Source organism: Pseudoalteromonas sp. ABE4_541, assembly GCF_056312285.1.
The window spans coordinates 1-178,485 of the sequence record NZ_JBSVEM010000010.1 but is presented as its reverse complement, the minus strand read 5'-3'; the positions used below and the strand labels follow the sequence as shown (position 1 = coordinate 178,485).

Annotated in this window: 144 protein-coding genes, 9 tRNA genes and 1 other RNA gene; 91 read left to right on the top strand and 63 right to left on the bottom strand. The window is 42.6% G+C overall.

Annotated features, from left to right (window positions below; genetic code table 11):
* Nucleotides 1–149: 149 nt before the first annotated feature.
* The 9 genes from ACW689_RS11965 to ACW689_RS11925 form a co-directional block, all read right to left on the bottom strand.
* On the bottom strand, nucleotides 150–1,019 hold the full coding sequence (locus ACW689_RS11965; protein WP_476291609.1) for a Tim44 domain-containing protein: 870 nt from the start codon (nucleotides 1,017–1,019) through the stop codon (nucleotides 150–152).
* Between the two features lie 130 nt (nucleotides 1,020–1,149).
* On the bottom strand, nucleotides 1,150–1,866 hold the full coding sequence (locus ACW689_RS11960; RefSeq protein WP_476291607.1) for a DUF3379 family protein: 717 nt from the start codon (nucleotides 1,864–1,866) through the stop codon (nucleotides 1,150–1,152).
* Nucleotides 1,866–2,381: a sigma-70 family RNA polymerase sigma factor gene (locus ACW689_RS11955; RefSeq protein WP_476291605.1), complete on the bottom strand. Its 516-nt coding sequence runs from the start codon at nucleotides 2,379–2,381 to the stop codon at nucleotides 1,866–1,868. The genes ACW689_RS11960 and ACW689_RS11955 overlap by 1 nt, the downstream gene beginning before the upstream one ends.
* 62 nt (nucleotides 2,382–2,443) lie before the next feature.
* Nucleotides 2,444–4,081, bottom strand: a complete 1,638-nt coding sequence (locus ACW689_RS11950) for a BatD family protein (RefSeq protein ID WP_476291603.1) — start codon at nucleotides 4,079–4,081, stop codon at nucleotides 2,444–2,446.
* Nucleotides 4,075–6,027, bottom strand: a complete 1,953-nt coding sequence (locus ACW689_RS11945; protein WP_476291601.1) for a vWA domain-containing protein — start codon at nucleotides 6,025–6,027, stop codon at nucleotides 4,075–4,077. The genes ACW689_RS11950 and ACW689_RS11945 overlap by 7 nt, the downstream gene beginning before the upstream one ends.
* 1 nt (nucleotide 6,028) lies before the next feature.
* On the bottom strand, nucleotides 6,029–7,024 hold the full coding sequence (locus ACW689_RS11940; RefSeq protein WP_476291599.1) for a vWA domain-containing protein: 996 nt from the start codon (nucleotides 7,022–7,024) through the stop codon (nucleotides 6,029–6,031).
* Nucleotides 7,017–7,451, bottom strand: coding sequence for a DUF4381 family protein (locus ACW689_RS11935; RefSeq protein WP_476291597.1), 435 nt, complete (start codon nucleotides 7,449–7,451; stop codon nucleotides 7,017–7,019). Before ACW689_RS11935 ends, ACW689_RS11940 begins: the two co-directional genes overlap by 8 nt.
* 5 nt (nucleotides 7,452–7,456) lie before the next feature.
* The gene (locus ACW689_RS11930) at nucleotides 7,457–8,404 is read right to left on the bottom strand and encodes a DUF58 domain-containing protein (RefSeq protein ID WP_476291595.1); all 948 of its coding nucleotides are present in this window, start codon (nucleotides 8,402–8,404) and stop codon (nucleotides 7,457–7,459) included.
* A gap of 2 nt (nucleotides 8,405–8,406) precedes the next feature.
* Nucleotides 8,407–9,363, bottom strand: a complete 957-nt coding sequence (locus ACW689_RS11925) for an AAA family ATPase (RefSeq protein ID WP_476291593.1) — start codon at nucleotides 9,361–9,363, stop codon at nucleotides 8,407–8,409.
* Between the two features lie 282 nt (nucleotides 9,364–9,645).
* Between ACW689_RS11925 and fadI the strand changes: the two genes are divergently transcribed.
* The 6 genes from fadI to ACW689_RS11895 all read left to right on the top strand — a co-directional run bounded on the left by fadI (nucleotide 9,646) and on the right by ACW689_RS11895 (nucleotide 16,059).
* Nucleotides 9,646–10,956 carry an acetyl-CoA C-acyltransferase FadI gene (gene fadI / locus ACW689_RS11920; RefSeq protein ID WP_476291591.1) on the top strand — a complete coding sequence of 437 codons (1,311 nt, stop codon included), beginning with the start codon at nucleotides 9,646–9,648 and terminating at the stop codon, nucleotides 10,954–10,956.
* Nucleotides 10,956–13,124 carry a fatty acid oxidation complex subunit alpha FadJ gene (fadJ, locus tag ACW689_RS11915; RefSeq protein WP_476291589.1) on the top strand — a complete coding sequence of 723 codons (2,169 nt, stop codon included), beginning with the start codon at nucleotides 10,956–10,958 and terminating at the stop codon, nucleotides 13,122–13,124. Before fadI ends, fadJ begins: the two co-directional genes overlap by 1 nt.
* A gap of 137 nt (nucleotides 13,125–13,261) precedes the next feature.
* The gene (locus ACW689_RS11910) at nucleotides 13,262–13,816 is read left to right on the top strand and encodes an elongation factor P hydroxylase (protein WP_476291587.1); all 555 of its coding nucleotides are present in this window, start codon (nucleotides 13,262–13,264) and stop codon (nucleotides 13,814–13,816) included.
* Entirely contained in the window at nucleotides 13,806–14,933 is a 1,128-nt protein-coding gene (locus tag ACW689_RS11905; RefSeq protein ID WP_476291585.1) for an ATP-NAD kinase family protein, read from the top strand. Before ACW689_RS11910 ends, ACW689_RS11905 begins: the two co-directional genes overlap by 11 nt.
* Nucleotides 14,934–14,941: 8 nt before the next feature.
* On the top strand, nucleotides 14,942–15,220 hold the full coding sequence (locus tag ACW689_RS11900; protein ID WP_476291583.1) for a YfcL family protein: 279 nt from the start codon (nucleotides 14,942–14,944) through the stop codon (nucleotides 15,218–15,220).
* A 404-nt stretch (nucleotides 15,221–15,624) separates the two neighbouring features.
* Nucleotides 15,625–16,059, top strand: coding sequence for a hypothetical protein (locus ACW689_RS11895; protein ID WP_476291581.1), 435 nt, complete (start codon nucleotides 15,625–15,627; stop codon nucleotides 16,057–16,059).
* 44 nt (nucleotides 16,060–16,103) lie between these two features.
* Here ACW689_RS11895 and ACW689_RS11890 read toward each other — a convergent pair whose 3' ends face one another.
* Complete coding sequence (locus ACW689_RS11890; protein ID WP_476291579.1) at nucleotides 16,104–17,270, bottom strand: NRAMP family divalent metal transporter; 1,167 nt, start codon at nucleotides 17,268–17,270, stop codon at nucleotides 16,104–16,106.
* A 130-nt stretch (nucleotides 17,271–17,400) separates the two neighbouring features.
* Nucleotides 17,401–18,255 carry an HDOD domain-containing protein gene (locus ACW689_RS11885; RefSeq protein WP_476291577.1) on the bottom strand — a complete coding sequence of 285 codons (855 nt, stop codon included), beginning with the start codon at nucleotides 18,253–18,255 and terminating at the stop codon, nucleotides 17,401–17,403.
* Between the two features lie 173 nt (nucleotides 18,256–18,428).
* Between ACW689_RS11885 and ACW689_RS11880 the strand changes: the two genes are divergently transcribed.
* The gene (locus tag ACW689_RS11880; protein WP_476291575.1) at nucleotides 18,429–19,982 is read left to right on the top strand and encodes an AbgT family transporter; all 1,554 of its coding nucleotides are present in this window, start codon (nucleotides 18,429–18,431) and stop codon (nucleotides 19,980–19,982) included.
* Nucleotides 19,983–20,062: 80 nt separating this feature from the next.
* Nucleotides 20,063–20,494, top strand: coding sequence for a GNAT family N-acetyltransferase (locus tag ACW689_RS11875; RefSeq protein WP_476291573.1), 432 nt, complete (start codon nucleotides 20,063–20,065; stop codon nucleotides 20,492–20,494).
* An 84-nt stretch (nucleotides 20,495–20,578) separates the two neighbouring features.
* On the opposite strand, the gene ACW689_RS11870 is transcribed toward ACW689_RS11875, so the two are convergent.
* Nucleotides 20,579–21,838, bottom strand: a complete 1,260-nt coding sequence (locus ACW689_RS11870) for an aromatic amino acid transport family protein (RefSeq protein ID WP_476291571.1) — start codon at nucleotides 21,836–21,838, stop codon at nucleotides 20,579–20,581.
* A gap of 284 nt (nucleotides 21,839–22,122) precedes the next feature.
* Here ACW689_RS11870 and ACW689_RS11865 point away from each other — a divergent pair, with 284 nt between their 5' ends.
* Nucleotides 22,123–23,055 (top strand): hypothetical protein, encoded by a 933-nt coding sequence (locus ACW689_RS11865; RefSeq protein WP_476291569.1) that lies wholly within the window; start codon nucleotides 22,123–22,125, stop codon nucleotides 23,053–23,055.
* Between the two features lie 223 nt (nucleotides 23,056–23,278).
* On the opposite strand, the gene ACW689_RS11860 is transcribed toward ACW689_RS11865, so the two are convergent.
* Complete coding sequence (locus ACW689_RS11860) at nucleotides 23,279–23,725, bottom strand: helix-turn-helix transcriptional regulator (RefSeq protein ID WP_476291567.1); 447 nt, start codon at nucleotides 23,723–23,725, stop codon at nucleotides 23,279–23,281.
* A 214-nt stretch (nucleotides 23,726–23,939) separates the two neighbouring features.
* On the opposite strand from ACW689_RS11860, the gene ACW689_RS11855 reads away from it, so the two are divergent.
* From ACW689_RS11855 to ACW689_RS11845, 3 genes are all read left to right on the top strand, one after another.
* Nucleotides 23,940–24,230 carry a helix-turn-helix domain-containing protein gene (locus tag ACW689_RS11855; RefSeq protein WP_476291565.1) on the top strand — a complete coding sequence of 97 codons (291 nt, stop codon included), beginning with the start codon at nucleotides 23,940–23,942 and terminating at the stop codon, nucleotides 24,228–24,230.
* Nucleotides 24,231–24,687: 457 nt separating this feature from the next.
* A complete protein-coding gene (locus ACW689_RS11850; protein WP_476291563.1) occupies nucleotides 24,688–25,569 on the top strand; it encodes a fibrinogen-like YCDxxxxGGGW domain-containing protein in 882 nt (293 codons plus the stop codon).
* 149 nt (nucleotides 25,570–25,718) lie between these two features.
* Nucleotides 25,719–27,587 (top strand): winged helix-turn-helix domain-containing protein, encoded by a 1,869-nt coding sequence (locus ACW689_RS11845; RefSeq protein WP_476291561.1) that lies wholly within the window; start codon nucleotides 25,719–25,721, stop codon nucleotides 27,585–27,587.
* A 47-nt stretch (nucleotides 27,588–27,634) separates the two neighbouring features.
* Here the strand turns inward: ACW689_RS11845 and ACW689_RS11840 are convergent, their stop codons facing one another.
* On the bottom strand, nucleotides 27,635–28,642 hold the full coding sequence (locus ACW689_RS11840; RefSeq protein ID WP_476291559.1) for a formylglycine-generating enzyme family protein: 1,008 nt from the start codon (nucleotides 28,640–28,642) through the stop codon (nucleotides 27,635–27,637).
* A gap of 380 nt (nucleotides 28,643–29,022) precedes the next feature.
* Between ACW689_RS11840 and ACW689_RS11835 the strand changes: the two genes are divergently transcribed.
* Entirely contained in the window at nucleotides 29,023–31,551 is a 2,529-nt protein-coding gene (locus ACW689_RS11835) for a M1 family aminopeptidase (protein ID WP_476291557.1), read from the top strand.
* A gap of 254 nt (nucleotides 31,552–31,805) precedes the next feature.
* Here the strand turns inward: ACW689_RS11835 and ACW689_RS11830 are convergent, their stop codons facing one another.
* Nucleotides 31,806–34,460 (bottom strand): PKD domain-containing protein, encoded by a 2,655-nt coding sequence (locus tag ACW689_RS11830; RefSeq protein WP_476291555.1) that lies wholly within the window; start codon nucleotides 34,458–34,460, stop codon nucleotides 31,806–31,808.
* Nucleotides 34,461–34,917: 457 nt separating this feature from the next.
* Nucleotides 34,918–35,274, bottom strand: a transfer-messenger RNA (tmRNA) gene (gene ssrA / locus ACW689_RS11825).
* A gap of 248 nt (nucleotides 35,275–35,522) precedes the next feature.
* Between ssrA and ACW689_RS11820 the strand changes: the two genes are divergently transcribed.
* From ACW689_RS11820 to gap, 4 genes are all read left to right on the top strand, one after another.
* Complete coding sequence (locus tag ACW689_RS11820; protein WP_476291553.1) at nucleotides 35,523–37,154, top strand: DUF342 domain-containing protein; 1,632 nt, start codon at nucleotides 35,523–35,525, stop codon at nucleotides 37,152–37,154.
* Between the two features lie 370 nt (nucleotides 37,155–37,524).
* Nucleotides 37,525–39,378 carry a phosphogluconate dehydratase gene (gene edd, locus ACW689_RS11815; RefSeq protein WP_476291551.1) on the top strand — a complete coding sequence of 618 codons (1,854 nt, stop codon included), beginning with the start codon at nucleotides 37,525–37,527 and terminating at the stop codon, nucleotides 39,376–39,378.
* 26 nt (nucleotides 39,379–39,404) lie between these two features.
* Nucleotides 39,405–40,025, top strand: a complete 621-nt coding sequence (eda, locus tag ACW689_RS11810; RefSeq protein ID WP_476291549.1) for a bifunctional 4-hydroxy-2-oxoglutarate aldolase/2-dehydro-3-deoxy-phosphogluconate aldolase — start codon at nucleotides 39,405–39,407, stop codon at nucleotides 40,023–40,025.
* A 16-nt stretch (nucleotides 40,026–40,041) separates the two neighbouring features.
* On the top strand, nucleotides 40,042–41,046 hold the full coding sequence (gene gap, locus ACW689_RS11805) for a type I glyceraldehyde-3-phosphate dehydrogenase (RefSeq protein WP_476291547.1): 1,005 nt from the start codon (nucleotides 40,042–40,044) through the stop codon (nucleotides 41,044–41,046).
* Between the two features lie 51 nt (nucleotides 41,047–41,097).
* Here gap and rnt read toward each other — a convergent pair whose 3' ends face one another.
* Nucleotides 41,098–41,760 carry a ribonuclease T gene (gene rnt / locus ACW689_RS11800; protein ID WP_476291545.1) on the bottom strand — a complete coding sequence of 221 codons (663 nt, stop codon included), beginning with the start codon at nucleotides 41,758–41,760 and terminating at the stop codon, nucleotides 41,098–41,100.
* Between the two features lie 206 nt (nucleotides 41,761–41,966).
* Here rnt and ACW689_RS11795 point away from each other — a divergent pair, with 206 nt between their 5' ends.
* Nucleotides 41,967–42,794 carry a flagellar protein MotY gene (locus ACW689_RS11795; protein ID WP_476291619.1) on the top strand — a complete coding sequence of 276 codons (828 nt, stop codon included), beginning with the start codon at nucleotides 41,967–41,969 and terminating at the stop codon, nucleotides 42,792–42,794.
* Between the two features lie 78 nt (nucleotides 42,795–42,872).
* Here the strand turns inward: ACW689_RS11795 and mnmC are convergent, their stop codons facing one another.
* Nucleotides 42,873–44,858 carry a bifunctional tRNA (5-methylaminomethyl-2-thiouridine)(34)-methyltransferase MnmC2/FAD-dependent 5-carboxymethylaminomethyl-2-thiouridine(34) oxidoreductase MnmC1 gene (gene mnmC / locus ACW689_RS11790; protein ID WP_476291543.1) on the bottom strand — a complete coding sequence of 662 codons (1,986 nt, stop codon included), beginning with the start codon at nucleotides 44,856–44,858 and terminating at the stop codon, nucleotides 42,873–42,875.
* Nucleotides 44,859–45,037: 179 nt separating this feature from the next.
* Between mnmC and fabB the strand changes: the two genes are divergently transcribed.
* Entirely contained in the window at nucleotides 45,038–46,252 is a 1,215-nt protein-coding gene (gene fabB / locus ACW689_RS11785; protein WP_476291541.1) for a beta-ketoacyl-ACP synthase I, read from the top strand.
* A 90-nt stretch (nucleotides 46,253–46,342) separates the two neighbouring features.
* On the opposite strand, the gene smpB is transcribed toward fabB, so the two are convergent.
* Entirely contained in the window at nucleotides 46,343–46,825 is a 483-nt protein-coding gene (gene smpB / locus ACW689_RS11780) for an SsrA-binding protein SmpB (protein WP_070984725.1), read from the bottom strand.
* Nucleotides 46,826–46,965: 140 nt separating this feature from the next.
* On the opposite strand from smpB, the gene ACW689_RS11775 reads away from it, so the two are divergent.
* Nucleotides 46,966–47,400 (top strand): type II toxin-antitoxin system RatA family toxin, encoded by a 435-nt coding sequence (locus ACW689_RS11775; RefSeq protein WP_476291539.1) that lies wholly within the window; start codon nucleotides 46,966–46,968, stop codon nucleotides 47,398–47,400.
* Entirely contained in the window at nucleotides 47,400–47,720 is a 321-nt protein-coding gene (locus ACW689_RS11770; protein ID WP_476291537.1) for an RnfH family protein, read from the top strand. Before ACW689_RS11775 ends, ACW689_RS11770 begins: the two co-directional genes overlap by 1 nt.
* Nucleotides 47,721–47,905: 185 nt before the next feature.
* Here ACW689_RS11770 and ACW689_RS11765 read toward each other — a convergent pair whose 3' ends face one another.
* Nucleotides 47,906–48,265 carry an outer membrane protein assembly factor BamE gene (locus tag ACW689_RS11765; RefSeq protein WP_476291535.1) on the bottom strand — a complete coding sequence of 120 codons (360 nt, stop codon included), beginning with the start codon at nucleotides 48,263–48,265 and terminating at the stop codon, nucleotides 47,906–47,908.
* A gap of 119 nt (nucleotides 48,266–48,384) precedes the next feature.
* On the opposite strand from ACW689_RS11765, the gene ACW689_RS11760 reads away from it, so the two are divergent.
* Nucleotides 48,385–48,705 carry a GIY-YIG nuclease family protein gene (locus ACW689_RS11760; protein WP_476291617.1) on the top strand — a complete coding sequence of 107 codons (321 nt, stop codon included), beginning with the start codon at nucleotides 48,385–48,387 and terminating at the stop codon, nucleotides 48,703–48,705.
* Here ACW689_RS11760 and ACW689_RS11755 read toward each other — a convergent pair.
* The 4 genes from ACW689_RS11755 to ilvC all read right to left on the bottom strand — a co-directional run bounded on the left by ACW689_RS11755 (nucleotide 48,633) and on the right by ilvC (nucleotide 54,548).
* On the bottom strand, nucleotides 48,633–49,571 hold the full coding sequence (locus ACW689_RS11755; RefSeq protein ID WP_476291533.1) for a M28 family peptidase: 939 nt from the start codon (nucleotides 49,569–49,571) through the stop codon (nucleotides 48,633–48,635). The genes ACW689_RS11760 and ACW689_RS11755 overlap by 73 nt on opposite strands.
* The gene (locus tag ACW689_RS11750) at nucleotides 49,513–50,691 is read right to left on the bottom strand and encodes a tetratricopeptide repeat protein (protein WP_476291531.1); all 1,179 of its coding nucleotides are present in this window, start codon (nucleotides 50,689–50,691) and stop codon (nucleotides 49,513–49,515) included. Before ACW689_RS11750 ends, ACW689_RS11755 begins: the two co-directional genes overlap by 59 nt.
* 189 nt (nucleotides 50,692–50,880) lie before the next feature.
* Complete coding sequence (locus ACW689_RS11745; protein ID WP_476291529.1) at nucleotides 50,881–52,791, bottom strand: methyl-accepting chemotaxis protein; 1,911 nt, start codon at nucleotides 52,789–52,791, stop codon at nucleotides 50,881–50,883.
* 284 nt (nucleotides 52,792–53,075) lie between these two features.
* Nucleotides 53,076–54,548: a ketol-acid reductoisomerase gene (gene ilvC / locus ACW689_RS11740; protein ID WP_476291527.1), complete on the bottom strand. Its 1,473-nt coding sequence runs from the start codon at nucleotides 54,546–54,548 to the stop codon at nucleotides 53,076–53,078.
* 122 nt (nucleotides 54,549–54,670) lie between these two features.
* Between ilvC and ilvY the strand changes: the two genes are divergently transcribed.
* From ilvY to ACW689_RS11715, 5 genes are all read left to right on the top strand, one after another.
* Entirely contained in the window at nucleotides 54,671–55,570 is a 900-nt protein-coding gene (gene ilvY / locus ACW689_RS11735) for an HTH-type transcriptional activator IlvY (protein ID WP_476291525.1), read from the top strand.
* 267 nt (nucleotides 55,571–55,837) lie between these two features.
* Nucleotides 55,838–57,571 carry a DUF4856 domain-containing protein gene (locus ACW689_RS11730; protein WP_476291523.1) on the top strand — a complete coding sequence of 578 codons (1,734 nt, stop codon included), beginning with the start codon at nucleotides 55,838–55,840 and terminating at the stop codon, nucleotides 57,569–57,571.
* Between the two features lie 87 nt (nucleotides 57,572–57,658).
* Entirely contained in the window at nucleotides 57,659–58,951 is a 1,293-nt protein-coding gene (locus tag ACW689_RS11725) for an imelysin family protein (protein WP_476291521.1), read from the top strand.
* 10 nt (nucleotides 58,952–58,961) lie between these two features.
* A complete protein-coding gene (locus tag ACW689_RS11720) occupies nucleotides 58,962–61,145 on the top strand; it encodes a TonB-dependent receptor family protein (protein WP_476291519.1) in 2,184 nt (727 codons plus the stop codon).
* A 60-nt stretch (nucleotides 61,146–61,205) separates the two neighbouring features.
* Complete coding sequence (locus tag ACW689_RS11715) at nucleotides 61,206–62,195, top strand: sterol desaturase family protein (RefSeq protein ID WP_476291517.1); 990 nt, start codon at nucleotides 61,206–61,208, stop codon at nucleotides 62,193–62,195.
* Nucleotide 62,196: 1 nt separating this feature from the next.
* Here the strand turns inward: ACW689_RS11715 and ACW689_RS11710 are convergent, their stop codons facing one another.
* From ACW689_RS11710 to ACW689_RS11700, 3 genes are all read right to left on the bottom strand, one after another.
* Nucleotides 62,197–62,415, bottom strand: a complete 219-nt coding sequence (locus ACW689_RS11710; RefSeq protein ID WP_476291515.1) for a DUF3820 family protein — start codon at nucleotides 62,413–62,415, stop codon at nucleotides 62,197–62,199.
* A gap of 95 nt (nucleotides 62,416–62,510) precedes the next feature.
* The gene (locus ACW689_RS11705) at nucleotides 62,511–64,529 is read right to left on the bottom strand and encodes a TonB-dependent copper receptor (RefSeq protein WP_476291513.1); all 2,019 of its coding nucleotides are present in this window, start codon (nucleotides 64,527–64,529) and stop codon (nucleotides 62,511–62,513) included.
* Between the two features lie 118 nt (nucleotides 64,530–64,647).
* Nucleotides 64,648–65,874, bottom strand: coding sequence for an EAL and HDOD domain-containing protein (locus ACW689_RS11700; RefSeq protein WP_476291511.1), 1,227 nt, complete (start codon nucleotides 65,872–65,874; stop codon nucleotides 64,648–64,650).
* A gap of 275 nt (nucleotides 65,875–66,149) precedes the next feature.
* Between ACW689_RS11700 and putP the strand changes: the two genes are divergently transcribed.
* A complete protein-coding gene (putP, locus tag ACW689_RS11695; RefSeq protein WP_476291509.1) occupies nucleotides 66,150–67,628 on the top strand; it encodes a sodium/proline symporter PutP in 1,479 nt (492 codons plus the stop codon).
* Between the two features lie 38 nt (nucleotides 67,629–67,666).
* Here putP and ACW689_RS11690 read toward each other — a convergent pair whose 3' ends face one another.
* From ACW689_RS11690 to ACW689_RS11680, 3 genes are all read right to left on the bottom strand, one after another.
* Nucleotides 67,667–68,563, bottom strand: coding sequence for a substrate-binding periplasmic protein (locus tag ACW689_RS11690; protein WP_476291615.1), 897 nt, complete (start codon nucleotides 68,561–68,563; stop codon nucleotides 67,667–67,669).
* A gap of 122 nt (nucleotides 68,564–68,685) precedes the next feature.
* Nucleotides 68,686–69,654 (bottom strand): cysteine synthase A, encoded by a 969-nt coding sequence (cysK, locus tag ACW689_RS11685; RefSeq protein ID WP_476291507.1) that lies wholly within the window; start codon nucleotides 69,652–69,654, stop codon nucleotides 68,686–68,688.
* Nucleotides 69,655–69,793: 139 nt separating this feature from the next.
* Nucleotides 69,794–72,139, bottom strand: a complete 2,346-nt coding sequence (locus ACW689_RS11680) for a carbohydrate binding family 9 domain-containing protein (protein ID WP_476291505.1) — start codon at nucleotides 72,137–72,139, stop codon at nucleotides 69,794–69,796.
* A gap of 218 nt (nucleotides 72,140–72,357) precedes the next feature.
* Here ACW689_RS11680 and ACW689_RS11675 point away from each other — a divergent pair, with 218 nt between their 5' ends.
* From ACW689_RS11675 to ACW689_RS11615, 13 genes are all read left to right on the top strand, one after another.
* Nucleotides 72,358–73,503: a dicarboxylate/amino acid:cation symporter gene (locus tag ACW689_RS11675; RefSeq protein ID WP_476291503.1), complete on the top strand. Its 1,146-nt coding sequence runs from the start codon at nucleotides 72,358–72,360 to the stop codon at nucleotides 73,501–73,503.
* A 177-nt stretch (nucleotides 73,504–73,680) separates the two neighbouring features.
* Complete coding sequence (gene uvrY / locus ACW689_RS11670; protein WP_476291501.1) at nucleotides 73,681–74,331, top strand: UvrY/SirA/GacA family response regulator transcription factor; 651 nt, start codon at nucleotides 73,681–73,683, stop codon at nucleotides 74,329–74,331.
* Nucleotides 74,332–74,343: 12 nt separating this feature from the next.
* Nucleotides 74,344–76,167: an excinuclease ABC subunit UvrC gene (gene uvrC, locus ACW689_RS11665; RefSeq protein ID WP_476291499.1), complete on the top strand. Its 1,824-nt coding sequence runs from the start codon at nucleotides 74,344–74,346 to the stop codon at nucleotides 76,165–76,167.
* Nucleotides 76,168–76,209: 42 nt separating this feature from the next.
* Nucleotides 76,210–76,755: a CDP-diacylglycerol--glycerol-3-phosphate 3-phosphatidyltransferase gene (pgsA, locus tag ACW689_RS11660; protein WP_476291497.1), complete on the top strand. Its 546-nt coding sequence runs from the start codon at nucleotides 76,210–76,212 to the stop codon at nucleotides 76,753–76,755.
* A 219-nt stretch (nucleotides 76,756–76,974) separates the two neighbouring features.
* Nucleotides 76,975–77,050 (top strand) — tRNA-Gly (locus tag ACW689_RS11655).
* A 15-nt stretch (nucleotides 77,051–77,065) separates the two neighbouring features.
* Nucleotides 77,066–77,139, top strand: a tRNA-Cys gene (locus ACW689_RS11650).
* 35 nt (nucleotides 77,140–77,174) lie between these two features.
* Nucleotides 77,175–77,261, top strand: a tRNA-Leu gene (locus ACW689_RS11645).
* 27 nt (nucleotides 77,262–77,288) lie between these two features.
* Nucleotides 77,289–77,364 (top strand) — tRNA-Gly (locus ACW689_RS11640).
* A 24-nt stretch (nucleotides 77,365–77,388) separates the two neighbouring features.
* Nucleotides 77,389–77,475 (top strand) — tRNA-Leu (locus ACW689_RS11635).
* An 86-nt stretch (nucleotides 77,476–77,561) separates the two neighbouring features.
* A tRNA-Gly gene (locus tag ACW689_RS11630) sits at nucleotides 77,562–77,637 on the top strand.
* 113 nt (nucleotides 77,638–77,750) lie between these two features.
* Nucleotides 77,751–77,826, top strand: a tRNA-Gly gene (locus tag ACW689_RS11625).
* 15 nt (nucleotides 77,827–77,841) lie between these two features.
* Nucleotides 77,842–77,915, top strand: a tRNA-Cys gene (locus tag ACW689_RS11620).
* A 35-nt stretch (nucleotides 77,916–77,950) separates the two neighbouring features.
* A tRNA-Leu gene (locus ACW689_RS11615) sits at nucleotides 77,951–78,037 on the top strand.
* A gap of 113 nt (nucleotides 78,038–78,150) precedes the next feature.
* Here the strand turns inward: ACW689_RS11615 and ACW689_RS11610 are convergent.
* From ACW689_RS11610 to ACW689_RS11595, 4 genes are all read right to left on the bottom strand, one after another.
* Nucleotides 78,151–79,230, bottom strand: coding sequence for a hypothetical protein (locus tag ACW689_RS11610; protein ID WP_476291495.1), 1,080 nt, complete (start codon nucleotides 79,228–79,230; stop codon nucleotides 78,151–78,153).
* Between the two features lie 149 nt (nucleotides 79,231–79,379).
* Nucleotides 79,380–80,168 (bottom strand): nucleoside-binding protein, encoded by a 789-nt coding sequence (locus ACW689_RS11605; protein WP_476291493.1) that lies wholly within the window; start codon nucleotides 80,166–80,168, stop codon nucleotides 79,380–79,382.
* 72 nt (nucleotides 80,169–80,240) lie between these two features.
* Nucleotides 80,241–81,554, bottom strand: coding sequence for a Na+/H+ antiporter NhaC family protein (locus tag ACW689_RS11600; RefSeq protein WP_476291491.1), 1,314 nt, complete (start codon nucleotides 81,552–81,554; stop codon nucleotides 80,241–80,243).
* Between the two features lie 192 nt (nucleotides 81,555–81,746).
* Nucleotides 81,747–83,960, bottom strand: coding sequence for a TonB-dependent receptor (locus ACW689_RS11595; RefSeq protein ID WP_476291489.1), 2,214 nt, complete (start codon nucleotides 83,958–83,960; stop codon nucleotides 81,747–81,749).
* 511 nt (nucleotides 83,961–84,471) lie between these two features.
* Here ACW689_RS11595 and dapB point away from each other — a divergent pair.
* From dapB to ACW689_RS11545, 10 genes are all read left to right on the top strand, one after another.
* A complete protein-coding gene (dapB, locus tag ACW689_RS11590; protein ID WP_476291487.1) occupies nucleotides 84,472–85,275 on the top strand; it encodes a 4-hydroxy-tetrahydrodipicolinate reductase in 804 nt (267 codons plus the stop codon).
* Nucleotides 85,276–85,481: 206 nt separating this feature from the next.
* Nucleotides 85,482–86,618, top strand: coding sequence for a glutamine-hydrolyzing carbamoyl-phosphate synthase small subunit (carA, locus tag ACW689_RS11585; protein ID WP_476291485.1), 1,137 nt, complete (start codon nucleotides 85,482–85,484; stop codon nucleotides 86,616–86,618).
* A gap of 17 nt (nucleotides 86,619–86,635) precedes the next feature.
* On the top strand, nucleotides 86,636–89,854 hold the full coding sequence (gene carB, locus ACW689_RS11580; RefSeq protein ID WP_476291483.1) for a carbamoyl-phosphate synthase large subunit: 3,219 nt from the start codon (nucleotides 86,636–86,638) through the stop codon (nucleotides 89,852–89,854).
* Between the two features lie 46 nt (nucleotides 89,855–89,900).
* Entirely contained in the window at nucleotides 89,901–90,377 is a 477-nt protein-coding gene (gene greA / locus ACW689_RS11575) for a transcription elongation factor GreA (RefSeq protein ID WP_476291481.1), read from the top strand.
* Nucleotides 90,378–90,737: 360 nt separating this feature from the next.
* Nucleotides 90,738–91,367, top strand: coding sequence for a DUF1449 domain-containing protein (locus ACW689_RS11570; protein ID WP_476291479.1), 630 nt, complete (start codon nucleotides 90,738–90,740; stop codon nucleotides 91,365–91,367).
* 44 nt (nucleotides 91,368–91,411) lie between these two features.
* Nucleotides 91,412–93,514, top strand: coding sequence for a flotillin family protein (locus ACW689_RS11565; protein WP_476291477.1), 2,103 nt, complete (start codon nucleotides 91,412–91,414; stop codon nucleotides 93,512–93,514).
* 87 nt (nucleotides 93,515–93,601) lie between these two features.
* The gene (locus ACW689_RS11560; protein WP_476291475.1) at nucleotides 93,602–99,286 is read left to right on the top strand and encodes a DNA repair ATPase; all 5,685 of its coding nucleotides are present in this window, start codon (nucleotides 93,602–93,604) and stop codon (nucleotides 99,284–99,286) included.
* Between the two features lie 35 nt (nucleotides 99,287–99,321).
* Nucleotides 99,322–99,909, top strand: a complete 588-nt coding sequence (locus tag ACW689_RS11555) for a rhomboid family intramembrane serine protease (protein WP_476291473.1) — start codon at nucleotides 99,322–99,324, stop codon at nucleotides 99,907–99,909.
* Nucleotides 99,910–99,949: 40 nt separating this feature from the next.
* A complete protein-coding gene (locus tag ACW689_RS11550) occupies nucleotides 99,950–100,285 on the top strand; it encodes a hypothetical protein (RefSeq protein WP_476291471.1) in 336 nt (111 codons plus the stop codon).
* Nucleotides 100,282–100,542, top strand: coding sequence for a hypothetical protein (locus ACW689_RS11545; protein ID WP_476291469.1), 261 nt, complete (start codon nucleotides 100,282–100,284; stop codon nucleotides 100,540–100,542). Before ACW689_RS11550 ends, ACW689_RS11545 begins: the two co-directional genes overlap by 4 nt.
* A 209-nt stretch (nucleotides 100,543–100,751) precedes the next feature.
* On the opposite strand, the gene ACW689_RS11540 is transcribed toward ACW689_RS11545, so the two are convergent.
* The 3 genes from ACW689_RS11540 to ACW689_RS11530 form a co-directional block, all read right to left on the bottom strand.
* Complete coding sequence (locus tag ACW689_RS11540) at nucleotides 100,752–101,873, bottom strand: DUF4405 domain-containing protein (RefSeq protein ID WP_476291467.1); 1,122 nt, start codon at nucleotides 101,871–101,873, stop codon at nucleotides 100,752–100,754.
* Between the two features lie 131 nt (nucleotides 101,874–102,004).
* Nucleotides 102,005–103,462, bottom strand: a complete 1,458-nt coding sequence (locus tag ACW689_RS11535) for a winged helix-turn-helix domain-containing protein (protein ID WP_476291465.1) — start codon at nucleotides 103,460–103,462, stop codon at nucleotides 102,005–102,007.
* A gap of 98 nt (nucleotides 103,463–103,560) precedes the next feature.
* Nucleotides 103,561–105,642 carry a winged helix-turn-helix domain-containing protein gene (locus ACW689_RS11530; RefSeq protein ID WP_476291463.1) on the bottom strand — a complete coding sequence of 694 codons (2,082 nt, stop codon included), beginning with the start codon at nucleotides 105,640–105,642 and terminating at the stop codon, nucleotides 103,561–103,563.
* Nucleotides 105,643–105,769: 127 nt separating this feature from the next.
* Between ACW689_RS11530 and ACW689_RS11525 the strand changes: the two genes are divergently transcribed.
* Nucleotides 105,770–107,203, top strand: a complete 1,434-nt coding sequence (locus tag ACW689_RS11525; protein WP_476291461.1) for a serine hydrolase domain-containing protein — start codon at nucleotides 105,770–105,772, stop codon at nucleotides 107,201–107,203.
* 63 nt (nucleotides 107,204–107,266) lie between these two features.
* On the opposite strand, the gene ACW689_RS11520 is transcribed toward ACW689_RS11525, so the two are convergent.
* From ACW689_RS11520 to pabB, 3 genes are all read right to left on the bottom strand, one after another.
* Nucleotides 107,267–108,643 (bottom strand): L-serine ammonia-lyase, encoded by a 1,377-nt coding sequence (locus tag ACW689_RS11520; protein WP_476291459.1) that lies wholly within the window; start codon nucleotides 108,641–108,643, stop codon nucleotides 107,267–107,269.
* A gap of 83 nt (nucleotides 108,644–108,726) precedes the next feature.
* Entirely contained in the window at nucleotides 108,727–109,302 is a 576-nt protein-coding gene (locus ACW689_RS11515) for an NUDIX hydrolase (protein ID WP_476291457.1), read from the bottom strand.
* A 10-nt stretch (nucleotides 109,303–109,312) separates the two neighbouring features.
* Nucleotides 109,313–110,662 (bottom strand): aminodeoxychorismate synthase component I, encoded by a 1,350-nt coding sequence (pabB, locus tag ACW689_RS11510; RefSeq protein ID WP_476291455.1) that lies wholly within the window; start codon nucleotides 110,660–110,662, stop codon nucleotides 109,313–109,315.
* A 156-nt stretch (nucleotides 110,663–110,818) separates the two neighbouring features.
* On the opposite strand from pabB, the gene ACW689_RS11505 reads away from it, so the two are divergent.
* The 10 genes from ACW689_RS11505 (at nucleotide 110,819) to ACW689_RS11460 (ending at nucleotide 120,877) form a co-directional block, all read left to right on the top strand.
* On the top strand, nucleotides 110,819–112,345 hold the full coding sequence (locus ACW689_RS11505; protein ID WP_476291453.1) for a fumarate hydratase: 1,527 nt from the start codon (nucleotides 110,819–110,821) through the stop codon (nucleotides 112,343–112,345).
* A 328-nt stretch (nucleotides 112,346–112,673) separates the two neighbouring features.
* Nucleotides 112,674–113,714 carry a Leu/Phe/Val dehydrogenase gene (locus ACW689_RS11500; RefSeq protein ID WP_476291451.1) on the top strand — a complete coding sequence of 347 codons (1,041 nt, stop codon included), beginning with the start codon at nucleotides 112,674–112,676 and terminating at the stop codon, nucleotides 113,712–113,714.
* Between the two features lie 70 nt (nucleotides 113,715–113,784).
* A complete protein-coding gene (locus ACW689_RS11495) occupies nucleotides 113,785–114,432 on the top strand; it encodes a CatA-like O-acetyltransferase (protein WP_476291449.1) in 648 nt (215 codons plus the stop codon).
* Nucleotides 114,433–114,836: 404 nt separating this feature from the next.
* Nucleotides 114,837–115,607: a DUF3450 domain-containing protein gene (locus tag ACW689_RS11490; protein ID WP_476291447.1), complete on the top strand. Its 771-nt coding sequence runs from the start codon at nucleotides 114,837–114,839 to the stop codon at nucleotides 115,605–115,607.
* A 6-nt stretch (nucleotides 115,608–115,613) separates the two neighbouring features.
* Entirely contained in the window at nucleotides 115,614–116,978 is a 1,365-nt protein-coding gene (locus tag ACW689_RS11485) for a MotA/TolQ/ExbB proton channel family protein (RefSeq protein ID WP_476291445.1), read from the top strand.
* On the top strand, nucleotides 116,978–117,502 hold the full coding sequence (locus ACW689_RS11480; RefSeq protein WP_476291443.1) for a MotA/TolQ/ExbB proton channel family protein: 525 nt from the start codon (nucleotides 116,978–116,980) through the stop codon (nucleotides 117,500–117,502). Before ACW689_RS11485 ends, ACW689_RS11480 begins: the two co-directional genes overlap by 1 nt.
* A gap of 14 nt (nucleotides 117,503–117,516) precedes the next feature.
* Complete coding sequence (locus ACW689_RS11475; RefSeq protein WP_070984814.1) at nucleotides 117,517–117,921, top strand: ExbD/TolR family protein; 405 nt, start codon at nucleotides 117,517–117,519, stop codon at nucleotides 117,919–117,921.
* On the top strand, nucleotides 117,921–118,535 hold the full coding sequence (locus ACW689_RS11470) for an energy transducer TonB (protein ID WP_476291441.1): 615 nt from the start codon (nucleotides 117,921–117,923) through the stop codon (nucleotides 118,533–118,535). The genes ACW689_RS11475 and ACW689_RS11470 overlap by 1 nt, the downstream gene beginning before the upstream one ends.
* An 11-nt stretch (nucleotides 118,536–118,546) precedes the next feature.
* On the top strand, nucleotides 118,547–119,806 hold the full coding sequence (locus ACW689_RS11465; RefSeq protein ID WP_476291439.1) for a tetratricopeptide repeat protein: 1,260 nt from the start codon (nucleotides 118,547–118,549) through the stop codon (nucleotides 119,804–119,806).
* 51 nt (nucleotides 119,807–119,857) lie between these two features.
* The gene (locus ACW689_RS11460) at nucleotides 119,858–120,877 is read left to right on the top strand and encodes a hypothetical protein (RefSeq protein ID WP_476291437.1); all 1,020 of its coding nucleotides are present in this window, start codon (nucleotides 119,858–119,860) and stop codon (nucleotides 120,875–120,877) included.
* Here ACW689_RS11460 and ACW689_RS11455 read toward each other — a convergent pair.
* Complete coding sequence (locus tag ACW689_RS11455) at nucleotides 120,874–121,233, bottom strand: conjugal transfer protein TraR (RefSeq protein ID WP_476291435.1); 360 nt, start codon at nucleotides 121,231–121,233, stop codon at nucleotides 120,874–120,876. The two genes, ACW689_RS11460 and ACW689_RS11455, sit on opposite strands and share 4 nt — an antisense overlap.
* A 30-nt stretch (nucleotides 121,234–121,263) precedes the next feature.
* Complete coding sequence (locus ACW689_RS11450) at nucleotides 121,264–122,256, bottom strand: tRNA-dihydrouridine synthase (protein ID WP_476291433.1); 993 nt, start codon at nucleotides 122,254–122,256, stop codon at nucleotides 121,264–121,266.
* 154 nt (nucleotides 122,257–122,410) lie between these two features.
* Between ACW689_RS11450 and ACW689_RS11445 the strand changes: the two genes are divergently transcribed.
* The 7 genes from ACW689_RS11445 (at nucleotide 122,411) to ACW689_RS11415 (ending at nucleotide 128,808) form a co-directional block, all read left to right on the top strand.
* On the top strand, nucleotides 122,411–122,845 hold the full coding sequence (locus ACW689_RS11445) for an HvfA family oxazolone/thioamide-modified RiPP metallophore (RefSeq protein ID WP_476291431.1): 435 nt from the start codon (nucleotides 122,411–122,413) through the stop codon (nucleotides 122,843–122,845).
* A gap of 58 nt (nucleotides 122,846–122,903) precedes the next feature.
* The gene (locus ACW689_RS11440) at nucleotides 122,904–123,746 is read left to right on the top strand and encodes an HvfB family MNIO-type RiPP peptide maturase (protein WP_476291429.1); all 843 of its coding nucleotides are present in this window, start codon (nucleotides 122,904–122,906) and stop codon (nucleotides 123,744–123,746) included.
* The gene (locus tag ACW689_RS11435; RefSeq protein ID WP_476291427.1) at nucleotides 123,746–124,492 is read left to right on the top strand and encodes an HvfC family RiPP maturation protein; all 747 of its coding nucleotides are present in this window, start codon (nucleotides 123,746–123,748) and stop codon (nucleotides 124,490–124,492) included. The genes ACW689_RS11440 and ACW689_RS11435 overlap by 1 nt, the downstream gene beginning before the upstream one ends.
* 351 nt (nucleotides 124,493–124,843) lie before the next feature.
* On the top strand, nucleotides 124,844–125,389 hold the full coding sequence (apt, locus tag ACW689_RS11430) for an adenine phosphoribosyltransferase (RefSeq protein ID WP_476291425.1): 546 nt from the start codon (nucleotides 124,844–124,846) through the stop codon (nucleotides 125,387–125,389).
* Between the two features lies 1 nt (nucleotide 125,390).
* Complete coding sequence (gene dnaX, locus ACW689_RS11425; RefSeq protein ID WP_476291423.1) at nucleotides 125,391–127,676, top strand: DNA polymerase III subunit gamma/tau; 2,286 nt, start codon at nucleotides 125,391–125,393, stop codon at nucleotides 127,674–127,676.
* Between the two features lie 57 nt (nucleotides 127,677–127,733).
* Nucleotides 127,734–128,060, top strand: a complete 327-nt coding sequence (locus tag ACW689_RS11420; protein WP_476291421.1) for a YbaB/EbfC family nucleoid-associated protein — start codon at nucleotides 127,734–127,736, stop codon at nucleotides 128,058–128,060.
* A gap of 175 nt (nucleotides 128,061–128,235) precedes the next feature.
* A complete protein-coding gene (locus tag ACW689_RS11415) occupies nucleotides 128,236–128,808 on the top strand; it encodes a hypothetical protein (protein WP_476291419.1) in 573 nt (190 codons plus the stop codon).
* 137 nt (nucleotides 128,809–128,945) lie between these two features.
* Here the strand turns inward: ACW689_RS11415 and ACW689_RS11410 are convergent, their stop codons facing one another.
* The 7 genes from ACW689_RS11410 to ACW689_RS11380 form a co-directional block, all read right to left on the bottom strand.
* Complete coding sequence (locus ACW689_RS11410) at nucleotides 128,946–129,257, bottom strand: helix-turn-helix transcriptional regulator (protein ID WP_476291417.1); 312 nt, start codon at nucleotides 129,255–129,257, stop codon at nucleotides 128,946–128,948.
* 10 nt (nucleotides 129,258–129,267) lie between these two features.
* Nucleotides 129,268–129,636: a hypothetical protein gene (locus tag ACW689_RS11405; protein WP_476291415.1), complete on the bottom strand. Its 369-nt coding sequence runs from the start codon at nucleotides 129,634–129,636 to the stop codon at nucleotides 129,268–129,270.
* Nucleotides 129,637–129,888: 252 nt separating this feature from the next.
* A complete protein-coding gene (locus tag ACW689_RS11400) occupies nucleotides 129,889–130,704 on the bottom strand; it encodes a helix-turn-helix domain-containing protein (protein WP_476291413.1) in 816 nt (271 codons plus the stop codon).
* Nucleotides 130,705–130,737: 33 nt separating this feature from the next.
* Entirely contained in the window at nucleotides 130,738–131,553 is an 816-nt protein-coding gene (locus ACW689_RS11395) for a helix-turn-helix domain-containing protein (protein WP_476291411.1), read from the bottom strand.
* 32 nt (nucleotides 131,554–131,585) lie between these two features.
* Nucleotides 131,586–132,185: a hypothetical protein gene (locus ACW689_RS11390; RefSeq protein ID WP_476291409.1), complete on the bottom strand. Its 600-nt coding sequence runs from the start codon at nucleotides 132,183–132,185 to the stop codon at nucleotides 131,586–131,588.
* A 3-nt stretch (nucleotides 132,186–132,188) separates the two neighbouring features.
* Nucleotides 132,189–132,560, bottom strand: a complete 372-nt coding sequence (locus tag ACW689_RS11385; RefSeq protein WP_476291407.1) for a hypothetical protein — start codon at nucleotides 132,558–132,560, stop codon at nucleotides 132,189–132,191.
* Nucleotides 132,557–132,814 (bottom strand): helix-turn-helix domain-containing protein, encoded by a 258-nt coding sequence (locus ACW689_RS11380; protein ID WP_476291405.1) that lies wholly within the window; start codon nucleotides 132,812–132,814, stop codon nucleotides 132,557–132,559. Before ACW689_RS11380 ends, ACW689_RS11385 begins: the two co-directional genes overlap by 4 nt.
* A 765-nt stretch (nucleotides 132,815–133,579) precedes the next feature.
* Between ACW689_RS11380 and ACW689_RS11375 the strand changes: the two genes are divergently transcribed.
* From ACW689_RS11375 to ACW689_RS11345, 7 genes are all read left to right on the top strand, one after another.
* Nucleotides 133,580–134,470, top strand: a complete 891-nt coding sequence (locus tag ACW689_RS11375) for a hypothetical protein (protein WP_476291403.1) — start codon at nucleotides 133,580–133,582, stop codon at nucleotides 134,468–134,470.
* 507 nt (nucleotides 134,471–134,977) lie between these two features.
* Complete coding sequence (locus ACW689_RS11370) at nucleotides 134,978–136,741, top strand: endonuclease/exonuclease/phosphatase family protein (RefSeq protein ID WP_476291401.1); 1,764 nt, start codon at nucleotides 134,978–134,980, stop codon at nucleotides 136,739–136,741.
* A gap of 250 nt (nucleotides 136,742–136,991) precedes the next feature.
* Entirely contained in the window at nucleotides 136,992–137,135 is a 144-nt protein-coding gene (locus ACW689_RS11365; RefSeq protein WP_476291399.1) for a hypothetical protein, read from the top strand.
* 232 nt (nucleotides 137,136–137,367) lie between these two features.
* A complete protein-coding gene (gene recR, locus ACW689_RS11360; protein WP_476291397.1) occupies nucleotides 137,368–137,973 on the top strand; it encodes a recombination mediator RecR in 606 nt (201 codons plus the stop codon).
* A 401-nt stretch (nucleotides 137,974–138,374) separates the two neighbouring features.
* Nucleotides 138,375–140,288 carry a molecular chaperone HtpG gene (htpG, locus tag ACW689_RS11355; RefSeq protein WP_476291395.1) on the top strand — a complete coding sequence of 638 codons (1,914 nt, stop codon included), beginning with the start codon at nucleotides 138,375–138,377 and terminating at the stop codon, nucleotides 140,286–140,288.
* Nucleotides 140,289–140,443: 155 nt separating this feature from the next.
* Nucleotides 140,444–141,088 (top strand): adenylate kinase, encoded by a 645-nt coding sequence (adk, locus tag ACW689_RS11350; protein ID WP_476291393.1) that lies wholly within the window; start codon nucleotides 140,444–140,446, stop codon nucleotides 141,086–141,088.
* A gap of 161 nt (nucleotides 141,089–141,249) precedes the next feature.
* Complete coding sequence (locus ACW689_RS11345; protein ID WP_476291391.1) at nucleotides 141,250–142,002, top strand: class I SAM-dependent methyltransferase; 753 nt, start codon at nucleotides 141,250–141,252, stop codon at nucleotides 142,000–142,002.
* A gap of 68 nt (nucleotides 142,003–142,070) precedes the next feature.
* On the opposite strand, the gene tpx is transcribed toward ACW689_RS11345, so the two are convergent.
* Entirely contained in the window at nucleotides 142,071–142,592 is a 522-nt protein-coding gene (tpx, locus tag ACW689_RS11340; protein WP_476291613.1) for a thiol peroxidase, read from the bottom strand.
* 283 nt (nucleotides 142,593–142,875) lie between these two features.
* Between tpx and ACW689_RS11335 the strand changes: the two genes are divergently transcribed.
* Both ACW689_RS11335 and ACW689_RS11330 read left to right on the top strand, forming a co-directional pair.
* Nucleotides 142,876–143,880: a response regulator gene (locus tag ACW689_RS11335; protein WP_476291389.1), complete on the top strand. Its 1,005-nt coding sequence runs from the start codon at nucleotides 142,876–142,878 to the stop codon at nucleotides 143,878–143,880.
* A 4-nt stretch (nucleotides 143,881–143,884) separates the two neighbouring features.
* Nucleotides 143,885–144,880 carry a sensor domain-containing diguanylate cyclase gene (locus tag ACW689_RS11330; protein ID WP_476291387.1) on the top strand — a complete coding sequence of 332 codons (996 nt, stop codon included), beginning with the start codon at nucleotides 143,885–143,887 and terminating at the stop codon, nucleotides 144,878–144,880.
* Nucleotides 144,881–145,017: 137 nt separating this feature from the next.
* On the opposite strand, the gene ACW689_RS11325 is transcribed toward ACW689_RS11330, so the two are convergent.
* The 4 genes from ACW689_RS11325 to ACW689_RS11310 form a co-directional block, all read right to left on the bottom strand.
* A complete protein-coding gene (locus ACW689_RS11325) occupies nucleotides 145,018–146,532 on the bottom strand; it encodes a SpoVR family protein (RefSeq protein WP_476291385.1) in 1,515 nt (504 codons plus the stop codon).
* Between the two features lie 18 nt (nucleotides 146,533–146,550).
* On the bottom strand, nucleotides 146,551–147,834 hold the full coding sequence (locus tag ACW689_RS11320) for a YeaH/YhbH family protein (RefSeq protein ID WP_476291383.1): 1,284 nt from the start codon (nucleotides 147,832–147,834) through the stop codon (nucleotides 146,551–146,553).
* A gap of 27 nt (nucleotides 147,835–147,861) precedes the next feature.
* Nucleotides 147,862–149,784, bottom strand: coding sequence for a PrkA family serine protein kinase (locus ACW689_RS11315; RefSeq protein ID WP_476291381.1), 1,923 nt, complete (start codon nucleotides 149,782–149,784; stop codon nucleotides 147,862–147,864).
* Between the two features lie 206 nt (nucleotides 149,785–149,990).
* Nucleotides 149,991–150,572 (bottom strand): superoxide dismutase, encoded by a 582-nt coding sequence (locus ACW689_RS11310; RefSeq protein WP_476291379.1) that lies wholly within the window; start codon nucleotides 150,570–150,572, stop codon nucleotides 149,991–149,993.
* A gap of 239 nt (nucleotides 150,573–150,811) precedes the next feature.
* On the opposite strand from ACW689_RS11310, the gene ACW689_RS11305 reads away from it, so the two are divergent.
* The 3 genes from ACW689_RS11305 to ACW689_RS11295 all read left to right on the top strand — a co-directional run bounded on the left by ACW689_RS11305 (nucleotide 150,812) and on the right by ACW689_RS11295 (nucleotide 157,559).
* Nucleotides 150,812–151,159 (top strand): Grx4 family monothiol glutaredoxin, encoded by a 348-nt coding sequence (locus ACW689_RS11305; RefSeq protein WP_476291377.1) that lies wholly within the window; start codon nucleotides 150,812–150,814, stop codon nucleotides 151,157–151,159.
* A gap of 521 nt (nucleotides 151,160–151,680) precedes the next feature.
* Nucleotides 151,681–156,135 carry a glutamate synthase large subunit gene (gene gltB / locus ACW689_RS11300; protein WP_476291375.1) on the top strand — a complete coding sequence of 1,485 codons (4,455 nt, stop codon included), beginning with the start codon at nucleotides 151,681–151,683 and terminating at the stop codon, nucleotides 156,133–156,135.
* A gap of 8 nt (nucleotides 156,136–156,143) precedes the next feature.
* Entirely contained in the window at nucleotides 156,144–157,559 is a 1,416-nt protein-coding gene (locus ACW689_RS11295; RefSeq protein ID WP_476291373.1) for an FAD-dependent oxidoreductase, read from the top strand.
* A gap of 105 nt (nucleotides 157,560–157,664) precedes the next feature.
* Here the strand turns inward: ACW689_RS11295 and ACW689_RS11290 are convergent, their stop codons facing one another.
* From ACW689_RS11290 to nadK, 7 genes are all read right to left on the bottom strand, one after another.
* Nucleotides 157,665–158,150 (bottom strand): hypothetical protein, encoded by a 486-nt coding sequence (locus ACW689_RS11290; RefSeq protein ID WP_476291371.1) that lies wholly within the window; start codon nucleotides 158,148–158,150, stop codon nucleotides 157,665–157,667.
* Nucleotides 158,151–159,153: 1,003 nt separating this feature from the next.
* Complete coding sequence (locus ACW689_RS11285) at nucleotides 159,154–159,489, bottom strand: hypothetical protein (protein ID WP_476291369.1); 336 nt, start codon at nucleotides 159,487–159,489, stop codon at nucleotides 159,154–159,156.
* Between the two features lie 130 nt (nucleotides 159,490–159,619).
* Nucleotides 159,620–160,033 carry a hypothetical protein gene (locus ACW689_RS11280; RefSeq protein WP_476291367.1) on the bottom strand — a complete coding sequence of 138 codons (414 nt, stop codon included), beginning with the start codon at nucleotides 160,031–160,033 and terminating at the stop codon, nucleotides 159,620–159,622.
* A 426-nt stretch (nucleotides 160,034–160,459) separates the two neighbouring features.
* A complete protein-coding gene (locus ACW689_RS11275) occupies nucleotides 160,460–162,574 on the bottom strand; it encodes a neutral/alkaline non-lysosomal ceramidase N-terminal domain-containing protein (protein ID WP_476291365.1) in 2,115 nt (704 codons plus the stop codon).
* 459 nt (nucleotides 162,575–163,033) lie between these two features.
* Nucleotides 163,034–164,710 carry a DNA repair protein RecN gene (gene recN, locus ACW689_RS11270; RefSeq protein WP_476291363.1) on the bottom strand — a complete coding sequence of 559 codons (1,677 nt, stop codon included), beginning with the start codon at nucleotides 164,708–164,710 and terminating at the stop codon, nucleotides 163,034–163,036.
* A gap of 86 nt (nucleotides 164,711–164,796) precedes the next feature.
* Complete coding sequence (locus tag ACW689_RS11265) at nucleotides 164,797–165,393, bottom strand: hypothetical protein (RefSeq protein ID WP_476291611.1); 597 nt, start codon at nucleotides 165,391–165,393, stop codon at nucleotides 164,797–164,799.
* Nucleotides 165,394–165,458: 65 nt separating this feature from the next.
* A complete protein-coding gene (nadK, locus tag ACW689_RS11260; RefSeq protein WP_476291361.1) occupies nucleotides 165,459–166,343 on the bottom strand; it encodes an NAD(+) kinase in 885 nt (294 codons plus the stop codon).
* A gap of 86 nt (nucleotides 166,344–166,429) precedes the next feature.
* On the opposite strand from nadK, the gene ACW689_RS11255 reads away from it, so the two are divergent.
* Both ACW689_RS11255 and grpE read left to right on the top strand, forming a co-directional pair.
* A complete protein-coding gene (locus ACW689_RS11255; protein WP_476291359.1) occupies nucleotides 166,430–167,374 on the top strand; it encodes an HrcA family transcriptional regulator in 945 nt (314 codons plus the stop codon).
* 58 nt (nucleotides 167,375–167,432) lie between these two features.
* The gene (grpE, locus tag ACW689_RS11250) at nucleotides 167,433–168,032 is read left to right on the top strand and encodes a nucleotide exchange factor GrpE (protein WP_476291357.1); all 600 of its coding nucleotides are present in this window, start codon (nucleotides 167,433–167,435) and stop codon (nucleotides 168,030–168,032) included.
* 30 nt (nucleotides 168,033–168,062) lie between these two features.
* On the opposite strand, the gene ACW689_RS11245 is transcribed toward grpE, so the two are convergent.
* A complete protein-coding gene (locus ACW689_RS11245) occupies nucleotides 168,063–169,253 on the bottom strand; it encodes a Bcr/CflA family efflux MFS transporter (RefSeq protein WP_476291355.1) in 1,191 nt (396 codons plus the stop codon).
* Nucleotides 169,254–169,431: 178 nt separating this feature from the next.
* Here ACW689_RS11245 and ACW689_RS11240 point away from each other — a divergent pair, with 178 nt between their 5' ends.
* The 8 genes from ACW689_RS11240 (at nucleotide 169,432) to ACW689_RS11205 (ending at nucleotide 178,151) form a co-directional block, all read left to right on the top strand.
* Complete coding sequence (locus ACW689_RS11240; RefSeq protein WP_476291353.1) at nucleotides 169,432–170,238, top strand: M48 family metallopeptidase; 807 nt, start codon at nucleotides 169,432–169,434, stop codon at nucleotides 170,236–170,238.
* 273 nt (nucleotides 170,239–170,511) lie between these two features.
* Nucleotides 170,512–171,354: an isopenicillin N synthase family dioxygenase gene (locus ACW689_RS11235; protein ID WP_476291351.1), complete on the top strand. Its 843-nt coding sequence runs from the start codon at nucleotides 170,512–170,514 to the stop codon at nucleotides 171,352–171,354.
* A gap of 269 nt (nucleotides 171,355–171,623) precedes the next feature.
* Entirely contained in the window at nucleotides 171,624–172,532 is a 909-nt protein-coding gene (nagK, locus tag ACW689_RS11230; protein WP_476291349.1) for an N-acetylglucosamine kinase, read from the top strand.
* On the top strand, nucleotides 172,532–173,656 hold the full coding sequence (gene nagA, locus ACW689_RS11225; protein WP_476291347.1) for an N-acetylglucosamine-6-phosphate deacetylase: 1,125 nt from the start codon (nucleotides 172,532–172,534) through the stop codon (nucleotides 173,654–173,656). Before nagK ends, nagA begins: the two co-directional genes overlap by 1 nt.
* Before the next feature lie 65 nt (nucleotides 173,657–173,721).
* Nucleotides 173,722–174,849 carry a transmembrane glucosamine N-acetyltransferase NagX gene (nagX, locus tag ACW689_RS11220; RefSeq protein ID WP_476291345.1) on the top strand — a complete coding sequence of 376 codons (1,128 nt, stop codon included), beginning with the start codon at nucleotides 173,722–173,724 and terminating at the stop codon, nucleotides 174,847–174,849.
* Nucleotides 174,850–175,104: 255 nt separating this feature from the next.
* Nucleotides 175,105–175,899 carry a glucosamine-6-phosphate deaminase gene (gene nagB, locus ACW689_RS11215; protein ID WP_476291343.1) on the top strand — a complete coding sequence of 265 codons (795 nt, stop codon included), beginning with the start codon at nucleotides 175,105–175,107 and terminating at the stop codon, nucleotides 175,897–175,899.
* Between the two features lie 157 nt (nucleotides 175,900–176,056).
* On the top strand, nucleotides 176,057–176,971 hold the full coding sequence (gene nudC, locus ACW689_RS11210) for an NAD(+) diphosphatase (protein ID WP_476291341.1): 915 nt from the start codon (nucleotides 176,057–176,059) through the stop codon (nucleotides 176,969–176,971).
* A gap of 10 nt (nucleotides 176,972–176,981) precedes the next feature.
* A complete protein-coding gene (locus ACW689_RS11205) occupies nucleotides 176,982–178,151 on the top strand; it encodes a cystathionine beta-lyase (RefSeq protein ID WP_476291339.1) in 1,170 nt (389 codons plus the stop codon).
* An 89-nt stretch (nucleotides 178,152–178,240) separates the two neighbouring features.
* Here ACW689_RS11205 and ACW689_RS11200 read toward each other — a convergent pair.
* Nucleotides 178,241–178,485: dicarboxylate/amino acid:cation symporter (locus ACW689_RS11200; RefSeq protein WP_476291337.1), on the bottom strand; the 245-nt coding region annotated here is incomplete at its 5' end.

The window sequence follows — 178,485 nt, the reverse complement described above, 5'->3', positions numbered from 1 at the left end:
CGCTTCCAGTTCTTTCTTATTCATCATTGCCTATCCTAAACCCTTTTTAAGGATTAATAATAGGCAGTTACACAGATTTAGTTACAGAGTCATAAAAGCCGCAGGTTTGAAATCAGCGGCTTTTCATTGCTAAATAAAATGCGCGTCAATTAACTGTCCGCTAAATCTTCTAAGCCGACAATTAACCATGGGGCATTGCCTTGCGTTTGACGCTCAAGGTGCCAGATTTCGTGTATGGCTTCCTCTTGCTTATCGCCTAGGTCACGATATTTTCCTTTGAATAAAATACTCACTTCCCATACATCAGGTTTCGTATCAGCACGCACTAACTGAGCATCAACAAACATCACTTCAGTGGCAACATCGCCTTGGTTCTCACGCTCGCGTTTATACTCTTCGACCAATTCAGGGCTTAAGTATTCCGCCATGGTTGCAAAATCTTTGTTGTTCCACGCTTCTTGTAGTGTATGGTAGTGCTGACGTGCGCCTTGCAAAAAGCCGTTTACGTCAAAGTCTTTTGGTAGATTAAAAGGCACAGAATCTTGTTGACCAAAACCGCCCGTTGCGGCTGTTTGTGTCTGGAACTGCTGAGGTTGTTCAAATTGTGGTTGGCCACCCATTGTTGGGTTCCCCATTTGTGGACCCCCAGCCATATGTGGTTGTTGGCGTTTTTGCATCATGCCTTTAATGAGTTTGAAAATTACAAACGCAGCAAGCGCAAGTAAAATCATCTCTAAAAATTGAAAGCCTTCAAAGTCATCACCCAGCATTGCCGCGATCAAGCCGCCAGCAAGTAGGCCACCTAGTACACCGGCCATAATGCCTTTTTTACTTGATTTAGGCTTAGCCGTTGAAGCTGGCGCAATCGACTTGGTGTCTGTTTGCTGTTTTTGCTGTGTGGTACTGGTTTGATGGGTTTTACCCTTTGATTTGCTACCAAACTTTTTTCTGGCTTCAACGTCAAAGCTGCTGACAAACAACAGTGAGATCAGTGAAAAAAATACGATAAAATTTTTCATAACTATCCTATAGAACTAAAACTGACGAAATTGTAAAGAAAGACGTTACTAAGTTGAATAAAAATGAGGTTGAATAGAGGCTAGAGTCGATGAGCGGTACGTGTAGAACGTACCGCTTTATTTACAGGTTTTATAACCACTTAAGCGCGTTGATTACCTGTTTTTGGTACTTCTTGACAGGGGTGCCTAGGTTGGCCACCAGTACCGTTGCACCGTGTTTATCTTGATCGATAATGCCAGAGTACTGTTCGTCTTCAAATTGGCCATTTCCGCCTAAGCTGTTTTTCTTGTCTATGGGCACAATAAACACCGTCATCGGCCCAAACTCAGATTGAAACACTAGGTGCAGGCTTTCTTGGCCTTGAAAATGACAAAACGTGGCGTAAGTTACCTTACCCGGTAAGTCACTCAGTTTGGCGCCAAATTTAGCCAGTTTTTCATTCACCTTTTGCATGGCAATTTCTTGGGTACTTGCAAAGGCGCTTTTTTCATGACGCACATGCGACAACGCATGATCCCCGGCAAGTAGCGGTGATTGCGTGGCGCTCATAAAATATAAACCTACCGCAAAGGTTGCACTTGCCGCAGTTGCTAGCGGCGTTTTGTTACGACGGAACCACGACTTTCTTTGTAGTACATTGTGATCATTGTCTTGCTGTTGTTTTGCAATAATACGTTCTGCCAAGCCTTCAGGAACTTCAACTTGTAAAGCTTCATTGAGCTGGGCGTCAAAAGCTTGTAAGTCTTCTAGTAAGGCTTGTTGTTCAGGGTCTTTTGCAGCTTCTTTCGCAACGTCCGTATCGTGTGGATCTGCAAACAGGCGACGACGAAATTCTAAATCATTCATCAATTTTGTGCCCCTTTAAGTGGTTCTTGGTGCTCAGTCAGCGCTTCTTTTAGCTGGTTACGTGCACGATATAAGCGTGTCATCACGGTATTTTTGTTCAGCTCCAATATGTCTGCTATTTCATCACCCGAGCAGCCCATCACGACTTGCAGTAGAAGTGGCTCTCGGTACTCTGCAGAGAGTTTACTAATTTGCCTTTGTATGACGGTTTGTTCCATTTTGTCGTCAAGTTCAACACTTTGGTTATCTACCAGTGTGTCGTTATCTACATCGGCATATTCAAATTGTTTTCGTTCAAAGCGTCGTGCATTTTCACGGCGCAAAATAGTCAGTAACCAAGGTTTGGCGGCATTGTCATCTTGTAATGAATCAAGTGAACGCCAAGCCCTTAAAAAGGTTTCTTGCACTAAGTCTTCAGCAATGGTTGGGTCTTGGCAAAGCCAGTAAGCGAACCGGTAGAGTTCGACATGGTATACCTGTACCAAAGATTCGTAGCGCTTTTGTTTCATGGTCATGCTAGTAAGACCTTATGGTTAGCAGTTTTCTTGCATCTTTTTTGCAATTTATTTTATCTAGCTCAGTATAGCTGAGCTAGATGGGTATTCTTTTTGGCTGCTTGTTTTTTCTGCGCAGACACAAGTAGCTGGTATATCTTTGATAAATCAGCTACTTGAGAAGTGTTACTGTACAGAGATGCTTGCAAGGCTGCAATTTCTTCGCTTAATTGTGGTGAATTTTGCAGGTTGAGCCATGCATCGAATCCTAACTCGGGATGCGCCTGCTTGGCATAATTGCGTAACGCTTGGTAAAACCCGCTTGCGTCATTTTGTTTCATCGCAGCTTTTAGTGAGTCGCTGGGTGCTGAACGTTTAGGGTTTAATTTTTTGTTAGTCACGCTGTTCGATTGGCTTGGTTTTCGTAACCACCAAAGTAGCAAGGTGATGAGCCATAAGACATAACCAGAGCTCAGTATTAGCCAATCGGTCATTGTTCTAGATGTATTAACAACTTGAGGCGCCACACTTTGCTTAGGCTCGACGGTTGCCGGTGTTGCTATATTTGGCTGCACAGGTTGTGTTGCGGTGATTGGCTGATTCGGATCGGCCACCACTGTAATTGTACGCGCAGGTAAAGTGGCGTAGTTTACTTTATTGATCACGGTATTAAACCAAGGCACCTTGACTTCAGGCAGGGTATAAGTGCCTGGTGTTTGAGGTACTAGAGCGTACGACGAGACCAATTGCGAGATCACGCGGCCATCTCTGGCTAGTTGGTTACGCTCACTTTCATCTGGGTAGCTACGAATACCGGTGATCGTATCCAGCTTGATATCAGGTAATTGCTCTTGAGTAACACCTAACGCAGTGAGGGTGATAGTTCTTGTGATGGGTGTGCCCACAGTAACTTGCTCATCGCTGGGTTGCCACTCTTCACTTAAATTCACCAACTCGCTGGGTAACCATGCGCCTTGGTAATTATCAGGGATGGGTTTAACGCTGATATCTATGTTGTCAGCCATGGCTGACACCGCCATACGGCGGTAGTTTTCTCGCACTTGACCATTAAATACGGGCGCTGAGATTGTAAACTCACCACTTTTTTGTGGCTGTACTAGATATTCACGGGTGATCACCATGTAACGACGGCCATCTACAACTTCATAGCCTTCCTTTTGCTTACCCAGTGCTGAGATCTGTGCATCTTCCATTTCTGGTGGTGACAGTTGACCATCAAGTAGGTCTTTTGCTAGGTAAAGTTTTACTGTGTAAAGACCTGCTTGTTGTACATATAAGCTACTTGGTTTGAGCTCACCAGTGACGAAAATATCTTTTTGCGCCTGCTCGCTGTCACTTCTAGGTACCACTGTAAGTTTAATGGGTTCAGAGCGCTTACCGTCTATTTCAAAAGCTGGAATGGTAAAAGTACCAGCAGAGCGTACCATAACTTGCATTTGCCAAGTTGTTTGACTGCTTACGCTGCCATTGATGATGCTGGTACGTGAGCCAACGCTTACAGGACCTGTGACAAACTGCTGCGCCAGAACACTCGTATCTGGCTGTTCGCCAGATACTTTGCCATCAGCCTCAATAGTGAGCGTAAAGTATTCACCCACGAGCACGGGGTTTTTATCAACGCTGGCGGTTAAATTATCAAATGCCCAAACAGGGCGCATAAGCATTAAAAGGAATACGGAAACGAACAAACGTATTACCATGATTTTTCAACTCCTTGTGGACGGCGTTGTTGCGCGCGTTGTTGCGCCTCTAATTGCATTTTGTTGCGTAACAAAATTGCAGGGTCATCAGGCACTTTTCTAAGTAGCTGATTAAGCTGCTGCGCTTTTTCTTTTTCTTCAGGGGTAAGTGGCTGTGCTGAAACAGGTGCCATGCCTTGCTCAGGCTCTCCCTCTTTTGGTTGTTGCTGCTGAGCTTGCTGCGTCATTGCTTGTTGCTGCGTTTGCTCGTCAGCCTTTTCTTGTTGATCAGAAACACTTTGTTGTGACTGCTGCTGTGTTTGTGGTTCACTTTGCATATCGGGCTGGTTATTTTGCTCACCTGATTGCTGTTGGTCACTTTGCTGCTGTTGGTCACCTTGCTGTTGTTGGTCGCCTTGCTGCTGTTGGTCACCTTGCTGTGGTTGGTCACCTTGCTGTGGTTGGTCGCCTTGCTGCTGTTGGTCACCTTGCTGCTGTTGGTCGCCTTGCTGCTGTTGGTCGCCTTGCTGCTGTTGGTCGCCTTGCTGCTGTTGGTCACCTTGCTGCTGTTGGTCACCTTGCTGTTGTTGGTCACCTTGCTGCTGTTGCTGGTTTTCCTGTTGCTGTTTAAGTTGTTCCACCAGCGCTTTGTTTTCAGCCGCTTGGCTAAAGTCAGGGTCAGCGGCTAACGCTTTGTCGTAAGCTTTTATTGCTTTGTCTAGCTCACCTTGCTGTGCGAGCGCATTCCCGTAGTTGTATTGGCCAATAGCAGAAGTGGTATGCTCTAATACTTGAGCAGCCTGTTCATAGTCACCTTGCTTGTATAAGGCTGCACCTCTTAGCTCTGCATTTTCAGCATTGACTGCGTTTTGATAATCATCACTTTGATAGGCGCTTAAGGCGTTTTGATCGGTGTTTTTAAACCAGCTTTGCCAGTCAGCGGCCATGGCTTGCTCGGTAGGGTTGAGCATGAACAATACAACGAACAAACTGATCCCGGCGCGGCGCATGATTAACAGCGCTAAAGGTAGTAGCAAAATTAAGCCGTATTGACCCGCATCAACGCGCCACAATGTTTGACTTTGCTCTGATTGTTGTAAATCTTGCGTGTCAGCTAGCTTGGGCGTAAAGGCTTTAATGTCACTTCCGCTGGTTTGGTAGCGAACGAGTTGGCCTTTGTTACGCTTTGCCAGGCCATCTAAACGGGCAAAGTTAATTTTTGGTACCACAATTTGTCCTGAGCTGTCTTTTAAAAAGCCGCCTTCAGGCAATGCAATGGGGGCACCTTGCTCTGTACCAATGCCGTAAATACTCAAGGCATAGTTGCTAGAGCTCAGTTCACCGTTAACATCGTCAATATCCGCTTGATCAAGTCCATCGGTGAGCAAGATAATTTCACCCTGTGTGTATCCGGCTTGCTTGAGTAGCTCAACGGCTTGCACAATACCAGCCAGCACATTTGAGCCTTTGCTTGGCATGATCGCAGGGCTTAAACTCGGGATTAAGTTCGCCAAAGTGGCCGCGTCGCTGGTTAATGGCGACACGGTAAACGCATCACCTGCGTATGCAACTAAAGCTGTTTCACCTTCTTTAAACAACTCAATCATATCTAGTGCCTTAAAGCGTGCTTGAGTCAGGCGGTTTGGCGTGATGTCAGTGGAGTACATAGAATATGACATGTCCATCAAAAGCACGCGAGCTTGTTTAGCTTGATATACTGGTACTTGTTGCTTTTCAAAGCTTGGGCCTGCCGCACTGACGATACCTACCAGTAAAAACAGGCTGACAAGCAAAGGGCTTGCCTGTTTACGCTGTTGCTTGTTGTCACTGAGCATGACATTGGCTAAGTGAGGTGCAATGAGCGGGCTTTGTTTTTGCTTTGCTTGCTTAGTAAATTGAATGCTGGTTATCACAAGCCATGGGATTAGCAACCAAAGTAAGTCGGGACGAATAAACATAAACTCCATGCTACGCCTCCTGTCTTAAGCTTAAATTTTTTGCTGCTTTTACAATTAGCGACAATGCGATAAGTGCCAATGCGCCAAGTAAAGGCCAGTAAAAAAGCGCAAGTTGTGGGCGAAATGTTTGAGCTTCGTCCGATACTGGCTCTAATTTATCCAGCTCTTGATAAATCTGTTGTAGTCCCGCTACATCTTTCGCTCTAAAATACAACCCGCCGGTCTCTTTTGCGATGTGCTTTAAGGTCGCTTCATCAATGCTGCCACCACCGCCAAGTCCGCCCATACCAAAGAGGCCAAATCCGCCTCTGCCATCTGAACCAACACCGACGGTATACACTTTGATGCCTTCTTCACGGGCAAGGATCAGCGCATCCTCGGGCTTTAAGTTACCCGCCGTATTTTGACCATCGGTCAGCAAAATCAGGATACGGTTACTTTGTTGTTTTTGACTGAAGCGCTTAACGGCAAGGCCGAGCGCATCGCCAATGGCCGTTGCGCGTCCAACGAGCCCAATTTGAGCTTCGCTTAGCATTTGGCTAACCGTGTTTAGGTCGCGCGTTAATGGGGTTTGTAAAAAAGCAGTGTCCCCAAACAAAATAAGCCCAAGGCGGTCGCCTTGACGCTGCTCGATAAAATCACCCAATACCGCTTTAACCACAGAAAGCCGGTCTATGTATCGACCTTGATATTCCATATCTTGCTCAGTCATGGAGCCGGATAGGTCAACTGCGAGCATAATATCGCGGCCTTCGTTAGGCAGGGCAATAGGGTCGTCAAGCCATTTAGGGTTGGCAGCTGCGACAACCAAAAGTAGCCAAATCAACATTTCTAGCCAATTTGTGCCACGGCTTTGCACTGTTTCTTTTGGTGCGAGCGCAGCAAGGCTGGCGAAACTGGGCATACGCAGTCGCTGAGCTGCACTGTGCTGCACGGGTTTAAACTTGGCTATTAGCCAAGGCAGGGGCAGTAATAAAAAGGCCCATGGCCATGAAAACTCAAACATCGATGGCCTCTTTTAATTTAAACTTCTTGATAGCAATATGTAATTTGTTGGCCAGCTCAATATCGGGTGCTGGACTGTACAAACTGTCTAATTCTTTGGCGTCAAATCTTTGGCCGCTGAGCTGCGATAGCCGTTTTGCCCATTGTTTGTTACATCCCGATACGGCGCGGCTGCCATAGTAATGCTTGGTTAGCCGTTTTACTAGGATGTGCAATTGCTGTGGGTCTTGTGTAATGTGCTCACTGTGTTTTATGGCTTCACGTTTGGCACGCTGTCGTTGCCATGCCTTGTAGCGCCACACAATGAGAGTGACCAATAGCAGTAAGCTTACGACAATGACTGACCACATGGCCGCAGATAGTGGCCACCAAGACACTTCACTGGGTGGCATTACGTCATGTAATGCTGCTAGAGGAGAAGCTTGCATAACCGTTAATACCTCGACAACTGTGATTCTAAAGGGATTGCAGCGCTGAATGATTGCATTGTCATGCCCGCACGTTTTAAACGCGTAAGGCGTTGGGCAAAAGCATCAGCCGCTTTTTGTGCAAACTTGGCACGAAATTGCTTATCCATGAGTGGTAAAGTCCAAGCGTTTTCGCCTGCTTCAACGGTTACTGCATCCTTGTACGCGGGCAGTTGATGCTCAAACGGATCGCTTACTTGGCAGCCTATCAACTCGCAGTGCCTCGCTAAGCGTTCAAGCTGTTTGAAACTGGCATCATCTAAGCTGCTAAAATCGGAGATTAAATAAATTAAACTGCCGGGTTTGGCTAAATGAGTGAGCCGTTTCAGGTTATCGGCAAAGCGATTTGGCGCGATGTTTTCACGATTATTCAGTGCTTGCTCATGAATATCACAAAGTTGATGGCAAAGTGCCAATACACCTTTATCACGCGCGGTAGGCTTTAACTCGTGATGACCATACTCACTAAACACAATACCACCGAGTCTGTCGCCGCGTTGACAAGCTGACCAGGCAACCAGGGCACTTAAATGAGCAGCTTGTACAGATTTAAGCAATAACTGTGAGCCAAATAACATACTGTTGGACAAGTCTGTAAATATAAATACAGGGCGTTCTTTTTCTTCTTGATAGAGCTTGGTATGCGCTTCGCCCGTACGCGCTGTTACGCGCCAATCAATGGCGCGAATATCGTCACCATATTGGTATTGGCGCACTTCCGCAAACTCCATACCACGGCCTTTGTGAGGTGCAAGATATTGTCCAGCTTGTGAACTTTTTACACGGGCGCGCGGCTTCAGCGATAACAAGTTTGCTTTGGGCTTATAGTAAAGTAACTCTTTTAAGCCCAATTGTGCGCCATTGCTATGACATTGCTCTAACCAAGCTTGGGTTGATAACTGAGCTTTTTGCATTATTAAGGTACTGGTACTAGTTCAACAATTTTACTGATGACTTCATCTTTACTGATGCCATCGGCTTGCGCTTCGTAACTTAAAATAATGCGATGACGCAATACATTGTGGATCACGGCTTGAATATCTTCTGGTGTAACAAATTCACGGTCGTGCAGCCATGCGTGTGCTCGGGCACACTTATCCAGCGCGATAGTTGCACGTGGGCTGGCGCCAAACTCAATCCAGGCGCCTAATTGCGGGTCAAGTTTGGCGGCTTGGCGAGTCGCAATAATGAGTTGCACTAAATACTGCTCTAAGGGTTCTGCTAAATGTAGCGATAGCACGCTCTTACGCGCCGCAAACAAGGTTGCTTGACTAATAGGACTGAAATGCTCCTGTGGTTGCTCTAGCGCTTCACCACGTGTGAGTCGCAATATCGCTAACTCATTTTGTGCTTCTGGGTAGTCAATATTTAAATGCAATAAAAAGCGGTCCAGTTGTGCTTCAGGTAATGGATATGTACCTTCTTGCTCTAACGGGTTTTGCGTGGCCATGACCATAAACAAGTCACTAAGCGGGTAGGTGTTTTTACCCACCGTGATTTGGCGTTCGGCCATGGCTTCTAGTAACGCCGATTGCACTTTTGCAGGCGCACGGTTAATTTCGTCAGCCAAAATTAGATTGTGGAATAGAGGGCCTTTTTCAAAAACAAACTCGCTGGTTTGCTGGCGGTATATATCGGTGCCGGTCACATCTGCAGGTAGCAAGTCTGGTGTAAATTGTACGCGTTGAAAACTGCCTTCAATACCTTTAGCAAGGGCGTTTACTGCACGCGTTTTAGCAAGCCCTGGAGGCCCTTCAACGAGCAAGTGGCCATCGGCCAAAATTGCGATAAGAAGTGCTTGTGTTAAAGCGGGCTGACCAATAATTTGGGTATCAAGATAACGTTTTAATTGTGAAAATTCATTTACTGCCATTGCTTTGTCCTTGTTGTGACAAATTTTTGCTCTAAGTTATATGGACTCGTGTAGCTAGTTCAAGTCTTGATTGACATTTTTGCGTCATATTTAGACCTTGGTTTTTCGAATAGTTCCCGAGTTTTATCAATAACTTTTGCGAGTGTTCAAAAAAACAACTAGGGTAATGTGTGTTTGCTTCTTTTGTAACCAATTTTGATTTTACTATTGGCATTGTGGAAGGGGTTGTTTAGAATCAGGTAAAATTTAACAGGTCAGACCTGTCAGCGGGAGAGCATATCAATGTCTGAGCAAAACATTCTAAAAACAACAAAAGGCGACCGTATCGCGATTGTGAGTGGTTTACGTACCCCATTCGCGAAGCAAGCGACGGCGTTTCATCATGTACCAGCACTAGATTTAGGTAAGCTGGTCGTCAATGAAATGCTTGAGCGCTTAAATTTTGATAAAAAAGAAATCGATCAGTTGGTATTTGGTCAAGTCGTACAAATGCCAGAAGCGCCCAATATTGCCCGTGAAATTGTGTTAGGTACTGGCATGCCTGTGTCTGTAGATGCTTACTCAGTATCACGTGCTTGTGCAACGAGTTTCCAAGCGATTGCTAATGTGGCTGAGTCTATCATCGCAGGTTCTGCGACGGTCGGTATTGCAGGTGGTGCAGATTCTTCTTCAGTATTGCCTATTGGTGTAAGCAAAAAGTTGGCGGGTAGCTTAGTGGATTTAAACAAGGCACGCACCTTTGGCCAGCGCTTCAAGATTCTGTCTAAGTTACGTTTTAAAGACTTAATGCCAGTGCCACCGGCGGTAGCTGAGTACTCAACGGGCTTGTCAATGGGCCAAACTGCTGAGCAAATGGCAAAAACTCATGGCATTAGCCGTGCTGATCAAGACGCAATGGCACACCGTTCACATACACTTGCTGCCAAAGCGTGGGCCGATGGCTTGTTAGCAGAAGAAGTAATGGCAGCACATGTGCCACCTTACAAATCTTTTATCGAACAAGACAACAACATTCGCACTAACTCATCAATTGAAGGCTATGCGAAGTTAAAGCCAGTATTCGATCGCGCACACGGCTCTGTGACTGCGGCGAACGCAACCCCATTGACTGACGGGGCTGCGGCAGTGTTAATGATGAGCGAAAGTAAAGCTAAAGCGCTAGGCTACGATATTTTAGGTTACGTACGTAGCTTTGCGTTTTCTGCCATCGGAGTACATGAAGACATGCTAATGGGTCCAGCTCACTCAACGCCTATAGCGTTAGATAGAGCGGGTATTAGCTTAAAAGATTTAGATTTAATTGAAATGCACGAAGCTTTCGCAGCGCAAGCGCTTGCCAACATGAAGATGTTTGGCTCTGACAAGTTTGCGCAAGACAAATTAGGCCGTTCAAAAGCGATCGGTGAAATTGATATGGATAAATTTAACGTTAACGGCGGCTCATTGGCATATGGTCACCCATTTGCAGCAACGGGTGCACGTTTGATCACGCAAAGTTTGCATGAGTTAAAACGTCGTGGCGGCGGCTTAGCATTGACGACGGCCTGTGCGGCAGGTGGTTTAGGTGCAGCCTTTGTATTGGAGAGCGCATAATGTCAGTATTTAGTTATGAATTAAACGAGCGACGCGTTGCCATCGTCACAATCGATGTGCCGGGCGAAAAAATGAACACCCTGCGTGATAGTTTTGCTGACGACTTGTTAGCAATACTAAAGCAAGGTCGTGATGACAACATCACAGGCATGGTATTCATCAGCGGCAAAAGCGATAACTTTATTGCTGGTGCCGATATTAAAATGTTGGATAATGCCAAAACACGTGAAGATGCATTAGCACTGTCAGAGATGTGTCAGCAAGCATTTTTCACTATGAAAAAACAGCCATATCCAACCGTAGCGGCCATTCACGGCGCAGCACTGGGCGGTGGTTTAGAGTTCGCGCTGGCGTGTGATTACCGCGTTTGTACAGACAGTGACATTACTAAGCTAGGCTTGCCTGAAGTGCAGTTGGGCTTGTTGCCTGGCGGCGGTGGTACGCAGCGCTTACCCAAACTTGTTGGTATCCAAAAGGCATTGGAATGGATGTTAACGGGCAAGCAAGTACGCGCAAAGCAAGCTAAAAAGTCAGGTCTTGTGAATGATTGTGTACCACACAGCATTTTAGAGCGCGTGGCGGCTGAAATGGCAACCAAAGGTAAGGCTAAAGCGAGCAAACCTCGTTTGGACAAAATCAGTCAGTTATTAGAATCGAACCCGTTTGGTCGCAATATTATCTTCAAAAAAGCCGAAGAGAATGTACTTAAAAAGACTGGGGGTCATTATCCTGCACCATTAAACATCATTAAAGCCGTACGTGCGTCAATTGAGCTTGATGAACTTAAGGCATACAAGACAGAAGCGGAAGGTTTTGCTGACTTGGTGATGACCGAGGTATCTAAATCATTACGTGGTATTTTCTTTGCCACCACGGAAATGAAAAAAGACTACAAAAATGATGATGTGGCACCGATTGAGCGTACCGCCGTGCTTGGTGGTGGTTTGATGGGCGCGGGTATCGCTCATGTGAGTGCTGTAAAAGCAGGCGCATTGGTTCGCGTAAAAGATGTCGCGCATCAAGGTATTAGCAATGCCATGAACTACAGCTTTAAAATTCTGTCAAAGCGCCAAAAGCGCCGCATCATGAGTAAGGCTGAACTACAGCAAACCATGAACCGCATTACCGGTAGCACGGATTACTCGGGCTTTAAACATGTTGATATGGTAATTGAAGCGGTGTTTGAAGATTTAAAACTCAAGCAAAGCATGGTGGCGGATATTGAACAAAACTGCCAAGAAAACACTATTTTTGCCAGCAACACGTCATCATTACCGATTGCACAAATTGCTGAGCAAGCAAAGCGCCCTGAGAACGTGATTGGTCTACATTACTTCTCGCCAGTAGAAAAGATGCCGCTGGTGGAAATTATTCCACACGAAGGCACCTCGGAACAAACAATCGCGCGTACAGTAAACTTTGCTCGTAAGCAAGGTAAAACGCCGATTGTGGTAAAAGACAAAGCGGGTTTTTACGTTAACCGTATTTTAGCGCCATACGTGAACGAAGCCGCTAATTTACTACTTGCAGGTGAACCAATAGAGAAGATTGACCAAGCATTGGTTGAATTTGGCTTCCCAGTTGGGCCACTGGCACTGCTTGACGAAGTGGGTATCGACATCGGCTCTAAAATTGCTCCGATCCTAGAAAAAGAGTTAGGTGAGCGCTTTAAAGCACCGAATGCTTTTGATCGCATGATTGATGCTAAGCGTCTAGGTCGTAAGACAGGTCGTGGCTTCTACTCTTACGAGAAAAAAGGTAAGAAAGTGGACGAGTCGGTATACGAGCTGCTGGGCGTTACCACCAGCCCGCGCTTGAATAAGCAAGAAATCGCGAGCCGCTGTGTGGCGCAAATGCTTAATGAGGCTGCACGCTGCTTGGACGAAGGCATTATTGCCAGCGCGCGTGACGGCGATATTGGCGCGATCTTCGGTATTGGCTTCCCACCATTCCTAGGTGGTCCATTTAGCTACATGGACAAGCGAGGCGTGAACAAGATATGTTCCGAGCTGTCAACTTATACCTCTGATAATGCAGTATTTACGCCTGCTGAGTCGTTGATGGCAATGGCTGAGAAAGGTGCAAAGTTTTACGATGCCCCTAAAGCTAAGCTAACCGAAGTGGTTTCTAAGGAAACGCCTGCTGAAGAACACAGCGAAGCGCAATAAATCACCATCGCGTTATTTTGCGAAAAGGGCATTGCATCAAGATGCCCTTTTTTGTGCCTGATTATTGTCACTTTTACTTCGTGCCTAAAAGTACGTACAATCTGCCGCCATTAGTTAAAAGTGGTTTTTCGTAGTTCATGCACAAGATTAGCGATCTTATCGAAATCTTTGATAAGCAATTTTTCTCTCAATACAACACACGATTAATAGCAGGCGATGATGAACCCATTTATCTGCCCGCTGATGTGGATTGCGAGTATCACCAGATTGTTTTTGCACATGGTTTTTATGCCAGCGCGTTACATGAAATAGCGCACTGGCTTGTTGCGGGCAAAAAGCGCCGTGAACTTGAAGATTATGGCTATTGGTACTGCCCAGATGGGCGCAGTAAAGCGCAGCAGTTTGAGTTTGAAACTGTTGAAATAAAACCTCAAGCCATTGAGTGGTTGCTCTGTGTGGCGGCAGGTTTTGCGTTTAACGTGTCGGTTGATAACTTAAACGGTGAGCAAACTTGTCGTTTTAGTTTTCAACAGCGGGTACATAACCAAGTGTTGGCATTATTAAAAATGGGCTTTAATAGCCGAACAGAACAACTACTCAAAGCGTTGAGTCAATTTTATAAAACCCCATGGCCTTTATCAGCAGAACACTTCAATTGGCAATGTCCACAGGAGCTTCTCGATGCAGTTTAAACTTGGTTTGATCATTAACCCTGTCGCTGGTTTAGGTGGCAGTGTGGCGCTTAAAGGTAGCGATGGTGCAGATACTGCCCAGCAAGCCATTGAGCTAGGTGCCCAGCCGAAATCTAATGCCCGCACACAGCTTGCACTTGAGCAATTATTTAAATACCAGCATCAGATTGATGTGTTCACGGTGAATGGTGACATGGGGGAAACGTTAGCACGCAAGCTTGGTTTTAACACGCAGGTGGTTTATCAAAGTGCTTATCCAACTACGCCAGAGGATACCGAAGCTGCGGCAAAAGTGTTGCTCAAGCATGGTGTTGATATGATTTTATTTGCTGGTGGAGATGGCACGGCAAGAAACATCTGTGCGGCAGTTGATGATAGTATCCCAGTACTTGGTGTACCGGCTGGATGTAAAATTCACTCGGGCGTGTATGCTATCACGCCAAAAGCCGCAGGAAGAGTCGTTGAAATGCTCGTTACAGGCGAGCTGGTGACACTGTCTGAGGCCGACGTGATGGACATTGATGAAGAGGCTTTTAGGCAAGGCACAGTGAAAGCGAAGCGTTATGGCGAAATGCAGGTGCCCTCGGAGCTTCGTTACGTTCAGAGCGTTAAAAATGGTGGTAAAGAAAGCGATGAACTTGTACTTGCAGATATTGCTGCTTATGTCATTAGTGAAATGGACTCAGATACACAATACATAATGGGATCAGGCTCAACGGTGGCGGCCATTATGGAAGAGCTGGGTTTAAGCAACACCTTGTTAGGTGTTGATTTAATCCAAGATCATGAATTACTGGCGCAAGATATGACTGCCGCTGAATTGTTACAACGCACTGAGGATACCCCAACCAAACTGGTAATCACCCTTATTGGTGGGCAAGGGCATATTTTTGGACGTGGCAATCAGCAACTTAGCCCAGAATTGATCAAAAAAATAGGTAAAGAAAACATCATTGTGGTTGCGACAAAAACGAAGTTGCAGGCACTCAATGGCAGGCCGCTTATTACAGATACTGGCGATGAACAATTAGACCAAGCGCTCAGTGGTTATATTAATGTTGTAACGGGTTACAACGACCATGTTATGTATGCCGTTGGCCATGCAGATTTAAATTAGGAATTATTATGTCATTTCAAGAATACGTAGACGCTGCTCAGCAGTTTTTTGATAACTTAGTCGACAGAGCAAGTGATGATGAACTGTTCGCCGGTGGCTACTTACGTGGGCACTTTGACTTGGCTGTGGGTTACGCACAAGTGGAAGGCCTAGAGATCAGCGCCGAGGAGCTGAACGAGAACATTGAAAAAAGCTTAGTAAAAGCATATCGCAGTGGCGAATTAACTGAAGATGATAAAGCGCATGTTGTGGATATTTGGGAGCAAGTGAAAGGGCTCGCAGTTTAATATACCTAGCATACATTTTAAATTTAATTCTAAAGGAGCCTTGAAGTATTATGGCTTCTTTAGGATTAATAATGCCTTCCTTAGTCGAGAATGAAAAAAGTGGAAAATTAAGCCTTACTTTTCATCAATATTTCGTTTCAAAATTGTAGACTTTTTGTCTGTTTTTAGTATGTTTACTCACCTGTACCAAAAAGGACTTCTTAATTTAATAAAGAAGATAAATTCAATGGATGAAAGTTACTTACTAAATATTTCTTCTCGTTATTTGTGTGGCCAATCTACTGTAGAAAAAACTCAGGCAGTGACTTGGAAAAAACTAATTGTTGGTGTTCATTCAAGTGTTAAGCTTGAATACGACAAGTGCCAGTCATTTAAGTCGAATAAACACAAGGTACCAAATTGATATGTCGTATTATATAAACAAGAATCTATTGTTAGCGACTGTTTTTGGTGTGCTTTTTCCATTATTTATTGATTGGATATTCGGAGTCATATTTGGACCCAGTGTGCTGTACGTTGTCGATCTGGAGATGACCATAGTGCATGCTGTGATGCTATTTTTTGGCATGGGAGGCTGTTCATTGGCTATAGTATTGGCTCATAGACTGAAAATAGCTAATAAACTTCATGATACTTATCTCAATGCATGCGCTGGCATGATGGTGCTTTACACGATGGGGGAGACATTTTATGCCATTCTTGGCACAAGAGGCTTTTTATTAGAACCTTTCGGTATTCAGCTTCATTCGTACCCAAGCATTTTTGGCCCAATAGTGAGTGTTCTTATCACATCGCCAATTTTTATCTTATTGTATTTGATATTTAGGGTAAGAAAATAGTAATGGGTAGCCGTCGTTTTTATGACGGCTACGTTAATCCATGATTAAAACTTCCAATACAAGAACAATAGCGTAAAGCCAAATAAGTAAGCCAAACCCAACCAACTTAAGATTTGCATAAAGCCTTTGGGCTGCTTGTCGATCACACTCATCAATTGATAGTTAAACCATGCAAAGATCGGTGTAGTAACAAAAGCTAATGTCATGGCAAATGTCAGCATGTCTTTCAAGTTGGCTTTGAAGAAAAGTACCACGGTCATACCTAAAATTGATTGCAGCAAAATAAGCACTGACAGTGTGTATTTAGGCACTGATTTTTGGGTGAGATTGAGTGCTTCATTGAGTGTGCGAGCGTAACCATCTAAGACTGTCAGTGTAGTACCAAACATACATAAAAATGCGATGGCGGCAACCAGCGAGTGTGACCACTGACCAATCGTTTGTGTGTACATACTGATCAACTGTTGGCTAAAGGCAATGCCTGCCAGTTCAATCTTGGTGGTACTGCCATATTGAATAAGTACCCCTAAAGCAAAGAATACGACGGCTAGCAATGCAGTTAGCCCGTAGCCCAAATTGAAATCAAACAGGCCTTGTTTGAGGGTTAATTCAGTTGTGCGGGATTTAGCCTTAAGCCACAGTGAATTGATAGCAGAGATCTCAATTGGTGCTGGCATCCAACCCATCAACACCACTAAAAAACCAAGCATCGCAAGCTGAAACGGTTGCGGAGGATTAACTGGAGCAGGATTCGCGGCACCTTGAGATATCGCAACAGCGAGCGCTGCGATGGTCGATACAGTCAATGTGGCCATAATCACTTTACTGGCTTTATCTAAAACTTTGTAATGACCGAGAAGCAAGATCAGTAAACAGAGTGCTAAAATACCAAAACACAACACGGTCATATCAATAGACCAAGGTAATGCATAGTGTAATAAACTCGCGGTAAGTAACAGTACGCCAGCGGTGTTTACTACAGCGGCAATTATGTTTAGCACAACAAAGGCAACAAATATGACTTTGCCTTGTTGCTGATAGCCTTGTACAAGGCTTTGTTTGCTTACGAGCGTATACTCAACGCCAAATCTAAAGAAAGGGTATTTTAGCAGGTTTACGGCGATAATAAGCCAAAGCAATTGCCAACCAAACAAGGCACCAGCTTGTGTCGCGGCAACTAAATGCGAACCGCCAATGGCGGCGGTCGCCATTAAAATTCCAGGGCCAAGTGAGCTAAATTTGTTTTTTAAAGCTGATAGCACAACATATCCTTTTTATTTTTTGTGCCATAGTAGCGTTTGATGCGCAAAAGCCAAACAAATAATTGTTTACTTTGGATCTTTACCCAAACTTAGATTGAAAGTACTCCTCACTGTCTTCTTTGATGTCATTATAGTCATCATCATTGAGTTCAAGTGCATACAGCACTTCTTGTTTCACTTTGTGCCAATCAGATGAAGGGCTAAAGCGCTTTTGCATATGCACTAAGTTTTCTGCCATTTTCAATGTCGCAAAACTTAAGTGATCTTCTTTAGGGTGGTCTTCTAGCAAAAACTCGCAATCATGATGACGTAATATTAGCTGACAGATGTTTTTAGGTAGGTGCCAGCTATTTGCCATAAAATAGCCCACAATGGTGTGGTTAGTGCTGTAGAGTTTGTCCTCGAATTTTGTCAGAGGTACTTCGTGTTTACTGTTAGCAGCGTCGAGCATTTTTGCATAGTCAGGGTATTTAACTGCCATTGCTGGGATGCCTGCATCGTGAAATAAACCCAGCATATGCAGGTTTTCCGATGGTACTTTTGAGCTCACTTTTTTACCTATAAGCGTGGCTATTGATGCAATTTCAGTGGAAGTATCCCAAAAACGTTCAAGGCTAATGCAGCAGGTGTTTTGATCAAATGCTTTTTGAAGTAAACAGCAAGTGACCAGTTGCGTAATGCTATCTAGTCCTAAGATCATGACTGCTTGTCGAATGTCTGTAATGGTACGAGCCATGCCGTAAGTCGGTGAGTTAATCACTTTCAACACGGATGCTGAGGTAGAAATATCTGTTGCAATTAAGTTAGCAATATCATTGAGTTCAGGCTCTGGTTGCTGAAGCGCTGTTTGCAGTTTTTCTAACAGCTCTGGTTTAGGGGGAAGGTTAAAGCCTTTTTTTAAATCGTTAATAACTGCTTCGTTTATGTCTATCATAACTCCCCTCAGCCAATCATGTGCGTTGTTAAGTGTAAGCTTAGTCCACTTTTATACTTTATAGGCGAATGAAACAGATAAAAGGACATAATTGTAAACACTTCACCGTACAATGTTGCCCAAAAAGCAAAGTTTGCGGTAAGGTTAAGCAATTTTTTGACTAAGGAATGATTATGGACTCACAAGCGAATAGTGAAGTTAGTAATGGCGCAGTGACTCGATTTTTGAATTTTATCGAGCGGGCTGGAAATAAATTGCCTGATCCCGCAATGATATTTTTATTCTCGATGCTGTTAATTTGGGGATTATCTTGGCTTTTCTCAAGTACTCAGTTTGACTCAATTGACCCAAGAACTGGTCAAGCTATCGTCGTTCACAACTTACTCAGTGGTGACGCATTAGCTGGCTTTTTGGCATCTATGGTTAAAACGTTTACTGGCTTTGCACCGCTAGGTGTCGTTTTGGTCGCAATGCTAGGGGTAGGCGTTGCAGAGCACTCTGGCTATATCAATGCTGGCCTTAAATTGATGTTAAAGCGCACGCCTCAAGCCTTGTTAACCCCTTCAATTATTTTGATAGCAATTGTTAGTCATACCGCAACCGATGCAGGCTATGTGTTGGTTATCCCGATTGCTGGAGTTATTTACTACGCGATGGGACGTCATCCTTTAGCGGGTATCGCAGCCGCGTTTGCTGGGGTGAGCGGTGGGTTTAGCGCTAACTTTATCCCATCAGGTATTGACCCATTACTACAGAGCTTTACACAAAGCGCAGCGCATATTATTGATCCAACCCTATCTGTTAACCCACTCAATAATTGGTTTTTTACCTCCGCGTCTAGTGTTTTTATTATCCTTTTAGGTTGGTACATTACCGATAAAATCATTGAACCAAGATTAAAAAACACACCAGTTGATGGGGATACTGACAGCCTTCCACAATTTCATGAAGTCACAGCTCAGGAAAGAAAAGGCTTCTATGTCGCAAGTAGTGTGATGTTGGCAGGGCTGGCATTATTAGCTTATGCAGCTAGTGGTGAGGATTCAGCGCTAAGAAGCCCAAGCGGCTCTCTAACAGACTTTAGTGCACCACTTATGCAGTCAATAGTACCACTGATCTTCCTACTGTTTTGGATTCCGGGTATGGTCTTTGGTTTTATGGTCGGTACATTTAAAACCTCAAAAGACATGATTGATGCTATGAGCAAATCCATGAACAGCATGTCTTACTATATTGTAATGGCATTCTTCTGCGCTTTGTTCATCGCTGCTTTTACTCAGTCTAACTTAGGGGCTTTATTGGCTATCAAAGGGGCTGAAGTGCTAAAAGCACTGGCATTACCAAGTAGTGTAACTGTGATTGGTATTATTTTTTTAACCGCATTTGTAAACCTATTTGTGGGTTCCAGTTCTGCAAAATGGGCTCTGTTAGGCCCGATCTTTGTTCCTATGCTGATGCAGTTAGGGATCTCACCAGACCTTAGTCAAGCGGCTTACCGTGTTGGAGACTCAAGTTCAAACATCATTACACCTTTGATGCCTTACTTCCCGCTTGTGGTGGTTTACTGTCAAAAGTATGTTAAAAGCACGGGAATAGGCACGTTGATTGCGATGATGCTGCCATATTCAATTGCATTTTTAATAGGTTGGAGTTTATTTTTGTTAGCTTATTGGGGCTTAGATATTCCATTAGGGCTACAAGCAAGTTATGAATACATCAACTCATAACTTTTTATAAAAATTCAATTGATCAGGCTCCAAACTATGGTATGTTTTGTGAACTCAAAAGCATATGCAAGGAGCCTGATGTGCCACTTCATGTTACCACTCAGCTTGATGACATTCTTGAATATTTAGATACGATTCATGGCTATATCGCCCAGTCTTATTGGGCTGAAAATATCCCTAAAGCATTGCTTGAAAAAGCGATTAAAAACAGTGTTAATTTTGCAGTTATCGACGAAAGACTTGGACTTCAAGCTTTTGCACGTGTGATCACTGACAAAGCCACTTTTGGCTATCTTGCCGATGTGTTTGTACTACCGCAGTACAGAGGGCAGGGCTTGAGTAAGCGCATTATGGAAGCGGTAAAGTCTCATCCCGAGCTGCAAGGGCTACGCAGAATGATGCTTGCTACCAGAGATGCGCATTCATTATATGAACAGTTTGAATTTGAGAAAGTAACGGATCCAACTCCACTGATGCAAATCACGGTGCCCGATATTTATCGCAGTGTTTAATTGCTTTGCAGATGCATAATGAGAGTATTAACTGGTGGTGTAATGACAAGAGCAAGCGCCTACCTGCTCTTGTATTCAGTATAGTTAGCCAAGCATATTAAAAAGTAGCGCTGAAACAGCCATTAAACCAACCATAAGCACAAAATATGTGCCAAGGTGAGATTTATACTTTTGCAGGGAAGGAACTTTAAATATTGCTACGGTCGGCATGATAAATAAGATCATGGCGATAATAGGACCCGAGATAGCCCCCATCATGTCAAGAATACTCGGGTTAAGCACAGCACATACCCAAATAGAGATAAACATCACAACAATACCGAGCTTATCAGCTTTAGCAAGGGATAGGTTTAGTTGTTTGTTAACAAGCCCATTAAAACTCTCTCTAGCGCCTAAAAAGTGCCCTAGGAACGAAGACGTGATAGCGATAAACGCCACCAATGGTCCAAGTAAAGCAATAAATGGGTTGTCATACTCATTGGCCAAATAAGATAAAACGGACACGTTAGCCTGCTTAGCGGCTTGCATTTGCTCAGGGTTCAAAGATAACACGCATGAAATGACAAATAGTAAAACGAATAAAATCAATATAAGAGATGTGTATTTTAAGATCTGCTCTGATTTATGCGTAGCATGTTGTTTGTAGTGGCGACGCTGTACATTTACAAAACTAGAGATTGCAGCAGCATGGCTAAATGAAAACACCACAATAGGCACCGATAACCAAAGTGTCGTGATCAGATCGCTCGCCATTGGGGCTTCAATCACGGGCATTTGCCAATTTGGCACCAAATACAAAGATAAGAATAGCAAAATAGCAACGAGCGGATAAACCAGCATTGCAAACGCACGCATCAATAATTTCTCACCTCCAAGCATCACGCCTATCATGCCCGCAACTAGCAAGCCTGATAGAGCAGCTCTAGGCATAGAGGTAAGACCAAGTTGGTTGGTCATAAAGCTATCAACAGTATTGGTCAGCCCGACACCGTAAATAAGTAAAATTGGAAAGATAGAGAAAAAGTAGAGTAAGGAGATTAAACGCCCGGCACGGGGTCCAAAGTGTTCCTCTACCACATCAGTAAAATCGGCGTCGGTTTGTTTGGAAGATAATACAAATCGAGCCAGTCCTCTGTGTGCCAAGTAAGTCATAGGGAAGGCAAGAAGCGTCATGATCACAAGCGGCCAAAACCCACCAATGCCTATGTTGATAGGTAAAAATAAAATACCAGCACCAACGGCTGTTCCAAATAAACTCAATACCCAATGAGTGTCATGTGTTGTCCAGCTACTTAGGTTAGATGTGGGCATCTGTGTAGCTGAAACCTGAGAATAGTTACTCATGTATTTATCCTGGTTATTCAAATTGTGCGCGCGGATAATAGAGTATTAAGCTTAAAAGTTCACTGATTTACCTGTTTATCGCGGGTGTTTGACTGATAGGTGTTCACTTTGTATTAATTTTGAACGGTTAAATACTCATTCAAGGATGCTATATTATTTAAGTTGCAATTTATAAATTATAAAAAGTACAACGTGGCAAATAGATAAGAGACTATAAAATATACTTTATTTTGGCTTTTATTTAACTTAATATTGACCTTTTCGACATAAATAAAAGGAAATTTATGAAACTTAAGGTCTATTTGCCATTACTAGTAATGGCTTCTATGTCAACCGCCGTGCATGCTGTTGAGACGTTCAGAGCAAATAATGATGCAATAACAGTTGGACAAAATGTGTCAATATCATATTCGGAGTGGTCACCATCTCAGTTTTACCCGAATCCAATTGCAAATATCTATTTGACAAAACCGAATGGTTCAAAAAGTAAAATTGCCTCTAACTTAAGTACTTATGGAACATATTCATCTCCAACATTAAATGATATGGGCGAGCATAAGTTTGAGATTGAGATTTGTGCGGGTAGCCGCTGCGGTAGTAATAGTACTTTGACAGTATACGTAAACCCAGAATGTAAACTCGTCTCCAGTAGCAGTTCCTATTACTCTTGTGGTGGTAACAAGGTGACTCAAAATTTTGCGACTTTTATGAATCCGAGAAGCAGAATTACTGAATTTAAGGTGCATAAAGGTTATGTAACTTGGCGCTATTATGACCATAATGGCTCTTCTGGCACAACCGCACGTTCTCATCATAGTTATTATAGTAATAATATTAACGGTACAAACCGCATGCAAATCACGCAAACTGCGGATAGCAGCTTTAGTGAGGGTGAGTCTATTAGGGAGTTCCAAGTCAAAAACAATAAAGCTGTGTGGAAATTTGTTGACGCTGGAAACAACTGTGGAAGCGCTTGTAATTCCAAAGTCGCATACTACCAACAATGTTTAGATGGCAGGTCTCCAGGGCTTGAAACAATAACTCCGGTTGCTCATTCGGATATTATCATCAAAGAGAATATTCGTGATTTCTACATTAGTGATTATGGGACTTATGCATCGTGGGTCTTCACACGCAGTAGCAGCACTTCTAGTGATTCATATCCTCAAAATGCGCGTTTAAATAACTGTGGCTCAGCGGTGCCATTGTTCCCTTAATTCCTCTATTAATCCATTATGAGGGCTAGGGCCCTCTTTAATAATCATTGCATCAGAATTGGAGATTGGTATGCAAAGCTTGAGGATAACGCCCTCCTATTAAGTGATTGTTAGTCTGACGCGGCTAAGTGAGCTATTAATACTTTAATAGCAAACAGCTTAATTAGGAAATGACAAGGTTTTAAGCTACATAACGTTTTAATTTGTAACGTTAAGAATAATATTACGCTCGTTTCACTTTTCTAAATGCCCCATCAAGCATGGGTTTCAAGTCTCTTAATAGCAACTGTGCACTGGTGTCGAAATTAACTTTCTTGGTTGGTTTAAACCATCCTAAATGACATAAAAATAACAGGGTTTCTTTTGCTGTTTTAGTAAACTTGTCTTCAAACTCAGACTCAGATAGTTGCGAAATAGCTTGAGAGGTACTAATTGGGTTATTAGTGGTCGTATTGGGTTGGTTTTCGCCAGTGATAAGCCAATGTGCTGCGCTTTTAGTTTTTGGGTGCTCAAAAAATTTACTGATGACCGATAGGGTAGGCTCTCGCTCACCTTTTTCATACTTGCGGTATGAAGGCACGGGAATTTCAAGCATGTCGGCAAAGCTCACTTGAGATTCATCTACAGAAATCCGTAATTGTTTTAATCTTGTTGCAAAATTATTTGACATATGACCCAATCCGATCAATTATTTCAACAGTTGACCCAGATAGGCTACATCAATTAATTAAGCTTGTCTAATGATAGGGTTAAGGGGGCTGTGAAATAGATATGTTTAACTATTTAGTAATACATTCACGGCGACAGGATTGTTTAGCTATTAGCGATTTGTAAAGTGGCAAGTAAGTGTACAAGCGCTAATCATTACCAGATACGGATATGTAATGAATACGATACGAAGAAATGAACGCATGCGCAGAGCGCAGACTATGGCGGCGAGACAATATATACCTGCAACGATTCGTAAGTTACGTCGCGACATGAAACTAACGCAGGCTCAATTGGGCAAGAGTTTGGTTACGCCTGTTGATCAAGCAACTATTTCCAACTGGGAGTCGGGCAAAACAGAATTAACCGCATGTCAACTGCTCGATATTATGATGCTTTTTGGAAAGCCTAATTTTCTGTCTCTGATTGAACAAACAGACATGATGGAAGAAAAACAGTCAGCTTAATTGTTATCAAAAGTTTATGTACTTTGGCATAAGTTAAAGTACAGCCCCCGAGTTCTCATACCTGTTGCAGTATAAACCTGCACTTCTTTGGTGAGGTAAATCGCCTTGATAAAGATTTATTTCACCTTTTCGTATTGTACCACCTCTACCAAAGTATTCCGCACAGTTCAGATTTTTGACTTATCTTGATTTGAATCGCTTTGAAAGCACAAATTGAACAATTTAATATTGCTTCTTTCGCTGAGTGACAGCGCATATTTTATAAATAGTTAGGAAGATAAGTATGGAATTTAGCAAAAATAGGCTTAGTCAAGTATGTTTGGTGAGCGTGTTTGGTATGATACCCATGTTGACCTAAGCTGAGCCAACTTCATCATGGATAGAGCAACCAAGTAGTGTAGCGACCAGCAAAAATGTAGGCATCGGCACGACCTCACCAAATGAAGCATTGCACGTTTTGGGTAATGCGATAGCTGATGACCCACTGCAAGATAACCACTTGGTCACAAAACGCTACGTCGATTCAACTGCGCATGATTTGCAAGATTCAACACAGCAATTATCACAGCAACTGACGACCCTTACCTCACAATATAATGCTTTAAACGCACAATATCAGACTTTATCAAGTGACTTGATTAACTTGGGAAGTAAATATAATTCGGTTTCTAATCAACTATTGGTTGCGTTAGATCGCATTCAAGCATTGGAAGATAAGCTTAGTCCTAAAGGCCATAACTGTCTTGATATTATTACTCAGACACCTCAAGCAACGACAGGGTTTTATTTGATTGACCCTGACGGTGCGGATATTGGCGTACAGGCGTTTAAAGTATGGTGTGATATGGACTATCAAGGTGGCGGATGGACGTTGTTTGCAAATCATAAAGACAACATTGAAAACATTCAGACGGGAGAGTTGATCTCACCGAATGAATTTTCAGTTATGAGAGCCGACCGCTGGCAAGCTCTGCGCACCACTGTGACCGGTGGCATGATGTTTAAAGATGAAAATGGCAAAATTAGTCAGGTCTATCAGACGAAAGTACAAAATGCTAACTGTCGTAATATCTACACGGAAGATGATTTAGCTCAACTCTCCACACTCGGTGACTACGGCTTGATTTGGCACCATGAAGATACGAATTGCGATGTATCATGGGATTTCGCTGGTGTGATATTGGGTGATAAAGATTCTACGCGAGTTCAAACTTATACCTATCAAGGTGCGTCAGTAATACAAGCGCCTAACTCAAAAACGAGATTCGATGTGTGGCCATATGGCAATGACGAGAGTTCTCGTTACCATCAAGATCAATTACTGTATTTTGTTAAGTAGTAGGTTCTAACCTGTTCTGTGAGGTTGGTATACCAAACATACTAGCCTTACAGACAAAGATGTTTTTAAGTAGTGTATTTTGAGTACAGGTTTGCAAATAGACTTAATAAGGCTACACTGCTTAGCCGTATGACACTGTTTTAATTTCCATGCTTTATTTTTCTCATTTTAGTTTTGATCCACAAGCGCTCATTCTTTATAAAAATGGGGAAGCACAGAGCCTTAATATCAATCAGGCTAAACTGCTTGCTTTATTCTTAGAAAATCCAAATCGGTTATTGAGTAAAGAAGACATTCTTGCGACAGTTTGGGCCAGAAAAATCATGTCTGATCAAGTGGTGTTTCAAACGATTAGCCAGCTTAGGGCCATTTTGGGGGAAGATGTTATTAAGACGTTTCCCAAAAGGGGTTATCAATGGCTGGCAACTATAAGTAATACGCCTTCGCAAAATATCGTCATCGAAGATAAAAAAGCCCAGCGTTTGTCTCGTAACACTATGTTTATATTCGTGTTGCTTTGTGTTTCTTGCGGACTTATTTATCAATTTGCTCAAAGTCGTTCAGTGCAATTGCAAAGTAACCAAGCTCACACATTTTTAAATTGGCGGCTTATTCCTTTTGAAAGCAGAGATCCGCAATCAAAAGATGAATATTTAGTGCAGTTAAACGCCAGCCTACAGCGTTATTTCAAGCCTGTTGAATTAGCCTCAGGCACACAAGACGCTTGGCAATTTTTATCCTCGCCCTATATGAAAACTCAAAGTGTGGCGAAATCTGGAAACAGCGTGCTGATTTCTGGTGTGATTTATCCTGCCAGTGCAGGGCGTGCGCAGGGGGAGTCGCAATATGTACTAAATTATGTGATCCAAGGCCCAATTCGACGTTGGCAAGGTTTTATATTTGGGTCAACATTTGAACAGATAGACAGTACATTAGTTGAAAGTGTACGACCGTTGAGTACATCAAACTTTCTTAATGAATCGTCAGAAGCCGCGGCTACCGCAGAGCTTGAGTTACTCGTGAATCAAAACCCCGACAACATAGCGCTGTTGCAACACCTAATTGCACGTCAAATAGAACAAAGTGACTATGACACCGCCGATGCACAAATTGCAAAGCTCAAGTTACTGGCAAAAGCACAATCGCAACCCGTTTATGAAGCCTATGCATTTTGGCTTAAAGGTAATTTACTGATAGAACTTGAGCAATATGACTTAGCTTTAACGCAACTCGAGCGAGCACAAAATAAGTTACAAGAGATAAACTTGCTGGCAATGCAGAGCGAAGTAAGCAAATCTCAAGCAGATGTCGCTGCTGCTAAAAAAGATTTTGTTCAAATTCAGCGCTATTTGTTGCAATCAGCCAGTCAAGCGCGGCTGGCAAATCGACCGACACAAGAAGTGAGAGCTTATACGTTGCTTTCTATAAAGGCGGCTAAGCTTAAGCTGGACAAAGAGAAATATGACTATTTGCAACAAGCGGAGTTATTGATTGATGATTATCAGCTTGATGATTCTCATCGTATGCTAACTGACTATCATTGGGCTTTGTTCGCACAAAGTAAATCAGACAAAGTATCGTATTACGAGCGCGTATTAGCTCGTCCCATTACCCCTGACAATTTTTGGGTGTTCTTTAGTGTCAGTGAAAAGTTAATACACTATGCCATTGAAGAGCAAAACTGGGCGCGGGCGCTTACACTTGCCAAAAACATTACAGACTCTGCTCGACAGTCATTCTTACTTACACAAATATATACGGCAAAGCAGGAGCTAGAAAAAGCTAAACTACATGCTGAAAACGCGTTTAACTTGGCACGTACGCAGGGGATAGATTGGGTTGGTTTAGATATGGCACTGGCTTTGTTAGAGCTACATCAAAACGATGCGAGCTCAGCACAAGTGATGCTTAGTAAAAGGTATATATTAAACACCGCTAAATCAGGTTGGTTAAAAAAACATAAAGCACGGTTGCAAAAAGTAGGTGTTGAACTCAACACCTACATAGATAAGGTTTAGTGCTCGTTGTTGTGTAAGTTAAAGGTTTATTGGTAGTTAGCACACACTTACTTTATCCAGCTTTTCTTGGCGTGTATTTGTGCATGAGCCAGCTGTTTAATGAATACTTTATTTCCATTGTTACTGGGTAAAGCTTTACCATCTGTATCGAGTACCAGTCGAAACCCTTCTAATGCGGCTAAAAAGTTATCACTCATGCGCATTCTTGCGCTACTCGTACTGGCTTCCCAGTGCCAGCTGCTACCTCGGGCCACGTAGGCATCGCAATTATCTTTGGTTACCGCGGTGCCATCAATCGGCGCATTTTTGTAATTATCCACATAACAATCTGCCAGCCGTTCTACCACATTACCCAACATGTCATGTACACCAAATGGGTTTGCTTTAAATAAGCCAACAACAGAAGTGGTTAACTCATAATCGTGACAAGGCTCGATGGTGTAGCCCTCAGTGTAAGTTGCGTTATATTGCTTCGGTGACTCTGATTTGGCGTATAAATCTGATAAATTGGCGTATTGGCAAGCTTGGCCACTTAGAGGTTTATCACCATAAAAGTAACGAGTTTGCGTGCCGCCTCTCAGTGCATATTCCCACTCGGCTTCTGTTGGTAGGCGGTAATGTTTGCCTGACTGTGTTGACAGCCAGCGGGCGTAGGCAATGGCATCTTTTCTAGAAACGCAGACTACTGGGTGAAACTCGCTATGCGCATAGGTGTTATTGTCCCAGCTGCCGTCTTTTTTGCCGCTGCCAAACCATTTTTCACCGATACGATGAGTACAATTTTGTGGTGCAGGGTAACCTGTGGCTTCAATGAATTTTCTAAACTCCGCGATGGTGACTTCGTACTTACCCATTTGGAAGGCACGTACAGTGACTTTACGAACAGGCTGCTCATCCTCGCCACCATCGTTGCTACCCATGTTAAATTCACCGGCTGGAATGGCGACCATGGGTGGTTCGATGAATGTCTCGCTAATTTTTTTACCTGCAAATACAGATGCACAGTTAAAGGCAATTAGACATGTAAGTGGCAGTGTTACTATTTTATTCTGCATGGTTTTTCCTCTTGTTTGATTTGCCCATACACCATGCAAAAGTTGGTAAAGTAATGTCTTACCAAAAACCTATAAAAATGAATAGATAGTTTTTTGATAGGTTTAACTTTATGAATAATATAATGATATTTTTAGTGAACGTATTGATTTATTACATATAGAGCTGATTAAGATTTATTAACCTATTTGTTAATTTCGCTTGGTGAGTAAGGGCCAGCGATTTTTTATTTAACCTTAGGCGCGGTTATTTACTTGAGTTTGCTAAAAAAGGTAAAGTAATTCGCTATAACGGCCCAATCCATAACAAATTTATTTAGTTGCTCTGATTGTTGCGGTATAGATCGTTATAAGGATGTTTATTTTAATTAAGGAGTGTAGCTGTGCTATCTCATTTTTTTTATGTTGTACTTTATTGCACAGCAGTATTGTGTTCGCACTATGCTTTTGCTCACCGTCTGCCAGCACATATCTCACTAGATTATCAGAGTGTGGAGTTGTCTTTGTCACCACTCGATGCGCAAGTTAAAGGGGAAACACAGTTACATATCAATTTTCTCAAGCCAAGCTCAGTCGTTGCTTATCATGCCAGTGGATTAGATATTCTCTCAGTGGAGTTTATTCAAAATGGCAGAGTACGGGCATTAGAACCTGAAAAAACGGATGAATTCGATATGGTAAAGCATCACTTCAGTGAACCTGTTACAGGCGATGCGATCCTCAGAATTAACTATACAGGAAGCATCAATAACAAAGTGGCAGGGCTGTTTGTACAAGGCAAAGGCCAGCAACAGCCTTATGTATTGTCCCAATTTCAAGCGATGGAAGCGCGCAGTGTTTTTCCAGGTTTTGATTCGCCAGATAAAAAAGCTATTTTCAAGTTCAGTGTGAATATTCCAGAGGATATGGATGCGCTGCATACCACAAAGGCAATTTCGACCAAATTAAAAGGACAGAGAAAAAGTATTGAGTTTGCGCCCACAAAAAAAATGAATACCGATGTGTTAGCGCTTGCCGTCGGGCATTTTGAACACTTAGAACTTGAAAGTACAAGTCTTAAGTCGAGGGTTTATTTTCCACAAAACAGCCCTGTTAGCATGCCAAAAGGCATGGCAGAATTGCTCAATAACTCAGTCAACTTTATGACTAACTACCTCAATTATCCATTCCCATACGACAAACTTGATTTTTTCGTTGCGCCTTTTGATACGCTTGCTGCTATGGAAAATGTGGGCCTTGTTGCTGTGCACCAAAACCAATTACCTGATAAACATTCTTCTGACGATGATATTTGTCAGTTTAGAAAGCTGATAGCACATGAAGTAGCACACATGTGGGTGGGCAATGATATGACCATTGCTTGGTATGACGACTATTGGATGAACGAGTCGTTTGCTGAGTTTTTTGCGGCCAAAATTGTTCAGCACCATTACCCCGATAACGCTAACTGCACTTATGCACCGCAATTGAGCGCATTTAATGATGACAATCATCAGACTAGAGCGCTCAGAGCGGATGTGAAGTATAAGAACGAAATTGAGTCTATCGGAGGGTTGCCTTACTCGAAAGGGCGTGCTGTGTTAGAAATGGCGCAGAAAAGCGTCGGTGAGCAAGCGTTTAAGCAAGGTTTTCGCAAATATGTTGCTGCGGTTGCTGGGGGAAACACCTCAACAGCACAGTTTTTATCGGCTTTTTCGGACATGCCACACTTTGAAGCAGTTGTGCATTCTTTTATTGACCAGTCCAGTTTTCCACTTGTGTCAATTGAAAAGCATAACAATCAACTGGTTGTTTCTCAGCAAAGTTTCTTAAAAGGGCAGAATAAAATTTGGCATATACCTTTACATATTAAGGTATTAGAAGGCGAGCAGGTAATTGAATACAAGGTGCAGCTTGATGAGCCGCGTCAGGTGTTAAAAGAGATACCCAGTGATGCTGTCGTGTTCTTAGATGCAGGTGGCGTTGGGTATTTCAGATATTTAGATAACTCGGGCAATGAGCCATTCCCATTGGATAAACTCAACAGTGCAGAAAGGGCTGCGTACTTCAGTAATCAAACTGCGATCGCAAGCGCAGGTTACCTAGATTATATGCGTTATTTAGACGGTCAAATTAGCCAACTAAATACTTTCGCAAGCAACAGCGAAGAAGCGGGGCGTGCATTGCGCGTAATTCGTGACACCTTTATCGAGTTGATCCCAGAGCAATTAAAAACAGACTACGTCGCATACCTAACCAAGCAATTGCCTGTGGTGACAAATTGGCAAGCAGTATTACAAAATGACAATGGTGGTTTGTGGGTAGAGCTTTACGGTGTTTATTTGCAAGACTCAAAAGCGATACAAGCGGCTAAATTAGCCTATGCAAATACATCATTAGACAAATTAGCGCATCGCACATCTATTATTCGTGTACTTGCAACCAATGCTAATGATCAAGAATATAGCTCTTTGCTCGGCCATTTTTCCGATAACGGCAGCAACGTAAAAGAAGATTTACTCGACTCCTTGGGGTATGCGCAAACATCTCAGCAAATCACTCAGTTTTACGAGTTACTGCTCAGCGAGCAAACACAAGAGTTTGTGATTGATTATCGCTTTCAATATCCTGCCTTTACCCCAAAACACCGCCCATTTGTTGCTGAGTTTATCAAAAATAATAAAACACGAATTCAAAAACATATTGCTGAAGAAAAGCTGCAGTGGTTTCCATACAACTTTTTGACAGCCTGTTCAGCAAAAGAGGCAGAGCTGGTAAAAAGTGCGTTTGAACACTGGCAAGATGTTGAGGGGTTAACTAGCAAACTCGATGTAGTGATTGCCAATATTAACGACTGCGCAAGTCAAGCCAAAGTCAGCCTGAACAGTTTGAGGCAAAAGCTGACTGTGAATAGCGAGCGCTTTAAACAATAGGGAATACACAGTTTGTTTAGCCTTTAGTCGCGTAGCAAATAATACCAATCTGCAATAACATTTAATCATTTTGAGGGAGCAAACCTGGCGATAGCAGGGCGCGAGCAACAAGGTTTTCTTGCCTCGAAATAGGAAATAGACCACTTAGTTAAGCGGATTGGTATAAAAAGCCCCCATCAAGATACTCCCTTGAAGTGACCCCCAATAGTTGGACTATCCAATTATTGGGGGCTTTTCGATCATTTAAATAAAACTTAATTACAATGATAAGGAGAGTGAATGGTTGTGCCGGATAAAGTGGCTTTTAAATTTTCTAACTGACTACAATCAATACTGCTATTGTATTGTAACCTAAGTTCTTGCAAGTTTTTGAGTGTGAAGAAAGGCGTTAAATCTTCAATGGAAGAGTTTTGTAGATCTAAATAAGTCAAATTAGTATAGTTTGCAATTTCTGAAATATTGGCCAAGTGGCTCCACCTAAATGTTAAATGGGTAAGTTGCGATGCGTTAAAGCCCTCAAGATCTAATGTCTGATATTGATCGTCGACATAGAACTTTGTCACTGTTTTTGGCAAGGTTAATTCTTTCAAGCTGATTATTTGTCCATATTCCAAAGTTAGCTGCTCAAGCTTTGGAAGTTGGTCAAGCACTGTGTTATCAATTAACGATTTGCTTTTTAAAGAGCTAAACTTAATCGTTTTTAACTCTTTAAACTGTTCCACACCCGTAATAGATGAAACCTGCGTTGCATTGATGTCTAAAAATTCAGTATTAGCTATATCTCTTTTGCCATAAGACTTCAGATAGGCTTTTAAATTTTCATCAGCAATAATTTGCATATCAACGGGTTGCTTAAGGCAATTGTAATAAGGGAAGTTCGACGAATCGATATCGGTAAAAGTGCTTTTAAGCGAGTCAATATCATCGCAGAAAAGGTAGTCATTATCTTGAAGATCTAAATGCTCTAGGTTTGTTAACCCACTTAAGCCACTCACGTAAACTAAGTTGTTAAAATTCTGTACTGTCAGTGACTTAAGTTTATTTAAACTGGTTAAAGGTTGAATGTCACTGGTAGCGAAACGGCTCAATTTTAACTGTTCAAGAGAACTTATTTGGCCGACTGGCATTAAGTCACTGACCTTAAAAAAGCCTGTTAATTCAAGGTGCTTAAGTGATTGTGTATTACCAAGTGATGATAAATCTTCAATCTGCTCTTCATCGTTATAGCTCTCAGCATTTACCAGAGTTAGCGATTCAAGAGCCGTTAGGCTGGTTAGATTTGGCAAGGTCTTAAGATTTTTCTCTTTGATATAAAGCGTGTTTAGTTTTGGCAGATCGCTCAGTTGGTCCAGATTAGATATCTGGCCCATATGTAGGTGAATGGCTTCTAAATCGCTTGATTGAATATAGGTTTGTACATCAAAGTTGGAGGTGTAATTACTTATCTCTAAATTCAAACGTTTCAGGTTTTCGAGCTTATCTAAGCCAACAAAAGAGGTTCTATCGCTAATTCTTGAAATAGTTAAGCTCTCTAGTTTAGGTGTAAACTCCAGCCATGCGATGTCTTGCACGTAACTGTTGTCCATCATGCTAAAACTGGTGAGTTCAGTTAAGTCTTTCAAAAAGCTAATTGTTTCAAGAGAATTATTTGATAGCTCGAGTGTATTTAATTTTGTGTAATGGCGAATTGCATCTGCGTTTTCAAGTTGCACTCGGTTCAGCTTTAAACTTGTTAGATCTGCAAGGTGACTAATGGTATTGATATCGAGCTTGTTATGGTGGTAATAAGCTCTGCCTGTAATGTTCAGCTCAGTGATGTACTGAAGTTCACTTAAGAAGCTGTAGTCATCAATGCTTGAATTGATTAATGCCAGTTTGGTCAGATTCGGCGTGGTTATAAATGCACTTGGGTCTGAAATACCGTCATTATCCATCTCAAACTCTTTGATATTAGGCATTTTAGTTAAGAATGATAGTGTGTTTATGTCGTCCACATTAGTCAAGCTTAGTGCTTCAAGTTGCGTGAATCTATACAAGTCCGTTTCTGAAATATTTTTTACTCGGTGTAATGATAGGCGAGATAGCGTAGTGGGTAGTATAGATAAATCGACAGTAAGATAACTGCTATCTTGCGATGCTCTTAAGTCTAGTGATAACAGTTTAGCAAAGCTTGCTAAATCTAACGTGTCAAAATCGGTGCTTGAATTAAGTGTTAAAGCTAGCTCAGTAAGCTCATCTAGCTGATTTATGACACTGAAGTCTGAGATCTCATGACCATGTAATGTGAGGCTCTCAAGCTGAGTCAATGAGTTCAAATAGCCGATGTTGGTAAGCTGGCTATTTTCAATCGTCAGAGACTTTAGTTCAGTAAATTGTTCAAGGCCTGCTAGGTCTTGAACTGGTGCATTCTGACACACAATCTGAGTGCTACCCAAGTCTAGCTGCGCTTGTTCAATACAGCTTAATAATGCGCTGTCAGTGATTGCTTCGGTTGAGAGCGCAGGGTAGGCATTGAGCGTAATAACAAATTCTTGGCTTGCTGCTTCACCTTTGTCGTCAGTGACCGTGAGAGTTAGCGTCACTGTGTTGTTTTCACTTATATTAGGTGCGTTAAACGAAATCGTATCAGTGTCTTGCCCTAGCAACTCAACATTGAGGCCTGCTGTTTGTTGCCATAGATAACTTTTGATCTCACCGTCGCTATCAGAGGCTTGAGCTGTGAAAGAAAAAGCACCTCGCTCTTGAACTTGTAAGCTCTCAGCAACTTGGATCACTGGTGCTTTGTTAATTATCACCGGATTGGTCCCTTCATTTTTTGTGGTATCGCCACCGTCGCTTCCGCCACAACCACTGAGTGCAAGTGTAAGCAGAGAAAGCGCTAATCCCTTAGAAGTGAGTACTGATTTCATAATAACTTTTTATCTCTCGTTTGTGTTTATTGCGTTGTAAACATTAATTGTATCTATTTGCTTGAAAAAGGTACATGATGGAGTTCAAAAGAACACATAAAACATGATTTCCAAAAAGAGGGGAAATGAGTTGCAAAGAGAGTGTCTATACCAGCCTGCAACAGCTCTTAATCATTTTTGGGGTTAAACTTGATTGTTAACGGCGTTAAAAATTTCTCATTTAGAACAACTAAATCACGAAATTTTTGCCTTGCCTACATGGATGTAGATACCTTGGCGATAGCAGGACGCGGTAGCTGTGCCACCAACAAGGTTCTCTTGCCTCAAAATAGACCACTTAGTTAAGCGGATTGGTATTAATTCAGTGAACTGACATTATCATGTAAGTGATGAGAACTTGTAAAAACAAAAAAGCTCATTAAAACATTGTTCCAATGAGCTTTTTTATTTCGCTATTTGGTGGAGCTGGGGGGATTTGAACCCCCGTCCGGAAAGCGTCGACCTTCGGTCCTACATGTTTAGTATCGTCTATTGGTTAACCTTTAAATCTCGGACGAACACGATAAGTAAAGGCGAGGCCGCTTAGTTTTAGCCCTTCAACCCCGGCCAGGGTTTCCGTAGCGATCTTGTGTAGGGTGACACTCCAGAACCAGAACCACAAGCATTTCTTGGAGGAGTGCTAGCGGGCTATTATGCCGCTAGAGCGTAGTTATCGTCGTTTGCGATTACTTTAAATACGGCTTTTTTACGAGGCCAGCCGCACCTCGACATGCACCTCAGGCTTCATGAATCCCGTCGAATCCTAATCAGCCCCTGAATGTGTTATTCAGTGAAGTGGCGCCAGTATAGCCTAGCAAGTACAATCACCTCAAGGAACTTTTATGCATAAATCATTAAATATGAAACGCTTGACTGATTATTGTACAAATTGCATTTACAATCGTTTATATTTTGTATGCTGATATACGAATATAGTGCTTAACATCCAATCAAGGTTATGCTCAAATGGAGAGGTTACGTTGTCAATAACAAAATGGATTTGTTTTTGTAGGATATTAAGTGATGTCGTTATTTCGTTTTGATAAAGATATGGGCGCGGTTTATTTACTTTCGCACCCAGCAGAATCGGGCTTCCCCGCGAGCGCTTCACAGCTCGTTGAATTGCTTGAGCAATCTGAGTACGCCGATTTCGACATTATCCATGCAAACATAGGCAAGTTATTCACTAGCAAAGATTCAGACAACGAATCTCTCGTCATCGCTATGGCGATTAGCGCCGATATTTCCATCCGTGTTGATGATAATAACATGGTTGCAGAGGCCAGAGTTACCACTGCGCGTGGTGGCAATATGGTGACAATGGATATGGCGTTGCAAGCGTTAAAAGATGCTGGCGTTAAACATGGTATTAACAAAACCGTCTTAGAAAAGTTCTTAGCGCAGCAGTTAGAGCTTGCTTCTGGAGAGGTTTTCAGCGAAATTGTGGCGCATGGACGACGTGCTAAAAATGGCGATGATGCCAAATTTGTGCGTTTGTGTATGACAGCGCAAGACAGAGTGCTTACACCTCAGCAAAAAGATGGTGGAAAAGTAGATATGCGTGATTTAGGTGCCATCATTACCGTCAAACCTGGTGCTCCATTGATGAAACGCATTCCGCCAACAAAAGGTGAAACTGGCTACACCGTATTTGGTGATGTACTTGAACCTAAACCTGGCCGCGACTTCGAAATGCAAGTGCTAGAAGGCACAAAACTTGATGAGAATGATCCCAATGTTTTAGTTGCTGACGCGAAAGGCGTTCCAGTTGCCGTTGCTCGAGGCATGCGCGTTGATGATGTACTTTGCTATCAAGATGTTGATGTGAGTACGGGTCATATCGAGTTTGATGGCAGTGTGATTGTGAGCGGTGATGTAAAGGAAGGCATGCGCATAAAAGCAACGGGCGATATTACAGTGTTGGGCTTTGTCGAGTGTGCAACTCTTGAAAGTGCCAGCGCGGTGACTATTATCAAAGGCGCGATTGGTCGCAAGCGCGTAGATAATGACGCGTTTTCATGTCATATCAAATCGACACGTACTGTGTCTATCGGATATGCGCAGTACACCCATATCGAAACCCAACAAGATTTGTTTATAGAGCGCCAAGCGTTGCATTGCGATCTATCCGCGGGACGTTTGATTCGAGTTGGTAAAGGCGATTTACCGCGAGGTAAATTGATAGGCGGCAATGTACTTAATGCTTTGCGCATTGAAACGGGCGAGTTAGGTGCACCTTCGGGCACTAAGACTCGGATTGCAATCGCACAAAACTGGCATGAGCTAAAGCAAAAACAACAAGAATTTAAAAGCTTTGAAAAACGCCTTAGCGATAAAGTACTTGAACTATCAAGAGCGAAAGCAAAAGCGTGTAAATCACCTCAATCAACGCAAAGAGATGCGTTTTTGAAAAAACTTGAGGCGAGTGAGAAACAACTCAGCATGCATTACAAGCGTAATCAGCGCAATATGAAGTTAGTTCAACAAAAATTGGTTCGTTTACTTCACACTTGCCGAGTCAAAGTGAATGAGTTGATGCACCCAGGCATTGAAGTCACGATAGCAACAGACAGCAAGCAATTTACCCGTATTTACCCCCCTCATATGGTTAAATTGGACGAAGGTAAGATTACACAAGAGTTTAATGCGCAGTAATTTGCATTAAATTTTCTCAATATACTGGCTTGGTACATGTTCTTTTACAGCAATATTCTCATTACTGCTTAATAACCAAAGCTCTAGCTTAAATAGTCAAACTTTTTCAGCTGATTCTTAGCAAAAATCAATTTCGGTCATTATTTGGTCATTTGTGTTTTTTAGTCTAATTTTAAGAGTAAAGGTTGACACCGGTGTCATGAATGTGCGTTAATAAAGTGACACCGGTGTCAGGTTGGGGTGAGAGACAACCTGATACCGTACCTTTGAACGGGTAAATCAAAATGTGCTCAGTGCAAAGATTGGAGTGGAGTCTTTGGTCGCGCTGAGCCTTTTTCCTCTAACCTATATAGAGAAATGAGTCGAATATATGTTGCATCCTCGAATTAAAGAAGTTACCGAACGTGTTATTGAGCGCAGCCAAGCAACACGCCAAGCCTATCTAGAGCGCATAAATCAAGCAAAAAAACAAACGCGTGTACGAGCAGGTCTAGGATGCGGCAACATTGCACACGTTATGGCGGCATGTTCAAGTGCAGACAAAGCAAGATTGAAAGAAGATGAGCAACCAAATTTAGCCATCATTAATGCATACAACGACATGCTTTCAGCCCATGTTCCATACAAAGAATACCCAGATTTAATCAAACAAATAGCTGAAAAATACGATGCGACTGCGCAAGTGGCAGGTGGTGTGCCTGCGATGTGTGACGGTGTAACGCAAGGGCGTGACGGTATGGAGCTGTCACTGTTTTCTCGAGATGTGATTGCTATGTCAACGGCCATCTCACTATCTCACGATGTGTTCGATGGCGTATTTTGCTTAGGTGTGTGTGACAAAATTGTCCCAGGACTACTAATTGGCGCTTTGTCTTTCGGCCACTTACCTGTGTACTTCTTACCAGCAGGCCCAATGCAATCGGGTATTCCAAATAAAGAAAAAGCGCGTGTTCGCCAAAAGTTTGCACAAGGTTTAGTAAGCCGTGAGGAACTGCTAGAGGCGGAGAGTGCATCTTATCACAGTGCGGGTACCTGTACGTTTTACGGTACTGCAAACTCGAACCAAATGTTGATGGAAATTATGGGCTTACACCTTCCTGGAAGCTCTTTCATTAATCCTTATACAGAATTAAGAGATGGCTTAACGGGTAATGCGGTTGAGCACATGCTTAAAGAATTGACGCAAAACAAAAATGTTAACTGTCTTGCTGATGTCGTGAGCGAGAAAACCGTGATTAACGGTTTAGTTGGCTTACTTGCAACAGGTGGCTCGACCAACCATGCCATTCACTTGGTTGCGATGGCCAAAGCGGCGGGCGTACAAATTAACTGGAAAGATATGGCTGACTTGTCTGAAGTTGTGCCATTACTGACGCGTATTTACCCCAACGGCTCAGCGGATGTTAATCATTTTCAAGCTGCTGGTGGCATGGGCTTCTTGATGCGAGAGTTGCGCGATGCCGGGTTCCTTCATAATGATGTTAAAACCATTGTTGGAGAAGGCCTTGATGCCTATACCCAAGAGCCAATGTTAGCGAGTGATGCTAATGTCATCATGACTAACAGTACAGGCCCAAGCAAAGTGACGTGGGTGGCATGCCCAGAAAACTCGTTAGATGAAGAAGTATTGCGCCCGGTTAGCGACCCATTCAGCAAACAAGGTGGCTTGCAATTGTTAACTGGTAACTTAGGTAAAGCAGTTATCAAAGTGTCAGCAGTGCAAGAACAACATCGAGTAGTTAGCGCACCAGCGAAGGTATTTAGCTCTCAAAGCGCATTGCAAGATGCCTTTGCAAAAGGTGAACTGAATCAAGATTTTATTGCTGTTATTAAAGAGCAAGGCCCAAAAGCCAAAGGGATGCCAGAGCTGCATAAGTTGACACCGGTCATGGCAACCTTACAAGACCAAGGTTATAAAGTGGCGATAGTGACTGATGGCAGGATGTCAGGCGCTTCAGGCAAAGTACCTGCAGCTATTCACTTAGCCCCTGAAGCTGTGGAGGGTGGCATTATCGCGAAGATCTACGATGGTGACTTAATCACCTTAGATGCACCCGCAGGCGTGTTGAAGGTACATGTGTCGGATGAAGAAATCGCAGCGCGTGATGCGCAGCTTACACAAACCGGTATGACATACGGTACAGGTCGTGAGTTGTTTGCCGGATTTAGAAATATTGTTAGCAGTGCAGACTTAGGCGCAAGTGCCTTTGGTATAGAAGAATAATACAAGCATTGGGAATGAGGACGAACATGAGTATTGAACAAATTTTATCATCAGCACCGGTAGTTCCAGTGGTTGTGATTGATAACTTAGAAGACGCGGCACCATTGGCCCAAGCGTTGTACAACGGTGGTCTAAAAGCATTAGAGATCACGTTACGTACACCAGTGGCTGCACAAGCGGTAAAAATTATGAAAGAAACCGTGCCTGAGGCGTATGTAGGTACGGGAACTGTGGTTGATAAAGCCACATTTGAGGCGTCGGTTGCCGCAGGTGCTGATTTTATGGTGAGCCCGGGCATTAACGATGAACTTTTAGCATTAGCAAAAGAGTCAGACATTCCATTTTTGCCGGGTGCCGCAACGCCAAGTGAAGTGATGAAGTTAGCATCACATGGCTTTAAATATTTGAAATTTTTCCCAGCGGAGGCTGCCGGTGGTGCGCCAATGTTGAAATCAATTGGCGGCCCGTTACCACAGGTAACGTTTTGTCCAACTGGTGGGATCACATTAGAAAGTGCGCCTAAATACTTGGCGCTGAACAACGTAATTTGTGTTGGCGGAACCTGGATGCTTGATAAACAGCTTATCGCTAACAAAGACTGGCAAGCCATTGAAGCGCTTGCAAAACAAGCAAGTGAAGTTAAATAATCAAGGGGATAGCATCATGATCAATATCGCAATTAATGGCTATGGACGTATCGGTCGCAATGTTTTACGAGCGCTTTATGAGTCAGGCCAAAACGAACAGATTCGCATCGTTGCCATCAACGATTTAGCACCGGCTAACGTCAATGCACACTTAACACAGTTTGACTCAGTGCATGGCCGTTTTAATCAAACAGTTTCTTTACATGGCACAACATTGGTTGTGGGTAACGATGAAATTACACTAACGCAAGAGCGTGATCCTGCAAACTTACCTTGGAAAGCATTAAACGTCGATATCGTATTAGAGTGTACAGGTTTGTTCACATCGCGTGAAGCGGCGGCAAAGCACATTGAAGCGGGCGCGAAAAAAGTGATCGTATCAGCGCCAGGTACTGATATGGATGCAACGGTTGTGCACGGTGTAAACAGCAACGTGTTAAACGCGCAAAGCAACATCATTTCAAATGCATCATGTACAACGAACTGCTTAGCGCCAATTGCCAAAGCGCTAAATGATGTGATTGGCATTGAGCAAGGCAGCATGACAACGATTCATGCTTATACAAATGATCAAAACCTAAGTGATGTGTATCACAAAGATTTATATCGTGCACGCAGTGCAACACAGTCAATGATCCCAACTAAAACGGGAGCAGCAAAAGCGGTTGGCTTGGTTTTACCAGAGCTTGACGGTAAGTTAGATGGCATGGCGGTACGCGTACCAACCATCAACGTATCTTTGGTTGATTTGACGTTCATTGCTAAGCGTGACACGACGATTGAAGAAGTGAATCAAGTCGTTAAAGCAGCATCTGAAGGCTCTATGGCGGGTATTCTTGAATATAACGAATTACCGTTAGTATCTATCGACTTTAATCATAACCCAGCGTCGTCTGTATTTGATGCATCACAAACCAAAGCCGATGGCAAACTTGTAAAAGTAATGGCTTGGTACGACAACGAATGGGGCTTCTCAAATCGTATGATTGATCAGGTAAAAGCGTTAGGTCAGTTTTTGTAATTGATACGGAAGTAAACTTTATGAAAAAGCCGCTGATTAGCGGCTTTTTTATTAGTTGCTAACAGGCTCTTCTGAGTCTGCATCAACAGGTAGAGGCCATCCGCCAAGCGCTTGCCACTTGTTGACGATATGACAAAACAATTCCGCAGTGCGCTGTGTATCATATAACGCTGAATGTGCTTGCGCGTTATCAAACTCAATCCCAGCGGTACGACATGCTTTTGCAAGTACGGTTTGACCTAACGCAAGGCCTGCCAATGAGGTTGTATCAAAGCTCACAAATGGGTGAAAAGGTGTGCGCTTAATATTGTTACGCTCAATGGCGGCATTTAAAAAGCCGTGATCAAATGCTGCATTGTGGGCTACCACAACTGAGCGTGAGCAGCCGGCCGCTTTTTGTGCTTTTCTTACCATTTTACAAATTTCTTTAATGGCATCAGTTTCTGCCACAGCACCTCGAAGAGGAGAAAATGGGTCGATACCATTGAACTCGATGGCAGATTGCTCGATGTTTGCGCCTTCAAACGGCTCAACATGAAAATGTAAGGTTTGGTCCAAACTAAGTATGCCGTTATCATCCATTTTTAAGGTCGTAACGGCGATTTCTAGAAGTGCATCTGTATCTTTGTTAAAGCCTGCGGTTTCCACGTCGATAACTACAGGAAAGAAACCTCGAAAACGTTTCGAGTATAGAGTTTGCTCTTGATCTGCCATAATCTTATAGGTTGCTAAATTTTAGCTGCCCATTATACAAGGTGAGCGTAAATAAGCGAATCGGAGTTTAGTCTTGCTTGCCTTGCTAAGGCATGATTATTGCATTTTCAAACTGAGTAGTGGGCCACGACAAAAAGTTGGCAAAGCGGAGTAGGGTTGTGAGTACAAAAGGTCATTTATTAACAGTAAGTTTGCTGATACTAGCGATGGGTCAAGCTCATGCGGCAATGCGGCAATATAGCGCCGATACCGATATGTCGAATTGGACTTTGCAAAAGAACAAGCGCCTTGAGTGTACTTTGCTTCATGAAGTGCCTTATTACGGTGATGCGATTTTCTCGGTTGCAGCAAGTAAAAATAAAGACCTCACATTTAACCTCGATATGGTCGTAAGGCCAGAGACCTATGATTTTGCTGGTTTGCAATCAGTGCCGCCAGCGTGGCGAGCGGGTATACCAGCCAGAGACATTGGCAAAATGCAGTTACTGAAAAAGTTTGATGGCGAACTTGATAATCAGCTTTCATGGGAAATGTTGAGTGAATTGGAAAAAGGCTACTTTCCTACGTTTTATTACAAAGATTGGCAAAATAGCCAAGATCAAATCTCGGTCGCGCTTTCATCTGTGAATTTTAAGCAAGCCTATTGGGCATTTTTGCAATGCCGAGATGAGCTATTGCCATACAGTTTCGAAGATATTGCCTTTACGGTGATGAACTATAAAAAGAATTCTAGCGAGCTGACTAAGTCTTCAAGAAAGCGTTTGGATATGATTGGAGAGTATTTAAATAATGATGCCAACATCGAATCTATTTATATTTCTGCTTATACTGACAGTCATGGTGGTCGTTGGACTAACATGGAGCTCTCAAGAAAACGGGCAGACGCGATAAAAGAGTATATGACCAGTAAAGGAGTAGAGGCAGAACGCATATTAACAGAAGGGTTTGGTGAGAAGCGCCATGTTGCGCCAAATGATAATGCTGTTGGTCGAAACCGAAACCGCCGAGTTGTTATCCAAATTTCCAGACCTTAAGCTTACAAGTGTTCGCTTAAATAAAAGAGCCACATCGAAATGTGGCTTTTTTATTGCTGTAAATGGGAAGATTAGTGCTTAAACTTTATTGCGGATTAAGTTTCGTATTAAGAACCTATTTGGATGAAGCGCCTGATGGACTCGCTCGCTGTAAGGGCGGGGCTCATTACACAAGCTTGCAATCAAATGTTCAGTCGCCAGAGGAGCGCTACAAAGTCCCCGAGCACCAAAACCTGTCACCACATGGAGTCCACTATGTGGCCGTGTTAGTTCACCAAAACCATAGTGCTTACCTTTACGCAAATTTGCATAAGTGGTTGTCAGGTCATCAATATCTGGCACTTGACCTAGCATGGGGAGATGATCTGAAAAGCAGCACCTAACCGCAGCTTTAGCGCCCGTTATTGCCCCTAAAGATTGCGCGAATTCACTGTCGGCATAAAATTTATTAAGCTGCTTTTGGTTAGTATCGTTGTCTTGCTCTTTTATTTCTCTGCTCTTGGTATCTTTATCAAAAGTTGCCCCCATGCAGTGCAACCCTTGATGAGCTGGTGTGAAATAGCCTTTATGGCATATCACCGTTTTTAGCTTCGAAGATGTGTCGGAACTTTCAATGTGTGATACTTGCCCTCTGACTCCTTGTATCGGCAAAGACTGGGTTTGCTCAAAGCGGTCACTATGCTCGCCCGCGCAAATAAACACATCGCTGAAAGGACCAAAACTTTGTTGCTTACTATGCAGCATCCAGCCTTGCTCTATTTTTTCTAATTTCTCAATATCAGTATTTAAGTGGGTATCAAGCTTGTGTTGTTGATTGGCAGCTTGAGAAACAGCTTGAGTCAGCTGTGCTGGGTTGACCCATCCAGCCTCTGGGATAAATAAACCAGGGTATGGGAGCGCAACTCCTGCAACTTTGCTTGCGTCTTGGTCATTCAATGACTTTATCAGTTCAAGTGGCCACACGCCCTTTTTTATCAAGTTTTCTTGAATGGCTAATTTACTGTCATTGATGGCTTGTAACAAAACTCCGCACCATTGATGCTCGTAATGAAAACCCGTGTTGAATATATTTTGATAAAAACGCTTAGCGTATAAAAAGCTATGGGCATAAAACTCACTCGACGGTGTATGATCTGCTTGTAAGTTTGGATAAACAGCGCCTTGGCGGTTATGTGAAGCGCCTTTTGCAAGCGCGTCATCTTGGCAAAAAAGCGTGCTTTTGATGCCTCGTTTACTTAGCTGGTATGCTAAGCAGGCACTGGCAATTCCGCCACCAATGATAGCGACATTATCGAGTCGTGCAGGTTCTACCGCATAGTATTGTGGTGTGCTGGAATAATCATTTGCTTGGCTAAAGGTTCCGACCACCATTTCTCGCTTTTTGCCATAGCCTTTGACTTTTTTACATTCAAAACCAGCTTGCTGTAGTCCCCTACGGACAAATCCAGCAGCAGTGAAGGTAGCAAATGTTGCCCCTTGGCGGCTCAGGTTGGCCATAGCGTCAAACAAAGACTGTTGCCACATATCGGGATTTTTACTTGGCGCGAAGCCATCTAAGAACCATGCGTCAACTAAGCCTTGAGACTGACAGCTGATCTGCGGAATCGATTCGTGCACATCACCAAACCATAAGTCTAATGTGACATGGCCATTGTCAAACTCAAGCCGATGACAACCTGCTAACGCCATTGGGTATTGCGTGCACAGCTGCTGAGCATAATGCTCAAGTGTTGGCCACGCCGCTAATGCTTTTGTTAAATCTCCAAGACTGATCGGGTACTTTTCAAAGGAGATAAAGTGCAAACGAGGCACTGCTTGGGTTTGTTTGAGGCTGTTAAATTGCTGCCAAGCATTGAGAAAGTTGAGTCCAGTGCCAAAACCGGTTTCTGCGATTACAAAGTGTTTTTGGTCGTGATTTTGCAAGCGCTCGGCGATACGATTTTGGGTAAAAAAAACATAATGAGACTCCCCAAGGCCATCATCATTTGAAAAGTAAACATCACCAAAGTCATCGGCTACAGGCGTGCCCATGTCATTGAAATGGATTTGTGCATTCTTGATCATAAAACAAAGTCAGTACGGCAAAAATATTTGCTATATTTTACGTGATTTAGATGTCTTCGTCCGTTGTAATTTTTGCAAAATTAATTCAGAGTACGTGTGTACGCTGGAAAGCTGACCACTTAGTTGTTGATTTCAGCGTAGAATAGCAGCAATAAAGTAAAGACTAAGGGAATTTACCCATGAGAAGAGCCGTTATTACGGGGATCGGTGTTGTTTCTAGCATCGGTAACAACAAACAAGAAGTACTAGAGTCATTAAAATTAGGCAAAAGCGGTATTGTATTTAATCAAGAGTTTGCCGACATGAAGATGCGTAGTCATGTGTCAGGCAACATTGATATTGATGTTGCACAATTTGTTGACCGTAAAGCGCTTCGCTTTATGGGCGATGCGGCGGCATACGCGTATATTTCAATGGCCCAAGCAATTGAAGATGCAGGCCTAACAGAAGAACAAGTTTCAAATGAGCGCACGGGTCTTATCGTTGGTTCAGGTGGCGCGTCATCAAAGAATCAAGTAGAAGCTGCAGACATTTTACGTGAAAAAGGCGTGAAACGCGTTGGTCCATATATGGTTCCACGCACAATGGGCAGTACAGCGTCGGCGTGTTTGGCTACGCCATTCAAAATTAAAGGTGTGAACTACTCAATTAGCTCAGCGTGTGCGACATCAGCACATTGTATTGGCAACGCAGTTGAGCAAATTCAGCTTGGTAAGCAAGACGTAATTTTCGCAGGTGGTGGTGAAGAGCTTCATTGGACCTTAGCGATGGAATTTGATGCAATGGGCGCTTTGTCGACCAAGTACAATGAAACGCCAGACAAGGCATCACGTACTTACGATGCTAATCGTGATGGCTTTGTTATCTCTGGTGGTGGTGGTATTGTGGTTGTTGAAGAGCTCGAGCATGCCCTAGCTCGTGGTGCACATATCTATGCTGAGATTGTTGGTTACGGTGCGAACTCTGATGGCTATGACATGGTTGCACCATCTGGTGAAGGCGCGGTGCGTTGCATGAAGCAGGCGCTTGCAGATGTTCAAGGTCCAGTGGATTACTTAAACACACATGGTACATCAACGCCGGTAGGTGACGTGAAAGAGCTTGGCGCCATTCAAGAGCTATTTGCCGATAACTCGCCTGCGATCAGCGCAACGAAAGCAATGACAGGTCATGCACTCGGTGCCGCTGGCGTGCATGAAGCTATCTTTTCACTGCTTATGCTAGAAAATAACTTTGTTGCACCATCTATCAACATTGATGAGCTGGATGAACAAGCAAAAGGTTTAGACATTGTGACTGAGCGTCGTGATGTTGAGCTTAATACCGTGATGTCAAACAGCTTTGGCTTTGGCGGTACGAACGCAACATTGGTGATGCAAAAGTACAAAGGCTAATGGATCACTAGCTGGTTGGAGCCTCGCTAAAGCGGGGCTTTTTACGTTTTGGAATTAGGCGTTCAAAAAAAGCCTCAAATGAGGCTTTTTTTATCGGGCTTTGTGTTTCATCAAACGCTCTTTTTCTCTCGACCAATCTTTCTCTTTGGTATCAGCACGTTTGTCATGCATTTTCTTACCTTTGGCCAAATGAAACTCGAGCTTAACCCAGCACTTTTTCCAGTACATCGCTGTAGCTATGAGTGAATAACCTTCACGCTCGGTAGCACCAACTAATCGGTCAATCTCGCGTTTGTTGAGTAACAGCTTACGATAGCGCATAGGATCACAAATAACGTGCGTTGAGGCGCTATTAAGTGGTTGAATTTGACTGCCAAGCAAAAATGCTTCGCCATCTTTAAGGTGAATATAAGTATCAGAAATATTGACCTTACCGGCACGGATGCTTTTAACTTCCCAGCCTTGAAGTTCAATACCTGCTTCGAATTTATCGTTTAAAAAATACTCGTGACGCGCCTTTTTGTTGAGCGCGATAGTATTGCTTGTTGATTTTGATGATTTTTTCTTTGCCATAATGGCTTAGTTTACCTAGAAAAGAGGGCGGAAAACAGCGCTTTTTTTATTTTAGAGCTTATTTTCGCTTACACAGGGAATGCGCACAAGATAATTCTTAAAAAGCTTGCTAAAATCGGCGCAAATGAATTGGAGTAACTATGCCACAAATAGAAAAAAGCGCGTTGGTGATGTATAGCACCCAAGAAATGTTTGATTTGGTCAATGATGTGGATGCGTATCCAGCTTTTTTGCCACACTGTTCAAATGCAAAAATAATTCAAGCGAATGCAGATAATATGACTGCGAGTTTAGAGATCTCAAAAGCGGGTCTCAAAAAATGGTTTACCACCAAAAATAGCTTTGATGGCAATACGGTACACATGCAATTAGTAGACGGTCCGTTTAAATCTTTGCATGGTTATTGGCAATTCACTGAATTGGATGAGCAAGCCTGTAAAGTAAGTTTGAAACTAGAGTTTGAGTTTGCCAGCAAGCTCATTGAAATGGCTTTTGGAAAAGTCTTTAACGAAGTTGCTAAAAGCATGGTTGCTGCATTTACGCAACGTGCTAAAACAGTGTACGGAGCTCGATAATGATTAAAGTGGAAGTTGTGTATGCCGTGCCTCACAAAGCAACTTGTCTTCACTTGGATGTAGCAGAGGGCACCTCTGCTGAGCAAGTAGTCATGCAGTCAGGTATCTTAGATAAATGTCCTGAAATTGATGCTACTGCGCTTACTTTGGGTATTTGGAATCGAACCGTAAAAAATCATCAAGTGGTGAAAGAAGGGGATAGAATAGAGATTTACCGACCTCTGATTGCTGATCCAAAAGATGTCAGACGCCGCAGGGCTGAAAAGGCAAAAGAAGAGGGGCGCGCGAATAAGATAACTGGTGGGCGTCCGCTGAGTTAATTGTTTTATATCAATCGGCTTCGCTACGTGGCCTATTTTGAGGTAAGTAAACCTTGTCGCTAGCACTGCTATCGCGGCTTACTATCGTGAGGTTGAGTTACTCAAAATGAGTAAGTGTTATTGCCCATCGGTATTAGCGCAATATAAATGAAAAAGGGCCATGTTGGCCCTTTTTTAAATATCAGTTATTGATCAAGTGGCACGTTAAATTCTGCTGGTTGATCGAAGTCACCTGTAATTTTGCTAAGTTTGTCACCTTCAAAATACACTGTAAGTGATTTACGTTGCTCAGATGGACGGTCAATGTTGAAAACATAGGCGTAATGCCACTTTTGCTCATTAAAAGCATCTTTCGCGATTGGCGTGCCAAGTACGAATAAAACTTGCTCGCGAGTCATGTCGATACGTAGCTTATCTACATCTGACTGCTCTAAAAAGTTACCTTGTGGCACATTAATGCGATACACCCAGCTTGAACAGCCAGATAACATCACAGTAATTAAAATAGCACTGAGCCATACAGAAAGGGATTTATTAGACAGCATGTATTTGTGTATCCTTATTTTGTGTTATTTGCATGATACTGATTAAGCGCAGAAGGTAAAGCTTCTTGTCGAACTTCGACCATGTAACAGGTAAAAAGTTTCCATTAAGAGTTTTTGATATGACATCTCAAGCCCAAAAACGAGCACCTTGGTTTATTTATATCGTTGAGACAAAGCACGGACATTGGTATACGGGAATAACCACCGATGTTGCTGCACGAGTCGCAGCGCACTCAAATGGAAAAGGTGCGAAAAACTTACGTGGCAAAGGTCCGCTAAAGCTTGTTTACAGCTATGAAGTGGGTGATAAGAGTCAAGCAAGTAAATTGGAATGGCAAATCAAAAAACTGCCAAAAGCTAAAAAAGTTCAACTTGTTAATTTTGATGGACGCTCTAGTAACGAGACCATAAAGTCACTGATGAATATTACCACTTGTTGATATTTGTCAAAGTCTATAGATTCTAGGGTATCCTTAACGCTATGATGATTTTTATCTTCTCCCATTCCAAAGTAAAGATACGGTATGCCTGCGCGGTAAAACGCGTAGTGATCACTTGCTTTAAGCCAGTCTATACGATCATCGTTTAAAATTCGCTGCATCCTTCTTGGTGAGCCGACTAACTTCAGATTGAAGCTGTCTCTTCTAAGTTTATCTAGTTTTTGAGTGTAAGGTTTAGCCGTTTTGGAATGCATAACATAAAGGGTGTTTTTGCTATTTATTGCGAGCATATCTAAATTGATATTGAGTGCATACTGCGTGTTATCACGAATTTGGCTAGTATAGTGTTTAGCTCCTAAAAGGCCTTTTTCTTCCGCGTCAGTTGCCACAAAAACCACGTTGTGTTGCCGGCGAATATTTTTTAAACGAGCCGCAATCGCCATGAGTGCTGCCGTACCAGAGGCATTGTCGTTAGCACCCGCATAGATTTTTCTGCCATTACTTCCCAGGTGATCATAGTGGGCAGTGATCACAATTGTTTTACCACATGACATCATGTTACATGGTAAATGGGCGATGACATTATGCCCTTTAGATTGCTCAAAAAAGCCTGATTTAAAATTAAAGGTTTGAAATTCGCTCTTAAGTCCTAACTGTTGAAAACGTTCGAAAAGGTATCGTGCACTTTTATTTGGTAATTCACTGCCAGCTTCTCTGCCTGCGTGGTTGATGCTTGTTAGGACTTGCAAATCATTATAAAGCGGTTGTGACACCGCCATCGACGATGCACAACTTAAAATGGATAAACTAATTTTTAGCCACTGCGTTAAGCCACTGTAGTTTGCCTTGGTAGCGGTTGCGGTCATGTTCAAAATCCGAATGCTCATAAGCTTTAGAAAGGTATTGTTTAGCACGTTCATGGTCGCCTTTTAAATAATAAACTTTTGCCATGCCAAAATAGCTGTCGTGTAACTTGCTATCAAGATCTCTTGCTTTGCGAAAGTGTGATAACGCTTCTGAGAGCTTATTGTGATTGAGCGCTTCATTACCTTTAACGATAGAATAGTAAGGGTTGTTTTTACGTTTCTCATCTAGGCGTGCGAGTATTTGTTCACCAGCCTCCACTCGGTCTGTTAACTTATATAAAATGGCGAGATTACCGAGAACATTGTTATTTTCTGGGTTGAGTGCCAGCGCTTGATTGTAGGTTTTTTCTGCTTGCTCATAAAACCCACCCATGCGATATAGGATACCGAGGTTCCCCCAAGCACCCGAGTATAAAGGGTCTGCTTTCACCGCTTCATACAGGTAACTGTAAGCAAGGTCGCCATTGCCACTGACTAGGGCCATAGCGCCTTTATTACTGTAAAACATCGACAAGATACGCTTTTTGCTTATGTTTGAAGTTTGGAAAAATTGACGTCGGCTATTTGGATCAAAGTCTATCACTATCGATCTGGGGCGAGTGTACATCACTTGGCTATTATCTATTGTGCGATTGGCTTCCGACACAACTAAATTTACATGCCCAGTTAGCAAGCTGTACCCTTGGCTCTGATCCCAATACTCAGGAATATGAACACGCTGAAACTGCACATTAAAGCCAAGATATTTCGACATACTGTACGCCAGTATGGAAAGTGATAAACAATTCGCGTTTAAATTATAATACGCTTGTGAAGCGGTGAGGTTTGCATCAGATTGGTAGGACAGGGATGCTTCTCCATTGTCCACTAATAATTGCATCAGTGCCTTTGTTTGACCCAGCTGAGGTGTATCTTTTCTAAAGTAGTTGGCCAGTTGAGATGTGATGTCGGTATCTAAATAGAATACATCGTGTTCACTTTCTACAGCTTGGCGTTTAAAAGCGTTGTTATTTGCAAGACTTTCATCAACCAGCACTGAATTTTGTGTACTATTACATCCCGTGATTGCAAGTGTGCTGACGAGTGTTGCACAACAAATTAATAATTTACATTTCAGCATAACTTGTTTCCTGATACAGCTACATACACTTAGCATAGCCTATTTTTTAAGCCTAAAGCGCGTTTAAAAGTTACAAAGTATTTCATGTGGCTTTAAAAGCAGACCGGCTAAAGTGAAAATACATTTCGCTGGTGCAGGAAAAAGTGGGGGAGCAGGAGGCGCAGCGGTGAGGTACCGCTGCGAAATCGGTTATTCTTTTTCGAAGCTTGCAACTAGGTCATCAAGTGATTTTGCAGATGCTGCGAGTGCTTGAATGGCTTGTTCAGTATTAAGCTGTGCATTCATCACATCATCACTGATTGAGCTGATATGCTCGATACTACGACCAACATCGGCAACAACATTACTTTGCTGTTCAGTTGCTGCGGCAATGAGCGTTGTCATGTCATTAATCTGGTTCGCAGTTTCTGTGACGTCTGCCATCAATTCTACGGATGTTTGCATACTATCTACGCAATGCTCAGCTTGCTGCTTAGATTGATTTATTTGTGCCACTATCGCATCGGACGATTGCGTTAACTCAGTAATCGTTGACTGGATCTCATCTGTTGACTTAGACGTGCGGCTCGCAAGTGCTCTCACTTCGTCTGCAACCACAGCAAAACCACGACCATGCTCACCAGCCCTTGCAGATTCAATCGCTGCATTGAGTGCAAGCAGGTTTGTTTGCTCGGAGATGCCACGAATAACGTCAACGATGTTAGCAATCGATTGTGTTTTACTTGCCAAGGTTTCGACTTCTGTCGCCATGGCATCAATGTCAGAAGCCAACGACTGTAGCGTTTCTTGGCTTTTTTGCACAGTGTGGTGGCTTTGTTCAGAAGACGCCTTACTCTGTTCCGTCAGCTTGGCAGAGTTGTTGGCGCTGCCAGCGATCTCTTGCACTGTGGCACCCATTTCATTGATGGCAGCGGCAACCGTCAGAGTTTGCGATTTTTGATCGTCTAACGCTTGCGAGTTGTTATGACTTTGTTCAAAAACTTGCTCACTGGCTTGTCGAATATCGCTGCTTTCACTCGCAACCATTTTAATTGCCGACTCAATTTTAGAAATAAACTGATTGAACCCATCAGCCAGAGCCTGTAACTCAGGTTGGTTTGAATTTGGTACGCGATAGTTCAGGCGAGCATCTCCGCTACCCAAACTTGCAAATAATTGGGCCATATTAGAAAGCGGGGCGCTAAGGTTCTTAGCCATTAGAAGGCTGACAAAACTTGCAACTAATGCCGTGAACAACGCGAATAAAACGATTTTCCATTGCAGTGCATTGATCTCATCATACACTTCACTAGCTGGCACTTGTGCAATGACAAAAAGGTCAGTTTCAGGGATCGGGCTAGACGCCACAATCGTATCTTTGCCTTTTAGTTTTACTGTATCGACTGTAAAGGCACGACCATTGAGTAAATTTCCTGCATCGCTTCCATAGAAGTCACTTAAGCTGCTTTTGGCAACTTTGCTCGCATCTGGGTGCAATTGTACTTTGCCCTGACTATTAACAACGTAGACAAAGCCCGTTTGCTCTATCTTCATGTCACTGAGCATTTGCTGCATATCATCGATACTTTTGGCAAGCCCGGCAAGGCCTGTGCCAGTTGTTTGTTGATGATTTACAAACATTTTCACATCACCAGGCGCTTCTTGAAAAATGCTGATTGAAAAAGAGTTTCCGCTTTGAGTAAAACCAAAAAACCAGCCATCTTGCTGCTTATTGAGTACTCTTAAGAAGCCATTTTGGTTCCAATATTGTGCGGTGTCTCGGTTAGCCCAAGATGCGGTGACTAAATCATATTGCTGTGCAATGCGCTTTAATTCGTTGATCAGCAGTTGCTCATTCATATCACCTTGCTTAGCCATATCGATAATGAGTAAATTGCTTGAAAGTTGTTGTGCCGCACTTTTTAATTGCAAAATTTGCTGGGTTATAGATTTATTAATACTTTCTACCTTTGCGGGTAGTTCTGACTCTAACATCCTTTTTTCAGTCATGGTTTTAGCACTATAAACCGCTGTTGCGCCAATGAAACAGGCTACAACAATCGCGATTAAGCTACCAAGTAGCGTGATCCTTTGAGTGATAGTTAGATTGTACATCTGCATTTAATGATCTTTTTACCAAACTGAATTATTTATCTTAGCATACACAATAATAGGGGTATATTATTTCTATGCTATATGGAAATAACAAAATAATGTTAATTGAATATATATTATACAACTTTTTTAAATAGATATAATACTCTAAGCAGTATAGGGGCAAGCAGACTTTTTAGGGAAGTATTGAGGTAATGAAAAAGCCCATTGCAGGTGCAGATGGGCTTGGTTTCTAACAAGCGAACTGTTAAAAACAGGGCAAGACAATGCAATAACTTGCCCTTGATGGCTTATACAATTTTCTTCATTGCAGACATGTACCCGCGAAGTGTTTCCCCAATCTTTTCAACTGGGTGATTACGGATAGCTTGATTAACTTGGATCAGCTGTTGGTTATCTACATAGTTACTTTGTAAATCAAGGCCTTTACCAATTACATCAGTGTTGATGTCGCGCATAAACGGCTGTAATAGAGGTAAACATGCGTGGTTATACAGATAACAACCGTATTCAGCCGTATCTGAAATGGTTCTATTCATTTCAAATAGCTTCTTACGCGCTATGGTATTAGCAATAAGTGGTGTTTCGTGCAGTGATTCATAATAAGCAGACTCATCAATAATGCCGGCAGCAGTCATGGTTTCGAAAGCAAGCTCAACACCCGCTTTAACCATAGCAACCATTAAAATACCGTTGTCGAAGAATTCTTGTTCAGAGATTTCAGCTTCGCTATTTTGCTGCTTTTCAAATGCTGTGTTAGCGGTGTCTGCGCGCCATGAAAGAAGTTTGGCGTCGTCTTCTGCCCAATCGGCCATCATCCCTTTTGAGAATTCGCCGCTGATGATGTCGTCCATATGCTTGTTGTAAAGTGGTCGCATTGTCGTCTTTAGTGATTCACTTAACTCAAAGGCTTTTACTTTTGCTGGGTTTGATAGGCGGTCCATCATGTTGGTAATACCACCGTGTTTTAATGCCTCGGTGATCACCTCCCAACCATATTGAATTAATTTTGATGCATAGCCAGCATCGACACCTTGCTCCACCATTTTGTCAAAACACAATAGTGAGCCTGTCTGTAACATACCGCACAAAATAGTTTGCTCGCCCATTAGGTCAGACTTTACTTCCGCAATGAAAGACGAGTGCAATACGCCTGCTTTGTGTCCGCCAGTGCCAGCAGCATAGGCTTTAGCTTGTGCAAGACCTTTACCTTCGGGGTCATTTTCTGGGTGAACCGCGATAAGCGTTGGTACACCAAAACCGCGCTTATATTCTTCACGAACTTCAGTGCCAGGGCATTTTGGCGCGACCATAATAACCGTAATGTCTTCACGTACCTGCATACCTTCTTCAACAATATTAAAGCCGTGCGAGTAGGCAAGTGTTGCGCCTTGTTTCATCAGCGGCATAACGGCATTAACAACCGAAGTATGTTGTTTGTCAGGTGTTAAATTTAAAACAAGATCAGCACTTGGGATCAGTTCTTCATAGGTACCAACTGTAAAGCCATTTTCGGATGCGTTTAAAAATGATTGACGTTTTTCAGAGATTGCAGACTCGCGTAGCGCATAGCTGACATCAAGACCTGAGTCACGCAAGTTGAGACCTTGGTTTAAACCTTGTGCACCACACCCCACAATAACTAATTTTTTACCTTCTAAAACTTTTACACCGTCATCAAATTCGCGCGGGTCCATAAATTCGCACTGTGCCAATTGAGCCAGCTGTTCTCTAAGCGGTAAAGTATTGAAGTAGTTCGCCATGTTAGTACCTTTAATAGTTCTATTGTCGTTAGAAGATGATTTGAATTGAGCATACGGGCTGTTGTTAATTACGTAAAATGATATATTTGAATTACTGTATTTCATTTTTTGAAAGGTGATTTGTGGATCACAGGCAACTTAATTACTTCCTGACATTGGCAGAAACATTGCACTTTGCAAGAGCCAGTGAGCTATGTCACGTGAGTGCACCGACGTTAAGCCGGCAGATCAAACAACTGGAGGACGAGCTAGGTACAACTTTGTTTTTACGTGATAATCGAACGGTTACACTCACGGCTCACGGCAAAGCTTTTATTGAGTATGCACAAGTAACATTGGCGAAATGGCGACAGTTTAAAAGCCGCTGTCAGAACAATGACGAGCCCTTGAGTGGCGAACTCAGTATGTATTGCTCTGTCACTGCAACTTATAGCTTCACTTACGACCTGTTCGCACTATTTAGAAAACGTTTTCCTGCGGTGGAGCTTAACCTCAATACCGGAGATCCTGCTTTTTCTATAAATCACGTGCAGGCGGGTAAGGAAGATGTAGCGGTGGCAGTTAAACCGCAGAACTTGCCACAAGGCATTGAATATCTGCCATTAGGTCAAACTGAACTTGTCTTAATTGGACCTGTGATGGATTGCCCACTAGCGGAACTTATTAACGACTATACTGGAGAAGCTGAGTTATGGTCGAAGTTACCGTTTATTATGCCGGAACATGGTGTTTTAAAAGATAGGGTCGACACATTTTGCGTATCACAAAATTTAACGCCTAGAGTCTATGCACATGTGTCGGGGCATGAGGCTATGGTGGCTTTAGCCAGCCTTGGTTTTGGCGTCGCTTGCGTGCCCAAAATTGTTTTAGAGCAAAGCCCATTTAATAAGCAAGTGCAGCACTTAAAAACACGACAACAACTGGAAGGCATTGAAATCGGTTTGATAACAAAAAGTAAACGTTTGCAAGATCCAGTCGTTAAGGCTTTGTGGCAAACAGCACAGGAAATATTTTGTGAGTAACACGGTGTTTGTTTAGGTTTGCGCAACTGTTCTGTTGCTAAGTTGTATTAGTTAACTTTGCTTGCTTTATTTCAAAAATCAGCGATATGGGCCTAGAAACCTTTAGCCTAGGCATTTGGCGCTTGTTTGTTTTAAGTCAAAGGAAGTGATAATAATTCTCAACTTTATGCAGTCAACGCAAATAATATTGATTGTCATTTAGATATGTGTATACTTTGGAGCCAGATAAAAGAAATACAATTTTAACAATTTCAAAGGAACTCGTTCATGGTTTTACGAAAGTCTCTGCTCGCTACTTCAATTTTAGTTGCAACACTGGGTTTAACCGCTTGTGGTGGTTCTAGCTCAAATGATGCATCTAAAACACCAGATACCGATAATGGGGGTACAACTAATAGCAAACCTACAGCGATTGCATTAGCGGTTGAAGCGCAAATTCATGAAAATGTGGCAGGCCAAGTGATTGGTACTTTGAGTGCGTCTGACTCAGATGCAGGTGAAACATTTACATTCTCGGTTGATAGTGAACTTTTTGAAATTGACGCAACGACACTAAAACTGAAAGACTCAGCTACCTTCGATTATGAAACGCAATCAGAAGTGTCATTAGATGTGACTGTTACAGACAGTGCAAGTAACACTTTCACTCAATCAGTGACGTTTAACGTAGCGGACTCAAAAGACTATGACTTTAGAAATGCACAAGGCGAGTCAAGCGTATCTTACTCTGGTCAAATTGCCCGTCACGTATTAATCAAGGAATTGTACAACTATATTGGTGATAATTTTGCGACTGATGCGCAAAGCATGACTGCGGATCTGCTACTTGCTAAATTAATGCAGTATTACAAAATTTCAGATACTGATTATGAAGTGATTGCAGGAAATATGAATTTAACGTTTGTTGAAAATGCGCAACAAGCGACTCTAGCGGCTATTTCGGGTAGCCACAAAGACTTAAGCGGTAAGATTGCGGGCAATGACGCAACAGGCCAACATAAAGATTGGAATGATGCGACTAGCTTTGAAGGCTGGGCTGGTCTTGAAACCAACACGCCTGAAGGTTTAATGAATGCACTATTTGCACAATTGGTAGAACGTGTGCAGCAGCCGTCAGTGCTAGCACCAAATGGTAAAGAAATTGAAACGCATTATGTCACGGCTGATGGCGTCGACCTTAAGCAACTTACACAAAAGTTCTTATACGGTGCGGTTGCATTTTCTCAAGGTGCAGATGACTACTTAGATGACGCAACGGAAGGTAAAGGCCTTCAAACAAGCAATATTCCGGGTGACAAGTCATATACAAACCTTGAGCATCAATGGGATGAAGGCTTTGGTTATTTCGGTGCGGCACGTAACTACCTGGCTTATTCTGACGAAGAAGTAGCAGGTAAAGGCGGCCGTGAAAACTGGCAAGGTAAAAACGACTATAATGCCGATGGCAAAATCGACGTAAATGCTGAGTATAACTTTGGTAACTCAACCAACGCAGCTAAGCGTGATTTAGGCTCAGATGGTGCTACTGATTACAGTAAAGAAGCATTTGATGCATTTTTCGCGGGTCGTAAATTAATTGCTGATAACGTAGGCACTGAACTAACTGCTGAGCAGTTAACGCAATTGAAAGCTTATGCTGTCGCGGCAACGGCTGCTTGGGAAAAATCAATTTCAGCAACGGTTGTTCACTACATCAACGACAGTGTTGCTGATTTAGAAGAAATGAAAGCGGGTGAGTATGATGCTGCGAAGTTTGCAACACTTGCCAAGCATTGGTCTGAAATGAAAGGTTTTGCATTAAACCTTCAATTTAACCCAGAATCACCATTTAAGAGTGAAGCAAACGCTGGTAAATTTGCGCAAATGCACACTCTAATGGGCAATAAGCCAGTGTTAGGTGCACAAGTTGACGTTGAAGCTTACATCGCTGACTTAAAAGCGGCACGTGATATTTTGCAACAAGTATATGGTTTCGATGCGGCGGTTGTAGCTGCTTGGTAATCGTATAAATTTAACTTTGTTGAAAAAGGTTAGCTTTTCGAAGCTAGCCTTTTGTCGTATATAAAATCGAATAAAAAGAGGTGATTGATGGCACCAGCATTAAAACCTTTGGCATTGGCAGGTCTTATCGCTGCACTGCTCAGTGGATGTGGCGAAAGTACATCGAGTTCTGCAGGGCCAAATGCGGATAAAGGCACAGATAGTGATTCTGGCACTGTTACAGATCCAGGCAATAGTACGTTTGAAAAGAAACAGCTAATTGCTAATCTAACCGATAATGTAATAACGCCTACCTTTGACGCATTTGCAAGTCAGGCTCAGTCACTACCGAGTGCAGTTAAAGGCTATTGTGATTTGGAAACGAGTTTTGACCCTTCGATGCAAGACAGTGCTGCGAAAGTAGCTCGTGATGAAGCCTTGCAAGTGGCGCAAAATGCTTGGCGTAACACGATGGTGAGCTGGCAACATGCGGAGTTGATGATAGTCGGGCCTTTGCTAGAAAACGACAAGCATTTAAGAAATGATATTTACTCTTGGCCAAAAGCGAACACTTGTAGCGTTGACCAAGACGTCGTGTATTTTGAGCAAGGTAATGTTAATGGTACCCCTTATAAAATCAGTGATCGCTCAGATAAACGCCGAGGCTTAGACGCGCTAGAGTATCTATTGTTCAATGATCAATTGGCGTATAGCTGCGGTAGTCTTACAGCGGGTGATATTCTGGCTGATTGGAATACCCGCGATGAGCAGCCAAGAAAGGTTGCGCGTTGTAAATTTGCGGTTGAAGTGGCGCATGATTTGAATCTATCGGCACAGACTTTACTGACGCAATGGAAGGGTGACCAAGGTTACGCACAAGTGCTAAAAAATGCAGGCCAACCGGGTAATAAATTTGCAACTGAAACTAAAGCCGTTAACGAGATCTCTGATGCGCTTTTTTATATGACCGAAGAGCTCAAAGATTACAAACTGGCGACGCCACTGGGCTTATTCGACAATCAATGTGGTTTAGAAGTTTGTCCTGAAGCGGTAGAGTCTGTTTACGCCAAACACTCCATCGAGAATATCAAAGCAAATATTGATGCGTTTGAGAAGGTTTTCCTTGGTGGTAATAGTGATGCAGATAACGTTGGTTTTGATGATTTTCTAGATGAGCAACAAGCGAGTGATACCAAAGAGAAAATGCTAGCTGGCATAGCGCAAGCTAAGGCAGCAGCTAATGCCCTTGAAGGCAGCTTACAAACGGCACTGACTGCTGACAAAGCTGGCGTAGAGAAAACGCACGGTGATGTTAAAGCTGTGACCGATCAGCTAAAAAATGACTTTATCAATAAACTAGCTTTAGAGCTGCCAAAAACTTCGGCAGGTGACAATGACTAAAGGACCATTTATGCAAAAATCTTTGTTAGCTTTGGCTGTTGCAATTGCGATGCCCACGGCCATGGCCGCTGATAATGACAATGAGCTAGAGCACATTCAAATCCTGAGCCATTACGACAAACTCCGTACTGAGGCTGGATCGGCTACTTTGTTAACTGAAGAGCAGCTTGCAAAGTACGAGTACGACGATATTCATCGTATTTTGGCATCCGTGCCGGGTGTTAATATTCGCGAGGAAGATGGCTATGGCTTGCGCCCAAATATAGGTTTTCGTGGTGTCACACCAGAGCGTAGTAAAAAAATCACTATCTTAGAAGATGGTGTTTTAATTGGTCCATCGCCATATTCAGCGCCTGCGGCTTACTATTTCCCTGTAACCACGCGAATGACCGCTGTTGAAGTATTTAAGGGTCCTGCGGCCATTAAATATGGCCCACAGACTGTCGCTGGAACGATTAACCTAGTTACGCGTCCTGTACCAGAGTTTACAGAAGGCGGCATTGATATTGCCGCTGGCAGCGATGGTTATCAAAAAGTGCACGGTCATTTTGGCTCAGTTGTTAACAATGTGGGCTTTTTGCTTGAAGGTGTCAATCTTAAAGCAGACGGTTTTAAAGACTTAGATGGTGGCGGAGATACGGGTTTCAATAAAAATGATTTGTTGGCCAAATTTAATTACAAAATGCGCACCAGCGCGTTTGATCATACCTTTGGTCTGAAGTTGTCGTATGCGGATGAAGAGTCGGATGAAACATATCTTGGCTTAACAGACGAAGACTTTGCTAAAACGCCGTATCGTCGTTACGCCGCTTCCCAAGACGCGTTAATGGATACTCAACATCAGCAAGTTATGTTTTCACACTACCTAGATGGTGATGACATAAAAGTAACAACACGCGTATATCGAAATGACTATGAACGCGCATGGCGCAAACTCAATAGTGTAACAAATGCGAAGAATTCAGCATCATTATCAGCTATTTTAGCTGACCCGATTGAATATGCAGACGAGTATGCTGTCATTTCAGGGCAAATGGATTCGCGTATCGAAGGGCGAAACTACGCTCACAATTTGGTCATGGGTACCAATGACCGTGAGTATTTTTCTCAAGGTGTGCAAGTTGATGCCACGATGAAGTTCAATTGGTTTGACCTGCAGCATAAGATATCTGCAGGTGTTCGTTATCACGAAGATGAAATTGAACGTAAGCACTTTGAGCAAGTTTATGCGATGACCAATGGCTTTGTTGCAAATACCGGGCAAGAAAAAGCGTTTACCACGCTAGACACAGAAGCGACCGATGCTTGGTCTGTGTATTTGGAAGATCAAGTGACCATAGATGCGCTGACGCTTGGCCTTGGTGTACGTGGTGAGTTGATGGACATGCGTTATCAAAATAACAAAGATGCGCTTGATTGGAGAGAAAAGACGACTCGTATTTGGCTGCCAGGTGTGAGCGGCTTTTACAAACTCTCTGAAGAGTCTGGGTTATTATTTGGTGTGCACCAAGGTTTTGTGCCTTTCTCTCCCGCTCAAAAAAATGATGTTAAGCTAGAAAAAAGTGTTAACTATGAGTTTGGTGGGCGATTTAATGATGGTGTAACTCAGCTTGAATTAGTGAGCTTTTTTAGCGATTACAGCAATTTAAAAGAGAGTTGTAGCCAATCAAACTGTGGTATTGGAAATCAGATAGACCAAGAGTTCAACGGTGGTGAAGTGGATGTGTATGGTATTGAAGCACAATTTGCACAAAGCTATCCATTAAGTATGCACTTAGAAATGCCTTATAGCCTAGTTTATACTTACACCAAGAGTGAATTTTTGCATAGCTTCGACTCTGACTTTGCGCAATGGGGTAAGGTAGAAAAAGGGGATGAGTTACCTTATTTGCCTAACCATCAGGCTACCTTTAACATCGGTTTAGCCACGTCTGATTGGAAGCTATCATTCGCGTTTAAATACGTGGGCTCAATGTCAGAAGCCGCAGGTCAAGGTGTGTCACTTTCAGGTAAAAAGGTGCCATCTAACTTAGTTGTAGATGCGTCAGCAAGCTATGAATTGGGCGAATATGGCCGTATTTACGCTAAAGTTGACAACTTGTTTGATGAAACCGAAATCGTTAGCCGTCGTCCATATGGTGCGCGTCCAGGTAAACCACGACAGGTTACGCTAGGTTATAAATATCAGTTCTAAGGCCATGCGCGAATAGACAAAACGACAGGGCCATTTTATGGCCCTTTTTTTGAGGTAATCATGCTAGAAAATATGTGGCAAAGCTTTATTTCCTTACCGAGCTATCTGTTGGATGCGAACAAGCGTATCTATATTCCGTATTTGCTCAGTGCTGTTTTGATGGCTATTCCCGTGTATTTTGCTGCACAGCATCAGCGTTCATTGATGGGCTTTTTGCGTTTTTTGTTCCCCAAAGATGTGTGGTTATGCCAGAGCGCACGTATAGATTACTGCCTGTTAGTAAGTAATGTATTACTTAAGGCCGCGTTGTTTGCACCAATTGTATTGACTATGGTACCTGTCGCAATGGCCACGACTGAGTTATTGGAGTGGTGTTTTGGCCAGCCTTTACATTTGCCTTGGTCGGCGCTTTCAGTGATTGCTATCTTTACTTTCTTACTGTTTTTGGTCGATGACTTAACTCGTTTCGTTTTACACCTGTTGCTCCATAAAGTCGGTTTTTTGTGGGAGTTTCATAAGGTTCATCATTCGGCGAAGGTATTAACGCCATTTACTATTTATCGTTCTCATCCAGTAGAAAGCTATTTATATGCGTGTCGCATGGCTCTTACACAGGGGGTTGTGGTGGGCCTAGGTTATCATTTGTTTGGAACAGGCTTAAGCATGTACGATATTCTAGGTGCTAACGCTTTTGTATTTGTGTTTAATATTAGTGGTGCAAATTTACGGCATTCGCATATTCGCTTTAGTTGGGGAGATCGTTTGGAAGGTTGGTTTATCAGTCCTGCACAGCATCAAATTCATCACAGCGATAATCCAGCACATTTTGATACCAACCTAGGCTCAGCATTGGCGGTTTGGGACCGAATGTATGGCTCACTTATCAAAGCATCTGAAGCTAAAGATATTAACATTGGGGTGGGTCAGTACGATGCGGGCCATGATTCATTAACGGCCATTTACCTAAAACCTTTTAAACAGGCGGCGCTGCCTTTATTGGCAAAAGCAGGAACAATAAAGCGGACTCATAAAGATAAGGTGGAACCTTAATCTATTGCGAGCGCAGCAATGGCATGAGCATTTGCTCAAGGCCATTTAATTTTACTTCGTAGATCATGGCAAGTTGCTCACCGAGCTTTCCACTTGGAAAGCCTTTTTGCTTAAACCAAACAATGTACGGCTCTGGGAGCAAAAGTAGGGGAGTACCAGCGTATTTACCAAATGGCATTTTGGTGTTGATGGCGTCCATCAAAGCTTGTTGGTCTTGCATGTCGTTTCTATCAATCTCAATAATGCGCCGATTGTAGCAAGCAAAACGCGAGACCTAAACTCGTAAATATGAATTTAGGTCTTCAAAGTGCTCGGTTAAAAGCGCCAGTTCAGGTTTGCCCAAAGCGTCATACCGACCTCATTCACTTTAGCTACTTGCTCGTAGCCATTAACCATGGAACCTGAGCGGCTTAAATGCTCAGCATAGGTTTTGTTGAGTAGGTTATCAATACCCACACTCCATTCTAAATCATCGGATTGACTGTATGATGCGTTAACAGACAACACGCCAAAGCCTGTTGATGTGTCGACATCTTGCCCTGCAATGTTACCCTGATCAACGGCTATGCGGTCTTGCTTTGCAACCAGTCGCCATAGTAAACCTGTTCGCCAACTTTTTGCTTGATAGTCCAGTGTAAAGCGTCCTTGTAACGGTGGTTGTTGCGCAAGCGGTGTATCATCCGATAAGTTACGACCCCGAACATAGTTGATGCTAGCGCCTGCAATCCAGTTTTTGCTTAGGTTTACCTTGTTGTCCATTTCGAAGCCATAGGTTTGTGCGTCAATATTGCGTACAACCCGTTTTGGCATGTCAACAACCCCATATGCGTTATCGATGAGGATATAGTCATCAATTCGATTGAAAAATAGTGAGATTGAACTTGTCCATTGCTTGGTTTGGTGAGTAAGCCCTAAGTCTAGCTGCTGGGTTTGCTCAGCTTGAATATTGAAGGCACTGAGACTGTCGATTGCTTGCCGATTGCCGCCTATTAGTTCCCAATAATCTGGGAAACGCTCTGTTAAACCAAAGCCAGCAAAATAACTGGTGTTGGAATCTTGTAGCTGATAACGAGAGAAACCACTCCATAATGTTTCTTTGCGAGTGAGGTTTGCAGTCGGGTTGAGTATGGTGTTTTTCATCATCGAGAGACGACTTCGATAGTCGGTTGCTTGCCATCTATCAATACGCAGACCACTTACAATTTGTTGGTCGCGGGCGAGTCGGTATTCGTATTCAGCGAAAATACCTGTTTTCTCGAACTCTCCATCTTTAATGCGGGCTTTGTTTTCAACTGGGGAAATAAGCGCAGAGCGGCTCATTCTATTTCTATGGCGATCTTGGTGATGATCCACACCCATTATGATGTGATGTTGTGTACCTAAATCAACATTTACAACCAGTTTGCCGCCTTGAGAGCGCCTATCTGGGTTTGATGCCATCGGGTTTGCCATCATCATGGTAGGCGTAAATGTTCTAAGGCTGTAATTATCCATGATGTGATCAACATAATTGTAGTAGATTTGGCTTTCTATACTTTTGACAACAGCACTTGCAATGGTCCAATCTATTTTTATGTTTGCATGTGTTCTGTCAAATAAACTGCCATCCATCATGCGGTCTGCATAGGCTACTTCACCATCACTGCGGCCATATGTGATGCTGATTGTTTTGTCGTCTTCGGGGGTGTAAGCAAGCTCTATATCGCCGTTCCAGCGTTTGTAATTGGAATGAATCACGGTGTTGCTGCCATCTTCGTAATCATCTGCCTTGGCAATATTGCCCGTTGCTCGAACATAATAGTCACGATTGCCAGCTTTTATATCTGTATTCAAGCCTTGTCTTTGTGCACTACCTAAAACAACATTAACAAATCCTTCAATTCGCTGTTTTTCCATACGAGTTTGGTCGCGCTCGAATACAACGGTCGCTGCACTGTTTCCTGAACCATATAAAACTGTTTGTGGGCCTTTAATGACTTTTAACGAGTCATAAGACTGAGGTGTGATATACGCCGTTGGCGGGTCCATTCGACCGCCGCAGCCTCCCAAAGTCGGACCACCGTTTGCAATAATGTTCAATCTCGACCCGGCCATACCTCTAAACGTTGGGTCGGCGCTAGCACCTCCTTTTTTAATGAGAGAGAACCCAGAAATGCTAGACAGCAAGTCTGCGCCATCTTGTGCTGGCAGTGGTTGTCTTGGCAGCTTCGGATCAGTGTGCACATGAATGGGTGATTGCATGGGGGCGAGTACAACAATGTGTTCTAAGTTGTTGTCATGTGCTAAAGCACTACCCGCGCAAAATAGTGCTGTGTAAAGTAAAGACTTTTTCATGTATTACCCCAAAAATTAGTGTGGGGATAATTTTATATAGATGCGAATCAGTTGGGATGTGACAGATTGTCGCACCTAGTGATTTATGTGGTGTGCCTGATATGTTCTAATGCGCACTTTATATCATGGAGACAACTTGCATTTGATGGTGACTCCAGCTCACTGCATCGTTGTAAAATGCGCCAAGTTGTTCATGGTCAATGCCGAGTGTCTGGCAAATTAGTTGTGCCTCGTACCAATTTGCTTGCTCATAACATTTTGCGATAGCCAGCAGTTGCGCCAAGTCACCACTACCATTCACTAAGGCTTGTTTAATCTCATCAACCAGCGGTAATTTATCCATTACGGAGGTCATATCCTCATCCCTAATGGCATCAATCAAAGACATCATGCCAGTGAAAAAAGCCATGCCTTCAAGGCGCTTATTATTACTCACTTGCGCTAATAACTTGAGGAAGCGTGCCCGTAATAGTGATAGTTTTACGAGTTCAGCGGGCTTTTCGGGAGAAATTTGTGCTGCGAATATCAACGACAAAAACTTTTTTAGTTCTTTATTACCAAGCGTGATAAGTGCTTGCTTTATTGTGCTGATTTTAGCTCTGCGTTTAAAAATGGCAGAGTTAGTATAGCGAAGCAGTTTGTATGAGAGGTTAACATCACGTTCAAAGATTGGCGTTAACTTTTTGATATCAACATACTCATTGGTGGTTTCACTGAGCAGCTGAGTGATTGAGATTTCACTGGCGCTCAGTAACTTACTAGAGAGCATTTCTGGTTTAGCAAAGTAGAAGCCCTGAAAATATTCAAAGCCATGTTTTTTAGCAAGCTCTAGTTGCGCATGGGTTTCGACTTTTTCGGCGATCAGCTTAATATGTGGGTAATCTTCTATCTCTTTTTTTATCAAGCTGATTTGTGGCCAAGGTGTGGTGTTTAAATCGATTTTTAAGTATTTCACATAGGGATAAAAGTGCCGCCAAGACGCCTGATGTTGGTAGTGATCTAGGGCAATACGATAGTGTTCAATATGCAGCGCTCTAACTACATTGAGCAGTTTTCTCGTGGGCTCAACAGTTTCGATGATTTCAATCACCATGTTTTCTGGTTTGAGCATAAATGGATAACCGAGTAACAGCGTATTCAAGGTAAAGTTTATAAATGCAGGCTTATTGTTACTTAATTCAGAAAGCTCAAAGTAAAACTGACTTCCCTCAAGCAGTTGTGAGGTCGCGGTGTCTGCGTTGATCCCTGGAAATACATTGCGAGGGCCATTGCGAAACAAAACCTCATAACCAAAAGGGTTATTGGCCTTATCAAAAATCGGCTGTCGCGCTGCGTAAAAGTTCATAAAAACCACAAGAATTGAACCTTGTTCATGTTAATATTAGGCCAAAATTAGTTCTAATTCATTAATTCAGCTTTGGGGTTCTGGTTCTTTTTTATGCTAGCTATGATGTACTTACACTGAACAAGCCTAAGTGTGATTATTACTAAGCTGGGGTGTGCTGGTGATTCATGGTATAGTTTTGGCAAACTAATAAGGTACTCTTTTTAATGATAATAAGAAAAGCGCAGTCTGGATAATTGTCATTGGGTAGAGTGTCAATAACGAAGGAGGTAACTTTGGAATTAGGCACGATTGTTTCGTTAGTCTTATACTTTTTGGTTATGTTAGGCATAGGTTTATATGCTTATCGCAAGTCTACCAGCGACGTATCGGGTTACATGTTAGGGGGACGTAGTTTACCACCGAGTGTTGCTGCACTGTCAGCAGGTGCGTCCGACATGAGTGGCTGGATTTTAATGGGCCTACCAGGTGCTATGTTTGTGAGTGGTTTTAGTAGTACATGGATAGCGATTGGTTTGGTCATTGGCGCTTGGTTGAACTACTTCTTAGTTGCACCAAGACTGCGTGTTTATACTGAACTTGCAAACGATTCAATTACTATCCCGGATTATTTTGCAAACCGCTTCGAAGATAAAGGTAACGCACTTCGTATCGTGTCGGCACTTGTTATTATTGTATTTTTCACTTTATACACGTCTTCGGGCGTCGTTGCGGGTGGTAAGCTGTTTGAAAGCTCGTTTGGAATGAGCTACGAATCTGGACTCTATATCACTACAGGTGTTGTCGTGTTATACACCTTGTTTGGTGGCTTTTTAGCGGTGAGTCTCACAGACTTTGTGCAAGGGTGTATCATGTTTGTTGCATTGATTTTAGTACCCATTGTTACGTACTCGCTTCTTGATGCGCCTTTATCTTCTACTTTGAATGCGGTTAACCCTGAGATGCTGACTTGGGTCGGTGCTGGTGGGGCGATTGGTATTGTCTCTGCAATGTCTTGGGGCTTAGGCTACTTTGGTCAGCCGCACATTATCGTCCGTTTTATGTCGGTACGCAGTGTTAAAGATATGCCTACGGCACGCCGCATAGGTATGAGCTGGATGATCATCGCAGCATTGGGTGCAGTAGGAACTGGGTTATTTGGTGCCGCGTATTCGCATGAAAAAGGTATTGTTGTTGACGATCCTGAAACCATTTTCTTGATTTTGTCAGAGCTGCTATTTCATCCATTGATAGCTGGATTTTTGCTTGCCGCAATTTTGGCTGCGATCATGAGTACCATTTCATCGCAGTTATTAGTGAGCTCAAGTTCTTTGACTGAAGACTTCTACAAAATTTTTGTACATAGAGAGGCGACAGACAGGGAGCTGGTACTTGTTGGTCGTATCAGCGTTGTAGCGGTTGCTTTATGTGCGATTTATTTGGCTTATGACCGTGATAGTTCAATTTTGAGTTTGGTCAGTAATGCATGGGCGGGCTTTGGTGCTGCGTTTGGTCCACTTGTTCTACTTAGCCTGTTTTGGCAACGTATGAACTTTGCGGGTGCCTTAGCGGGTATGGTGAGCGGTGCTGCGACGGTATTAATATGGATTTATGCACCAATTACCGTAAACGGTGAGGCTTTGAGTTCAATTATTTACGAGATTGTTCCTGGGTTTATTGTATCAACATTGGCAATCATCTCGGTTAGCTTGGTAACCTCTGAGCCAAAACAACCGATTGTTGATCTATTCAAGAAAGTACAGTCAGAACTATAAATTGACAGACACTAAAAAAGCGCCTTAATGGCGCTTTTTTAGTAGCATTCAGTATTGCCCATTTCGATGATTCTGTCTGTTTCACCACTATTGTTAAACTTATATAAGCTCTTATTAATGTCTTCGAGTACTTCACGCCAGTTTGTTTTTCTTTTACTCAACGCGAAATATAAGTGATTGTATTGTAGGTGCTGAGTTTCATTTTCAATGTTGCTTAATAGCGTAACTTTTTCCGGTTTTGACAAATCAGAATAGTTCACAGTAAAACGCAGTACTTTTGGGTCGCCAATGATTAAGTCTACGCGTTTTCCGACCAACAACTTAACCAGCTGCAGGTCATCCACAGCCTCAACAATAATAAACTCACCATTGTCCATCATAGCGTCAAACTCAGGGGTGTTTTGATAGCCTCTCACAACACCAACTTTGGCGCCTTTTAAAGAACGTAAATTGCCGTCGAAACGATCTTTTTCACCTTTTCTTTTCAAAAAGCCAATCTCTCCACCAGGAAAGGAGTTTGAAAGTGCCAGTACCTCTCTGCGTGTTTTGCCTTTGATGTAATCAGAAGGGGCTGAATCTTCAATATAATATTCGGGCATGAGAATATCGGCTTTGCCGGATTCAACATCTCTTACGGCACGGGCCCAAGGTAAAAACTCGACGTACACGGGGTAGCCTTGATCGGCAAGCAGCGATACGGCAAATTGAAAAACCCAGCCTTTGTTGCAAAGCGCTTGACCTATATAGGGTGGCCAGTCTAGCGTTACCAAATGTAATGTTTTTTTATCCCCTTGAGCATTATATAAATACCCATCCTCATAAGGCTTGCCCTGAACGAGGTGATAGCTTGAGCCTTTAAAATAGCCGACATTGACAACATCACTTGCATACGTTGGTATGATAAAAATACACAATAGAACAAGAATAAATCGCATAGTTTGAGTCACCACTTTTTTAACATGCATAATCGTAGTGTAGAGAATCACCATGAGTTTTCCACGAAAATACAGGTACAAAAAAGCCGGCTGTAATAGCCGGCTGTTCAAAACAGTGATAATTACTGTACTAACTCTTGCTCAGAAAATTCATCTGCAAACAGTGGGCTAGATAAGTAGCGTTCTGTTGCACTTGGCAAGATAACAACAATGTTCTTGTCTGCGTTTTCTGGCTTTTCTGCAATACGTTTAGCCGCGACAACTGCTGCACCAGATGAAATACCCACAAGAATACCTTCATCTTTCATGAGTTGATGCGCCATTGCGATAGCATCTTCGTTAGATACTAATTCTGTACCATCGATTAACTCAAGGTCTAGGTTACCAGGAATGAAGCCGGCACCAATACCTTGGATTTTGTGAGGACCCGGTTTGACTTCTTCACCAGCTAGCGTTTGCGTAATAACCGGAGAATCTACCGGTTCAACAGCAATTGCTTTAACATCTAAGCCTTTTTCTTGCTTGAGATAACGGGTTGTACCAGTAATTGTACCGCCAGTACCCACACCTGCCACGAAGTAGTCTACTTTGCCTTCCATTGTTTCGAAGATTTCAGGACCTGTCGTTTCGAAGTGGATCTTAGGGTTAGCTGGGTTTTCAAACTGCTGTAATAAGATATATTTTTCAGGGTTGCTCGCTTGGATCTCATTTGCTTTTTCAATTGCACCCTTCATACCTTTCGCTCCCTCGGTAAGTACCAAGTTTGCACCTAGCGCTTTTAAAAGCTTACGACGTTCAAGGCTCATCGTGTTTGGCATTGTTAGTGTGAGCTTGTAACCACGAGAAGCGGCAACAAATGCCAATGCAATACCAGTGTTACCTGAAGTTGGCTCAATCAGTTCTTTGCCTTCAGTTAATAGACCAGCTTTCTCTGCTTCCCAGATCATAGAAGCACCAATACGGCATTTAACGCTGAAGCTAGGGTTACGAGCTTCGATTTTTGCATAAACGTTACCACCAGTAACGCGGTTTAGTTTTACAATCGGAGTTTGGCCAATACTTAGGCTGTTATCTGCGAATACTTTTGACATTGTGTTCCCTTAGGTGCTCTAGGTTTTACTTAACATCACACTTTACTTAGCTTATAGCAAAATTGAAGGAAAGAATGGCTATAAGATATATCAATTAAGCTTATAGCCAAATGTAATATTAAATTGTGCTTTTATATCTTTACATGAGCCAAGCATAGCTAAACTTGGCAAAGAATGTTTTCCGGTCTTTGACTATTTTTGATAAGTCGTCATCTTGATAGCCATTATCAGCATAGCCTGCGAAAAACACCGTTTGTGGATTTAACTTATAGGAATAAAGTAGCTGTGTGCTTAGACCTTTATATGTTGCATCAACTTCATCGATATAGTTACTCACATTTCTAGCTATTCTTGTATTAATAACAGCGATACGCAGATAGCTATTAATATCAAATTGGTAAGTCAGCCTTAAGTCAGTCAGGTTTGCGGTGTACACAATGGCACTTTCAGCGTCTAACGTTTCGTAGCTGTGTCGTAGATTGACTTCAAAATGCTTACCCAAATTCCAATTAAGTACTGGGCGAGCAAAACGCATTTGACCAACTCGATTGTTAGCTAAGTCTACCTTGTTACCTGTACGTAGATTCAAGCTTGCAAAAAGCCCTGATACCGGTTTGAATTCAAGATACGTCCATAACGTATTTTCGCTGAATAGATCGGTGTTGTTTTCAATACTTAAATCGGCTTTGTTATGTCTAAGGCCGGTCCGTTTTCTGTGTTCAACGCCAAAGTCAAGAAAGCTTTGTAGTGGCCCATCGATTGCGAGGTTAGTTTGTATTTCTTTTTCTAACAAAGTGCCTTTGTCGTTGTGGGTAATATCCCAATCGGTGTACCAGCGGGCTCTATTCCACCAGTGGTTTTTGTCACCATACCAGCGGTATTCAAATCCGGTAAGAAACTTATTGAAATCAACTTGTGATCTAAAACCTAAATCAGTACGAAGGCCGTCATCGTAACTTTGATAATTCGTAAATGCCCGCCAATGCTTTGTATTGTGTTCATAATTGAGAAAGTAACCAACGCCTTGTATTGAATCTTTATGCAAAACGCGCAATACGCTTTCGTTAAAGTCACAATCTTCGTTTTGGACGCAGCGCTGGGCTGGAGGCTCAGTACAGTCGCCTTCATCTCCATCGCAAAGCTCATCTATAAATGCATTACTATATGTGGTTTTTGAGCCGATTATTTGGAGTTTGAATGTATCGGCTTCTGTGGATTGGTACTTACTATCTACACTGAGTACTTGGTTACGATAACCATGACTGTCACGTAATGTGGCGGTGGAGCCTACAGATAATGTGTTGTCCATGTCATAGCGATACCGAAGCGCTGCATTGTTACTGTCTTGCTCTAATGACACCACACTGGAGCCCAAATTTCCTGGCACCATCACATTCAAGTGTTCATCGTTAGTCGCAAAGGCGCCAAAAGTATGACCAGATTTGCTGCCTGATAGCTTGATACCGTAATCGGGGGCTGCGATATTGCGGGTGTGAATAAGGTTTAAATGCGATGAGTAGTAGTCGGCATTATCCAGGAAAAAAGCGCGTTTTTCTGGGAAAAATAAACTGAAGCTATCATTGATGCTTAATTGACCAGTGTCGGCTTCAACTTGGGAAAAGTCTGGGTTAAGCGTTGCATTAAGCGTGGTATCGGGTGTTATGGCCCACTTTAGATCAAGCCCTGGCTCTGTCTTATCATCATCTTTCCATGGTTCTACGCTACTGCCATCAATGTCCCTTGTTTGCGACTTACTTAATATCAAAGAGGGGATCACCGCAATGTTATTACCTTGTTTGGCTTGTTCAAAGCCTGAATATTGTGGCATCTGACAAATCCAGCAATTGTTGGCATGTGAAAGTTGCATATTCGATAAACGCAAGCGCTGATCTCGCGGCAAAAATCGCACAAACTCCATTGCCATTGTTTTAACTTGTTGGCTATCATCGAAGTTGAGCACGCGTAAGGGAATTTCGACTTCAACGGTGTAACCTTTACTATGAATGATACCTGCACTATCCCAAATACCATTCCAAGAATTGTCTTCAGTTTTGGTGAGTTCATTTTCAATGGAATCGATTTGTACACCAAAAGGGTTGATGAAAAATTGATAGGCACTTTTGCTGTTGTTGAAAGAATCTATTTTTATCCCAACAAGGTCATCATTCCAGCCTTTGTCTCTGTCTCTAAAAAAAGCTCTAATTTGTTCGGGGTGGGGATCAGCAGCCTCAAATGCCACAAAAAGAGATTGACCATTTTCGTAAACGTAGGCTGTTGTTTTAACCGGGCTAGGCAAATTTTCTTGTGGCCAAGTAATGTTGTTGATTGATATCTTTTTCGCCAAACGCCAGTGAGGCTCATCTAACTTGCCATCGATTGTTGCCGAGTGTTTTATAAATGGGATAGGCGTGGATGGTATCGCTGAATTTGCGTTAGCGGCCAACGAGAATACAGAGCTTATTGTAAATATTAACTTTTTTATCATTTTTCTGGATTGGATAGCTGTGACTCTAGCACCAATTTTATTAATTTATTGTTTATGTTAATAGAGTATTCGCGACAGGTTACTATTAAACAAGTTAAATGTTCTTAACCTTACTCACAGCGTCTTTTACAACAGTTTACACGAGTTCTAACTCTAATTATGGTAATCACGCATTGAAACGTGATAAAACAACGCATCATTTTAGTTAGAGAATCATTATGTCGTTAATTCTTAAACTTATTGCTGGTATTGTAGGCGGTATCATTGCTGGGTTTTACTTCCCAACATTTATGGTGGAACTGCTGTATACAGCCAAGGTTATTATTGGCCAGCTGATCAGCTTTACTATCCCTTTGATAATTCTGTTTTTCATCGCATCAGGTATTGCGGGGTTACCAAAAGGTTCTGGTCATTTGCTCGGAAAAACCGTGGGTTTTGCCTATGGCTCAACAATCGTAGCGGGTACTTTAGCGGTACTTTTAGTTAATGCATTTATTCCATTCTTTGATGGCGCTATCAGCTATGAAGCTGCAGCCGTAACAGAGCTAAAAGGCTTTATTGACCTTGAGATCCCACCTTTGATGGGCGTAATGACTGCGCTAGCAAGTGCCTTTATTTTTGGTATTGGTATCAGCCAGTTAAATCTTACTGCACTTAAGGATGTGACTGATCAAGGTCGTGATGTGATTGATGCACTGCTCGCTAAAGTGATTATTCCAGCTTTGCCATTTTACATTGCTGGTGTGTTCGCTGAAATGACAGTTGCCGGTACGGTAGTGGATACTTTGAGCACTTTTGGTATTGTACTCGTCGCTGCGATTTTAATGCACTGGCTATGGCTCACTGTGCTTTATGTTGCTACAGGTTTGTTGTTAAAGCGCAGCCCAATTGAGCTTATCAAGAATATGTTACCTGCTTATTTTACGGCGATTGGTACAATGTCGAGTGCGGCAACGATTCCCGTTTCTCTGCGTGCAAGTAAAGCAAATGGTGTAAAAGATGAAGTAGCCAATTTCTCTGTGCCACTTTGTGCAACTATCCATTTGTCAGGCTCGACCATCACTATTGTCACTTGTGCGATGGCTGTTATGTTATTGTCACCGATGATGGAAGTGCCCTCCATTGTGCATATGTTACCGTTCATTTTTATGTTAGGTATTGTGATGATTGCTGCACCAGGTGCTCCAGGTGGAGCCGTGATGTCGGCTTTAGGCCTGTTGACCTCTATGCTTGGATTTAACGAAGCTGCTGTCGCACTCATGATTGCGTTGTACTTAGCACAAGACAGTTTTGGCACGGCTTGTAATGTCACAGGTGATGGGGTGATAGCTTTATGGGTGAATCGTTTTTCTCAACGCGCATAGTATAAAATATTGCACTAAACTCAATGGTAAAATGTGTGTCAAAGGCACGTCATTGCATTGTAAATTTATTACGTTTAAGTGCATGAATATTTATAAATTTATATATTTATATGGTACCCTGAACAAGTTGTTTTTCGGGGCCATATATACATAAGGTAACAGTAAGGGGATGTGCTATTGATTAACGTACTTTTAGTTGATGATCATGAGCTTGTGAGAACAGGCATTAAACGCATATTGGATGATGTGCGTGGCTTCAAAGTGGTCGGTGAGGCTAAAACTGGTGAAGAAGCAGTGACATTTTGTCGCCAGAATGAACCAGATATTGTGTTAATGGATATGAACATGCCAGGTATTGGCGGATTAGAAGCAACGAAGAAAATTTGTCGTTATTGCCCGGATGTAAAAGTGATCGTTTTAACCGTGCATTGTGAAGACCCTTTCCCCAGCAAAGTCATGCAAATTGGTGCTCATGGATATCTCACTAAAGGAGCTGGACCGGATGAAATGATCAATGCGATTCGAGCTGTTAATGCAGGACAGAGATATATTGCACCTGAAATAGCGCAGCAAATAGCCTTAGCACAATTTAGCGGACGTAATGATGAAAATCCGTTTCAAACGCTGTCTGAACGTGAGCTGCAAATAATGCTTATGATCACTAAAGGTGAAAAAGCGCAAGATATTGCAGAACGATTGAATCTGAGCTCGAAAACAGTCAATAGTTACCGTTATCGAATGTTTGAAAAATTGAATGTTGGCGGTGACGTGGAGTTAACACACTTAGCAATTCGTCATAAAATGATAGATATTGATACCACACACTAATCTATCATTTTGATGGCTGTATTCGATCACAAAGCATTTCTCAAAACCCTGAGCACAGAGCCTGGTGTTTATCGCATGTATGACGATGAACACCAGGTTATTTATGTCGGCAAAGCAAAAAATCTAAAGAAACGTGTTTCCAGTTACTTCCGTAGTAATTTGACGGACAGTAAAACGATTGTACTGGTCAGTAATATCCGGCATATCGAAGTCACCTTAACGAACACAGAAACTGAAGCACTGTTACTGGAAAATAACCTGATCAAAAAGTATCAACCTAGATACAATATATTGCTCAGAGATGATAAATCGTATCCTTATATATTTCTCAGTGGTCATAAACATCCTAGACTGGCTTTTCATCGTGGTGCACGCAAAAATAAGGGGGAGTATTTTGGTCCTTTCCCAAGCAGTGCTGCAGTCTCCGAAAGCTTGCGTTTAATGCAAAAGATTTTTCCAGTACGTCAATGTGAAGATGCTTATTATCGTGCGCGTAGTCGTCCATGCTTGCAGTATCAGTTAAAACGCTGTTCTGCGCCTTGCGTAGATAAAGTTACGGATGAAGAATATCAAGATCAAGTTGATATGGTACGTCAATTTCTTAATGGTAAATCGCAACAGGTTATTGCCACTTTAGTTGGAAGAATGGAAACGGCTAGTATGGCATTGAACTTTGAGTTAGCTGCAAAATATCGAGATCAAATCGCCTTATTAAGACAAATGCAAGAGCAGCAATCCGTGGCCGGCAACTTTGCAGAAATGGACGTGATTGGCTTTGTGCAGCAAAATGGCTTATGTGCGATTCATATGCTGATGATCAGAGAGCATAAAGTGCTTGGCACTAAAACCTATTTCCCTAAAGTACCTAAAGACTCTCAAACAGACGAGATCTTAACGTCATTTATTGGTCAATATTACTTAAGTGGTGGGAGTAGTAGCCGCATTGCAAAAGAGATTGTTTTACCTTTTACTTTAGCGGAACAGCAAGAGCTCAGTGACGCATTGAGTGAAGTTGCTGAAAGAAAAGTGCAATTGAAAGCACAAGTGCGCTCAGAGCGTGCTCAGTACTTGGCACTGGCTAATAAAAATGCAGCAAATAGCATTGCAGTAAAACAAAGCGCCCAAGATTCTATTAACAAGCGCTATGCCTTGCTAAAAGACGCGTTGCAACTGAGCGATATTCAACGCATGGAGTGCTTTGACATTAGTCATACAATGGGTGAGAACACGGTGGCTTCATGTGTGGTGTTCGATGCCCAAGGGCCCAACAACAAAGAGTACCGACGCTTCAATGTAACAGGTATCACACCTGGTGATGATTATGCCGCGATGGACTTTGCGTTGAATAAGCGATACGGCAAGCTGCAAGATGAAAGTAAAGTGCCCGATGTTATATTTATTGATGGTGGTAAAGGGCAACTAGGTAGAGCGGAGGCATTTTTTGCCGATTGGTCGCTCGATAAGTTTCCATTGCTTGTCGGGGTTGCAAAAGGCACGAGTCGTAAACCCGGTTTAGAAACCTTGCTGATTGATGGTGGCAGAAGAACCGTTAATCTTGATAGCGATTCGCCGGCACTGCACCTGATCCAACATATCCGAGATGAGTCACACCGTTTTGCTATAGCAGGGCATCGAAATAAAAGGCAAAAGCAGCGCACTCAGTCTGTGCTGGAGGAAATAGAAGGAGTAGGCCACAAGCGTCGTCAAGCGTTATTGAAATACTTAGGGGGGATGCAAGGCGTAAAGTCTGCTAATATCCACCAACTTAAACAAGTACCAGGGATCAGCCCGCAAACGGCTGAAAAGATATTTAATCATTTGCATGACAAAGCTTAAGCATTCATGCGAACATAAAGAAAAAGATCTCACTTAGTAGTTATGTGGAATATTCCAAACACGCTTACAACATTTAGGTTGTTTCTCATTCCTGTATTTGCAGTTTTGTTTTATTTGCCTTATTCATGGGCTTTTTTTGCGGCTGCATTTATTTTCTGGCTAGCTTCTGTGACCGATATTTTAGACGGTTACCTGGCACGCAAGTTAGAACAATCAACGCCATTTGGCGCATTTCTCGATCCTGTTGCTGATAAAGTGATGGTGAGCGTCGCTTTGGTTATTTTGGCGACTTACTATCAAAACTACTTTGTTACTATTGCCGCAGTGGTCATCATTAGTCGTGAAATAGTCATATCCGCACTAAGAGAGTGGATGGCAGAGCTAGGTAAGCGCAATGAAGTGGCGGTTTCATCACTTGGTAAGTTCAAAACTGCAGCACAAATGTTGGCTATTATCGGTTTGATCTGGCAATACGCACCTTGGATGGTGACGCTTAGCTATGTACTTTTGGCAATAGCCACCTTACTGACGGTCACATCTATGCTTGCCTATTTATATGCGGCAAAAGCCGAACTGACTAAATCTTAGCTCTATGTGCCTATATTCAGAGCAGTTTAGATAAATTTTGAACAAACGATTAAAAACATTCATTTTTTATGTTGACGCGTTTCGTAACTTCTGTAGAATGCGTCCGTGTTGAGAGGGCAGCACGCCTTTGAAATTAAAGATTGCGAGTATAGTTCAGCTGGAATTAGAAAGGCGCGACCCGTCTTTATTAGTTTCAACTAAGTAAAGCGCATTTTTGATGCGAGTATAGCTCAGCTGGTAGAGCGCGACCTTGCCAAGGTCGAGGTCACGAGTTCGAACCTCGTTACTCGCTCCAATCTTTAATTAGACCGGCGGAATGGCAGAGTGGCCATGCAGCGGATTGCAAATCCGTCTACCTCGGTTCGACTCCGGGTTCCGCCTCCATTTCTCAACACTCCACATGCGAAAGCAAACCCGATGCCCGGGTGGTGGAATTGGTAGACACAAGGGATTTAAAATCCCTCGCTGGTAACAGCGTGCCGGTTCAAGTCCGGCCCCGGGCACCATTTAGATTAGAGAATATCTCTTTAGATGCGAGTATAGCTCAGCTGGTAGAGCGCGACCTTGCCAAGGTCGAGGTCACGAGTTCGAACCTCGTTACTCGCTCCAATCTAACGCTTTTGTAGACCCGATGCCCGGGTGGTGGAATTGGTAGACACAAGGGATTTAAAATCCCTCGTTGGTAACAACGTGCCGGTTCAAGTCCGGCCCCGGGCACCATTTGATTGCGAGTATAGCTCAGCTGGAATTAGAAAGACGCGACCTGTCTTAAATAGTTTCAACTAAGTAAAAACGCATGTAGTGATGCGAGTATAGCTCAGCTGGTAGAGCGCGACCTTGCCAAGGTCGAGGTCACGAGTTCGAACCTCGTTACTCGCTCCAATCAAATAAGATATCAGGTCAATTTATAAAGTTTGCGAGTATAGCTCAGCTGAAATTAGAAAGACGCGACCTCGTGTTAGTTAATTTCACCTAAGCAAAACGCATTTAGTGATGCGAGTATAGCTCAGCTGGTAGAGCGCGACCTTGCCAAGGTCGAGGTCACGAGTTCGAACCTCGTTACTCGCTCCAAACTTTAGATAATATGGCGGAATGGCAGAGTGGCCATGCAGCGGATTGCAAATCCGTCTACCTCGGTTCGACTCCGGGTTCCGCCTCCATTTATCACTCACTCCACATGCGAAAGCAACCCGAAGCCCGGGTGGTGGAATTGGTAGACACAAGGGATTTAAAATCCCTCGCTGGTAACAGCGTGCCGGTTCAAGTCCGGCCCCGGGCACCATTTCAAAACTCTAAAGCAAAGCCAAAACACGATACCTTAAGCTTGTAAATTGTCGTTTTTAACGTTCGTCCTTGAACCTGAATGTTATTTCTAATGCTAGTGTAAGTCTTACCTTATTCGACAAAAGGGTTTGGCTGTTCAGGTAAATCTGAAGCTGGAACACCTTCTACATACATATTCTTTATTGGCGCACTATGACGTAATGCGACAGTATTTGCTGGGGTATTGGCCAGAAATACGGTTTGAGCACCACTGGTAAAACTATCGTTATGAATACATTGTGGACGGATAGCTAAGGCGCTGCCATCTAGAGGGATCTCAAACATGCTGAAATGATATGTTTGCGTTTCAACACTGCGGTAATAACCATCCTCATGCAGAGTATTCATTCTTCTGCCTAAAAGAATGCGAGACACTGTTTTTCGTCCAAAAGCTGGATCTGTCCCCTGAGCGGGTAGCCAAATGTGTGGGAATGGGTGATGTTCTACAAACAAGCCACCGCCTTTGTGTGCGCCAAACTGATATTCAGTGATGTATTGAGGAAGTTTTTGGTCGTATTGTATGCCCCATAAATCTTGCGTGAAGCCTAGTGCGAATTCTTCTTTTGGTTTGAGTAACTTTCCGCCAAAATAGGCGAGCGTGTCTTCAAACTCTTTTTTTAGGGCATCGGTGGGGCCATAGGTCAGTAGCGGGAAGTTGAGTTCATCGGTGTTACAAATTAGTTGACCGGTACTACCAAAAACATTTGCTGCACCATCTAAGTCAGGGATACCAGCGCCATCTACAGCTGACGTCCAATAGCCATCGACTTCTAAGGCATGCTTTTGAGAAGGGGGAAGCCCTGTACGATCATCATGTAGTTTATTGAGCTCTGTGACCAAATCAGCTTCAGGGTTCATTGGTGCATATTCGCTCTGAACGACTTGGTTTGCACACTCTGGATTGAGGTGTACCAAAGTCCCAGTGCGAATGGGGCCAAATAGGTTAGTCGTCGTTAGTAGTACTTCGCCTTTTACATCACGGTTTAGCACGGCGCCATTAAGAAATTCAAAGTTATTGTTGAGATCCTCATTTGAAATACCTAAATTTTTATTTACGAATTGCCAACGAGGTTCACTTCTTTGCTCTTTTCGATACTGCTCAAGTGTTTCTACACCCAGAAGCGCGGTTTGTTTTGGTGTGACGTGTGACATGTCTCACTCCTTAGACGGTAAGTTTGGTTAAAATGAATTCGCGATTGAACATCAAGCGCTAGGTTAATTAGAGCTTAAAATACCGGGAGTTCAAATTACGTGTTATTACACAGTGCACTATCAAAAAATTCATGTACCACTATTTGGTATTAAAAAGTCCAGACAATATGTAACTGGGTTGCTGATTCATTGTGAGAGGTGCCCATTTTATTGCGCCACACTTGCCATTCGACGCCCAGCATCAAAGTGTTTGCGTTATTACTGAGTGCATGCCCCAAATCCCATTGAAAGGCCATTTGCGCTAATATCCAGTCGTTTACATACACGCCGATTTCATTGCGTCTTGAGCCGATATACTCCGCATGTCCGGTGAAGTAAAATTTTTGGTTTCCTACTTGGTAAGGGTATCCCCAAGCTAAATCTAACATGAAGGTGTTATTGGTTTGTGGTGCGCCTTGTTCTGCGAGGCCTGCGCTATCATCGAAATAGGCTGTCGCGGTCGTGGTCAAATAATCAAATCCAGAAATATCCCAGCTTAATTTTATCCCAGGCAAATATTTCAGCATTTTGGCATCACCCGCTGCGTTATAACCTATCACAAAACCAACATCTTTCAGTCGCCAAAAGTTATATTGCCAATCAAATAGCGCTTTGCCGCTGAATGTGGCATAGCCCTCAGAGTAAAAATCCTTATCGTTGAAGCCGTCTACCACATCATCATCTAAATAATCGACGAAAAAGAATACATCACCATAGTTATTGGACGATGCATGTTGCAGCGATATTACATCGGTCATCGCTTTTTGCTTGGTAAAGGGGTGATCAAATACACCACGATTAATATGAAGCTGAGTTTTACTCCAATTTGCAGCGTGCGATACAGGGGATTGAGTGAGAAGTACTAAGCTGACAAGTACAGCATAACGTGATTTCATCATTACATTTTCCTTGTGCGCAATAATGTAATGAAGTATAGACAAAGCGCCCATAAGGGCGCATTTTTAAATAGATTATGCTGTGTTTCTGCGAACGCAAATTACCGTTATTGCAGTAAAAGCTAAAATAAAGCAGTAAAATGAAGAGGTTGAAACATCCCATGGACTGATCTTAAAGGTGGCACCGAGTAACAATGCTTGCGCACCATAAGGTAGCGAGCCTTGCATAACGCAGGCAAAAATATCGAGCAGGCTTGCTGAGCGTTTGCCTGAGATATTTCCGTCATCAGCCAGCTTTTTAGCGACGGGTCCTGCCACAATAATACTGACGGTGTTATTGGCAATACACAGGTTACTGGTTAGCACAAGAGCAGCGATACCTAGCTGATCGGCCACTTTACGATGCCATTTGGCAATCAAGGCTGTCAGCGTTTGTATTTTCGCAGCTAAGTAGTCTAAACCACCGTTGACACGGATAAACTCAGACAGCCCACCAATGAACATTGACAGTAAAAAGATCTCTTGCATATCGCTAAAGCCTTTGTATACATCTTTAGCGAAGCTACCAACTTCGTAATTGCCCAAAAAGCCCATTGCAGCTGCGAACATGATGCCGCTAAATAAAACAACAAAGACGTTTAGGCCAGCCACGGCTAACACAAGAATAAAAATGTAGGGCAGTACTAAAAGCCAGTCAAAAGGCTTGGTTTCAACGACTTGAGGCTCAGGTGTTAGAAAAACGAGCAAAATAACAGTGAGCAACGCGGCTGGTAATGCAATTTTCAAGTTTTCTCTAAACTTGTCTTTCATTTCACACCCTTGCGTGCGTGTTGCCGCAATGGTGGTGTCTGAAATAATGGATAAATTGTCACCGAACATTGCACCAGAAACGATAGTCCCCGCCATCAGAGCAGGGTCAATGCCCGTTTTTAAAGAAACCGCGTAAGCGATAGGGCCAATAGCGCCAATAGTGCCCATTGATGTGCCCATTGCTGTAGACACAACAGCAGAAATTAAGAAAAGGCCAGGTAATAAAAAAGAAGCTGGGATCAGCGATAGACCCGCATTAACCACGGCATCAACACCACCCGTTGCGCCCGCAACGGCAGAGAAAGCACCCGCAAGTAGGTAAATCAAACACATGGTAATGATGTTGCTGTGGCCAGCACCTTTAATAAAGGTTTCTACACTTTGATTAATGCTTGCTTTATTGAGCACAAAAGCAAGTAAAATTGCTGGCAATATGGCTACAGGTGCAGGCAATTGGTAGAAAGCATAGTCTACGCCTTGCGATTGTAGGTATAGGCCCACACCTAAAAAAAGTGCGACAAAGGTTAGTAACGGCAGTAGCGACAACTTAGCTGCTACCTTGTTTACAGGTGCCTGCATGTAAACCTCATATTAAAGATTGGTTATTTTTATTATGCATTCATTGTTCACACAATTAGATGCATAATTCAAGTGGCAAAAAGGATGTGTGAATGTATAGATGGCTAGATGTTTTGTCAAACTTTATCCATAAAAAAAGCCGCTTTCAGCGGCTTCAGTTAATATTATGCATCTATGCAGGTATATTTATGTTTAGAAATTGTATTGATAAGTCATCGCGAAGCTTCTGCCTCGACCTTTGTGATCATATAGTGCTTCTGGCCCATATTTGGGGCTGTAGAAGTACATTGCACGTTTACCCCATTGTGTAGTGTAGGTTTTATCAAATAGGTTGTTGATAGTAAATTGTACTTGTCCTCGCGCAAGCGGGTAGCTGGCCGTAAAATCAAACAAGGTATAGCCATCGATCTTGCCTTTTGCATCATCCTCTAAATCAAACATAGTTTTGCTTTGCAAGCGCATGTTTAGATCACCCGTTTGCCAACCTAAGTAACTGGTCAATTTTGAACTAGAGGCTTGTGTGACTGCTACTTTTTTCCAATCTCCATTCGAATCTTGAGCTTCTGATGAAATTAAGTGCGTAGAGAGCCCCACACGCCAAGCAGCGCTAATGTCATGATCAATTTGAGCTTCAATACCTTTTGTGCGCGTTTTTGCATCGTTAACTGCGATTAGTAAAGTTTTTCTGTCGTAACTAATTTTATGATCAGAAGTACTATAATAAGCGGCAATTTGCGCACGTAATGCACCATTATTGAAACGCCAGCCCAGCTCCATTGAATCGGTTTTAATGCCCGCTAGCGCAGAGTTGTTAACATCAACTACAGTACCTTCAACCAGAGTTAGGTTATTTGCTTCTGCCTTTTGCTCGTATTTACCTTTACCATAAAACTTGGCGACGTTTGGTAACTCGAAAGCTTCTGCAGAGTTAAACCATATTTGCTGACTTGAACCTAGGTCATATATTAAACCGAAATTAAATAAATCAACGCTGTAATCGGTGTTACCTCCTTTAATCGCCTGCGCTGATGTAACTACGCCTGTGGTCAATGCGATGGCTGCATCTGTGCCAATGAAGTCGTGTACAGTGTTGTCCATGTTCTGTCTGCGATAGCCCGCTGATACAGCTAAACTATCTACAATTTGGTATTGTAGCTGAGCAAATAGGGCGCTGGCGTCCACTTCAAAGCCTGAGTAGCGGTCTACTGCATAGATGGGCTTCATAACTAACCCCCCCGAGCTTTGAGCTATGTCTTTATCATAATAGGTTTGCAGTGAATCAAACTCTTCCTGATCAAAATCAAAGCCGTATGCAAAGTTGAATGCGTCAGTTTTTCCTGAAAGTACAAATTTAAAGCCCTTTGCATCGGTATTTTGCTCAGAACTGGAGAAGTTTGCGATCTTGTCGCCACTTAAACGAGGGCGTGGATAAAAATCAAAGATTTCTTCTCGGGCAAAGGCTTGAATGTTTAGCGTTTGTGATAAAAAGTCGTTATTGACATAGTTTAAATTCAACAATGTACGCTCTGTTTTTGGTGTATGTGTCGAATCTAAGCCTTTGCGAATTTCTACACCTGTCATATCACCAAATAGTGCGTTCGCCTGTGGTCCAAAGTAAAGTCCATGTTCACCATCACTTTTGTTTGTGTACTTGTGAACCATCGCAGAGACTGATTGAGTCTGCGTGAATTTGTGTGATAGAGATACCATTAGATCTAGGCTATCTGTGTATTGCAAGCCGCTTTGCGTAGTATCCATAACGATGGCATCACCATTTCCATCGTATAAAGCATTCACTTTATTGTAAGCAATAGAAATACGGCCTTTCGTTGTGGCATTCGCAAAGCCATAAGCGCCAGCGATTGTGGTATCAAAGTCGTCGTTGCCAGAAAAACCCGAGTGAATACCCACTTTTATGGCGTTATCTTCGTTACCTTGTTTAGTTATGATGTTGATTACACCACCAGTACTGCCGCCGCCATAAATAGCTGTGGCGCCGGATAATACTTCGACACGTGCGATGTTAAATGGGTCAATTGCATCAAGGTGACGGCTAATGCCACGTGATGAATTCAAGGAAACTCCATCGATCATCACCACCATTTGTCGACCACGCATGTTTTGTCCGTAATTGGTTCGGGTCGTGCTAGCAAGGTCTAAACTGGGAACAAGTTGTGCTAAGGAGGTTTTAAAGTCGTGTCCTGCATTGATTTGAGATTGTAGTTCTTCAAGGTCAACAAGCCATACGGTACCTGCAATGTCCGAGATGCTTTGCTCAGAGCGATTAGCAGTCACCAAAATATGTTCGTGTTCAGAAGTGGCACTCGTATTGTTTGCCAAAGCAGTCATGGGGTTAAATACACATAAAAGGCTTGAAGTGATTAAGGTTAAGGTCGTTTTTTTCATATCTATGCTTTTAAACTACTTATTTAAATTGAAGGTGGCGTTGGTCATGTCTAATCGATGAAATTCTGCGTTTCATTGCGGTAGAACATACGGTTCCTGCTAGATGAATTTTTTAAGCTTGTACAAAATGCTTCGGTCCGCTCAATTGAGCTCGAAAGCTCATTAGGTTCCATTTTAAGTATAATTTCATTTATGCGAATGATAATGAATTTCATTATCGTGTCAATTTTTTTCCCTTTGGGTCATGGGGTTATGATTAAGGAGTTTTTAGCTTTATCATAAAATATGTGCTTTTTCGGAAGCGGCGCCTTTAGTTTTACGCTGATGGTGACTTTGATAATTTGAATTTGTGGAGTTGGCGATAAGCATATGGGTTGTTGATTTTGCTTGGTACCTCAGTGCCTGAGGTCTTTAACCGAATCTGTACCAAGGGCATGGTATATAAATTTTTTATTGATGATTTATGGGCTCAAAATCTGTATAAACACAAGAAATTTGAATGGGGAAAGTTATGACTAAAATCGCAATTTTTGGTGCCAATGGGCGAATGGGTAAAGTGTTATGTGAAGCAGCACTCGTTTCATCTGAGACAAATCTAGCTGCAGCGTATGTACGTGAAGGACATGATTTGGTGGGTAGTAAAGTACAGCATTTTATCACGCAAGGTCACACTGATGTGGCGTTTTCAACGGAGTCGGTGATTGCTGATGATGTAGATGTCGCGATCGACTTTACTCTCCCTGCTGGTATGAAAAAGCATTTAGCGACGGCGCTTGAGCGAAAAATACCTCTAGTGATAGGCACGACCGGATTAACCGTTGAAGATATGTCTGAGTTAAAGCAAGCTGCAACACAGATCCCAATTGTCTTTTCTCGAAATTTCTCAGTTGGCATTAACTTATTAGAGAACCTAGTTAAGCAAGCTGCGACAACGCTGGGCGATGATGTTGATATTGAAGTGTTTGAATTACATCACAAGCACAAAATTGATGCACCGTCGGGCACCGCTTTAATGATTGGTGAGGCGATTGCTGAGGCAAAAGGTTGGGATCACGACGAAGTTGCAAAATTTGACCGCAGTCAAGATGAACATGAAAAGTCGCAAAAAGAGATTGGCTATTCGGTTATGCGCGGTGGTGACATAGTAGGTGAACATACAGCTTACTTTGCTACAGAAGGCGAAAGGTTTGAATTAACACATAAAGCGAGCTCTAAAATGACCTTCGCTAAAGGAGCTGTAAGGGCTGCGAAGTGGTTGAGAAATAAACCAAATGGACTTTATGACATGCAAGATGTGCTTGGTTTTAGGGAGTAAACGTGTTTTTTTGGCGCTTTCGTGATTTATTTTTATAAAAGACACTATTTTTAATGTTTTTGTGTCTTTGGTTAGACGAATCTATCAAATTGCTGTAGACTATAACGAATTTGCCAAAAATTAATAACTGCGTGTTACCAAGCGCTTTGTGAACGGGATGAAAAGCGTAAAAGCTTGCTCCCGTTTTTTACCATTAGGAGGTTAACTTGACTAAATCCGCTCTGTTAGTCCTAGAAGACGGCACGGTGTTTCGCGGTACTGCCATCGGTGCTGACGGTATGTCAGTCGGTGAAGTAGTATTCAATACGTCTATGACTGGTTATCAAGAAATTTTGACAGATCCATCATACGCGGAACAGATCGTAACTTTGACTTACCCGCACATCGGTAATACTGGCACTAACAGTGAAGACGAAGAAGCGGACCAGATCTGGGCGAAGGGCCTAGTGATCCGTGATTTGCCTTTACTAGCCAGTAATTTCCGTAACGAGCAATCATTAAGTGATTACCTAAAAGCTCGCAATATCCTTGGTATTGCTGACATTGATACTCGCAAACTAACACGTATTTTACGTGATAAAGGGGCGCAAAACGGGTGTATTATCGCGGGCGACTCGCTTGACGAGCAACAAGCTTTGGAAGCGGCACAAGCTTTTCCAGGTTTGAAAGGCATGGATTTAGCCAAAGTAGTATGTACAAAAGAGTTGTACTCATTTAAAGAATCAAGTTGGACACTTGGACAAGGTTATAAAACCTTAACGGCAGAAGAAGAAAAGTTCCACGTTGTTGCATATGACTTTGGTGTAAAGAAAAACATCTTACGGATGCTTGTCGATCGTGGCTGTAAATTAACCGTAGTGCCTGCAGAAACCTCCGCTGCAGACGTGTTGGCACTGAATCCTGACGGTATCTTCCTATCAAATGGCCCTGGCGATCCAGAGCCGTGTACCTATGCAATTGAAGCAATTAAATCATTCCTTGAAACCGATACGCCTATCTTCGGTATTTGTTTAGGTCACCAGCTATTGGCTTTAGCATCTGGCGCGAAAACTGTAAAAATGAAGTTTGGTCACCATGGTGGCAACCACCCGGTAAAAGACTTAGAGCGTAATGTTGTGATGATCACTGCGCAAAACCATGGTTTCGCGGCGGATGAAGATAGCTTACCTGCTAACTTACGTGCTACGCATAAGTCACTATTCGACGGAACACTGCAAGGTATTCACCGTACCGATAAACCTGCATTTAGTTTCCAAGGTCACCCAGAAGCAAGCCCAGGTCCGCACGACGCGGCGCCACTGTTTGACCATTTCATCGACCTAATGCAATCGCGTAAAGCCTAATTGAGAGTGGAGTTATAATGCCAAAACGTACTGATATTCAAAGCATTCTTATCTTAGGCGCAGGCCCGATCGTGATCGGCCAAGCGTGTGAATTCGACTACTCAGGTGCGCAAGCGTGTAAAGCACTAAGAGAAGAAGGCTATCGAGTTATCCTTGTTAACTCTAACCCTGCAACAATTATGACCGACCCAGAAATGGCAGATGCGACGTACATCGAGCCAATTCACTGGGAAGTTGTTGAAAAAATTATTGAAAAAGAAAAGCCAGATGCAGTACTACCAACTATGGGTGGTCAAACTGCATTAAACTGTGCGCTAGACTTAGATAAGCACGGTGTGTTGGCAAAACACGGCGTTGAGCTGATTGGCGCAACAGCTGATGCAATCGACAAGGCTGAAAACCGCGAGCGTTTTGACGCGGCTATGAAGAACATTGGCCTTGAGTGTCCTCGCGCTGAAATCGCACACTCAATGGATGAAGCGCATGATGTACTTTCTCGCATCGGCTTCCCATGTATTATTCGTCCGTCATTTACGATGGGTGGTACTGGTGGTGGTGTTGCTTATAACCAAGAAGAATTCGACGAGATCTGTGCACGAGGTCTAGATCTTTCGCCTACCAGTGAGCTTTTAATTGACGAGAGCTTAATCGGTTGGAAAGAGTACGAGATGGAAGTAGTTCGTGATAAAAACGATAACTGCATCATCGTCTGTTCAATTGAAAACTTTGACCCAATGGGTGTACACACAGGTGACTCAATCACGGTTGCGCCTGCACAAACGTTAACTGATAAGGAATACCAAATCATGCGTAACGCCTCGATGGCTGTTTTGCGTGAAATTGGTGTAGAAACAGGTGGTTCAAACGTTCAGTTTGGTGTAAACCCAGATGATGGCCGTATGGTTATCATTGAGATGAACCCTCGTGTATCGCGCTCTTCGGCACTTGCTTCGAAAGCAACAGGCTTTCCAATTGCAAAAATTGCTGCAAAGTTGGCGGTTGGTTACACGCTTGATGAGCTCCAAAATGACATTACCGGTGGTGCAACACCAGCGTCATTTGAGCCGTCAATTGATTACGTTGTGACGAAGATCCCGCGCTTTAATTTCGAGAAATTTGCCGGTGCAAATGACCGCTTAACAACGCAGATGAAGTCTGTGGGTGAAGTGATGGCGATTGGTCGTAACCAGCAAGAATCACTTCATAAAGCATTACGCGGCTTAGAAGTGGGTGCAACGGGCTTTAACCCAATTGTTGCACTGGATGACCCGAAAGCAAGAGAAACCATCATTCGCGAACTTCGTGAACCTGGTGCTGAGCGTATTTGGTACGTTGCAGATGCAATGCGTCATGGTATGAGCGTTGAAGAAGTATTTGAATTTACTAAGATTGACCGTTGGTACCTAGTTCAAATCGAAGACATCATCAAAGATGAAGCGACCATTGCTGAAGTGGGCCTTGCGGGTCTTAACAAAGACTTCTTGCGCCGCTTGAAGCGTAAAGGTTTTGCCGATGCACGCATCGCTGAAATTGCAGGTGTGTCTGAAAAAGAAATTCGTAAAAAGCGTCACCAACTAAACATTGTGCCAGTGTACAAGCGTGTTGATACGTGCGCGGCAGAGTTTAGCTCCGATACAGCTTACATGTATTCAACTTACGATGAAGAGTGTGAAGCAAATCCATCTGACAAAGACAAGATCATGGTTATTGGTGGTGGCCCGAACCGTATCGGTCAGGGTATTGAATTCGATTACTGTTGTGTACACGCAGCGCTGGCAATGCGTGAAGACGGTTACGAAACCATCATGGTGAACTGTAACCCAGAGACAGTATCAACAGACTATGATACTTCTGACAGATTATTCTTTGAACCAATCACCCTTGAAGACGTATTAGAAATCGTACGTGTTGAAAAGCCAAAAGGCGTGATTGTTCAGTACGGTGGTCAAACACCGCTTAAACTTGCTCGTGCACTTGAAGCGAATGGTGTGCCAATCATTGGTACTTCACCGGATGCAATCGACCGTGCTGAAGACCGTGAGCGCTTCCAGCAAATGGTTGAGCGTTTGAACTTACTTCAGCCTGAAAACGCAACCGTTACTTCACTTGAAGAAGCGGTAGCTAAATCGCAAGAAATTGGCTTCCCACTGGTTGTACGCCCTTCATACGTACTGGGTGGTCGTGCGATGGAAATCGTGTATGACGAAGACGATTTACGCCGTTATATGACGGAAGCTGTATCGGCCTCAAATGAAGCGCCAGTGCTACTGGACCGTTTCCTAGACGATGCAATCGAAGTGGACGTTGACGCGATTTGTGACGGTGAACAAGTTATCATCGGCGGTATTATGGAACACATCGAGCAAGCAGGTGTTCACTCAGGTGACTCAGCATGTTCATTGCCAGCGCACTCATTATCTGAAGACATTCAAAATGTGATGCGCAAGCAAGTGACAGACATGGCGCTTGAGCTTGGCGTTGTAGGCTTGATGAATACCCAGTTTGCGGTAAAAGATGGTCAGGTATACCTAATCGAAGTTAACCCACGTGCGGCACGTACGGTTCCATTCGTATCGAAAGCGACCGGTGTAGCGCTAGCGAAAGTTGCAGCGCGTTGTATGGCGGGTCAATCATTGGCAAGCCAAGGCGTGACAGCGGAAGTTATTCCACCTTATTACAGCGTGAAAGAAGTTGTATTGCCTTTTGCTAAGTTCCAAGGTGTTGATCCACTTCGTGGCCCAGAGATGCGTTCTACGGGTGAAGTAATGGGTGTTGGTGAAAACTTCGCCGATGCGTTCGCAAAAGCCCAATTAGGTGCAGGTAACGCTTTACCACGCGGTGGTCGCGCGCTACTATCTGTGCGTAATGGTGACAAGTCACGTATCGTTGAACTTGCTAAAATCATGAAAGAGATTGGTTTTGAGCTAGATGCAACGAATGGTACTGCCAAAGCGCTAGAAGAAGCGGGCATTGAAGTACGCCGTGTAAACAAGGTATATGAAGGCCGTCCTCACATTCTTGATAGAATCAAAAATGGTGAGTACAGCTACATAGTAAATACCACTGAAGGTCGCCAAGCGATCGAAGATTCGAAGGTGTTGCGTCGTGGTGCATTGCAGCATAAGACAAACTATACCACCACGCTAAATGCAGCGTTTGCTAACTGTATCGCCCACGCGGCAGATGACAGAGGCACAGTAAATTCTGTACAAGAGCTACACCAACGATTGAACTAAGGACTAACGCCAAGGCCATTCGGTCTTGGTACCAAGTGAGACAGTTATGCAATCAATTCCGATGACAGTACGAGGCGAGCAGTTGCTTCGTGAAGAACTTAACCATTTAAAATCGGTTGTTCGCCCTAAAATTGTTGCCGATATCGCCGAAGCGCGTGAACACGGTGACTTAAAAGAGAACGCTGAATACCATGCAGCGCGTGAACAACAAGGCTTTTGTGAAGGTCGTATCCAAGAGATTGAAGCTAAGCTTTCAACCTCTCAGGTGATCGACGTAACCAAAATGCAAAACAACGGCAAAGTGATTTTTGGTTCAACAGTGACTATTTGTAATGTAGACACGGACGAAGAAGTAAAATATCGCATTGTTGGTGATGATGAAGCAGACATTAAAAGCAACTTAATCTCTGTGAATTCGCCAATTGCCCGTGGTTTAATTGGTAAAGAGTTAGACGATACAGCGAATATTCAAACGCCGAATGGCACTGTAGAGTATGAAATCATCGAAGTTGAGTATATCTAACTTACTCATTTCTTAGATAAAAACCGAGCTTTTGCTCGGTTTTTTTATGCCCGTTTATTATCAAAACTCAGCCTACCGCGTATCTAAGTTAACGAGTAGGTGCCCTAGTTTTTAGAAACGGCATTTGGGGATGAATTCACAAACTTTCACGATAAAAGACACTTTGTCTTGACCAAGTTTGCACTTTGTGTGAATTTAAGAAACAGACATATTATGTCTTTTTATCCCATTGCTTGATTAAATATTCACCCAGCAAAGCGGTAACTAACTTTATCTAGCAATGTGAGAAATTATCAGTAAAATTCTTAGTCCCTCACAATGTATAGTGAGTGAATGAGATGGAACTAGGAATATAAATTTATGGACTATATCAATACCGCTTTTACCTTTCCCACGGTTGTTTTTAGCGTTCTACTAATTATTATCCTGTTTTTTTGGCTAATCACTTTGTTTGGTTTTGCCGACATTGATTTGCTTGACGGCGATGTAGAACTAGATGTTGAAGCAACAGATGGAGACGCTAATACGTCAAACTCCGTATTCAAATTTGGTTTTGGCGATTTACCAATAACGGTATCACTGTCTTTGGTTATAATGCTTAGCTGGTTGGTGAGCATTTATATACATGCGCTGTTTTCTTATCTGCTAGGCGATGGCATTGTTTTCTATTTAGTCGGTGCAGGGATGATAGGTGCGAGTGTATTTATTGCTTTACCATTGGCCGCAATCTTTGCAAGGCCTTTGCGTCGCTTTTTTGATAGTAAAGAAACCGCCAGTAAAAATGACATGCTCGGTATGGAGTGTGTTATTGCTACATCCAAAGTGACGAATTCATTTGGCCAAGCGCGAGTGACCTTCCAAGGTGCTGAACAGCTGATAGAAGTGAGAGTTGATGATGATCAGAGCGCTTTTACGCTTGGCGATACAGCACTTCTCATTGAACACAACAAAGACACACACAGTTACGTTATTGCTGCCAAGCCTTGGTAATGTGAACGAATTTCGACAATAAATAATTTAGTTAGGATTAAAACATGGACTTTATAAGTAATTTAACGCCAGTTTTTACCATAGCAGGGATCGCGTTATTAGTGATTTTTGCCATCGTACTTATGATTGGAAAGTTCTATCGCAAGGTAGATCAAGGTCAGGCACTAATCATCAATAAAATGAAAAATGAGCCGGATGTGACCACCACAGGTGGCATCGTTTATCCCGTCATTCACAAAATGGAAGTGATGGATATATCTACTAAGCGTATGGTGCTGGAGCGACGTGATAAAGGAGGCCTAATTTGTAAAGACAATATCCGTGCCGATATCGCGATTACCTTTTACATTCGTGTTAACGAGAACAAAGAAGACATTTTACGTGTTGCAAAGCAAGTGGGCTGTGCACGTGCCTCAGAGCCTGAAACACTACAAGAGCTTTTTGAAGCGAAGTTTTCTGAAGCTCTTAAAACAGTGGGTAAACAGCTTAACTTTGTAGAGTTATTTACGCATCGCAATGAATTTAGAGACAAAATCAAAGAAGTAATTGGTCAGGACTTGTCAGGTTATACCCTTGAAGATGTGGCGATTGATTACTTAGAGCAAACTTCTTTAACGAAACTTGACCCGCAGAATATTCTAGATGCGGAAGGCATTCGTCGTATTACTGAAATGACAGCTGAGCAAAACGTGTCGACGAATCAGCTTAAGTGCGATGAAAAAGCAAAAATTGAAATTCAAAATCAAGCGGCGACAGAAAAGACGCTCGAAATTGAACGTCAAAAAGAAGATGCCATGGCGCGCCAAAAGCGTGAAATTGAAACCGTTAAAGCGCGAGAGCATGCAGAGGCTGAGCGTGTTCGCCAAGAAGAGCGATTAAAGGCTGAGCAAGCGCGCCTTGAAACAGAGCAAGCTATCGAAATTGCAGAGCAAAACAAGCAGCGTGAGTTGGATATTGCAGAGCAAAACCGTTTACGTGTGTTAGCCATTGAAGAAGAAAAAGTGGCGCGCTCTAGAGAAATTGAAGTGATAGAACGTGAACGCGAAACTGACATCTTGCGCATTAACAAAGAAAAGGCGTTAGAAGTTGAGCGTAAAGAAATTGCTGATGTGATGCGTGACCGTGTGATGGTTGAAAAGACCGTGACCGAAGAGCAAGAGCGTATTAAAGATGTGCAAGTGGTTGCAGCTGCGGAACGTGACAAGCAAGCGTTAATCATACGTGCTAAAGCCGAAGCGGAAGAAGCATTAGTTAAAGACATTGAAGCAGCTAAAGCACAAGAGCAAGCAGCAGAGTTTAAAGCCCGTGAGCTTGAGAAAATGGCAGAAGTTGAACTGCGCATAGCAAATCAAAAAGCCGAGTCTAAGAAGATCCTAGCGCAAGCAGAGCAAGCTGAAACAGCAGCGAAAGGCTTAGCGGAAGCGGATGTGATCAAAGCGAAAGCTGAGGCAAATGCCGCGCATGGTGACACAGAAGCGCAAGTGCTACGTAAGAAGCTTGAAGCAGAAGCGCAAGGTAAACGAGAGATTGGCTTGGCGGATGCACAAGTTCAAACGGCCATGGCTGAGGCGGTTGAGAAACAAGGTGAAGCAGAAGCCGCTGCACTAGAGCGTAGAATGTCGGCTGAAGCGAAAGGCTTAGAGGAAAAACTCAATGCCTTGAATGCAATGAATCAAGAAGCCCGTGACTACGAGAGCTTTACGATGCAGTTGAATCAACAAAGGGAGCTAACACTTGCTCAGATCAGTGCAAATAAAGACATTGCTGAACATCAAGCACAAGTGCTAAGCAACGCGTTGAGCAATGCCGATATTAATATCATGGGTGGTGATGGCCAGTTCTTAAAGCAATTTATGGGTGCAATCACCTTAGGTAAATCGATAGATGGTCTAGTAGATGAAAGTGACACAGTACAAAAAGTCTTTAAGGACCATTTGTCAGGTGAGCGCAACTTCATCGAAGATATGAAAGGCTTACTAGCGGGAGCCAACGGCTCTGCTGAAACGCTGAAAAATATCAATATGAGTAAGTTATTAAGTCAACTTGCCAATAACACCACCGATGCAGAAAAAAGCCAATTGATGAATCTAATTAAATCTAACATGGGCTCTACCAATGGTGCAGAACCAATCGAAGTAAAAGAGTAAATCTGCAACTATCTCGACCAGCCACCTAATTCATTAGGTGGCAACACGCCAATCAACTCATGACTAATTGACGACAGGAATGTATTAATGACGGACGCAACGCAACAACAAGCCCTTGAACAAGGCTCTTACGAATTGATCAAACGGCGCCTAAGTAACTTTGGTTCTGAGCTAAAAACGCACGTAGATGAGCTGAACAAACAGCGCGTAGCCGAATTTGGCAATAGTGAATTAAAAGTGGCGGGTAGGGTACGCGTGCGTACAGAGCATAATTGTATTCCGCGAGATATCGTGATTGTTGGCGATAAAGTCATTTTTGCTTACAACGTATTTATTGGCTTAAAGAAAAACATCCATATCAGCGATGTGTTTAGCGTTCATAAATTAGTGTCACAGGAAGAACATTTTGAAATTGAGCCATATCCTCATGAGACTCGTTTTTTAACCGATGCACGGTTCTTGAGAGACTTTGAGGAGCTTTATACATATTACAAAGAAGCGAAGCTTCAGCATTTATATCAGCATAATGGCAAGTTATTCGCGTTGTTTCAAATTGGCGAAAAGCTGAGCGATGTCAAAGTGTTTCGTTGGCAAATAGACCCAGATAATACCATTAACTACATTGATAATCGTGGTGAGAGAGACATTCAAACAGGCCAAGACTATGACTTTGAATGGCTACAGACAGATAGATCTCATCATGTGGAAGGCCGTTTTCCTCACGTGAACCTCGCCGACAAAGTTTTTGTCGAAACGTTAGGCGGCAACCTGACCATCAAAGTAGAAAATAATACTGAAGACGGTGAAGGGGTTTATCAAGAGCCTGTTGAAGACAAAAACCAATCCTTAGCAGATTGCGCCATTGAATACGCATTGCTAGGCGATCTTGTACTGCTCAAGGTATTACCCTATCGAGAAAAAGTATGGCGGTATTTTATTTTTAATAGCCGCTCTAACCAGGTTTTGCGTCAAGACGCGATTGGTGATGCGTGTGTGAGTTTACCTGACGATCACGGTATTATTTATCCTGGTGGCTACTATCTACAATCTGGCCAAACACGTTATTTTGAGGATAAAACCGACAACTTAGAGTTTCATCGTCAGATAAAGTCTCCAAATGGAGAAGACGTACTGTATGTATTTTACGAGCCACACGAGGGCCGCTATGCGCTGTACGCCTATAACTTAATAGAGAAAAATCTCCAAAACCCAATTTATTGCCATGGTTATGGCTTGTATGACGATGGCACTGCGCTTACATTCAAAGCTGACAATGAAGCGCCAGAGCGCATTCACCCAATTCAAATTTGGCATAGTGCATTTGTATCCGCGGAATTTGCCGCCAATGCACCAGCAGCCACGTCAATGTTAGGCAAGATAGGCAATCCAGATTTGGTTAGGGGCCTTTCAGATCTTTACAGTGTGCACAAAGCAATTAATGAGCAAAATCCCAGTGCCTATCACTATGAAGATTTGATTTCTTTATCACGGAATATTTTCGACAGATATCATTGGCTCAGTGAAGACGCATTTTCTCTCATTCAACAAACGCTTCATCAGATATTTGAAACTTCAGAGCAAGTTCTTGATGAGTTTGAAAAAATATCTGAGATCCGAGATAAAGCCAAACAAGCCGTCGTAAATATAGAAAACGAATATCAAACGGTGAGTCGCGAAATACGCCCAGATAGTTTTAAAGAGGCGACACAGTTTGTTGCTGGGTTAGATGCACTCAAGCTGTTAACAGGCAAGGTGATTGGCCTTGAAGACGTTAAATTTATCGATATCAGCGCGTTAAATACCATTAAATCAGGTATCAGTGCGCAACTAGAATCCCTAAGCTTGGCAACCGCCAAGTTTTTACAAAACGATGAAGCATTACAGCCTTATCATCAAAAGCTTGCTGAACTTGAGCAGCTGAGTGAACAAAGCGACAGTGTGACTGAGCTAAAACAGTATGTATCTGAGTTGGACGAGCAAAGCGTAGAGTTAGACTTGCTCAACCACACCATGCTTGATTTAGAAATCGAAGACAGTCGCGTACGCACCAAAATCTTAGAGGACATCAGCGCAGTTTATGCTTTGGTTAATCGAGCAAAAGCCAATATTCAAATAAAACAAAAAAGCCTTGGCAGTGTCGAAGCAAAAGCTGAGTTTGCTGCACGCTTTAAGCTCTTTTCACAAAGCATTACCAATGGCTTAAACAATGCAAAAACACCACAAGCCTGTGACGAGCAACTATCTCGATTGCTTATCCAATTGGAAGAATTAGAGTCTCAGTTTAGTGATTTTGACGAGTTTTTAGCTGAGATTGTCGCTAAACGTGATGATGTATATGAAAGTTTCGAAGCGCATAAACAAAGCTTGAACGACCAAAGCCAGCGTAGAGCGCTTAACCTTGCAAATGCCGCTGAGCGTATATTGCAAGGGGTGACGCGCCGTGCGCAAAGCTTTAACGAATTGGATGAGTTAAACACTTATTTTGCTGCTGATCCGATGATAAGCAAACTGCGTTCGCTGACCGACGAGCTCAAAGCATTGGGGAACGAAGTTCGCGCCGAAGATATTCAAGCCAAACTCAAAGCCTGCAAAGATCAAGGCATACGTTCACTGCGTGATAAGCAAGATATCTATACCGATGGTGGTAACACCGTGAGCATCGGTAAACACGCATTTAGCGTGAATAAGCAAGTACTTGATTTAACTCTGCTGCCGCGTGACGAGCAACTAATGCTGCATCTGACAGGCACAGATTATTTTGAGCCAATTGATGACCAAGCAGCGTTAGAGACTTTAGAGGCGACGCGCCATTTATGGCAGCAAACATTGGTTTCCGAAAGTGATGAAGTGTATCGTGGCGAATATCTTGCGGCACAAATTCTAGCTACAGCGAACAACTCTGATAATACTCTTACCTTTAAAGACTTATTGGATGCGCTTGAGCAAGGTGAGTTGTTGCGTTTGGTGCAGAAGTTTGCTGAACCACGTTATCAAGAAGGCTACGAAAAGGGCATTCATGATCATGACGCTTGTGCAATTTTAACGGTACTTCTAGAGCAGAAAAAACATTTAGATTTATTGATATATCCGGCTAGCTGCCGAGTTGTTGCGCAACTGTATATACTGCAATTGTGTGAGAACACCTTCAAAACACTTTGTCACCAAGCGCGTAATGCTTTATTGATGGAGCAACATTTTTCCTCGGGCGATTTTATTAACTCACTTTGCAGTCAGTTTGAAAAATACATCAATGAATTTTTGGCAAACTTGCCTAGTTATATTCCTCTATTGACGGACTTTAGTTCGACATTGACTGCCGAGTACTTAGCCCATGAACTAGCGGTACAACCTGAGGATGGCAAACCATGCTTTGCCCTGATGGCCAGTGCGAAAGAATACGCTGAAAAGTTTGCCAACGAAGCAAAAGTAAAAGGCTTTGAAATGCAATTAGCAAGTGCTTGTGAAGCGCTAACAGATATTGATCAACAAGCCGTTCTTTACTTTAACTGGATAAGTGCCTTTGCTAAACAGCAACAAATCAGTGCTCATATTAGAACTGAAGCGGCTAACTACGCTTTATTAACGCATCTTAAATGCGCGCAATTTAGAACGTTAACAACTAATGTAACGCATCAAGTCGAAAGCCTAATGGGGCAGCATCGCCTTATTGAGTCGCAGATTCTGCCAGTTGATTTCGCCGAATTTAATGCCCGTACATCGCAATATATTACCCAGCAAGTCCCCGCGTTTGAGCGTTACCACCAACTAAGAAGCAAGATACTAGCTGAGCAAAAACAGCGTTTACAGCTAGATGAATTTAAAGCCAGACCACTGAGCTCTTTTGTACGAAACCAATTGATTGATAAAGTTTACTTCCCATTAATTGGCGATAACTTAGCAAAGCAAATTGGCTCATCAGGAAAAAACAAACGCACCGACTTAATGGGCATGTTGTTACTGATTTCACCACCGGGTTACGGTAAAACTACATTAATTGAGTATGTTGCCAACCGCTTGGGTTTGACGTTTGTGAAAGTAAATTGCCCATCTATCGGCCATGATCAAGTGTCACTAGACCCTGCACAGGCAATCAATGCAACGGCAGCCAAAGAGATCTTAAAAATTAATCAAAGCTTTGAGATGGGTAATAACGTGATGCTGTACTTGGATGATATTCAGCATACCAATCCCGAGTTTTTGCAAAAGTTCATTTCATTGTGTGATGGCTCGCGTCGTATTGACGGGGTATGGAACGGGCAAAGTAAAACCTATGATTTACGAGGCAAAAAGTTTGCTGTAGTAATGGCCGGTAACCCGTATACCGAGTCGGGTGAGAGCTTCAAAATTCCAGATATGTTGGCCAACCGCGCTGATATTTATAACTTGGGCGATACATTGGCAGGGTGTGAGCAGGAATTTGCCATGAGCTTTATTGAAAACAGCTTAACGTCAAATCGCGTACTTGCCCCTTTGGCAAATCGTAATATGCAAGACTTGTATAAGCTTATCCGCATAGTAGAAGGAGAAGATATTTCACTTAATGAGTTGGAATATGGTTATTCTCAAGCGGAAGCAAACGAGATCACGTCGGTACTACGCAAATTAATGTGGTTAAGAGACACCGTGCTAAAAGTAAATGCACAGTACATAGCATCGGCAGCGCAAGATGACAAGTACCGAGAGGAGCCGCCATTTAAGCTACAAGGTAGCTATCGCAACATGAATAAGTTGACGGAAAAAGTCGTTGCCGCGATGAACGACCAAGAGCTCGAAAACTTGCTGCAAGATCACTACCGGGGGGAGGCGCAAACACTTAGCAAGGGCAGTGAAGAGAACTTGTTAAAATTAGCCGAATTACGCGGTACGTTGAGCGAGCAAGAGCAACAACGTTGGGCGCAAATCAAACAAGAATACCGTCGTGCCAATAAGTTAGACAGCACTGGTAGCCCTGTCATGATGGCTGTCGAGCAGCTTGGGCTAGTATATGACGCGCTCAGTGGAATTGCCAATAAATTGAGCAAAACTAATCTCAGTCATGACTATACTCAGCAGTTAGCGCAATGGATAGGTCGTTCGAATAGCAATGAAATCGCTGAAAAACTGGATGAACTTAATCGTACTTTGGCGAGTGAGTTGAACGCAGCGCCTTACCAAAGTGGGTTTGATAAGTTAGCGGCGTCTATTGAATTAAATACGCAAACACTGAGCCAAAGTAGCCAACGGCAAGCGGGTGCGATTGACTCGATCAGTAAATCAGTTGAAGCAACATCAAAGTACAAAGAACAAACAATGGAAAAAGCGCTTAAAGCGCAAAATGAGACATTAAGGAAGTCTGTAAAGTTGTATATTCACTTACTGAGCCAGAGTATGGATAAGTTGGCAAATGCCTTGACAAGTCAAGATATTAAGGGAGAACTACAAGGGCTCGCAAAGGATATTCACTCTTTGATGGAAAGCGCTTCACATTTGGCGCAGCAACCTGTCGAAAATAAGGCGACTGTAGAGGCATTGGGCACGATTTCTAATGTATTGGCGCAACTTACGCATGTGCAAGAGCAAAGAATATCTGCTCAACATGCAAATGCGCAGCGCTCAGGTGTTGACGATGAACAACTCTCTAATATGCTAAACGCCATTGTGAGTGAAAAAGTAAGTAAAGCAAACATGCATCCTGAGCCTCGTGCTGTGGATTGTCAAACTAACACTGAGGTGAAGGCGAAAGGGCATAGTGAGGAAATTGAATCTTTGTTACCTAAACAACCCTTGCCATAATATCACTAGATTAGGTGCAAAAGTGAAGGATCAAAATGATAAGAAATGTTGCCAAAGTAAGTAACTTTCGTTGGGTGTTGATCATGCTCGCCCTGATGTGGCTGGTACATATAGTGGGCTCGGTGATCCCGGTGCCTACTCATGTCTTGGGCTTAGTACCGCAAAGTACATCTCATCTTTTGTCGGTGGTTACTTATCCTTTTTTACATGGAGATTGGCAGCACTTAATTGGCAATACGTTAGGGTTATTGATCAGTGGCTATTTGGCGAGTCAACTCCCATGCTTTAAACGCTCTACCGTGGTGATATTTTTACTCACGGGTATTTTAGTTTGGCTCTTTGCAAGCCACGCTATTCATGTGGGGGCATCGGGTATAGTAATGGGGTATTTTGGCTTCATCATGGGTAGCGCCATTTTTAGACGCAATTTATGGAGCTTTTTTATTGCGCTCGTACTGCTGGCTGTTACACAGTATTTTCAAATTAACCTATTGGGTACTTTATTTTCTTTCGGTGAGAACATCAGTGCATCGAGCCATTTATTTGGTTTTATTAGCGGTGGTGTTGCTGCTTATTTGTTTAAGAATAAGGGCGTATCTTACGAAAAATCTCGTGTTAGATAAATGGCTAAGTACGAGTAACATGTTTGATGAGTAAGGCAAGGTGTTAAAGTTAATTATTAAGCCGTTAGAATGGCATTTGTTATTCTTTGCTTTTTTGTGTGTTGCTTGGCTATATCTGACGATGATTGTTTGCCCTGCCGTTATATTCGCGTTCGTTTGGGTCATGCTGGTTCATTATGGCGCATTAGAAATGAATCAAGCGGTTCTTTATGCTTTGTGCCTGCTTGGTCTTGTTTTAGGCCTTTTCTGGGCTGAAAACACACGGAAGAATATCGGGATTTTAACTTTTCACTCATATTTACTATCAACACCAGACATTGATGGTTGGGGAAGAAACGTGCAGAAACTGCAAGATAACAGAGAGCGAGATTTGTGATTGCTCTTCGCGTTGTTTTATCCGTTTTTGTATTTGTGATCAGTTGCTATTTAGTTCTAGACCTATTCATTAATAGCTTTAATATTTACATATTACTAAGCGCCACTGTTGGCTATATTTTTGCAAAACATCTATGGCCTGAAGGTGAGAAGGAAGAAAGTGCTTGGTATGAGCTATTGGAGCTTCTTATCTATTTACCTTATCAAGCGATTGCCATGTCGATAAGGGCAATTGGTCATATCATTCGAGAGCAATAAACAGCAATTTCTGCAATGTTAATTTTTAATCGCTATGGCACTTAGTATCGGTAACAGTGTTTTTGTTTGTTGAAAAGTCATATTCAGCAGTTGAGAAGATGCCTTATGCTCTCTATAACAGTGAGTGTAAATTTGTTTTAACGCTTTGTGCAGGTTAAAAGTGCTGTAGTGGAACACCACAGCACAAATATACATAAAAAGCTGAACTGTTATAAAGAATGGGAAACTAAGATCCTGTCAACCAGCTCTAATGCCGTAGTAAAGTTGCTAAGATCTGGGCGAACATTACCATCTTGTCCAGAATGATGGCCATGCCCAATAAGCTGCATTTGTTGTAATTGGTTCGGCTGATCAAAATCAATAATGGTTTGATAAATCAGTGATGGTTGTGCGGTGTAACCGTCACCAGAGTATACTGGGTCATCGGGGAATCGGTCACTGCTGTAGTAGTTGTTGTAGTCAAAAGAGTGGTTGATCTCGAAGCGTATACGATACTGACCAGTTAGCGTATTGGGGAGTTGAATCGAGTATATAAAGTTGTCGGTCATGGTTGCGCCGCTAAAACCGTCAACTTTTAACTTATTGTCAGTAGGCAAGAAGTATCCATTACTAGCCTGTACACCTAGTTGATGTAAAAACACTGGTAATGACTCGGGGCGCATGCGCGTGTCTTTCGTTTCTGGTTCCTGTCCGCCCGTTAGTGCATCTCTGCCAATGGCATTTTCACCAATCAATAAGTGCTCACTAAAAACTTGTTCGGGGTCTACTTTGGAGACTTTGTTAGTAAAATTATTACTCGCGATTTTTTCCGTCACATAGAGCGGCTGTACAAATTTTCCTTCTAATGTTTCTAACCAAAACGCATATTGTGGCCAAAGAAAATAAGGGCCTTTTTTCAGCTCTAAAGTAACGGTCTGTCCACTCGCTTGTTCTGGTTTGACTATGCGCTCGACAAATTTATGCTCTTTATCTTGATCTGCTTTATCAGCGGCTTTTAAAGTTTGCCCCCACGTGTAAACTTGCATCGCTGGTGGTAGCGCAAAAAATGGAGAAGCCAGTAGATAGCCAATTAGCAAAACTGCGAGCGGCATTGCGAAGCTGGCTTTACCCATGTGCTTTTTCAATGGATTTAAATAAGCAAATAGAGGCTTTGAGTTTTTGCATAAGTGCCACACAACAACCAAAATCATGGCGGCACCAATTAAAGTGTGTATCAGCGAGATTAAATTATCGTGTTGCTGACTGTACATCAATACGGAGGTAATTAGCATAACAATGAAAGCTAAAAACAGTAGGGTACCGATGAATACTCGGGCATTAAAAAACGACATAGTGACTCCTTTTTTTGAATAATCACTTTGTCGCTTAAGCGCCTTGCTAAAAGCCACTAAAGCTTTCTAAAATTATCTAAAGCTATTGATTTTAAATATAATATTTTCATAGACCCTGTTTGCACAGAAGTTCACTTAATAGAATTCAAATATTCAAGCTGCTTGTTTAATTCTCTACTGATCGCAATTTGTTTAGCTTGATTAAGAGCAAAATGAAACTCATCAGTTCTATTTTGTGCTTTGGCAAGCAAAGCAAGGCTGGTCCAAACACTGGTTTCGCCAACGGGACAACCCAAGACCTGATGATGGTTTTTTGCTTCAAGGTAATAAGTTTTTGCTGATTCGTAGTCTCCTTGGCGCTGTGCAATTTGGGCTAATAAATCTTTTGAATACGCCATAAATAACCAATCGTTATGGCTTTGTGCAACGGCAAAGGCCTGTTTAACACTTTGTTTAGCTAATTCATCAGTGCCTTTGATCATGGCGTGAATGGCATTGAGATACAACAAGCGACTAAGCTCATTTTTATCGTTGAGTTTTTGTGCAGTAGGAATTGCCTGAGCAAGGTGTTTTTCAGCCGTGTGAAAGTCTTTTAGCTGTAAAAGGGTGCTGATTAAAATTCGCTGTGCAGTCAGGTTTTCAGGGTCATTGGCAACAATACTTTCAAGTAGAGGCTTTGCGCTCAGGTGGTTTCCTTCTAACTTCAGGTCAATCGCTACACCTAACATCTCATGATGAAAATCAGCATGGTAATTACCGGCTTGAAGTGAACTTTCCTCACCTAGATGCTCGGCAACTTTATCACTAAATTGATCTATAACACCTTGTATATTACCGCCAAATAACACGCCTTTTTGTTGTGTGTTTTTATAGTACAAGACATAACTCAGCTGATAGTCATGGGGGGAGCCTGATAGCTTTGACGATACAATGAGCTCTGCCCCAGAAACGGTGAATATCTGTTTTATATGCTCCGGTTTAACATGGCTCAATGGCGCTTTGGCACGCTCCAATACTTCAAGCACGTAATCGGTTTGTAATACACCATGTTCTTGATTATTAGGTAAGCGTTGTATGACTTGGTCCATCAATCCTAAGCGGATCCAATTATGGTCGTTACCTTCTATTTGGTTTTGCGTCGGTAAAATTACCACAGAGCCTTTGATTTTACCTTGTACTGCGGGTTTATCACTCAATACAGCGGATAAGAATATTAAGGTGACAATAAATAGGCTGATGCCCAAAGTTAACAGTTGTGCTTGTTTGTTCCGTGAGTTTGGTTTTTTGGGTACGGTCGTAACGGTTGGAAGCCAAACATATCCTTGTTTTGGAATGGTTTTAATCACTTCTTCATTTTGAAAAAGCTGGCGGAGCTCGTTGATAGATTGAAAAACGACTTGTTCTGCAACAACAGAGTCGCTCCAAACCACGTCCAAAATCGTTTGTTTGCTTACTGGCTGACCCGCGTGACGTAGCAAAAGAAGTAAAAGTTGGCACGTTTTTGGGCGTATTGCCAGTACTTCACCTTGGTATGCAATGACTGATAAAGCATGTGGGTCAACGATATAATTTAATGTTTGATATTGCACAATAAGCACTTTGGATGTTGTTAACCTAAGTACCTTAAATGAACTTTTACATTAATCAAAGCGATCGCTGTAATAAAATAGAGGTTTGTGCTTATTGGTCAATTAACATCCAAGGATAAAATGTCAGACTGCTGCTGTTTTTTTGTCAATAAATAGTAACTATTTGAAATTCCATCAAGTTGACTACAATACAGCTCACAAAATTCGTCCTGAGGCTGGGGTAGTTGAGTTATTCCGCTGTTATAGTCATAAAATCCCAGATTGTAACCGTTTATATCTTTTACACGATAATAGATTCCAGATTGAGTCGCATATAAGCGTAAATTTGAGCCTGTGGTGTTTATTAGTGTTGTTTTAGTACTAATGTTGTGAATTGCCTTGTTCGCCACAATGATGAGCTGATCTTGATTGCTTACTGCCAACTGCTGGTTTTGCAAATGAACATTGAGGGATTTGCTTTTCGCACTGGTTAGATTGTATTCATACAAAGTGTCCCCTTGTGCCGATTTGTCCATATAGACAATAGCGTTGCCCTCGTTGAGCCAAGCCAACGGCACACCAATTATGTTTTCAAGCCAAGCCACCCGTGTGCCACTTTCCGATATCTCTAACAAAAAAGGGCGATTATTTAGCGCACTAATAAGCTGATGGTTGTTTCGCCAAATTGGTGGTGCGATGGCAAGTTCTTTTGCGCTGTTTTCGAAGACAAGCGTTTCCATCGCTGAGCCTAACTGTTTCATAAATAGTTGAGAAAAGCCGTTTCGGGTTGAAATATAAGCGACTTTTGATTCATCGGGAGATAGTACAGCCCCCCAATCTGCTCCGTTAGAGTTTGCGATTTCTTGTGACTGCATAAAGTCGTTTCGCGAAGCTATGTACACATCTTCGTCAATACGATTTTCAATGAAGTAAAGCTTTTTATTAACAGATTGAATATACTGTAAAAAATGGAAGTTACTATAGGGAAGCATAGACCAATGGCCATCAATAGTAAGTTGAGAAAGTTGGCTACCATTACTTAGCAAGAACGAACCAGTGTTTGCGTGCCATGTTAAAAAATACCAGTCATGATTTAATTCTGCGATTTGCTGTTGTTGCAATGTATTCAGGTTGAGCAGCTTCACAACAGACTTCGATTGTTTGTTGAAGCCAACCAAGGCAAGAGTACTCTTATCATCGGATAGGCTAATTTTGTAGGGCTTAAATTCATCATTGGGTGCAAGTAAAGTAGTAACTACCCCTGAGTTAAGGCTGTGTTTGTAAAGTGAAACGTTGCGACTATGTTCAGACGCGTTTTGATTTGCTAAATACAGTAAATTATTGGCGTGATCGACAAAGAAAGGGCTGCTCCAATTAATGTCGCCTCGAACGAGCAATGTTTCTTGATGCGCGTGTTGATACTGCTCGTCTAATATGATTTTTCCAAATTCAACTTGATTGCCGTTTAAAGTTGAGTACAAAAGGGTATGTGTGTTGCTCCAAGCTAGGTAGCGGTACGGCTTTGAAAGTGTGCTCACCTGCCAAGTTCTGTTGAGTTTCAGATCTTTAATAACAATATGCTTTTCTGTGTCTTTTTCTGAGTGACTACGTACGATCGCCATATAACGATCGTCAAGGCTTACCCGCATATAGTGCTCTAGTTCACTACTAGAAGTAATGGGCTTAACGTTGTCCAAAGTGATGTTAGCACCACTGTGCATGTGCCAGTAATAGAGTAATAAACTCAAAACGCCCGTCAGCGCAAAGATTACACTTAGACTAATACGATGCATTTTGGGTTTGTGTGTTGTTTCTTTTATGGCGCTTTTTGGTGTGTCAGGCTGCTCAAAAGTGATATTGGCTTGTAAACTGTAGCCACGCTTAGGGTGTGTTTTTATTAGAGACTTATCCTCATCACTCAGTAATTTGCGTAGCAGTGCGATATTGCGTCTAACTGAATTTGGACTGTAAATAGAGTGTGGCCAAACACGCTCAAATAAGTTTTCAGCACTGACAATGGTGTTTTTGCATTCACATAATGCAATGAGCAAGTCCATTACTTTAGGCTCTAGAACATGTGTGTTGCCATCGACGATGATTTCACCTGTTTGTGGTTTTACACATATTGGCCCGATATAAAACACATTCGCGAGTAGAACGCTCTTTAATTTACTTCTTAACTTATTGTTATTTAAGCTCATTTTTTCTTAATTCTTTCTTAATTATTTTTTAAGTTCAAATTCATCGCTTTGTGCCGTCTTGAACGTTATTAAATTCAGCAAGTTAACTTACTTTTATCATACATAAAGACAGAAGGAATAGAACAAGATGCGCTACATACATGTACTTTTACTCATCTTCATGAGTGTGCAAACACTTGCAAAAGAGGACACAGCCTTAGCGCAAGATGAGCGCTTGGTTAAAGTGTTCATTCATACACTTAATAGCAACAACCTCGAGCGCATTACGAGATATGTTGATAAACACTTTACGAAAGAGGCTTTAGCACGCTGGGGAAATTCGGGTCGGGAGCGTTACATAGGTTATGCAATGAATACGGCACTGTTGCACCATACTCTTAACCTGAAGCAGGTTAAGCGCACACAAGCTAATCAGCAAACTCGTATAACTGGTTTGGTTTCTTCTTTTAAGACTGGGCTAGATTATTCACTTGTAATGAGTGTTAATGATGAGGCGAAAGTCAGTGATTGGTATATTACGCCAACTGGCTTGGGAATGTTTTTGGTAGAACCTCAAAATGAAGACCAAGTGCTTCAAACATTAAAGTCGCTGACGGAATATCTTGCTCGTAATGAAGCTTTTTCAGGTACTGTGTTGTTAGCTAAAGGCGATAACGTGTTGTTTAAAAAAGCTTATGGCTTGGCATCAAGGCGCTATGATGTAAAAAATAATATCGACACAAAATTTCAGATTGGCTCTATGAATAAAATGTTTACCGGTGTGGCGATTATGAAATTAGTCGAAGCTGGCAAGCTATCACTCACTGATAAACTGACCCAGTACATGGACAGAAAATACTTTGGAGAAGGGCTGTTTGATAAAATTACCATAAGACAATTACTGACGCATACATCGGGGTTGGGCGGCATTCCGGATATGATTAATCATCAATCACAGATCCGAACACTGAATGACTCGCTGACATTATATAAAGATATCAAGCTGAATTTTGAGCCAGGCAGCCGTTGGCAGTACAGCAGCACGGGAATGAGGATGCTGGGTCATGTGATTGAGGCTGTGACTAAACAGAGTTATTACGATTTCATCGATCAACATATCTACAAAAAAGCAGGTATGACAGACAGTGGTAGCTTCGACATTGATGTGCCAATAAAAAATACAGCAAGAAGCTACTGGTATATGAATGAGACTCAAACTTTGACCGAAAATTTGGTCATGCAAGGTGTGAAAGGGGGGCCAGCAGGAGGAGGGTACTCGACGGTGAGTGACTTACATCGTTTCGCTTTGGCACTGGTTAATAACCAATTACTCAACTCGGCCCTAACAAAAGAGGCGACTTCGGCTAAGCCTGAGTTACATTCACCAAGATATGGCTATGGCTTTTCTGTGCGAGGCGATGCTGGTAATCAAGTAATTGGGCACAATGGTAGTCACTTAGGTATGAGTGCACAGTTGAATATTTATCGAGACAAGGGGTATATACTTGCAGTGCTTGGCAATAGTGATGCAGCGGGGGAACCTATCGTGTTTGCAATGAACGATCTGATTAAAAAGCTATAAAAGAAAATGAGTCTAATGCTTATACCCGAATATTTTGGGTATAAGCATTAAAATGCACGTTTATTAACATTCGATGATATTTACCGCTAAGCCGCCTCGAGCGGTTTCTTTGTATTTGGTTTTCATATCATTGCCTGTGTCGAGCATGGTTTTGATCACTTTATCTAGCGATACTTTTTGCTCGCCTGTACCGCGCATTGCAAGACGCGATGCGTTAATTGCTTTTACAGCCCCCATCGCATTTCGCTCGATACAAGGTACTTGCACTAAGCCGCCTACTGGGTCACAGGTTAGGCCCAAGTTGTGCTCCATGCCAATCTCTGCGGCGTTTTCAACGTTAACCACGTTGCCACCCATAATCTCAGTCAGTGCGCCAGCGGCCATTGAACAGGCAACGCCTACCTCGCCTTGGCAACCTACTTCTGCACCAGAAATAGAGGCATTCTTTTTATATAAAATACCAATTGCTGCGGCTGTTAATAGGTAACGAGTCGCGATTTCTTCGTCCACTTCTTTGATAAAGGTGTGGTAATACATGAGAACAGCAGGAAGAATACCTGCGGCGCCGTTTGTAGGTGCAGTCACCACGCGACCACCGGCAGCGTTTTCTTCGTTAACAGCTAGTGCAAATAGATCAACCCAATCCATAGCGCGAAGCGGATCGTTACTGTTCTCAACATTCAATTTTAGATACAAGCTAGGTGCACGACGTTTAACTTTTAAGCCGCCAGGCAAGATACCTTCGGTACGCATACCACGTTCAATACAGGCTTTCATTACTTGCCAAATATTGAACAGTTCTGCTTTTATTTCTGCTATTGGACGCAATGTCTTTTCATTGGCCATCATTAATGATGACACACTCAAACCAGACTCTTTACACAAGTTAAGTAGTTGCTCTGCGTTATCGAACGGATAAGGCGCGGGGTTTTGTTCACGAATATCCAATGCAGCTTGTTTTTCTTGTTCAAATTGCTCATCGGTTACAATAAAGCCACCGCCTATCGAGTAGTAAACTTGGCTGTGTACTTTATCTTTACCATTTAAAGCAATGATCTCCATCGCGTTGGAGTGCTTAGGGAGTGTTTTACGGCGGTGGAAAACAATGGCCCCTTGCTTTGGAAACTTTACTTTATGGCTTTGATCTAGATAGATAACTTGCTCTTGTTCGATTTTTTCCAAGATATCTGGCACTGCGTCTGCGTCAATGCTTTCTGGATCATAGCCTGCTAGGCCAAGTATGACGGCTTTACCTGAGCCGTGACCAATACCTGTTTGTCCTAGTGAGCCAAACAGCTCAACTTTTACTTCCGTTGTTTGTGATAGCAAGCCTTTCTCTTGCAAATCTTTTACAAACAGCCTAGAAGCGCGCATTGGACCTACGGTATGTGACGAGGAAGGGCCAATACCGATACTAAACATATCAAATGCACTAATCATATACTTTACTCAACATTGCCTTTGAACGGGCGCACATCATAACTCTAAAACAGGGCCTTGTAACCCGTTGTACTATGAATTAACTATGTCGATTTGATTAATTGTATAAAGTTTTTGACTAAGCTTGCGGTTGCGCCCCATAAAAGCCCATGTGGCGTCATTAATCCTGGTAAGGGGCGGACTTGTCCAGCAAGTTGAAGTTGATAGTTCTGCCAGTTGTTTTCATCCGCGAGTATTGCCAATGGCATGGTAAAGGCTTGTTCTACTTCAGCACTTTGAGTATGCCACTGAACATCGCTTGGTAACACCGCCACAACAGGACAGATAGAGAACCCTGTTAATGTTGAGTGTTGATTCAGTACGCCGATTGGCTTGATATTACGGGCTGTAATTCCGAGTTCTTCATGTGTTTCACGAAGTGCCGTGACAACTAAGTTGGCATCGTCTGGCTCTGCTTTCCCGCCCGGGAAGCATACTTGTGCTGGGTGATGTTTTAAATAGGCCGAGCGTTTACAAAATAGTAAGGCGGCTTGCCCGTGTGCTTCAATTAATGGCATGAGCACCGCGCTTTCTTTAAATGCATGCTTTATTGGCACTCGTGAAGTTTGCATTTGTATCGCACTGGTATGAAAGCGAGTTATCACGTCATCTAGTTTCACAACTTAGCTCTTATTCAGTTAATATCGGAAGTATCTTATTTACTTTGTGGTAAGTTTCTTGATATTCAAGGTCTGATTTTGAATCCGCTACAATACCACCACCTGCCCAGCAGTGTATCTGGTCATTGTGACACACGAGGGTACGAATTGTAATGGACGTGTCCATCCTACCACAGGCGCTAAGGTAGCCAATAGAGCCACAGTAAACACTGCGTCGATGCGGTTCGAGTTCTTCGATTATTTCCATTGCTCGGATCTTTGGCGCACCGGTGATGGAACCACCAGGAAACGCTGCCTCTAACTGATCAACGGCACATTTACCCTCTGCAAGCTCGCTAGTTACTGTGCTAACAAGATGATGGACAGCAGGAAAGCTCTCGATGGCAAATAAACTAGGCACTTCTACACTGCCCGCCTTGGCGACTTTGCTTAAGTCGTTGCGCAGTAAGTCAACAATCATGACATTCTCAGCTCTGTCTTTGTTGCTATTTGCTAAGCGTTCAGCTTGCTGTTTATCGTCGGCAGCGTCGCTCAATCTTGGTAGCGTGCCTTTAATTGGCTTTGTTTCCACTTTACCGTCACTGACTAATAAAAAGCGCTCAGGAGACACAGACAAAATGGCACTGGTACCCAAATTGATAAATGCCGAAAAAGGCGCTTTATTGTGTGCTCGTAACTTTTTATAGGCTAGCCAAGGAGAGCCTGTGTAACTTGCACTAAAGCGTTGAGCTAGATTGATTTGATAACAATCTCCACTTTTTAAATATTGCTGAATTTGGTCAAACTTCTCATTATATTGTTTTTGATTCATGTTTGACTGCCATTGACTACTTAATGAAAACTGGTCGTAGTCAGTTGTTTGGTTATTCAAAAAGTTTGTATACAGTTCAAGGCGTTGATTGCTTGGCTGACTCACGTAGTACCATTGCTCAATTTGATTGTCATAAATCAGCGCATCCAAATAAAAGCCGATGTGTAAATCTGGCAAATCAATATCTTGCTCAGCATTTTCAGGTAATGTTTCAATGTAGCGCCCTAAGTCATAACTAAAATAGCCAAGCCAGCCGCCGGTAAAGGGCAAGTCATTTTGCGCCTTTTGGACTGATAACTCAGACAGATACGCTTTCATGATCTCAAAGCAAATTTTGTTCTGTACTGAGCCGTCTAAAAAAACCTGTCCGTGTTGCGCTGTCAAAAGGTGCTTTGGCTCAATACTGATAATATCAAACCGACTGTTAACATGGGCTGCATTACACGAATCCAATAAAATTGCGTTAGGTAGGTGCGCAAAGTGCTCAAATACGACTTCTGTTGGCAAAGTAATATTTAGTTTTTTGAGGTAAATTTGTTCATTTCCCATTTACTTGAACCTGAAAACTAGCCCGAAACGGGCGGGGAGGTTATCATACTTATCTATTTTTCTATAGTGGCTTAGCCTGTGGCTTAAAACGGTCGCTATTTTTAAGATGTATTCAGTTATTGACCTAGGGTTAAATAACCAAACTAAGGAACCGTCATGAGTATGATCCGTCAGCAAGACTTCATTGATAGCATTGAAGACGCATTGCAATATATCTCTTTTTATCACCCACTAGATTTTGTTCAAGCTTTAGAAAAAGCATATCACAAAGAAGAAAGCAAAGCGGCCAAAGACGCCATTGCACAAATTTTGATTAACTCACGTATGTCTGCAGAAGGCAAACGTCCACTTTGCCAAGATACTGGTATTGTTACATGTTTTGTAAAAGTGGGTATGGATGTTAAATGGGATAAAACGGATCTAACAGTTCAACAAATGGTTGATGAAGGGACACGTCGTGCGTACTTAAATCCGGATAATCCACTACGTGCGTCAATTGTGGCTGACCCTGCCGGTAGCCGTAAAAACACCAAAGACAATACGCCTTCAGTTGTGCATATCGACATGGTACCGGGCGCTGAAGTGGAAGTGATGATTGCGGCTAAAGGTGGCGGTTCTGAAAACAAAACTAAAATGGTTATGCTAAACCCATCTGATGATGTGGCTGCATGGGTTGAAAAAACACTACCAACCATGGGTGCAGGTTGGTGTCCACCAGGCATGTTAGGTATAGGTATTGGCGGTACTGCGGAAAAAGCAGCGGTACTGGCTAAAGAATCTTTGATGGACCCTGTCGATATTCATGAACTGATTGAGCGCGGCGCTGAGACTGCTGAAGAAAAGCTACGTTTAGAGATCTTTGAGCGCGCAAATAAACTTGGTATTGGTGCGCAAGGATTAGGTGGTTTAACGACTGTCGTAGATATAAAAATCAAAACGGCACCGACTCACGCGGCGTCTAAGCCAGTAGTGATGATCCCGAACTGCGCGGCGACTCGTCACGTACATTTCACTTTGGATGGTTCAGGCCCTGCTGATCTAAAAGCGCCTAAATTAGAAGACTGGCCTGAAGTGACGTGGGAAGTCGGTGAAGATACTCGTCGTGTTAATTTAGATACCCTAACTAAAGAAGACACCCAAGATTGGAAGATGGGCGAAACGGTACTGTTATCAGGTAAAATTTTAACAGGCCGTGATGCTGCGCATAAACGTCTACAAGATATGATCAATTCAGGTGAAGGCTTACCTGAAGGTGTAGACTTTGAAAATAAATTTATCTACTACGTAGGCCCGGTTGATGCGGTAGGCGATGAAGCGGTAGGCCCGGCAGGTCCGACGACTGCAACACGTATGGATAAGTTTACTGATATGATGTTAGAGAACACTGGCATTGTGGGTATGATTGGTAAAGCTGAGCGTGGTCCTGCAACCGTTGAGTCAATCAAGAATAACAAATCAATTTATTTGATGGCTGTTGGTGGTGCCGCATACCTTGTGGCTAAAGCAATTAAGAAAGCACGCGTGGTTGCATTCGAAGACTTAGGTATGGAAGCCATTTATGAGTTTGAAGTAGAAGACATGCCTGTAACGGTTGCTGTTGATAGCACGGGTGCTAACGCACACGATCAAGGACCTGCAATTTGGAAAGCGAAAATTGAAGAGCTAGATACGAAGTTAAAATAAGCTTTAGCTCGCTTACAATAACAGCCGCATATTGAATCGATATGCGGCTTTTTTGTAATCATACCTGTACACTTGCCTTTCGCTTTACGTTTACGTAAACATACCTTGCCTATAATTAAAATATATTAACTAGATTAGCTTCAATATTAATCTTAGTTGGGTGATGTTTTTCATATAATAAAAATTCAGGTCTAATTTATTTAAATTAATTGTGTATAGTAGGATGATCATCTCATTTTGTGGCATGCCTGCTAACTTAGTGATAGAGTTTGGCGAACTTCAGCGCTATCAACACCGTTTTAGGTGAGACATTTCGGAGAATTATAAAGTGGCTGTATTTAACCAAGTTGAATTTGATAATCATGAACAAGTGGTATTTTGTGCAGATGACGCATCTGGCTTAAAAGCGATCATTGCTGTTCACAGCACTAAGCTAGGTCCTGCAGTAGGTGGCTGTAGACTTTGGAACTACGCCAAAGATGAAGATGCTGTATATGATGTATTGCGTTTGTCTAAAGGTATGACATATAAAAATGCGGTTGCGCGTTTACCATTTGGTGGTGGTAAATCGGTTATTATCGGTGATGCAAAAGAAATTAAATCTGAAGCTTTGTTCAGAGCATTTGGTAAACACCTTGAGCGTTTAGGTGGTAGTTATTACTCAGCAGAAGACGTAAACATCACGACAGGTGATGTGATGATGATGCATAAAGAGACAAATTATGTACTTGGTCTTGAAGGTAAGAGTGGTAATCCATCGCCATTTACAGCGCTTGGTACCTTCTTAGGTATTAAAGCGGCTTACCAGCACAAACATGGCCACCAAGACTTATCAGGTGTTAAGGTCGCTGTGCAGGGGTTAGGGGCAGTTGCGTATGGCCTTTGTAAATACCTGCATGAAGCGGGTGCTGAATTATTTGTGACAGACATTAATCAAGCATCTATAGACCGAGTTGTGACTGATTTTGGTGCTACAGCTGTGGGCATTGATGAGATTTATGACTTAGACGTTGACGTATATGCGCCTTGTGCATTAGGTGCCACAATCAATGACAACACAATTCCACGTATCAAAGCAACTATTATTGCTGGCTGTGCAAACAATCAGTTAGCTGAATCTCGTCATGGCGAAATTCTACGCGAAAAGGGTGTTTTATATGCGCCAGATTATGTCATTAACGCTGGTGGTATCATTAATGTTTATTATGAAACTAAACCTGAAGGCTATAATGAAGCGGATGCGACTAAACATGTTGAAGGTATCTACGATACGTTAACTGAGATATTCGCACGCTCGGAATCAGAGCAAAAGTCGACGCATATCATTGCAGATGAGTTAGCTCAAGAAATCATTGAACGCGGCTTGTAATCGCAAAAAGTTCGCGAAAAAAAAGTGAGAGGGTATGCTTTGCATACCCTTTTTTGTTTTTACTCGTAGTATGAAAAAAATTGACCTCACAACTTGGCCTCGAGCCGATCACTTCCGTTTTTTTAAGTCTTTTGATAAACCTCAATTCAATATTACAACATCGGTAGACTTTTCTAACTTATACCGCTTCTCAAAACTACAAGGTTACTCTTTTACGGACTGTTACCTTTACTGTTTATTAAAAGCCGTTAATGAATACAAGCCGATGAAACTCAGGATCGTTGATGATGCGCCAGTTGAAGTCGATGATGTAATGGCAAGTATCGTTTTTTTACGACATGATGAGACATTTCGCTTTGTGCCTTTAAACCGTCAACTAAACATAACTGAATTTTGTCTACACAGTGCAAAGCAAAAAGCGCATTACTTAGAACAAACGTTGATGGATGAAAACTTTTTACTGCGCGAAATGCATGTAGCCCAGATACATGTTTCGATACTGCCGTGGTTTAATTTCAGTAGTTTTAGTCATGCGTCCCACGAAAGTGCGCAATGTGCAGGGATCCCGAAATTCGTTTTTGGAAAATATGATAAGGGTACGGGGATGATGCCAATAAACATAGAAGTGCATCATGCGCTAGTTGACGGGGTTCATGTTGCTCAATTTTTGACTACACTTAATGAGGTTATTTCGTCGACTGCAAAATTAAGCGGTTGAAATATAGGCAATTAGATGTAAATTACTCGTTTGATGCAAAATTAACAATTATTTTGTGCGTAATATTTTTATTTTTCTTTAAATTCATTATCTTGTGTGATGTATTAGCTGTTTTAAAGAGACTATTACAAAGATCTGTTGCGTTGTAATTAATTGTAAACATATTGCATTAAGTTCTTTATTATCAATGGCTATAGAGGAGAGGGATAAAAAATCATGTTAATTTTTTGTTTTGTATCGAGTTTATTTTTTTTGGACTCATAAATTTGTTTTGATAGTGAAGTTGACACATCGACTTGCATTTAGCATTATTGGACAGTTGGTATCTGCTAAAAGATATCAGGGTTGCCTCTTTAAGAGGCGATAAAATTATAAAAGTAACATTACTTAATTGGTTGGGAACTATGTCTGTTAAAATCAGAAAGAGTCTTGTAGCTACTGCGCTTCTTGGCGCAACAGCATTTGCAAGCAGCAATGTGATTGCAGATCCTTTGAACGACGTACAAAAAGTAGGTCAACAAACTCAAAAGGCTGCTAAAAAGTCTCAAGAAAAAATCGACAACATCTTCGGTCAAACGCAAGAGATGATCGGCGAATACCGCAGCGTTGTTGACGAAACTGAACTGCTAAAAGTTTATAACGACCACGTTGCTCGTTTGGTCGCTGACCAAAGAGCTGGTATTGAATCATTCGATCGCCAAATCGGAACAATTGAAAAGACAAAACAGGACGTTGTGCCTTTGATGTATCGCATGATCGATACGCTTGAGCAATTCATCAAAGCGGACGTTCCGTTTGACACTGAAACTCGTATGGGCCGCGTAGAGAAACTACGTGAGCTACTTTCAAATTCTAAAGTAACTACTTCAGAAAAATTCCGCCAAGTGCTTGAAGCATACACTATTGAGACTGATTACAGCTCAGTAATGGCCGCATCTCAAGGTTCTTTAGAAATCAACGGCAAAAACATCAACGTTGATTTTGCACGTCTTGGTCGTGTTGCTTACGTAGCTCAGTCTTTTGACTTGAAGCACGCTTGGGTTTGGAACAATTCTTCTAAACAGTGGGATGAGCTAGGCGAAGAGTACCTTAAGCCTGTTAAAGATATGATCCGTATTGCACGTGGTCAGGCTGCCCCAGATCTAGTTGCATTACCAATCTTTGGCGCGGAGTAAGTGAAAATGAAGAAACTATTTAAAGGCTTTGCAGTAGCCGCTGCACTATCTGTTTCTGCAGGTGCCGCGCTGAATGCACACGCAAACACAGAAGCTCTTGATAAAATCCTACAAGAAGTAAAACAAAACCGTATTTCTGAAGGTAAGATCAACAAGCAACGTGAGCAAGAATTCCTTTCTTCTCGCGCAAACCAGCAATCGCTTCTTAACAAAGCGAAGAGTGACCTAGCTGCTGAAAAAGCACGTGGCGAGCGTTTGAACAAAGAGTTCAAGCAAAACGAAATCACACTAGCTGAGAAAGAAGTAGAGCTTGCAAACGCAACTGGTACTTTAGGTGAGATGTTCGGTGTTGTACGTCGTTCAGCTGCTGAAGCTATCGGTTCAATTGAAGCATCACTTGTTTCTGCTGAAAAACCAGGACGCGCTGAAGTACTTCGTTCTCTTGCAGCTGCAAAAGAGCTACCGACTACTCGCGAACTTGAAGAACTTTGGATTGCTTTCCAAACTGAAATGACTGAGTCTGCAAAAGTATCTACTTTTGAAGCTCAAGTTGCTGAACTGAGCGGTGAAATCAACGTTAAGCAAGTGACTCGTGTTGGTAACTTCAACCTAGTAACTAAAGACGGCTACGTGCTTTACGATGCAGCTAACAAAGCAATCACACCACTAGGTAAGCAACCTGATGGTTACGTATTGAACACTGTTGACTCACTGCTTAGCACGTCAGCTGGTTCTTACACTAAGTTTTATGTTGACCCAACTCGTGGTTCAATCTTACGTCTAAACACTCAGCGTGCAACGCCTGAAGAGCGTTGGCACCAAGGTGACACGGTTGGTTACATCATCACTGCACTATTGGCAGTGGGTGCATTACTTGCGCTTGTTCGTTTCCTAGACCTAGTAATGGTTGGTTCGAAAATCAAGGCGCAAATCAAAAACATCAACACGCCTAACACAAACAACCCTCTTGGTCGTATCTTGAAAGTTTACCATGACAACAAGAACCAAGACGTTGAGAACCTAGAATTGAAACTTGATGAAGCTATCCTTCGCGAGACACCTCGTATTGAAGCGGGTATCAACATCATCAAGATCTTGGCTGCTATTGCACCTCTACTAGGTCTACTAGGTACGGTTGTTGGTATGATCCTAACCTTCGAATCAATCACACTATTTGGTACTGGTGATCCGAAGATCATGGCTGGTAACATCTCTCTAGCGCTAGTAACAACAGCTCTAGGTCTGATTGCAGCTCTACCTCTAATCCTATTACACGCTATCGTTTCAGGTCGTAGTAAAGCAGTTCTACACATCCTTGACGAGCAAAGTGCAGGTATCGTTGCTGCACACGCGGAGAAGGAGAAAGCCTAATGCTAGTCCTGATGGAGACCTGGGAATCTATCAGGGATTTTGTTGGCACAGGCGGCCAGGTTTTATACGTGGTCGCGATAGCACTCTTTATTATGTGGGTTTTAATGATTGAGCGCTATTGGTTCCTACTAGCGGAATATCCAAAAATGAAAAAGGATATTGTCGCTAAGTGGGACGCCCGCCAAGACACCACGTCTTGGTACGCACACAGAATCCGCGATGCATGGATTTCTGAAGCGTCTGAGAAATTAGATGAGCGTATGTTGATTATCAAAACATTGGTAGCAATGTGTCCATTAATCGGCTTACTCGGTACAGTAACAGGTATGATTTCAGTATTTGAAACCATGGCTACACAAGGTACGGGTAATGCACGTTTGATGGCATCAGGCATCTCAATGGCTACGGTACCAACAATGGCAGGAATGGTTGCGGCACTGTCAGGTGTATTCTTTAGCACTCGCCTTGAAGCAAGAGCGAAAATGGCTAAAGAACAGTTGATTGACAGCTTGCCACATCACTAGAGAGAGATATAAATATGGCACGTAAACAACGTTTTCGTGAAGAGGAAGAAGCAGCAGTAGATATGACGCCGATGCTAGACATCGTATTCATCATGTTGATCTTCTTCATCGTTACCACTTCTTTCGTTAAAGAAGCTGGTATTGAAGTTAAGAAGCCTAAGGCTGCTCAAGCTCAACAAACGAAGAATGCTAACATCTTTATCGCAATTCGTGAGAATGGTGAAATTTGGATGGACAAGCGTCAAGTTGATGTTGAGCGTGTAAGTGCGAACCTTGAGAGTATTCTTGCTGAACAACCAACTGAGACTGTTATTATCCAAGCGGATAAAGGCGCTAAGCACGGTGTGGTTGTTAAAGTAATGGACCAAATCAAGGCGACTGACGATGGCCTGAAGATTTCAATCGCTGGAGCTAAGTAATGATTCGTTTTCTGTTTTCACTGATTGCAGGTGGGGCAGTTACTTTCGGCTTGTTCTTTTTCATGTCCTATCTAATCTCCGGAGGAGCTGATAGGGCTGAAGATAAGAAAGAACAGATTGTGGTCGAAATTTTGACGAATCCACCTGAATCTGAGGTGCAGGAGCGGAAGCGTGTTCCGCCTCCGCCACCACCTCCACCGAAGCAGCCGCCTAAGCCGCAGCCGCCTCAACCTGAAAATGCTAACCCTGCAGCTGGTGCAATTGGCTTTAATATGCCTAGCATCGACTTGGGTGGTACAGCTGGCGGTTTGAGCGGCCCTGGCGAGTTTGGCCGTGACGGTGACGCGACACCTATCGTACGTATTGAACCTAAATATCCGGTTCAAGCAGCACGTGACGGTAAAGAGGGTTGGGTACAACTTTCATTTACTATTAACGAGCTAGGTGGTGTTGAAGATGTAAAAGTTATTGATGCTGAACCTAAGCGTATTTTTAACCGTGAAGCAATTCGTGCATTACGTAAGTGGAAATACCGCCCTAAAATTGTTGATGGGAAACCTCAGAAACAACCGGGTATCACTGTTCAGCTAGACTTTAAACTCAATCAAGGCTAAGGAGGCTAAATATGACGCAATTTAAAAAAGCAACAGCTCTTGCGCTACTTATGTCTCTATCTGGCACTATGTACAGCAATGCAGCTGTGGCAGCGCCGGATTACGCTAAGATTGAAGAACGTAAGAACGCCAAAACCAAAATCATGGGTGAGCGTACAGGTAAGAAAGTGGTTAAAGCTTTCGATCTGTACAATGAGGATAAAATTGACGAAGCAATTGTATTGCTTAAAGAATTAGATCCTTCTAATGATTTTGATAAAGCAACAGTTAACCGTTACTTAGGTAACATGTACGCACAGAAAGAGCAGTATGACGAAGCGATTAAATATATTCGCCTAGCAGTTGCTCCTGATGTACTTAACTTCAAAGATCAAGCTGACTTATATAAGCTGCTTGGTGACCTTTATGCGGGAACCAGCAAGTTTAATGAAGCGATTAAAGTGTATAACGATTGGATGGACTTCACAGGTGAAGAAGATGCAAAAGTATATGCTCGTATCGCTCAGGGTTATTATGAACTTAAGCAATACAACAAAGTTGAAGAGCCAGCGAATAAAGCCATCAAGCTTGATAAAGAACCAAATAAGCAATACCACATGCTTAAAATTGGTGCGTTCTTTGAACTTAAAAAGTACAAAGAGGCTGTAAAAGTTGCAGAAACACTTGTAAAACTATTCCCAGAAGATTCAAAAATGTGGACTCAACTGGGTTCTTTCTACATGCAAGTTGAAGAGTATTCTAAAGGCTTGACTATCATGGAAGTGGCATATAACAAAGGCTACTTTGAGAAAGAAAACCATTACAAGATTTTAAGCAGCTATTACTCTCTTAACGAGATCCCTTACAAAGCAGCCGTCGTTTTCGAAAAGGCACTTAAAGAGGGTCATGTTGAGCGTACTAAACAAAATGTGACTGCTACTGCAAGTTATTACCACCAAGCCAAAAACTTGGTAACTGCTGCAAAATACTATGAAGAAGCTGCAAAGTTCGATAACGATGCGGAACTTTATAGAAAAGCAGGTAGCTTGTTATTAACAGAGCAAAAGTTCAGTGCAGCGGTAGAACGCTTAAACAAAGCACTTGAACTTGGTACAGACAAGGAAGGGACTACATACTCTGACTTAGCTGAAGCTTATCTATACCAAGAAAAGTATAAGCAAGCGTACCAAGCGATTGTTAAAGCTCAAGAAGATCCTAGAACACGCAAGTTTGCACGTGGTTGGGCAACGTTCATTAAGGACAAAGCACAACGCAAAGGCGTTAAGATCTAACAAAAAAAGCCCCAATCGGGGCTTTTTTATTACCTACAGTATTTTCAAAATATGCAAATATACTCTTCAAAACTTTTTAAATTTACGCTGTGCTTGGCGAGTACCTTATATCTAGCCGGTTGCGAAAAAGCAAAAGCACCAACAGCTATTAGCTATCAATCAGCCGAGGTTTCAATAAAAGAAGCGAATCAGTTACTTTCGCCTCAGGCAGCTGACAGCAAGCACGTTATATTGCCTTTCACTGAAGCGTATCTAGAGAAAAGACACGTAACTTATGAGCTTATCGATACAACATTACTCAATGAGACTCAACTAGATGAGCTTAACTATTTAAAAATTCAAGAGCGTTACCCCGAGCGCTACATAATGTGGCCAGCGCACGTTGATGTACTCAAAAACGCAGCGCAACTGAATATAGATAAACAAGCAATAGAAAATTGGCTTGCTGAGGTTGCTGCTAAATTGGAAGAAGCAAAAGAGAGTAAAATAGCGCTGTCTCGCATTGAATTATCAAAACTGAAAAGCTATCTCAATAGTGAGCCAAAAGGTGCCGCACTATTATCTTATTTACAAGACTATAAGCCACGAAGTGGTATTGGCCTTTACCAATTACCAAATGGAAAGGAATGGTACCAAAGTAAGCTTAATTTCTACTATACGAAGGCAATTGCGCCTAGAGAGTTACTCAACAGCGTACAACAGTCTTTATCCGACAAGTTTGTGGATGCGAGTGAAGAAGCTGATCGCTTAATAGAGCAAGGAGACAATATTGCTCTAGCAATGGCGCAAATGCGCTGTCAGCCTGAAAAAGGCCTTAATTGGTTAGACGGTTACACAAACCTACCAGCTACGCTTGCACACTGTGAGTTACGTCTTAGCAAGTATGAGCAGGCTTTAGTACTGGCATTGATGGAAGTTGATTTAGGCATTCATTATCAAGGTTGGTCTCTTAAGCAGTCACAAGTGACGCTTCAATCTAGGTTAGAGCTGACAGACAAACAAGCATATGAGCTGATTGAAGGGATTGCTTTACATCCTGCCAGCATTTTATCTTTTTTACCTAAAATTTAAGAGTGGTGATTTTTTTCGTAACAGTTTTGACACCGCTGGATAGTGGGATCTGACTTCAGTGCTTCAAGATCTAGCTGTGTCTCGCAGTCACAACAATAGCCAAATTGTCCGATATCAATTTGACACAATGCCGCCTCTAACTTTAATAAACGTTTAAAGTCTGGAAACTGCTGCGGGTTAAGTTGGTTTGCAGCAATATCCAACCAATCTGTTGGTGAGCTTTGCTCTAATCGCTGGGCAAGTTCATCGGCAAATTGATGACCCGAATGTTTTAGCTCGCTCAAAAATGAGTTACGTGCTTGTAAAAGCTCATTTTCCAATCGGTCTTGAAAGTTTCTTGTTTGTTCTGAATTCATAATAGCCCCTCCTGTGAGTGTCTATTATCATCAGCTTTCACAAGCGCTATTATGATTTGAATCAAGTGTCGGACATTTTGCGTATTTCTCAAGCACACTTACCACATCTTCTTTTCGCTTTAAGGTCTTTATTTCATCAAAGAGGGTGTGCGCTTGAGCGTATTCACGTTTTAAATAACCTAACCATTGCTTAGTTCGTGCTGAAAAATACTTTTCACTCACATTTGGGTCTTGATGCATGGACGAATGAAGTATGTGATAGATCACATTTTCCCAACTCAAAGCCTGATAGTCTGTGTTATAAACCTTGGCTTTTATTTTAGCTGCCAGATCAGGCATCGCCAGAGCGCCTCGGCCTAACATTAAATCATGACAGCCGCTTCGCATTTGACACAATAGCGCATCTTCAACTTGCCAAATTTCGCCATTAGCAACAACTGGAATCGTTAAACGCTTTAATAAAGGAGGGATTTTTTCCCAGTAAGCCGGTGGCTTGTAACCATCGCGTTTAGTGCGCGCATGAATGGCTAAGCTCGAAGCGCCAGCACTTTGCACGGCATCAACAATTTCGCTACTGTTGCTATCATCATCAAAGCCTAGGCGTATTTTGGCACTAACAACGTGCTCCTCTGGTACAGCGTCACGAACGGCCTTAATAATCTGATAAATTTGTTCAGGTTCTTTTAATAAAACCGCACCACCTTTACTCTTATTAACTGTTTTTGCTGGGCAGCCAAAGTTAAGGTCTACTCCATGGGAGCCAAGCATAACCGCTTTTCTCGCATTCGCCGCAAGTACGTGCGGGACTTGGCCCAGCAATTGTATTCTTACGGGGGTGCCTGCCCGTGTGTAGCCCTTGTTTAATAGCTCAGGGCAATAACGCATGAATACTCTGCGTGGTAAGGTTAAGTCAACGACACGAATAAATTCAGTTACGCATAAGTCGAAGCCACCAATATCGGTTAATAACTGGCGCATTTTAAAATCAACGACGCCTTCCATCGGGGCTAATACTAGTTTCATACTACTCGACTCATGTGTAAAAGGGTCGCCATTTTAAACGAGCAGCTAGACGATGCTAAGTAGAAATTTGCTTTTTTTTGTTTTTTGTTGAAATACTTTTAGTCTAAGTTTGGTCTTGTAGACAGAATCGTTTATTTCAACAGAGAGAACCATCATGAATACAATTAAGAAAAACTCTATCGCTTTAACTTTGGGTGCTGTCGTAGTTGGCACAGCTGGTTTAACAGCAACCGACGTACAAGCTAATCCTTTTGCATTTGAGGCTATGACAGCGGGTTACCAGCTTGATGGTGGCGAAGGTAAGTGCGGTGAAGGTAAATGCGGTGGCGAGCACAAAGGCAAAAAAGAAGGCAAGTGCGGCGAAGGTAAATGTGGTGGCGAGCACAAAGGCAAAAAAGAGGGCAAGTGCGGCGAAGGTAAATGCGGTGGCGAGCACAAAGGCAAAAAAGAAGGTAAGTGCGGCGAAGGTAAATGCGGTGGCGAGCACAAAGGCAAAAAAGAAGGTAAGTGCGGCGAAGGTAAATGTGGTGGTGACAAAAAAGCTAAAAAAGAAGGTAAGTGTGGCGAAGGTAAATGTGGTTCACACTAATTTTTAGTTTTTGAACAAGGGGTAGCCTTTGGCTACTCCATTGCTTTAGAGGTAAACAATGCAAGTAAATGAGTTGGGTAATGTTGGATTGGGGCTAAGAAGGGAAATGCTAGACGAGTTTTTACGCTCGCCACCATCACAAGCAAAATTTTTTGAAGTGGCGCCCGAGAACTGGATGCGCATGGGGGGCAAGTTTGGTAAGCAATTTGAGCAACTCACAGGACAGCACACGTTTATTTGCCATGGTTTATCTTTGTCTTTGGGCTCACCAGCGCCCTTAGACGTCGCTTTTGTAAAAGAACTCAAATCGTTTTTTAAAACACATAACATCAAGTTATATAGCGAGCACTTAAGCTACTGCTCAGGTTCAGGTCATATGTATGATTTGATGCCAATTCCTTTTACGGAAGAGGCCGTAAAGCATGTGGCGCACAGAATACGTCAAGTTCAGGACATACTAGAGCAGCGTATAGCGGTTGAAAACGTGTCGTACTATGCAGCTCCTGGTCAAGAGATGACAGAGCAAGCCTTTACCTTGGCGGTTTTAGAAGAAGCAGACTGTGATTTACTGCTCGATGTGAACAACATTTACGTTAATAGTATAAATCATGGTTACGATGCACAGGACTTTTTACAGGCTATGCCAACTCAGCGCATTGCATATGGTCATGTCGCTGGTCATTATCAAGAAGCGGAAGATTTATTAGTTGATACGCACGGCGCGCCGGTGTGCGATCCGGTTTGGCAGTTACTCAGCAACGCCTATCAGCACCACGGTGTATTTCCGACCTTGTTGGAAAGAGACTTTAATATTCCAATAACCGACGAACTAGAAAGTGAAATGGCCCATATTGCAGCATTACAAAAACCATTCATGACAGCAATTAAAGGGGTGGCGTAATGTCATTTATTGAAGTGCAAAATGCATTTATGGCACATATTCGTGATCCAGACAATGCGTCTCAGCCTCAAGGAATTGAAGAGCGTCGGCTCAAAGTATACAAAGAACTTTTTTTCAACAACATTGAGGGGTTTGTTTCATCGGCTTTTCCGGTTTTAAAAAGTTTGTATCAAGAGGAAAATTGGCTCGCGCTAGTACGGCAGTTTTTTATTGAACACGATTGTGCTTCACCTCACTTTTTAGAGATAAGCCAAGAGTTTCTGCGTTATTTGCAAACGCAATATCAAGCCACCGAATTGGATCCGCCTTTTATGCTTGAGCTTGCGCACTATGAGTGGGTCGAGCTAGATGTCGCAGTATGTAAAAGTACCGACGACTACGATAAGGTCGTGGATATCGAACATGATGGCCTTTACTTGCAAGATACCGCACGTAACTTAAGTTACCAATTTCCGGTGCATCAAATATCTGTTGATTTTCAACCGACACAGCCCAGTGCACAACCGCATTACTTTGTCGTATATCGTGATAACGAGGATGAAGTGGCCTTTATTTCATCCAATGCAATGACCGCTTTGCTATTGCAAAGCGTAGAACAACAGCCGGGTATTTGCTTAGAAGTACTTGTATCACAAATACATCAACAATTACCACAGTTTAGCTATGAACAGTTATTTACTGGTGGCAAACAAACATTGGGTGCATTTTTGGAGCTGGGCATTATAGCAACCAAAAAAGTGCAATAAGGGTTTATCCAACCGGGCATTTCAATTATTATGTGCGCCGTTTTGTCGTGCTAATAATGAAGGTAGTAATCATGTCTAAAGGTGAATTTAAAGACCCATTCAACGCAACTTACTTTATCGCGTTTCTAGCAGTTTTTGCTGGTATCGGGTGCTTAAACGCAATCTTAGGTTGGGCAACTGCGCTAGCATAAGCTTACCTTGATTGCGATAGGCTGCATATGCAGCCTTTTTTGTACATTTATGCAACGCTTTGCACACTTTCGAGCATAATCCCACTCCCTACCGTTCCATGTTTGGTCATTCTTGTTATAATCAGCTTCTTTGAAAGTTTATTTAACAAAGCGTGCCAAAATGACACAAGTTAATTCGTTAAAGATAAAAGAAAGTATTGTTACTATTGAGAACTACCCAAAACCGGGCATCATGTTCCGCGATGTAACAACCCTAATGGCTAACCCAGAGGCGTTTAAAGCGACCATCGACAGCTTTGTAGAAGCCTACAAAGATAAAGGCTTTACCAAAATTATTGGTACTGAGTCGCGTGGTTTTATTTTTGGAGCGCCACTGTCTTACGCATTAGGTATTCCTTTTATTCCAGTACGAAAGCCAGGCAAATTGCCTAGAGAAGTAATTTCACAGTCTTATCAATTAGAATATGGCGAAGATACATTGGAGCTTCACTCAGATTCGATTGCAGAAGGTGACAAAGTACTGTTGGTCGATGATTTACTCGCTACTGGCGGTACCATTGAAGCCACCGCAAACCTAGTTAAACGCCTTGGCGGTAATGCGACTGACGCTGCGTTTGTGGTGTCGTTGCCTGAATTAGGTGGCGAAAAGCGTATCGTTGATATGGGTATTAACGTACTGAAACTTGTAGAGTTCGAAGGCGAATAATATGAGTTATCAAGTTCTAGCGAGAAAGTGGCGTCCGCAAACTTTTCATCAATTAGTTGGCCAACAGCATGTAAAGCAAGCGTTAGTCAACGCATTGAATGAGCAGAGATTGCATCACGCTTACTTATTCACTGGAACTCGGGGCGTTGGCAAAACCACCATCGCCCGTATTTTTGCCAAAAGCTTGAATTGTGATCAAGGCATTACGTCAACGCCCTGTGGGCAGTGTAGTAGTTGTCAGGACATCGAAGCAGGCAAGTTTATTGACCTTATCGAGATCGATGCCGCATCTCGTACCAAGGTAGAAGACACTCGAGAAATTTTAGATAACGTGCAATACGCGCCTACCCGTGGCCGATACAAAGTGTATCTCATCGACGAAGTACACATGTTGTCAAAGCATAGCTTTAACGCGCTGCTTAAGACCCTTGAAGAGCCGCCACTGCATGTTAAGTTTTTACTCGCCACCACCGATCCGCAAAAACTGCCTGTTACCATTTTATCTCGCTGCTTACAGTTTAATCTCAATGCTATGTCGCAAAACGAGATCATTACACAGCTGAGTGACATTTTACCGCAAGAGCAAGTGAGCTTTGAGCCGCAGGCGCTACAGGCGTTGGCCAAGGCCGCGGATGGCAGTATGCGAGATGCGTTAAGCTTGACCGACCAAGCCATTGCGCAAACCAATGGTGCGCTTTCGTTGACTGCTATTCAGCAAATGTTGGGCCTCATGGACAGCGCGCATGCTGTGCGCTTGTTATCAGCCATAATTTGCCAAGATCCCGATAGCTTATTGCAAAGTATTGATAATATCGCCACACAAAACGGTAATTTTGTCAGTGTACTGGATGATTTAATTGCGCTGACCCATGCCATGCAGCTAGCGCAATTGGTGCCACAAGCGGCGCGCCTTAGTGATTTTGACCCACAAGATGTCGCCATGCTGGCCGAGCAGATTGGGCCAGAAAAAGTGCAGCTGTATTATCAATTGCTACTTAATGGTAAACGTGACTTGCAATGGGCGCCAGAGCAAAAGCTGGGTTTTGAAATGCTGATGCTACGTTTGTTGGCGTTTGAGAAAACCAATTTGCAAGCAACTGGACCTGCAACGCAATCGACACCAGCAAAGTCACCGAGCAAAAAGGTTGATGGATTAAGAGCGCTATTAAATAAGTCAGATCAGGCAACTGCTGTTTCAAATATGCCTGTCGTGAACGAGCCAGTTCAACAGTCACCTCAGTCTATGCCGACTCCAGTTCAAGACATGGCTGCGCACAGCGCGCCTCAGCACTCACAGCCTGCGCCGGTCAATGAACAAGCGCATACAGCGAGTGACGCGCAAACAGAGCAATTAGCAAATGACTTTGCGGATGAGCAGCAAGAAAACATGTTTGCAGAGCAATACGAACAGGTATTGACACAAGCCAGCGACCAAGGTTTTGTGCCGCAAGCACCGCAAGCACCGCAAGCACCGCAAGCACCGCAAGCACCGCAAGCACCGCAAGCACCGCAAGCACCGCAAGCACCGCAAGCACCGCAAGCAGCTGAGCAGTCTTCAGCACAGCCTGAGCACGCCAATATCGCAGACAAAGAAAAACAAGCCCAGTCTGCCATCGCGCGCATTTTACAAAACAGGCAAATATCCGGTGCAGGGCAACTCTTGCAAGGGCAGGGGGATGACGCAAAAAAGCCTCAGGCGCAACAAGCGCCAGCAACCCCGATAATAACCCCGCCGGCTAAAAAAAAGGTCGACTTTAAAACGCGACACAAAACCAAGCAAGAAAACTTAGCACCAGAATTATTGCAACAAATTGCGCCATCAACACCAAGCAAAGATGTTGAGCCGCAAGCGCCAACGATTCCAGTGCCGGAAGATTTTAGTAGCCCAATCAGCGACATTAAATTTGCCCACCAGCAAGATGAATGGGCGCACTTAATAAAACGTATGGGATTGGGTGGCAGGATGCGCCAATTTGCGCTGCATTCAATCTTTAATAAAGACGGCCACACATTTAAGCTTGAAGTTGACCAAAGCCAGCAACACTTAGATAGCCCGATGTTACGCCAAAAGCTCACGGCGTCTTTGTGTGATATTTACGGCTATGAAGTAACGCTCGACATAAATTTTGCGCCGGGTGTGATCGACTCACCGTATTTAATACAGCAAAAAATAGACGCTGACCGCTATCAACAGGCCGTTGATGTAATTAACCAAGATACAAATGTGGTACAGTTTGTAGAAGAATTTGACGCAACGGTGGATGAAAATACCGTTCAGGCATTGTAATCAAGTACAATAGCCCTTATCTTTTAGCCCAATTGAATTGATGTAAGAGAGCATATTATGTTTAAAGGTGGAATGGGTAACATGATGAAGCAAGCGCAGCAAATGCAAGAGCGCATGCAAAAAGCCCAAGAAGATATTAAAAACTTAGAAGTCACTGGTGAAGCAGGTGCAGGTCTTGTAAAAGTAACCATGCTTGGTAGCCACAACGTACGTCGTGTTGAAATTGACGAAAGCCTAATGGAAGACGACAAAGACATGATTGAAGACCTACTAGCGGCCGCGGTAAACGATGCAGTGCGTCGCGTTGCAGAAGAATCTGAAAAGAAAATGTCAGCTATCACTGGCGGTATGCAATTACCACCAGGCTTCAAAATGCCATTCTAAGTTTTAGATAAAACGAGTTTTAAGATAGCGCCCAATGGCGCTATTTTTTTGTTTGTAGTTAGAGGGGGATAAGCTGTGAGTAAGGGCGATTGAATATAGAGCAACTCAATGGATTAAACTTTTGATGTTTTAGGCCGACATTAAAGAAGTAACAGCTAATAAATAAGGAGTGTTTATGAAATTACAAGACGGCTCAAGGAGCCCTGCCGTTCACCTGCAAAGCACAGAGCAAAACTTGCAGCAAACAGCCGCTAATCACCATGCAAAAGGTGAAGAATTCGCGCCAAAAAAGTCCGATACATCCGTCGGGAGTAACAAGCAAGAACAAGTTGGTTTTAAAGCCTTACTCGCGGTCGAAGATTTTGATATCAACAACATATCACCTAAAGAGTTCAATAACTTAATAAAGGACATTACTCATCTATCAAGTGACACTGGTGGAATGGATGAGAGTTCGATGCAAGGGCTAAGCCATTTTAGGGTGTCTCTTGAGGTGCTCATGTTCACTGGGCAATTAGACCCTAATTCAAAGCTAAATATGCAGCAGTATATTAACGATTATACAGAACAGTCGGAACGCTTATCCGAGCAGGACGATAAAACCTACGGCTTTACACCAATTTATGCTAATCAATCTAAACAGGCAATAAGTACCTATTTTACTCAATCTAAATTGGAACATTTACAGTTAGAAGCCATTGAATTCTTGAAGAAAGGCGGCGGCAATTTAGTCGATAAAAAAGTGTAATATGTGAAAATAACGCCGTAGATACAGCGTTATTTTCCATTAACCAAGTGCAAAGGTGTCCTTCAGTAAAGGTTTCCTCATGTTATATGGTCACTTCCCTTGTTTTTATTTCTCATATGGGTGCAAGCTAACTCACCTTAATGGTATGTGTGTTGAGGGTTGCTCTTTTGTGGCTGCTCTTTTGACTGGATAGATTCAATCGCAGTTGATGAAGCTGGTAAACTTGTTAGATTGCGGCCAAATATCAAATATATTTCATAGGCTTGGACTAGGTTCATCACCGTTTTACCGCTTTCAAAATTGCTGATGGTGGCTTGGTCAACATCCAGCAAAGTCGCCAGTTGCTTTTGTGTGAGCCCGCGCTCTTTTCTGAGCTTGCGTATCATAGTTTGTAACTCGTTCTTAAAATGGGTAACAAGGGCTTGTCTGCGAGCGGTATTATGCTTCATCGTCGTCTCCTTAGAGCAAAATGGTGTTGATCAAGTTAACGGCGTTTTTGATGGGCATGGCTCTTTGCTTAACGAGTTCGCCTGATACCCCTTGTATTGCTTCATAATCATCTAAAAAGAGTGCTAAATCATATTGCGTACTGTTATGGCTTTTAAGGTGCACCAATACGTAGCAGCGCAGGTGCAATGCATCAAGTTTACGTATTAAGTCGATGTCTTGCGCGGTCATACTAGGTTTAAGACTACTTGTGAGTTTATTGGCAAACACATGTTTAATATAAACCGCCTGTTTGTACTTTTGATAGATGTAAATATCTTTAAAACCATTCACTGGTTTAACCGTGCCATTGATGCCATTTAATAAGCTGATACCTTCCATAGTGCTCTCTCTAATTGTTTACGATATGTGAGCATTATGGTTATGAGCGTGTGAAAAAATCTCCACACACTTGAAAATATTCTAATTTATTTGGGTCCGCAGCTTTTGGGTAAGCAGGATTAAACAAGGACAAGAGTTCGGCTGGATGAGTAATCAAAAAGTGATGAACATGGATTGTGGCTGGTAATCTAGCTGCCAGCCCGTATTTTTATAGGGCAATATATTGTTTATTAAAAGAGATAAAATGCACTGTTAAAGCGCATTGGCTTTATCTGAATGATTTGACTTGGCTTCACAAATCATCATGGTGAGTAAGCTGACACAGCAAAGTGCCCATGCGAGATAGATCAGCGCTTCAAAGTTATCGTAAATGAGGGTCCAAGATGTCATGTCAAAGACAATAAACGCTATATCTTCAGCAAAGGCTAGAAGATAAATTGTTGTCATATAAAGGTAAACCCAATGAAAAATGCCATCATAGTGAGTGTGCTTTACTTGGTTTGACGTTGATATGAGACGTGACAGTTGTACTCTAAAAATAAGTACTAGAACCGTTAATAGGCTAAGTAGCAGCTGTGTACCATAGATCAACGAACTTTGTAGTAATGCATTTTCTTCAGGTGTTACCACATTGATTAAACCTGTCTCAAAAATGATGGTAGAAAGGCCGGTTATCACCAATATAAAGCCTGATATATGTGCCATATTGATGTTTTTTGTGTATGTACTCACCGCTATGGTTCCACCCAATAGCAATAAATACAAGTAGGTCACTGTACTCGCGTTCCAAAGTTGACTAAAAATAAATGCAACGGTCACAATGTCGAGCAATTTGGCTTTACCATTGCTATTTGCTTCTTCACGGATGGTCTTAATTTGGCTAAACAGTACGGCCAAGTCTAACTTGCAGCATTGTAACCAGCGAAAGAGCTTTTTAGCGGGAATATCACTCACACCCAACTCATAATTAATGATGGTTTTTCTATCCACATCGAGCTTGCGCGCCATCATTTGTTGCGTGATATTAGCGCGTACTCGTACCGCTTTTAAATCGTCACCGTCAATCATGTTTTATGCTCAGTCATACGCTAAAGCGCTTATTCAAAGTGCATTAGCTTTATCTGAATGGTTTGTTTTAGCTTCAACAATCATCATGGTGAGTAATGCGCCGCAGCATACAGCCCACGCAATATATATTAGCCCTTCAAATTTATCGTAGATTAGAGTCCAAGACTTTAGCTCAAAATAGGACCAAGCCACGTTTTCCAGTAAAGCTAATAAGTAGACGATAGATGTGTATATATATATCCAATGAAAAACGCCATCAAAGTGCGTTAGCTTAATATTTTCTGATTTTGAAATTAGTCTTGAGAGTTGTACTCTGAAAATTAAAACAAGAACAAGCGCTAGACTAAAGAGTAAATGGGTACCGTAAACAAGTGTACCTTGCAGGAGTTTATTGTTATCGGGTGTTAAATAATTTATGAAGCCCGCCTTAAAAATAAAATAATTAACACCGTATGTGAGAAAAGTGAACCCTGCAATATGAGCCATGTTGACATTTCTCATGAAGGTACCTATTAAAATAGCTATCCCAAGCAGTACTAAATAGAGATGAGTTATTAGTTCTGGATTACACAGCTGACTAATTAAAAAAGCTAAGGTGACAGCATCAAGCAACCTAGTCCGGCCGTTATTATTTGCTTCTTCACGGATGGTCTTAATTTGACTAAACAGTACGGCCAAGTCTAACTTGCAGCATTGTAACCAGCGAAAGAGTTTTTTAGCGGGAATATCACTTACACCCAGCTCATAATTTATGATGGTTTTTCTATCCACATCGAGCTTGCGCGCCATCATTTGTTGCGTGATATTAGCGCGTACTCGTACCGCTTTTAAATCGTCACCGTCAATCATGTTTTATGCTCAGTCACACGCTAAAGCGCTTATTAAAGCGCATTAGCTTTATCTGAATGGTTTGTTTTAGCTTCAACAATCATCATGGTGAGTAATGCGCCGCAGCATACAGCCCACGCAATATATATTAGCCCTTCAAAGTTATCGTAGATTAATGTCAATGATTTAATATCGAAAAGGATATAAGCGATATCTTCAAGTAAGGCTAAAAGATTAATCACTGCCATGTAAAGGAATATCCAATGAAAAATGCCATCAAAGTGTGTTAACTTAACGTTTTTTGATTTAGAGATAATTCGTGATATTTGCACTCTAAAAATTAATATCAGAGCGAGTGATAAACAGGATAGAAATTGAGAACCATAAATTGAGACACTTTGCAGAAGAGGGTTATCATCAGGTGTTGCTTCGTTGATCAAACCGGTTTCAAAGATGATATGACTGATACCAGTAACAACAAAAATAAACGCTGCGATATGGGTAATATTAACATTCTTTATGTATACACCATACGCAGCACATACACCGAGCACTGATAAATACATAGGAGTGACTATGCTATCATCCCATAGCTGGATGTAAAAAACAGCTAGTGATGCAATACTCAACAAAATCATATGTGAAAGTTTCATTTCCTATCCTTGTGAATCAATAGAAGGCGTTGTTGGAAAGGCGATAAATTGAATACCAGCAGATGCAGCTCTAGGACGCTTATTGGCTGTAGCGCCACCAGACACCTCAGCACATTGACTAGTTGAAAGCTCGCAAACCGTTTTTTGAACTCTTGGGAGTACATATACGGCAGCTGCACCAAATACCGAAGAACAAGTATTAATGGATAGAACGCGCTTATCAGCCACATTTTTTTTAATACTAGGAGGATTATTTGGCACTGTGCCACCCGCTACCAACTCACAATCCCTTTTTGCTATTTCCTTTTGCTTTCCATTCGCCTTTATAAATAAATTCATAGAGCTAAACGCACGGTGTAGGCTTAATTTGTTCATGGTTCTTCATCCTGTAAGTTGGGCTTTTCTTTGCCGTTTGTGATATCACGGATCTGTTTTATTTCGTTTAATAACGATCCGGCATCTATCTTACAATATAAAAACCACAAAAAAAGCTGTTTTGAACGAATATCACTCACACCTAATTCGTAATTTATGATGGTTTTTCTATCACATCTAAGCTTTTTTGCCATCGCTTCTTGGGATATACCGGCATTGACCCGCATAGCTCTTAAATCATCACCCTCTATCACGCCCATATCCTTTTTATTGTTGGGGAGATTTTCCACAGTTAAATATACATGGTGTTAACAACGAAGTGCAGATGTTAAAACGAGAAGGACATGTCAACGTTGTCAATGCTTAAGCTGAACACAGTGACAGCTGTAAAAACAAGCAGAGAACAGGATATTTAAAAATACACTCAAGATCAACAAATCATTTACATTGTTTGGTTTTGTTTCTTAACTTAATCGCCGCCTTAAGGCTAATCGCCAATCTAAAACTTATTCGACGCTCTGAATCTAATCACTAATCTAACCCCATTCGTCACCCTGAACTTGTTTCAGGGTCTTTGCAGTTGATGTGTTAGTGCACCATACAACCAGATCCTGACCTGCGTCAGGATGACGGGATATGTGAGGTTAGTGTCACTCTATATCTACTCACAACCCTAAACCCATTCGTTACTCTAAACCTAATCACCAATCTAACCCCATTCGTCACCCTGAACTTGTTTCAGGGTCTTTGCAGTTGATGTGTTAGTGCACCAAACAACCAGATCCTGACCTGCGTCAGGATGACGAAGGTATAGAAGAGGAAGCATCACAGTAACATTTTATTCAGTTGTTATTAGTCTAAAAATCATATGGTTATATGTAATTCAAAAGCGGTGTTAGCGCTTCTTTTGATACTTTCAGCACAAAATCAGCTAAACATCATACTGGCGTCAGGTGTTCTAACATCAATTTATATAACTTGGTAACTTATTCACACACACTAATAAAAAAGGATAAGTGATGCGTTATATAGCTATGCCCATTTTGTCATTGTTTTGCATGCTCACAATGAGCGTGAAAAGTATGGCTCAAGATAAGCCCTGCGTGGCAGAGCAAGAATACTTTGGTGAGCAGCCGCCGAGTTTAATGCCAAAATTATTTCAACCCAAAATAGTCTCGCCAGAGGGGCGTTTTGAAAGCGGGATGTTTAACCATGATATGACCGAGTTTTATTTCACCCGTAAAAATGGCCAATATAAACGGCGCGCCTTTTTTGTTATTCGTTATGAAAATGGCTGCTGGGGAGAGGTGACTGAGACGGATATACGCTGGCCGCAATTTTCTGATGACGGCAAGGTGATGCGCCTTGGTAAGCATTATAAAGAGCGCACTGCAACAGGTTGGTCAGAGCTAAAAAGCCTAGGCTCTTTTATACGAGAGCAAGGGCATGGTTTATCTGTGTCGGCAAACGGGACTTATTATTTTCCGTTTTATAAAAAGGAAGATAATGGTCATGGCAACATCGGCTATTCGAAGCGAGTGAATGGTCAATACCAAGACCCAGTGAAGCTTGGGCCTCAGATCAATACTGGAGAGTGGATAGCACACCCTTATATTGCACCCGATGAATCCTATTTAATGTGGGATGTGGTGCGCGATGTCGGTCACGGTGGCTCGGATATTTATATCAGCTTTAAAAACAAACAAGGGGCGTGGTTGCCCGCCATTAATATGGGTGAGCATATCAATACCGACTCAAATGAAAGTTCCCCTTGGGTTAGCCGTGACGGCAAGTACTTTTTCTTCTCTCGTGGTGATTGGCATCGTAAAGAAGATGGTAGCAAAAACTGGGTAGGTAAAAGCTATTGGGTTGATGCCAAAGTGATAGAAAACTTACGGCCTAAGCAGTAAGCAGCTGCAAAACTCGGTGTGCGCGGCGTCGATTGGCGCCACGCATCGCGTGTTATTTGAAATATAACGGCACTCATTTAGCGCGGTGGGATTCTGAAACAAGTGCAGAGTGACGGGGCAATTTCAGAATGATGGCTTAAGTTTAGAATGATGGCTTAAGTTTAGAATGATGGCTTAAGTTTAGAATGATGAACTAGGCTCAAATATGGGCTAATGAACAAGGCTACTGCGCTCAAACATGTGTCTGCCGTCATCCTGACGAAAGTCAGGATCTCCTAAACTATCACCACTGTGCTGATATACATTTTTAATTCAAATGAGAGACTGATTTTGAGCGTTATTTTATTTAACGCTGTTTATACTTGTTATCAAGTTTTTGAAACGCGTCATAATTTCGTCATCATACTATCGCCATTTCGTCATTGATTGTTGCCTAATTGGTAACATTACAAAAGTAGCATCCGCTTCTGGTTAATTTTGGTCATTTACGCAGAAGTAGAAGTAACAATGAATAACATCCTCTCGACAAGCCTAGCCGCTGCGCTAGCATTATCTGGTTTTAGTGTCAGTCAATCAGTACAGTCAGCTCAGCTTATCTACAACACGCAGGTCAAAGTGGTGAGTGCCAATTTGTGGCACGATTTGAGCGCAAAAGCGCATTATTACGATGTAGGCGTGGCCGAGTTTAAGCACCTTGATGCGGATGTTATTTTTACGCAAGAATCGGATGGCGCGAACGCTCGATTGGCGCATGATTTAGGCATGTACTTTTGGCAAGGTGACTATTCCAAGAGTTCTGTGGGTATTTTATCTAAGTTCCCGATTAAGCAAGTCATAGACGGCGATGCAAGCAGCAGCCATATTGGCGTGGTGTTAGATGTAAACGGACAAGATGTGGCGGTATTTTCAAATCACTGGAATTACACCCAATATGTCACCTACGACGCACGCGGTGCCAATGGCACCACTTGGCAAGCTAGAAAGCATTGTAAAGCAGTCACCGACAGCGCTGAGCTTGATAAACTAAATGATTTATCGCAGCGTCCAGTGCAGGCAAATAGCTTGTTGGCGTCACTCAAACCTTACCTGGAACAGGGCGTTCCAGTGTTCGCTGGAGGCGATACGAATGAGCCAAGTGGGCTTGATTGGACAGCTGTAACGGCCAATATGTTTGATCACAATGGCACGGTGTACGATTATAAATCGCACCGTATTATTCGTGCTGGTGGCCTAACCGACAGTTATCGCGCACTTTATCCAAACCCTGTTACACACCCCGGTGCGTCATGGCCATTTCGACAAGAAGACAGCTGGGCCAAAGGCGCATCTTATGACAAAGAGTGTGGCCGTGCGCTGGATGACAGAGATAGAATCGACTTTATTTACTACAACAAACATGCACAAGACGTGACCTTGCAAAGCGCCGCGTTTGTTGGCCCGCGTTTTAGTACTTACTTTACAGGTCCTGATGGGCAAGACGCGAACTACAACTGGCAAGACCCCCATGTTGGGCGTTTAGTGAATAGCACAACACAAGAGCCCGAGTACGGCATCTATGATTTCCCATCGGATCATCTTTGGTATCAAACCACCTTTGTGGTCAAAACGCCTTTTGATAAAAGCACCACACACTCACTTGATCACAATCCGAAATTTGGCAATGTGGCACTCAGCGCTTTGGGTCACGACTTAAAAGTGACGTTTACATTAGCAAACAACCAATTTATGGGCACACATATTAGCTACAGCGTGAATGCTGCGGCCCATAACGCCAGCCCATCAAACTACAGTGGTGGTAGTGTGGCTGTAACGGCAAATAATGGCGAGCAATATTCACTGGTTATCGACAAATCTTTTTTAGCCAGTCAACTAGACAAAAACACGGTGCAGCTGCGCCTATTTCATAAAAACGGTGCGTCGCCTAGAGTGGATGCCGTAGTCGATTTAAGCTGGGCTGATATAAAAGCACTGATAAATTTTGATGTAAACGAACAGGTCGAAATTAGCGCTTCAAAAAGTATTTATGGCGTGAATGAAAACATTATAGCCAACTTTAGTAATGCGCCGGGCAATGCCAAAGATTGGATTGGAATTTACCATAAAGGCAACCCAAGTGATGGCTCGGTTTACTCCATCGATTGGCAATATATTCATAGTGAAACATCGGGCAGTAGAACATTTAACGGGCTGCCTGCTGGGGAGTATTTATTACGCGTGTTTGAAAACAATGGTTATACACTATTGGCTGAGACGAGCTTCTCGGTGCAATAACCCTGACTTCAATAAGAAGTGGGCAAGCTACTTGGCTAAACCGTTATATATTAAATGTTATTTTTAGAAAGCATTTAATATATGAATATTTTCATTTCATTTATTATAAATGATTAAAATTCTTTTCTTTAAATTCAAGCCAGACTCTGATTATATTTTAAATATAAAAAATAAACCTTGACATTTACTTTTGACTTTGGGATTTTGTCTGTACCCAAGATGAGGGTAAACACATAAAAAGGATATTATTATGACTTTAAAACTAAAAAAGCAAAATCTAAAAAAATTAAACAATAAAGATGCAGTGGCAATTGATGCTAAAGCAACTCAAAAAGTGGCTGGTGGCTATGCAACTGTAACAGGGTGTTTTGACAAAGGTTGTAAAGTTAACTAAGTTAATGCTGATAAGTGATCTACTTCGGTAGATCGCTTATATGCGAAAGGCAGATGCCGCTATTATTGCCATCTTTTCATTTTATCTATTCTCATTTGCCCTGAACGTTGCCATTCCTTCGCTGTAATTTCAGTAATCTTAAGTGTACTGTAACGGCCTGTTATGTTAATTTTGCACAGTTAACCATAAGAATTAATTTAACTTCAAAGCCAGCGGAAATCGAACGTATTTTATGCAATTATCACCCAGCTTAACCGCCTTAATTGAAGCCTTACGTTGCTTACCGGGTATTGGCCCGAAATCGGCGCAACGCATCGCTTTTCACTTGTTAGAACGTGACCGAGATGGTGGCACTCAATTAGGTGAATCCTTAACCAAAGCGATGCAAGTGATTGGCCACTGCCAATCTTGTAGAACATTTACTGAAAATACCCATTGTGATATCTGCCAAAGTATTAAGCGCCAAGATAGTCGCTTATTATGCATTGTTGAGTCGCCAACAGATGTATTGGCCATTGAGCAAACGGGACAATATCAAGGATTGTATTTTGTTCTGATGGGGCATTTGTCACCCATTGATGGCATAGGTCCAAAAGAGATTGGATTAGATTTGTTGGAGCAAAGGTTGTCGCAAGGCAATATTGATGAAGTGATCTTGGCAACCAACCCAACGGTTGAAGGTGAGGCAACTGCTCACTTTATTGGTGAACTTTGTCATAAGTATCATGTTGAAGCATCTAGAATTGCGCACGGTATGCCTGTGGGCGGCGAGCTTGATTTGGTGGATGGTATGACTTTGATGCATGCGTTTTCAGGTAGGCGTAGTTTAAATCAATAATCACGCATAGTTGCTTTTACGTTACTCGTAAGGTGATGAGACCCTGAAACAAGTTCAGGATGACAAAGTAGCCGCAACGCTGAATCCAATTAGTAAGACTACAGTGCTCTGATATACGGCTGTCGTCTTCCTGACATAATACGTTTAAGCGTAATCTTCTCGGTTTTTTTAAAACAATATTGCTGCACTTAATTGCAGTACTAAAGGTGGCTTCATGAGTGCTAACTTGAGTTGTCGGGAGCGCGATTTAGATCGTATTGTTCTGTATCTCGCAAGTAGATGAGTTCTTAAGCCAGCAATTTACTCAAAAAAATTTACACCATCCCCTTGAAGTTAAAAATCCTCACCCCATATCTCTAAGCATATTAACACTGCATCAATTGGTTATACCGGAGAGAACAATGACCGCAGCTCAAAAAGAAACATTAGGCTTTCAAACAGAAGTCAAACAACTATTAAACCTGATGATCCACTCTTTGTACTCAAACAAAGAGATCTTTTTACGTGAACTGGTGTCAAACGCATCTGACGCAGCAGATAAACTCAGATTTTTAGCACTATCACATGGCGATTTATATGAAGGCGACGCTGAGCTTCGCGTTCGTGTAAGTGTAGATAAAGACGCAAATACTATTACTATCTCAGATAACGGTATTGGTATGACGCGCGATGAAGTGATCAGCTCATTAGGTACCATTGCAAAATCAGGTACAGCTGAGTTCTTCCAAAACCTAACGGGTGACCAAGCGAAAGACTCACAATTAATTGGTCAATTTGGTGTAGGTTTCTACTCTGCATTCATCGTTGCAGATGCTGTAACTGTTGTTACGCGTAAAGCGGGTGAAAAAACAGCCGTTGAGTGGCACTCAAAAGGTGAGGGTGAATACACACTTGCTGAAGTAGAAAAAGCAGGCCGTGGTACCGACATTATTCTTCACCTTCGTGAAGACGAAAACGAATTCCTAGATGATTTCCGTCTGCGTGGTATCGTCACTAAGTATTCTGATCACATCTCTATTCCAGTAGAAATGTACAAAGAACCAGTGCCGGAATCAGAAGGCCCAGATGGCGAAAAGATTGAAGCAAAACCAGGCGAGTGGGAGGCGATTAACCGCGCCACGGCACTTTGGACACGTGACAAGTCAGAGATCAGCGAAGAAGAATATAAAGAATTCTACAAGCATGTAGGTCATGATTGGGAAGAGCCGCTAACTTGGGCACACAATAAAGTAGAAGGTAAAACTGAATACACCAGCTTACTTTATATCCCTAAAAAAGCACCATTCGATATGTGGAATCGTGAGCGTCAAAGCGGCTTAAAATTGTACGTACAACGCGTATTCATTATGGATGACGCTGAACAGTTTATGCCAAGTTACCTTCGTTTTGTTAAAGGCCTTTTAGATTCAAACGACTTACCACTGAACGTATCTCGTGAAATTTTACAAGACAACAAGATCACGCAAGCTATCCGCAAAGGCTGTACTTCACGCGTACTTAAAATGCTTGAGCGCATGGGCAAAAACAAACCAGAAGAGTATCAAACATTCTGGAATGAGTTTGGCCAAGTAATGAAAGAAGGTCCAGCGGAAGATATGGCTAACAAAGAAGCCATTGCTAAACTACTACGCTTTAGTTCTACGCATACTGATGAAAGCACGCAAAATGTGTCTTTAGAGCAGTACATTGAGCGTATGAAAGAAGGTCAAGACAAGATCTACTATGTGGTTGCAGACAGCTTTGAAGCTGCGAAGAACTCTCCACACTTAGAGATCTTCCGTAAGAAAGGCATTGAAGTACTACTACTTTCAGATCGCGTTGATGAGTGGATGATGAGCCACTTAACCGAGTTTGCTGAGAAGCAATTGCAATCAATTACGCGTGGTGACTTAGACTTGGGTGACTTGGACGACGAGGAAACCAAAAAGGCGCAAGAAGAGAGCGAAAAAGAAGTAGAAGGTTTAGTTGAGCGCGTTAAAACTGTACTTGGCGACAAAGTAAAAGAAGTACGTTTTACACACCGTTTGACTGACTCACCAGCGTGTGTGGTTGCAGATGAGCACGATATGAGCTCACAAATGCAAAAACTGATGGAATCAGTAGGACAAGCGGTTCCTGAGCAAAAGCCAGTATTTGAGCTAAACCCTGAGCACCAACTTGTGAAGCACCTAAATGTTGAGCAAGATGAAGACAAGTTTGCGCAATGGTCAGAAGTATTATTAGACCAAGCGTTGCTAGCAGAGCGAGGAAGCTTAAAAGATCCAGCAGGTTTTGTTACTCGCCTAAACAAATTGATGCTTGATTTAAGCAAGTAATCAGTACTTTTTGTCTAAAAAGGGGCCATAGGCCCCTTTTTTCGTTTATCATGGCTGAGAAACCTTAGCAATTAGTATAAGTCGCTTGAGAATCTTGAGCGCATGTGAAAAAATTTAGACAATTTCAAATAAACTCCGATACGAGGAACATAATTATGCGCATTATCCTTTTAGGCGCGCCGGGTGCAGGTAAAGGCACTCAAGCACAGTTTTTAATGGACAAATACGGTATTCCACAGATCTCGACTGGCGACATGTTACGCGCAGCTATCAAAGAGGGCACACCGTTAGGCCTAGAAGCGAAAAAAGTGATGGATGCTGGCCAGTTGGTTTCTGATGAAATCATCATCGGCCTAGTAAAAGAGCGCATTGCAAAAGAAGACTGCGTGAAAGGTTTTCTTTTAGATGGCTTCCCTCGTACAATTCCACAAGCAGATGCAATGAAAGACAATGGCATCAGCATCGACCACGTTATTGAGTTTGACGTTGCTGACGAAATTATCGTTGAGCGTATGGGCGGTCGTCGTGTGCACCCAGGCTCAGGCCGTGTTTACCACGTTGTTTACAACCCACCAAAGGTTGAAGGTAAAGACGATGTAACGGGTGAAGATCTTATCATTCGTGATGACGATGTTGAAGAAACAGTACGTAAACGTTTAGGTATTTACCACGACCAAACTAAGCCACTCGTATCTTACTATCAAGCTGAAGCTGACGCGGGTAACACGCAGTACCACAAGCTAGATGGTACACAAGCAGTTGATGCGGTAAGCCAAAAATTAGCTGAGCTATTAGGCTAAATTATCTCTATTGAGTATGTGCTCGCAAAGTGCATACTCAATATTCACACCTCAGTACGTAGCCTCGCAATCTAGTCATACCTAGTTACAAAATAAACAACCTTCGACTTACTTTTCACGCTAGTATAACTCTGTTTGTTTCGCTCAAATGGAGAATAATAATGAAAACCACATTTTTGAGTGCTTTGCTTGGCGGAGCGTTAATGGCAAGTACTGCCGTTTATGCTGATGTATACAATGATGCTGTTAGCAATGCTGCACGCTCAGAAAAAGATAAGTCACTAGATGAGAGGCGCAAGCCTGCCGAAGTGATGCGCTTTTTCGAGATCAAACCCGGTATGAAAGTACTGGATGTATTTGCTGGTGGCGGATATTACTCCGAGCTCATGAGTTACGTGGTTGCAGATAAAGGTCACGTGATCATGTATAACAATCAACCTTGGCAACAGTTTGTGCAAAAGGCGGTAGATGAGCGCCTAAAAGATAATCGTTTGAAAAATGTTTCAACACTGATTGTTAAACCCGAGGAATTACAAAATAGCAAAGAGCAATATGATGCCGCGGTATTTATTTTAGGTATGCATGATTTATATTATGCTCATCCTGAAAATGGCTGGCCAAAAATAGACAAAGACAAGTTCTTAAAAGGCATTTACAGTAAATTAAATAAAGGGGCTGTGTTTGGCGTGATCGATGCCAATGCCCAGAGCGGTGCAGACAACGAAAAAATAGGGAAGTCAATTCATCGTGTGGACCCAACAGCCGTGATAAAAGATATTGAAGCAGCTGGGTTTAAATTGGAGTCAAAAGGGGAGTTTTTACGCAACCCCAACGATGATTTAACCAAGTCTGTATTTTTACCTGAAAACAGATATAACACAGACAGAAGCGTATTAAAATTTCGTAAGCTTTAATTGAATTGCGAATTAATCACCCATTTTTTATCACAAAAGTGTCAGCGTTTTCGCTGGCACTTTGTTTGTTATAGTGACTTTAATTTTTCAATAACGCTATCGTAGTTCGGTTCAGTCGCTAAATTTTCAACGAGTTGCTTATATACCACTTTGTGATCTTTATCCAGTATCAGAACGGCTCTACTTAATAGCCCCATATCTTTAATATATAAGCCATAGTTTTGCCCAAAATCGTGCCATACTGAGTCCGAAAGGGTTTGAATTTTGTCTATATTTTCAGTTTGGCAGAAGCGCTTTTGTGCAAATGGTAAGTCAGCGCTAATAGTGAGCATAACAATGTCACTAAATTCATTTGCTACCTTTTCGTTGAAATACTTGGTCTGTAAGCTGCAAATGCCGGTATCTAAACTAGGTACTACACTGATCAATACAGCTTTACCCGTAAATTCATTGAGTGATACTGGAACGAATGCGCTATCGACCACTTTAAAGCTGGGTGCTTGATCGCCCTCTTTAACACCATTGCCAAGCAAGGTAACGGGTTTGCCATTGGCCGTAACCTTTCCGATGTCTAACTGGTTTTCTTGCATGTCGAGCGCATATAGATTCGCAGCAAAAAGGGTAGCGGTGAGAAGTGCTGATTTAAACATAAACCAAGTCCTACTGTCAGTTATCGTAATTTTAAAGAGTGTATTATACTGTTAACTATGAACCAAGCACGTGAAGGGAATTTCGTTGTAAATCAGGGCTGACGGTATTAACATGTGCGTTAAAAATAGTCGGCATTTTAAATCTTAAATGCCAAAAATAACAAATGCAACCATTTAATAACATCTCATTAATATTGTGGTTTGTCAATGTAAGAGAGTTTTTATGTCAACATTAGTTCTAATATGTGATGACTCAAAATTAGCGAGACGGCAATTGGCTCGCTCGCTGCCGAGTGACTGGGACATAAAAGTAGAGTTTGCAGAGCACGGTATTGACTGTATAGAGAAAATTAAACAATTCTCTCCAGAGATATTATTCCTCGACCTTAATATGCCGCAATTAGATGGATATGGCGTACTTCAAGAAATTCAAACGCAAGGGCTTAACGTATTAACGGTTGTGGTTTCAGGTGATATTCAACCAAATGCGCATCAACGAGTTATGGAATTGGGGGCGATCGACTTTATTAGAAAGCCTTGTGATGCCAACAAGCTTGTAGAAATTATTGAGCACCATGGTATTCGAGACCGCGCAATCCGAGAAAGTCTTGTGCACAAGCTAGGCGAACAACTAGAGCCAGAGATCAGAGATATATACCAAGAACTCACCAATGTTGCGATGGGCCAAGCGGGCGACTTACTTGCGCGTTTATTGAATGTGTTTGTTGAGCTTCCGATCCCGAATGTCAATGTTTTGGAAGTGAGTGAGCTTCACATGGCACTTCAGGCAATCGACGCTAATGCAAGTACATCTGGGGTTTGCCAGGGCTTTATTGGCGGCGGAGTGTCGGGAGAAGCGTTGTTGTTGCTTAATGACTCTAGTTTTAAAGAAGTTGCCTCATTGATGAATTATCAAGGTGAGCTAAATGATAAAGTAGAATTAGAGCTTTTGATGGACATTAGTAACATTCTAATTGGCGCCATATTGACTGGGTTGTCAAAGCAACTAGACATGCCATTTAGCCAAGGCCATCCCGTTGTATTAGGTCAGCACTGCGATGTTTCAGATTTGGTTAAAGCGAATAAAAATCGTTGGCAAAGAACACTTGCGATTGAGATTAGTTACGGCATTGAAAACCATGATATTAATTGCGATTTGATGCTACTGTTTACAGAAGACTCGCTGAAAACTTTAAAATATAAAGTTGCCTATTTATTAGAAGATTAGAATTATGCCTGCTGCTGATTTTGAAATGAACGAAATACATTGGTTAATGGACATGTTCAACACAGTTGATGTTGGGCTGGTGGTGTTGGATAGGGAGTACCGAGTATGCGTATGGAATGGGTTTATGGAAAATCACTCTGGCCTTTTACCGAGCGCAGTGAAAGATAAGGACATATTTGATATTTTTCCGAGTATTGACGAAAAGTGGTTTCGTTCAAAAGCAGAATCGGTATTTGTGCTTAAAAACCGCTCCTTCACTATCTGGGAGCAGCAACCTTATATATTTCGTTTTAAAAATTATCGCCCGATCACTGGTAAAGCGGATTATATGTACCAAAATTCAACCATCATTCCGTTGTCTACATTAACTGGCGATGTAGGCCACATCTGTATCATCATATACGATGTAACCGATGAAGCGATGAACAAAGTTGAATTAGAAAGAGCCAATCACGAACTGGAACGTATCAGTCGTACAGATAGTCTTACACAGCTTGCAAATAGAGGGCACTGGGAAGCGGGTTTGAGACATGAATTTATGCGCCTTCGCAGAAATAATGGCTGTAGTGCATTGCTCATGTTCGATATTGACCACTTTAAAAAGGTCAATGATGAATATGGTCATGGTGGCGGAGATGAAGCGATTAGGCATATTTCGGACCTGTTAAAGAAAACACTCCGCGAAACAGATACCGCAGGTCGATACGGTGGGGAAGAGTTCGCGGTGACATTGGTTGACACTGATGCTGAAGGTGCCAAAGTATTTGCTGAAAGACTACGTACACTCATTGAAAAGTCTTCAATCTTTTATGAAGAGCAAGAGATAAAGATCACTGTGAGTGTGGGATTTGCAATCTACAGCCCTGAATTCTCTAAACATGAACAGTGGATTGAGGCGGCCGATATAGCTTTATATCACTCAAAAACCACGGGCCGAAATCAAGTGACTGGATACACAGAAGAGCTTAAAAAGAACCACACAAAAGTGAAAGCCAATTAAGCATATGAAGGCTTAATTGGCATAATGGGGCGTGTTGTTCTTTGAGGTCGATTTTTGTTCAAATCAAAGCCATTCAAAACCACAAAATGCGCTATGGCACATAGCGCACTGTGTGAGTAGCGCGTGATAGTGTAGTATCAACTTGCCTGAGAGTCATTTTCTTCAATAGGGCATTGAGCAATGATTTGTTTTTCACCATTGTCATCAACTTGTTCTAATTTGACGGCAAACCCCCACAATCGGTAAAGATGTTTTAACACTTCTTGTTTTGACTCTGCTAATGGAATGCCATTTTGGGGCACATATCTGAGAGTCAGCGAACGGTCTCCTCTAATATCGACGTTGTGCACTTGAATGTTAGGTTCATGATTACTTAAATTATATTGTGCAGACAAAGATGAGCGAACTTTTTGATAGCCTTCATCATTGTGTATTGCACCTACTTCCAAGTGTGCTGAGCTTTGGTTGTCGATAATAGTAAACAGTTTAAAGTCCCTAATTAATTTAGGAGATAAAAATTGGCTTATAAAGCTCTCATCCTTAAAGTTTTCCATAGCAAAGTGGAGTGTGTCTAACCAATTACTGCCAGCAAACTCAGGAAACCACTTTTTGTCTTCATCAGTTGGGTTTTCACATATGCGGCGTATATCCACCATCATATTAAAACCCAAAGCATAAGGATTTATACCCGAGTAAAACTTGCTATTGTAAGGAGGCTGGTAAACCACATTGGTGTGACTTTGCAAAAACTCCAACATAAAAGCATCGGACACTTTTCCTTCGTCGTATAGGTGATTAAGAATAGTGTAGTGCCAAAACGTCGCCCAACCTTCGTTCATTACCTGAGTTTGTTTTTGAGGGTAAAAATACTGAGAGATTTTCCTCACTATACGGATCACTTCCCGTTGCCAAGATTCAAGTAAAGGTGCGTTCTTTTCAATAAAATAAAGGATATTTTCTTGGGGTTCACTCGGAAAACGCACTTTTTTCATTTGTTTTTCTTGTTGGCTAACAGGAATTGTTCTCCACAATTCATTCACTTGTGATTGCAGGTAATCTTCGCGCTCCTTTTGACGCTTTTGTTCTTCATACATTGAAATTTGTTGCGGGCGTTTATAGCGGTCTACGCCATAGTTCATCAATGCATGACATGAGTCCAAAAGGTTCTCTACTTCATCAATACCATGCTTTTCTTCACATTGCGCAATGTAGTTCTTGGCGAATACTAAGTAATCGATAATGGATGAAGCGTCAGTCCAAGCCTTGAATAGATAATTGCCTTTAAAAAACGAGTTGTGTCCATAACAGGCATGCGCCATAACCAGAGCTTGCATTGGCAATGTGTTTTCTTCCATTAGGTAGGCAATGCACGGGTTAGAATTAATTACTATTTCGTAAGCAAGACCCATTTGTCCGCGTTTGTAATTTTGCTCCGTTGCAATAAACTTTTTCCCAAATGACCAGTGACTGTATCCAATAGGCATACCAACACTTGAGTAAGCGTCCATCATTTGTTCGGCTGTGATCACTTCAATTTGATTTGGATAAGTGTCTAATCGGTAGTGCTCTGCGACTCTTGCTATTTCAGCTTGATATTCCTCAAGTAAATCAAAGGTCCAGTCTGGCCCATCATTCATTGGGTTATAACTCATAAGCTCCCTCCGATGTCGCTAAGCAGCGCCTTGTTGTTGACGGTTCTTTTTAAACAGTTCCCTAAAGATAGGGTATATGTCTTCAACAGAACGTATGTGCTGCATAGCAAAGTTATCATGAGTGTTAGCGATCGTTTGATATTCTCGCCACAGGCTTTGATGTGCTCTCGTTGTGATCTCAATATAAGCATAGTACCTAACTACTTTGAGTAGCTTATTGGTCATGATGTCGGTGCAATGCGGAGAGTCATCGGCCCAATTATCGCCATCAGAAGCCTGCGCTGCGTAGATATTCCAATCACCTTGCGAGTATCGTTCTTTTACAATCTCATCCATTAACTTCAATGCACTAGATACAATGGTGCCGCCAGTTTCTTGTGAGTAAAAGAACTCTTGTTCATCTACCTCTTTGGCTTGAGTATGGTGACGTATATACACCACTTCAATGTTTTTGTAAGTGCGAGTTAAAAACTGATACAACAATATGTAAAAGCGCTTTGCCATATCTTTAGTGGCTTGATCCATCGACCCTGAGACATCCATCAAACAAAACATAACTGCTTTACTGGTTGGATGAGGGCGTTTCTCATAATTTCTGAATCTTAAATCATAGTTGTCAATAAAGGGCACTGCGGCAATTTTCTGTTTAAGCTCTTTAATCTCTGCTTTTAGTTCAGAAATTTTTTGCTGTGATGGCACAGGCTCTTCCAACAATGCAGCCAATTCCTCCTCGGCTTCAGCCAGCCGGCGTCGTTTTGACGCTGACATAGCTACCCTTCGGGCAAGAGAGCCTCTTAAAGACCGCACAATATCTAAGTTACTAGGCATACCATCATTACAAAATCCAGCGCGATGGGTTTTCATTTGCACTAACTTGTCTAACTGGCTCTGCTGTAAGTTTGGTAGCTCCAAATCTTCAAACAGAAGGTCAAGGTACTCGTCTTTTGAAATTGAAAAAACGAAGTCGTCTTGGCCTTCACCTTGATCGCTTGCATCACCTGGACCTGAGCCTCCACCTTGCCCTGAGGGTGGACGTTGAATTTTATCCCCAGTACTAAATTGGTCATTGCCGGGGTGGATCATTTCTCGATCCCCCCCTTTACCTTGATGAAAAACAGGTTCACTGATGTCACGCTGCGGAATAGAAATGTTTTCTCCGCTGCTAATATCAGTGACGCTTCGCTTGTTTATCGCATCCGACACGGCTTCCTTTATCTGCTTTTTGTAGCGTCTAATGAAGCGTTGTCGGTTTAGCGTGCTCTTATTTTTACCGTTCAGGCGACGGTCTATAAAATGCGCCATAAATCACCCTCTCAGTCTCTAATCGTATTACTGTGACTTCCTAACTCTTAGATACCATTCAGAGAGTAAGCGAACTTGCTTCTGTGTATAGCCCTTTTCAACCATACGATTCACAAAGTCTTCGTGTTTCTTCTGATCTTCCGCAGAGGTTTTTGCATTGAACGAGATGACTGGTAGTAACTCCTCAGTATTTGAGAACATTTTCTTCTCAATTACTGTGCGTAGTTTCTCATAGCTTGTCCAAACGGGGTTTTGACCATTGTGGTGTGCTCTAGCCCGCAGAACAAAGTTCACGATTTCATTACGGAAGTCTTTAGGGTTTGAAATACCCGCCGGCTTTTCGATTTTCTCAAGTTCTGCATTTAGCGCTGCACGGTCAAATAACTGGCCAGTATCTGGGTCACGATATTCTTGGTCTTGTATCCAAAAGTCAGCATATGTAACGTAGCGGTCAAAGATGTTTTGACCATATTCAGAATAAGACTCTAGGTAAGCCGTTTGTAGCTCTTTACCAATAAACTCGACATATTGCGGAATAAGGTAACCTTTTAAGTGACTTAAATAGCGCTCTTGAATTTCAGCATTGAATTGCTCACGTTCAATTTGTTGTTCCAGTACATAGAATAAATGAACCGGGTTTGCAGCAACTTCAGCGTGATCAAAGTTGAATACGCGCGAAAGTATCTTGAATGCAAAGCGAGTAGAGAGGCCATTCATACCTTCGTCAACGCCAGCATAGTCGCGGTATTCTTGATATGATTTTGCTTTAGGATCGGTGTCTTTGAGGCTCTCGCCATCATAGACGCGCATTTTAGAGTAAATACTAGAATTTTCAGGCTCTTTGATGCGAGAAAGTGCAACAAACTTAGCAAGTGTTTCGAGCGTGCCTGGAGCGCAAGGTGCTTCAGCTAATTCACTGTTTTCTATAAGCTTGTTGTAAATCTTAACTTCTTCAGAAACTCTTAGGCAATATGGGACTTTCACAATGTAAACACGGTCAAGAAATGCCTCATTGTTTTTGTTATTTTTAAATGTCTGCCATTCCGATTCATTTGAGTGTGCCAAAATCATGCCGCTAAACGGTAACGCGGAGATACCTTCAGTCCCGTTGTAATTGCCTTCTTGTGTGGCGGTGAGAAGCGGGTGTAGCACTTTTATAGGGGCTTTAAACATTTCCACAAACTCCATAAGGCCTTGGTTTGCTAAACACAAAGCGCCAGAGTAGGAGTATGCATCGGGATCGTTTTGAGCAAAGTGCTCTAGCTTTCTGATATCAACTTTACCAACCAGTGCTGAAATATCTTGGTTGTTCTCATCACCAGGTTCCGTTTTTGCGATGGCAACTTGATCCAGTATTGAAGGATAACGCTTTACGACTTTGAATTTACTGATATCCCCGTTGAACTCATGTAAGCGTTTGGTTGCCCAAGGCGACATAACGGTTTTTAAGTAACGAGGTTTAATACCGTATTCTTTTTCGAGTAATTCAGCGTCTTCAATTGGGTTAAACAGTGATAAAGGGTGGTCGTTAACTGGTGAACCTTTGATAGCGTAAATTGGTACCTGTTGCATCAAATATTTAAGCTTTTCGGCAATGGATGATTTACCACCACCAACAGGACCGAGCAAATACAGCACTTGCTTACATTCTTCCAGCCCCTGTGCGGCATGCTTTAGGTAAGAGACAATTTGCTCAATGGCATCTTCCATACCATAAAATTCGCTGAATGCGGGGTAGCGGCCAATAACACGATTGGAGAATATCCGGCTTAAGCGGGCATCGCTGGCTGTGTCTACCATTTCAGGTTCACCGATAGCCATAAGTAATCGTTCCGGGGCGCTTGCGTAAGCCGATTTATCTTCTTTACAGATTTCAAGAAACTCAGCGATTGTGTACTCTTCTTCTTGCGCTGCTTCGTATCTGGCTTGGTAGTGTTCAAATATCGTCATGACGACCTCCAGTAACCTGCTTATTTAAAGAAAGCTATTTAATCTAGGAAAGGAAAAAGGTTACTTTAAGCTTAGTCATGATATTTAGAATTTGCCTAAAAATTCCAAATATTTAATGCATTTGGGGGAGAGGGATGAGATAAAATAAAAGGCACCTAAAGTGCCTTTTAATGCAATAATAATAACGGTGTTTTCACCGTTAATTGTTAAGCTAGGTTCGCGTTTGCAAATTCCCAGTTAACAAGTGCCCAGAAACCTTTCAGGTAATCAGGACGAACATTGCGGTAGTCGATATAATATGCGTGTTCCCACAAATCTACAGTCAGAATAGGTGTAACACCTGCATCAGTTAATGGTGTTGCTGCGTTAGACGTGTTAACGATATCTAAAGAACCATCAGCAAGTTGTACTAACCAAGTCCAGCTTGAACCGAAGTTGTTAACAGCTTTGTCATTGAATGCTTCTTGGAATGCAGCAAATGAACCCCATTTTGCATTGATAAGCTCTGCCACTTTACCAGTAGGCTCGCCACCGCCATTTGGTGATAGGCTGTGCCAGTAGAAAGTGTGGTTCCAGATCTGTGCCGCGTTATTGAAAACACCGCCTTCTGAACTACATACTACTTCTTCAAGTGTTTTGTTTGCTAACTCAGTGCCTTCAACTAAACCGTTTAGTTTTACAACGTAAGTGTTGTGGTGTTTGCCGTGGTGAAACTCAAGCGTTTCTTTAGAAATATGTGGCTCAAGTGCATCGATTGCATAAGGTAGTGACGGTAGTTCAAATGCCATTTTAATCTCCATTTTGTTGTGTAAATGTCAGCAAGAGTACGAAACATAGTCGACTGCAGCCTACTGTTCTATACCTGCTAGCATTATAATGATACTATAATTCCCGAGTATTTTACTCAAGTTTTGGCAAACAGCAATGGCGTTGCCTTAATACTATTCGTAAATATGGTCTTACTGATGATAAATCAAGCTTGTGAATGTATCATCGACCAAACGCTATCGTCACTTTGAGGTTAAAGATGGAAACCATTGATAAAATTAAACAGCAAATTTCTGAAAACCCAATTCTTTTATATATGAAAGGCTCTCCAAAATTACCAAACTGTGGTTTTTCTTCACAAGCTTCTCAAGCTTTAATGGCTTGTGGTGAGCAATTTGCTTATGTTGATATTCTTCTTAACCCAGATATCCGAGCAGAGTTACCTCACTATGCGAACTGGCCAACGTTCCCACAGTTATGGGTGGAAGGTGAGTTGATTGGTGGTTGTGACATCATCATTGAAATGTTCCAACGTGGTGAGTTACAGCCATTGATCCAAGAAACAGCAGCAAAATACAAAACGGAAGAAGAAAATTCTGCGGAATAATTCATCCGTTTTTGAATTTTGATATGAGCCCAGTTTATGCTGGGCTTTTTATTGTCCTAAGAAAAGTATTCGCTTCATCCTTATTTCCTATAACGTGCACGTCATTCATATCTAGCCGCTAAATCAATTTAATGCCGATAAATTTTCAAACTTGCAATAAGTGAGTTGAATAATATGCAGCAACATTCGCTTTAGCCCCATAGAAAAAGGTGAAGTGCATGAATATTTATTCATTCTGGTGCTGGTTTACGTTTACGTAAACTGGATCTTGCTTCATGGTTTGTTTACTGTTTGTTCATAATGACACTGGTGTCATGGCGCTTTTTTAAGCTTTTATTACGATGTGTGGCCTGTTTTTATTGTTTTAGGTTAACTTGTCTTACCATTGAGAAATATTCAAGTTTGTGAATATGTATTCATAATTGTGTTGACTCCATTTTAAAACCTCGCTAGTTTTGAGTATCTGCCAGAATCTCGTTAGAAGTGTAATCAACAGGCAGTTGTAGCAAGGGGAGGAGTCCATGTTATATGACTCAGCACTAGAAAAAGATAATTGCGGGTTTGGCCTGATAGCACATATCAATGGCCAAGCCAGCCACAAATTAATTAGAACAGCGATACAAGGTTTGGACCGAATGCAACACCGGGGCGGTATTGCATCTGACGGTAAAACGGGGGATGGCTGTGGTTTATTATTACAAAAGCCAGATAGCTTTTTCCGTGCAATTGCTGCTGAGCAACAATGGCACCTTGGTAAAAACTACGCTGTTGGTAATTTATTTTTAAACGCCGAACACGAATTGGCGAACGCTGCTAAAAAAGTAGTCAATGAAGAACTAGAAAAAGAAACGCTGACGATTGTTGGCTGGCGAGAAGTACCTACCGATCCGTCAATGCTTGGTCCTATTGCTAAGCAGCAACTACCCAAGTTTGAACAGATATTTGTCAGCGCTCCTGAAGGGTGGCGCCCAAAAGATTTAGAGCGCCGTTTGTACATCGCAAGACGCAGAATTGAAAAGCGTTTAGAGCATGATAAGCAATTTTATGTATCGAGCTTGTCCGGTCTAGTAACGGTGTATAAAGGCCTTATGATGCCAGCTGACTTGCCAAACTTTTATTTAGACCTGGCTGACATGCGCATGACCAGTGCCATTTGTGTTTTCCACCAGCGTTTTTCGACCAATACGCAACCTCGTTGGCCGCTGGCTCAGCCCTTTAGGTATTTAGCGCATAATGGTGAGATCAACACTATTACGGGTAACCGTCAGTGGGCTAGAGCACGAGCTTACAAGTTCTCATCGCCTTTACTGCCTGATTTACAAACGGCTGCGCCATTTGTGAACGAGGTAGGCTCAGATTCATCAAGCCTTGATAATATGCTGGAGCTATTTTTGTCCGGTGGTATGGATTTATTCAGAGCGATGCGTATGTTAGTGCCACCAGCGTGGCAGAAAAACCGCGCGATGGATGATGACTTACGCGCATTTTATGACTTTAACTCTATGCACATGGAACCATGGGATGGCCCCGCAGGTATCGTCATGTCAGACGGTCGATTCGCGGCCTGTAACCTAGATAGAAATGGCCTGCGCCCAGCGCGTTATGTACTCACGCAGGATGGCTTCATTACGCTTGCGTCAGAAGTGGGCATTTGGGATTACGCCGCCGATGAAGTCATCGACAAAGGCCGTGTAGGCCCAGGTGAGCTATTGGTCGTGGATACGCTGCATGGCAAAATTTGGCAATCGGATGAAATTGATCAAGATTTGAAAGCGCGTCATCCATACAAAGCATGGCTTGAACAAAACGTAAAACGTTTAACGCCTTTTGAACAGCTTGATGAAACCCAAGCAGGTGGCCGAGATATTGATGACGCCATGTTGCTGACCTATCAAAAACTATTTGGTTACAGCAATGAAGAGCTTGATCAAGTGCTTCGCATCATGGGACAAAATGGTCAAGAAGCCACAGGCTCAATGGGTGATGACACACCATTTGCCGTGCTCTCTGAAGGCTACCGCTCTTTGTTTGATTATTTCAGACAAAAGTTTGCGCAGGTAACGAACCCACCCATTGACCCACTTCGAGAAAACCACGTGATGTCTTTGGCTACCTGTATCGGTCGTGAGCAAAACGTGTTTAACGAAACAACAGGGCATGCCAAACGTTTGCAATTTGATTCGCCAGTGCTGTCGTATTCTGACATGCAACAGCTTCGTAGCGCCGATGATGAGCACTATTCTATTTGCAAAGTATCGCTAAACTACGCACCCGGAGAGGGTTTAAAAGCTGCAATTGAGCGCATATGTGATGAAGCTCAAGCAAAAGCACAAGCAGGGTGCGTGATGGTGGTACTGAGTGACCGTGATGTGAGTGACAATATGCTGCCAGTTCCTGCTGCAATGGCCGTCGGGGCGGTGCAACAGCGTTTGGTGAATACCAATTTACGCTGTGACTCAAATATTATTGTTGAGACGGGCAGTGCCCGAGACCCACATCAGTTTGCTGTGTTGCTTGGTTTTGGCGCCACGGCTATTTATCCGTATTTAGCTTATGAATCGCTCGTTGCCATGTGCGATAACGGCGTGATCAACAAAACCTATCGCGAAGTCACACTGGCTTATCGCAATGCCATCAACAAAGGCCTATACAAAATCATGTCGAAGATGGGCATAAGTACCATCGCGTCCTATCGTTGTTCAATGTTGTTTGAAGCGGTTGGTTTGTCCAATGATGTGGTTGAGCTGTGCTTCAAAGGTGTCGCAAATCGTATTCAAGGCGCATGTTTCGACGACTTTGAACAAGACCAAGCGAAATTGCATAAGTTGGCCTTTAGTAAACGCAAGTTACTGAGTCATGGCGGGTTACTCAAGTATGTGCATGGTGGTGAATATCACGCCTATAACCCAGACGTTGTAAAAGCCTTGCAAGTGGCTGTGCGTTCGGGTCGCTATGAAGATTACCAAAAATACGCTGATTTAGTTAACAATCGTCCCGTTACCAATTTGCGTGATTTACTAGCCCTGAAAGAACAAACGCCAGTGAGCGTTGATGATGTAGAGCCAGCGACAGAACTTTATAAACGTTTTGACTCAGCTGCCATGAGTATCGGCGCGTTATCGCCAGAAGCACATGAGGCTTTGGCTATTGCAATGAACCGCCTTGGTGGGTGTTCAAATTCCGGTGAAGGCGGCGAAGACAAACTGCGTTTTGGTACCGAGAAAAACTCACGTATCAAACAAGTGGCCTCTGGTCGATTTGGCGTCACACCGCATTACTTACAAAGTGCCGATGTTATTCAAATCAAGGTGGCACAAGGGGCAAAGCCTGGGGAAGGTGGTCAATTACCAGGTGAAAAGGTCACCCCTTACATTGCTAAATTGCGTTATTCGGTTCCGGGTGTGACTTTGATCTCACCACCACCACATCATGATATTTATTCAATAGAAGATTTAGCCCAGCTGATTTTCGACCTCAAGCAGGTCAACCCAAGTGTTATGATCTCAGTTAAGTTAGTGTCTGAGCCGGGGGTGGGTACGATTGCCACTGGTGTGGCAAAAGCTTATGCGGATTTGATCACCATCGCAGGTTACGATGGTGGCACGGGGGCAAGCCCACTCACCTCAGTGAAATATGCGGGCAGCCCATGGGAGCTTGGTCTTGTAGAAACACAACAAGCACTGGTTGAAAACGGCTTACGTCATCGCATTCGTTTACAGACCGACGGAGGTTTGAAGACCGGTTTAGATATTGTGAAAGCTGCAATTTTAGGCGCCGAAAGCTTTGGTTTTGGTACCGGGCCAATGGTAGCACTGGGTTGTAAGTATCTGAGGATTTGTCACTTAAATAACTGTGCGACAGGTGTTGCAACACAAGATGAAACACTGCGCCAAAAACATTACCACGGCTTGCCAGAAATGGCGATGAACTACTTCAAGTTTATTGCTCAAGAGGCGCGTGAATTAATGGCTGAGCTTGGGATCACGAGGTTAGTAGATTTAATTGGCCGCACTGACTTGCTTGAAATGATAGAAGGGCGTACAGCCAAGCAGAGCAAACTAGACCTGTCAGGCTTACTTGCTAAACCAAACAATCCAACGGGTGAAACGGTTTATTGTTCTGCACCTAACACGTCGCATTACCAAGGGGAGCTCAACGAGTTACTACTTGATAAAGCTAAGCAGGCGATTGATAGCAAGTCGGGCATTTCACTGGTTAACCGCATCAGCAACACCGACCGTTCTGTTGGCGCGATGCTGTCGGGCTATATCGCAAGTTTGCATGGCAACCAAGGGATGGCGGCAGATCCAGTTGCAATAGAGCTGCACGGTTCCGCAGGCCAATCGTTTGGTGTGTGGAACGCCGGTGGTTTAGAAATGACGCTGGTGGGAGATGCCAACGACTATGTGGGTAAAGGCATGGCTGGTGGCAAGCTGGTGATCCGCCCACCAATGGGCTCAAGCTTTGCCAGTCATCAAGCCACTATCATGGGCAACACCTGCTTGTACGGTGCAACGGGCGGTAAGCTCTTTGCGGCAGGTCGAGCAGGCGAGCGCTTTGCGGTTCGTAACTCTGGTGTTCAAGCCGTTGTTGAAGGTTTGGGTGACAATGGCTGCGAATATATGACTGGCGGTGTGGTATGCGTACTTGGGTCAATTGGCGTGAACTTTGGCGCGGGTATGACCGGCGGTTTTGCTTACGTGCTTGATGAAAACAGCGACTTTGAAAAGCGTATCAACCCAGAGCTGGTTGAAGTGGTTGAGCTAACCGAGCTGGCCTCACATCAAGAACACTTACGTGGACTCATTGCTGAGCATCTTGATTTGACCTGTTCGTCACGTGCAGAGCAGATCTTGGCAAACTTTGATTTATATCTGCCAATGTTTAAATTGGTAAAGCCAAAGTCCAGTGATGTAAAAAGCCTATTAGGGCATAGAGCGCGCAGCAGCGCAGAGCTTCGTGTGCAGGCTCAATAGGGGGAAGTATGAGCGAGAACGTATATCAATTTATCGACGTGCAGCGTGTTGATCCGCGAAAAAAGCCGATTTCAACACGTAAGCAGTCATTTGTAGAAATTTATGAGCCATTTTCAAAAAGCCAAGTGAACTCGCAATCTGACCGATGCTTAGATTGTGGGAATCCCTATTGCGAATGGAAATGCCCCGTACACAACTATATTCCGCAGTGGTTAAAGTTAATTCGCACAGGACGTATTTTTGAGGCGGCGGAGCTGTCTCATCGCACTAACAGTTTACCGGAAGTATGCGGCCGCGTTTGCCCGCAAGATAGACTTTGCGAAGGGTCATGCACGTTGAACGAAGAGTTTGGCGCGGTGACCATAGGCAATATCGAAAAATACATCACCGACACGGCCTTTGCACAAGGCTGGAAGCCCGACATGTCGTATGTGGTGTGGAGCGATAAAAAAGTCGCCATTATTGGGGCTGGCCCTGCGGGGTTAGGCTGTGCCGATATTCTGGTCAGAAACGGCGTTAAACCAGTGGTGTTTGATCGCAACCCAGAGATCGGTGGCTTGCTCACATTTGGTATTCCATCGTTCAAGTTAGAAAAGTCAGTGATGGAAAAACGTCGCGAGATCTTCACCGAAATGGGCGTTGAGTTTCAACTGAATACGGAAATCGGCAAAGACATCAGCATGGATGAGCTGCTATCGCAGTACGATGCGGTATTCGTGGGGGTGGGCACTTATCAAAGCATGCGCGGTGGACTGGCGAATGAGGACGCACAAGGGGTGTATGACGCATTACCATTTTTGATTGGCAATACCAATCGTGTGATGGGGTATGACGAATCAAAACAGCCATTTATTGATATGGCAGGCAAAAAGGTCGTGGTACTCGGCGGTGGCGACACGGCAATGGACTGTGTGCGTACCTCTGTTAGACAAAACGCCGCATCGGTTGTGTGTGCCTATCGTCGAGATGAAGAAAACATGCCAGGCTCTCGTCGCGAAGTAAAAAATGCCAAAGAAGAAGGGGTTGAGTTTAAATTTAACCTGCAACCAAAAGGTATTTTGGTGAACGAGCAAGGTCATGTTACTGGCGTTGAAATGGTGCAAACTAAACTCGGTGAGCCCGATACCAATGGCCGTCGTCGCGCCGAAGAGGTCGCAGGCTCTGAGCATGTGTTAGAAGCGGATGCGGTATTGATGGCATTTGGTTTTAAACCACATAGCCTTGAGTGGTTAGCGCAATACGATGTGGAAATTAACCACTGGGGCGGCATCGAAGCACCAGAAAAAGGCGAATTTACCCACCAAACCAGTAACCCAAAAATCTTCGCAGGCGGCGATGCCGTACGCGGCTCCGACTTAGTGGTTACCGCCATCTTCGAAGGCCGAAACGCCGCAGAAGGTATTCTCGATTACTTGGACGTGTAATCACGCTATTCGGACATTAGTTTCAAACTAAGTAGTAAGACCATCGAGCCCGCAACAGCGGGCTTTTTAGATCATACGTAACTGAGTTGTATTTAAGCATCATAATTACAAGCAAGAGGAGCCTAATGGGCATAAATAAGCGGTATAGGTAATGCTATTATTCGAACCACATTTTGTGTCTATTTCGAATGCAATGTTTTTGGTAACAAATGTATGGTAGTTGGGGGCCGACACAGTAATTCCCAAGTTCACACTTTGTTCATTCGCCCCAAATGTAGTCCAGTAAGCACCCTTTTGACTTTGTGCATTATTGTCTTCATCGGGTATGAATGTCGCATCTTCAATAAAGTCTGCTTGTTGATGTGTGCTATTGACACTAAAGCTATGGATGGAAACATGTGCGCTATCGATAATCATAGCTTCATCTAATGAATTCCTCACAAATACATTGATATTTGGCGCTTCAAATCCGGTACAACTATTTGGCGGTGGCTCTTGCGTTTCTAAGTTGGTATTTTGTGCTGCGATAGCGTCGCTCCCGCAGTTGTTGAGAAAAGGGGTGAGTGTTAATAAAAGCAAGCTTTTGTTCATTGATTTGGTCCTTAAATCATAATTAGGCGATTACTTATTATATTTAAATTTGCATCTGGGCGTCTCAGTTACAGGTGCGAATGAATAAATCGAAAAACTCATCGATACTCTAACTAAAGTCATCGATAGGAGTCGTTCGAGTAAGATTGATATAAATTTACCAAACAATGTATACTGATAATGTTAACAAATGTATCTACACACCAGTATTTAAAGTGTAAAACGATGCATATAGTTTAGAGCAACTTATCAAATATCGGCTGCACAGTTATTTTTGGTATATCTTAGGTTGGTTATCGCAATATGATGTAAAGCATCACCATTAGCTACATTAGAAACGCCCCATAAAACCAGCAATCCTAAGCTGCTCACTGGTAGTGACTACTAATATATAAAGCCATGTTTGAAGGTTGAAACACCACAAAAGGTATTTTTGTTCATTTGTTTAGTATTTGGCGTCGAGTGAGTTTTCAAGCTAGGTACTTTGACCATCAAGCCCGCAATAGCGGGCTTTTTTGTTGGGGGTCTGCTGAGTGTGCTTAATGAGGCGCGTATCTAAATAGCAGGTTAAAAGCGACGATTGTAGCTGAGAGTATGGACTGGAAAGTGCTTGAAGCAGACCTTCAAAGCGTGAATCTGAAACTTTGTTGGGTGGCGCCTTCGGCTTAACCAACCTACCTTTTGTGTAGGTCGGTATATGGCGCGCAGCGCCGCCATCCGACAAAAATCCGACTTACTTTGCAGATAGGGAAGTGCCTGCGCTTGTACCTTTATTTATTGCTATGCAAGAGTTGACCCCCAGTATTTCTATTAGTTATTTTTTGGCGTTTATTTACTAGCGTTGTGCCATTGTTTAGTTACTTCTAAATAAGTTTCTTTATCCATGATCTTTTTTATGAACTCCTCTACTAGATCATATGAGTAGTAATGAATTTCAGGATTCTTGTTTTTGTAGTGAAATTTATTATCACTTTGCTTCCACTTGTTTTTTGCCAATACGGCATCAAAGCAATTTCGGTTTATTATCTTTTGATTTACTAAGAAGCGCTTTGGCAAGTTTTGATTTGCAGTTGTGGCCTAATCCACGCCTGTGTTTACTTTGAGATAATAGCTTAGCAAATTCAATTTCTGAAATATCCTGGCAATTTGAAGCCTCAAAAACCCCGTTTGTTACTTCACTAATAAAATCGGCTAATTGCCCTTTATTCCAATATGTTTTGAAGGTAGCAACTTTCCATCCTGTAGCGTCTAAAATATCATTTGTATTTAACTTTTGACTCGCAGCTTCTTTATCTTTCAAAAGCTTATGAAGAGATGATAAAGATTTACTTACTTTCACTGATACTCCTTGTGGGCACCTTGAACACTGAGGTATTGTTTAACTGGTGCAACATAGCAGGCTAAACTAAACGAAGAGTGGTGCAAGTCAGCTGTTTTGCGTCCTTTGGCTTAGGCATTCGTAGCTTGTGTTACTCAAAGCCGTGATCACTGATTTTTATATATGAAGTAGTTTGAATTGCTTTTTCGCCAGCACTTGGTAACTTGGCGGTAATTTGGTATTGCTTAGAATTGGTGCTTAGGATCCAACTATCCTCATTTCTAATTTTCTTTGTTGTTATCGAGCCATCAATAAATTTAGTTAGCCCCTTGGCAAAGCCACTCTGAACGCCTTTATCAAAAGCATCTTGGATAAGCTCATTTATAGATGTATCGACATTTTCGCCTGTTGCAATTGCATGTTTAATTTTATCAATTAGATCGTGCATTTTTTGTGTTGGATTAGAGCCAAATGAAATAATTTCGGTTTCTTCTTCAATAATACCAATCCATTTATTCATTGATGTTGAACAAGCTTCTTTCCAAACATCATCTCTAGATTTCATCCTTACTCCTTAGTTTTTTGAAAAAGCTAACGGCTTATTCTGTCCCATTTTGGCGATTTATAACACACCAAAAAAGTCTTATTTTACATACTCGATATTTTCACTCATAAGGTAAGTAAAAAGACAAAGGGTCATAAAAGACAAAGGGTCAAGTCGCTTGCTTCATAATAAAAGGCAAAGGCTCAAGTCGCTTGCTTCATAATATGTAGACCGGAAACTCAGTTGCTCAGAGAGTTGAGAGATAAAACCACAACCCCTTGAAACGAGGTATACAGCGCACATGGATGCGTGCTTTGAACTGGCGAATAGCAATTATGTGGCACCGTTTGCTTTTAGCGATGAGCGATAGGTTTTTGTTTAATTCCAGCTAAATGACATACTGCAAAAAAAGAGGCTTAGTGATGCTAGGCCTCTTTGTATTATTGGTTAGTTTACTGAAAATGACCGACTGAAGCCGGAATAGCTGCGTATTTTGCTATCCCAACCACTTTTCCAATGTCCATTATGTTTTATGCGGTAGGTGCCGGATTGCATATTTGCATCAATGGTCCATTCTAGTTGTGCGAATGAACACGCCAGACAATCGGGGGCTGTATCTCTTATCCACTTAAACTTCGTATTGATGTCATTATCAGTCAAAACAGTCGTCCAATTGCCGTTGATGCTGCGCTGCACTTCCATAAAACTGGCCATCGTTTTAAAGTTATTTTGCGGATGGCCCGAGCGAAACTTGACCTTGACTGTGTCTCCTCGGTTGTATCGGCTATTTGCATTTTGCCAAGTTTGGCCAAAAGACTCCCATAAGCGTTTGTCGTCATAAACCACACCAATGGCATGAACTTTTTGCTTGTTTGACCAATCAAGTGGGGTAGGGCCTACGCTTACACTTTGGCCGCTGCTCAAAGCACTTGCAAGATCTGAATAGATTTGACGGTAGGCCGCAAGCGTATACTGACCGAAAAGATTATGCGCGCCTTCGTAATATTGGATACGATACTCTTCTTTGGTGGTGATATATCCACTATATGCGTTCGCTAAGCCTGCGAATACAACTCTTGTTATGCCTTTTGTCGCGAGTGTTGCTTGTAGGTCATTTCGCAACCTGCGAGCAGCCATGGTGGTCATTTCACCGGGGATACTTACTAATGCCATATTGCCAATTTGAAATAACTGGAACGGTAAAATATCTGTGTAGAGGTGTGCGGCAGCGCTTAGTTTTATTGGTAAAAAAGTCGGTTTGGGATATTGGCAACGCTCATGGGTTTTACTGCCCAGTACGTTCTTATCAAACCCGAGTAAACCGCCAAAATCATTAATGAACTTGAAAGCACCGCTGACAGCACCAATCGCCGTGTTGCGATCCCATGCAGAGCCTTCGTTATCTTGTGTCATGCCTTCAAACACGCCTGCTTGACCAGACGGGCCATCATGAGTCGCGCCGGCGGTCATTGAAAAGCCAATTGCACCTTCGCAAAGGGCTTGGTTGCTGTCGCCTGTATAGTGGCTTGAAACATTAAAGCCGGGCATTTTCACGTATTGAAAACGAAAATCTAGCTGACCACTTAATGTTTCAGAAGCTGAATCGTATAAATTCATGGCTTTGTTATATTGCTTTTGTGCAGACAGCGCCACGTTATCTTCGTTATTACCTTTGCCCGCACAACCATTTTCTGGCCCGCATACATTGGGTGACACATCGCCTTCTTCACTGTTGGCAAATGCCGCAACAAACTGGCCTGATAGTGGCCAATTTGCGCCTTTTTGTTTTTCAAATAATTGCGCTGCAAGTCCTTTGTTATCTCCAGTGATAAGCCTTTGGCTCTGATTGCTAGAGACATTGTGAACACCAAACCAATTCAGCATGCCGATTTCTTGCCCGTTGCTTTTTACAAACTTTAGGAGCGTCATGGTTTCGTTGATGTTTTTGGTGTAGTCATCCACATCTGGGTTTTGACTGTACGCGGTTGGATTGCGATTAATCGACGCGCCAGCGAGTTGTCCTTCATTCACTTTTATACTGCCAAAAGCTTTGCTGATGAAAGCATTGCGAATAGAGACGTAAACACCGTTAACGATGGTATTATAGTTATCCGCATCATAGCCAAGTGCACTCATATTGAGCATAATATTATGATCATAGCCACCGGGCCCAACGTGGGTATGGGTTGCACTGAGCATGATGTTATTTTGGTTGAAGTGGGGGGCAAGCAATGGATCGCTCGCAATTTTTTTTAACACACCTTGATGTACACCTTGCGTAATGCTTAGTAGATCGGCACTTACGAATGCGATGTAGCGGTTGCTGGTGGGTGTACCAATAACAAATGCTCGTGACCAAAGCCTTGTGTGTATACCTTTGGTTGTTTGTGCAATATCTCCGTAGCCGACCATGCCTCTATCGGCGGCAGGTCCGGTGATATCGTAAATACCCGTGCCAATGAGCCAGTCATTACTTGCTTTAGCGCCTAAGCTTAGGAGCAATAAAGCAAAGCTGGCGAGCGTTTTCTGCCAGCATACATATTTTGAGTTATAAAAAGTCATACAAATCCCTAGGCCATGCGATTTGGCATAGCTGTGTTTATTGTTTTGAAGGATGAGTACCCATAAAGGGTGGCGCTTTCTATACTCGCGAGATAGTCAGACAATTGAAGGTTAGCTCTAAATTTATCAAGTTGACAACATTTGAATAACAAAAATAATTTTTTAGTCATGACTTAGCTAGGGAGGCTATGGTGAAGTACCGAATGTGGTTTTTACTTTTTGGCGTGAAGTGGCGCTTAGTGTTTTAGGCTGAGTAATAAGGTCGACTATTTCACGACAGCTGTTTTATGCGCTTCAACAGCCCTGTAAATAAAGAGGAAATAGTGGGTTAGTTGTGTGTTTTGTAGGCTGATTAAGCTGCGAAGCAGCGCCATCCGACGTTATAATTTACAGCGTCGGATGGCGCTTCGCTTATGCCGACCTACAGTTTATCCGTTTTATCTGTTGTACGGCCACTGTTTAAGCACTTTGTACTGTAAGCAGCTCTTGCGCACTGGCTTTAGCCGTTGTACTTATTGTGTCGCCGCCAATTAGGCGGGCGATTTCTTCCACTCGCATATCGTGTTCAAGCGGTTTCATTGAGGTAAAGGTTTCGCCACCTTCGACTTTTTTAGCCACAAAAAACTGTTGATGACCACTACAGGCGACTTGTGGCAAGTGGGTCACACAAATGACTTGGGTCGATTTACCCAGTTGTCTTAAGAGTTTACCCACTTGTGATGCCGTTGGGCCAGAGATCCCCACATCAACTTCATCAAAAATAAGCGTAGGGGTGGTGACACGCTGCGCAATGATCACCTGAATGGCCAAACTAATACGTGATAGTTCACCACCTGAGGCCACTTTACCCAGTGGTTGAAGCGGTTGGCCGGGGTTGGTGGTAACCAAAAACTCAATCTCATCAAAACCCTTAGCTGTGGGTTTTTGCTGTGGCTTTTGCGACAACTCAATTGCAAACTGGCCATTTTCCATCGACAGCGAACACATGCTTTTGGTGATCAATTCATTGAGGGTTTTTGCTGCCACTTGACGGCTTTCACTGAGGCCTTTAGCGGCAATATTATAGGCATGTATCGCATCGGCGATTTCTACTTCCAGGGCATCTAGCCTTTGCGAATCTGAGCTGATGTCATCCAGTTCTGACTTGAGTTGTTGATGAAATGCGTAGAGCTCATCCGGTTTAACCGCATGTTTTCTTGCCAAGTCCATGGCTTTAGATAAGCGCTCTTCCAGCTCTTGCAAACGCATTGGATCTTGCTCGATATGTTCTCCATATGTGCGCACTTCACGGCAGGCTTCTTCTACTTGTACCGAGGCCTCTTCGAGCATTTGAGCGATAGAGTTAAGTTGAGCGTCGTAATTGGCAAGGTCAAAAAACTGTTGTGCGCTGTGTTGTAACTGACTAAGTACAGTCTGATCATCTTGCTCGTACAAGTGTTGTAATTCACGCTGGCAGGTTTCGAGAATGGTTTGGCTGTGGCTTAACCGACTGTGTTCCATTTCAATTTGCTCAAACTCACCGTCTTCAAGGGCAAACTCGTCAAGCTCAGCAACTTGATACTCTAGCAATTGTTGCTTGGCAACTTGCGCCTGTTGCTGCTTTTGCAACTCGTTGTACTCTTTTTGCAGCTTATTAAAGTAGCTGTATTGTGCGGTTACGGTGTTGAGTAAAGTACTGTGTCCCGCGTAAGCATCTAATAAATGCAGTTGATGCTCTGGTTTAAGTAGCAGTTGGTGGGCGTGTTGGCCATGAATAGAAATAAGATACTGTCCAAGCTCTTTTAATTGGCTTGCGGTCACCGCTACGCCATTAATGTAGCTTTTGCTGCGACCATTTTTACTGATCACTCGGCGTAAAATACAGTCATGCTCTTCGTTATTGAGCATATGCTCCTTTAAAAACTGTTGAGCTATAGGTAACTTTGAAATGTCAAAATGGGCGCTAAGCTGAGCTTTGTCTGTATTTGGGCGAATAGCCGATGGGTCTGCGCGCTCACCAAGACACAAAGATAAGGCATCAATAGCAATTGATTTACCTGCGCCGGTTTCACCGGTAATCGCAGTCATACCTTCATGCCATTCAACATGGAGCGCGTTTACGATAGCAAAATTTTTAATTTCTAAGTTAATAAGCATACTGTGTATCCAAACAGTGGTTATACTGTTAATCTATACAGTATGCTTGTTAAAAGCAACTTGAATTTTTATTGAGGAGCGAGAAATTAACTGGTTGTTAGTCTTTGTCTTGCGGCGCTCATTTGTTGTTGTGTTTTATTGATATCCTGTTGCACTTCTTCTTCACTAGGCTCTTCGCCATCAGTATCGGAATCTTCTTGTTGAAGTTCTGGGGGTAAGTCTGGTGTTTTGATAAGGGTGATAAGAGCTGGCAAGATTTCGTAATAAAATTCTTTGTTAAACGCGATACCTGATGACGGTAGCTCAGCGACAAAGTACTGTAATTGTTCTGCAAGTAAATCAATACGACCGGCATCACGGCATTTACCTAATTCAGCACCTACCGTGCGCGTAAATTGCGCGCTTACTTGTTCTAATTGGTTTAGGTTTTGTTCAGTATGTGCTTGTACGACAAAAAAGTTACCGACGATGGCGTTAATCTTGGGCGCATATTTGGGTCGAAGAATTTTGGCGTCCACATACTCTTGCGTTTTTATTTTAAAATGTGTGGTGATCTCTTTTAAACGGTCGTTGAATATTTTTTTCTCCGCTTCGCGTGCTTTTTTTCTGTTGTTTTCAATAACTACATAAACACCGAGTAAGGTGATAAGTAGTATGAGCGTGAAAAAAACAATGTAACTGATCATAAATGCTAAAATTTCCTAAATTAGAAAAATATCTCCCCCTATTTTGCGGCAAATATATGTCATTAGTAAAGCCTACTGCCCCAATTTAATTTTTGTCTGAGTACATTGTAATACGAGTAAGATTTAGGGTGGATCAAACGCAGTTTTTTCTGTGCTTTTTTTATGACCACTTCATCACCCGGGAGTACGGCTAAGACAACATGACTATCGCAGCTTACTTGCAGGCTGGCTGTATTATCAATGCTCAGTTTCAGGCGAACTTCGTTATCTGCATCCACAACTAAAGGGCGGCTTGATAAGGTATGAGGAAACATGGGCACCAACGCCAATGCATTTAGCTCAGGTGTTAAAATGGGCCCGCCACCAGACAAAGAGTAGGCGGTTGAGCCTGTCGGTGTGGATACAATAAGGCCATCGGAACGTTGCGAAAATACAAACTCATTATTGATAAAGGCTTCAAACTCAATCATATGAGCGACTTTATCGGCATGTAACACGGCCTCATTCACGGCTAAATTGGCGCTTTTAAGTTGCGCATGTCGATATACTTCAACTTCCAGCAAGAAACGAGACTCACAGCGATATTCACCACGTAGCACCTCTTCTAGGCTTGCTTCAAATCCTTCTGGGTTCAAGTCGGTTAAAAACCCTAAATTACCTCGGTTAACGCCAATCACAGCCACATCAAACCGAGCGAGGACACGGGCAGCGCCCAGCATATTGCCATCACCACCCACCACAATGGCCAAATCACATAAATTACCCAGCTCAACCAACTCTGTGAGTACGTTGTTATCAATGTTGGGAATTTGTGCCCCAACGCGTGATTCAACCAGCACAGAATAACCAAGTGCTTGCAAAAAGGTGTATAAGCGTTGTAAGGTCAACGCCGCGCCTTCATGGTTAGGCTTTCCTATTAAGCCTATGGTTTTGAAGGGAGTCGTCATGTTGAGTGTCCTTGAAAAATATAGCGCAAGACTAACTTAAAAAGTTACGACTTGAAACTGGCAAATGATGTCACTACATAAATAATATGAAATTAACAGCACGCGACCAACAAATCTTCTCAGCCGTGATGAGCTTGTACTGTAATGGTGAAGGGCATCCTGTTGCTTCGAGTAAAATCGCCAAGCAAAAAGGGATGGCTGTTTGCTCAGCCACAGTTCGCAATGCCATGGCTCGGTTAGAAAAAGAAGGGCTTTTGTATTCACCGCACACGTCAGCCGGACGTGTTCCTACAGATTCTGGCCTAAAGTATTGGCTTGAGGAGTATTTTTCATTACCTGATATTGCAAATTATTGGCAGCCTGAGCAAAACCAGTTGGTGGAATTTGCGCATAGCTTGAGCCAACAATACAGTGTTTGTTGCTGTGTTGGCTTACCTCAAGCAAGTTCTCAATTGGTTTTTAGAGTGGAGGTGTTGGCGTTTGACAGTACATCTTGGCTAGTTTTACTGATTGATAGAGCGGGCCAGTCTCAAAATATATGCATAAATAAACCTGCAGATGATAGTGATAAACACAGGTACTTGTTTGCTGCATGGATGAATACGGTGTTTAGTCAGCAAACACTGATTGAAGGCTTACATCGTATGCGTGCGATGGCACACAGTGCGCCTGAAAGTTGTAGAGAGCAGTTGACACAATGGACAAGAGAGCTTAACCAACAACTAGGCACTGACAACAGTATTGTGGTTGGAGAGCGCTATCTTTACCAAGGCTTAGGTGTTGGCAATGAGCTCAATATTGGCGTGTCATTCTTACATCAAGTTGAAGATAGGTTGGCGTTTAAAAATGGTTTATCTGTTTTAATGGGAACTGAGCTGAGTACGCTCAATATAAAACAGGCCTTGGTATTGAGTTTACCTTATTTTCAAAATGGTGAATACCAAAGCAGGTTTTGTGTAATTTGCCCAGCAAATGCACCGATTGAAGCAATCATCACACAATTTTCTCAAATCAGTCCATCAAGGGGTTGAAACTAAAAATTCAATCCCCATAATTAGCGACAGTTGTAAAGAATTGGAGAAATCTTACATGTCTGAGCAAACCAATGCCCCTGAACATGAACAAGAAGCTGCGGATCAATTAGAACAAGCGGCACAAACGCAAGAAGAAGTACAGGATCAAGCTGAGCAAAACGAATTAAGCCCAGAAGAAGAAATTGCTGGCTTATACGCTGAACTAGAAGCGGCTAAGCAAACGATTAAAGATCAGCAAGATAGCGTTGTAAGAGCTGCTGCTGATGTTGAGAATATGCGCCGTCGTGCAGCACAAGATGTTGAGAAGGCACATAAATTTGCACTAGAGAAGTTCGCAAACGAGCTGTTACCTGTCATCGACAACTTAGAGCGTGCTATCGAGTTCTCTGATAAAGAAAACGAAACGTTGAAACCTATCCTTGAAGGTATCGACATGACGCTTAAGAGCTTTTCAGATGCAGTTGCTAAATTTGGTGTTGAAACAGTCAATCCTCAAGGTGAAACATTTAACCCAGAATTACATCAAGCGATGTCGATTCAGCCAAGTAATGATGTGTCGCCAAATACCGTACTAGCAGTGATGCAAAAAGGTTATACATTGAATGGCCGTTTGTTACGTCCAGCGATGGTTATGGTGTCTAAAGAAGCTGAATAAGCCTAAATTTAGATGTAAAAAAAGCCGATATCAATCGGCTTTTTTTATGCGAGATTTTTGGATTATTTGATAGCCGACACTGAGCATCACAGCAGCTAGCATTATACTGGCGAAGGGGAGTGCGCTTTCAGGCTTAATAAAGGCTAATATTGGGCCAACAAGGGCACCACTGCCAAAACGCAGTGTACCAATTACCGCAGTTGCGGTACCTGTATGTTGTTCAAAAGCAAGTAAAACTAATGCATCGGCATTACTGGCGATGATCCCAAGACTCATCATCAATGGCGCCACAGTAACAGCAAATAGCCAGACACTGACTGACATGGTGCTTTCAAGCACTAAAATGCTGCCAACTACTAACCCGATAGTTAAGCCTAGATATAACATTCTTCTCGAACCGAGTTTGGGCACCAACCGCGTGTTTAAAAAATTACCAAACATCAATGCAATAACATTAAACGCAAATAGCACACCAAACAGCGGCTCGGAGACAGCAAAATAATCTAGATAGACAAAGGGCACCGAAGTTAAGAAACAAAAGAACGCAAATGATGCCGCCATGGAAGTCAGTATGTCGAAGCGACTCATTTGGTTAGACAATACGGTACGATAGTTTTTTAAGAAAAATGACACCGAGAGCTTATTTGAGTTAAAGTTCGGCACATCAATATCTGCTAGAAAACAGCATGTCAAAACTAAAAAGCCGTACGCGGCAAGAGCCCAAAATATAGCGCTCCAATGCCAAATAAGCATTAAACCAGCGCCTATACTCGGTGCAAGTAAAGGTGCAAGCATCATGATCATAGAAACATAAGACATGCCTTTTGCTGTTTCTTGCTGATAGTAATGCCTGATGATACCAGGCACGACGACGCTGGCAGCAGCTCCTGAAAAGGCTTGTATAACACGTAAAACGTTAAACACTTCAATATTGGTCGTTAGAGCTAGCATCATAGAGCTTAAAGCAAAGCCTGTTAAACCAATACGCGCCAGTAAAGTACGAGAGTACCTGTCAGCGAGAGGACCGAAAATCAGCATGCCAAAAGCATACCCAGCCAAATAACAACTTAAAGATACTTGCACATGTTCGAGCGAGGTATTTAATTGTTGTGCAATGGCGAGCATTGCGGGTAAATATAAATCTATCGCCAGTGGCGTTAGTGCGACGAGGCTAGCCAATAAAGGCAAAAACAAACGGCCTAAAGAGTGAGAGTGTTGCACGAGGGTCCATAAATGAGAACTTTTGCTCATTATAGCGTGAGTGGTGGCATTAAGCTTAAGTTAATAGTTAAACGGCAAATATTTAAGGCAAATGTGTACAATTGCAAAGGCCCGCTCTTGAGTCATCGCAAAGATGTTTTAAACTAGCAGCAGGCTTATGTTATTAGGAATTAGCAGTATGAAAAAAGTACTGACGACTTTAGCAAGCGCAGTGGTGATCTCGCTTGCCGTTTCTGGGTGTAAAACTTCACCGACAGGGCGCACGCAAATTGCGTTATATTCAGATCAAAAAATGAACGAGATGGGTGTTGCCAGCTTTGAGCAAATGAAAGAACAACAAGCCATTGAGTCGGACAAAAAAACCAATGCGTACGTTAAGTGTATTGCCGATCAGTTGATCGCACAGCTACCTACTGAATATGCAAATCAGCAATGGGAAGTGGTGGTTTTCAAAGAACCCAGTGCGAATGCTTTCGCTTTACCGGGTGGTAAAATTGGTGTGCATACTGGGTTGTTAGAGGTTGCCAAGAATCAACATCAATTAGCGGCAGTGATGGGCCATGAAGTTGGGCACGTCATTGCTCAGCATGCTAATGAACGAATGTCGCAAAATAGTTTGCTGCAGTTTGGTTTGCAAGCAAGTAATGCGGCGTTACAGATGGGAGATGTGCAATATCGCGACGCGATTATGCAAGGGTTAGGGCTAGGCGCGCAATTTGGCGTTGCATTACCATTTAGCCGCTCTCATGAAAGCGAAGCGGACATTATAGGGTTGGATTTAATGGCTAAAGCGGGGTTTGAGCCACAAGGCTCGGTGGATCTTTGGCAGAACATGGAAGCCGCTTCGGGCGAACGTCCACCTGAATTTATGTCAACCCACCCAGCACCACAAAGCCGTATTGCTAATTTGCAACAAGGCATGGCCAGTGCTAATGAGATTAAACAAGCTGCGTGGCAAGCTGGTCAAAAACCTAACTGCCAGTGAGTTTTTAAAGCATGTGCCACTTGCACATGCTTTTTCTCTAAAGTGCTATATTTAGGCTTACTTATAGATTTGGCGGCATCGTATTTGAATAAGTTTGATCTGGCTCAAAATAGTGTGCAACTGAAAACAGGAGAGGACAAAAGTCCTTATCCAAAATGCCTTATTTCTCTATGCTCGCCAGCTATCTACACAGTACGTGCACTTAGATAGGCGGGGTTCAATACCGATAGCTTATGTACAAGTGAATTCATGCAATAATCAAGTGGAATCAATATGCAACAATTACCTACGGTCGATTATCAAGCGCCAGATGCAGCAGCGCAATTTGTCGAGTCTCTACGCAATACAGGCTTCGGTGTATTAAAAAACCACCCAATCCCTCAATCACTTGTAGAGTCTATCTATAAGAACTGGCAGGAGTTTTTCAACTCTGAGCAAAAGCATGAATTCTTATATGACAAACAGACTCAAGATGGTTACTTCCCACCAGAAGTATCTGAGGTAGCGAAAGGTTTCACAGTAAAAGACATTAAAGAGTATTTTCATGTTTATCCAAAAGGTCGTGTACCTGCACAACTAGACGCTGAGATCCGTGAATACTACCGTTTAGCAAACGAGTTTGCTGCGCAATTATTAAGCTGGGTTCAAGAGCAAGCACCTGAAGACGTTCGTGCTAAGTTCTCTATCGATTTAAAAGATATGATTGCTGACTCTGAGCAAACATTACTGCGTATATTGCATTATCCACCAATGACAGGTGATGAGGAGCCAGGTGCAATCCGTGCAGCAGCTCATGGCGACATTAACTTGCTAACTGTATTACCTGCAGCAAATGAGCCTGGCTTACAAGTACAAACACAAGACGGTGGTTGGTTAGATGTACCATGTGACTTTGGCTCATTGATCATCAACATTGGTGACATGCTTCAAGAAGCATCGGGCGGCTACTTCCCGTCAACAATTCACCGTGTAATTAACCCTACGGGTAAAGCGTCAACGAAATCACGTATTTCATTACCACTATTTTTACACCCAAGACCAGACGTTGTGTTGTCAGAGCGCTACACAGCAGATAGTTACCTCCAAGAGCGATTAACTGAACTTGGTGTTAAATAAAAAAAGCGGCTATGCCGCTTTTTTTATTTAAAACAAATACATACCTTTACTTTATAGCTGCTTTTGTTTATATATTCTCAATATTGTTAGCAAAATTTCGCTGACAATTTCGTTATTCTGTGCAATATTAGAATTTTTCATTGTCGAGTAAATTGGCAAAAAAAATAATGACAACGCTGTCATTTTGTGTGTAACATTAATTCAACACGACTGAATGCTCAGCAATTACTAATAAAAATGAGCCAAACCAAATCGATAGAGGTCACTTTATGATGGCTAAACAGGTACAACAAGACCAGTTATATATAGGTATAGATGGCGGAGGAACAAAATGCCGCGCTACTATCTACTCGCAACAGCACGGTGTGTTAGGTACTGGTCTGGGTGGTCCCGCAAATCCTCTTCATGGGCTCGAACGTACCTTAGAGTCAATCATGGTGTCTACTCAGATTGCCTTACAGGATGCAGGGTTGAGAGTTGAACAAGTTCACGAGCTGAATGCTGGTATGGGGTTAGCGGGTGTTAATTTACCTGCTTTGTATGACAAAATTATGCAGTGGGATCACCCATTTCAGAGCATGTTTTTAACAACTGACTTACATACAGCATGTATTGGTGCCCACGAAGGTGAAGATGGAGCTGTAATCATTACCGGTACTGGTTCTTGTGGCTTTGCTATTGTCGATGGTAAATCGGTGAATTATGGTGGTCATGGCTTTGGACAAGGCGATATTGGCAGTGGTGCGTGGATGGGTCTTGAAGCGATTAAGGCAGCTTTACTTGATTTAGATGGCTTAGGCCCGTCGACGGCAATGAGTGATATGTTCAAAACGCACTTTAATACCACTACAGCGATGGGGGTCGCGGAGCAAATGGCAGGTCAACCCTCAAGTGGATATGCAAAATTAGCGCGTTATGTGCTTGAAGCTGCGGAACAGCAAGACGAAGTTGCTTTGTCGATTGTAACTCAAGGTGCTGATTATATTAGCCGCCTGGCTAAGCGCCTACTCGAAAATAACCCACCACGGTTGTCCATGATTGGCGGTCTCGCTGAGCCTCTTAAAAAGTGGTTAGATCCAGAGGTCTCGATGAAAGTAGAGTTACCTAAACAGCCACCAGAAATGGGTGCTATCTATTACGCCATTCAAAATATTGAACAAAACATAAAGGTCAATTGATGAGCAAGCAAACGTTCCGTGCCAAAAGCCTATTTGATGGCTATGAGTTTAAGGAAAACGTGCTTTTTTCGGTTGAGCAGGGAAAAGTACAGTTTTTGTCTAAGTCACAAGAACATGATGTGATTGAACTGACAGGGTTAGTTGTACCTGGTTTCATTGATGTTCAAGTTAATGGTGGTGGTGGCGCGTTTTTTAATGCGGATCAAAGCACCGAATGTTTGAACAAAATGGTATTAGCCCATGGGCAGTTTGGCTCAACGGCGTTGATGCCTACTTTGATCACAGACAAAATTGAAGTTATGAGCGCTGCGGCAGATGCGGTTGCGGAGGCTATCTCTAGCAAGCATATAGGGGTTGTTGGCGTCCACTTTGAAGGTCCACATCTGTCTCACCCCAAAAAAGGCACTCACAGTGAGCACTATATTCGACCTATCTCTGAGGAAGAGTTTGCTATTTATGCGCGTCAAGACTTAGGGATTAAAATGGTGACCTTGGCACCTGAAACGATACCATTGACGGATATTGAGCGCCTGGTTGATATGGGGGTTAAGGTTTGTATTGGCCACTCAAATGCAGATTACGATACAACAAATGCAGCGCTTCGAGCAGGCGCTGATGGGTTTACGCATTTATTTAACGCAATGTCGGCATTCACGTCTCGAGAACCTGGCGTGGTAGGTGCAGCACTGTGGGATGATAACAGCTGGTGTGGGTTAATTGTAGATGGCCACCATGTTCATGCTACGTCAGCAAAACTTGCTATTCGTACAAAGCAAAGAGGTAAAATGCTATTGGTAACGGATGCGATGCCGCCAGTCGGTACTGATGACACTGAGTTTGACTTTTTCGATGGTCGCAAAGTGATCCGCACAGGAGATAGACTCAACTCCACAACCGGTGAACTAGCTGGAAGTGTGCTAGATATGGCTAGTGCGGTTCGAAATACGGTTCGTGACCTTGATATTGCACTGCCAGAAAGTTTAAGAATGGCATCACTTTACCCAGCTCAATATTTAGGTTTGAAAAGTAAAGGTCATTTGCAAGAAGGCGCCGATGCGGACTTTGTTGTACTCGATGATGATTTGTTTGCTACTGCGACCTATATTGCTGGCTGCAAACTTTAGATTTTCCCTGAATAAAAACCCCGTTGCAGTATAACGGGGCTTTTTTGTTTTAGAAGGTGTAAAAAATGACAATAAAAACAACAAAAAAAAGACTAGCTTCGCTAGATGCATTACGCGGTATGGATATGTTCTGGATTTTAGGTGGCCAATCGATATTTGCTGCGTTGTTTGTACTCACAGGGTGGCAGGGATGGAAACTTTTTGAAGCGCATACAGTACATAGTCAATGGCATGGCTTTACCTTCTACGACTTAATCTTTCCACTTTTTATCTTTTTGTCTGGTGTGGCAATGGGGCTATCGCCTAAGCGGATTGACCACTTGCCCTATATTGAAAGGCGACCTTACTATCAAAAAGCCTTAAAAAGACTTTTGCTGTTATGTTTGCTGGGCATTTTGTACAACCATGGTTGGGGCACTGGTATTCCAGTTGCACTTGATGAAATTCGCTATGCCAGTGTTTTAGGGCGGATCGCAATTGCTTGGTTCTTTTGTGTTTTACTTGTGTGGCATACATCTGCACGCATTCAGGCGTTCGTTGGCGTTGGCATCTTACTGTTTTATTGGATTTTGTTATGTTTTATCCCAGTGCCGGGCGGTGTCTCAGGTGATTTGTCGGCTGTGGGCAGCTGGAATGCGTGGGTCGATAAATATTTACTACCTGGGATCAGCTATCAAAACCGTGTCGTTGACCCTGAGGGGGTATTATCAAGCCTTCCCGCTATCGTGAATGCTATTGCAGGTGTTTTTGTTGGTCGATTTATCGCTAATGCACAGCAATTTGGGCAGTGGAAAACTGCGGGGGCGCTGTTTTTGGCGGGCATTGTATGTGTGATACTGGGCTGGCTGTGGGATTTACATTTCCCCGTAAATAAAGAGCTTTGGACGAGTTCATTTGTACTTGTGACAGTAGGGTGGAGTGCGATTCTATTTGCGATATTTTATGCGTTAGTTGACATATTAAATGGTGAAAAGCTGGCTTACCCGTTTGTAATTATTGGTGCTAATTCTATTATCATTTACCTTGCCTCGTCCTTGGTTAATTGGCAGTTTATTAGTAAAAGCGTATTTGGTGGGGTTATTGACGCAGTATCACCCAATTTTCAGCCTTTGTTGGCGGTTATCGCATTGTTATTGGTGCAGCTTTTAGTATTGCATTGGATGTATAAACGCAAGATCTTTGTCAGTGTGTAGCGACTAGTTTAAATATTTTCAACTAAGTTAAGCCCGCGTATTGAGCGGGCTTACGTGTATTTGGAGTTAAAATTGAGAATTTTTTTTCACTTTCGCTTTACAAAACTTTTTATTCTGATAATAATGACAGCGTTGTCATAATGGTAATACCTAATAAAGTGTATCCCAATTAGGTTAGATCTGGCCTTGCTTTGATTGCACGCGAAGTAGGGCTCAGATCCCATTTTTTCTTTGTAACAAACTTGAGCCAATACTATGCAAATTGTTATTTTAAATGATGCCGCAGAAGTCGCTGCCTATGGTGCTGACATTTTCACTTCTCAGCTACAGCGTAAAGCTGAATCAGTATTGGGCTTAGCAACAGGGTCAACTCCTGTTGCACTATATCAAGAGCTTATTCGTCGAAACCGAGAAGGCTTGGTGAGCTTTAAGGACGCAACAACATTTAATTTGGATGAATACTTAGGATTAAATGGTGATCACCCACAAAGTTACCGTTACTTTATGAATGAGCAGCTGTTCAATCATATTGATATTAATGCTGATAACACGCACGTGCCACCAGGAGATGCGAAAAACCCTATTACGGCTTGCCAAGATTATGAAGCTCGCATGAGCGCAGCGGGTGGGGTTGACCTCCAGTTACTAGGTATTGGACGTAACGGTCACATTGGCTTTAATGAGCCATCGTCGGGTTTAACTTCGCGTACTCGTGTTAAAACGCTTACGAAAGAAACGATTGAAGATAATGCACGCTTTTTTACTGAAGGTGAATATCAGCCGCATCTGTCTATTACAATGGGAATTGGTACCATATTAGATGCTCAAAAAGTGGTGTTACTTGCCACTGGAGATAATAAAGCTGAGGCAGTGCAAGCAATGGTTGAAGGGCCGCTCACAGCATCTTGTCCTGCATCGGCATTACAAATGCATAGAGACGCGGTCATTGTCATTGATTTGGCGGCAGCAAGTAAGCTTAAAGACATAGAGTTTTATCAACATATTGAAGCTGAAAATCAAAAGCTTCAAGATTATCTTGCCTCTCTGTAGTGTGGAGTTACACTATAGTTTAAAGCCCGAAAGGGCTTTTTTTTATTCAAAATCAGCCACTCAAAGATAATCAATTCCGTCTGCAGCTAGGCAAACTGTTTAGCTTTCGCGTTGCATATGGTAGCTTTAAGCAAATAACTTCGACAAGGATTAGGCTTTGCTGCATTACACCTATATGCACCTCAACCGTGCTTCAAACGAACGCAAAGATCCGCTGTGGATCGAACAACAAATGGCGGACAAGAGCCGATGGCTTTTGATTGATAAGGATAGAAACCTGATCAATATCGAGTGCAACGAATTACACTTTCTCTCATTTGAACAAGTCACAGAATTTAACTTAAAAACGGCAATATTTTTAGGACTGGATGATGTTCATAGCTATTTTGCGCTTGATGTGAGCGGTACTGAGCAAGTGATCAGTTTGATGCAAGACACAAAGCTTGAGTTCGTAGATATGCGTCGCATCGGCCCACAATTAGAAAAGCAGATGGCATCAGTGGGGGTTTTAGCGCGTGGCCTATGTTATTGGCACAAAACCCACTGTTTCTGTGGTCGTTGTGGGTATACCAATGTAAGTGTTGAGGCCGGTCATGCAAGAAAGTGTGAAAATAGCCAATGTGGTCATATGACTTTTCCACGTACTGATCCTGCCGTTATCATGTTGATCACTCATACGTTTGAAGATGGAGTCGAAAGGTGTTTGATGGGCCGTCAAGCGAGTTGGCCAGATGGTGTTTACTCAACTTTGGCTGGTTTTGTCGACCCCGGCGAAACATTAGAGCAAGCTGTCGTTCGAGAAGTAAAGGAAGAGGCGGGTATCGATGTTCATGAAGTAGAGTATATCACATCGCAGCCTTGGCCTTTCCCGTCTTCATTAATGCTTGGTTTTATTGGTAAAGCGAGTACGACAGATATCAGCATCGATCAGGATGACTTAGAAGACGCTCAATGGTTTAGCAAAGAAGAGCTAAATCAATTTGGTCAGTGGGGAGATGAGCGCCCGGGCAACAAATTGACGCGAACAGATTCGATATCTCGCTATTTGGTTGAATATTGGCGAGCACAGTAAAGGTATCTAAATGAAAAAGAACACAAAACTAGTGAGCTCTGGACGTAAACCACAATATACGCAAGGAGTTGTTAACCCTGTTGTACAGCGCGCTTCAACGGTGGTGTTTGAGTCTGTAGCTGACTTGCAACACGCTGTCCAAGAACGTGGCAACCGCACTTTGTTTTATGGACGACGAGGCACTAATACACATTATGCACTGCAAGATGCCATTATGGAGTTGGAAAATGGCGCTGGGTGTGCGCTTTACCCGTGTGGCGCAGCGGCTATTAGTCAGTCACTGCTATCATTTTTAAAAGCTGGCGACCACTTGTTGATGGTTGATACAGCCTACGAACCGACTCGTGACTTTTGCGATAAAATCTTAGCAGGGTTAGGCATATCGACCACTTATTATGATCCAATGGTGGGTGCAAATATTACATCTCTCATTCAAGAAAACACCAAAGTTCTATTTTTGGAGTCACCAGGCTCCATCACGATGGAAGTGCAGGATGTACCATCTTTGGTTGCAGCAGCTAAGGCGCATAACGTGATAACCATGCTAGATAATACGTATGGTAATGGCTGGCATTATAAACCTTTAGATCATGGTGTAGATATTAGTATTCAAGCTGCTACAAAATATATTGTTGGCCACTCGGATGTGATGATGGGAGTCGCGGTAGCAAACGAACAACACTGGCCAACTTTGCGTGAAAACTCATACCTACTTGGACAGTGCACGTCAGCTGACGATGCCTATTTGGCGCTTAGAGGCCTTCGTACTATGCCAGTGAGACTCGCACAGCATGAAAAAGCGGCTCTCCAAGTAGCAAATTGGTTGGCTAACCACCCACTTGTTGATCATGTACGGCATCCTGCATTGCCGTCTTGTCCGGGACATGAATTCTTTGCGCGTGATTTTAACGGCAGTAATGGTTTGTTTTCATTCGTGATGAAAGAGGGGAGCCAAAAAGCCATTAACACATTTTTGGATAGCTTAGAGCATTTTAAAATGGGTTTTTCGTGGGGGGGCTATGAAAGCTTAGTGACCGCAACAAGAAGTGTGGCTGGGCTGCGCAGCGTTACTGGATGGTCGAAGGGACCAATCATTCGATTGCATATCGGTTTGGAAGACGTTGAAGATTTGTTAGCTGATTTAGAGCAAGCGCTTAAGCAATATGCAGCTCATTGTTAAGAATTAATGAAAACGCCCATTTTTTAAAAAGGGCGAAATAACAAAGGGAGCCCATTTGGACTCCCTTTGTTATGTGTGTAAACGCGTGCTTAAAGCGAGGTTTTTTCCTCTAGCTCTTTAGCTGCATCAGGATCGTTAAACACATCTAAATCAAACTCATTTTCAGACTTTGCGACGATGCAGGTTACCATACAGTCGCCTGTGACATTAACTGCTGTACGAGTCATATCAAGAAGACGGTCGACACCAATGATAATTGCTATCCCCTCTACAGGCAGGCCTACTTGATTGAGTACCATGGCAAGCATGATCAAGCCAACGCCGGGTACACCAG

Excerpts from the sequence above, each read along its gene's own strand:
- ACW689_RS11505 (WP_476291453.1), top strand. The coding sequence starts at position 110,819 with ATGAGTATGATCCGTCAGCAAGACTTCATTGATAGCATTGAAGACGCA.
- ACW689_RS11530 (WP_476291463.1), bottom strand. The coding sequence starts at position 105,642 with ATGAGCTTAAATAACAATAAGTTAAGAAGTAAATTAAAGAGCGTTCTA.
- rnt (WP_476291545.1), bottom strand. The coding sequence starts at position 41,760 with ATGGCAGATCAAGAGCAAACTCTATACTCGAAACGTTTTCGAGGTTTC.
- ACW689_RS11940 (WP_476291599.1), bottom strand. The coding sequence starts at position 7,024 with ATGTTTGAGTTTTCATGGCCATGGGCCTTTTTATTACTGCCCCTGCCT.
- ACW689_RS11555 (WP_476291473.1), top strand. The coding sequence starts at position 99,322 with ATGATAAGAAATGTTGCCAAAGTAAGTAACTTTCGTTGGGTGTTGATC.
- ACW689_RS11705 (WP_476291513.1), bottom strand. The coding sequence starts at position 64,529 with ATGAAAAAGTCTTTACTTTACACAGCACTATTTTGCGCGGGTAGTGCT.
- ACW689_RS11235 (WP_476291351.1), top strand. The coding sequence starts at position 170,512 with ATGCAACAATTACCTACGGTCGATTATCAAGCGCCAGATGCAGCAGCG.
- ACW689_RS11295 (WP_476291373.1), top strand. The coding sequence starts at position 156,144 with ATGAGCGAGAACGTATATCAATTTATCGACGTGCAGCGTGTTGATCCG.
- fadI (WP_476291591.1), top strand. The coding sequence starts at position 9,646 with ATGTCTGAGCAAAACATTCTAAAAACAACAAAAGGCGACCGTATCGCG.
- ACW689_RS11760 (WP_476291617.1), top strand. The coding sequence starts at position 48,385 with ATGACATCTCAAGCCCAAAAACGAGCACCTTGGTTTATTTATATCGTT.
- ACW689_RS11965 (WP_476291609.1), bottom strand. The coding sequence starts at position 1,019 with ATGAAAAATTTTATCGTATTTTTTTCACTGATCTCACTGTTGTTTGTC.
- nagX (WP_476291345.1), top strand. The coding sequence starts at position 173,722 with ATGACAATAAAAACAACAAAAAAAAGACTAGCTTCGCTAGATGCATTA.
- htpG (WP_476291395.1), top strand. The coding sequence starts at position 138,375 with ATGACCGCAGCTCAAAAAGAAACATTAGGCTTTCAAACAGAAGTCAAA.
- ACW689_RS11405 (WP_476291415.1), bottom strand. The coding sequence starts at position 129,636 with ATGGAAGGTATCAGCTTATTAAATGGCATCAATGGCACGGTTAAACCA.
- fabB (WP_476291541.1), top strand. The coding sequence starts at position 45,038 with ATGAGAAGAGCCGTTATTACGGGGATCGGTGTTGTTTCTAGCATCGGT.
- recN (WP_476291363.1), bottom strand. The coding sequence starts at position 164,710 with ATGCTTATTAACTTAGAAATTAAAAATTTTGCTATCGTAAACGCGCTC.
- ACW689_RS11745 (WP_476291529.1), bottom strand. The coding sequence starts at position 52,791 with ATGCAGATGTACAATCTAACTATCACTCAAAGGATCACGCTACTTGGT.
- ACW689_RS11955 (WP_476291605.1), bottom strand. The coding sequence starts at position 2,381 with ATGACCATGAAACAAAAGCGCTACGAATCTTTGGTACAGGTATACCAT.
- ACW689_RS11400 (WP_476291413.1), bottom strand. The coding sequence starts at position 130,704 with ATGATTGACGGTGACGATTTAAAAGCGGTACGAGTACGCGCTAATATC.
- ACW689_RS11395 (WP_476291411.1), bottom strand. The coding sequence starts at position 131,553 with ATGATTGACGGTGACGATTTAAAAGCGGTACGAGTACGCGCTAATATC.
- greA (WP_476291481.1), top strand. The coding sequence starts at position 89,901 with ATGCAATCAATTCCGATGACAGTACGAGGCGAGCAGTTGCTTCGTGAA.
- ACW689_RS11925 (WP_476291593.1), bottom strand. The coding sequence starts at position 9,363 with ATGGCAGTAAATGAATTTTCACAATTAAAACGTTATCTTGATACCCAA.
- ACW689_RS11330 (WP_476291387.1), top strand. The coding sequence starts at position 143,885 with ATGCCTGCTGCTGATTTTGAAATGAACGAAATACATTGGTTAATGGAC.
- ACW689_RS11310 (WP_476291379.1), bottom strand. The coding sequence starts at position 150,572 with ATGGCATTTGAACTACCGTCACTACCTTATGCAATCGATGCACTTGAG.
- nagB (WP_476291343.1), top strand. The coding sequence starts at position 175,105 with ATGCAAATTGTTATTTTAAATGATGCCGCAGAAGTCGCTGCCTATGGT.
- ACW689_RS11465 (WP_476291439.1), top strand. The coding sequence starts at position 118,547 with ATGACGCAATTTAAAAAAGCAACAGCTCTTGCGCTACTTATGTCTCTA.
- ACW689_RS11960 (WP_476291607.1), bottom strand. The coding sequence starts at position 1,866 with ATGAATGATTTAGAATTTCGTCGTCGCCTGTTTGCAGATCCACACGAT.
- ACW689_RS11675 (WP_476291503.1), top strand. The coding sequence starts at position 72,358 with ATGTCGTTAATTCTTAAACTTATTGCTGGTATTGTAGGCGGTATCATT.
- ACW689_RS11525 (WP_476291461.1), top strand. The coding sequence starts at position 105,770 with ATGCGCTACATACATGTACTTTTACTCATCTTCATGAGTGTGCAAACA.
- ACW689_RS11845 (WP_476291561.1), top strand. The coding sequence starts at position 25,719 with ATGCTTTATTTTTCTCATTTTAGTTTTGATCCACAAGCGCTCATTCTT.
- ACW689_RS11945 (WP_476291601.1), bottom strand. The coding sequence starts at position 6,027 with ATGGAGTTTATGTTTATTCGTCCCGACTTACTTTGGTTGCTAATCCCA.
- ACW689_RS11440 (WP_476291429.1), top strand. The coding sequence starts at position 122,904 with ATGCAAGTAAATGAGTTGGGTAATGTTGGATTGGGGCTAAGAAGGGAA.
- ACW689_RS11885 (WP_476291577.1), bottom strand. The coding sequence starts at position 18,255 with ATGATAGACATAAACGAAGCAGTTATTAACGATTTAAAAAAAGGCTTT.
- nagK (WP_476291349.1), top strand. The coding sequence starts at position 171,624 with ATGATGGCTAAACAGGTACAACAAGACCAGTTATATATAGGTATAGAT.
- ACW689_RS11795 (WP_476291619.1), top strand. The coding sequence starts at position 41,967 with ATGGGTCAAGCTCATGCGGCAATGCGGCAATATAGCGCCGATACCGAT.
- ACW689_RS11570 (WP_476291479.1), top strand. The coding sequence starts at position 90,738 with ATGGACTATATCAATACCGCTTTTACCTTTCCCACGGTTGTTTTTAGC.
- nagA (WP_476291347.1), top strand. The coding sequence starts at position 172,532 with ATGAGCAAGCAAACGTTCCGTGCCAAAAGCCTATTTGATGGCTATGAG.
- adk (WP_476291393.1), top strand. The coding sequence starts at position 140,444 with ATGCGCATTATCCTTTTAGGCGCGCCGGGTGCAGGTAAAGGCACTCAA.
- ACW689_RS11385 (WP_476291407.1), bottom strand. The coding sequence starts at position 132,560 with ATGAACAAATTAAGCCTACACCGTGCGTTTAGCTCTATGAATTTATTT.
- ACW689_RS11375 (WP_476291403.1), top strand. The coding sequence starts at position 133,580 with ATGCGTTATATAGCTATGCCCATTTTGTCATTGTTTTGCATGCTCACA.
- ACW689_RS11325 (WP_476291385.1), bottom strand. The coding sequence starts at position 146,532 with ATGAGTTATAACCCAATGAATGATGGGCCAGACTGGACCTTTGATTTA.
- ACW689_RS11750 (WP_476291531.1), bottom strand. The coding sequence starts at position 50,691 with ATGCTGAAATGTAAATTATTAATTTGTTGTGCAACACTCGTCAGCACA.
- ACW689_RS11595 (WP_476291489.1), bottom strand. The coding sequence starts at position 83,960 with ATGAAAAAAACGACCTTAACCTTAATCACTTCAAGCCTTTTATGTGTA.
- ACW689_RS11710 (WP_476291515.1), bottom strand. The coding sequence starts at position 62,415 with ATGCAAGACCAACAAGCTTTGATGGACGCCATCAACACCAAAATGCCA.
- ACW689_RS11480 (WP_476291443.1), top strand. The coding sequence starts at position 116,978 with ATGCTAGTCCTGATGGAGACCTGGGAATCTATCAGGGATTTTGTTGGC.
- ACW689_RS11305 (WP_476291377.1), top strand. The coding sequence starts at position 150,812 with ATGGAAACCATTGATAAAATTAAACAGCAAATTTCTGAAAACCCAATT.
- ACW689_RS11475 (WP_070984814.1), top strand. The coding sequence starts at position 117,517 with ATGGCACGTAAACAACGTTTTCGTGAAGAGGAAGAAGCAGCAGTAGAT.
- pgsA (WP_476291497.1), top strand. The coding sequence starts at position 76,210 with ATGTGGAATATTCCAAACACGCTTACAACATTTAGGTTGTTTCTCATT.
- ACW689_RS11840 (WP_476291559.1), bottom strand. The coding sequence starts at position 28,642 with ATGCAGAATAAAATAGTAACACTGCCACTTACATGTCTAATTGCCTTT.
- gap (WP_476291547.1), top strand. The coding sequence starts at position 40,042 with ATGATCAATATCGCAATTAATGGCTATGGACGTATCGGTCGCAATGTT.
- ACW689_RS11770 (WP_476291537.1), top strand. The coding sequence starts at position 47,400 with ATGATTAAAGTGGAAGTTGTGTATGCCGTGCCTCACAAAGCAACTTGT.
- ACW689_RS11370 (WP_476291401.1), top strand. The coding sequence starts at position 134,978 with ATGAATAACATCCTCTCGACAAGCCTAGCCGCTGCGCTAGCATTATCT.
- ACW689_RS11605 (WP_476291493.1), bottom strand. The coding sequence starts at position 80,168 with ATGATGAAATCACGTTATGCTGTACTTGTCAGCTTAGTACTTCTCACT.
- uvrC (WP_476291499.1), top strand. The coding sequence starts at position 74,344 with ATGGCTGTATTCGATCACAAAGCATTTCTCAAAACCCTGAGCACAGAG.
- ACW689_RS11880 (WP_476291575.1), top strand. The coding sequence starts at position 18,429 with ATGGACTCACAAGCGAATAGTGAAGTTAGTAATGGCGCAGTGACTCGA.
- nadK (WP_476291361.1), bottom strand. The coding sequence starts at position 166,343 with ATGACGACTCCCTTCAAAACCATAGGCTTAATAGGAAAGCCTAACCAT.
- recR (WP_476291397.1), top strand. The coding sequence starts at position 137,368 with ATGCAATTATCACCCAGCTTAACCGCCTTAATTGAAGCCTTACGTTGC.
- ACW689_RS11700 (WP_476291511.1), bottom strand. The coding sequence starts at position 65,874 with ATGAACTTTTACGCAGCGCGACAGCCGATTTTTGATAAGGCCAATAAC.
- ACW689_RS11725 (WP_476291521.1), top strand. The coding sequence starts at position 57,659 with ATGGCACCAGCATTAAAACCTTTGGCATTGGCAGGTCTTATCGCTGCA.
- smpB (WP_070984725.1), bottom strand. The coding sequence starts at position 46,825 with ATGGCAAAGAAAAAATCATCAAAATCAACAAGCAATACTATCGCGCTC.
- edd (WP_476291551.1), top strand. The coding sequence starts at position 37,525 with ATGTTGCATCCTCGAATTAAAGAAGTTACCGAACGTGTTATTGAGCGC.
- ACW689_RS11390 (WP_476291409.1), bottom strand. The coding sequence starts at position 132,185 with ATGAAACTTTCACATATGATTTTGTTGAGTATTGCATCACTAGCTGTT.
- tpx (WP_476291613.1), bottom strand. The coding sequence starts at position 142,592 with ATGCAAGAAAACCAGTTAGACATCGGAAAGGTTACGGCCAATGGCAAA.
- ACW689_RS11600 (WP_476291491.1), bottom strand. The coding sequence starts at position 81,554 with ATGCAGGCACCTGTAAACAAGGTAGCAGCTAAGTTGTCGCTACTGCCG.
- ACW689_RS11365 (WP_476291399.1), top strand. The coding sequence starts at position 136,992 with ATGACTTTAAAACTAAAAAAGCAAAATCTAAAAAAATTAAACAATAAA.
- ACW689_RS11240 (WP_476291353.1), top strand. The coding sequence starts at position 169,432 with ATGAAAAAAGTACTGACGACTTTAGCAAGCGCAGTGGTGATCTCGCTT.
- ACW689_RS11890 (WP_476291579.1), bottom strand. The coding sequence starts at position 17,270 with ATGGCGACCGCCGCCATTGGCGGTTCGCATTTAGTTGCCGCGACACAA.
- ACW689_RS11495 (WP_476291449.1), top strand. The coding sequence starts at position 113,785 with ATGAAAAAAATTGACCTCACAACTTGGCCTCGAGCCGATCACTTCCGT.
- ACW689_RS11335 (WP_476291389.1), top strand. The coding sequence starts at position 142,876 with ATGTCAACATTAGTTCTAATATGTGATGACTCAAAATTAGCGAGACGG.
- cysK (WP_476291507.1), bottom strand. The coding sequence starts at position 69,654 with ATGTCAAAAGTATTCGCAGATAACAGCCTAAGTATTGGCCAAACTCCG.
- ACW689_RS11755 (WP_476291533.1), bottom strand. The coding sequence starts at position 49,571 with ATGACCGCAACCGCTACCAAGGCAAACTACAGTGGCTTAACGCAGTGG.
- ACW689_RS11540 (WP_476291467.1), bottom strand. The coding sequence starts at position 101,873 with ATGTCGTTTTTTAATGCCCGAGTATTCATCGGTACCCTACTGTTTTTA.
- pabB (WP_476291455.1), bottom strand. The coding sequence starts at position 110,662 with ATGGGAAATGAACAAATTTACCTCAAAAAACTAAATATTACTTTGCCA.
- ACW689_RS11730 (WP_476291523.1), top strand. The coding sequence starts at position 55,838 with ATGGTTTTACGAAAGTCTCTGCTCGCTACTTCAATTTTAGTTGCAACA.
- ACW689_RS11950 (WP_476291603.1), bottom strand. The coding sequence starts at position 4,081 with ATGGTAATACGTTTGTTCGTTTCCGTATTCCTTTTAATGCTTATGCGC.
- ACW689_RS11610 (WP_476291495.1), bottom strand. The coding sequence starts at position 79,230 with ATGTCACACGTCACACCAAAACAAACCGCGCTTCTGGGTGTAGAAACA.
- ACW689_RS11410 (WP_476291417.1), bottom strand. The coding sequence starts at position 129,257 with ATGAAGCATAATACCGCTCGCAGACAAGCCCTTGTTACCCATTTTAAG.
- ACW689_RS11205 (WP_476291339.1), top strand. The coding sequence starts at position 176,982 with ATGAAAAAGAACACAAAACTAGTGAGCTCTGGACGTAAACCACAATAT.
- ACW689_RS11820 (WP_476291553.1), top strand. The coding sequence starts at position 35,523 with ATGTCGTTATTTCGTTTTGATAAAGATATGGGCGCGGTTTATTTACTT.
- ACW689_RS11485 (WP_476291445.1), top strand. The coding sequence starts at position 115,614 with ATGAAGAAACTATTTAAAGGCTTTGCAGTAGCCGCTGCACTATCTGTT.
- ACW689_RS11255 (WP_476291359.1), top strand. The coding sequence starts at position 166,430 with ATGAAATTAACAGCACGCGACCAACAAATCTTCTCAGCCGTGATGAGC.
- ACW689_RS11490 (WP_476291447.1), top strand. The coding sequence starts at position 114,837 with ATGTCTGTTAAAATCAGAAAGAGTCTTGTAGCTACTGCGCTTCTTGGC.
- ACW689_RS11910 (WP_476291587.1), top strand. The coding sequence starts at position 13,262 with ATGCACAAGATTAGCGATCTTATCGAAATCTTTGATAAGCAATTTTTC.
- fadJ (WP_476291589.1), top strand. The coding sequence starts at position 10,956 with ATGTCAGTATTTAGTTATGAATTAAACGAGCGACGCGTTGCCATCGTC.
- ACW689_RS11690 (WP_476291615.1), bottom strand. The coding sequence starts at position 68,563 with ATGCGATTTATTCTTGTTCTATTGTGTATTTTTATCATACCAACGTAT.
- ACW689_RS11275 (WP_476291365.1), bottom strand. The coding sequence starts at position 162,574 with ATGACTTTTTATAACTCAAAATATGTATGCTGGCAGAAAACGCTCGCC.
- ACW689_RS11565 (WP_476291477.1), top strand. The coding sequence starts at position 91,412 with ATGGACTTTATAAGTAATTTAACGCCAGTTTTTACCATAGCAGGGATC.
- ACW689_RS11855 (WP_476291565.1), top strand. The coding sequence starts at position 23,940 with ATGAATACGATACGAAGAAATGAACGCATGCGCAGAGCGCAGACTATG.
- ACW689_RS11680 (WP_476291505.1), bottom strand. The coding sequence starts at position 72,139 with ATGATAAAAAAGTTAATATTTACAATAAGCTCTGTATTCTCGTTGGCC.
- ACW689_RS11930 (WP_476291595.1), bottom strand. The coding sequence starts at position 8,404 with ATGCAAAAAGCTCAGTTATCAACCCAAGCTTGGTTAGAGCAATGTCAT.
- ACW689_RS11830 (WP_476291555.1), bottom strand. The coding sequence starts at position 34,460 with ATGAAATCAGTACTCACTTCTAAGGGATTAGCGCTTTCTCTGCTTACA.
- dnaX (WP_476291423.1), top strand. The coding sequence starts at position 125,391 with ATGAGTTATCAAGTTCTAGCGAGAAAGTGGCGTCCGCAAACTTTTCAT.
- ACW689_RS11870 (WP_476291571.1), bottom strand. The coding sequence starts at position 21,838 with ATGAGTAACTATTCTCAGGTTTCAGCTACACAGATGCCCACATCTAAC.
- gltB (WP_476291375.1), top strand. The coding sequence starts at position 151,681 with ATGTTATATGACTCAGCACTAGAAAAAGATAATTGCGGGTTTGGCCTG.
- ilvC (WP_476291527.1), bottom strand. The coding sequence starts at position 54,548 with ATGGCGAACTACTTCAATACTTTACCGCTTAGAGAACAGCTGGCTCAA.
- ACW689_RS11935 (WP_476291597.1), bottom strand. The coding sequence starts at position 7,451 with ATGCAAGCTTCTCCTCTAGCAGCATTACATGACGTAATGCCACCCAGT.
- ACW689_RS11900 (WP_476291583.1), top strand. The coding sequence starts at position 14,942 with ATGTCATTTCAAGAATACGTAGACGCTGCTCAGCAGTTTTTTGATAAC.
- ACW689_RS11280 (WP_476291367.1), bottom strand. The coding sequence starts at position 160,033 with ATGAAATCTAGAGATGATGTTTGGAAAGAAGCTTGTTCAACATCAATG.
- ACW689_RS11765 (WP_476291535.1), bottom strand. The coding sequence starts at position 48,265 with ATGCTGTCTAATAAATCCCTTTCTGTATGGCTCAGTGCTATTTTAATT.
- eda (WP_476291549.1), top strand. The coding sequence starts at position 39,405 with ATGAGTATTGAACAAATTTTATCATCAGCACCGGTAGTTCCAGTGGTT.
- ACW689_RS11895 (WP_476291581.1), top strand. The coding sequence starts at position 15,625 with ATGTCGTATTATATAAACAAGAATCTATTGTTAGCGACTGTTTTTGGT.
- dapB (WP_476291487.1), top strand. The coding sequence starts at position 84,472 with ATGACTAAAATCGCAATTTTTGGTGCCAATGGGCGAATGGGTAAAGTG.
- ACW689_RS11720 (WP_476291519.1), top strand. The coding sequence starts at position 58,962 with ATGCAAAAATCTTTGTTAGCTTTGGCTGTTGCAATTGCGATGCCCACG.
- ACW689_RS11450 (WP_476291433.1), bottom strand. The coding sequence starts at position 122,256 with ATGAAACTAGTATTAGCCCCGATGGAAGGCGTCGTTGATTTTAAAATG.
- ACW689_RS11460 (WP_476291437.1), top strand. The coding sequence starts at position 119,858 with ATGCAAATATACTCTTCAAAACTTTTTAAATTTACGCTGTGCTTGGCG.
- ACW689_RS11715 (WP_476291517.1), top strand. The coding sequence starts at position 61,206 with ATGCTAGAAAATATGTGGCAAAGCTTTATTTCCTTACCGAGCTATCTG.
- ACW689_RS11905 (WP_476291585.1), top strand. The coding sequence starts at position 13,806 with ATGCAGTTTAAACTTGGTTTGATCATTAACCCTGTCGCTGGTTTAGGT.
- ACW689_RS11520 (WP_476291459.1), bottom strand. The coding sequence starts at position 108,643 with ATGATTAGTGCATTTGATATGTTTAGTATCGGTATTGGCCCTTCCTCG.
- ACW689_RS11290 (WP_476291371.1), bottom strand. The coding sequence starts at position 158,150 with ATGAACAAAAGCTTGCTTTTATTAACACTCACCCCTTTTCTCAACAAC.
- carB (WP_476291483.1), top strand. The coding sequence starts at position 86,636 with ATGCCAAAACGTACTGATATTCAAAGCATTCTTATCTTAGGCGCAGGC.
- ACW689_RS11320 (WP_476291383.1), bottom strand. The coding sequence starts at position 147,834 with ATGGCGCATTTTATAGACCGTCGCCTGAACGGTAAAAATAAGAGCACG.
- ACW689_RS11860 (WP_476291567.1), bottom strand. The coding sequence starts at position 23,725 with ATGTCAAATAATTTTGCAACAAGATTAAAACAATTACGGATTTCTGTA.
- ACW689_RS11455 (WP_476291435.1), bottom strand. The coding sequence starts at position 121,233 with ATGAATTCAGAACAAACAAGAAACTTTCAAGACCGATTGGAAAATGAG.
- ACW689_RS11445 (WP_476291431.1), top strand. The coding sequence starts at position 122,411 with ATGAATACAATTAAGAAAAACTCTATCGCTTTAACTTTGGGTGCTGTC.
- ACW689_RS11560 (WP_476291475.1), top strand. The coding sequence starts at position 93,602 with ATGACGGACGCAACGCAACAACAAGCCCTTGAACAAGGCTCTTACGAA.
- ACW689_RS11470 (WP_476291441.1), top strand. The coding sequence starts at position 117,921 with ATGATTCGTTTTCTGTTTTCACTGATTGCAGGTGGGGCAGTTACTTTC.
- apt (WP_476291425.1), top strand. The coding sequence starts at position 124,844 with ATGACACAAGTTAATTCGTTAAAGATAAAAGAAAGTATTGTTACTATT.
- ACW689_RS11865 (WP_476291569.1), top strand. The coding sequence starts at position 22,123 with ATGAAACTTAAGGTCTATTTGCCATTACTAGTAATGGCTTCTATGTCA.
- ACW689_RS11435 (WP_476291427.1), top strand. The coding sequence starts at position 123,746 with ATGTCATTTATTGAAGTGCAAAATGCATTTATGGCACATATTCGTGAT.
- grpE (WP_476291357.1), top strand. The coding sequence starts at position 167,433 with ATGTCTGAGCAAACCAATGCCCCTGAACATGAACAAGAAGCTGCGGAT.
- ACW689_RS11345 (WP_476291391.1), top strand. The coding sequence starts at position 141,250 with ATGAAAACCACATTTTTGAGTGCTTTGCTTGGCGGAGCGTTAATGGCA.
- ACW689_RS11775 (WP_476291539.1), top strand. The coding sequence starts at position 46,966 with ATGCCACAAATAGAAAAAAGCGCGTTGGTGATGTATAGCACCCAAGAA.
- ACW689_RS11315 (WP_476291381.1), bottom strand. The coding sequence starts at position 149,784 with ATGACGATATTTGAACACTACCAAGCCAGATACGAAGCAGCGCAAGAA.
- ACW689_RS11415 (WP_476291419.1), top strand. The coding sequence starts at position 128,236 with ATGAAATTACAAGACGGCTCAAGGAGCCCTGCCGTTCACCTGCAAAGC.
- ACW689_RS11420 (WP_476291421.1), top strand. The coding sequence starts at position 127,734 with ATGTTTAAAGGTGGAATGGGTAACATGATGAAGCAAGCGCAGCAAATG.
- mnmC (WP_476291543.1), bottom strand. The coding sequence starts at position 44,858 with ATGATCAAGAATGCACAAATCCATTTCAATGACATGGGCACGCCTGTA.